The organism is Streptomyces sp. NBC_00038, from assembly GCF_026343635.1.
GTDB lineage: Bacteria > Actinomycetota > Actinomycetes > Streptomycetales > Streptomycetaceae > Streptomyces.
Genome location: NZ_JAPELQ010000001.1, coordinates 6,175,886 through 6,400,108, shown reverse-complemented (window position 1 = coordinate 6,400,108; position 224,223 = coordinate 6,175,886). Strand labels below are relative to the sequence as shown.

The 224,223-nt window shown below is 68.0% G+C and carries 233 protein-coding genes, 5 tRNA genes, 2 pseudogenes and 1 riboswitch (2 of these 241 only partly in view); of the genes and pseudogenes, 84 read left to right on the top strand and 156 right to left on the bottom strand.

Features of this window, described 5'->3' with window-relative positions; translation table 11 throughout:
* From OG219_RS29165 to OG219_RS28950, 44 genes are all read right to left on the bottom strand, one after another.
* Positions 1 to 755, bottom strand: partial view of a glycosyltransferase family 2 protein gene (locus tag OG219_RS29165; RefSeq protein WP_266836266.1) — the 5' portion only. The gene continues 673 nt to the left of window position 1, outside the view; 755 of the gene's 1,428 nt are visible here — the first part of the coding sequence; the start codon lies at positions 753 to 755; its stop codon lies off the left edge, out of view.
* A gap of 520 nt (positions 756 to 1,275) precedes the next feature.
* Entirely contained in the window at positions 1,276 to 1,824 is a 549-nt protein-coding gene (locus OG219_RS29160) for a GtrA family protein (protein WP_266831369.1), read from the bottom strand.
* A 100-nt stretch (positions 1,825 to 1,924) separates the two neighbouring features.
* The gene (locus OG219_RS29155) at positions 1,925 to 2,686 is read right to left on the bottom strand and encodes a polyprenol monophosphomannose synthase (RefSeq protein ID WP_266831367.1); all 762 of its coding nucleotides are present in this window, start codon (positions 2,684 to 2,686) and stop codon (positions 1,925 to 1,927) included.
* An 18-nt stretch (positions 2,687 to 2,704) separates the two neighbouring features.
* The gene (locus tag OG219_RS29150) at positions 2,705 to 4,021 is read right to left on the bottom strand and encodes a UDP-glucose/GDP-mannose dehydrogenase family protein (RefSeq protein WP_266831365.1); all 1,317 of its coding nucleotides are present in this window, start codon (positions 4,019 to 4,021) and stop codon (positions 2,705 to 2,707) included.
* Positions 4,022 to 4,055: 34 nt separating this feature from the next.
* Positions 4,056 to 5,855, bottom strand: coding sequence for a glycosyltransferase family 39 protein (locus OG219_RS29145; protein ID WP_266831363.1), 1,800 nt, complete (start codon positions 5,853 to 5,855; stop codon positions 4,056 to 4,058).
* Positions 5,855 to 6,865, bottom strand: coding sequence for a glycoside hydrolase family 26 protein (locus OG219_RS29140; RefSeq protein ID WP_266831361.1), 1,011 nt, complete (start codon positions 6,863 to 6,865; stop codon positions 5,855 to 5,857). Before OG219_RS29140 ends, OG219_RS29145 begins: the two co-directional genes overlap by 1 nt.
* Positions 6,865 to 8,280 (bottom strand): glycosyltransferase family 2 protein, encoded by a 1,416-nt coding sequence (locus tag OG219_RS29135; protein WP_266836265.1) that lies wholly within the window; start codon positions 8,278 to 8,280, stop codon positions 6,865 to 6,867. Before OG219_RS29135 ends, OG219_RS29140 begins: the two co-directional genes overlap by 1 nt.
* A gap of 380 nt (positions 8,281 to 8,660) precedes the next feature.
* Positions 8,661 to 9,527: a tRNA pseudouridine(38-40) synthase TruA gene (gene truA / locus OG219_RS29130; RefSeq protein WP_266831359.1), complete on the bottom strand. Its 867-nt coding sequence runs from the start codon at positions 9,525 to 9,527 to the stop codon at positions 8,661 to 8,663.
* Between the two features lie 128 nt (positions 9,528 to 9,655).
* On the bottom strand, positions 9,656 to 10,177 hold the full coding sequence (gene rplQ, locus OG219_RS29125) for a 50S ribosomal protein L17 (protein WP_266831357.1): 522 nt from the start codon (positions 10,175 to 10,177) through the stop codon (positions 9,656 to 9,658).
* A gap of 130 nt (positions 10,178 to 10,307) precedes the next feature.
* Positions 10,308 to 11,330, bottom strand: a complete 1,023-nt coding sequence (locus OG219_RS29120; protein WP_019055532.1) for a DNA-directed RNA polymerase subunit alpha — start codon at positions 11,328 to 11,330, stop codon at positions 10,308 to 10,310.
* A 114-nt stretch (positions 11,331 to 11,444) separates the two neighbouring features.
* Positions 11,445 to 11,849, bottom strand: coding sequence for a 30S ribosomal protein S11 (gene rpsK, locus OG219_RS29115; RefSeq protein WP_003956432.1), 405 nt, complete (start codon positions 11,847 to 11,849; stop codon positions 11,445 to 11,447).
* 69 nt (positions 11,850 to 11,918) lie between these two features.
* Entirely contained in the window at positions 11,919 to 12,299 is a 381-nt protein-coding gene (gene rpsM / locus OG219_RS29110) for a 30S ribosomal protein S13 (RefSeq protein ID WP_266831354.1), read from the bottom strand.
* Positions 12,300 to 12,516: 217 nt separating this feature from the next.
* Positions 12,517 to 12,630, bottom strand: coding sequence for a 50S ribosomal protein L36 (gene rpmJ, locus OG219_RS29105; RefSeq protein ID WP_003998809.1), 114 nt, complete (start codon positions 12,628 to 12,630; stop codon positions 12,517 to 12,519).
* Positions 12,631 to 12,687: 57 nt separating this feature from the next.
* The gene (gene infA / locus OG219_RS29100) at positions 12,688 to 12,909 is read right to left on the bottom strand and encodes a translation initiation factor IF-1 (RefSeq protein WP_003948620.1); all 222 of its coding nucleotides are present in this window, start codon (positions 12,907 to 12,909) and stop codon (positions 12,688 to 12,690) included.
* Positions 12,910 to 13,050: 141 nt separating this feature from the next.
* Positions 13,051 to 13,887, bottom strand: coding sequence for a type I methionyl aminopeptidase (gene map, locus OG219_RS29095; RefSeq protein WP_266831352.1), 837 nt, complete (start codon positions 13,885 to 13,887; stop codon positions 13,051 to 13,053).
* A gap of 400 nt (positions 13,888 to 14,287) precedes the next feature.
* The gene (locus OG219_RS29090; protein WP_266831350.1) at positions 14,288 to 14,944 is read right to left on the bottom strand and encodes an adenylate kinase; all 657 of its coding nucleotides are present in this window, start codon (positions 14,942 to 14,944) and stop codon (positions 14,288 to 14,290) included.
* The gene (gene secY / locus OG219_RS29085; RefSeq protein WP_266831348.1) at positions 14,944 to 16,257 is read right to left on the bottom strand and encodes a preprotein translocase subunit SecY; all 1,314 of its coding nucleotides are present in this window, start codon (positions 16,255 to 16,257) and stop codon (positions 14,944 to 14,946) included. The genes OG219_RS29090 and secY overlap by 1 nt, the downstream gene beginning before the upstream one ends.
* A 244-nt stretch (positions 16,258 to 16,501) precedes the next feature.
* Positions 16,502 to 16,957, bottom strand: coding sequence for a 50S ribosomal protein L15 (gene rplO, locus OG219_RS29080; protein WP_266831346.1), 456 nt, complete (start codon positions 16,955 to 16,957; stop codon positions 16,502 to 16,504).
* A gap of 2 nt (positions 16,958 to 16,959) precedes the next feature.
* Positions 16,960 to 17,142 carry a 50S ribosomal protein L30 gene (gene rpmD, locus OG219_RS29075; RefSeq protein ID WP_055553514.1) on the bottom strand — a complete coding sequence of 61 codons (183 nt, stop codon included), beginning with the start codon at positions 17,140 to 17,142 and terminating at the stop codon, positions 16,960 to 16,962.
* Positions 17,142 to 17,747 carry a 30S ribosomal protein S5 gene (gene rpsE, locus OG219_RS29070; protein WP_006376045.1) on the bottom strand — a complete coding sequence of 202 codons (606 nt, stop codon included), beginning with the start codon at positions 17,745 to 17,747 and terminating at the stop codon, positions 17,142 to 17,144. Before rpsE ends, rpmD begins: the two co-directional genes overlap by 1 nt.
* Positions 17,748 to 17,790: 43 nt before the next feature.
* Complete coding sequence (rplR, locus tag OG219_RS29065) at positions 17,791 to 18,174, bottom strand: 50S ribosomal protein L18 (RefSeq protein ID WP_168510320.1); 384 nt, start codon at positions 18,172 to 18,174, stop codon at positions 17,791 to 17,793.
* Between the two features lie 3 nt (positions 18,175 to 18,177).
* Positions 18,178 to 18,717 carry a 50S ribosomal protein L6 gene (gene rplF, locus OG219_RS29060; protein WP_266831343.1) on the bottom strand — a complete coding sequence of 180 codons (540 nt, stop codon included), beginning with the start codon at positions 18,715 to 18,717 and terminating at the stop codon, positions 18,178 to 18,180.
* A gap of 24 nt (positions 18,718 to 18,741) precedes the next feature.
* Positions 18,742 to 19,140, bottom strand: coding sequence for a 30S ribosomal protein S8 (gene rpsH, locus OG219_RS29055; RefSeq protein WP_081218894.1), 399 nt, complete (start codon positions 19,138 to 19,140; stop codon positions 18,742 to 18,744).
* Between the two features lie 221 nt (positions 19,141 to 19,361).
* Positions 19,362 to 19,547 (bottom strand): type Z 30S ribosomal protein S14, encoded by a 186-nt coding sequence (locus OG219_RS29050; protein WP_003956452.1) that lies wholly within the window; start codon positions 19,545 to 19,547, stop codon positions 19,362 to 19,364.
* Between the two features lie 5 nt (positions 19,548 to 19,552).
* Positions 19,553 to 20,110 carry a 50S ribosomal protein L5 gene (rplE, locus tag OG219_RS29045; protein WP_266831341.1) on the bottom strand — a complete coding sequence of 186 codons (558 nt, stop codon included), beginning with the start codon at positions 20,108 to 20,110 and terminating at the stop codon, positions 19,553 to 19,555.
* On the bottom strand, positions 20,110 to 20,433 hold the full coding sequence (rplX, locus tag OG219_RS29040; RefSeq protein ID WP_266455993.1) for a 50S ribosomal protein L24: 324 nt from the start codon (positions 20,431 to 20,433) through the stop codon (positions 20,110 to 20,112). The genes rplE and rplX overlap by 1 nt, the downstream gene beginning before the upstream one ends.
* A 2-nt stretch (positions 20,434 to 20,435) precedes the next feature.
* The gene (gene rplN, locus OG219_RS29035) at positions 20,436 to 20,804 is read right to left on the bottom strand and encodes a 50S ribosomal protein L14 (RefSeq protein ID WP_003992364.1); all 369 of its coding nucleotides are present in this window, start codon (positions 20,802 to 20,804) and stop codon (positions 20,436 to 20,438) included.
* 102 nt (positions 20,805 to 20,906) lie between these two features.
* Positions 20,907 to 21,191, bottom strand: coding sequence for a 30S ribosomal protein S17 (rpsQ, locus tag OG219_RS29030; RefSeq protein WP_266831338.1), 285 nt, complete (start codon positions 21,189 to 21,191; stop codon positions 20,907 to 20,909).
* A complete protein-coding gene (gene rpmC / locus OG219_RS29025) occupies positions 21,191 to 21,415 on the bottom strand; it encodes a 50S ribosomal protein L29 (RefSeq protein ID WP_003998824.1) in 225 nt (74 codons plus the stop codon). Before rpmC ends, rpsQ begins: the two co-directional genes overlap by 1 nt.
* A complete protein-coding gene (gene rplP / locus OG219_RS29020; protein ID WP_099500627.1) occupies positions 21,415 to 21,834 on the bottom strand; it encodes a 50S ribosomal protein L16 in 420 nt (139 codons plus the stop codon). The genes rpmC and rplP overlap by 1 nt, the downstream gene beginning before the upstream one ends.
* 5 nt (positions 21,835 to 21,839) lie before the next feature.
* The gene (rpsC, locus tag OG219_RS29015; RefSeq protein WP_266831335.1) at positions 21,840 to 22,694 is read right to left on the bottom strand and encodes a 30S ribosomal protein S3; all 855 of its coding nucleotides are present in this window, start codon (positions 22,692 to 22,694) and stop codon (positions 21,840 to 21,842) included.
* Positions 22,694 to 23,041: a 50S ribosomal protein L22 gene (gene rplV / locus OG219_RS29010; RefSeq protein ID WP_006604878.1), complete on the bottom strand. Its 348-nt coding sequence runs from the start codon at positions 23,039 to 23,041 to the stop codon at positions 22,694 to 22,696. Before rplV ends, rpsC begins: the two co-directional genes overlap by 1 nt.
* A 42-nt stretch (positions 23,042 to 23,083) precedes the next feature.
* On the bottom strand, positions 23,084 to 23,365 hold the full coding sequence (rpsS, locus tag OG219_RS29005) for a 30S ribosomal protein S19 (protein ID WP_013001415.1): 282 nt from the start codon (positions 23,363 to 23,365) through the stop codon (positions 23,084 to 23,086).
* Between the two features lie 12 nt (positions 23,366 to 23,377).
* A complete protein-coding gene (gene rplB, locus OG219_RS29000; RefSeq protein ID WP_043676819.1) occupies positions 23,378 to 24,214 on the bottom strand; it encodes a 50S ribosomal protein L2 in 837 nt (278 codons plus the stop codon).
* 39 nt (positions 24,215 to 24,253) lie between these two features.
* The gene (rplW, locus tag OG219_RS28995; RefSeq protein ID WP_266456020.1) at positions 24,254 to 24,670 is read right to left on the bottom strand and encodes a 50S ribosomal protein L23; all 417 of its coding nucleotides are present in this window, start codon (positions 24,668 to 24,670) and stop codon (positions 24,254 to 24,256) included.
* A complete protein-coding gene (gene rplD, locus OG219_RS28990) occupies positions 24,670 to 25,326 on the bottom strand; it encodes a 50S ribosomal protein L4 (protein WP_266831332.1) in 657 nt (218 codons plus the stop codon). Before rplD ends, rplW begins: the two co-directional genes overlap by 1 nt.
* Positions 25,327 to 25,331: 5 nt before the next feature.
* Positions 25,332 to 25,976, bottom strand: a complete 645-nt coding sequence (gene rplC / locus OG219_RS28985; RefSeq protein ID WP_266456024.1) for a 50S ribosomal protein L3 — start codon at positions 25,974 to 25,976, stop codon at positions 25,332 to 25,334.
* A gap of 17 nt (positions 25,977 to 25,993) precedes the next feature.
* A complete protein-coding gene (rpsJ, locus tag OG219_RS28980) occupies positions 25,994 to 26,302 on the bottom strand; it encodes a 30S ribosomal protein S10 (protein ID WP_003948644.1) in 309 nt (102 codons plus the stop codon).
* Between the two features lie 446 nt (positions 26,303 to 26,748).
* Positions 26,749 to 27,996 carry an acyltransferase gene (locus OG219_RS28975; RefSeq protein WP_266831330.1) on the bottom strand — a complete coding sequence of 416 codons (1,248 nt, stop codon included), beginning with the start codon at positions 27,994 to 27,996 and terminating at the stop codon, positions 26,749 to 26,751.
* A gap of 213 nt (positions 27,997 to 28,209) precedes the next feature.
* On the bottom strand, positions 28,210 to 28,614 hold the full coding sequence (locus tag OG219_RS28970; RefSeq protein ID WP_266831327.1) for a hypothetical protein: 405 nt from the start codon (positions 28,612 to 28,614) through the stop codon (positions 28,210 to 28,212).
* 5 nt (positions 28,615 to 28,619) lie between these two features.
* Positions 28,620 to 28,850 (bottom strand): hypothetical protein, encoded by a 231-nt coding sequence (locus OG219_RS28965; protein ID WP_266831325.1) that lies wholly within the window; start codon positions 28,848 to 28,850, stop codon positions 28,620 to 28,622.
* Positions 28,851 to 28,923: 73 nt separating this feature from the next.
* A complete protein-coding gene (locus OG219_RS28960; protein WP_266831323.1) occupies positions 28,924 to 29,397 on the bottom strand; it encodes a hypothetical protein in 474 nt (157 codons plus the stop codon).
* Between the two features lie 26 nt (positions 29,398 to 29,423).
* Positions 29,424 to 29,963 carry a hypothetical protein gene (locus tag OG219_RS28955; protein WP_266831321.1) on the bottom strand — a complete coding sequence of 180 codons (540 nt, stop codon included), beginning with the start codon at positions 29,961 to 29,963 and terminating at the stop codon, positions 29,424 to 29,426.
* 8 nt (positions 29,964 to 29,971) lie between these two features.
* Entirely contained in the window at positions 29,972 to 34,471 is a 4,500-nt protein-coding gene (locus OG219_RS28950; RefSeq protein ID WP_323183306.1) for an RHS repeat-associated core domain-containing protein, read from the bottom strand.
* 447 nt (positions 34,472 to 34,918) lie between these two features.
* Here OG219_RS28950 and OG219_RS28945 point away from each other — a divergent pair, with 447 nt between their 5' ends.
* Positions 34,919 to 35,782 (top strand): helix-turn-helix domain-containing protein, encoded by an 864-nt coding sequence (locus tag OG219_RS28945; RefSeq protein ID WP_266831317.1) that lies wholly within the window; start codon positions 34,919 to 34,921, stop codon positions 35,780 to 35,782.
* Positions 35,783 to 35,919: 137 nt separating this feature from the next.
* The gene (locus OG219_RS28940) at positions 35,920 to 37,143 is read left to right on the top strand and encodes a cytochrome P450 (RefSeq protein ID WP_266831315.1); all 1,224 of its coding nucleotides are present in this window, start codon (positions 35,920 to 35,922) and stop codon (positions 37,141 to 37,143) included.
* Between the two features lie 91 nt (positions 37,144 to 37,234).
* Here the strand turns inward: OG219_RS28940 and tuf are convergent, their stop codons facing one another.
* From tuf to rpsL, 4 genes are all read right to left on the bottom strand, one after another.
* A complete protein-coding gene (tuf, locus tag OG219_RS28935) occupies positions 37,235 to 38,428 on the bottom strand; it encodes an elongation factor Tu (protein ID WP_266831313.1) in 1,194 nt (397 codons plus the stop codon).
* Positions 38,429 to 38,571: 143 nt separating this feature from the next.
* Positions 38,572 to 40,701 (bottom strand): elongation factor G, encoded by a 2,130-nt coding sequence (gene fusA / locus OG219_RS28930; protein WP_266831311.1) that lies wholly within the window; start codon positions 40,699 to 40,701, stop codon positions 38,572 to 38,574.
* Positions 40,702 to 40,740: 39 nt separating this feature from the next.
* Positions 40,741 to 41,211, bottom strand: coding sequence for a 30S ribosomal protein S7 (rpsG, locus tag OG219_RS28925; RefSeq protein ID WP_081218873.1), 471 nt, complete (start codon positions 41,209 to 41,211; stop codon positions 40,741 to 40,743).
* A gap of 2 nt (positions 41,212 to 41,213) precedes the next feature.
* Positions 41,214 to 41,585, bottom strand: coding sequence for a 30S ribosomal protein S12 (gene rpsL / locus OG219_RS28920; protein WP_003948652.1), 372 nt, complete (start codon positions 41,583 to 41,585; stop codon positions 41,214 to 41,216).
* Positions 41,586 to 41,959: 374 nt separating this feature from the next.
* On the opposite strand from rpsL, the gene OG219_RS28915 reads away from it, so the two are divergent.
* A complete protein-coding gene (locus OG219_RS28915) occupies positions 41,960 to 43,279 on the top strand; it encodes a glycosyltransferase family 39 protein (RefSeq protein WP_266831308.1) in 1,320 nt (439 codons plus the stop codon).
* A gap of 155 nt (positions 43,280 to 43,434) precedes the next feature.
* Positions 43,435 to 43,950: a helix-turn-helix transcriptional regulator gene (locus tag OG219_RS28910; protein WP_266831306.1), complete on the top strand. Its 516-nt coding sequence runs from the start codon at positions 43,435 to 43,437 to the stop codon at positions 43,948 to 43,950.
* Between the two features lie 373 nt (positions 43,951 to 44,323).
* On the opposite strand, the gene OG219_RS28905 is transcribed toward OG219_RS28910, so the two are convergent.
* On the bottom strand, positions 44,324 to 45,256 hold the full coding sequence (locus OG219_RS28905) for a hypothetical protein (RefSeq protein ID WP_266831304.1): 933 nt from the start codon (positions 45,254 to 45,256) through the stop codon (positions 44,324 to 44,326).
* A 507-nt stretch (positions 45,257 to 45,763) separates the two neighbouring features.
* Here OG219_RS28905 and OG219_RS28900 point away from each other — a divergent pair.
* The 17 genes from OG219_RS28900 to OG219_RS28820 all read left to right on the top strand — a co-directional run bounded on the left by OG219_RS28900 (position 45,764) and on the right by OG219_RS28820 (position 58,264).
* On the top strand, positions 45,764 to 46,507 hold the full coding sequence (locus tag OG219_RS28900) for a hypothetical protein (protein ID WP_266831302.1): 744 nt from the start codon (positions 45,764 to 45,766) through the stop codon (positions 46,505 to 46,507).
* 11 nt (positions 46,508 to 46,518) lie between these two features.
* Complete coding sequence (locus OG219_RS28895; protein ID WP_266831300.1) at positions 46,519 to 46,728, top strand: hypothetical protein; 210 nt, start codon at positions 46,519 to 46,521, stop codon at positions 46,726 to 46,728.
* Positions 46,729 to 46,981: 253 nt separating this feature from the next.
* Positions 46,982 to 47,392, top strand: coding sequence for a hypothetical protein (locus OG219_RS28890; protein WP_266831298.1), 411 nt, complete (start codon positions 46,982 to 46,984; stop codon positions 47,390 to 47,392).
* A gap of 149 nt (positions 47,393 to 47,541) precedes the next feature.
* Positions 47,542 to 48,120, top strand: coding sequence for a phage tail protein (locus OG219_RS28885; RefSeq protein WP_266831296.1), 579 nt, complete (start codon positions 47,542 to 47,544; stop codon positions 48,118 to 48,120).
* A gap of 80 nt (positions 48,121 to 48,200) precedes the next feature.
* Complete coding sequence (locus tag OG219_RS28880; RefSeq protein WP_266831294.1) at positions 48,201 to 48,491, top strand: hypothetical protein; 291 nt, start codon at positions 48,201 to 48,203, stop codon at positions 48,489 to 48,491.
* Positions 48,492 to 48,556: 65 nt separating this feature from the next.
* Positions 48,557 to 48,907: a hypothetical protein gene (locus OG219_RS28875; RefSeq protein WP_266836264.1), complete on the top strand. Its 351-nt coding sequence runs from the start codon at positions 48,557 to 48,559 to the stop codon at positions 48,905 to 48,907.
* Between the two features lie 34 nt (positions 48,908 to 48,941).
* A complete protein-coding gene (locus OG219_RS28870) occupies positions 48,942 to 49,592 on the top strand; it encodes a hypothetical protein (RefSeq protein ID WP_266831292.1) in 651 nt (216 codons plus the stop codon).
* Positions 49,593 to 49,749: 157 nt separating this feature from the next.
* Complete coding sequence (locus tag OG219_RS28865) at positions 49,750 to 50,073, top strand: hypothetical protein (RefSeq protein ID WP_266831290.1); 324 nt, start codon at positions 49,750 to 49,752, stop codon at positions 50,071 to 50,073.
* A gap of 792 nt (positions 50,074 to 50,865) precedes the next feature.
* Positions 50,866 to 51,360 (top strand): hypothetical protein, encoded by a 495-nt coding sequence (locus tag OG219_RS28860; RefSeq protein ID WP_266831288.1) that lies wholly within the window; start codon positions 50,866 to 50,868, stop codon positions 51,358 to 51,360.
* Between the two features lie 96 nt (positions 51,361 to 51,456).
* Positions 51,457 to 52,479: a hypothetical protein gene (locus OG219_RS28855; protein WP_266831286.1), complete on the top strand. Its 1,023-nt coding sequence runs from the start codon at positions 51,457 to 51,459 to the stop codon at positions 52,477 to 52,479.
* Positions 52,480 to 52,593: 114 nt separating this feature from the next.
* Complete coding sequence (locus OG219_RS28850; RefSeq protein ID WP_266831284.1) at positions 52,594 to 53,430, top strand: hypothetical protein; 837 nt, start codon at positions 52,594 to 52,596, stop codon at positions 53,428 to 53,430.
* Positions 53,417 to 55,783, top strand: a complete 2,367-nt coding sequence (locus tag OG219_RS28845; RefSeq protein WP_266831282.1) for a hypothetical protein — start codon at positions 53,417 to 53,419, stop codon at positions 55,781 to 55,783. The genes OG219_RS28850 and OG219_RS28845 overlap by 14 nt, the downstream gene beginning before the upstream one ends.
* Complete coding sequence (locus tag OG219_RS28840; protein WP_266831280.1) at positions 55,776 to 56,117, top strand: hypothetical protein; 342 nt, start codon at positions 55,776 to 55,778, stop codon at positions 56,115 to 56,117. Before OG219_RS28845 ends, OG219_RS28840 begins: the two co-directional genes overlap by 8 nt.
* Positions 56,114 to 56,761, top strand: coding sequence for a hypothetical protein (locus OG219_RS28835; RefSeq protein ID WP_266831278.1), 648 nt, complete (start codon positions 56,114 to 56,116; stop codon positions 56,759 to 56,761). The genes OG219_RS28840 and OG219_RS28835 overlap by 4 nt, the downstream gene beginning before the upstream one ends.
* 121 nt (positions 56,762 to 56,882) lie before the next feature.
* Complete coding sequence (locus OG219_RS28830) at positions 56,883 to 57,767, top strand: peptidoglycan-binding protein (RefSeq protein WP_266831276.1); 885 nt, start codon at positions 56,883 to 56,885, stop codon at positions 57,765 to 57,767.
* 21 nt (positions 57,768 to 57,788) lie between these two features.
* The gene (locus OG219_RS28825) at positions 57,789 to 58,013 is read left to right on the top strand and encodes a hypothetical protein (protein WP_266831274.1); all 225 of its coding nucleotides are present in this window, start codon (positions 57,789 to 57,791) and stop codon (positions 58,011 to 58,013) included.
* Positions 58,010 to 58,264, top strand: a complete 255-nt coding sequence (locus tag OG219_RS28820) for a hypothetical protein (RefSeq protein ID WP_266831272.1) — start codon at positions 58,010 to 58,012, stop codon at positions 58,262 to 58,264. The genes OG219_RS28825 and OG219_RS28820 overlap by 4 nt, the downstream gene beginning before the upstream one ends.
* Positions 58,265 to 58,561: 297 nt before the next feature.
* Here OG219_RS28820 and OG219_RS28815 read toward each other — a convergent pair whose 3' ends face one another.
* From OG219_RS28815 to OG219_RS28770, 10 genes are all read right to left on the bottom strand, one after another.
* On the bottom strand, positions 58,562 to 62,461 hold the full coding sequence (locus OG219_RS28815) for a DNA-directed RNA polymerase subunit beta' (protein ID WP_266831270.1): 3,900 nt from the start codon (positions 62,459 to 62,461) through the stop codon (positions 58,562 to 58,564).
* A gap of 94 nt (positions 62,462 to 62,555) precedes the next feature.
* A complete protein-coding gene (rpoB, locus tag OG219_RS28810) occupies positions 62,556 to 66,041 on the bottom strand; it encodes a DNA-directed RNA polymerase subunit beta (RefSeq protein ID WP_266831268.1) in 3,486 nt (1,161 codons plus the stop codon).
* Positions 66,042 to 66,668: 627 nt separating this feature from the next.
* The gene (gene rplL, locus OG219_RS28805) at positions 66,669 to 67,052 is read right to left on the bottom strand and encodes a 50S ribosomal protein L7/L12 (protein ID WP_266831266.1); all 384 of its coding nucleotides are present in this window, start codon (positions 67,050 to 67,052) and stop codon (positions 66,669 to 66,671) included.
* 110 nt (positions 67,053 to 67,162) lie between these two features.
* Positions 67,163 to 67,693, bottom strand: coding sequence for a 50S ribosomal protein L10 (gene rplJ, locus OG219_RS28800; protein ID WP_266831264.1), 531 nt, complete (start codon positions 67,691 to 67,693; stop codon positions 67,163 to 67,165).
* Between the two features lie 323 nt (positions 67,694 to 68,016).
* Positions 68,017 to 68,928 (bottom strand): hypothetical protein, encoded by a 912-nt coding sequence (locus tag OG219_RS28795; RefSeq protein WP_266831262.1) that lies wholly within the window; start codon positions 68,926 to 68,928, stop codon positions 68,017 to 68,019.
* A 179-nt stretch (positions 68,929 to 69,107) separates the two neighbouring features.
* On the bottom strand, positions 69,108 to 69,833 hold the full coding sequence (gene rplA / locus OG219_RS28790; protein ID WP_266831260.1) for a 50S ribosomal protein L1: 726 nt from the start codon (positions 69,831 to 69,833) through the stop codon (positions 69,108 to 69,110).
* An 80-nt stretch (positions 69,834 to 69,913) separates the two neighbouring features.
* The gene (rplK, locus tag OG219_RS28785) at positions 69,914 to 70,348 is read right to left on the bottom strand and encodes a 50S ribosomal protein L11 (RefSeq protein ID WP_266831258.1); all 435 of its coding nucleotides are present in this window, start codon (positions 70,346 to 70,348) and stop codon (positions 69,914 to 69,916) included.
* Between the two features lie 200 nt (positions 70,349 to 70,548).
* Positions 70,549 to 71,439, bottom strand: a complete 891-nt coding sequence (gene nusG, locus OG219_RS28780; RefSeq protein WP_266831256.1) for a transcription termination/antitermination protein NusG — start codon at positions 71,437 to 71,439, stop codon at positions 70,549 to 70,551.
* 77 nt (positions 71,440 to 71,516) lie between these two features.
* The gene (gene secE / locus OG219_RS28775) at positions 71,517 to 71,798 is read right to left on the bottom strand and encodes a preprotein translocase subunit SecE (RefSeq protein WP_266831254.1); all 282 of its coding nucleotides are present in this window, start codon (positions 71,796 to 71,798) and stop codon (positions 71,517 to 71,519) included.
* A gap of 107 nt (positions 71,799 to 71,905) precedes the next feature.
* Positions 71,906 to 71,978: transfer RNA gene (locus OG219_RS28770), tRNA-Trp, on the bottom strand.
* Positions 71,979 to 72,225: 247 nt separating this feature from the next.
* On the opposite strand from OG219_RS28770, the gene OG219_RS28765 reads away from it, so the two are divergent.
* Positions 72,226 to 73,452, top strand: coding sequence for a pyridoxal phosphate-dependent aminotransferase (locus tag OG219_RS28765; RefSeq protein ID WP_266831252.1), 1,227 nt, complete (start codon positions 72,226 to 72,228; stop codon positions 73,450 to 73,452).
* Positions 73,453 to 73,592: 140 nt separating this feature from the next.
* On the top strand, positions 73,593 to 74,621 hold the full coding sequence (locus OG219_RS28760) for an adenosine deaminase (protein WP_266831250.1): 1,029 nt from the start codon (positions 73,593 to 73,595) through the stop codon (positions 74,619 to 74,621).
* Here OG219_RS28760 and OG219_RS28755 read toward each other — a convergent pair.
* Both OG219_RS28755 and OG219_RS28750 read right to left on the bottom strand, forming a co-directional pair.
* Positions 74,602 to 75,153: pseudogene (locus OG219_RS28755) on the bottom strand (hypothetical protein); the annotation flags it as partial. The gene OG219_RS28760 and the pseudogene OG219_RS28755 sit on opposite strands and share 20 nt — an antisense overlap.
* Before the next feature lie 6 nt (positions 75,154 to 75,159).
* The gene (locus OG219_RS28750) at positions 75,160 to 75,771 is read right to left on the bottom strand and encodes a TetR/AcrR family transcriptional regulator (RefSeq protein WP_266831248.1); all 612 of its coding nucleotides are present in this window, start codon (positions 75,769 to 75,771) and stop codon (positions 75,160 to 75,162) included.
* Between the two features lie 126 nt (positions 75,772 to 75,897).
* Between OG219_RS28750 and OG219_RS28745 the strand changes: the two genes are divergently transcribed.
* On the top strand, positions 75,898 to 76,530 hold the full coding sequence (locus OG219_RS28745) for an NAD(P)-dependent oxidoreductase (protein WP_266831246.1): 633 nt from the start codon (positions 75,898 to 75,900) through the stop codon (positions 76,528 to 76,530).
* A 65-nt stretch (positions 76,531 to 76,595) separates the two neighbouring features.
* Here the strand turns inward: OG219_RS28745 and OG219_RS28740 are convergent, their stop codons facing one another.
* The 9 genes from OG219_RS28740 to OG219_RS28700 form a co-directional block, all read right to left on the bottom strand.
* Positions 76,596 to 77,651, bottom strand: a complete 1,056-nt coding sequence (locus OG219_RS28740; RefSeq protein ID WP_266831244.1) for a UDP-N-acetylmuramate dehydrogenase — start codon at positions 77,649 to 77,651, stop codon at positions 76,596 to 76,598.
* A 74-nt stretch (positions 77,652 to 77,725) separates the two neighbouring features.
* Complete coding sequence (locus tag OG219_RS28735) at positions 77,726 to 78,058, bottom strand: hypothetical protein (protein WP_266831242.1); 333 nt, start codon at positions 78,056 to 78,058, stop codon at positions 77,726 to 77,728.
* Positions 78,059 to 78,282: 224 nt separating this feature from the next.
* Complete coding sequence (locus OG219_RS28730) at positions 78,283 to 79,722, bottom strand: DHA2 family efflux MFS transporter permease subunit (RefSeq protein WP_266831240.1); 1,440 nt, start codon at positions 79,720 to 79,722, stop codon at positions 78,283 to 78,285.
* A gap of 115 nt (positions 79,723 to 79,837) precedes the next feature.
* Positions 79,838 to 80,437 (bottom strand): TetR/AcrR family transcriptional regulator, encoded by a 600-nt coding sequence (locus tag OG219_RS28725; protein ID WP_266831238.1) that lies wholly within the window; start codon positions 80,435 to 80,437, stop codon positions 79,838 to 79,840.
* Between the two features lie 115 nt (positions 80,438 to 80,552).
* Positions 80,553 to 80,981 carry a MaoC family dehydratase gene (locus OG219_RS28720; RefSeq protein ID WP_266831236.1) on the bottom strand — a complete coding sequence of 143 codons (429 nt, stop codon included), beginning with the start codon at positions 80,979 to 80,981 and terminating at the stop codon, positions 80,553 to 80,555.
* Positions 80,982 to 80,983: 2 nt separating this feature from the next.
* Positions 80,984 to 81,430: a MaoC family dehydratase N-terminal domain-containing protein gene (locus OG219_RS28715; protein WP_266831234.1), complete on the bottom strand. Its 447-nt coding sequence runs from the start codon at positions 81,428 to 81,430 to the stop codon at positions 80,984 to 80,986.
* 147 nt (positions 81,431 to 81,577) lie between these two features.
* A complete protein-coding gene (gene rpmG, locus OG219_RS28710) occupies positions 81,578 to 81,742 on the bottom strand; it encodes a 50S ribosomal protein L33 (protein WP_004571794.1) in 165 nt (54 codons plus the stop codon).
* Positions 81,743 to 81,831: 89 nt separating this feature from the next.
* Positions 81,832 to 81,904, bottom strand: a tRNA-Met gene (locus OG219_RS28705).
* 46 nt (positions 81,905 to 81,950) lie between these two features.
* Positions 81,951 to 82,023 (bottom strand) — tRNA-Thr (locus OG219_RS28700).
* Positions 82,024 to 82,387: 364 nt separating this feature from the next.
* Between OG219_RS28700 and OG219_RS28695 the strand changes: the two genes are divergently transcribed.
* The gene (locus tag OG219_RS28695) at positions 82,388 to 83,656 is read left to right on the top strand and encodes an amidohydrolase family protein (RefSeq protein WP_266836263.1); all 1,269 of its coding nucleotides are present in this window, start codon (positions 82,388 to 82,390) and stop codon (positions 83,654 to 83,656) included.
* 148 nt (positions 83,657 to 83,804) lie between these two features.
* On the opposite strand, the gene OG219_RS28690 is transcribed toward OG219_RS28695, so the two are convergent.
* Positions 83,805 to 84,788 (bottom strand): hypothetical protein, encoded by a 984-nt coding sequence (locus tag OG219_RS28690; protein WP_266831232.1) that lies wholly within the window; start codon positions 84,786 to 84,788, stop codon positions 83,805 to 83,807.
* 173 nt (positions 84,789 to 84,961) lie between these two features.
* On the opposite strand from OG219_RS28690, the gene OG219_RS28685 reads away from it, so the two are divergent.
* Positions 84,962 to 85,618, top strand: coding sequence for an SDR family oxidoreductase (locus tag OG219_RS28685; RefSeq protein ID WP_266831230.1), 657 nt, complete (start codon positions 84,962 to 84,964; stop codon positions 85,616 to 85,618).
* A 97-nt stretch (positions 85,619 to 85,715) separates the two neighbouring features.
* Here OG219_RS28685 and OG219_RS28680 read toward each other — a convergent pair whose 3' ends face one another.
* The 6 genes from OG219_RS28680 to OG219_RS28655 form a co-directional block, all read right to left on the bottom strand.
* On the bottom strand, positions 85,716 to 85,928 hold the full coding sequence (locus OG219_RS28680; protein ID WP_266831228.1) for a hypothetical protein: 213 nt from the start codon (positions 85,926 to 85,928) through the stop codon (positions 85,716 to 85,718).
* 102 nt (positions 85,929 to 86,030) lie between these two features.
* A tRNA-Tyr gene (locus OG219_RS28675) sits at positions 86,031 to 86,117 on the bottom strand.
* A gap of 148 nt (positions 86,118 to 86,265) precedes the next feature.
* Positions 86,266 to 86,604: a hypothetical protein gene (locus tag OG219_RS28670; protein ID WP_266831226.1), complete on the bottom strand. Its 339-nt coding sequence runs from the start codon at positions 86,602 to 86,604 to the stop codon at positions 86,266 to 86,268.
* Positions 86,605 to 86,992: 388 nt separating this feature from the next.
* Positions 86,993 to 87,805, bottom strand: coding sequence for a ParB/RepB/Spo0J family partition protein (locus OG219_RS28665; protein WP_266831224.1), 813 nt, complete (start codon positions 87,803 to 87,805; stop codon positions 86,993 to 86,995).
* Positions 87,806 to 88,040: 235 nt separating this feature from the next.
* On the bottom strand, positions 88,041 to 89,384 hold the full coding sequence (locus OG219_RS28660; protein ID WP_266831222.1) for a hypothetical protein: 1,344 nt from the start codon (positions 89,382 to 89,384) through the stop codon (positions 88,041 to 88,043).
* A gap of 315 nt (positions 89,385 to 89,699) precedes the next feature.
* The gene (locus OG219_RS28655; protein ID WP_266831220.1) at positions 89,700 to 89,873 is read right to left on the bottom strand and encodes a hypothetical protein; all 174 of its coding nucleotides are present in this window, start codon (positions 89,871 to 89,873) and stop codon (positions 89,700 to 89,702) included.
* Between the two features lie 298 nt (positions 89,874 to 90,171).
* On the opposite strand from OG219_RS28655, the gene OG219_RS28650 reads away from it, so the two are divergent.
* Both OG219_RS28650 and OG219_RS28645 read left to right on the top strand, forming a co-directional pair.
* The gene (locus tag OG219_RS28650; RefSeq protein ID WP_266831218.1) at positions 90,172 to 91,296 is read left to right on the top strand and encodes a hypothetical protein; all 1,125 of its coding nucleotides are present in this window, start codon (positions 90,172 to 90,174) and stop codon (positions 91,294 to 91,296) included.
* Positions 91,286 to 91,732: a hypothetical protein gene (locus OG219_RS28645; RefSeq protein WP_266831216.1), complete on the top strand. Its 447-nt coding sequence runs from the start codon at positions 91,286 to 91,288 to the stop codon at positions 91,730 to 91,732. Before OG219_RS28650 ends, OG219_RS28645 begins: the two co-directional genes overlap by 11 nt.
* A 111-nt stretch (positions 91,733 to 91,843) precedes the next feature.
* On the opposite strand, the gene OG219_RS28640 is transcribed toward OG219_RS28645, so the two are convergent.
* Both OG219_RS28640 and OG219_RS28635 read right to left on the bottom strand, forming a co-directional pair.
* The gene (locus OG219_RS28640) at positions 91,844 to 91,999 is read right to left on the bottom strand and encodes a hypothetical protein (protein WP_266836262.1); all 156 of its coding nucleotides are present in this window, start codon (positions 91,997 to 91,999) and stop codon (positions 91,844 to 91,846) included.
* A gap of 3 nt (positions 92,000 to 92,002) precedes the next feature.
* Positions 92,003 to 92,266: a hypothetical protein gene (locus OG219_RS28635; protein WP_266831214.1), complete on the bottom strand. Its 264-nt coding sequence runs from the start codon at positions 92,264 to 92,266 to the stop codon at positions 92,003 to 92,005.
* Positions 92,267 to 92,447: 181 nt separating this feature from the next.
* Here OG219_RS28635 and OG219_RS28630 point away from each other — a divergent pair, with 181 nt between their 5' ends.
* Entirely contained in the window at positions 92,448 to 92,960 is a 513-nt protein-coding gene (locus tag OG219_RS28630; protein WP_266831212.1) for a hypothetical protein, read from the top strand.
* Positions 92,961 to 93,076: 116 nt separating this feature from the next.
* Here the strand turns inward: OG219_RS28630 and OG219_RS28625 are convergent, their stop codons facing one another.
* Positions 93,077 to 93,352, bottom strand: a complete 276-nt coding sequence (locus OG219_RS28625) for a hypothetical protein (RefSeq protein ID WP_266831210.1) — start codon at positions 93,350 to 93,352, stop codon at positions 93,077 to 93,079.
* Positions 93,353 to 93,447: 95 nt separating this feature from the next.
* Entirely contained in the window at positions 93,448 to 94,266 is an 819-nt protein-coding gene (locus tag OG219_RS28620; protein WP_266831208.1) for a bifunctional 2-polyprenyl-6-hydroxyphenol methylase/3-demethylubiquinol 3-O-methyltransferase UbiG, read from the bottom strand.
* A gap of 61 nt (positions 94,267 to 94,327) precedes the next feature.
* On the opposite strand from OG219_RS28620, the gene OG219_RS28615 reads away from it, so the two are divergent.
* The 7 genes from OG219_RS28615 (at position 94,328) to OG219_RS28585 (ending at position 100,383) form a co-directional block, all read left to right on the top strand.
* A complete protein-coding gene (locus OG219_RS28615) occupies positions 94,328 to 95,044 on the top strand; it encodes a GntR family transcriptional regulator (protein WP_266836261.1) in 717 nt (238 codons plus the stop codon).
* A gap of 423 nt (positions 95,045 to 95,467) precedes the next feature.
* Complete coding sequence (locus tag OG219_RS28610) at positions 95,468 to 95,737, top strand: DUF6284 family protein (RefSeq protein ID WP_266831206.1); 270 nt, start codon at positions 95,468 to 95,470, stop codon at positions 95,735 to 95,737.
* Positions 95,734 to 96,591, top strand: a complete 858-nt coding sequence (locus tag OG219_RS28605; protein ID WP_266831204.1) for a protein spdB — start codon at positions 95,734 to 95,736, stop codon at positions 96,589 to 96,591. The genes OG219_RS28610 and OG219_RS28605 overlap by 4 nt, the downstream gene beginning before the upstream one ends.
* Positions 96,591 to 96,980, top strand: coding sequence for an RRQRL motif-containing zinc-binding protein (locus tag OG219_RS28600; protein WP_266831202.1), 390 nt, complete (start codon positions 96,591 to 96,593; stop codon positions 96,978 to 96,980). The genes OG219_RS28605 and OG219_RS28600 overlap by 1 nt, the downstream gene beginning before the upstream one ends.
* A gap of 25 nt (positions 96,981 to 97,005) precedes the next feature.
* A complete protein-coding gene (locus OG219_RS28595) occupies positions 97,006 to 97,560 on the top strand; it encodes a hypothetical protein (protein ID WP_266831200.1) in 555 nt (184 codons plus the stop codon).
* A 42-nt stretch (positions 97,561 to 97,602) separates the two neighbouring features.
* Positions 97,603 to 99,720 (top strand): FtsK/SpoIIIE domain-containing protein, encoded by a 2,118-nt coding sequence (locus OG219_RS28590; protein WP_266831198.1) that lies wholly within the window; start codon positions 97,603 to 97,605, stop codon positions 99,718 to 99,720.
* Between the two features lie 204 nt (positions 99,721 to 99,924).
* The gene (locus OG219_RS28585; protein WP_266831196.1) at positions 99,925 to 100,383 is read left to right on the top strand and encodes a hypothetical protein; all 459 of its coding nucleotides are present in this window, start codon (positions 99,925 to 99,927) and stop codon (positions 100,381 to 100,383) included.
* Between the two features lie 7 nt (positions 100,384 to 100,390).
* Here OG219_RS28585 and OG219_RS28580 read toward each other — a convergent pair whose 3' ends face one another.
* Positions 100,391 to 100,690, bottom strand: a complete 300-nt coding sequence (locus tag OG219_RS28580) for a hypothetical protein (RefSeq protein WP_266831194.1) — start codon at positions 100,688 to 100,690, stop codon at positions 100,391 to 100,393.
* 106 nt (positions 100,691 to 100,796) lie between these two features.
* On the opposite strand from OG219_RS28580, the gene OG219_RS28575 reads away from it, so the two are divergent.
* From OG219_RS28575 to OG219_RS28555, 5 genes are all read left to right on the top strand, one after another.
* Positions 100,797 to 101,708 carry a bifunctional DNA primase/polymerase gene (locus OG219_RS28575; protein WP_266831192.1) on the top strand — a complete coding sequence of 304 codons (912 nt, stop codon included), beginning with the start codon at positions 100,797 to 100,799 and terminating at the stop codon, positions 101,706 to 101,708.
* Positions 101,705 to 102,058 carry a hypothetical protein gene (locus tag OG219_RS28570; RefSeq protein ID WP_266831190.1) on the top strand — a complete coding sequence of 118 codons (354 nt, stop codon included), beginning with the start codon at positions 101,705 to 101,707 and terminating at the stop codon, positions 102,056 to 102,058. Before OG219_RS28575 ends, OG219_RS28570 begins: the two co-directional genes overlap by 4 nt.
* Complete coding sequence (locus OG219_RS28565) at positions 102,055 to 103,452, top strand: phage/plasmid primase, P4 family (protein ID WP_266831188.1); 1,398 nt, start codon at positions 102,055 to 102,057, stop codon at positions 103,450 to 103,452. The genes OG219_RS28570 and OG219_RS28565 overlap by 4 nt, the downstream gene beginning before the upstream one ends.
* A 239-nt stretch (positions 103,453 to 103,691) precedes the next feature.
* Positions 103,692 to 103,901, top strand: coding sequence for an AlpA family transcriptional regulator (locus tag OG219_RS28560; RefSeq protein ID WP_266831186.1), 210 nt, complete (start codon positions 103,692 to 103,694; stop codon positions 103,899 to 103,901).
* Positions 103,898 to 105,262, top strand: a complete 1,365-nt coding sequence (locus OG219_RS28555) for a tyrosine-type recombinase/integrase (protein ID WP_266831184.1) — start codon at positions 103,898 to 103,900, stop codon at positions 105,260 to 105,262. The genes OG219_RS28560 and OG219_RS28555 overlap by 4 nt, the downstream gene beginning before the upstream one ends.
* Positions 105,263 to 105,416: 154 nt before the next feature.
* Here the strand turns inward: OG219_RS28555 and OG219_RS28550 are convergent.
* A tRNA-Tyr gene (locus OG219_RS28550) sits at positions 105,417 to 105,498 on the bottom strand.
* Positions 105,499 to 105,698: 200 nt separating this feature from the next.
* On the opposite strand from OG219_RS28550, the gene OG219_RS28545 reads away from it, so the two are divergent.
* Entirely contained in the window at positions 105,699 to 106,187 is a 489-nt protein-coding gene (locus OG219_RS28545; protein WP_266831182.1) for a YajQ family cyclic di-GMP-binding protein, read from the top strand.
* A gap of 155 nt (positions 106,188 to 106,342) precedes the next feature.
* Here OG219_RS28545 and OG219_RS28540 read toward each other — a convergent pair whose 3' ends face one another.
* Complete coding sequence (locus OG219_RS28540) at positions 106,343 to 106,609, bottom strand: GlsB/YeaQ/YmgE family stress response membrane protein (protein ID WP_266831180.1); 267 nt, start codon at positions 106,607 to 106,609, stop codon at positions 106,343 to 106,345.
* Between the two features lie 208 nt (positions 106,610 to 106,817).
* Between OG219_RS28540 and OG219_RS28535 the strand changes: the two genes are divergently transcribed.
* A complete protein-coding gene (locus OG219_RS28535) occupies positions 106,818 to 108,125 on the top strand; it encodes an APC family permease (RefSeq protein WP_266831178.1) in 1,308 nt (435 codons plus the stop codon).
* A gap of 166 nt (positions 108,126 to 108,291) precedes the next feature.
* Here OG219_RS28535 and OG219_RS28530 read toward each other — a convergent pair whose 3' ends face one another.
* From OG219_RS28530 to OG219_RS28465, 14 genes are all read right to left on the bottom strand, one after another.
* Positions 108,292 to 108,858, bottom strand: a complete 567-nt coding sequence (locus OG219_RS28530) for an SMI1/KNR4 family protein (RefSeq protein WP_266831176.1) — start codon at positions 108,856 to 108,858, stop codon at positions 108,292 to 108,294.
* A gap of 80 nt (positions 108,859 to 108,938) precedes the next feature.
* The gene (locus OG219_RS28525; RefSeq protein ID WP_266831174.1) at positions 108,939 to 110,096 is read right to left on the bottom strand and encodes a barstar family protein; all 1,158 of its coding nucleotides are present in this window, start codon (positions 110,094 to 110,096) and stop codon (positions 108,939 to 108,941) included.
* A gap of 16 nt (positions 110,097 to 110,112) precedes the next feature.
* Complete coding sequence (locus OG219_RS28520) at positions 110,113 to 110,505, bottom strand: YccF domain-containing protein (protein ID WP_266831172.1); 393 nt, start codon at positions 110,503 to 110,505, stop codon at positions 110,113 to 110,115.
* The gene (htpX, locus tag OG219_RS28515) at positions 110,502 to 111,365 is read right to left on the bottom strand and encodes a zinc metalloprotease HtpX (protein ID WP_266831170.1); all 864 of its coding nucleotides are present in this window, start codon (positions 111,363 to 111,365) and stop codon (positions 110,502 to 110,504) included. The genes OG219_RS28520 and htpX overlap by 4 nt, the downstream gene beginning before the upstream one ends.
* A 182-nt stretch (positions 111,366 to 111,547) precedes the next feature.
* Entirely contained in the window at positions 111,548 to 113,062 is a 1,515-nt protein-coding gene (locus tag OG219_RS28510) for an NADH-quinone oxidoreductase subunit N (RefSeq protein ID WP_266831168.1), read from the bottom strand.
* Positions 113,059 to 114,636 carry an NADH-quinone oxidoreductase subunit M gene (locus OG219_RS28505; protein ID WP_266831166.1) on the bottom strand — a complete coding sequence of 526 codons (1,578 nt, stop codon included), beginning with the start codon at positions 114,634 to 114,636 and terminating at the stop codon, positions 113,059 to 113,061. Before OG219_RS28505 ends, OG219_RS28510 begins: the two co-directional genes overlap by 4 nt.
* 6 nt (positions 114,637 to 114,642) lie before the next feature.
* A complete protein-coding gene (locus OG219_RS28500) occupies positions 114,643 to 116,634 on the bottom strand; it encodes an NADH-quinone oxidoreductase subunit L (RefSeq protein ID WP_266831164.1) in 1,992 nt (663 codons plus the stop codon).
* A complete protein-coding gene (gene nuoK, locus OG219_RS28495; RefSeq protein WP_266831162.1) occupies positions 116,631 to 117,032 on the bottom strand; it encodes an NADH-quinone oxidoreductase subunit NuoK in 402 nt (133 codons plus the stop codon). Before nuoK (OG219_RS28495) ends, OG219_RS28500 begins: the two co-directional genes overlap by 4 nt.
* Positions 117,032 to 117,715 (bottom strand): NADH-quinone oxidoreductase subunit J, encoded by a 684-nt coding sequence (locus OG219_RS28490; RefSeq protein ID WP_266831160.1) that lies wholly within the window; start codon positions 117,713 to 117,715, stop codon positions 117,032 to 117,034. Before OG219_RS28490 ends, nuoK (OG219_RS28495) begins: the two co-directional genes overlap by 1 nt.
* Entirely contained in the window at positions 117,712 to 118,341 is a 630-nt protein-coding gene (locus OG219_RS28485; protein ID WP_266831158.1) for a 4Fe-4S binding protein, read from the bottom strand. The genes OG219_RS28490 and OG219_RS28485 overlap by 4 nt, the downstream gene beginning before the upstream one ends.
* A gap of 2 nt (positions 118,342 to 118,343) precedes the next feature.
* Positions 118,344 to 119,312 carry a complex I subunit 1 family protein gene (locus OG219_RS28480; protein ID WP_266831156.1) on the bottom strand — a complete coding sequence of 323 codons (969 nt, stop codon included), beginning with the start codon at positions 119,310 to 119,312 and terminating at the stop codon, positions 118,344 to 118,346.
* A complete protein-coding gene (locus OG219_RS28475) occupies positions 119,309 to 120,523 on the bottom strand; it encodes an NADH-quinone oxidoreductase subunit C (RefSeq protein WP_266831154.1) in 1,215 nt (404 codons plus the stop codon). Before OG219_RS28475 ends, OG219_RS28480 begins: the two co-directional genes overlap by 4 nt.
* Complete coding sequence (locus OG219_RS28470) at positions 120,520 to 121,140, bottom strand: NADH-quinone oxidoreductase subunit B (RefSeq protein WP_266831152.1); 621 nt, start codon at positions 121,138 to 121,140, stop codon at positions 120,520 to 120,522. Before OG219_RS28470 ends, OG219_RS28475 begins: the two co-directional genes overlap by 4 nt.
* On the bottom strand, positions 121,131 to 121,556 hold the full coding sequence (locus OG219_RS28465) for an NADH-quinone oxidoreductase subunit A (protein WP_266831150.1): 426 nt from the start codon (positions 121,554 to 121,556) through the stop codon (positions 121,131 to 121,133). The genes OG219_RS28470 and OG219_RS28465 overlap by 10 nt, the downstream gene beginning before the upstream one ends.
* A 211-nt stretch (positions 121,557 to 121,767) precedes the next feature.
* Here OG219_RS28465 and OG219_RS28460 point away from each other — a divergent pair, with 211 nt between their 5' ends.
* From OG219_RS28460 to OG219_RS28440, 5 genes are all read left to right on the top strand, one after another.
* Positions 121,768 to 123,012 carry a sensor domain-containing protein gene (locus OG219_RS28460; protein ID WP_266831148.1) on the top strand — a complete coding sequence of 415 codons (1,245 nt, stop codon included), beginning with the start codon at positions 121,768 to 121,770 and terminating at the stop codon, positions 123,010 to 123,012.
* Between the two features lie 469 nt (positions 123,013 to 123,481).
* Positions 123,482 to 124,837 carry a sensor histidine kinase gene (locus tag OG219_RS28455; protein ID WP_266831146.1) on the top strand — a complete coding sequence of 452 codons (1,356 nt, stop codon included), beginning with the start codon at positions 123,482 to 123,484 and terminating at the stop codon, positions 124,835 to 124,837.
* A gap of 221 nt (positions 124,838 to 125,058) precedes the next feature.
* On the top strand, positions 125,059 to 125,718 hold the full coding sequence (locus OG219_RS28450; protein ID WP_323183361.1) for a response regulator transcription factor: 660 nt from the start codon (positions 125,059 to 125,061) through the stop codon (positions 125,716 to 125,718).
* Between the two features lie 275 nt (positions 125,719 to 125,993).
* Positions 125,994 to 127,925, top strand: a complete 1,932-nt coding sequence (locus OG219_RS28445) for a 2-oxoacid:acceptor oxidoreductase subunit alpha (protein ID WP_266831142.1) — start codon at positions 125,994 to 125,996, stop codon at positions 127,923 to 127,925.
* On the top strand, positions 127,918 to 128,997 hold the full coding sequence (locus OG219_RS28440; RefSeq protein ID WP_266831140.1) for a 2-oxoacid:ferredoxin oxidoreductase subunit beta: 1,080 nt from the start codon (positions 127,918 to 127,920) through the stop codon (positions 128,995 to 128,997). The genes OG219_RS28445 and OG219_RS28440 overlap by 8 nt, the downstream gene beginning before the upstream one ends.
* Before the next feature lie 31 nt (positions 128,998 to 129,028).
* Here OG219_RS28440 and OG219_RS28435 read toward each other — a convergent pair whose 3' ends face one another.
* The gene (locus tag OG219_RS28435; RefSeq protein ID WP_266831138.1) at positions 129,029 to 129,400 is read right to left on the bottom strand and encodes a helix-turn-helix domain-containing protein; all 372 of its coding nucleotides are present in this window, start codon (positions 129,398 to 129,400) and stop codon (positions 129,029 to 129,031) included.
* 89 nt (positions 129,401 to 129,489) lie between these two features.
* Between OG219_RS28435 and OG219_RS28430 the strand changes: the two genes are divergently transcribed.
* Positions 129,490 to 130,344 (top strand): SDR family oxidoreductase, encoded by an 855-nt coding sequence (locus tag OG219_RS28430; RefSeq protein WP_266831136.1) that lies wholly within the window; start codon positions 129,490 to 129,492, stop codon positions 130,342 to 130,344.
* 141 nt (positions 130,345 to 130,485) lie between these two features.
* Positions 130,486 to 131,514, top strand: a complete 1,029-nt coding sequence (gene rarD, locus OG219_RS48180; RefSeq protein WP_323183305.1) for an EamA family transporter RarD — start codon at positions 130,486 to 130,488, stop codon at positions 131,512 to 131,514.
* A gap of 80 nt (positions 131,515 to 131,594) precedes the next feature.
* On the opposite strand, the pseudogene OG219_RS28420 reads toward rarD, so the two are convergent.
* Positions 131,595 to 132,686, bottom strand: a pseudogene (locus OG219_RS28420) (MFS transporter); the annotation flags it as partial.
* 162 nt (positions 132,687 to 132,848) lie between these two features.
* Here OG219_RS28420 and OG219_RS28415 point away from each other — a divergent pair.
* On the top strand, positions 132,849 to 133,289 hold the full coding sequence (locus tag OG219_RS28415) for a helix-turn-helix domain-containing protein (RefSeq protein WP_266831132.1): 441 nt from the start codon (positions 132,849 to 132,851) through the stop codon (positions 133,287 to 133,289).
* Between the two features lie 87 nt (positions 133,290 to 133,376).
* Here OG219_RS28415 and OG219_RS28410 read toward each other — a convergent pair whose 3' ends face one another.
* Positions 133,377 to 133,958: a CGNR zinc finger domain-containing protein gene (locus OG219_RS28410; protein ID WP_266836260.1), complete on the bottom strand. Its 582-nt coding sequence runs from the start codon at positions 133,956 to 133,958 to the stop codon at positions 133,377 to 133,379.
* A 52-nt stretch (positions 133,959 to 134,010) separates the two neighbouring features.
* On the opposite strand from OG219_RS28410, the gene OG219_RS28405 reads away from it, so the two are divergent.
* The gene (locus tag OG219_RS28405; RefSeq protein ID WP_266831130.1) at positions 134,011 to 134,469 is read left to right on the top strand and encodes a VOC family protein; all 459 of its coding nucleotides are present in this window, start codon (positions 134,011 to 134,013) and stop codon (positions 134,467 to 134,469) included.
* 168 nt (positions 134,470 to 134,637) lie between these two features.
* Complete coding sequence (locus OG219_RS28400; protein WP_266831128.1) at positions 134,638 to 135,585, top strand: M28 family metallopeptidase; 948 nt, start codon at positions 134,638 to 134,640, stop codon at positions 135,583 to 135,585.
* Positions 135,586 to 135,671: 86 nt separating this feature from the next.
* Here OG219_RS28400 and OG219_RS28395 read toward each other — a convergent pair whose 3' ends face one another.
* Positions 135,672 to 136,907, bottom strand: a complete 1,236-nt coding sequence (locus OG219_RS28395) for a tetratricopeptide repeat protein (protein WP_266831126.1) — start codon at positions 136,905 to 136,907, stop codon at positions 135,672 to 135,674.
* Between the two features lie 365 nt (positions 136,908 to 137,272).
* Between OG219_RS28395 and OG219_RS28390 the strand changes: the two genes are divergently transcribed.
* Positions 137,273 to 137,854, top strand: coding sequence for a flavodoxin family protein (locus OG219_RS28390; RefSeq protein ID WP_266831124.1), 582 nt, complete (start codon positions 137,273 to 137,275; stop codon positions 137,852 to 137,854).
* Positions 137,855 to 137,871: 17 nt separating this feature from the next.
* Here the strand turns inward: OG219_RS28390 and OG219_RS28385 are convergent, their stop codons facing one another.
* The 5 genes from OG219_RS28385 to OG219_RS28365 form a co-directional block, all read right to left on the bottom strand.
* Positions 137,872 to 138,741, bottom strand: a complete 870-nt coding sequence (locus OG219_RS28385) for an ABC transporter permease (protein WP_266831122.1) — start codon at positions 138,739 to 138,741, stop codon at positions 137,872 to 137,874.
* A gap of 4 nt (positions 138,742 to 138,745) precedes the next feature.
* Positions 138,746 to 139,741: an ABC transporter ATP-binding protein gene (locus OG219_RS28380; protein WP_266831120.1), complete on the bottom strand. Its 996-nt coding sequence runs from the start codon at positions 139,739 to 139,741 to the stop codon at positions 138,746 to 138,748.
* 32 nt (positions 139,742 to 139,773) lie between these two features.
* Positions 139,774 to 140,991 carry a DUF2092 domain-containing protein gene (locus tag OG219_RS28375; RefSeq protein WP_266831118.1) on the bottom strand — a complete coding sequence of 406 codons (1,218 nt, stop codon included), beginning with the start codon at positions 140,989 to 140,991 and terminating at the stop codon, positions 139,774 to 139,776.
* 234 nt (positions 140,992 to 141,225) lie between these two features.
* The gene (locus OG219_RS28370) at positions 141,226 to 142,230 is read right to left on the bottom strand and encodes a CHRD domain-containing protein (protein ID WP_266831116.1); all 1,005 of its coding nucleotides are present in this window, start codon (positions 142,228 to 142,230) and stop codon (positions 141,226 to 141,228) included.
* A gap of 163 nt (positions 142,231 to 142,393) precedes the next feature.
* Positions 142,394 to 143,404, bottom strand: coding sequence for a polyprenyl synthetase family protein (locus tag OG219_RS28365; RefSeq protein WP_266831114.1), 1,011 nt, complete (start codon positions 143,402 to 143,404; stop codon positions 142,394 to 142,396).
* A gap of 340 nt (positions 143,405 to 143,744) precedes the next feature.
* Here OG219_RS28365 and OG219_RS28360 point away from each other — a divergent pair, with 340 nt between their 5' ends.
* The 6 genes from OG219_RS28360 to OG219_RS28335 all read left to right on the top strand — a co-directional run bounded on the left by OG219_RS28360 (position 143,745) and on the right by OG219_RS28335 (position 153,005).
* Positions 143,745 to 145,247 carry a peptide MFS transporter gene (locus tag OG219_RS28360; protein WP_266831112.1) on the top strand — a complete coding sequence of 501 codons (1,503 nt, stop codon included), beginning with the start codon at positions 143,745 to 143,747 and terminating at the stop codon, positions 145,245 to 145,247.
* Between the two features lie 18 nt (positions 145,248 to 145,265).
* Positions 145,266 to 147,272 (top strand): CocE/NonD family hydrolase, encoded by a 2,007-nt coding sequence (locus OG219_RS28355; protein WP_266831110.1) that lies wholly within the window; start codon positions 145,266 to 145,268, stop codon positions 147,270 to 147,272.
* Between the two features lie 360 nt (positions 147,273 to 147,632).
* Positions 147,633 to 147,784, top strand: a riboswitch (cyclic di-AMP (ydaO/yuaA leader).
* 4 nt (positions 147,785 to 147,788) lie between these two features.
* Positions 147,789 to 148,544: a LysM peptidoglycan-binding domain-containing protein gene (locus tag OG219_RS28350; RefSeq protein WP_266831108.1), complete on the top strand. Its 756-nt coding sequence runs from the start codon at positions 147,789 to 147,791 to the stop codon at positions 148,542 to 148,544.
* 148 nt (positions 148,545 to 148,692) lie between these two features.
* On the top strand, positions 148,693 to 150,165 hold the full coding sequence (locus OG219_RS28345) for a hypothetical protein (protein WP_266831106.1): 1,473 nt from the start codon (positions 148,693 to 148,695) through the stop codon (positions 150,163 to 150,165).
* Positions 150,166 to 150,417: 252 nt separating this feature from the next.
* Positions 150,418 to 151,722 carry an AAA family ATPase gene (locus tag OG219_RS28340; RefSeq protein WP_266831104.1) on the top strand — a complete coding sequence of 435 codons (1,305 nt, stop codon included), beginning with the start codon at positions 150,418 to 150,420 and terminating at the stop codon, positions 151,720 to 151,722.
* Entirely contained in the window at positions 151,719 to 153,005 is a 1,287-nt protein-coding gene (locus tag OG219_RS28335; protein WP_266831102.1) for a VWA-like domain-containing protein, read from the top strand. Before OG219_RS28340 ends, OG219_RS28335 begins: the two co-directional genes overlap by 4 nt.
* A 48-nt stretch (positions 153,006 to 153,053) precedes the next feature.
* Here OG219_RS28335 and OG219_RS28330 read toward each other — a convergent pair whose 3' ends face one another.
* Entirely contained in the window at positions 153,054 to 153,860 is an 807-nt protein-coding gene (locus OG219_RS28330; RefSeq protein WP_266831100.1) for an HAD family hydrolase, read from the bottom strand.
* Positions 153,861 to 154,113: 253 nt separating this feature from the next.
* Between OG219_RS28330 and OG219_RS28325 the strand changes: the two genes are divergently transcribed.
* Together OG219_RS28325 and fahA are read left to right on the top strand one after the other, a co-directional pair.
* A complete protein-coding gene (locus OG219_RS28325; RefSeq protein ID WP_266831098.1) occupies positions 154,114 to 154,728 on the top strand; it encodes a hypothetical protein in 615 nt (204 codons plus the stop codon).
* 210 nt (positions 154,729 to 154,938) lie between these two features.
* Positions 154,939 to 156,177, top strand: a complete 1,239-nt coding sequence (gene fahA, locus OG219_RS28320) for a fumarylacetoacetase (RefSeq protein ID WP_266831096.1) — start codon at positions 154,939 to 154,941, stop codon at positions 156,175 to 156,177.
* A 237-nt stretch (positions 156,178 to 156,414) separates the two neighbouring features.
* On the opposite strand, the gene recQ is transcribed toward fahA, so the two are convergent.
* Complete coding sequence (gene recQ / locus OG219_RS28315) at positions 156,415 to 158,397, bottom strand: DNA helicase RecQ (protein ID WP_266836259.1); 1,983 nt, start codon at positions 158,395 to 158,397, stop codon at positions 156,415 to 156,417.
* A 244-nt stretch (positions 158,398 to 158,641) separates the two neighbouring features.
* Here recQ and OG219_RS28310 point away from each other — a divergent pair, with 244 nt between their 5' ends.
* Positions 158,642 to 159,127, top strand: coding sequence for a hypothetical protein (locus tag OG219_RS28310; RefSeq protein ID WP_266831094.1), 486 nt, complete (start codon positions 158,642 to 158,644; stop codon positions 159,125 to 159,127).
* A 58-nt stretch (positions 159,128 to 159,185) separates the two neighbouring features.
* Here OG219_RS28310 and nuoN read toward each other — a convergent pair whose 3' ends face one another.
* From nuoN to OG219_RS28240, 14 genes are read right to left on the bottom strand one after another with little or no spacing between them, the layout of a single operon-like run.
* The gene (nuoN, locus tag OG219_RS28305) at positions 159,186 to 160,835 is read right to left on the bottom strand and encodes an NADH-quinone oxidoreductase subunit NuoN (RefSeq protein ID WP_266831092.1); all 1,650 of its coding nucleotides are present in this window, start codon (positions 160,833 to 160,835) and stop codon (positions 159,186 to 159,188) included.
* On the bottom strand, positions 160,832 to 162,403 hold the full coding sequence (locus OG219_RS28300; RefSeq protein WP_266831090.1) for an NADH-quinone oxidoreductase subunit M: 1,572 nt from the start codon (positions 162,401 to 162,403) through the stop codon (positions 160,832 to 160,834). Before OG219_RS28300 ends, nuoN begins: the two co-directional genes overlap by 4 nt.
* A gap of 5 nt (positions 162,404 to 162,408) precedes the next feature.
* Complete coding sequence (gene nuoL, locus OG219_RS28295; protein WP_266831088.1) at positions 162,409 to 164,322, bottom strand: NADH-quinone oxidoreductase subunit L; 1,914 nt, start codon at positions 164,320 to 164,322, stop codon at positions 162,409 to 162,411.
* Between the two features lie 14 nt (positions 164,323 to 164,336).
* Positions 164,337 to 164,636: an NADH-quinone oxidoreductase subunit NuoK gene (gene nuoK, locus OG219_RS28290; protein WP_004927567.1), complete on the bottom strand. Its 300-nt coding sequence runs from the start codon at positions 164,634 to 164,636 to the stop codon at positions 164,337 to 164,339.
* Positions 164,633 to 165,451 carry an NADH-quinone oxidoreductase subunit J gene (locus tag OG219_RS28285; protein WP_266831086.1) on the bottom strand — a complete coding sequence of 273 codons (819 nt, stop codon included), beginning with the start codon at positions 165,449 to 165,451 and terminating at the stop codon, positions 164,633 to 164,635. The genes nuoK (OG219_RS28290) and OG219_RS28285 overlap by 4 nt, the downstream gene beginning before the upstream one ends.
* On the bottom strand, positions 165,448 to 166,059 hold the full coding sequence (gene nuoI, locus OG219_RS28280) for an NADH-quinone oxidoreductase subunit NuoI (RefSeq protein WP_266831084.1): 612 nt from the start codon (positions 166,057 to 166,059) through the stop codon (positions 165,448 to 165,450). The genes OG219_RS28285 and nuoI overlap by 4 nt, the downstream gene beginning before the upstream one ends.
* Positions 166,052 to 167,425, bottom strand: coding sequence for an NADH-quinone oxidoreductase subunit NuoH (gene nuoH / locus OG219_RS28275; protein ID WP_266831082.1), 1,374 nt, complete (start codon positions 167,423 to 167,425; stop codon positions 166,052 to 166,054). The genes nuoI and nuoH overlap by 8 nt, the downstream gene beginning before the upstream one ends.
* The gene (locus OG219_RS28270; RefSeq protein ID WP_266831080.1) at positions 167,422 to 169,926 is read right to left on the bottom strand and encodes an NADH-quinone oxidoreductase subunit G; all 2,505 of its coding nucleotides are present in this window, start codon (positions 169,924 to 169,926) and stop codon (positions 167,422 to 167,424) included. Before OG219_RS28270 ends, nuoH begins: the two co-directional genes overlap by 4 nt.
* Positions 169,923 to 171,275: an NADH-quinone oxidoreductase subunit NuoF gene (gene nuoF, locus OG219_RS28265; RefSeq protein WP_266831078.1), complete on the bottom strand. Its 1,353-nt coding sequence runs from the start codon at positions 171,273 to 171,275 to the stop codon at positions 169,923 to 169,925. Before nuoF ends, OG219_RS28270 begins: the two co-directional genes overlap by 4 nt.
* On the bottom strand, positions 171,272 to 172,132 hold the full coding sequence (nuoE, locus tag OG219_RS28260; RefSeq protein WP_266831076.1) for an NADH-quinone oxidoreductase subunit NuoE: 861 nt from the start codon (positions 172,130 to 172,132) through the stop codon (positions 171,272 to 171,274). The genes nuoF and nuoE overlap by 4 nt, the downstream gene beginning before the upstream one ends.
* Positions 172,129 to 173,472, bottom strand: coding sequence for an NADH-quinone oxidoreductase subunit D (locus OG219_RS28255; protein WP_266831074.1), 1,344 nt, complete (start codon positions 173,470 to 173,472; stop codon positions 172,129 to 172,131). Before OG219_RS28255 ends, nuoE begins: the two co-directional genes overlap by 4 nt.
* Entirely contained in the window at positions 173,469 to 174,206 is a 738-nt protein-coding gene (locus OG219_RS28250) for an NADH-quinone oxidoreductase subunit C (protein WP_266831072.1), read from the bottom strand. Before OG219_RS28250 ends, OG219_RS28255 begins: the two co-directional genes overlap by 4 nt.
* Positions 174,203 to 174,757: an NADH-quinone oxidoreductase subunit B family protein gene (locus OG219_RS28245; RefSeq protein ID WP_006382209.1), complete on the bottom strand. Its 555-nt coding sequence runs from the start codon at positions 174,755 to 174,757 to the stop codon at positions 174,203 to 174,205. The genes OG219_RS28250 and OG219_RS28245 overlap by 4 nt, the downstream gene beginning before the upstream one ends.
* A gap of 14 nt (positions 174,758 to 174,771) precedes the next feature.
* The gene (locus OG219_RS28240) at positions 174,772 to 175,131 is read right to left on the bottom strand and encodes an NADH-quinone oxidoreductase subunit A (protein ID WP_007383963.1); all 360 of its coding nucleotides are present in this window, start codon (positions 175,129 to 175,131) and stop codon (positions 174,772 to 174,774) included.
* Between the two features lie 714 nt (positions 175,132 to 175,845).
* Here OG219_RS28240 and OG219_RS28235 point away from each other — a divergent pair.
* Both OG219_RS28235 and def read left to right on the top strand, forming a co-directional pair.
* Positions 175,846 to 176,676, top strand: a complete 831-nt coding sequence (locus OG219_RS28235) for a C40 family peptidase (RefSeq protein ID WP_266831068.1) — start codon at positions 175,846 to 175,848, stop codon at positions 176,674 to 176,676.
* Positions 176,677 to 176,874: 198 nt separating this feature from the next.
* On the top strand, positions 176,875 to 177,501 hold the full coding sequence (gene def / locus OG219_RS28230; RefSeq protein ID WP_266831066.1) for a peptide deformylase: 627 nt from the start codon (positions 176,875 to 176,877) through the stop codon (positions 177,499 to 177,501).
* 74 nt (positions 177,502 to 177,575) lie between these two features.
* On the opposite strand, the gene OG219_RS28225 is transcribed toward def, so the two are convergent.
* Positions 177,576 to 178,871: a geranylgeranyl reductase family protein gene (locus tag OG219_RS28225; RefSeq protein ID WP_266831063.1), complete on the bottom strand. Its 1,296-nt coding sequence runs from the start codon at positions 178,869 to 178,871 to the stop codon at positions 177,576 to 177,578.
* 99 nt (positions 178,872 to 178,970) lie between these two features.
* On the opposite strand from OG219_RS28225, the gene OG219_RS28220 reads away from it, so the two are divergent.
* Entirely contained in the window at positions 178,971 to 179,477 is a 507-nt protein-coding gene (locus tag OG219_RS28220; protein WP_266831061.1) for a GNAT family N-acetyltransferase, read from the top strand.
* Between the two features lie 81 nt (positions 179,478 to 179,558).
* A complete protein-coding gene (locus OG219_RS28215; RefSeq protein WP_266831059.1) occupies positions 179,559 to 179,900 on the top strand; it encodes a PASTA domain-containing protein in 342 nt (113 codons plus the stop codon).
* Positions 179,901 to 179,949: 49 nt separating this feature from the next.
* On the opposite strand, the gene OG219_RS28210 is transcribed toward OG219_RS28215, so the two are convergent.
* The 4 genes from OG219_RS28210 to OG219_RS28195 form a co-directional block, all read right to left on the bottom strand.
* Entirely contained in the window at positions 179,950 to 180,642 is a 693-nt protein-coding gene (locus OG219_RS28210) for a demethylmenaquinone methyltransferase (protein WP_266831057.1), read from the bottom strand.
* An 82-nt stretch (positions 180,643 to 180,724) separates the two neighbouring features.
* Positions 180,725 to 182,089: an acyltransferase gene (locus OG219_RS28205; RefSeq protein ID WP_266831055.1), complete on the bottom strand. Its 1,365-nt coding sequence runs from the start codon at positions 182,087 to 182,089 to the stop codon at positions 180,725 to 180,727.
* Positions 182,090 to 184,435, bottom strand: coding sequence for a bifunctional polysaccharide deacetylase/glycosyltransferase family 2 protein (locus OG219_RS28200; protein ID WP_266831053.1), 2,346 nt, complete (start codon positions 184,433 to 184,435; stop codon positions 182,090 to 182,092).
* Between the two features lie 19 nt (positions 184,436 to 184,454).
* Positions 184,455 to 184,838, bottom strand: a complete 384-nt coding sequence (locus OG219_RS28195; RefSeq protein WP_266831051.1) for a hypothetical protein — start codon at positions 184,836 to 184,838, stop codon at positions 184,455 to 184,457.
* Positions 184,839 to 185,145: 307 nt separating this feature from the next.
* Between OG219_RS28195 and OG219_RS28190 the strand changes: the two genes are divergently transcribed.
* Entirely contained in the window at positions 185,146 to 186,174 is a 1,029-nt protein-coding gene (locus OG219_RS28190; RefSeq protein ID WP_266831049.1) for a chitinase, read from the top strand.
* A 61-nt stretch (positions 186,175 to 186,235) separates the two neighbouring features.
* Here the strand turns inward: OG219_RS28190 and OG219_RS28185 are convergent, their stop codons facing one another.
* The 4 genes from OG219_RS28185 to OG219_RS28170 form a co-directional block, all read right to left on the bottom strand.
* Positions 186,236 to 186,682: a hypothetical protein gene (locus OG219_RS28185; RefSeq protein WP_266831047.1), complete on the bottom strand. Its 447-nt coding sequence runs from the start codon at positions 186,680 to 186,682 to the stop codon at positions 186,236 to 186,238.
* A gap of 7 nt (positions 186,683 to 186,689) precedes the next feature.
* Positions 186,690 to 187,889, bottom strand: a complete 1,200-nt coding sequence (gene mqnC, locus OG219_RS28180; protein WP_266831046.1) for a cyclic dehypoxanthinyl futalosine synthase — start codon at positions 187,887 to 187,889, stop codon at positions 186,690 to 186,692.
* A gap of 71 nt (positions 187,890 to 187,960) precedes the next feature.
* Entirely contained in the window at positions 187,961 to 188,743 is a 783-nt protein-coding gene (locus OG219_RS28175; protein WP_266831045.1) for an A24 family peptidase, read from the bottom strand.
* The gene (locus OG219_RS28170) at positions 188,740 to 191,739 is read right to left on the bottom strand and encodes a BTAD domain-containing putative transcriptional regulator (protein WP_266831044.1); all 3,000 of its coding nucleotides are present in this window, start codon (positions 191,737 to 191,739) and stop codon (positions 188,740 to 188,742) included. The genes OG219_RS28175 and OG219_RS28170 overlap by 4 nt, the downstream gene beginning before the upstream one ends.
* A 322-nt stretch (positions 191,740 to 192,061) precedes the next feature.
* Here OG219_RS28170 and OG219_RS28165 point away from each other — a divergent pair, with 322 nt between their 5' ends.
* The 3 genes from OG219_RS28165 (at position 192,062) to OG219_RS28155 (ending at position 194,168) form a co-directional block, all read left to right on the top strand.
* A complete protein-coding gene (locus OG219_RS28165; protein WP_266831043.1) occupies positions 192,062 to 192,715 on the top strand; it encodes a hypothetical protein in 654 nt (217 codons plus the stop codon).
* Positions 192,712 to 193,767, top strand: a complete 1,056-nt coding sequence (locus tag OG219_RS28160; RefSeq protein WP_266831042.1) for a hypothetical protein — start codon at positions 192,712 to 192,714, stop codon at positions 193,765 to 193,767. The genes OG219_RS28165 and OG219_RS28160 overlap by 4 nt, the downstream gene beginning before the upstream one ends.
* Before the next feature lie 74 nt (positions 193,768 to 193,841).
* A complete protein-coding gene (locus OG219_RS28155; protein ID WP_266831041.1) occupies positions 193,842 to 194,168 on the top strand; it encodes a hypothetical protein in 327 nt (108 codons plus the stop codon).
* 30 nt (positions 194,169 to 194,198) lie between these two features.
* Here the strand turns inward: OG219_RS28155 and OG219_RS28150 are convergent, their stop codons facing one another.
* The 12 genes from OG219_RS28150 to OG219_RS28095 form a co-directional block, all read right to left on the bottom strand.
* Complete coding sequence (locus OG219_RS28150; RefSeq protein ID WP_266831040.1) at positions 194,199 to 194,666, bottom strand: TadE/TadG family type IV pilus assembly protein; 468 nt, start codon at positions 194,664 to 194,666, stop codon at positions 194,199 to 194,201.
* Entirely contained in the window at positions 194,663 to 195,100 is a 438-nt protein-coding gene (locus tag OG219_RS28145; protein WP_266831039.1) for a TadE/TadG family type IV pilus assembly protein, read from the bottom strand. Before OG219_RS28145 ends, OG219_RS28150 begins: the two co-directional genes overlap by 4 nt.
* Positions 195,097 to 195,561: a TadE family protein gene (locus tag OG219_RS28140; RefSeq protein WP_266831038.1), complete on the bottom strand. Its 465-nt coding sequence runs from the start codon at positions 195,559 to 195,561 to the stop codon at positions 195,097 to 195,099. The genes OG219_RS28145 and OG219_RS28140 overlap by 4 nt, the downstream gene beginning before the upstream one ends.
* Positions 195,562 to 195,600: 39 nt before the next feature.
* Positions 195,601 to 195,852, bottom strand: coding sequence for a hypothetical protein (locus OG219_RS28135; RefSeq protein ID WP_266456433.1), 252 nt, complete (start codon positions 195,850 to 195,852; stop codon positions 195,601 to 195,603).
* 47 nt (positions 195,853 to 195,899) lie between these two features.
* Positions 195,900 to 196,829 (bottom strand): type II secretion system F family protein, encoded by a 930-nt coding sequence (locus OG219_RS28130; protein ID WP_266831037.1) that lies wholly within the window; start codon positions 196,827 to 196,829, stop codon positions 195,900 to 195,902.
* Positions 196,826 to 197,809, bottom strand: coding sequence for a type II secretion system F family protein (locus OG219_RS28125; protein ID WP_266836258.1), 984 nt, complete (start codon positions 197,807 to 197,809; stop codon positions 196,826 to 196,828). The genes OG219_RS28130 and OG219_RS28125 overlap by 4 nt, the downstream gene beginning before the upstream one ends.
* Before the next feature lie 50 nt (positions 197,810 to 197,859).
* On the bottom strand, positions 197,860 to 199,173 hold the full coding sequence (locus OG219_RS28120; protein WP_266831036.1) for a CpaF family protein: 1,314 nt from the start codon (positions 199,171 to 199,173) through the stop codon (positions 197,860 to 197,862).
* A complete protein-coding gene (locus tag OG219_RS28115) occupies positions 199,170 to 200,033 on the bottom strand; it encodes a hypothetical protein (RefSeq protein ID WP_266831034.1) in 864 nt (287 codons plus the stop codon). Before OG219_RS28115 ends, OG219_RS28120 begins: the two co-directional genes overlap by 4 nt.
* Positions 200,034 to 200,053: 20 nt before the next feature.
* Complete coding sequence (locus OG219_RS28110) at positions 200,054 to 200,758, bottom strand: hypothetical protein (protein WP_266831032.1); 705 nt, start codon at positions 200,756 to 200,758, stop codon at positions 200,054 to 200,056.
* 473 nt (positions 200,759 to 201,231) lie between these two features.
* Positions 201,232 to 201,618: a hypothetical protein gene (locus OG219_RS28105; protein WP_266831030.1), complete on the bottom strand. Its 387-nt coding sequence runs from the start codon at positions 201,616 to 201,618 to the stop codon at positions 201,232 to 201,234.
* Between the two features lie 215 nt (positions 201,619 to 201,833).
* Positions 201,834 to 206,372 (bottom strand): DUF6531 domain-containing protein, encoded by a 4,539-nt coding sequence (locus tag OG219_RS28100; protein WP_266831028.1) that lies wholly within the window; start codon positions 206,370 to 206,372, stop codon positions 201,834 to 201,836.
* A 92-nt stretch (positions 206,373 to 206,464) separates the two neighbouring features.
* On the bottom strand, positions 206,465 to 207,112 hold the full coding sequence (locus tag OG219_RS28095) for a hypothetical protein (RefSeq protein WP_266831026.1): 648 nt from the start codon (positions 207,110 to 207,112) through the stop codon (positions 206,465 to 206,467).
* A 347-nt stretch (positions 207,113 to 207,459) separates the two neighbouring features.
* On the opposite strand from OG219_RS28095, the gene OG219_RS28090 reads away from it, so the two are divergent.
* Positions 207,460 to 207,768: a helix-turn-helix domain-containing protein gene (locus OG219_RS28090; RefSeq protein ID WP_266456453.1), complete on the top strand. Its 309-nt coding sequence runs from the start codon at positions 207,460 to 207,462 to the stop codon at positions 207,766 to 207,768.
* A gap of 69 nt (positions 207,769 to 207,837) precedes the next feature.
* Here OG219_RS28090 and OG219_RS28085 read toward each other — a convergent pair whose 3' ends face one another.
* Complete coding sequence (locus OG219_RS28085; RefSeq protein WP_266831023.1) at positions 207,838 to 209,130, bottom strand: multidrug effflux MFS transporter; 1,293 nt, start codon at positions 209,128 to 209,130, stop codon at positions 207,838 to 207,840.
* A 72-nt stretch (positions 209,131 to 209,202) separates the two neighbouring features.
* On the opposite strand from OG219_RS28085, the gene OG219_RS28080 reads away from it, so the two are divergent.
* Positions 209,203 to 209,697: a MarR family winged helix-turn-helix transcriptional regulator gene (locus tag OG219_RS28080; protein WP_266831021.1), complete on the top strand. Its 495-nt coding sequence runs from the start codon at positions 209,203 to 209,205 to the stop codon at positions 209,695 to 209,697.
* Between the two features lie 121 nt (positions 209,698 to 209,818).
* Here OG219_RS28080 and OG219_RS28075 read toward each other — a convergent pair whose 3' ends face one another.
* The 4 genes from OG219_RS28075 to OG219_RS28060 form a co-directional block, all read right to left on the bottom strand.
* Positions 209,819 to 210,211 carry a hypothetical protein gene (locus OG219_RS28075; RefSeq protein WP_266831019.1) on the bottom strand — a complete coding sequence of 131 codons (393 nt, stop codon included), beginning with the start codon at positions 210,209 to 210,211 and terminating at the stop codon, positions 209,819 to 209,821.
* Entirely contained in the window at positions 210,208 to 210,489 is a 282-nt protein-coding gene (locus OG219_RS28070; protein WP_266831017.1) for a hypothetical protein, read from the bottom strand. The genes OG219_RS28075 and OG219_RS28070 overlap by 4 nt, the downstream gene beginning before the upstream one ends.
* Positions 210,490 to 210,688: 199 nt before the next feature.
* Positions 210,689 to 211,291, bottom strand: coding sequence for a hypothetical protein (locus OG219_RS28065; RefSeq protein WP_266831015.1), 603 nt, complete (start codon positions 211,289 to 211,291; stop codon positions 210,689 to 210,691).
* A 187-nt stretch (positions 211,292 to 211,478) separates the two neighbouring features.
* Positions 211,479 to 211,766: a GntR family transcriptional regulator gene (locus OG219_RS28060; RefSeq protein ID WP_266831013.1), complete on the bottom strand. Its 288-nt coding sequence runs from the start codon at positions 211,764 to 211,766 to the stop codon at positions 211,479 to 211,481.
* Positions 211,767 to 211,927: 161 nt separating this feature from the next.
* On the opposite strand from OG219_RS28060, the gene OG219_RS28055 reads away from it, so the two are divergent.
* The 9 genes from OG219_RS28055 (at position 211,928) to OG219_RS28015 (ending at position 218,047) form a co-directional block, all read left to right on the top strand.
* The gene (locus OG219_RS28055; protein ID WP_266831012.1) at positions 211,928 to 212,218 is read left to right on the top strand and encodes a hypothetical protein; all 291 of its coding nucleotides are present in this window, start codon (positions 211,928 to 211,930) and stop codon (positions 212,216 to 212,218) included.
* Positions 212,215 to 212,568: a hypothetical protein gene (locus tag OG219_RS28050; RefSeq protein WP_266831010.1), complete on the top strand. Its 354-nt coding sequence runs from the start codon at positions 212,215 to 212,217 to the stop codon at positions 212,566 to 212,568. Before OG219_RS28055 ends, OG219_RS28050 begins: the two co-directional genes overlap by 4 nt.
* A gap of 232 nt (positions 212,569 to 212,800) precedes the next feature.
* Positions 212,801 to 213,457 carry a hypothetical protein gene (locus OG219_RS28045; protein ID WP_266831008.1) on the top strand — a complete coding sequence of 219 codons (657 nt, stop codon included), beginning with the start codon at positions 212,801 to 212,803 and terminating at the stop codon, positions 213,455 to 213,457.
* Between the two features lie 38 nt (positions 213,458 to 213,495).
* Entirely contained in the window at positions 213,496 to 214,503 is a 1,008-nt protein-coding gene (locus OG219_RS28040) for a hypothetical protein (protein WP_266831006.1), read from the top strand.
* A gap of 36 nt (positions 214,504 to 214,539) precedes the next feature.
* Positions 214,540 to 214,851, top strand: a complete 312-nt coding sequence (locus tag OG219_RS28035; protein WP_266831004.1) for a hypothetical protein — start codon at positions 214,540 to 214,542, stop codon at positions 214,849 to 214,851.
* A 138-nt stretch (positions 214,852 to 214,989) separates the two neighbouring features.
* Positions 214,990 to 216,342, top strand: a complete 1,353-nt coding sequence (locus OG219_RS28030; RefSeq protein WP_266831002.1) for a putative T7SS-secreted protein — start codon at positions 214,990 to 214,992, stop codon at positions 216,340 to 216,342.
* Between the two features lie 52 nt (positions 216,343 to 216,394).
* Positions 216,395 to 216,787 (top strand): hypothetical protein, encoded by a 393-nt coding sequence (locus OG219_RS28025; protein ID WP_266831000.1) that lies wholly within the window; start codon positions 216,395 to 216,397, stop codon positions 216,785 to 216,787.
* Between the two features lie 70 nt (positions 216,788 to 216,857).
* Positions 216,858 to 217,457 carry a hypothetical protein gene (locus OG219_RS28020; protein ID WP_266830998.1) on the top strand — a complete coding sequence of 200 codons (600 nt, stop codon included), beginning with the start codon at positions 216,858 to 216,860 and terminating at the stop codon, positions 217,455 to 217,457.
* A complete protein-coding gene (locus OG219_RS28015) occupies positions 217,457 to 218,047 on the top strand; it encodes a hypothetical protein (protein ID WP_266830996.1) in 591 nt (196 codons plus the stop codon). The genes OG219_RS28020 and OG219_RS28015 overlap by 1 nt, the downstream gene beginning before the upstream one ends.
* A gap of 63 nt (positions 218,048 to 218,110) precedes the next feature.
* Here OG219_RS28015 and OG219_RS28010 read toward each other — a convergent pair whose 3' ends face one another.
* From OG219_RS28010 to OG219_RS27985, 6 genes are read right to left on the bottom strand one after another with little or no spacing between them, the layout of a single operon-like run.
* Complete coding sequence (locus OG219_RS28010) at positions 218,111 to 218,683, bottom strand: hypothetical protein (RefSeq protein ID WP_266830994.1); 573 nt, start codon at positions 218,681 to 218,683, stop codon at positions 218,111 to 218,113.
* A gap of 51 nt (positions 218,684 to 218,734) precedes the next feature.
* Positions 218,735 to 219,298 carry a hypothetical protein gene (locus OG219_RS28005; RefSeq protein ID WP_266830992.1) on the bottom strand — a complete coding sequence of 188 codons (564 nt, stop codon included), beginning with the start codon at positions 219,296 to 219,298 and terminating at the stop codon, positions 218,735 to 218,737.
* The gene (locus OG219_RS28000; protein ID WP_266830990.1) at positions 219,295 to 219,963 is read right to left on the bottom strand and encodes a hypothetical protein; all 669 of its coding nucleotides are present in this window, start codon (positions 219,961 to 219,963) and stop codon (positions 219,295 to 219,297) included. Before OG219_RS28000 ends, OG219_RS28005 begins: the two co-directional genes overlap by 4 nt.
* The gene (locus OG219_RS27995; protein ID WP_266830988.1) at positions 219,960 to 220,556 is read right to left on the bottom strand and encodes a hypothetical protein; all 597 of its coding nucleotides are present in this window, start codon (positions 220,554 to 220,556) and stop codon (positions 219,960 to 219,962) included. Before OG219_RS27995 ends, OG219_RS28000 begins: the two co-directional genes overlap by 4 nt.
* Before the next feature lie 48 nt (positions 220,557 to 220,604).
* Positions 220,605 to 221,885, bottom strand: a complete 1,281-nt coding sequence (locus tag OG219_RS27990; RefSeq protein ID WP_266830986.1) for a putative T7SS-secreted protein — start codon at positions 221,883 to 221,885, stop codon at positions 220,605 to 220,607.
* Positions 221,882 to 222,184, bottom strand: a complete 303-nt coding sequence (locus tag OG219_RS27985; protein WP_266830984.1) for a WXG100 family type VII secretion target — start codon at positions 222,182 to 222,184, stop codon at positions 221,882 to 221,884. Before OG219_RS27985 ends, OG219_RS27990 begins: the two co-directional genes overlap by 4 nt.
* 77 nt (positions 222,185 to 222,261) lie before the next feature.
* Here OG219_RS27985 and OG219_RS27980 point away from each other — a divergent pair, with 77 nt between their 5' ends.
* Positions 222,262 to 222,954, top strand: coding sequence for a hypothetical protein (locus OG219_RS27980; protein ID WP_266830982.1), 693 nt, complete (start codon positions 222,262 to 222,264; stop codon positions 222,952 to 222,954).
* Between the two features lie 63 nt (positions 222,955 to 223,017).
* On the opposite strand, the gene OG219_RS27975 is transcribed toward OG219_RS27980, so the two are convergent.
* Positions 223,018 to 223,323 (bottom strand): WXG100 family type VII secretion target, encoded by a 306-nt coding sequence (locus tag OG219_RS27975; protein ID WP_266456510.1) that lies wholly within the window; start codon positions 223,321 to 223,323, stop codon positions 223,018 to 223,020.
* A gap of 254 nt (positions 223,324 to 223,577) precedes the next feature.
* On the opposite strand from OG219_RS27975, the gene OG219_RS27970 reads away from it, so the two are divergent.
* Positions 223,578 to 224,223 carry the 5' portion of an FtsK/SpoIIIE domain-containing protein gene (locus OG219_RS27970; protein ID WP_266830979.1) on the top strand. 3,926 nt of this gene lie beyond the right edge of the window, so only the first 646 of its 4,572 coding nucleotides appear in the window; the start codon lies at positions 223,578 to 223,580; its stop codon lies off the right edge, out of view.

The window sequence follows — 224,223 nt, the reverse complement described above, 5'->3', positions numbered from 1 at the left end:
TCGAAGCCGGTGTGCACGTCCTCCGAGTGCTCGATGAGGGTGGTGCCGCCGTTCTCCTGAAGCGCCGCGCGCCGGTAGACGGCACAGCTGCCGACGCAGATCGCCCCGTCGCGGCTCTGCCGGGAGACCTGTACGGCCCGGTAGAACAGTTCCTGGACCGCGCCGGCCCCGCGCTCGATCCAGTTCTGCGCGTTGAGTACCCGGAAGTACTGCGGGGACTGGACGATGGCGAGCCTCTCGTCCGCCTCCATGTACGGGAGCAGCTCCTGGAGCAGATCGGCGCGTGGCGTGAAGTCTGCGTCGAGGATGAGGATGTACGCGCCGTCCGTGCAGTCGAACCCGAAGTGCAGATTGCCGGCCTTCTTGAACCAGCCGCGGTTGGCACGGGTGTCGTAGCGGAAGCCGAAGTCGGCGGCCATGGCGCGCAGGTCGGGGCTGGCCGAGTCGTCCAGGACGAACGGCTCGCAGACGCCCGGATATTGGTCCGCGAGCGCCCGGACGTGGGTCCAGGTGTTGTGCAGCACCTCGATCGGCTCACCGCACACCGGCAGGAAGACGTCGACCGAGGGATAGGTGTCGGGGCGCCAGTCACCCACGAGCCTTCGATGCCGCTCGACATCGAAATCGGGGGTGAACAGGTTCACCCGGAGCGAGATCACGTAGTAGAGCACGGTGAACGCCAGGAACGGGGCGAACAGCCACAACAGCGGCGTGGAGGAGGCCAGTCGGAGCTGACTCACCGCCAGACAGCCCATGCTGACCAGCGAGGTGACGGTCAGCACCGGCAGGCGGCGCTTGGCGTAGGCGTATTTCTCGGCGTCCGACGGCGGTACCGGCAGCAGACCGGGGGGCGCCGGCGTGACCGCCTGGGGCTGGTGGGTCTGCTGCCGTCTTGTCCCGGGGCTCACCACTCGGGCGGCCTCAATTGAACTCATTCAGGTCTCCCAGACCACCCGCCCCGCAGGGAGCGAGGCGACGTGCCGGGAAATCTAGGCCGGGGTCCACAGGCCGTCGTGGCGGCACAAGCGAACAAATCCACGTTTAACTCGAATTAACGGAACTACTACTCGAAATGCCAAAAGGCGGCGCTAATACGACAAATCTTCACCTCTGCTCCCGAACTCCGCGAGCTGCGCCTCGGCCTTCGGCGTCGAGTACGTCGGCGCCACACCCTTCAACAGCGCGGGCGTAGCTCTCGCCCGTTCCTCCCGCGCCTTCCAGTCCCGGGTCGGCAGCACCGACGCGGCTCGCCCTGAAGCACGGCAGCCAGACCGGTCACGCCTTCTCCTGGAACGCGGCCAGGAGGGGTTCGGGGGGCGCCGCCGACGGGGCGTGGAAGGCGGGCGCCCCACCGCGCGAGTCCGCCACCGTACGGTCCTGTTGACCACCGGCAACCCTGAACACCCACGTCCGGTAGGACCAGAAACGGAAGACCGTCGCGATGCCGATGCCGACGAGCTTGCAGATGTTGTTGGCGAGCGGGCTGTCCCAGCCGAATCCGTAGGTGGTCGCGTAGAGGACCGAGTTCTCGATGACCAGGCCGATCGCGCTGAAGGAGAGAAAAAGAACCAGCTCCTTCCTCCGACTGCGTTCGTCCTGGGTCTGGTCCCGGTACGCGAAGTACCGGAGGCCGAGATAGTTGCCCATGATGGCGATGGCGGTCGCCAGAACACTCGCCCTGACGGTCTGCCAATGGGCAACACTCCTGACGAGGTTGAAGACCCCGAGATTGATGACGAATCCCGAGAGCCCCACCAGGCCGAACTTCGCGATCTCGCGGTACAGGTGCCCCCACCGCGAAGGAACCGCGTGCCGTCCGCTCATGGTGAAGTCGTGTCCCTTTTCTCAATGGTCCTGTGAAGTCATGGCCTGTGTGTGTCCCCGTCCGTCGGCCCGCCACCCCGCGGGCCGACGGATCCGGTTCTCAGCTCCGCCGGTTGCGCATGCGCAGTCGCAACGGCACCAGCGCCGACTCGAGCTGCGTCGCGAGGTTCATCTTGGACACGCCTTCGGTGCGCTCCGTGAAACGGATCGGGATCTCGACGGCGCTGTGCCCGGCCCGGACGGCCTTGAACTTCAGCTCGACCTGGAAGCTGTAGCCGGCGCTGTCCAGGGTCGCGAGATCCACGTCACGCAGAGTGGCGGCCGACCACAGGTTGAAGCCTGCGGTGATGTCCCGGATCTTCGTGCCGAGCACGGTCCGGGCGTAGCGGTTGGCGAAGCGGGACAGCAGGACGCGGTGCTTCCCCCACTCCGCGTCCAGCGACCCGCCCTCCACGTACCGGCTGCCGACGACCAGGCCCACCCTCGAGGCCACGGCCGTGCCGAGCATCCGCGGGACCGCCTCGACGGGGTGGCTGCCGTCGGCGTCCATCTGGACGACGTACGCGGCACCCTCCGCGAGCGCGGCGCTCATGCCCGCGACGTACGCGCGCCCGAGGCCGTCCTTCTCGGTGCGGTGCAGGACGCTCATCCGGCGGCGCCCGTCCCAGTTGTACTTCGCCGCGAGCTCCTCGGCGATCCGCCCGGTGCCGTCGGGGCTGGAGTCGTCGACGATCTTCAGGTGCAGCCCCTCGATCGGCAGGTCGAGCACCAGCTCGGCCATGCGGGGCAGGTTCGCCGCCTCGTTGTACGTCGGCATCACGATGGTGACCGGTATGCCGGGGTGTCTGTCGTAGTCCGTCATGTCCTTCTCTTCCCTCCCCTAGAGGCCCCGAAGGGACCTCTCCCCAACCGGCGCGGGTCTGCCCAGCGCACGGAAATGCCAGCCCGCCGCGGACCAGCGGTCCCCGTCGAGCGCCCCCCGGCCGTCCACGATCCGCGGCCAGGACACCAGCGACGCGGCCCACTCCGGGTCGATGTCCCGGAACTGCGGCCACTCGGTCAGATGCAGTACGAGGTCGGCTCCCCTGAGCGCCTCCTCGGCCGACATCGCGTATCCGAGGAGCGGGAACGCCTTGCGGGCGTTGTCCAGCGCCTCGGGGTCGTAGACCGTGACGTCGGCGCCGTCGAGGCGCAGACGGGCGGCCACGTTCAGTGCGGGCGAGTCCCGGATGTCGTCCGAGTCCGGCTTGAAAGCCGCGCCGAGTACGGCGACACGGGCGCCCAGCACCGCACCCCCGCACAGCTCCCGCGCCAGCTCGACGACCTTGTCGCGGCGTCGCATGTTGATCGCGTCGACCTCGCGCAGGAATGCCAGCGAGACGCCCAGCTCGTCGGCACGGTGCGCGAACGCACGGATGTCCTTGGGCAGGCAGCCGCCGCCGAACCCGACGCCGGCTCGCAGGAACTTCCGGCCGATCCGGTCGTCGTACCCGATCGCCTCGGCGAGCACTCCGACGTCACCGCCCGCCGCCTCGCAGACCTCTGCCATCGCGTTGATGAAGGAGATCTTGGTGGCGAGGAAGGCGTTGGCTGCCGTCTTGACCAGCTCGGCGGTCGGGAAGTCGGCGGTGACCAGCGGCGTCCCGGCGTCGAGGACTTGGGCGTACACCTGGCGAAGGATCGTTTCGGCGCGCTCGGAGCGCACGCCGAGGACCAGCCGGTCGGGGCGCAGCGTGTCCTCGACGGCGAAGCCCTCGCGCAGGAACTCCGGGTTCCAGGCGACCTCGGCGTCGTGCAAGGAGGCCAGCCGCTCCGCGGTGCCGACCGGCACGGTCGACTTGCCGACCAGCAGCGCGCCCTCGGCCGCATGCTCGGCGATCGCCGCGAAGGCCGCGTCGACGTAGGTGAGGTCGGCGCCCTCGGAGCCCTTGCGCTGCGGGGTGCCGACGCACACGAAGTGGACGTCGGCGAAGGCCCCGGCCTCCGCGTAGTCGGTGGTGAACCTGAGCCGCCCGCTCGCCGTGTGCTTCGCGATCAGCTCGGCCAGCCCGGGCTCGTGGAAGGGCACCCGGCCGGCCTGCAACGCGGCGACCTTCTCTGGAACCACATCGACCCCGAGCACCTCGTGCCCGAGCTCCGCCATGCAGGCGGCGTGGGTGGCACCGAGGTAGCCGGTGCCTATGACTGTGAGCCGCATGGGTACGGCCTTTCTTCCTTCAGAGCGGATGCGCTCATGAGGTCTTGATCCAGATGCGGTACTCGCTTGTGCCGTTCGCGTTGCGGAACGGGATCTCGGCCAGCAGCCGGTAGTGCGAGTTGCCCTTGACCGCGGCGGCGATGATGTCGTCCACCCGCGGGTTGGTGAGCCCGTCAAGGACGATCAGGTCGAAGTCGCCGTCCTTGACCGCGGCCTTGTAGGCCTCGTCGCCGCTGTAGTACTTGCCCTTCTCGTCCTTGTACTCCATGCCGAAAAGACTGTGCCACTGGTTGTGACTGGACTTGTCGTACAAGTAGTAGACGGGCACCTCGGGCGTCGAGGCGATGTAGTTGCCCTTGCGGTCCACATGGGACTCGATCGCGCTGATCATCTTCGCGGAGTTGGGCCAGATGTCGAAGCGCCAGTCCGCCTGCTGAATGCCCATGCACAGCACAGCGGTCCAGAGAATGATGCCGAGCTGGGGATAGCGGAAGTGCGCACCCACCAGGCGGGTTACGCCCACACCGGCCATCGGCGCGGCGAAGAGAAGACCGAAGCCGACGTGCTTGAACAGCGAGACCACGGTCCCCAGATGGACCTGGTACGCCGGTGCCAGCATTGCCGTGCCGCACAGCACCAGGCCGAGCAGGGCCCGCCAGCGCCAGCCGGGATTGCCGAGCCGCAGGGCCTGCGGCGACTCGTTCATACGGCTGCGCCGGACGTACGAGACGGCACCGCCGACGGCGGCCAGGAACATCAGCCCGCCCCACTTGGCGGACTGCTCCAACAGGAACTCGGTGGTGTCGGTGCCGTGGACACGGTTGGTGGTGGTCTGCCGCACACCGTCCATCAGGTCGGTGGTGTACATGCCGGCGGCGACCAAGCCGCCGATGCCGAGCGCGAGGAGCACCATCCGCACGAACGCCTTGCGGCCCTTGTGCGGCCACGCCGTGAGCAGCGCGAGCATGACGATGGTCGGCAGGTACAGCGCGGACGCGTACTTCACGCCGATCGCCAGGACGCCGACGGGTGCAGCCAGCAGCACGGCGAACACGGGCGCCCGGTCGGTACGTACGACGATCCAGGTCGTCAGGGCGAGCAGGAACACCGCGGCGGCGTCGTAGGTGGCGAAGTAGCCCATGACGACGGTCGACTGGAGCACCGCGAAGAGGGCGGCGGCAGCCAGCGCGGCGCGCTCGTTGAACAACCGCCGGGTGAAGGAGTACAGCAGCCCGGTGGTGCAGAGCATGAAGAACAGGCTCAGGCAGCGCGCCCCGGCGAGCCCGAACTTCGCGTCCACGATCGCCGCGAGCACGGGGTAGAGCTGCGGCGAGCCGGAGAAGTACGCGGCATAGTCGCGGGGCAGCTCGGTGCCGTTGAGCAGGTGGTCCAGCTCGGAGTGGCCGGCCGCCAGGTACAGCGCCTCGTCCTGGAACGCTGTGTTGGACAGCCGCAGGGACAGCGCCGCCTGGATGAGCATGATGCACAGCAGCACGGCCCTGCTGACCCAGGCCCGCCGCCGGCTCGCCTCCATCTCCCAGCCGGCTTCCGGCGTCTCGGGGATGTGGTAGCCGGGCTCGTCGTCCGGCACCTGCTGGTACTGGACCGTGCGCAGGGCGTACGTCGGCTGATCGTCGTAGCCGCTCTGCCGCTGTTCCGGGATGCCGACCTGATACTGCTGCTGTTCCTGATAGGGGTGGCCCTGGTCGTCGTACGCGTACCCCTGTTGCTGGTACTGCTGCGGCGCCCGCCCGTTCGAGTTGAACCAGCTGTCGTCGTCCTCCGCGTCCGGATCGTAGGGCTGAGGCGTGTAGTGATCGTGTCGGGAGGTCATCACGGCTTCCGTACGTCGAAGCCGAAACGGTCGTCGGCGGCCAGTCGCTTGAACTCCTTCAGCGCAAGCGGGCTCGCCTCCAATCGCCAGTCGGCACGCTTCTTGTGGTTGAACCAGACGAAGCCGAGCATGTTGTCGTCGGCCTCGACGCCCTCGAACAGGTTGCGGATGTCGGCCCGTCGCCGCTCACCCGCCATGGCCGCGGTCTCGACCAGGAGCATGGGCTTCTTGGTGAAGGCCCGGATCTCGTCCACGGTCGGACCGAAAATGGTGTCGAAGGCGTTGTCCTCTTCGAGCGTCCAGTAGCCGATCAGCCCGACCCAGTCGACGTAGGCGTCGCCCGGGTAGTACGGCTTCAGCTGCACACTCTTGACCGGGTTGATGATGTTGGGCGACCAGGCCCAGATCACGTTCGAGGCGCCGACGTCGATGAACGTGTCGTGGATGTGCCGCCAGGCGGCCACGTACTCCTCGGGCGTCGCGGACGTCGTGCCCCACTTCTCCCAGTGGCCGTTGAACTCGTCGGCGAAGTCGATCACGACGGGGAGGTTCAGCTTGCGGACCGCGGTCGCGTACTCCTTGATGTACGCGTCGGACTTGCCGGCCCCGATGTCGGCGAGGCTGGTGTCGAAGGGCTCCCAGGACATCAGCGTCATGGCGCCCTCGGCCCAGGCCTTGCGCACACCACTGGCGTCGAAGCCGTCGCCCCAGGCGGCGTAGTACTCGATGAGGTTCGGCTGCTTGCCGGTCATCTCGGTGTACGCGTCGACGCTCTTCATGGAGGTCGGCGCGCCGTCGACGGCGGCTCCGTAGTACTTCTTCTCCGGCTTCAGCAGCGGTACGACGTCGTAGGGGATGTCGGACTCCGCGCTGCTCGACGGATCGGCGCCGGCCTGTCCGGCAGATGGATCACTGTTCGATCCGTCGTCCAGCACGGAGCAGCCGCTGAGGGCGAGAGCGGTGAGCAGGACGGCGGACAGGACGGTACGAGTACGAGTGCGGAACTGCATCAGGCGACCGCTTTCTCACGCGGCTGGACCAGCACGCGGCCCACTACAAGGGCGTAGAAAAGTCCGGAGGACAGGATCAGGGCGAAGTTCGGGGCGTCCATGGTGAACGTCCGGTAGACCGCGCCCACCACCCAGATCAGAGCGGTGCCGCCGCTCCAGACCCACATGCCGATCCAGAAGCGGCGGGTCTTGTTCTTCTTGGCGCCGGAGGAACCGGTGGGCTGCCAGCCCATGCGGTTCTTGCGCAGGATGTCCCAGATGGCGAAGACGTGCGCCCAGCCGTACATCATGCGGGCGGCCCAGGCCTCCAGGCGGTACGGCGCCTTGTGCCACATCGGGAAGACCATCGTGGTGTAGATGATGCTGGGCAGCACCAGGAGCAGATGCTCGACCCGCAGCTTCTCCGGCATCATCACCAGCAGCACGATGGGGATGACCGGCGCCGCGAAGGTGAACAGCGCCGTGTGGATGTAGTAGAAGAAGCCGGACATGTAGCACAGGCGGCTGGACAGCTTGATCTTGCGCTGCCAGAACTTCTTGCTGGCGAGCAGGCTCATCGAGCCGGAGCACCAGCGGTACTGCTGGTTGAAGAAGGCGCCGGCGGTGTCCGGGCACACTCCCGTGGAAACGGCGACCGGCACATAGCGCAGGTCCCAGCCGAGGCCGCGCAGGTCGAAGCCGGTGTGTACGTCCTCGGAGTGCTCGATCAGCGTCGTACCGCCGTTGGTGTCCAGCGCGGCCCGCCGGTAAACGGCACAGCTGCCGACGCAGATGGCGCCATCGCTGCCCTGCCGGGAGACCTGCACGGACCGGTAGAACAGCTCCTGCACGGCGCCCGCGCCACGCTCGATCCAGTTCTGCGAGTCCAGCACGCGGAAGTACTGCGGGGACTGGACGATGCCGATGGCCGGGTCCGACTCCATGTACGGCAGCAGCTCTTCGAGCAGGTCGGCACGCGGGGTGAAGTCGGCGTCCAGGATGAGGATGTACTGGCCGTCCGACTGCCCGAACCCGAAGTGCAGATTGCCGGCCTTCTTGAACCAGCCGCGGTTCTCCCGGGTGCCGTAGCGGAACCCGAAGTCCCGGGCCATCGCCTTCAGCTCGGGGCTGGCACCGTCGTCGAGGACGAACGGGACACAGACGCCCGGGTAGTGGTCGGCCATCTCCCGCACATGCCGCCAGGTGTTGTGCAGCACCTCGATGGGCTCACCGCACACCGGCAGGAACACGTCGACCGTGGGATAGGCCTCGGGCCGCCAGTCGTGGACGAGCCGCTTGTGGTACGCGATGTCGAAGTCCCTGGTAAGGCCATTCACCCGCAGCGACACCAGGTAGTAGATGACCGTGAAGGCCAGCAGCGGAGTGTAGATCCACAGCACCGGCGTGGACTGTGCCAGCTTGAACTGGCTCACCACCAGGCAGCAGAAGCTGATCAGCGAGCTGATCGTCAGGATCCACAGATTCCGACGGGCGTAGGAGTACTTCTCCCTGTCCGTCGGCGGCAGCGGCAGCAGCCCCAGACGAGCACCGTCACCCCGCCCGGCCCTCCGTCGTCCGCTGCTCTGACGCACAGCGCGACGCCCCCCGGTCCGTACCGGACCAACTGAACTCATGAAGAAACCGCCCCATGGGCCTAGCCGGCCCGTTGCCCCCACCCTTGCTCGGCCTCCCTATCGAACTAACGGCCGAGCTGCGAAAGAATATACGAGAGGTTGTGAAGGATGTAAGGGGCAAGAAGAGATTTACGCCCGGTAAATCCCTACATGGGCGCTATCTACGCCGTAAGTACGAGTAACTAACAGGTTTCGCATACGGACGACCCGGGCAGGAATCGTCGGTTCCGCGCTTCCTTGCTCCGCGCGGCCAACAACTCGTCGGCGGGGTATCCGACTTCTTCCAGCGTCAGACCGTGCGGCCGTACGACATGCACGGCGGAATCCCGCACACCCGCGGCCAGTACCTTCCCCGGCCAGTCGGGCCCCCGATGCCCGTCGCCCACGAACAGCAGCGCTCCGATCAGAGACCGCACCATGTTGTGGCAGAAGGCGTCGGCCCGGACGGTGGCGGTGACGATGCCGTCGTCGCCTCTGAGAAGGCTCAGCTCCTGCAGCGTACGGATCGTGGTGGCCCCCTCCCGCTTCTTGCAGTAGGCGGCGAAGTCGTGCTCGCCCAGCAGCTTTTGGGCCGCCTCGTTCATGGCGTCGACGTCGAGAGGCCAGTCGTGCCAGAGGACGTGACCGCGAAGCAGCGGATCGACTCCGCCGGGCTTGTCGGTGACGCGATACGCATAGCGCCGCCAGACCGCGGAGAAGCGCGCGTTGAACCCGCTGGGAGCCTCAGCGACCTTCCAGACCCGCACATCCTTGGGCAACCGCCCCGCAAGCCGCTTCAGCAGCTTCTCCTCGTGCTCCGCCCAAAGCTCCGCAGGCAGATCCACATGAGCCACCTGCCCCCGCGCATGCACCCCGGCATCGGTCCGCCCGGCCACGGTCAGCTCATACGTGGTCTCCCCAGACCGCGTAACCGTCCGCAGGGCGTCCTCGATCTCCCCCTGCACGGTCCGACGCCCGCTGGCCTGCTTGGCCCACCCGGAGAACCCACTCCCGTCGTACGACAGATCCAGCCGCACCCGCACGAACCCGGGCTCTACTTCGTCACTCACCAACAGATCCTCTCAAGAGGCCAGGAGCCAGAGGCCAGAAGCCAGGCGGCGCCAGGGGCCAGCAGCCGTAAACGCGAAAGCGGGCCCGCCCCGCAAGGGGACGGACCCGCTCAGACGCGAGCCGAAGCTCAGGCGTCCTTGGACTCGTTGCCCTCGGCGTCAGCCGGAGCCGCGTCCTCGACGACCTCTTCGGCAGCCTCGGTCTCGACCGGGGCGTCCTTCTTGAGAACGTCTTCCTTGACGGCACGCTTGGTCGCCGCCTCGGCCTCACCGGTGGCCGCCTGGGCCACGGTCAGCGCCTCCACCAGCTCGATGACAGCCATGGGCGCGTTGTCGCCACGGCGGTTACCGATCTTGGTGATACGGGTGTAGCCACCCGGGCGGTTCTCGTAGCGCGGGCCGATCTCGGTGAAGAGCGTGTGCACGATGCTCTTGTCCGTGATCACCGTGAGCACCTGGCGACGGTTGTGAAGGTCACCCTTCTTCGCCTTGGTGACCAGACGCTCCGCGTACGGGCGCAGGCGACGGGCCTTCGCCTCGGTGGTGGTGATGCGGCCGTGCTCGAAGAGCGACTTCGCGAGGTTCGCGAGGAGCAGCCTCTCGTGCGCGGCGCTGCCGCCCAGACGGGCACCCTTGGCGGGCTTCGGCATGGTGTTTCTCCTTGGTGTCTGCCCCGGCCGTATCAGGTACCGAGGTCAGTGTCCGAGCGGGCGATCGCCCGTCGGAGATCCGGGACCCCGAAGGGTCCCGGAGGGGTGGCTCCCGATCAGTACTGGTCGGTCAGTACTGCTCGGTCTCCACGAAACCCGCGTCCACGTCGTCGTCGGCGCCGAAGGCGTCGGCGGCGGCGGTCGGGTCGAATCCGGGCGGGCTGTCCTTGAGGGCCAGGCCCATGCCGGCCAGCTTCGCCTTGACCTCGTCGATGGACTTCGCACCGAAGTTGCGAATGTCGAGGAGGTCGGCCTCGGAGCGGGCGACGAGCTCACCCACGGAGTGGATGCCCTCACGCTTGAGGCAGTTGTAGGACCGAACGGTGAGCTCGAGCTCCTCGATCGGCAGGGCGAGATCAGCGGCGAGGGCGGCGTCCGTCGGGGACGGGCCCATGTCGATGCCCTCGGCGTCGATGTTGAGCTCACGGGCCAGACCGAACAGCTCGACCAGGGTCTTACCGGCCGACGCCATGGCGTCACGGGGACGCATGGCCTGCTTGGTCTCGACGTCGACGATCAGCTTGTCGAAGTCGGTGCGCTGCTCGACACGCGTGGCCTCGACCTTGTACGTGACCTTCAGAACCGGCGAGTAGATGGAGTCGACCGGGATACGACCGATCTCCTGGCCCACCTGCTTGTTCTGGACGGCGGAGACGTAGCCGCGACCGCGCTCGACGGTCAGCTCCATCTCCAGCTTGCCCTTGCCGTTGAGCGTGGCGAGGACGAGGTCGGGGTTGTGCACCTCGACACCGGCCGGGGGCGCGATGTCGGCGGCGGTGACCAGACCCGGGCCCTGCTTGCGCAGGTACATCACGACAGGCTCGTCGTGCTCCGAGGAGACGACCAGCTGCTTGATGTTGAGGATCAGGTCGGTGACGTCCTCCTTGACGCCCGGCACGGTGGTGAACTCGTGCAGAACGCCGTCGATCCGGATGCTGGTGACAGCGGCACCGGGGATCGAGGAGAGGAGCGTACGACGCAGGGAGTTGCCGAGGGTGTAGCCGAAGCCCGGCTCCAGCGGCTCGATCACGAACCGGGAGCGGAACTCGTCAACGACCTCTTCGGTCAGCGACGGGCGCTGAGCAATAAGCATGAAGGAATCCTTCAGTCATGGGCACCCACTATTTGATGCCCTTGAGTACTTCTAAGGGTACGGGCGGCACGGCCCCGAAAGGCCATACCGCCCGAAACCTAAGACAACCGTGCGTCAGACGCGGCGGCGCTTGGGCGGACGGCAGCCGTTGTGCGGCGTGGGGGTGACGTCCTGGATGGAGCCGACCTCGAGGCCAGTGGCCTGGAGGGAGCGGATCGCGGTCTCGCGACCGGAGCCCGGGCCCTTCACGAAGACGTCAACCTTGCGCATGCCGTGCTCCTGCGCGCGACGGGCGGCCGACTCGGCGGCCATCTGCGCGGCGAAGGGGGTGGACTTGCGCGAGCCCTTGAAGCCGACGTGGCCGGCGGAGGCCCAGGAGATCACGTTGCCCGAGGGGTCCGTGATCGAGACGATGGTGTTGTTGAACGTGCTCTTGATGTGCGCGTGGCCGTGAGCGACGTTCTTCTTTTCCTTGCGGCGCACCTTCTTGGCAGCGCCCTGACGACCCTTGGGGGGCATCTATTACTCCTACGGGGAGGTGGTCGGTCCTACAGCGAAGACCGCTGATGAAGCGTTGTCCGCTGAGGACTACTTCTTGCCCGGCTTCTTCTTACCGGCGATCGCGCGACGCGGGCCCTTGCGGGTACGAGCGTTCGTGCTGGTGCGCTGACCGTGGACAGGCAGGCCGCGACGGTGACGCAGACCCTGGTAGCAGCCGATCTCGACCTTGCGGCGGATGTCGGCCTGCACCTCGCGACGGAGGTCACCCTCGGTCTTGAAGTTGGCGTCCACGTACTCGCGGATCCTGACCAGCTCCTCCTCGGAGAGGTCACGAACGCGGGTGTTCGGGTTGACGCCGGTCTCGGCCAGCGTCTTCTGCGAGAGGGTCCGGCCGATGCCGAACACGTAGGTGAGGGCAACCTCCACGCGCTTTTCGCGCGGGATGTCAACACCGGAAACGCGTGCCATTCAATGGCTCCAGTTGTCGTTCGGAGGTCTTCCGCAGAACCAGGTCCCGCCCGCCGTCCTCTTCGCGTGTGCACGTCGAAGATTCGGTACGAACCGGGTCCCCGGCCTCCGACCGGGGGTGTCAGGCCTGATGAGACTCAGCCCTGGGCTCTGCGTATGAACATGTACTACTTGCGTCGCGCGAAGTATCTGCGGATGCAGAAGGTGCGGTCGTGCGTCAGCCCTGGCGCTGCTTGTGGCGCGGGTTTTCGCAGATGACCATGACCCGGCCGTGACGGCGGATCACCCTGCACTTGTCGCAGATCTTCTTGACGCTCGGCTTGACCTTCATTGGTGAGGTTCTCCGGGTCAGTGCCACCACCCCGCGGAAGCGGGGCACAGGCAAGATCTACTTGTACCGGTAGACGATCCGGCCACGCGTCAGGTCGTACGGAGACAGCTCCACCACGACCCTGTCGTCAGGGAGGATGCGGATGTAGTGCATACGCATCTTGCCGCTGATGTGTGCCAGAACCTGGTGGCCGTTCTGGAGCTCAACCTTGAACATTGCGTTCGGAAGAGACTCGACGACAGTGCCCTCGATCTCGATGGCACCTTGCTTCTTGGCCACGCTTCGCCCTTCGAATCGACTACCTTGATCGACTCTGTACGAGCGCATGCAGGCATGCGGGTGCACGAGAGCCGACGAGTCAGTCTACGTCAGCGCACCCGGAAAGACGAATCGAGGAAGAATGCCCTGCTTCGAAGATCATTAAGCCAACGGGTCCGGCGCGGCGACAATCCCGTGCTCGCCCAGCTTCGCTTTCCCACCGTCCGGAGCCGTCAGCACAAGCGGCCCCTCCTCCGTCAGCGCGACGGAATGCTCCCAGTGCGAGGACCACGTGCCGTCGGTCGTGATGACCGTCCAGTCGTCCTCAAGCACCTCGGTCCTGGGCGTGCCCAGGGACACCATCGGCTCGATGGCCAGACAGAACCCGGGGACCAGCTTCGGCCCCTTCCCCCGCCGCTTCTCGACATAGTTCAGCAGGTGCGGGTCCATGTGCATCTCGGTGCCGATGCCGTGGCCGCCGTAGTCCTCGACGATGCCGTAGCGGCCGCCGCCGACCTTGGGCTGGCGGCGGATGTACGTCTCGATGGCGCGGGAGACGTCGACGAGCCGGTTGCCCAGCTTCATCGCGGCGATGCCCGCCCACATCGACTCCTCGGTCACCCGGGAGAGCTCGATGAGCTCCGGAGCGTGACCGGTGCCCACGAACGCGGTGTACGCCGCGTCGCCGTGCCAGCCGTCGACGATCGCGCCGGCGTCGATGGAGATGATGTCGCCGTCCTTCAGGACGGTCTTGTCGTCAGGGATGCCGTGGACGACGACCTCGTTGGCCGAGGTGCAGATGGTGGCAGGGAACCCGCCGTACCCGAGGAAGTTCGACTTGGCCCCGTGCTCGGCGAGCACCTTGCGCGCGACCTCGTCCAGATCCTTGGTCGTGGCACCGGGCACGGCCGCCTCGCGGGTGGCCGCGTGAATCGCGGCGACGACCAGGCCCGCCTCACGCATCTTGGCGATCTGCTCGGGGGTCTTGATCTGCACCATGGCGACTGCGGCCTTCCTTGACCGGAGAGAACGGACTACGACAACGATACGGGTGACACCACACACCCCGCGGACCGAGGCACCCAGGCCGAGACCCAGGAAGACCTGCCGCCCGGAGCTGGAATGATGCGGCCGGCAGCCGCCCACCGGCGGAAGGGGACGTGCCGGAACGTCCGCCCGCAGCGGCTGGCGCGTCAACACCGCCACCCTCCAGAGCAACCCATTCCGCGCCAGACCGAGGACGGATGCTCCGGCACGGCCCCGACCCACCCACCCGGCACAACGCGCCGCCATGACCCACCCAGGGCGAATCAGCCACCCCACACCTCGGCCGCGGCACCCTCCCAGGGTGCCGCGGCCGAAGCAACGTTCGTCTACTGCTTAACGCGCCCGCGCGAGACTAGGCATCCTCGCGAGCCAACGCCCCCATCGCACGCCCCGTGACGTCCTCCACCTTGCCGAGCGCGGAGATCGTCACGACCAGGCTCTGCGCCCGGTAGTAGTCGATGATCGGCTCGGTCTGGGTGTGGTAGACCTCGAGGCGCTTGCGCACGGTCTCCTCGGAGTCGTCGTCCCGCTGGTACAGCTCGCCGCCGCAGACGTCACAGACGCCGTCCTGCTTCGCCGGCTTGTACGTGACGTGGAAAACGTGCGCCGAGTCGTTCCGGCAGATGCGGCGGCCGGCGATCCGCTTGACCACTTCGTCCTCGGGGACCTCGAGGTCCAGCACGGCGTCGAGCTTCATGCCCTCGTTCTTCAGCATCTCGTCGAGCGCCTCGGCCTGCGAGACGTTACGAGGGAAGCCGTCGAGCAGGAAGCCGTTCTCCGCGTCCGGCTGCTCCATGCGGTCCTTGGCCATCGCGATGGTGACCTCGTCCGGTACCAGCTCGCCCTTGTCCATGTAGGACTTCGCCAGTTTGCCGAGTTCCGTCTGCCGGCTGATGTTGGCGCGGAACAGGTCGCCCGTGGAGATGTGCGGGATCGACAGGTTCTGGGCGAGGAACGCGGCCTGCGTTCCCTTGCCGGCACCGGGCGGCCCGACGAGGACGATTCGCATCAGCGGAGGAACCCTTCGTAATTGCGCTGCTGGAGCTGGCTCTCAATCTGCTTCACCGTCTCCAGACCGACACCCACGATGATCAGGATGCTGGTGCCACCGAACGGGAAGTTCTGGTTTGCCCCGAAACCAACCAACGCCATCGTCGGCACGAGAGCGATCAGACCCAGATACAGCGAACCCGGCCAGGTGATCCGGTTGAGTACGTATCCCAGGTACTCAGCGGTCGGCCGGCCAGCCCGGATGCCCGGGATGAAGCCACCATACTTCTTCATGTTGTCGGCAACTTCTTCGGGGTTGAAGGAGATGGCCACATAGAAGAAGGCGAAGAAAACGATCAGCAAGAAGTAGACGCTGATGTAGATCGGGTGGTCACCCTTGGTCAGGTTTGTCTCGATCCAGGTCTTCCAGCTGGACGTTCCGCTGGAGAACTGAGCGATCAGAGCCGGGATGTAGAGCAGCGACGAGGCAAAGATCACAGGGATGATGCCCGCCTGGTTGACCTTCAGCGGAATGTACGTCGACGTGCCGCCGTAGGACCGGCGGCCGATCATGCGCTTCGCGTACTGGACCGGAATACGGCGCTGAGCCTGCTCGACGAAGACCACCAGGCCGACCATGACGAGGCCCACCGCGATGACGGTGCCGAACTCGATCCAGCCGTCGGCCAGCGTGCCCGAGGTCTTGATGGCCCACAGGGCGGACGGGAAGGTCGCGGCGATCGAGATGAACATCAGGATCGACATGCCGTTGCCGATGCCGCGGTCGGTGATGAGCTCACCGAGCCACATGACGACGGCCGTACCGGCGGTCATGGTGATGACCATCGTGATGGTGACGAAGATCGACTGGTCGGGCACGATCTCGGTGGCCACCTGGCAGCCGCTGAAGAGCGCGCCGCTGCGAGCGGTCGCGACCAGGCCGGTGCCCTGGAGGATGGCCAGCGCCACCGTCAGGTAACGGGTGTACTGCGTGATCTTCGCGGTGCCGGCCGAGCCCTCCTTCTTGAGGGCTTCCAGGCGCGGGATCACCACGGTCAGCAGCTGGAGGATGATGCTCGCCGTGATGTACGGCATGATGCCCAGCGCGAAGATCGTGATCTGCAACAGCGCGCCACCACTGAACATGTTGACCAGACCGAACAGACCTTGGTTGCCCTTGGCCACGTCGATACAGGTCTGCACGTTCTGGTAGTCGACACCCGGGATCGGGATGTGGGTACCCACCCGATAGACCACGATGATGCCGAGCGTGAAGAGCAGCTTCTTGCGCAGGTCGGGCGTCTTGAACGCCCGGGCGAACGCGGTGAGCACGGTGCCTCCTGCGACCCCCGCGCTACTGCGTCAGAGGTGACGGTCTTGAGGTTCGACGGATATCTGACAGCTAACCAACAGTCAAAGGCCGTCCGGAGTTCCCTTGAGACGCACCGGACGAAATTCGGCAGCGCAGGCCACCTTACCGGCGACACTGCCCCCCTTGGAACGACCAACCGGGGATGCCCCTTTTGTGGGGCATCCCCGGTTGGGATCGCTCAAGTCATCGAGACGCCTGGAGAATTCAGACGAGCTCGGTGACGGTACCGCCTGCGGCGGTGATCTTCTCCTTGGCGGAGCCGGAGACGGCGTCAACCGTCACCTGCAGCGCCACGGTGATCTCGCCCTGGCCGAGGACCTTGACGAGGCTGTTCTTGCGAACCGCACCGTTGGCGACGAGCCCCTCGACGGTGACCTCGCCACCCTCCGGGTACAGCGACGCCAGCTTGTCGAGGTTCACGACCTGGTACTCGGTCTTGAACGGGTTCCGGAAGCCCTTGAGCTTCGGAAGACGCATGTGGAGGGGCATCTGGCCACCCTCGAAGCGCTCCGGAACCTGGTAACGGGCCTTCGTGCCCTTGGTACCACGGCCTGCCGTCTTACCCTTCGACGCCTCACCACGACCCACACGGGTCTTGGCGGTCTTGGCGCCCGGGGCGGGACGGAGGTTGTGGATCTTGAGCGGGTTGTTCTCCGCCATGATCAGTCGACCTCCTCAACCGTCACGAGGTGGCGGACGGTGTGAACCATTCCGCGGAACTCGGGGCGGTCCTCCTTGACGACCTGCGTGTTGATGCCCTTGAGACCAAGGGAGCGCAGGGTGTCACGGTGGTTCTGCTTGCTGCCGATGTACGACTTCGTCTGCGTGACCTTGAGGCGAGCCATTACGCACCCGCTCCCGCACGTGCACGAAGCAGAGCCGCGGGGGCGACGTCCTCGAGGGGCAGACCACGGCGAGCCGCGATCTCCTCGGGACGCTGCAGGCCCTTGAGGGCCGCCACGGTCGCGTGCACGATGTTGATCGCGTTGGACGAGCCGAGCGACTTCGACAGGATGTCGTGAACGCCGGCGCACTCCAGGACAGCACGCACCGGGCCACCGGCGATAACGCCGGTACCGGGGGAAGCAGGCTTGAGCAGGACGACGCCCGCGGCCTTCTCGCCCGTGATCGGGTGCGGGATGGTGCCCTGGATACGGGGGACCTTGAAGAAGTGCTTCTTGGCCTCTTCAACACCCTTGGCGATCGCGGCCGGCACCTCCTTGGCCTTGCCGTAACCGACACCGACGGTGCCATCGCCATCGCCCACTACGACGAGCGCAGTGAAGCTGAAGCGACGACCACCCTTCACAACCTTGGCAACGCGGTTGATCGCGACGACGCGCTCAACGTAGGCGGTCTTCTCGGCGGCAGCTGCGCCACCGTCGCGACCCTTCCGGTCCCGCCGCTCGCCGCCACCGGCACCGCTTCCGCGGCGCTGGGGTCCAGCCATTGGAATTACCTCTCTCTGTTTCCGCTAGCTACGGAACCAGGACTCAGAACTTGAGTCCGGCTTCGCGGGCGGCGTCCGCCAGAGCGGCAATGCGCCCGGCGTACTGGTTTCCACCACGGTCGAATACGACAGCCTCGACACCGGCGGCCTTGGCGCGCTCGGCGACCAGGGCGCCGACCGACTTGGCCTGCGCGGACTTGTCGCCCTCGGCACCGCGGACCGTGGTGTCCAGGGTCGACGCCGACGCCAGGGTGTGACCCTTAACGTCGTCGATGACCTGGGCCACGATGTGGCGGTTGGAGCGCGTCACGACCAGGCGCGGACGCTCAGCCGTACCCGAGATGTGCTTACGGATCCGGATGTGACGACGCTTGATGGCAGCACGCTTGTAAGCGTCGCCCTTAGCAATCTTGACACCGTATGCCATGGCTTACTTACCCGCCTTTCCGACCTTGCGGCGGATTACTTCGCCTTCGTACTTGACACCCTTGGCCTTGTACGGGTCGGGCTTCCGCAGCTTGCGGATGTTGGCCGCAACCTCTCCGACCTTCTGCTTGTCGATGCCCTCGACCGCGAAGTGCGTCGGGTTCTCGACCTTGAACGAGATGCCCTCGGGCGCCTCGACCGTGATCGAGTGGCTGTAGCCGAGCGAGAACTCCAGGTTGGAGCCCTTCGCCAGGACGCGGTAACCGACACCGCTGATTTCGAGCTTCTTCACGTAACCCTGGGTCACGCCGGTGATCATGTTCGCCACCAGCGTGCGGGACAGGCCGTGCAGGGCCTTGTTCTGACGCTCGTCGTTCGGGCGGGTGACATTGAGAATGCCGTCCTCACCCTTGGCGACATCGATAGGCGCCGCGACGGTGTGGGAGAGAGAGCCCTTGGGGCCCTTCACCTGGACCGTACGGCCGTCGATGGTGACGTCCACGCCGGCGGGAACCGTGATGGGGAGCTTGCCAATACGCGACATAGCTGTTTCCTCCGTTCCCTTCCGCTACCAGACGTAGGCGAGGACTTCTCCGCCTACGCCCTTCTTGCCGGCCTGCTGTCCGGTGAGGAGACCGTGCGACGTGGAGATGATCGCCACGCCGAGGCCACCGAGCACCTTGGGCAGGGAGGTGGACTTCGCGTACACACGCAGACCCGGCTTCGAGATCCGCTTGATGCCCGCGATGGAGCGCTCACGGTTCGGGCCGAACTTCAGCTCGAGGACGAGCTTCTTGCCGACCTCGGCGTCCTCGACCTTCCAGCCGGTGATGAAGCCCTCCTGCTGGAGGATCTCCGCGATGTGAGACTTGATCTTGCTGTGCGGCATCGCGACATCGTCGTGGTACGCCGAGTTCGCGTTACGCAGACGAGTAAGCATGTCTGCGATGGGATCAGTCATGGTCATGAATTGGCCTTCGGCCTCTCTCGCCGGGGTTTCCAGTGCGCCATCCCTCTCCCCACTCAGTGGCGGGACGGGTGCGGTGCGGGGACCTACGGCGTAGTAAGTCGTACGGGCGGCAGGCGCCCAACCCTCCTAGCCTAAGCCATGGAGAGCAGGGCACCTTACCGGCCCATTGCTTACCGAGAGCCTCTGGGAATCCCTAACGTCCTACGGACGGAAGGGAGTTACCAGGAGCTCTTGGTCACGCCCGGCAGCTCGCCACGGTGAGCCATCTCACGAAGGCACACGCGGCAGAGGCCGAACTTGCGGTACACGGAGTGCGGACGGCCGCAGCGCTGGCAGCGGGTGTACGCACGCACACCGAACTTGGGCTTACGAGCAGCCTTGGCAATCAGAGCCTTCTTCGCCATCTCGGTTACGCCTCCTTGAAGGGGAAGCCGAGGTGACGGAGAAGGGCGCGGCCCTCAGCGTCGTTGGTCGCCGTGGTGACCACGGTGATGTCCATACCCCGGACGCGGTCGATCTTGTCCTGGTCGATCTCGTGGAACATGACCTGCTCCGTGAGACCGAAGGTGTAGTTGCCACGGCCGTCGAACTGCTTGGGGGACAGACCACGGAAGTCGCGGATGCGCGGAAGCGCGAGCGACAGGGTGCGGTCCAGGAACTCCCACATGCGGTCGCCACGGAGCGTGACGTGGGCACCGATCGGCTGACCCTCGCGCAGCTTGAACTGCGCGATGGACTTGCGGGCCTTGGTGACGGCCGGCTTCTGACCGGTGATCGTGGTCAGGTCACGGACGGCACCGTCCATGAGCTTGGAGTCACGGGCGGCGTCGCCGACACCCATGTTGACCACGATCTTGACGAGGCCGGGAACCTGCATGACGTTCTCGTACGAGAACTCTTCAAGCAGCTTGCCCGCGATCTCCTCGCGGTACTTCGTCTTGAGACGCGGAGTCGTGGTGGTAGCCATCAGATGTCCTCACCCGTCCGCTTGGCAACGCGGATCTTGTTGCCCTCGTCGTCGAAGCGGTAACCGACACGCGTGACGACCTTGTTGCCGTCCTTCTCAACGACCAGCTGGACGTTGGAGACGTGGACGGGCGCCTCGGTCGTGACGATGCCGCCGGCCTGCGAACCCTTTGCGGTCGGGCCGGCCTTGGTGTGCTTCTTGACCCGGTTGACACCCTCGACCAGGACGCGGTCCTCGCGGGGGTAGGCCGCAATGACCTTGCCCTGCTTGCCCTTGTCCTTGCCGGTGATGACCTGAACCGTGTCACCCTTCTTGATCTTCATGCTTACAGCACCTCCGGCGCGAGCGAGATGATCTTCATGAACTTCTTCTCGCGCAGCTCCCGGCCCACCGGGCCGAAGATACGGGTGCCACGAGGGTCGCCGTCGTTCTTGAGAATGACAGCGGCGTTCTCGTCGAAGCGGATGTACGAGCCGTCGGGACGGCGGCGCTCCTTGACGGTGCGAACGATGACCGCCTTGATGACGTCACCCTTCTTCACGTTGCCACCGGGGATCGCGTCCTTGACGGTGGCGACGATCACGTCACCGATGCCCGCGTAGCGGCGACCGGAGCCACCGAGCACACGGATGCAAAGGATTTCCTTCGCACCAGTGTTGTCGGCGACACGCAGTCGCGACTCCTGCTGGATCACGTCTATCTCCTGATTGTCTGCCGGTTCCCGGGGCGGGGTCGGCCTTTACGGCGAACCCCGCCCCGAGCCTGGCGGAACCAACCTGAGGGAACCCTCAGGTACTTACTTGGCCTTCTCGAGGATCTCGACGATGCGCCAGCGCTTCGTCGAGGACAGCGGCCGGGTCTCCATCAGGAGGACGCGGTCGCCGACGCCGGCGGCGTTCTGCTCGTCGTGGGCCTTGAGCTTGCTGGTACGGCGGATGACCTTGCCGTACAGCGCGTGCTTGACGCGGTCCTCGACAGCGACGACGACGGTCTTGTCCATCTTGTCGCTGACGACGAGACCCTCACGGGTCTTGCGGAAGCTACGAGCCTCAGCGGTCTCGGTCACGTTGTTCTCACTCATCAGGCGCTCTCCACCGTCTCGATGCCCAGCTCGCGCTCACGCATCAGGGTGTAGATCCGCGCGATGTCCTTGCGGACGGCTTTCAGCCGACCGTGGTTCTCGAGCTGACCGGTCGCCGCCTGGAAGCGGAGGTTGAACAGCTCTTCCTTGGCTTCGCGAAGCTTCGCAAGAAGCTCCTCGTCACCCAGTTCGCGCAGCTCGGACGCCTTGGTACCGGCCGACATCACGCTTCACCTGCCTCGCGCTTGACGATCCGGCACTTCATCGGCAGCTTGTGGGCTGCGCGAGTGAGGGCCTCACGGGCGATCTTCTCGTTGGGGTAGGACAGTTCGAACATGACCCGGCCCGGGTGCACGTTCGCGACCCACCACTCGGGCGAACCCTTACCGGAACCCATGCGGGTCTCGGCAGGCTTCTTCGTCAGCGGGCGGTCCGGGTAGATGTTGATCCAGACCTTGCCGCCACGCTTGATGTGGCGGGTCATCGCGATACGAGCCGCCTCGATCTGGCGGTTGGTCACGTAAGCCGGCGTGAGGGCCTGAATGCCGTACTCGCCGAACGAGACCTGCGTACCGCCCTTGGCCTGACCACGGCGCTTCGGGTGGTGCTGCTTGCGGTGCTTGACCCTACGGGGGATCAGCATTTCGGTCAGGCCTCCGTTCCGGTGCTCTCAGCCGGAGCGGCAGCGGCGGCGGGAGCCTCGGCCTTGGGGGCCTCGGCAGCCGGCGCGGACTGCTGCTGCGGCTTGCGGCCGCGGCCGCCACGCTCGCCACCACGGCCACCACCACGGGCCGGACGGTCGCTGCCGCCACCGGCACCACCGCGAGCCGGGCGGTTACCCGCACGGGCAGCGGCGTTCTCGGCGCGGACCTCGGCGATGTTCTTGACGTCGCCCTTGTAGATCCAGACCTTCACACCGATACGGCCGAAGGTCGTCTTGGCCTCGAAGAAGCCGTAGTCGACGTTCGCACGGAGCGTGTGCAGGGGCACACGGCCCTCGCGGTAGAACTCCGAGCGGGACATCTCGGCGCCGCCGAGACGGCCACCACACTGGATCTTGATGCCCTTGGCGCCGGCTTTCATCGCCGACTGCATGCTCTTACGCATGGCACGGCGGAAGGAGACGCGGGAGGACAGCTGCTCGGCAACGGCCTGAGCAACCAGCTGAGCGTCCGTCTCGGGGTTCTTGACCTCGAGGATGTTCAGCTGGACCTGCTTGCCCGTGAGCTTCTCGAGGTCGCCGCGGATGCGGTCGGCCTCGGCGCCACGGCGGCCGATGACGATGCCGGGACGCGCGGTGTGGATGTCCACACGCACACGGTCACGGGTGCGCTCGATCTCAACCTTCGAGATGCCGGCGCGCTCCATGCCGGACGTCATCATCCGACGGATGGCGACGTCTTCCTTGACGTAGTCCTTGTACAGCTTGTCGGCGTACCAACGGGACTTGAAGTCCGTGGTGATGCCGAGCCGGAACCCATGCGGGTTAACCTTCTGGCCCATTACCGGGTTCCTTCCTTGCTGCTGACGACCACGGTGATGTGGCTGGTCCGCTTGCGGATCCGGTAGGCACGGCCCTGGGCGCGCGGACGGAACCGCTTCAGGGTCGGACCCTCGTCGACGTACGCCTCAGAGATGACGAGGCTGCCGGCGTCGGTGTGGTCGTAGTTGTGCGCGGCGTTGGCGATGGCGCTGTCAAGCACCTTGCCAACCGGCACGCTCGCGGCCTGCGGGGCGAAACGCAGGACCGCCTGAGCCTCCGTGGCATCCATGCCACGGATAAGGTCCACCACTCGGCGGGCCTTCATGGGCGTAACGCGGATGTACCGCGCCTGGGCCCTGGCTTCCATGGTTGTCCTTCCAGTGTCTGTCATGGTCGATTCCACCCCGCGTTAGCGGCGCTTCGACTTCCGGTCGTCCTTGACGTGACCCCGGAAGGTGCGCGTCGGCGAGAACTCGCCGAGCTTGTGGCCGACCATCGACTCGGTGACGAACACCGGAATGTGGGTCTTGCCGTTGTGCACCGCGATGGTGTGCCCCAGCATGGCCGGGATGATCATCGAGCGACGGGACCAGGTCTTGATGACGTTCTTGGTGCCGGCTTCGTTCTGTACGTCCACCTTCTTGATGAGGTGGCCGTCGACGAAGGGCCCCTTCTTGAGACTGCGCGGCATCTAAACCCGCTCCTAGCGCTTCTTGTTCGACTTGCGGCGGCGGACGATGTACTTGCTCGAAGCCTTCTTCGGCGAGCGAGTACGACCCTCCTTCTGACCCCACGGCGAGACCGGGTGGCGACCACCGGAGGTCTTGCCCTCACCACCACCGTGCGGGTGGTCGACCGGGTTCATCGCAACACCGCGGACGGACGGGCGAACGCCCAGCCAGCGCTTACGACCGGCCTTGCCCCAGTTGATGTTGCTCTGCTCGGCGTTGCCGACCTCGCCGACCGTGGCGCGGCAGCGCTGGTCGACCAGGCGGATCTCACCGGAAGGCATGCGGAGGTGGGCCATGGTGCCCTCCTTCGCGAGCAGCTGCACCGAGGCACCGGCGGAGCGGGCGAACTTGGCGCCGCCACCCGGACGGAGCTCGATCGCGTGGATCGTGGTACCGACCGGGATGTTGCGGAGCGCCAGGTTGTTGCCCGGCTTGATGTCGGCCCCAGGACCGTTCTCGACGCGGTCGCCCTGCGACAGGTTGCGGGGGGCGAGGATGTAACGCTTCTCGCCGTCCGCGTAGTGAAGCAGCGCGATGCGCGCGGTGCGGTTGGGGTCGTACTCGATGTGCGCGACCTTCGCCGGCACGCCGTCCTTGTCATGGCGACGGAAGTCGATGACGCGGTAGGCGCGCTTGTGTCCGCCACCCTGGTGGCGAACGGTCACACGACCGGAATTGTTACGGCCGCCCTTGCTGTGCAGGGGGCGAACCAGCGACTTCTCCGGCGTGGACCGCGTGACCTCGACGAAGTCGGCGACGCTGGAGCCACGGCGGCCCGGCGTAGTCGGCTTGTACTTGCGGATTCCCATTTCTCAGTCCTCGTCCGATATTCGGACCAGGGCGCTCCGTTAGGAGGCCTGGCCGAAGATGTCGATACGGTCGCCCTCAGCGAGGGTCACGATCGCGCGCTTGGTGTCAGCACGCTTACCGAAACCGCTCTTGGTGCGCTTGCGCTTACCCTGACGGTTGATCGTGTTGACGCCGGTGACCTTGACCGAGAAGACCGCCTGGACGGCCTGCTTGATCTGGGTCTTGTTGGCGCCCGGCGCGACGACGAAGGTGTACTTGCCCTCGTCGAGCAGCGCGTAGCTCTTCTCGGAGACGACCGGCTTGAGAAGGACGTCACGGTGGTCCGTGAAGCTCTTGCTCAGCGGCGTCTCGACGGTGTTCTTGCCCTCGGTCTCGTGACGCTTCGCCTTGGCGATGCGCGCGACCTTCTTGGCCTTGGCGGCCTTGGAGGCAATGCTCGGGTGACGCGTAGCCATCAGGCTTCGCTCCCTTCGGTGTCAGCGGCCTGGGGGCCAGACACGAAGGACTCGAAAGCGGCCTGGGTGAAGACCACGTCGTCCGAGACGAGAACGTCGTACGTGTTCAGCTGGCCCGGCTCCAGGATGTGGACCTGGGGCAGGTTGCGCGCGGAAAGCAGCGCGGCCTCGTTGGAGCGCTCGATGACCAGGAGCACGTTCTTGCGCTCCGAGATCTTGCCGAGGAAGCTCTTGGCGGCCTTGGTGGAGATGGTCTCGCCCTCGATCACGTCGGTGATGACGTGGATGCGAGCGTTGCGGGCCCGGTCGGTGAGGGCGTGGCGCAGGGCCGCGGCCTTCATCTTCTTCGGGGTCCGCTGCGAGTAGTCACGCGGCGTGGGGCCGTGGACGACGCCACCGCCGGCGAACTGCGGCGCACGGGTCGAACCCTGACGGGCGCGGCCGGTGCCCTTCTGGCGGTAAGGCTTGCGGCCACCACCGCGGACCTCGCCACGACGCTTGACCTTGTGCGTGCCCTGACGGGCAGCGGCCAGCTGTGCGACGACGACCTGGTGAAGCAGCGGAATGCTGATCTTCTCTACATCGAAGATCTCGGCCGGGAGCTCAACAGTCCCGGCGGTGTCGCCGGAGGGCGACTGAATGTCAATGGTGGTCATGTTCCTCAGACCCCCTTCGCCGCGGTACGGACCAGGACGAGGCCGCCGTTCGGACCGGGGATGGCTCCCTTGATGAGGAGCAGTCCCTTCTCCGCGTCAACAGCGTGAACGGTCAGGTTCTGTGTGGTGACCCGCTCGTTGCCCATACGGCCCGCCATACGCATGCCCTTGAACACACGGCCGGGGGTGGCGCAGCCACCGATGGAACCGGGCGAGCGGTGCTTGCGCTGGACGCCGTGTCCGGCGCCGAGGCCACGGAAGTTGTGGCGCTTCATGACACCGGCGAAGCCCTTGCCCTTGCTCTTGCCGGTCACGTCCACCTTGACGCCGGCCTCGAAGGTCTCGGCGGTGATCTCCTGGCCGAGGGTGTACTCGCTGGCGTCAGCGGTACGGATCTCGACGAGGTGGCGGCGGGGGGTGACGTCGGCCTTGGCGAAGTGACCCTTGAGGGGCTTGTTCACCTTGCGAGGGTCGATCTCGCCGAAGGCGATCTGGACCGACTCGTAGCCGTCGGAGTCATTCGTACGGACCTGGGTCACGACGTTCGGGCCGGCCTTGACGACGGTGACCGGAACAACACGGTTGTTCTCGTCCCACACCTGCGTCATGCCGAGCTTCTCGCCCAGGATGCCCTTGATCTGCTTAGCCATTCTCAGATCACCGATCCCTAGAGCTTGATCTCGATGTCGACACCGGCCGGGAGGTCGAGTCGCATCAGGGAGTCAACGGTCTTGGGAGTCGGGTCGAGAATGTCGATCAGGCGCTTGTGCGTGCGCATCTCGAAGTGCTCGCGCGAGTCCTTGTACTTGTGCGGCGACTTGATGACGCAGTACACGTTCTTCTCAGTGGGCAGCGGCACCGGGCCCGCGACCGACGCACCAGTACGCGTCACCGTCTCGACGATCTTCTTCGCCGAGGAATCGATGACCTCGTGGTCGTAGGCCTTGAGCCGGATGCGGATCTTCTGTCCCGCCATGGCTACTCAGTAGTCCTTTGTCTAGTGAAACGCTCTGGAACCCGGGGGTTCGCGGTCCGTCCTCCGACCCACGCGGTCGGGTGTGTCGCGCTCCTGCCGCACAGATATCCGTTAAGGATTTCCCTACGAGGGACGCGGCCCGCCCGAAAGCAACCGCAGGACCGGGGGCTGGAACACCCACCGGGCGCCTGGCCTGCACCCCGCTGACACTTCCCGAAAGATTCCCGTACGTCCGCCCCAGCGCTGCCTTACGGCAGTTGGGGCGACGAGTACTGTGGGACTCGCTTCCGGTCCTCCCGACGGGAGACGCGCAGCATCGGCACTCGACCGAGCAACTCCGACAGTCTGCCATACGGGGCATGGGCCTGGCCAATCGAGCCGGAGACAATACCCCGAAGGTGACGCAGGTCAAACACAGGCTCGGTCGGCCGGGCCGCACTTCCGGATCAGGCCGTGTTTCCGGCGTTGCGCAGCCGCGCGAACGACGTGTCGAGCCCCTTCTTCAGCAGCCGCGCCACGGGGCGCTCCACGAAGCGGTGGACCAGGTAGCTGAGCACCAGGAAGCCGACGATCATGGATACGACCAGCAGCCGGGGGTCCATGGTGTCCCGCAGGCGGTTGATCAGCGCCGTACCGGCCGCGTAGTGCATCAGATAGAGCGGGTACGTCAGGGTACCGGCGGTGACGAGCCACTTCCAGCGGATCCGGTCGGTCATACCGAGCGCGATACCGACCATGACCAGCAGGAACACCGTGAAGATCAGCACGGCACCGCGCCAGGTGGAGACGTGCTCGACCGAGTCGATCCGGTGCCCGATCTCCAGCTGACCCATCAGCCACGACATGGCGAGGATGCCCCACAGCAGCAGGTCCTGGCCGAAGCGGTGCATGAGGTAGAGGGCGAGCCCCGCGATGAAGTACCAGGCGCCCTCGGGGTTGGCGATGAGCACCAGCAGGGGGAACTTGGACACCGGGGCTAGCATCGCCGCGGCACCCCATACACAGCAGAAGAGCACGACCCTGCGGTACGTCAGGCCTGCGGCGACGACGATCATGAAGAGCAGGTAGAAGCGGAGTTCCGCCCAGAGGGTCCAGTAGACGCCGTCGGCGTTGGCCACACCCGAACCGGACTGCAGCATCGTGAAGTTGAGCAGGATCTCCCGCGGCCGCAGCCGCTCCCACACCCCGGGTACGGCCACCAGGACGGCCGTGGTGAAGGCGATGGCGAACCAGTACGCCGGGTAGAGCCGGATCACCCGCGAGACGAAGAACTGCCGCGGGGTGCGCCCCCAGCACGACATGCAGATCACGAACCCGCTGATCACGAAGAAGATCTCGACGCCGATCCAGCCGTACGTGGCCACGCGGAACACGTTGGGCATGATGTCGGACACCGGACGGTCCCAGATGATGTTGCCCGGCTGGTTGCTCCGGTTCGTGCCGGCGAAGTGGTGCACGGCCACCATCAGCGCGGCGGCTATCCGGATGCCGTCGATGGCGTACAGCCGACTGCCCGCCCGCTGCGCGCGAGCGGTGGCGGGCTTCCCCTCCCGGACAGGCGCGGGCGGCTGCACCAGCCGCTCGGCCGCGGCGACACCGGTCCGCCAGTCCGACTCGGCGAGCGGGGGAAGCGGCTGTTTCAACCCACCCGCGCCCCGCACGGGTATCGCCGATTCGCCCGCCGCGCCGCGCATGAGCACCTACCCGCCATCACAAGGGACCCCGGAGCCGAACAGCCACCGGAACGGCTCAGGCTACGACCGTCACAACCACCCCACAGCGACCAGACAAGAACATTACTCACGCGCGAGACCCACAGTTGCCGAAACCGCCACCGAGACGCCGTACGGCGTTCCCCGACGCTTCACTTGACGAAGGCGGAAGCTTCAACTCCGGGAAGCGGGCGCCTACTCGGGCCGCAAGGTCCAGACGGATGAGTCCTGGGGCGGCAGCGGGCGGACCCGCAGTCGCGTGAAGTCGATGACCGCGTCCGCGTCTACGTCGCCCGTCGGAAGCCGATCCCTTTCGTCGGGGTGGTAATACACACCGTGGGCCCAGAATTCCGGGAACTCGTGACACATGAGGTCGGGGTAGGGCTCGATCTCCAGGCCCTGGTATCTCTCGTTGATCCTGGCCACCGCCTCGGCACGGGAGATCCCGAACCGCCCCACCATTTCGCTTGCCATCTCGCGAAAGTATTCGAGCATCCCTTCATCGAGGCGCATCAGGAACTCGGCGGTCCGAGCGGTGCCGTCCCGCTCGGGCGGCCAGTTCCAGTCCCCGAGCTCGCCCTGTGGGGACGTCCGGCCCATGGGAATCACCACTCCCAATACGGACGGCCGACGCGGATCCGGATCTGCCGGTCGCGGTCTACGTGCATTGCGACGACTCCCTCGACGACGTCCCCGACCTCGGGCAGCGGGACGGGCGGAGCGTCGGGGTCGTTGATCGTGCCGTCCGGGTTGTACGACAGGAGGTCGATGAAGCCGTAAGCCTCGGGAGCGTCCTCGAGCTCCAGGAAGACACCGAAGTCGAATCGGTCCTTCACCCTTCCCCGAGCGGTTGCCCCCACGGGGTACCTTCGCTTGGCCTCGTCCCAGGACTCTGCTGCCATCACACGCTCAGGAGCGGCATCGGCGCAGGGCCTTCCAGGCGTCACCGGCCGCGTACGCGGACTCCAGCCGCCAGGTCTCCAGCTTGTCCAGCACCTTTGACACGACCTTCCACCACTTGAGCCACAGCGGCAGTTGCCGGAACGGCACGTAGTCGAGGGTGTCGTCGATGGCGTTCTCGGCGATGCTCCTGCGGCCGGGGCCTTCTGCCCGCAGCGCGGCGTACAGCTCTGGTGTCAGCTCGCCGTTGAGTCGGGCCGCTGTGCCCGCCGCGGTGAACGCGAACCCCCGCTGATCGCGGTCCGACAACTGCATCGCCCTGACGATGCGGGGTGAGGCCTCGGCCAGAGAGCAGTTGAAGGCCAACCCGATCACCGCCGTCCCGAGATGCTCCTCGCCGCGCTCGAACGCCGCGTCCACCTCGGCAGGGTCGTCGATACCCAGCAGGCCCTCACCGCTTTCCCAAGCCCATTCGGACGCCATGACCGATCTCCCTCCCCTCACTCTGCTCAGTCCCAGGGCTCGCGCACCGGCTTGCGCTTCCACCACTCCCCGAGCTCGGCCTCGGGCTTCTCCTTGGTCGGACGTACCCAGGGGCGAAGGGTGAGTTCCGGGTCGGGGACACTCGCTGCGCGAAAGCGCGCGTCCAGCCGCTCCAGCAGCCGCCCCAGGGCACCTTCGCGCGCCTCGGTGGGCAGCACCTGCATCAAGTCGTCCAGGGTGTCCCGGGAGTCCAGGTCGTTGTCGTAGGCGCTGACGGGATAGAAGTCCTCGCTCGACCAGCCCGGCTCCATCCTGCCCACCACGCGCTCCCAGGACGCGAACCGGTCCGCCACCGAGTACACGGGAGCCGTTATCTTCTCCCGCAACTGCGGCGCGACCCGCGACCGCTCCAACTCCAGCCGCTCCGCGTCGAGGCGGGCGATCGCCGCAAGGACCGGCTCGGGCAACTCGGCCCACACAGCCCTGCTTTCCGGCGCCGCCCAGAACACGTCGTACGGTGCACGCCTACTGCCCCGCCGAGCCCTGCCGCGCTCCGCTTCGCCCACGAATCCATTCACTCCTTCAGCTGTTTCAGGAAGTACTCGTAGCCGTCATCGGGCTGCATGAAGGTGCCATTGTCCCCTTCGCGGATCAGCATCGTCCCGGTCGCGTCGTCCCACCAGGCGAAGCGGGCGTTGCCCGACGTGGTGCTGCGCATCCGGATTCCCTGCGTGTTCGTCATCAGGTCCTCCAGGTGCTCCGCGACGTCCAGGTCGTCGACGCCCGGGATCCCCCGGTTCTTGATGTCACCGTGGGCGGCGATCTTGTCGGCGAGCATCGGCAGGTTGCCCGCCTGGCTCGCGGCGTCCGGTTTCCCGATCTCGTAGAGACCGAGCGGGTCGGTATGAAGCAGGGGGTCGAGGACGTAGAGGAACGGGTTGGGGGAAGGACCCAGACCCAGCGGGTCGGGGGTGGCGTAGCGGGCCGTCTCCGGGTCGTAGTAGCGGTGGACGTTGTAGTGAAGACCCGTCTCCGCGTCGTGGTACTGCCCCGGGAAGCGCAGCGGTGTATGGGCACTGCTCCCGCTGTTCCAGGCGGTCACGCCCCACAGAGTGCTCCGCGCCTGCCAGGCGATACGACCGTCCTCACCGACCAGTTCGGTGGGAGCGCCCGAGAGATCGGTGGCGATGGCGAAGAATCGCGCGTCGATCTCCTCGCGCGAGGCGGTGAGAAGCCGTTCGGTCTGGGCGATGGGCCGCAGCCCGTCGTGGTCCCAGGACAGGGCCACCGAGTGCGGGCGCGATGAGTCGGTGGTGAGCTGCTCGCAGAGGGTGCTGCCGTCCCAGGTGAAATCGGTCTGCTCCACCACGGTGGAGCCGTCCGCGCCGATCCGTTGTTTGGCGATACGGCGCCCCATCGGGTCGTACCGGTACCGCCACAGTGTGCCGTCGGGAGTGCGGACGGAGACCAGCCGGTCCTCCGCGTCCCAGGTGTACGTCCAGATCTCGGGCTTGCGCGAGAGGCGGGTGCGGTGGCGGCGGACGACCCGCCCCTGGGCGTCGTAGGAGTAGCGGGTGTCACCGGCCCGGAACAGCCGCGCACCCTCGGTGTGGCGCCGGCCCGCAGCCGCTTGGCCGGGATGCCGGCCGGGCCAGGCGGCGGTCGTCTGGGCACCGTCCTCGTCGTAGGTGTAGGACTCCGTCCATCCCTCTGCCCGGACGGCCGTGGTGCGGCCGGCCGCGTCCAGGTCGAAGGTGCGGCTCTCACCGTTCGGGCCGTCGATCGCGACAAGGTGTCCGTCCACGCGGTAGCGGTAGGAACGGTCACGCACCGTGCGGCCCTCACCGGTGGTGACCGCCTGCGCGACGACTCTCCCGAGGCCGTCGTACGCACGCGTCAGCGACAGAGCATCGTCCACGTCGAGGGACAGCAGCCGCCCCGCCGCGTCATGGTCGAAGTCGAGGGTGCGGCCTGCTGTATGCAGCCGGGCGAGGTCACCACGACCGTCGTAGCCCCATGTACTCGTCGCACCGGCGGGAGTGGTGCGGCTCAGCGGTCGGCCTGCGGCATCGTGGGTGAAGCTGATGGTCCGGCCGTTGACCGTCTCCGAGACCAGGCGCCCTTGCGGATCCCGCCGCAGCGTCACGGTTGCGTCAGGGCCCCCGGCCGCGCAGAGCCGGTCGTTCAGGTCGTAGGTGTACGTGCTGACCGCGCCCTCGGCGTCCTTGCCGACCACGCGCCCGAACACGTCCCGTGTGATGCGAACCGTCTGCCCAAGGGCGTTGGCACGCAGGATGACCTGGCCATTGGCGTCATGGCCGTAGGTCTGTGTGCGGCCGTCGAAATCGGTCTCCGATACGAGCCGCCCCGCGTCGTCGTACCGATAGCTCCAGCGCTGTCCGTCCGGGCGGCTCACGCCGAGCAGCCGCAGCGAGGGGTCGTACTCGAAGTCGTGGCGGACTTCGTCGGGGCCGGTCCGCGCCGCGAGCAGGTTGAAATGGGTGTACTCGAACCGTGTCACGGCCCCCATGGCATCGGTGTGGCTGGTCCGGTTGCCCTCGGCGTCGTACGTCCACGCCTCCGCCTGCCCGTCCGCGCCGGTGCGCCGCAGCAGTTCGCCGTCCGCACCCCATTCCATACGGGTCGGGTTGCCCAGGGGATCGGTGACGCCCGCCACCCGGCCGAAGGCGTCGTGGGTGTAGCGCGTGACACCGCCCAGGGGGTCGGTGACCTGCTCGGCCAGACCGGCCGGGTCGCATCGCACGCGGGTGACGTGTCCCGTGGGATCCGTGACCGTGGAGAGGTGACCGGCGTCGTCGTAGGTGTACCGGGTCGTGGCGCCACCGGGCTTGACGATCGTGACGCAGTTGCCGCGGGCGTCGTACTCCCGGCGCTGGACGTGCCCGTCGGTGCCGGTGATGGCAACGGGGTTCCCCTGAGCGTCATACGCGAGACGGACCGTCGCGCCGTCCGGACGTATGACGTCCAGGAGACGGCCGAGAGCGTCGTAGGTCTTGCCCGTGGTGTGGCCGAGCTGGTCCGTCCAGGACGTCAGGTGGTGGTGCTCGTCCCAGGCGGTACGGGTTGTGCCGCCGAGCGGGTCGATCTCTGCGACGACCTGGCAGTTGTCGTTGACGACGAACCTGCTGACGGCGCCCTCGGCGGTGGTGAGGGTGGTGATCCTGGCACCGGGCCAGGCCGGGTCGGTGCCGTCGTAGTCCAGGGTGAGGCTGATGTGGCCGGCCTCGCCACCCTCCGCCACGCAGCGGTCCGCCGTGTCGTACGCGTAGGAGTAGCTGCGGCCGTTGCGGTCGGTCCAGGACGTGATGCGATAGCGCTCGTCGTAGGTGAACCCCATCGGATGGCCTGTGGCGTTGATGACCGTGGTGAGGCAGTCGTCCGAGTACTCGTACCGGCGCAGTTCGAGGTCGGATCCCTTCTCGCCCGCCCCGGCCAGGTGGAGGGCCGTGACACGGCCGTCGACAACAGTCAGCTTGAGGTGGTACCCGCCGGAATGCCGGATCGCGAGCGGGGTTCCGTCGGGGGCGTAGTCAAAGTCGATGGTGTCGCCGTTGCGGTCGGATATTCGCTCCAGCAGGGCGATGCCGTCGACGGTGGACCCGAAGCGGCGGGTGGCCCCGGTGAGGGAGTCTTCGACGCGGTAGCCGCCGTTGTCGAGGCGGATGAGACCGTGGCGGGGGCCGGCCTCCGGGAGCACCTGGTGCTGCGTACCGGTGGGGTGGGCGTAGGAGAGGAGCAGCCCGTCCTCGGTGACGAAGACGATGCCGTCCTCGTCGATTTCGAGGCGCTGGTCGATGGTGGAGGCCCAGGTGGGGCCGAACCACCAGCCGGTGCGGTAGGTCGAGGCTGCCCGGCGGGTGAAGGCCAGCGGCAGGCTTGCGGCCAGCGTGACGTCGGTCTCCGGCAGGAACATCGCCCCGGTGGCCATGTCGATCGGGTCACTGCCCTTGGAGCGCACCACGTTCTTGGCCCGGTTGTAGGCGCCCTTCGCACCGTCCGCAATCGCACCGCGGGCCGATTTACCGAGACCGCGCGCGGCGAGGCCCATGCCTTTCAGGCCGCCCCTGAGTCCCTTCATCGCGGCCATGCCGCCTTTGAGTCCCTTGGCGAGTCCGCCGAGGGTGGTCAGGCCCTTCATGCCAGGTATGCAGTCCAGCGCCGCGAACGCCACGTCCCAGAGGGAGGCCTGGCCCTTCGCGTATTTGTTGAGGGTGTCCGCGAGGACGACGAGGGCGGCGATCAGGACGATCGCACCGAGAATCGGGCCACCGATGATCAGCGCGATGATGCCGACCACGGCGACGACGACCTTGCAAACCGTGACAATGGTGTCCCAGTTGTCGGAGAACCAGTCCCCGACCTCCTCCCACCACTTCCGGTTCCGGATCCCCGCATCCGAAGCCTCGTCGATCTTGTCCTTGGCCTCCTTCGCCGCGTCCTCCCGCATCTTCCGGGCATCCGCCGCCATCTTCTTCGCCGCATCCAGGGCATCCTGCGCGGACGACACGTCCGACTGGGCGGACGTCTGGGCGGACTTGGCGTGCTGCGCATCCCGGGTAGCTGCCCGGACCTTCGCCTCGTCCGGCTTCTCGGTGCTCTTGCTGCCGGTCGGATCGTCCTTGTACTTGTCCGCCTCCTTGCCGGCCCTCGTCACCCACGAATCAGCCGAGGACAGACGCGACTTGGCGGAGGACAGGTCGCTCTGGGCGGCACGGCCGTTGGCCAGCGCCCGGTCGGCCAGAGCCTGCGCCCGCTCCAGCTTCGGCCAGTACGCCGCCAGCGCACCCCCCGCCATGTCGTACGACGTCCGCAGCTTCTTCAGCTGCTTCGGCACACCCGAGAACTGATCCTGGAACGCCTTGGCGGACTTCCCCGCCCACTGCAGGACCGCTTCCTCGTCCGCCATCCCCTTGATCAGACGCAGCGCATCCCCGACATCATCAGCGAAATCCTGCAAGTTCTTGGCAAGCGACCGCACCCGGTCCGGATCACCCGGCGTCGGATCCTTGTCCAGATCCAGGACATGCCAGTCACTCGGCCGATTCCCCGCCACGCCGCAACCCCCGTCACGCCTGTCTCATCAACTGTCGTACGCATCAGCGAATTTACAGGAGAGGGCGCAGGCGGCCACGTCAACTCGGAGAGGCGTACGCCACGAAGCCCGCCCTCGATGGCGGGCCCGGGCGCGGAGTTGAACGTCGCTACCACCGAAGCGCGGACCGTCCCGCCCCGGTGGACGACGCGGCGGCGGCGCGCGGCATCAAAGGCTTTAAATCCCGAGGCAATTACCCCACCCAACCCCTCCAGCCTCCCCGCCGTCGGCCATCACTCGCAAGAGTGACGATCAGCAACTCAGCTGGATTTCCGGCCCGTTGGCGGGCATATGCTGCCCGCGACGAACAACCGCCGAGTGACCAACACCCGCGGAAATACGACGGCCCCCGGCCGGGACTGGCATCCCGATCGAGGGCCTGACCAACAAGGAAGCAAGACCTTCCCGATGGATAAGCAGAACCCTAGCGCGCCCCCGTGCGCCCAGCCCCTGATTCGGCGGGGCATCACCCACGACAACATCCGCCTCACCACCCGCTACACGGTGGTCGGCAACCATCTCGTACAGCACCGCGAGCTGTCCCTCACCGCGATCGGCCTGGCCGCCCACATCCAGTCGCTGCCCGCCGGTACCCGCGTCGACATCAAGACGCTCGCCGCCCGTTTCCCCGAGGGAGAGACAAGGATCGCGGCGGCCCTGCGGGAGCTGGAGGCGCACGGCTATCTGACCCGCACGCGGGAACGCCTCCCGAGCGGCCGGGTCGTCACGCACACGGTGTCGTACAACCAGCCGCGAGGGCTCGACGTCACCCCGAAACCCAGGCCCGCTCCTCACCGGAAGCCCGCCTCCACCCCCGTACGCCCTCTGCCGAAGCCCTCGAAGGCAGCACCCGTGCCAAGGCCTCCGCTCCCCGAGCCGGGCAAGCTCAGCCGCGGCCACGATCACCCCACAGCCGGCCACCACACGGCTGTCGCACTCCTCGCGGGGCTGCACCGCGATGATCCCCGTCTCCTCCTACCCGAACGGGACGTACACCGCCTCGCCCCGGCCGTAACCACCTGGCTGGAACGCGGCGCCGCCCCCGAAGCCGTACGCCGCACCCTCACGGCAAGCCTCCCCCGCGAGCCCCTGCACCACCCGGCGGCCCTCCTCTCCCACCGCCTCACAGAACTCCTCCCACCCCACCTGCCCACAGCCCCACTGATCGCCCGCCCGTCCCCGCTCCAGAACTGCGACGGCTGCGACCGCGCCTTCCGGGCCCCCGAACCCGGCCGCTGCCGCGGCTGCCGTACCGACTTGGAGGCCGCCTAGCATCCTGTGACGATCCTTAAGGAAGGGATCGTCCACGACATGGTGTCGCCCGTGAAGCAGCACGAGCTCACTGTTCTGCACCTCCGCCTGGACCACTCCCACGCGACACCCGGCCCCCGCCGATCGATGGTGGACCCATGGCAGAAGACACCACCACCCTGACCGGCCAGGCCCCTCCCCCCGTACGGGACTGGCCGCCCCGCGAGCTGCACGCGACCGACTTCGACCCCGTGCTCGCGGAGCTGATGCGCGAGGGGCCGATGACCCGGATCCGCCTCCCCCACGGGGAGGGCTGGGCGTGGCTCGCCACCCGCCACGACGACGTCAAGATGATCACGAACGACCCGCGGTTCAGCCGTGCCGAGGTCGTCGACCGCCAAGTCACCCGTATCGCACCGCACTTCAAGCCGAAGCCGGGGTCGCTGGCGTTCGCCGACCAGCCCGACCACAACCGGCTGCGCAAGGCGGTGGCAGCCGCGTACACCGTGGGAGCCGTGAAGCGGCTGCGGCCGCGCGCGCAGGAGACGCTCGACGCACTCGTCGACGGCGTGCTCCACGACGGTCCCCCCTCCGACCTCATCGAGCGGGTCCTCGAACCGTTCCCCATCTCCGTCGTCTGCGAGGTCATGGGTGTACCCGAGGCCGACCGGGAGCAGATCCACGCCTGGACCCGGCAGATCATCTCCACCGCGGGCGGCGCCGAGGCCGCCGAGCGCGCGAAGGACGGCATGTACGGGTACATCGCGCAGGCCATCCGCGACCGGAGCCGGAGCGACAGCGAGGACGTGCTCTCCCTGCTCGGCGCCGCCGTCGGACGCGGTGACATCAGCGAGGCGGAGGCCATCGGCATCGCCGGCCCCCTCCAGATCGGCGGAGAGGCCGTCACCCACAACTGCGGCCAGATGCTCTACCTCGTCCTGACCGACCCCGAGCTGCTCGACCGCCTGCGCTGCCAGCCCGAGTCGCGCCCCGCCGCCATCGACGAACTCCTGCGCTTCATCCCGCACCGCACCTCGGTCGGCCTGGCCAGGATCGCCCTGGAGGACATCGACATCCAGGGCGTGCGGATCAGCGCGGGCGACCCCGTCTACGTCTCCTACCTCGCCGCCAACCGCGACCCGGACGTCTTCCCCGACCCCGACCGCATCGACATCGACCGGGACACCAGCGCGCATCTCGCCTTCGGCAACGGCCCGCACTTCTGCACGGGCGCCGTCCTCGCCCGTATGCAGACCGAGCTCCTGATCAACACCCTCCTCGACCGTCTGCCGGGCCTGCGCCTGGCCGTGCCGGCGGACCAGGTTCCCTGGCGGCAGCGGACGATGATCCGTGGCCCACGCGCTCTGCCGGTGACCTGGTAGAGGGCACAGCAAAGGGGCCCGTACGACCGAAGTCGTACGGGCCCCTTCAGGAGCTCTCGAAGGAGCTACCAGGCGTTCAAGCCAACAAGAACTACTTGTTGATCTTGACGACCTGGCCGGCGCCCACGGTCCGGCCACCCTCACGGATGGCGAACTTCAGGCCCTCCTCCATGGCGACGGGCTGGATGAGCGAAACGGTCATCTGGGTGTTGTCACCCGGCATGACCATCTCGGTGCCCTCGGGGAGGGTCACAACACCGGTCACGTCAGTCGTACGGAAGTAGAACTGCGGACGGTAGTTGTTGAAGAACGGCGTGTGACGGCCACCCTCGTCCTTGGACAGGATGTACGACTGGGCCTCGAACTCGGTGTGCGGCGTGACCGAACCGGGCTTGATGATGACCTGGCCGCGCTCGACGTCCTCGCGCTTGATGCCACGGAGGAGCAGACCGACGTTCTCACCGGCCTGGCCCTCGTCGAGCAGCTTGCGGAACATCTCGATGCCGGTGACCGTGGTGGTGGTCTTCTCGGTCTTGATGCCGACGATGTCGACGGTCTCGTTGACCTTGAGGACACCACGCTCGATACGGCCGGTGACGACCGTACCGCGACCGGTGATCGTGAAGACGTCCTCGATGGGCATGAGGAACGGCTTCTCGACGTCACGCTCGGGCTGCGGGATGTTCTCGTCGACGGCCTTCATCAGGTCGAGGACGGTCTGGCCCCACTCCTTGTCGCCCTCAAGGGCCTTGAGCGCCGAGACCTTGACGACCGGAAGGTCGTCGCCCGGGAACTCGTACTCGGAGAGCAGCTCACGAACCTCGAGCTCGACGAGCTCCAGGATCTCCTCGTCGTCCACCATGTCGGCCTTGTTCAGGGCGACGACGATGTACGGAACGCCGACCTGGCGGGCCAGGAGCACGTGCTCCTTGGTCTGCGGCATCGGGCCGTCGGTGGCCGCGACCACGAGGATGGCGCCGTCCATCTGCGCCGCACCCGTGATCATGTTCTTGATGTAGTCCGCGTGACCGGGGCAGTCGACGTGGGCGTAGTGACGCGTCTCGGTCTGGTACTCGACGTGCGCGATCGAGATCGTGATACCGCGCTGGCGCTCCTCAGGAGCCTTGTCGATCTGGTCGAAGGCCGAGGCCTCGTTCAGGTCCGGGTACGCGTCGTGCAGCACCTTGGTAATGGCGGCCGTGAGGGTCGTCTTACCGTGGTCGATGTGACCGATGGTGCCGATGTTGACGTGCGGCTTAGTCCGCTCGAACTTTGCCTTCGCCACTGGGGTCCTCCTGCGGAGTGGTTCTGGTACGCCTTACTCATCGGCGCCAGGTGATCTTTGCTGGGATGCCGCCCGCCGGGGTTTTCCCTCCCGGGTCTGCCCCGGCGGTCGGTGTCAAGCCTAAAGCGTGCAAACGGGGTGTGTTACTCGCCCTTGGCCTTCGCGATGATCTCCTCGGCGACGTTCCGGGGAACCTCGGCGTAGGAGTCGAACTGCATCGAGTAGCTTGCGCGACCCGAGGTCTTGCTGCGGAGGTCGCCGACGTAGCCGAACATCTCCGAGAGGGGCACGAGGCCCTTCACGACGCGGGCACCGGCACGCTCCTCCATGGCCTGGATCTGACCACGGCGGGAGTTGATGTCGCCGATGACCTCACCCATGTAGTCCTCGGGCGTGGTGACCTCGACGGCCATCATCGGCTCAAGGAGCACGGGGGACGCCTTGCGCGCGGCCTCCTTGAAGGCCTGCGATCCGGCGATCTTGAAGGCGAGCTCGGAGGAGTCGACCTCGTGGTAGCCACCGTCGAGAAGAGTGACGCGGACGCCCGTCATCTCGTACCCGGCCAGGATGCCGAACTGCATGGCCTCCTGCGCACCGGCGTCCACCGACGGGATGTACTCCCGCGGGATACGGCCACCGGTGACCTTGTTCACGAACTCGTACGCCGGACCATCGGTCTCGGTGATCGGCTCGATCGCGATCTGCACCTTGGCGAACTGACCGGTACCACCGGTCTGCTTCTTGTGGGTGTAGTCGTGACGCTCGACGGCCTTACGGATCGTCTCACGGTACGCGACCTGCGGCTTGCCGACGTTGGCCTCGACCCGGAACTCGCGCTTCATACGGTCGACCAGCACCTCGAGGTGCAGCTCGCCCATACCGCCGAGGATGGTCTGGCCCGTCTCCTCGTCCGAGTGGACGTGGAAGGAGGGGTCCTCCTCCGCGAGACGCTGGATGGCTACACCCAGCTTCTCCTGGTCACCCTTGGACTTGGGCTCGATGGCGACCTGGATGACCGGCGCCGGGAAGTCCATGGACTCCAGGATCACCGGGTTCTTGTCGTCGCACAGCGTCTCACCGGTGGTGGTCTGCTTCAGGCCCATGACGGCGACGATGTCGCCGGCGCCCACCGCCTCGATCTCCTCACGCTTGTTCGCGTGCATGCGGTAGATCTTGCCGATGCGCTCCTTCTTGCCCTTGACGGAGTTCAGCACCGCGGTGCCAGTCTCCAGGCGGCCCGAGTAGACCCGGACGAAGGTGAGCTTGCCCAGGTGCGGGTCGCTCATGATCTTGAACGCGAGCGCGGACAGCGGCTCGTCCACGGACGGCTTGCGCTTGACGACGACCTCGGGGTCCTTCACGTCGTGGCCCTCGATGGCCTCGACGTCAAGCGGGGTCGGCAGGTAGCGCACGACCGCGTCGAGCAGGGGCTGGACGCCCTTGTTCTTGAACGCGGTGCCACAGAACACCGGGGTGACCGTGACGTCGGTGGACTTGCCGGACGCGATGGTGACGCGACGGATCGCGGCGTACAGCTGCTCCTCGGTGGGCTCCTGGCCCTCCAGGAACAGCTCCATGATCTCGTCGTCGTGCTCGGCGACGGTCTCGACCAGCTTGCCGCGGTACTCCTCGGCAGCCTCGGCGTGCGTGGCGGGGATGTCGACGACGTCGTACATCTCGCCCTTGGCCGCCTCGGCGGACCACACGAGCGCCTTCATGCGGACCAGGTCCACAACGCCCTTGAAGTCCATCTCGGCACCGATCGGCAGCTGCATGATGATCGGAACGGCGCCAAGGCGGTCCCTGATCATGTCCACACAGCGGTGGAACTCGGCGCCGGTACGGTCCAGCTTGTTCACGAAGCAGATGCGCGGCACGCCGTAACGGTCGGCCTGACGCCACACCGTCTCGGACTGCGGCTCAACGCCGGCGACACCGTCGAACACCGTGACGGCACCGTCGAGGACGCGCAGCGAGCGCTCCACCTCGACCGTGAAGTCGACGTGCCCGGGGGTGTCGATGATGTTGATCGTGTAGTCGTCGTCCTCGAGCGGCCAGTGACAGGTGGTGGCAGCAGAGGTGATCGTGATGCCACGCTCCTGCTCCTGCTCCATCCAGTCCATGGTGGCGGCGCCGTCGTGGACTTCACCGATCTTGTAGCTGACGCCGGTGTAGAAGAGGATCCGCTCAGTGGTGGTCGTCTTGCCCGCGTCGATGTGAGCCATGATCCCGATGTTGCGGACCCTGGCCAGGTCAAGTGAAGTGGTAGCCATACTGGCTCAGTCTTCTCTCGGTCTCGATGTGGGTAGCGACTACCAGCGGTAGTGCGCGAAGGCCTTGTTGGACTCGGCCATCTTGTGGGTGTCCTCGCGCTTCTTCACAGCGGCACCAAGGCCGTTGGAGGCGTCGAGAAGCTCGTTGAGCAGACGCTCGGTCATGGTCTTCTCGCGACGGGCGCGGGAGTAACCGACGAGCCAGCGCAGCGCGAGCGTGCTGGCGCGACCGGGCTTGACCTCGATCGGCACCTGGTACGTCGCACCGCCGACGCGGCGGGACTTGACCTCGAGGGTCGGCTTGATGTTCTCCAGAGCGCGCTTGAGCGTGATGACCGGGTCGTTGCCGGTCTTCTCGCGCAGGCCCTCCATGGCGCCGTAGACGATGCGCTCGGCGGTGGAGCGCTTGCCGTTCAGCAGCACCTTGTTGATCAGGGAGGTCACCAGAGGGGAACCGTAGACCGGGTCGATGATGACCGGGCGCTTCGGGGCGGGGCCCTTACGAGGCATTTCTACTTCTCCTTCTTGGCGCCGTAGCGGCTGCGGGCCTGCTTGCGGTTCTTGACACCCTGGGTGTCAAGTGAACCCCGGATGATCTTGTAGCGAACACCGGGCAGGTCCTTCACACGGCCGCCGCGCACGAGCACGATCGAGTGCTCCTGCAGGTTGTGTCCCTCACCCGGAATGTAGGCGGTGACCTCGATCCCGCTGGTCAGACGCACACGCGCGACCTTACGCAGGGCCGAGTTCGGCTTCTTCGGGGTGGTCGTGAACACACGCGTGCAGACACCACGACGCTGGGGCGAACCCTCGAGTGCGGGCGTCTTGTTCTTCTCGACCTTGTCCTGCCGGCCCTTCCGGACCAGCTGCTGGATCGTAGGCACTACTTCTCCGGTTTCTGTGTGCCGAATGGTGGAGCTAACCTGGAACGTCGCCGACCCACGCGGTCGGGTGTGTCGAAGCCTGCAGACTTCCGCCGCGAGGCGAAAAGGGCGCAGATTTACGGTGGCCGCTTACGGCTTCCCCTGCGGTTCGAAGGCACGCACGGGAGCCAGGGCACACCCCAGGCACAAGGCTTGAGCGTACCTACCTCATTCGCTGTGGTCAAAACAAATGCCGGGCGGCAGACACACCGGGGGTTCCGACCGGGTCCCGACACGGATGTGCAAGTCTGTCGCGATCTTACGTACAGACAGTTCACAACCACCGGGACAGTGAGTCACGCTCTGGGTCCGGCGGCCGGACGGGGGGAACCGTCATGAGCACGATTTCCGACGGCGCTACGACGGATGACGGCGCGGCGACAGATGGTGACGCGGCCGCGGATGTCGATATACCGGACAAGCGGCGGGCGTGGCGTCCCCGAATACCCGGCGGCCGCCTCGCGCTGCCTGCCGGAGCACGACCGTACGTCGCCCCGCTGGCCCTCTACGGCGTCACCAAGCTCGTAGGACTCGGCGTCTTCGCCTGGCTGCTGGAGAGCGCCGGCGAGTACCACAAGAAGAAGCCGCGCTTCGGCGGTGGCGCCCACTGGTGGGACGTGCTCGGCACCTGGGACGGCTGGTGGTACCTCCAGGTCGCCGAGAAGGGGTACGACCCCCGCCCGCTGGAGCGCCTCGACCCGGGCGGCATGTTCACGGTCAAGCAGAACTCGGTCGCCTTCTTCCCGCTCTACCCGGGCATGATCCGGACGGTGTCGGAGATCACCGGCCTCGGCCTGTTCGGGTCCGGCCTCCTGGTCTCGGTCCTGGCGTCGTTCGTCGCCGCCGCCGGCATCTACGCCGTGATCTCGCTGCTCGCGGGGGCCCGCGCGGGCACGATCGCCGCCGGGCTGTGGGCGGTGGCGCCCGGCGCGGGCGTCGAGTGGGCGGTGTACTCGGAGTCCGTGTTCGTGGCGATCGCGGCCTGGACCTGCCACTGCGTGATGAAGCGCCGCTGGGTGGCCGCCGGGCTGCTCGCCTTCCTGGCCGGGCTCAACCGACCCACGTCCGCCGCGCTCATCGGAGCCGTGGGGCTGGCCGCGCTGGTGACGCTGGCGCGGCGGGAGAGCAGACGAGAACACGGGGTCGCGGGCCCGGTGTACGCCATGTGCGCCGCGCCGCTCGGACTGCTCACCTACATCACCTGGGTCGGCCTCAGCATGGGCGACCTCACGGCGTACTTCACGCTCCAGAAGGACGGGTGGGCCCACTACTTCGACTTCGGCGACTACACCTTCGACGTCCTGCGCAACACGGCGATAGGCAAGCACGACTACATCTTCGCCTTCTCCGTCCCGGACCTGCTCGCCGTACAGCTGGTCCTCGCCCTGCCCTTCCTGATCGCGCTGATGCTCCGCAAGCGGCCACCCCTGGTACTCGTCGCCTACACCCTGGCCGGCATCGTCTCCGTACTCGGCACCCAGCAGATGTTCGGCAACACCTCCCGCTACCTGCTCCCCTGTTTCCCGCTGCTCCTCGCCCCGGCGGCGGCGATGAGCCGGCTGAAGCTGCCGAGCCTGGTGGTGTTCTTCACGACGGCGGCGGTGGCGTCGGGGTGGTACGCGCATTACGTGATCTTCGAGTTGGGGATTCCGTAGGGCGGGACCGGGTCGGGCGGGAAGGTTCGGGTGATCCGCGCGTTCACGGGATCTCCGCGAATCGACCAGATTTTCCGCATTACTTGCACGCAAGCACGTAATTCTGTGCGCGCAAGCAAGCTAACCTGGTCCCACCCCGAAGAAAGCGAGCAGACATGACCACCCAGGATCTGGACGCGTTCGCGGCGTGGGTCGAGGCACTGATGCGCGAGCGCGGCTACGACATCGACAGTCCACGTGGCGGCGGCAAGTCGCGGATCGCGGACGAGGCGGGCGTCCACCGCGCCGCCGTCACCCGTCTGCTGCAGCGCCAGAGCATGCCGGACCTCGAGACCACGCGCCGCCTCGCCCGCGTGCTCGGCGTGCCGGTCCGCGACATGCTCATCCGCTCCGGCCGGCTGACCGCCGAGGAACTGGCCGACCCCCACGGCGCCCTGGCCTCCCCCGCCCCCGGCACCGAGTTCGGCCGCCGGCCCACCCTGGAAGAGGTCGCGGACCTGCTGGGCGTACCCGCCGACCGGCGGGACATGTTCGTCAGGGTGGTGGAGCAGTTCCTGCCGAACGAGGCGGGGACCGACGCCGGGGCCGCGGCCGCGAGGCGGGGACACGGTCGAGCGGACGAGCGGATTTCGATGGAGGCGGCGACGGGGACATCCCCGGGCTCCGACTGAGCTTCCACCGGCAGTAGGCCATCGAGGAGCGCCCGTGGGCCGACGGGTGCGCCGGGTCGTACGTACACCGGTCCCCCCGCCGCCTCTCCCTTACTCCCGCCACCCAACGGCCCAGTCGATCCTCCGACTTGGACGTGTGCGCGCCCGCTTCCCTGTGACCCCGCCGGCCGCACGGCCGCCACGCGCCTGTACGACCCATGCGGCCTCTCGCGGCCGCCCGGTTGGGCAATCGGCCGGTCCGGCCGACCCCCACGGTCATAGACGCTTCCACCCCAGGAGATAGCCGCGTCGCCGGGGAAGCCGCGACGGCCAGACGCTCGGGCGATACACCTCATGGTCGGGGACACCCGGAGCCTCGGCGAGGCCTCCGCGTCTACTCCTCCCGCTCGTCCCGACTCCGGCCCGAGACCCTGCCCTTGCCCTCCAACTCGTCGGCGAGGACGCGGGCCCTGTCCGAGAGCCGGGGCCGGTCCTCGCTCCGGGGCCCCTGCGCGTCGGGCTGCTCCTGCTGGCGGCGACCCTTGTCCCGTACGGCTCCGGTGTCGACGGCACGTGCCAGCGGGGGCACGCTGGGCCGCCCGTTGCGCCGCAGCACCGGCCGCCGGTCGACCGCGGCCGGGCGCTTCTCCCGCACCTCGCGGGCGGAGAGCAGGATGTCGGCCGCGGGCGCGCTGTCGGCGCCGAGTCCAGGACCGGGCTCGGGTGGCAGCTCGTCCTGGTAGGCGTGATCGTCTCCCGACCCGCTGTCGGAGCGGACGGAGCCGGCCCGGCCACCGACGTCGTACGACCGCTCCTCCCGCCGATGCGGCAACACGTCACCCTCGTCGCTGCGCACGGGTACGGGTGCGGGTCCGGCCGTCGGCACCGGCACCCCCTCGGCCACCGCCCGCTCCCACTCGCCCCTCTCCTCTACCCGCGTCACTTCCGAAGGGGGGCGCAGGAGTTGGAGGTACGGCAATGGGATGACCTCACCGCCCCGCTCACCCTCGGGACGCCTGGTCCGGCGAGGCCGGCGGCCGGCGCGGGCGTCCTCGTGACCCTGGAGGTACGCGGCGGTGATCCGCTCCTCGTAGGCGCGCCGTATCCCGGGGAGCTGCTCGTCGACCACGTCCGCCCAGGCCGCGCTGTAGGCGCCCAGTTCGCGCCGGTCGAGCTCGCCCCGCGGCAGGACGAGGAGGTCCTGGGGGTCGTAGCCGAGACGGTGGACGAGTTCGGACGCTCGGGCGATGAGGTGCGGCAGATCGGCGGAGTGTTCAAGCCAATCGATCACATGCTCGTGCCGCACGTCGGTCGCGTCCGCATCCACCCCGTAAGCCTTGCTCTCGTCCCCTGCCCCATCGCGCACCCCCGCGCGAGAACGGCCGTCGGCGGCCGTCCACCGTCGCCCGTCAGACCGTCAGTTTCCCTTGCCGGCCTCGCTGTTCACACTTCATTCACGGACGGACGAACGGGCCGGATACTACTTCACCAACCTGGCGGAACATTCACCGGATCCAGGATCACCGCAGGTCCGGACCACGCGAGGCGCCACGGGCGCGAGGGTGAACGTGCACTTGGCCCGCTTCTCACCGAGGCCCGTACGACACCATCCCCCACCGGTGCGCCGACGCCTCGACGAGGCATGGCCCGGCGGTTCTTAATTGCGCGCGTGCTCGCAACATGCCAAGCTGTGTGCGAGCTCGCAACAACATCTGCCTCACCCGTCTCTGTGGTTCTGGGCCTTGGATCCGTCCTGCCCGCACGACTTCTCACCCCCTACCTCGCACTCACGCCTGCTTGTTGACGCCTGTTCACGGATTGGAGCGCGCCCGCCATGACGACTGGCCTCGCCGCCCAGCACACCACCCGCGCCGCCCGCTGGATCGACATCCTGCTGCGCCAGTTCCCCGACCTGCTGGACGAACTCGTCCCCGGCCGCCCGGGTACGACCACCCACTCCCGCACTCCGCCGGGACCCGCCGCGCTCCAGGCCCTGGCCGAGCGCGACCGCGCCGACCGGGCCGACGCGCTGCACAACGAGCAGCACGGCATCGCTCCGCTCGGCGCGGGTGCGGCCCCGGTCAGACTCCATGTGTCCGACGCCATACGGGACATCACCGACGGTGTCGTCGAACTCGAAGAGGCCGTCCGGGAGAAGCTCCGCCTCGGGCGCGCCACCCGCGCCACCGTCCCGGAGCGGCTGCGGCGAATCGCCGCGCTGCTCGACGAGGTGGCGGCCGGGCACCCCGTACTCGCCCGGCACGTCCTCGACGAATGCCGCCGGATGGCTCGCCGTTGCGGCCGGGCGCTCGGCGACCCGGAGACGTTGGTACGGGTGAGCGGCCGCTGCCCGTGGTGCGATTCGGTGTCCCTGCGCGCCTTCCCCGCCTGGCGCACGGTGCTGTGCGTCAACCCCGGCTGCCGCTGCACGGACGACGGCTGCGCCTGCGCCGCCAACCCTGCCCACCGGCACAGCTGGGCCGAGACCGGCTGGGCGCAACTCGCGGCGGAATCGGGTGCCGATGCGAACGAGATCACCTCACTCGTGGACGACTCCGACGAAGCGGAGGTCGCGTGATGCCGGGGGTCATGCCGATGCCGTCGGGGCCGACCCTGGTGACGGGGGCGGCGGCGGCCGCCGAGGCGGGGGTGGCGCCCGCGACCGTACGCAAGTGGGTTCAGCTGGGTCACCTCACGGCGGCCGGACGCCAGGGCCGTACGCATCTCTTCAGACTCGAGGAGGTGTTCGCCGCGGAGCGGGCCACGCACGTACGAGGACGGCGTACCCCTCACAACTGACCGCCCTGCTCCCCCTGTTGCCCCGTCGCACCCTCCGGTGCGGCGGGGCAACTGCCGTCTCCGGCGCTTTCATGTGCCTCAGAAAATGACTGGTTGCGCGCGCGCTCGCAACGTGTCACAGTTGGTGCAGCGGCGGAGCTGCGCCCGACACCGGGTGCCGGCCCCGCCGTTTCGCGTGGAGCCGCAAAGCCGCAGGGCTTCTCACGTTCGTACGCGACAACCCGCCCGCCCCTTCACGAAGGGAGGCCGAACCTTGGCCGATCCGACGGTCACCTTCCCGGATGTCGAACGACTCGTCGTCGACTTCCTGACCGACCGCACCGAACTCGCCTCCGCGACGGTGGACAACGTCCCGCCCGCCGGATTCGACGGCACCCAGCAGGTCGTCCTGGTCTCCCGTTCCGGCGGGGCCTGGATCGACGACCAGCATCTGGACCAGCCCCTCGTCGACTTCGAGGTGTACGGCCCGAGCAAGACGAGTGCCCACACTCTCGCCCTCACGGTCCGCTCGGCGCTGCTCGCGCTGCGCGGCACGACGTACGGAACGGCGTACGTGTCCGATGTCGTCGAAGCCGACGGCCCGCGCTGGCTGCCCGACTGGAACCGGTCGGCCGCCAACCGCTACCTCTCCACGGTGCGGCTGCACATCCGGCCCGCTGCCTGAGCGCCCGGCCACCGAGCGCTCCACCACCCGAGCGTCCCTACCCGCGCTCCCCCTGATCGGGCCCTGCCAGCCGGCGGGGCCTTCGCCATATCCACACCCACCCACACCCAGGCGCGCATCAACGCGCCACCCCTTAAAAGGAGTTACCCATGGCAGGCAACAACGCCAGCGAGATCCGCGTCGCCGGAGCCGGTCGCATCCTGGTCGCCCCGGTCGGCACGACCGCGCCGACCGACGTCACCACCGCCTGGGCGGCCGGGTGGAAGGACCTCGGTTACACCTCGGTGGACGGGATCAAGCTGTCGAAGAAGGACAAGCTCGACCCGGTCGAGACCTGGCAGTCGGTCTCCCCGGCCCGCTTCATCTACTCGGACCGCGACCTGACCCTGAAGTTCCAGATGCTCCAGCTCAACGAAGACACGCTCCCCTTCTTCATGGGCGGCGACGCCACCGCGGAGACGGCCGCCAGCTCCGGGATCTACAAGTACGACCTGTCCTCCGAGCCGAAGTTCAACGAGAAGGCCCTGGGCATCGAGTTCACCGACGGCTCGGCCATCACGTACCGCTTCATCGTCGCGCGTGGCCAGGTCACCGACACCGAGGAACTGTCGCTCACCCGCACCGCCTCCATCAAGCTCGGCGTCACCTTCACCGCGCTCTCGGTCGACAGCACCAAGCCGCTGGCGACCTTCCTGATGAAGGACCCGGCGTACAGCACCGCCTCCTGATCCACCCCCTGGGCAGGGCCGGGGATCTCTCCCCCGGCCCTGCCGCCCCCATCTGCCCTTCCATCCCCAGGAGTTACTTCATGGCAAGTTTCGACGTCGGCGCCGCGCGCGCCCAGCGTCAGGAGGCGCTCGGCCGCGCCTGGTCCTTCACCATCGACGAAGACACCTTCACGCTCCCGACCGAGATGACCCGCAAGACCGCGCGCACGCTGCGCGACCTGGACGACAACGACGTGGACGGCCTGCTGCGCGCGCTCATGGGCGAGGCCCAGTTCGCCCGCTTCGACCGTCACGAGGTCACGATGCAGGACATCGCCGCGATCCTGGAGGCGTACGGCAAGGAGACCGGGCTCGGCCTGGGGGAAGGCTGAGCCTCGGCGAGTTCGTGGACGAACACGCCGAGGCCCTTGAAGCGGACCTGCTCCGCCACTACGGCGTGGACCTGCTCGACTGGCACCGCGGCCGGCTCTCCTCCCGCCGGCTCGCGGTGCTGGTCAAGCACCTGCCACGCGACAGCGCGACCCTGCACGACATCCACGACGAGGCGGCCCAGTGGTCGGTCACCGACTACCTGCTGGCCTCGGTCGTCGACCAACTCGCCGAGGCGAACTGGATGTTCGCGACGGTGAACCGGGACGAGGACGAGGGCCCGCTGGAGTACCCGAAGCCGGTGCCGCGCCCGGGGCTTCGTGATCAGTCCCCCGCGGACGGGCCTTCAGCAGCGCCGCCGGACACCCGGCCGGCGGACAACCCCGGCGCCGCCGAACTCGCCCAGTTCTTCGCGTAACACCCTTTCCCTATCGAGGAGTTGGACTGCACCCGTGACCTACTACACCCCACTCAACGGCCTGCCCTACCCGGCGCCCACGGACACCGCCGACCTCCCCTTCCACCTCCAGTCCCTCGCCGAGGGCATCGACGCCCGCACGGTCCTGCGGTACGCCACGGCCGCCGCGCGCGACACCGCCGTTCCCACCCCGGTGGCCGGCATGGTCGCCTGGCTCACCACACCCGGCACACTCAGCTACTACACCGGATCGGCCTGGATCGCCCTCGGCGCCTGGAACTCGTACACCCCGGTATGGACAGCCGCCACGACGAACCCGGCGATCGGCGACGGCACGCTCACCGGCAGGTACGCGGTGGTCGGCAAGGTCTGCCACTTCACGGCCTTCGCCGCGTTCGGGTCCACGACGACCTATGGGAGCGGCGGCTACTCCTTGAGCCTGCCCATCGTCACAGGGCCGACAGGCGGCCTGATCCAGTTCAACGGAATGGCGCTCAGCGGAGGAGGCCGCGGACTGATCACCTGCCAGCCCTCGGCCAGCAGCGGGTCCACCACGTACACCCTGTGGGGCCACGGCGCGACCACGTCCTCCGCGATCTCCCAGATCGGCAGCGGCGGACTGTTCGGTACCGCCTTCGCGAACGGCAGCTTCATCCGGGTCAACGGGACGTACGAGGTGGCCTGACCGGTCTGGTATCTCCGCTTTCTCCGCTGCCGCTCACAGGTGGCTCATGTATCCTCTCGAAGAGTTATCGCTCAAACGTTCGAATCAAGGGTCCAGTAGAGAGACGATGGTGCGGTCGCCGGCCGGGAACTCGGCCGGCGTGGAGGGGTGGGGTTGCGTGACCAAGGACGACGACGGGACGGCGCGGGGCGGCGGCGAACATCTCGGTACCGCCGAGGTACGGCAGGTGCTGACCGGACAACTGGGGTACGCCCTTCCGGCGGACCTGGTGATCACGACGCGGGACGAGATCGAAGGCCGGGAGTTCACGGCGTACGGGCAGGGCTGGCGCGACTGCGTGGAACACGAGGAGCGCCGCGGCGAGGAAGCCCGCGCCACCCGGGACCGCCAGGCGAACGTCCTGCCCTTCCCCCGCCAGAAGCAGTCCTCACCACCCACCCCACCCCGCCCTCCGGTACCGCCGGGCGACACGCCTTCGTAGCGGCTCGGCAGTCCGGCCGGCCGGCGAGCGGATCGGATGTCGAGCGCCCGCGCGCCGTGCGATCATTTGCCCGAATGTCATGCGGCGCGTGAAAGGGGAGGGTAATGGGCGAGGGGAATGGCGGAGTCTGGTCGGGCTGGCGCGACCAGACCATTCAGGTTCCTGGGGGTGGCACCGGAAAGCCTCTTCTTCTTGAGTTCCGTGGAGGCATGACGTCGAATTTCGACCTCGTGGCCATCCATGCCGGGTCACACCACCAGCGGGCCCAATCGTCGATCACCGAAATTCACCGGCGCGGCACCTCTCACGTTGTACTACCCGCAAACTGTGACGCCATTTCCGTCCGGCGCATAGTTTACCGTGAGGGTGCGGGCGGATTCAGTCGATGGAGGCTGCGAATCGTAGGGCAGGACGCTCTCCCGAAGCTCCCCACAAAAGATTTCGAGAGTGCCGGAGCCGAAACCTTCGGTTATTTCGATCCGAAACCCTACTACGAGTACGCACCCGTACTGCACTATGATTTCATCGACGTCCCGGGGACACTCATCTACACCCCGGCAAATGGCAGTACGCAACTGATACGCCACACATCCGCCGCCAACCAAAAGGGAACTCTGCGACTTCCGCAGCATGGATACGTCACTGTGTCCGCCGACGGGAAGTGGCGAATTTCGGCAACTTGACCCACCAGCACAAACTGTATCGGACAGCGCGCCCAGGGGTGTGTTTGCAGAGTAATGCGAACACACCCTTCCTGTTTTCCATCATCGGGTTTCAGCGAAGGAAGGGAAAGTGACGGGAATGACGAAGCCCCAAGAGGAGGACGAAGCCCAGATCATCGCGATCATGAAGCGTGAATGGACGAGCCTGCGCGGCAGTTGGAAGGCCTGGACCGAGGACATCGTAAGAAGGGAGTACATCAAGCAACTCGAAGTGTCCGGCGCCAAGGCCGAGGCGAACGGTGCGGCGCTGGCCGCCAACGGGCTCAACGCCGAAGTCACCGGCATCAAGCTGGAACACACCTTCTTCGACCCCATCGCCGAACTCGAGAAGCGCAAGGAGGAATCCAGCCTCCGTTCACGCAATCTCCTTCCGGAGCAACTGCGCGCGAGTATCACCGATGTACGCAACCAGGCCGGGCGGGCCATGGACAAAGCACGAAACGTAGAAGACAAAGTCGACCGCGTCCGCCGTGAAAACCAGTCGAGCCTGGAAGAAATAGCCGACGAGTTCGAAGTCATCGACAACCGAGTCAGCGATCTCATCAGTTCCCTGGGCGGGATCTGACCGAAAGGGCGAACCATGAGCCTCAAGAAGGCAATTCAGCAGGTAAATTCAAGCCTTGGCGGTCTCAGGCGGTCACTGAGCCAGTCGGCCTCCAGCATGACCGGACTGCAGCGCGGAGCCAACAGCGCGGCCGAGCCGCTCTCGAAGCTCAAGAACGCATCGACCAGCGCCGAAAACGCAGTCGGAAAGGTCAAGAATTCAACCGGCCAGTTCAACACCGCCCTCGGCAAGCTGAAGACCTCCGCCACCCAGAGCGGTGACGGTATCGGCAAGATCAAGGCGGCCGCGACGAACGCCGACGGTGGCCTCGGAAAAGCCAGAACCGGATCCGACAAACTCAAGACCGCCCTGGACAAGTTGAAGGGCGCGGCCAAGGGCGCCCACGGTGAGCTGAAGAACGTCAAGTCGCAGGCCGACGCCGTGGAGAAGTCCGTCGGGAAGGCCGGAAAGAACGCCGATGCCGGCGGGAAGTCCATGGGGAGCCTGGGGAAGGGGCTCAAGGGGGCTTCCGTCGCGCAGAAGGGGCTCAACCTCGCCATGTCGGCCAACCCCTTCGGGCTGATCATGACGCTTCTCGCGCCGCTGATCCTGCAGTTCGTGAACATGGACAAGGTGGGCAAGCTGCTCACGAAGGGCCTGACGAGTGCGTGGAAGGGCATCACCAGCGGTGCGAAGAGCGCGCGCGACATGCTCGTACCCCTACTCAAGGGCCTGGCGAACGCCTACACCTTGCTGCCCAGGACACTGATCGACGTCCTGAACATGAGCATCTCGGCACTCAACAGGCTCAAGATCAGCATCCCGGACTGGGTACCGGTCTGGGGCGGCAGGCAGTTCGCCCTCAACATCCCGCGGATCCCCAACATCCCCAAGCTCGCCGAGGGCGGCGTCGTCAGGGCCCGCACCGGCGGCACCCTCGCCCTCGTCGGCGAGGCCGGTGAGCACGAGGCCGTCATCCCGCTCAACAAGCTCGAACGGATGATGGGTTCCGGGAGCGGAACGCACCGGCTCGCCGCCGCCGTCGAAGCGCTGGCCGCACGCCCCGTCGTCGTACAGGTCGACTCGCAGGAGATCGCCCGCGCCGTGTTCCTGGGACAACGGCAGCTCGCCCGGCGGTAGTTCAGCCCGACCCACCTCGGTGGTCCACCCCGGCCCGCCTCACCTCTCAGTCGACGGCTCACGCCCCGTCGGCTTTTTTCATGCCCGTAATCGCCGCCCACCCCAGGAGTCCTCATGGGAAACCTCTGGATCGGCCCGCCCGGCTCCATGACCGAGATCGACCAGGTCGCCAAGTCCTTCGACCGCACCGCCGACCTCGGCATCAGCGAGTTCAAGTCGCTCGGCGGCCGGGTCACCCTCACCCGCAACCTCGCCCCCGTCCGCCGCGTCAAGCTGACCTGGGACCTGCTCTCCCCGGCGCACGCCCGCGCCCTGGACCGCATCGCCCGCCGCATCGATGGACCGGGTCCGGTGTTCGTCGTCGACCCCGCCGCCGGCAACGTCCTGAGCCCCGCCCAGGCCGCAGGCCTCGGAGTCGCCGGGGCCACCGGGATCACCGGTCTCACCCAGTGGTTCAAGTCGGCGACCACCGGAACGGTCGCCGAAAGCACCACCGCACCCGGCACCTTCCTCTTCACGGCCGCCGACACCGCCAGCTCCGTCGCGTGGCGCTGCGTCGGCACCGTCGGCAACTTCCCGGTCACCCCCGGCCTCCAGGTGTCCTTCCGCGCCCCCGCCGCGATCGCCGCGCTCGGCACCGTCAGCGTCGGCGTCGACTTCAAGAAGTCCGACGGCACCTACATCAGTTCCCTGGTCGCCACCGGCGCGCTCGTCTCCGGGACCGCCCCGGCGACCGCCGCGTACGCCACCCCGACCGCGAAGCCGGGCACCGCCGGCAGCTACTCCCTCGCCGACGCCTGCTTCACCTACGGCGGTACGGCGGCGAGCGGCATCCCGGGCGACGGCCTGCCCCCGATGTCCGTCACCAACTACAGCGACACCCCCGGCCGCCCGCTCCCCTACCGCAACATCGGCCTCGACCTCGTGGAGGTGTCCAGTGCAGCAGGCTGACGACAGCACCGAGGCCGCACTCACAGCCGGCGAACGAACCACCGCACACACCACCCGACTTGGCGGCAAGGACGTCTCCGCTCAGGTGCAGTCGTGGCAGGTGGAGCGGTCGTACGCGACCGACCTGCCCGCCGCGATGCGGGCGTTCTCCGGTTCGTCCGCGGCCCAGCTCCAGGTCCAGCTGTCCGGTACGGGAGGGGTGTCGGCGCCCGAGCTGTACGCCCCCTGGGCGCTCCGCGGCACCGGCGACATCGCTCGCCCCGGGCAGTCCGTGGTGCACCAGGGCGGAGTCGGTACGACGACCCTGCCCGCTTTCCGGGGCACCGTCAGATCCCGTTCCGCGCAGGCCGGTTCGGACAGCGTGCAGATCACCGCCCTGGACGGCGCCGAACGGCTGCGCGGTCCTGCGCTGCTGCCGAAGCCGTACGCCGGTTTCCGCCTCGGCCGTCCGGTCGCCTCCGCCACCTGGTGCGTGGACGAGCTGCTGCGGCAGGCCAGCATCCACTCCGCGCCGCCGCCCCGCTACCCGGAGTTCGTCGCGGGGCAGCCGCTCACCCTCGTCCACGCCTCCCTGCACGGCGGCTTCGCCACGTCGTACGGCCAGCCGGAAGCCCTGCCGGACCCGGCCGACTACACCTGGACACGGGAGGGTGCCCCGCACGAGATGGCCCTGCTGCCGCAGCCCGTCATGGGCAGCACGGTCACGGCAAGCTGGTTCCCGCGCTCCCGGGTGACCGTGCCCGGCAGCCGGCTGCTCGTCGAGGCCCGGGTGAACAGCGCCATCGGCTCGGACGACACGTTCCGTATGGAACTGGTCCTGGACCGCACCGGCGGCACCACCGGCACCCTCACGCTGAACGTCAACTTCGCCACCGGCCGGGTCCAGATGGGCTCGGGCACGACCGGCGACGAGTTCCTGAACGTCTACATGGACTGGCCCGCCCTGCAGGCTCTCAAGGGCGTCTGGCACATCGGCGCCTTCTTCGACTGCGCGAGCACCGGCAACACCGTCTATCCGACCGTGCAGCCCCGGCTGATCGGCCCGGACGGCACGGTCCTGGAGTGGGCGCCGTACCTGATCACCCATGCGTACGGCATCCAGACCGTCGCCGAACTGCGCGAGCTGAAACTCATCACCGGCGTGGCCGTGGAGGGCGTACAGCTCACCAGCGGGCTGAGCGCCTTCCCGTCGGGATCGGCGTTCACGCAGACCGGCACCTGGACCAAGGCCGCCGAACTCGACGACGCGATCCTGCCGCTGCACGCGGTGCCCCGGGTGTCCGGATCGCAGTGGGAGGTCATCGGCCAGATCGCCAAGGCCGCCATGTCGACCGCCGAGTTCGACGAGCGCGGCATCTTCCGCTGGCGCAACCACACCCGCTTCCGCACCACGCCCACGGAAGCGGACCTCGCCCTCACCTCGGTGCGGGAGATCGCCTCACTCACCCTCACCGAGGAGATCGACGCCTGCCGCAACTACGTCGTCCAGCCCGCGAAGGTCTTCGAGAACTTCGGGGTCGACGCGGGCACGACCTACACCGACACGGTGGTGCGGACCGTACCGGCGAACGGCACGCTGACCGTGTCGTACGTGATGGCGGAGGAGGAGTTCGACATCGGGCCGCCGGGCACCGACGACGACTCGGTCGTCACCGACGGCACCCAGGTCCGCTTCGCCACCAGCAAGGCCGGCACCACGGCGGTCAAGGGCGCGGTCGACGTCCTGACCCGTCGTGAGGACGGCTACCTGGTGGTGCGGTTCACCAACCGCACCTCGCAGATCCTCTACACGGCGAAGAAGGACGGCACTCCGTCCGTCTACCTGATGACGCTGAAGCCGAAGGCGGATCCCGTGGACCGGTCGGCGACGGCGTACGTGGCGGGGACCGCGAGCGAGAGGTACTACGGGCGCCAGGAGCACACCGGCGAGACCACCGACTGGATCCAGGACCTGGCCTCCGCCCAGGCCATCGCGGACGCGTTGTACAACGCCGGGTTGTACCCCGTGCCGGTCATCGGCGACGTGCAGGTGCTGTACGACCCGCGCATCCAGCTCGGGGACGTGGTGCAGCTGACCGACACCTCGGGCACGCGGCTGAACACCCTGGCCTGGGTCGTCGGCATCAGTACGTCGGAGTCCGCCGACGGCGGCGTACAGCAGACGCTGACCCTTCGCGGCACGCAGACCAACGGCACACCTGCCGACCTCGGGCTGACTCCCGATGCCGCGGCGGATCCTGCCGCCGTGACCCTGTCCCTCTATTCCGCGGTGCGGTCGGCCTTCCCGACCCTGGCCGCGCTCACCGCCTCCGGGTTCACCTGGGGCGAGATCAAGGAGTCGGCGTATGTCTGAGAGCACGACGGAAGCGGTGCCGGTCACCCTGGACGACGAGCAGCTGGCCCAGCTCACCGCGGCCGTCACCAGCGGGCTCGCCGACTACCTGGTCACGGAGCCGTTCACCGCCGTGCCCGCCGAGGTGACGGTGGTGGTGACGGAGCCGGAGGAGGAGACGCCGGAGGAGCCGGAGACGCCGGAAGGCGGCACGGCGGAGGCCACCGTGCCCTCCGTCTCCATCGGCACCGCGGCGGAGGACACGGCCGCCGTCCCCCCGGCCACGGATGAGGACCCCGACGCGGGGACCGATACCGACACCGACACCGGCGCATCCGGAACGGAGACCGCATGACCGCCTACACGCCCCTCAACGCCCTCCCCTACCCCCAGTCCACCGACACCGCGAACCTGCCGCTGCACTTCCAGTCGATGGCCGAGGCGATCGACGGCCGGACGGTCATGCGCTTCGGCACCGCCGCCCTGCGGGATGCCGCGGTCACCACGCCCGTGGCTGGCATGGTCGCCTGGCTGACCACCCCCGGACAGTTGACGCACTACACCGGCACGGTGTGGGCGCCGGTCGCTCCCGTACCCGTCTTCAAGATCAACAACAATCTGGGCACCACTGCCTCCACCACAGCGGTGGAGATCCTGACCGATTCCGCGACCACCGCCGTCACCGCCGCGTTCACCGCCCCGCCGACCGGTCAGGTGATCGTGACCCTGGGCGCTTACATGTACAGCTCGGCGGCGTACGGCTCCTACATGTCCGCCACCGTCTACAAGGCCTCGGACAACTCGGTCGCCCTCGCGCCCTCCGCCGACCGGGCCGTCGTCGTCAACAGCACCAACAGGTCGTCCTGTTCGACCCAGTTCCTGGTGACGGGACTCGCCGCGGGAACGGTCTACAACGCCGTGCCGTGCTTCTGGTCGGCCACCGCGGCCAACACCGCCACCTTCGACACGATGTTCATCCGGGTCGACCCGGTTCTCTAGCCCCACCCCCGCACCGCCCGAGCCCCGCGCCGCCACTTCTCCACAGGTGGCGGCGCGGGGCTTTCGCCTGTCCGAACCCACCCGTCCGCATTGCCTGTCCGAAGCCGAAGGAGTCCCAAGCATGCCCACGCCCCTGTCCGCCGCCGCCTTCCGCGCCGCCCTGCGCGCCGAAGGCGTCACCGTCACCGAGCACGGCACCTGGTCCACCCACAACCGCAACGGCGTCGGCTCCTGGGGCCCCGCCCAGGGCGTGATGCTGCACCACACCGCCGGCACCAACAGCGTCACCCTCTGCCGCACCGGCCGTTCCGACCTGCCGGGCCCGCTGTGCGTCGCGGTCATCGCCAAGGACGGCACGGTCCACCTGGTCGGCTACGGCCGCACCAACCACGCGGGCCTCGGCTCGAAGGCGGTCTACGACGCCGTACGCAACGACACCGCGCTCCCGTCCAGGCCCGGCGCCGACGCCGTCGACGGCAACGCCCACTTCTACGGCTTCGAGATCGAGAACCTCGGCAACGGCCGCGACCCCTACCCGGATGCCCAGCTCACGGCCGTGGAGAAGGTCGCCGCCGCCGTCTGCCGGGCGCACGGCTGGGACGCCGACCGCGTCATCGGTCACAAGGAGTGGACGACCCGGAAGATCGACCCGACCTTCTCGATGGCGGGCATGCGCACCCGGATCGCCACCAGACTCGGCACGAAGCCCGCGACCTCCGCGGGTTCCAGCGGCTCCACCGCCTCGGACACCCCGAGGTACCAGCCCTACCCCGGTACCGCCTGGTTCAAGAAGAACCCCAGGTCCCCGATCGTCACGGCCATGGGGAAGCGCCTCGTCGCCGCCGGCTGCTCCGCGTACGAGAAGGGACCGGGCCCGCAGTGGACCGGGGCCGACCGCCTCAGCTACGCCAAGTGGCAGCGCAAGCTCGGCTACACGGGCACCGCCGCCGACGGCTGGCCGGGCGCGAAGTCCTGGGCCGCGCTGAAGGTCCCGTACAGCTCCTGAGCCCTGAGGAAAGGAGACCCCATGTCAGAGGCCGCCAAGAAAACCCTCCGCACCGTCGTCCAGACCGCTGCCGGCCTGTGTGTCCTGCTGCCGACGGTCGTCGACGCCGCCGGCATCCCCAGGACGCTCCCCTGGGTGGCCGGCGCCCTCGCCGTCGCCGCGGGCGTGACCCGGGTCATGGCCGTACCCGGCGTCCAGGCCCGGCTGCCGGCCTGGCTGCGCACGGACACCGGGGGTGACGGATGACGCCCCCGGAACAGCGCGATGTCGCACTCGAACTGGAACGCCTGCGCGGAACCGTCGAGGCCGGCTTCGCCCGCGTCGACGGCTCGCTGGCCCTGCTGGTGCAGCGCAGCGACCAGACCGACAAGCAACTCGCCGACCACGAACAGAGGTTGGACTCGCTGGAGCGCTCCCGCTGGCCCCTCGCCAGCGTCGGCGTCCTCGCCGCCCTCGCCACCGCCGGCATCGCCGTCGTGGAACTGACCGGCCGCTAGGGCCTGTCCGGCGGATCAGGTCGGAGGAAATCGGCGGTGCCTCATTGACGCAGGTGAGCGGGGCTTGGTGCGTCGAGCTGCAAGGCGGAGGAGGGCGACGACGCGATGGGGGTCCCCCCGCTCGAGCGAAGCCGAGAGTGGGGGAGTCGGCAACCGACGACAACGCCGCAGATCGGCGCACCAAGCCCCGCGTCTCCGGCATGATCCGCCGGACAGGCCCTAGGAGAAGCGGGAGAAACGCCGAAGGGCGGCCACCCCGTACGAAACGGGGTGGCCGCCCTTCAGCAGACGTACGCCTTACTGGTTGTACGGACCGTAGTCGTAGTCCTCCAGCGGAACGGCCTGGCCGGAGCCCGTGCCGAACGGCGAGTAGTCGATGTCGTCGTAGCCGACGGCCGAGTACATCGCGGCCTTGGCTTCCTCGGTCGGCTCGACCCGGATGTTGCGGTAGCGGGACAGACCCGTACCGGCCGGGATGAGCTTACCGATGATGACGTTCTCCTTGAGGCCGATCAGGGAGTCGGACTTGGCGTTGATCGCCGCGTCCGTCAGAACCCTGGTCGTCTCCTGGAAGGACGCCGCCGACAGCCACGACTCGGTGGCGAGCGAGGCCTTGGTGATACCCATCAGCTGCGGACGGCCGGAGGCCGGGTGGCCGCCTTCCTGGACCACACGACGGTTCTCGGTCTCGAACTTCGAACGCTCGACCAGCTCGCCGGGCAGCAGCTCCGCGTCGCCCGACTCGATGATCGTCACACGGCGCAGCATCTGCCGGATGATGATCTCGATGTGCTTGTCGTGGATCGACACACCCTGCGAGTTGTAGACCTTCTGGACTTCGCCGACCAGGTGGACCTGGACCGCGCGCTGACCGAGGATCCGCAGCACGTCGTGCGGGTTGGTGGCACCGAAGGTCAGCTTCTGGCCGACCTCGACGTGGTCACCCTCACGCACCATGACCTTGGCACGCTTCGAGATCGGGAACGCCGTCTCGTCGCTGCCGTCGTCCGGGGTGACGACGATCTTCTTGGTCTTCTCGGTCTCCTCGATACGGATGCGGCCGGCCGCCTCCGAGATCGGGGCGACACCCTTGGGCGTACGAGCCTCGAAGAGCTCGACGACACGGGGCAGACCCTGGGTGATGTCGTCACCGGCCACACCACCGGTGTGGAAGGTACGCATCGTCAGCTGGGTACCGGGCTCACCGATGGACTGGGCGGCGATGATGCCGACCGCCTCACCGATGTCGACCAGCTTGCCGGTGGCCAGCGAACGGCCGTAGCACATGGCGCAGGTGCCGACGGCGGACTCGCAGGTCAGGACCGAGCGGGTCTTGACCTCCTCGATGCCGTGCTTGACGAGCTCGTCGATGAGGACGTCGCCCAGGTCGGTGTTGGCCGGGGCCAGCACCACACCGTCGACGACGATGTCCTCGGCCAGCGCACGTGCGTACACGCTGGTCTCGACGTTGTCCGCCTTGCGCAGCACACCGGCCGCGTCCCGCTCCGCGATGTGCAGCTTGAGGCCGCGGTCGGTGCCGCAGTCCTCCTCGCGGATGATGACGTCCTGCGAGACGTCCACCAGACGACGGGTCAGGTAACCCGAGTCGGCGGTACGCAGGGCGGTGTCGGCCAGACCCTTACGGGCACCGTGCGTGGAGATGAAGTACTCCAGCACCGACAGGCCCTCACGGAACGAGGCCTTGATCGGACGCGGGATGGTCTCGTTCTTCGCGTTCGACACCAGACCACGCATACCCGCGATCTGACGCATCTGCATCATGTTTCCTCGGGCACCCGAGTCGACCATCATGAAGATGGGGTTCGTCTTCGGGAAGTTCGCGTTCATCGCCTCGGCAACCTCGTTGGTCGCCTTGGTCCAGATCGCGATGAGCTCCTGCGTGCGCTCGTCCTTGGTGATCAGACCGCGCTCGTACTGCTTCTGGACCTTCTCGTCCTGCGCCTCGTAGCCCTTGACGATCTCGACCTTCGCCTCGGGAACGACGATGTCGGAGATGGCCACGGTGACGCCGGAGCGGGTCGCCCAGAAGAAGCCGGCCGCCTTCAGGTTGTCGAGCGTCGCCGCCACGATGACCTTGGGGTAGCGCTCGGCGAGGTCGTTGACGATCTCGGAGAGCTGCTTCTTGCCGACCGAGTAGTCGACGAACGGGTAGTCCTCGGGCAGCAGCTCGTTGAAGAGCGCGCGGCCCAGAGTCGTACGGAGGCGGAAGGTGTCACCCTGCTGCCACTCCGGCTCGCCCTCTTCGCGCACCGGCGGCACCCAGCCACGCGGCGGGATGGTGCCCACCGGGAAGCGGATGTCGACGGCCGACTGGAGCGCGAGCTCGCCGGCGTCGAACGCCATGATCGCCTCGGCCGTGGAGCCGAAGGACCGGCCCTCGCCCTTGACGTCACGCAGCTCACCGTCGGTGGTGAGGAAGAACAGACCAAGAACCATGTCCTGGGTCGGCATGGTGACGGGACGACCGTCGGCCGGCTTCAGGATGTTGTTCGAGGACAGCATCAGGATGCGGGCCTCGGCCTGCGCCTCCGCGGAGAGCGGCAGGTGCACGGCCATCTGGTCACCGTCGAAGTCCGCGTTGAACGCGGTGCAGACGAGCGGGTGGATCTGGATGGCCTTGCCCTCGACCAGCTGCGGCTCGAAGGCCTGGATGCCGAGGCGGTGCAGCGTCGGCGCACGGTTCAGCAGAACCGGGTGCTCGGCGATGACCTCTTCCAGGACGTCGTACACGACCGTGCGGCCGCGCTCGACCATGCGCTTGGCGCTCTTGATGTTCTGCGCGTGGTTCAGGTCCACGAGCCGCTTCATCACGAACGGCTTGAAGAGCTCCAGGGCCATCGCCTTCGGCAGACCACACTGGTGCAGCTTCAGCTGCGGACCGACGACGATCACGGAACGCGCGGAGTAGTCCACACGCTTACCGAGCAGGTTCTGACGGAAACGACCCTGCTTGCCCTTGAGCATGTCGCTCAGGGACTTCAGCGGGCGGTTACCCGGACCGGTGACCGGACGGCCACGACGACCGTTGTCGAACAGCGCGTCGACGGCCTCCTGAAGCATGCGCTTCTCGTTGTTCACGATGATCTCGGGGGCGCCGAGGTCAAGGAGTCGCTTCAGACGGTTGTTGCGGTTGATCACGCGGCGGTACAGGTCGTTCAGGTCGGAGGTCGCGAAGCGGCCACCGTCCAGCTGCACCATCGGACGCAGGTCCGGCGGGATGACCGGCACGCAGTCGAGGACCATGCCCTTGGGGCTGTTGGAGGTCTGCAGGAAGGCAGACACGACCTTCAGCCGCTTCAGCGCACGGGTCTTCTTCTGACCCTTGCCGGTACGGATGATCTCGCGAAGCCGCTCGGCCTCTTCGTCCAGGTCGAAGGACTCCAGGCGCTTCTGCAGCGCCGCGGCACCCATCGAACCGTCGAAGTACGTGCCGAAGCGGTCACGCAGCTCGCGGTAGAGGAGCTCGTCGCCCTCGAGGTCCTGGACCTTGAGGTTCTTGAACCGGGTCCACACCTCGTCGAGACGGTCGATCTCGCGCTGCGCACGGTCACGCAGCTGCTTCATCTCACGCTCGGCACCTTCGCGCACCTTGCGGCGTACGTCGGCCTTGGCGCCCTCGGCCTCGAGCTCGGCCAGGTCGGTCTCGAGCTTCTTGGCGCGGGCCTCCAGGTCGGAGTCGCGACGGTTCTCGACCTGCTGACGCTCGACGGAGACGTGCGCCTCCAGCGAGGGCAGGTCGCGGGTGCGACGCTCGTCGTCGACGTACGTGATCATGTACGCCGCGAAGTAGATGACCTTCTCGAGGTCCTTCGGGGCGAGGTCGAGCAGGTAGCCGAGGCGCGACGGGACGCCCTTGAAGTACCAGATGTGGGTGACGGGCGCGGCCAGCTCAATGTGGCCCATCCGCTCACGACGCACCTTGGCGCGAGTGACCTCGACGCCGCAGCGCTCACAGATGATGCCCTTGAAGCGGACACGCTTGTACTTACCGCAGTAGCACTCCCAGTCCCTGGTCGGACCGAAGATCTTCTCGCAGAAGAGTCCGTCCTTTTCGGGCTTGAGGGTGCGGTAGTTGATGGTCTCTGGCTTCTTGACCTCGCCGTGGCTCCACTGACGGATGTCGTCAGCGGTGGCCAGACCGATCCGGAGCTCATCGAAGAAGTTGACGTCGAGCACTATGCGTCAATCCCTCTCAGGGTTGTAAGTCATGGGGTCTGATACGGGGGTCCTGGGGCCGGAGGCCTTCATGACGAAGGCCTCCGGACTCCCGTCAGACCTCTTCGACGCTGCTCGGCTCGCGCCGGGACAGGTCGATGCCAAGCTCCTCCGCTGCGCGGAAGACGTCCTCGTCGGTGTCGCGCATCTCGATGGACATGCCGTCCGAGGACAGCACCTCCACGTTGAGGCACAGGGACTGCATCTCCTTGATGAGCACCTTGAAGGACTCGGGGATGCCGGGCTCGGGGATGTTCTCGCCCTTGACGATGGCCTCGTAGACCTTCACGCGGCCGGTGACGTCGTCGGACTTGATGGTCAGCAGCTCCTGGAGGGCGTAAGCGGCGCCATAAGCCTCAAGCGCCCACACCTCCATCTCACCGAAGCGCTGGCCACCGAACTGGGCCTTACCACCCAGCGGCTGCTGGGTGATCATCGAGTACGGACCGGTCGACCGAGCGTGCAGCTTGTCGTCGACCAGGTGGTGGAGCTTCAGGATGTACATGTAGCCGACCGAGATCGGCTCCGGGAACGGCTCGCCGGAGCGGCCGTCGAACAGCGGCGCCTTACCCGTCGGGAGCACCATGCGCTCGCCGTCGCGGTTCGGGATCGTGTGGTTGAGCAGACCGGCCAGCTCGTCCTCACGCGCACCGTCGAAGACGGGGGTGGCGACGTTGGTACCGGGGGCGACCACGTCGGCCTCGATGGCCTGGAGGCGCTGCGCCCACTCATCGCCGAGCCCGGAGACGTCCCAGCCGCGGCTGGCGAGCCAGCCGAGGTGGATCTCAAGGACCTGTCCCGGGTTCATTCGGGACGGCACACCCAGCGGGTTGAGGATGATGTCGACCGGGGTCCCGTCCTCGAGGAACGGCATGTCCTCGATGGGCAGGATCTTGGAGATGACGCCCTTGTTGCCGTGACGGCCGGCGAGCTTGTCACCGTCCGTGATCTTGCGCTTCTGCGCCACGTAGACACGAACCAGCTGGTTCACGCCCGGCGGCAGCTCGTCGCCCTCTTCACGGTCGAAGACGCGGACGCCGATGACCTTGCCGATCTCGCCGTGCGGCACCTTCAGCGAGGTGTCGCGCACCTCGCGCGCCTTCTCACCGAAGATCGCGCGGAGCAGACGCTCCTCGGGGGTCAGCTCGGTCTCACCCTTGGGCGTGACCTTGCCGACGAGGATGTCGCCGGCGACGACCTCGGCACCGATACGGATGATGCCGCGCTCGTCGAGGTCGGCGAGGACCTCCTCGGAGACGTTCGGGATGTCCCGGGTGATCTCCTCGGGGCCGAGCTTGGTGTCACGGGCGTCGACCTCGTGCTCCTCGATGTGGATCGAGGAGAGGACGTCGTCCTGCACGAGGCGCTGCGACAGGATGATCGCGTCCTCGTAGTTGTGACCCTCCCACGGCATGAACGCCACGAGCAGGTTCTTGCCGAGCGCCATCTCGCCGTTCTCGGTCGCCGGGCCGTCGGCCAGAACCTGACCGGTGACGACCCGGGCACCCTCGTCCACGACAACCTTCTGGTTGACGGACGTGCCCTGGTTCGAGCGGGAGAACTTGTGCAGGCGGTACGTGGTGTACGTGCCGTCGTCGTTGGCGGTGGTGACGTAGTCCGCGGAGACCTCCTGGACCACACCGTCCTTCTCCGACTTGAGTACGTCACCGGCGTCGACCGCACAGCGGTACTCCATGCCGGTGCCGACGAGCGGCGCCTCGGACTTGATGAGCGGCACGGCCTGCCGCATCATGTTCGCGCCCATGAGGGCACGGTTGGCGTCGTCGTGCTCGAGGAACGGGATCATCGCGGTCGCGACCGACACCATCTGGCGCGGCGAGACGTCCATGTAGTCGACGTCGTCACCGGCGATGTAGTCGATCTCGCCGCCACGACGGCGGACGAGCACGCGGGACTCGGTGAAGCGCATGTCGTCGGACAGGCCGGCGTTGGCCTGGGCGATGACGAAGCGATCCTCTTCGTCGGCGGTCAGGTAGTCGACATCGTCGGTGACGGTGCCGTTGACGACCTTGCGGTACGGGGTCTCGACGAAACCGAACGCGTTGACCCGGCCGTAGGAGGCGAGCGAGCCGATCAGGCCGATGTTCGGGCCTTCAGGGGTCTCGATCGGGCACATGCGGCCGTAGTGCGACGGGTGCACGTCACGGACCTCGAAGCCGGCCCGCTCACGGGAGAGACCACCCGGGCCAAGAGCCGACAGACGGCGCTTGTGGGTGAGACCCGACAGCGGGTTGTTCTGGTCCATGAACTGCGACAGCTGGCTGGTGCCGAAGAACTCCTTGATGGAGGCGACGACCGGCCGGATGTTGATCAGGGTCTGCGGCGTGATCGCCTCGACGTCCTGAGTCGTCATGCGCTCACGGACGACGCGCTCCATACGAGCCAGACCCGTGCGGACCTGGTTCTGGATGAGCTCGCCGACGTTGCGCAGACGACGGTTGCCGAAGTGGTCGATGTCGTCGGTCTCGACGACGATCGAGGCGCCGTTGTCACCAACGGTCTCGGTCTCACCGGCGTGCAGCTTCACCAGGTACTTGATCGACGAGATGATGTCCTCGACGGTCAGGATCCCGGCGTCCAGCGGCGCTTCGCTGCCGAGCTTCTTGTTCACCTTGTAGCGTCCGACCTTCGCGAGGTCGTAGCGCTTCGGGTTGAAGTAGAGGTTCTCGAGCAGTGTCTGCGCGGCCTCACGCGTCGGCGGCTCGCCCGGACGCAGCTTGCGGTAGATGTCGAGCAGCGCGTCGTCCTGGCCCTGGGTGTGGTCCTTCTCCAGGGTGGCGCGCATGGACTCGTACTCGCCGAACTGCTCAAGGATCTGCTCGGTCGTCCAACCGAGAGCCTTCAGGAGAACGGTGACGGACTGCTTGCGCTTGCGGTCGATGCGGACACCGACCATGTCGCGCTTGTCGATCTCCATCTCCAGCCAGGCACCCCGGGACGGGATGACCTTCGTGGAGAAGATGTCCTTGTCGGACGTCTTGTCGATGGAGGAGTCGAAGTAGACACCCGGCGAGCGGACCAGCTGGGACACCACGACACGCTCGGTGCCGTTGATGACGAAGGTGCCCTTGTTGGTCATGAGCGGGAAGTCGCCCATGAAGACCGTCTGGGACTTGATCTCGCCGGTCTCGTTGTTGGTGAACTCGGCGGTGACGAAGAGTGGCGCGGAGTACGTGAAGTCACGGTCCTTGCACTCGTCGATGGAGTTCTTCGGGGGCTCGAAGCGGTGGTCGCGGAACGTCAAGGACATCGACCCGGAGAAGTCCTCGATCGGGGAGATCTCCTCGAAGATCTCCTCCAGACCGGACTTGGTGGGGACATCCTGTCCACTGTCCAGAGCCGCCTCGACACGAGCCTTCCACGCGGCGTTGCCGAGCAGCCAGTCGAAGCTCTCGGTCTGCAGCGCAAGAAGGTTCGGAACCTCGAGGGGCTCCTTGATCTTTGCAAAGGAGATGCGCAGCGGGGCGGTGCTGGCGCCGTTGTTCGTATTCGCGGTCGAGGCAGTGCGCGAGGCGGCCAAGAGGGGGTCCTTCCGAGGGCTCGGACTCACTACGCGCGTACCGGTCCCATGTCGGACACAGAGACAGAGGCGTTCCCGATTCAGCCAAAGAAGGCCTGGTCAGGGACGTTCCAATCGTCGGTGTTCATACACGGGGATGCCCCTGGTGACGGGCAGGAGGCAGCTAACAGGCAGCGCAAAGGGTCAGTGTAGCCACTAGGCCCACTGATGTCCAGTCCCGGTTTTTTGAGACCCTCGTTGTTCTCAACACCTGCGGCAAGCCACGCCCTCAATGCACATCGATACTGCCCTCTTCGCCACCGATCCATGCCTCGGATCCGGATCGTTGTGACGACGCGTCCTGAGAATTGCGCGCTGCGTGCGGTTCGTCAAGGCCCCCCAAGCCCAAACCGAGTGCCGCGATAGTCACGTGCAGCCGTCATACAGCCCGTCACGGGGCCGCCCGGAGCCACGACGAAGATCACCTTACTCGTCGCGAACACCAGCGCAAGGCAGCCGCCGCACGACCCCCTGGAACGCCGAAGAGCGACCACCCAGTTGGGTGATCGCTCTTCGGTGCGTCAGCGTTACAGCGCTACGCGTGCGGCTTTGTCAGCGCGCAGGAGTCCATTGCGGACCCGCGAGGTGTTACTTGACCTCGACGGAGGCGCCGGCGCCCTTGAGGGACTCGGCAGCCTTCTCAGCGGCCTCCTTGGCGACCTTCTCGAGGACCGGCTTCGGAGCGCCGTCGACGAGGTCCTTGGCCTCCTTCAGACCCAGCGAGGTCAGCTCACGCACGACCTTGATGACCTGGATCTTCTTCTCGCCGGCACCCGTGAGGATGACGTCGAACTCGTCCTGCTCCTCGGGGGCCTCGGCAACGGCGCCCGGGCCGGCGGGGCCGGCAACGGCGACCGCGGCGGCGGCGGTGACGTCGAACTTCTCCTCGAAGGCCTTCACGAACTCGGAGAGCTCGATGAGGGTGAGGGACTCGAACTGCGCGAGCAGCTCTTCCTGGGACAGCTTCGCCATGATGGCGTCCTTCCACTAATTCGGCAGGTGCCGGTATGTACTGGTGAGGCGGGCGTACGTTCGGCCCGCTACGACCGTCGCCTCAGGCGGCGGTCAATGCGCGAGCCGAATTACTCGGCACCGCCCTGCTCGGCCAGCTTGACGCGAAGCGCTTCCGCAGTGCGGACGAACTTCGACGGCAGCGCCTGGAAGAGCGAGGCAGCCTGAGACTGCTTGCCCTTCATGGCACCGGCCAGCTTGGCGAGCAGAACCTCGCGGGACTCGAGGTCCGCAAGCTTCTTGATCTCATCGGCGGACAGCGCCTTGCCGTCAAGGACACCGCCCTTGATGATGAGGTTCGGGTTGTCCTTGGCGAAGTCACGAAGACCCTTCGCCGACGTCACCGGGTCACCGGTGATGAAGGCGACCGCCGTCGGACCGTTGAACAGGTCGTCGAGCGTAGAGATCCCGGCCTCGTTGGCCGCGATCTTGGTCAGCGTGTTCTTCACCACGGCGTACTGGGCGTCTTCACCGAGCGAACGACGCAGCGTCTTGAGCTGCGCCACGGTGAGACCCCGGTACTCGGTCAGCACAGCGGCGTTCGAGCTGCGGAACTGGTCCGCGAGCTCGGCTACCGCGGCAGCCTTGTCGGGCCTTGCCATAAGCGTGGCCTCCTTCCGGGTGATGAGGACCGCTCAGAAGGGGCTGAGGAAAACGAAACGCCCCGGCGCAGGCGCACGGGGCGTAGCTCGACCGGAATTCCTTGACGAAGTCCCGGGAGCATGTCCACAGTCACCTACGCGGGTCGTCCGCAGTTTCAGCGGATCCTTCGGTCACCGCGCCCTCTTGCGAGCACACGGCAACGACCAGCGGTCTTTGGCTTCTCTGGGAGAGTACGCGACCGGATCGCCGTCAAGCAAATCCGCCCGAACGGTCCAAACCCCTGCGGGCGGCTCAGCCTTCCCGGGCCGCCTCCGTCCGGGGCTCAGGAGGTCGCACCCTGCGCCTTCAGCAGCTCCTTGAAATCGGCGGTGTCACTCGCCGGGGGCTTCTGGGTGGAGACCTTCACCCCGTAGTCGCTGTAGTACGCCGTCGAGGACATCGAGCCGGTCGCCAGCTCGCCCTTCTCGACCTTCTTGACCAGCAGGTCGTCGCCGTTGACCCAGATGTCGACCGTCTCCGTGGTGACGCCGGCCTGGGTGAGCTGCTTCTTCAGATCGGCGAGCTGGCTTTCGGTGAGGCTGGAGCTGTCGGTGGCGAGGTCCGCGACGTCGACCGTGCCCGAGTAGTGCGTGGTCCGCTCGCCGCGGACGGTCTCCTCGCCGACCTTCTTCACGTCACCGGAGGCGAGCAGGAGCTTCACCGACTGGTTCGGCGTGGTGTTCTGCATCTGGTCCTGCAGATAGGCGCCAGAGCTGCCGCCGAGTTCCGCCAGGTCGTCGTACGCGTACCTGATCCAGTGCTTGCCGCCCGCCTGCTCGGCGAACGCGTCGCCCATCTTCGCGTAGTAGGCGTCGGGCAGATAGCGGGCCTGCATGGTGGTGCTGCCCGTCTGACGCATCGTGTCGGCCATTGTGCCGCCGGTGTACGTGATCGTCAGGTTGCCCGTGAGGCCGTCGGCCCATCCCAGGGCGCCGTCCGCCGTCATGGACATCATCGTGCCCATGGTCGTCGTGGACTCGACTCTGGCCGAGTCGGCGCCGTCCGTGGACTTCTCTGCGGATCGCAGGGCGGTTATGGAGCTGATGTGCGTCGTGCCCTTGTGCACCGCCTTGTCGTCCTTGCCGGAGGCGTCGGAGCCGCCGGAGGAGTCCGTGGAGCTACAGGCGGCCACCCCGGTCAGGACACCCGTCAACGCGAGCGACAGGGTCACGCGGCGCACAGTCCTGCTCATCATTCGTCCCACCCCTATACGAATCCCCTATGCGAATTCTGTGCTCCGCACGCTACTGCAGCCCACTGACACCCGTATCAGGATTTGTTGCCCGCGAACGCGGACGGGCCCCGCACCTCGAAAGGTGCGGGGCCCGTCCCGGATACGCGTACGCGACGCGGTCACCGGAGTGAGCGGGAGGCTCAGACGGCGGCCGGGTCCTCCTCGACGAGGAGGTTGCGGGTGCGGTTCGAGTCCAGCTGGATGCCGGGGCCGATCGTGGTGCTGATCGTGGCCTTCTTGATGTAGCGACCCTTGGCGGCCGACGGCTTCAGACGAAGGATCTCGTCCAGCGCGGCGCCGTAGTTCTCCACCAGCTGGGTCTCGTCGAACGAGGTCTTGCCGATGATGAAGTGCAGGTTCGAGTGCTTGTCGACGCGGAACTCGATCTTGCCGCCCTTGATCTCGGTCACGGCCTTGGCCACGTCCGGGGTCACGGTGCCGGTCTTCGGGTTCGGCATCAGACCACGCGGGCCGAGGACTCGGCCGAGGCGGCCGACCTTGCCCATGAGGTCCGGGGTGGCGACGACGGCGTCGAAGTCCAGACGGCCCTTCGACACCTCGTCGATGAGCTCGTCGGAGCCGACGATGTCGGCGCCCGCGGCGAGTGCGGCCTCGGCACGGTCACCGGTCGCGAAGACCAGGACCCGGGCGGTCTTACCGGTGCCGTGCGGGAGGTTCACGGTGCCACGGACCATCTGGTCGGCCTTGCGCGGGTCGACACCCAGGCGGAAGGCGACCTCGACGGTGCCGTCGAACTTCGAGGTGGAGGTCTCCTTGGCGAGACGGACGGCCTCGAGCGGGGCGTACTGCTTCTCCCGGTCGATCTTGGCGTCCGCAGCGCGGAGAGACTTGCTGCGCTTGCTCACTGCTTCTCCTGATGTGTTCTGAGGAGTCGTGGTGTGGGCCGAGCAGGCCCTGCCACGGGGTGTCCTACGAGGGGTGGGTGTCAGCCCTCGACCGTGATGCCCATGGAACGGGCGGTGCCGGCGATGATCTTCGACGCGGCGTCCAGGTCGTTGGCGTTCAGGTCGGGCATCTTGGTCGTGGCGATCTCACGGACCTGCGCCTGGGTGAGCTTGGCGACCTTGGTCTTGTGCGGCTCGCCGGAGCCCTTCTCGACACCCGCGGCCTTGAGGATCATCTTCGCGGCCGGCGGAGTCTTGGTGATGAAGGTGAAGGAGCGGTCTTCGTAGACCGTGATCTCCACCGGGACCACCCAGCCACGCTGCGACTCGGTCGCGGCGTTGTAGGCCTTGCAGAACTCCATGATGTTGACGCCGTGCTGACCCAGCGCGGGGCCGACCGGCGGAGCCGGGTTCGCGGCGCCGGCCTGGATCTGGAGCTTGATAAGCCCCGTGACCTTCTTCTTCTTGGGAGGCATTCCGGGTCCTCTTTCGTTTTCGCCTACCTACATCCGAGACAAGCCCGGACGGCTGCCTTCAAACGAGCCCATGACTCTGACCCGGTTGGAGGCATACCGCACAACGATAACGGGTATCTGTGCGCGGCCAAAAACCGAGCAGGTCAGACAGGCTGCGAGAGCCCGTCTGACCTGTTCGGAAGACGTACGTCCAGAAGGAGCTAGTTCTTCTGGATCTGGTCGAAGGAAAGCTCGACCGGGGTCTCGCGGCCGAAGATCTCGACGAGGCCCTTGACCTTCTTCGAGTCGGCGTTGATCTCGTTGATGGTCGCCTGGAGCGTGGCGAACGGACCGTCGGTGACGGTGACCGAGTCGCCGACCTCGAAGTCCAGCACCTGGACCTCGAGCTTGCGGGCCGGAGCCGGCCTGCCCTCGGCCTCGGCTGCCTCACGGGCGGCCTTCTCCTCGGCCTCCGGGGCGAGCATCTTGACGATCTCGTCCAGGGTCAGCGGGTACGGGTCGTAGGCGTTGCCCACGAAGCCGGTGACGCCGGGGGTGTTGCGGACGACGCCCCAGGACTCGTTCGTCAGGTCCATGCGCACCAGCACGTAGCCGGGGAGCTTGTTCTGCCGGACGGTCTTGCGCTCGCCGTTCTTGATCTGCGCGACCTCTTCCTGCGGCACCTCGGCCTGGAAGATGAAGTCCTCGACGTTCAGCGAGACGGCACGCTGCTCGAGGTTGGTCTTCACGCGGTTCTCGTAACCGGCGTACGTGTGGATGACGTACCACTCGCCGGGGAGGGCACGGAGTTCCTCGCGCAGGGCGGTGACCGGGTCGACGGGCTCGGCCTCTTCTTCGGCCTCGGCCTCGGCGTCCTCGTCGGCGAGGGCCTCTTCGGAGACGTCTTCGTCCTCGACGGACTCGACGTCCGCACCGGACTCGTCCTCGACGTGCAGGGCCGCCTCTTCGGCGGGCTCGCCCGCGGCGGCGTCGGCAGCCTCGACCTCGTCAGAGTTCTCGGTGTCCGCGGTGTCCGCGCCCTCCACGATGTCGAGCTCGTCCTCAACGGACTCGACCGACTCGATGGCGTCGTTCAGGTTCGGGTCAGACACGGTGGCTGCTTCTTCCTGGATACATGGGGGTGGAACACACGAAAGGGGCGCCGGTGACGGCGCCCTTCGCGTTTGGCTCAGCCAAATACGTACTTGGCGGCGTGGTCGAGTCCATAGTCAATCACGGTCACCAAGGCGATCATGATGACGACGAAGACAATTACCACTGTGGTGTACGTCGTCAGCTGATTGCGCGTCGGCCAGACGACCTTGCGGAGCTCCGCGACGATCTGGCGATAGAAGGTGGCAAGGCGCCTCAAAGGGCCCTTCTTGCCACGCTTGCCGCCCTTGCGAGTCTTCTTATTGGACTCCGGTGCCTCGGCATCAGGCATGTCGATGGAGCCCACGGCGTCCGTCACTCGTCCTCACCTGATTCCGGGTCGTGGCTACGCCGTGCCCGGCCAGGCCGCACGGCGGTGCATTGCAGTACGTACATGCGCACACATCCTGGCGAAGGATTGTGTAGCAGGGCCGGAGGGACTTGAACCCCCAACCGCTGGTTTTGGAGACCAGTGCTCTACCAATTGAGCTACGACCCTTTGATTTCCCCCAACGTACCGCATCCGCCCGAGTGCTCGGTGTGCACCGGGTGAGTGCGGCCGGTGAAGGCCAACGAGGAGAGAGTGTACGTGCTCCGGGGCCGGTCGTCGAACAGAAAGTGTCCGTACGGGCTTTGATCCCGGAAGATCGTCCAGCCCACCGCCTCGATCCGGACGGTTGTTCAGTCGCTGTTCAGTCTGTGAAACCCGCGTGCCGGGGAGGTTTCCGGTCTGAAACGATGGGGCCATGAGCCCTGCAACCCCTCCCACCGAGCGCCGCGTCTCCGCCCGAGTCGGCGCGATCTCCGAGTCCGCCACCCTCGCCGTGGACGCCAAGGCCAAGGCCCTCAAGGCCGCGGGGCGTCCGGTGATCGGCTTCGGCGCCGGTGAACCGGACTTCCCGACCCCGGACTACATCGTCCAGGCCGCCATCGAGGCCTGCTCGAACCCGAAGTACCACCGCTACACGCCGGCCGGCGGCCTGCCCGAGCTGAAGGCCGCGATCGCCGCGAAGACGCTGCGCGACTCCGGCTACGAGGTGGAGGCCACTCAGGTCCTGGTCACCAACGGCGGCAAGCAGGCCATCTACGAGGCCTTCGCCGCGATCCTCGACCCGGGCGACGAGGTCATCGTCCCTGCGCCGTACTGGACGACGTACCCGGAGTCGATCCGCCTCGCCGGCGGTGTCCCGGTCGATGTCGTCGCCGACGAGACCACCGGCTACCGCGTCTCGGTAGAGCAGCTGGAGGCCGCCCGCACCGAGAACACCAAGGTGCTGCTCTTCGTCTCCCCGTCCAACCCGACGGGCGCGGTCTACACCCGCGAGCAGATCGAGGAGATCGGCCGCTGGGCCGCCGAGAAGGGCCTGTGGGTCCTGACCGACGAGATCTACGAGCACCTGGTCTACGGCGACGCGGAGTTCCACTCCCTGCCCGTCGTCGTGCCCGAGCTGCGCGACAAGTGCATCGTCGTGAACGGCGTCGCCAAGACGTACGCCATGACCGGCTGGCGGGTGGGCTGGGTCATCGGCCCCAAGGACGTCGTCAAGGCCGCGACCAACCTCCAGTCGCACGCCACGTCGAACGTGTCGAACGTGGCGCAGGTCGCCGCGCTGGCCGCCGTATCCGGCGACCTGACGGCCGTCGCGAAGATGCGGGAGGCCTTCGACCGCCGCCGCAAGACCATCGTGCGCATGCTGAACGAGATCGACGGCGTGTTCTGCCCCGAGCCGGAGGGCGCCTTCTACGCGTACCCCTCGGTGAAGGCGCTGGTCGGCAAGGAGATCCGCGGCAAGCGCCCCCAGGACACGGTCGAGCTGGCCGCGCTCATCCTGGAGGAGGCCGAGGTCGCGGTGGTCCCGGGCGAGGCCTTCGGCACGCCGGGGTACCTGCGTCTGTCGTACGCGCTGGGTGACGAGGACCTCGTCGAGGGCGTCTCGCGCATCCAGAAGCTGTTGGCCGAGGCCAAGGACTGACGTCAGTCGCGTTCCACGCGCGCGGGGCACCTACTTTTCGAAGTAGGTGCCCCGTTTCTTCGTTAGGGATTCTGTTCGGACAAGCCCACGATCAGGGAAAGCGCTACCGGCACGTCATCCGCGTACGGCAAGATCCTGGGATGGAGCGCGTACGTGATGTAAATGAACTACCGAAGGCCCATCTGCACCTGCACTTCACCGGGTCGATGCGGTCCACGACCCTTCTGGAGCTGGCCGACAAGTACGGCGTACGGCTGCCCGACGCACTGACCAGCGGGGAGCCGCCGAAGCTGCGGGCGACCGACGAGCGCGGCTGGTTCCGGTTCCAGCGGCTGTACGACGCGGCGCGGTCGTGCCTCAGAGAGCCCGAGGACATCCGGCGGCTGGTGCGCGAGGCCGCCGAGGAGGACGTGAAGGACGGCTCCGGGTGGCTGGAGATCCAGGTCGACCCGACGTCGTACGCCCCCCGCCTCGGCGGTCTGATCCCGGCTCTCGAAGTCATCCTGGACGCGGTGGACTCGGCCTCGCGTGAGACAGGGCTCGGGATGCGCGTCCTGGTGGCGGCGAACCGTATGAAACACCCGCTGGACGCCCGTACGCTGGCCCGCCTGGCCGTGCGGTACGCGGACCGGGGCATCGTCGGTTTCGGGCTCTCGAACGACGAACGGCGGGGTATGGCGCGGGACTTCGACCGGGCCTTCGAGATCGCGCGCGAGGGCGGTCTGCTGGCCGCGCCGCACGGCGGCGAGCTGACGGGGCCCGCCTCGGTCCGCGACTGCCTGGACGACCTGCACGCCTCGCGGATCGGCCATGGGGTGCGCGCCGCGGAGGACCCCCGGCTGATGAAACGCCTCGCGGACCGCGGGGTGACCTGTGAGGTCTGCCCGGCCTCGAACGTCGCCCTGGGGGTGTACGAGAAGCCGGAGGACGTCCCCCTGCGCACACTCTTCGAAGCCGGAGTCCCCATGGCCCTCGGCGCCGACGACCCACTGCTCTTCGGATCCCGGCTGGCAGCCCAGTACGAGATCGCCCGCCGGTACCACGACTTCACGGACCCCGAACTGGCCGAACTGGCAAGGCAGTCCATCCGCGCCTCGGCCGCCCCTGAGGACGTACGGGAGAAACTGCTGTCCGGGGTCGACGAGTGGCTCAGCGGCCCGGTCTCCTGAAATGCGCGTACGGCGGATACGCCTTGAAGCAGATGAGAACCTCGGGCGCGCGCCAGCTGTCGCCACGGTCCGCTTTCAGGCCGCGGATCCCGGTCATCAGCGCTGAGCGCCCTTTGACGACGCGTTTCTCACGCGGCCCCCAGCCTGCCGCATAGGCGAGGGCGGACGCGGTGTCGGCGAAGACGTCGCGGCTGCCGATGAGGAAGAACGTCCGGGCGTGCGAGGTGTGGTGCAGCAGGTCGCGCATGTCCTTGTGGTGGCGCCGCTGCTGCCAGGACGCGGCGTCGCGCGCGGTGCGGGCCTCGTCGGTGCGGACGGTGAGCGGAGTGCCGTGCACCAGCTTGCGGCGCAGTTGCGGCCATGCACTGGGGCGCAGACCGAGCGACTGGTGGACCAGGACGAGGTCCACGAGGTCGCCACACCCCTCGTCCGGCGGGACACCGCTTCTGAGTGGCACATGCACGATCGTGTGCCTGGAGTACGCGGCGAAGGAGAACAGGCCGGCCAGCCGGTTCAGGCCGTCGTGGTCGCCCGAGGGTCAGTAAGGGCCATGGGCAACGGAGATACCGCGCAGGAGCGTGCGGGCGAGTGCCGGGGCGAAGGTGTCCAGGGGCGGGGGCTTGCCGTCCTCCGTCATGTCGTAGGCGAAGGCGCGCTGGGCGCAGGCGCCGAGGAGTAGGGATGCGGCCGCGAAGGTGTCGGCGCAGAGGTGGATGCGACCCGCCTTCTGTTCCGCGCGCAGGTACTCGGCGACCCCTCGGATGGGCATGTGCGGGCCCGCTCCCATCGCCCGCATCGCCTCGTCGTGGCGCCGCTTGAGCTGCTTCTCCGCGTACAAGGAGGCAGCTATCGGGAAACTCTGCTCATAGAAGAGGGCGGCCTGGCGGGCGATCTCCGTGAGGTTCTCCTCGACGGTGTGCTCCCCCGGCTCGGCCGTGAGTCTGCCCAGGAGGGGGCCCAGCGTGGGGAGGCGTTCCTCCAGGACGTGGATGAACAGCTCTTCCTTGCTCGCGAAGTACTTGTAGAGCGCCGCTTCGGAGCAGCCCGCCGCCTTGGCGATCTCCTTGGTGGTGGTGCGGGCGAGGCCGACGGTGAGCATGAGCTCGTGCGCCGCGTCGAGGAGGCGGATCCGAGCCGGTTTCTGCTGCATGGGGCCCAACGATTCCATGAAGGAGCCAATCAGACTTGACGGGTGGGTGAGTACTTACTCACTCTAGAGGTAGGCATCGGTGAGTGAATACTCACCCACCGACCGATCATGCGAGGAGAGCACGTCATGAAGCTCACCGTTTTCGGTGCCACCGGGGGCATCGGGCAGGAGATCGTCCGGCAGGCCCTGGCATCGGGCCATCAGGTCACGGCCGTCGTGCGGGATCCCGCACGGTTCACCCTCACGGGCGCGGATCTGGAGGTGTTCCGCGCCGACCTCACCGACCCGGAGGCGCTGCGCCCCGCGGTCGCTGGCCGGGACGCGGTCCTCTCCGGCCTCGGCGCCCGCAGCCGCAAGGACGCCGGGGTCACGGCGAAGCTGACCCGCAGGGTGCTGGCCGCCATGGAGGCGGAGTCCGTACGGAGGCTGCTCGTGGTGAGCGCGAGTCCGATCGGTCCCGATCCCGAGGGCGCCACGCTCGTCGACCGCGCCATGCGGAGTGTGATCTCGGGGATCCTGAAGGACGTCTACGCCGACCTCAGGGAGATGGAGGACGAGCTGGCCCGCAGCGGGACGGACTGGACCGCCGTACGCCCGCCACGCCTCCAGGACAAGCCGCTGACCGGTTCGTACCGGACGGTCGTCGGGGGCTTCCCGCTCAAGGGCAGGTTCATCGCGCGCGCCGACGTGGCCCACGCGATGCTGGCCATGACGGACGACCCGGGAACGGTGAAGCAGGGCGTCGGAGTCGCCTACTAAGACCCCCACTAGGACCCCTGCGAGGGTTCACACCAGGGCGCGTACTGGAAGCACCAGGGCTCGTACTAGAGCTCCACGCCGACCGTCACCGGCTCGTTGACCAGCGTGATCCCGAACGCGTCACGTACTCCGGCGACGACCTCGCGGGCCAGCGCGAGGAGATCCTCGGTGGTGGCCTCGCCCCGGTTGGTGAGGGCCAGTGTGTGCTTGGTGGAGATCCGGGCCGGCCCACTGCCATAGCCCTTGGTGAAGCCCGACTTGTCGATCAGCCAGGCCGCGGAGGTCTTGGTGTGGCCGTCGCCCGCCGGGTACGCGGGCGGTGCGGCATCGGCGCCGAGCCGCACCTCCACGCGCGCGTGGAAGGCGGCGAACTCCTCGTCCGTGAGGATCGGGTTGGTGAAGAACGACCCGGCCGACCAGGTGTCGTGGTCCTCGGGGTCGAGCACCATGCCCTTGCCGGAACGCAGCTTCAGCACGGTCTCCCGGGCCTTCTCGAGCGGCACCCGGTCACCGGGCTCGACACCCAGCGCGCGAGCCGTCTCGGCGTACTTGACCGGCGCACTCAGCCCTTCCGCGTCCTCCAGCGCGAAGCGGACCCGCAGCACGACATGGCGCTCGGGGTCTGCCTTGAAGCGGCTGTGGCGGTACGAGAAGGCGCAGTCGGCGTTCGTCAACGTGACCGTCTCATGCGTCTTCCGGTCGTACGCGATCACTTCGGTGATCGTCGACGACACTTCCTGGCCGTACGCGCCCACGTTCTGGATCGGTGTCGCGCCCGCGGAACCGGGGATCCCCGCAAGGCACTCGATGCCGGCGAGCCCCGCCTCGACGGTGCGGGCGACCGCGTCGGTCCACACCTCGCCCGCCGCCAGCTCCAGCTTCCCGCCGTCGAGTTCGAAGCCGTTCGTCGCGATGCGCAGGGCGGTCCCGGCGAAGCCCTTGTCGCCGATGACCAGGTTGGATCCGCCACCGATCACCAGCAGCGGCGTACCGGCGTCGTCGGCCTCGCGAACGGCGGCGACCACCTCGGCGTCGGTCGTGGCGGTGATCAGCCGGGTCGCCGGGCCCCCGAGCCTGAAGGTGGTCAGCGGGGCGAGCGGGGCGTCGTGGAGTACCTGCACGGGCTCAAGACTACGAGAAGGAGCGGGGGCGCCCGGTCATCGGTGCACCCACAAAGATCAAAGATCAAGCATGGCTAGTCGCCCATGAACCACAAGTAGCTGCCCGGCGTCGCCTCACACGCTTCAAGGAGCTCGGCAAGGTCGAGCAGAGCCGCTTTCTGCTGGTCGTCAGCGCACCCCTGTGTCAGGGCGGCGACTTCCCGGCGGGCGGCTTGAGCTTCCTGTTCGTTGAACAGCGTGTCGCCGTACGGATCAACCCAGCCGAGCTTGCCCGAGCCATGCCGGTCGAGGGTGCCCAGCACCCTCGCCAACGCTTCACCGTGCTCGTAGGAGCCCCGCAGCAAGGTGTCGCGGGACGACCCCTTGCGCGCAGGTCGCCCAGAGTGCAGTTCCAGCTCAATCCCCATGAGCCCTCCATCGGCCTCGGAACCCGAAGCTTCGCAGAGATCATTTGTCAGACAAACTCCGAGCTGGTGCGCGGGCGCGGGGAAGGCCCCGCCACAAGCACGCGGGGCCTTCCCCTGCCGTACATCGGAAGGGACTCAGTCAAAGTGCGGGGAGGCTCCGTAGGCGCCGGGCACCTAGCTCGCCCGAAGCCACATGCTCGGAGTCCCCGCGAAGAACCGGGGTTTCACCGGGAGACGGTTTCGAGGGCGGGCTCCGGGTCCGAGGCCACGACCTTGGTCCCGGTCACCGACGGCCGGCCCGGCAGCAGCGCCGCGGCCGCCGCACCCGCGGCTACCACCGCGGCGCCCACCCACAGCGCGGGCGAGAGTCCGTCGACGAAGCGCTGCGCGGACTCATAGCCGCCCTGGGCGGAGAAGACCGAGGCGAGGACCGCGATACCGAGTGCGCCGCCGACCTCGCGGAGGGCGTTGTTGGCGCCGGAGGCGATGCCCTGCTCGGACGGGAGGACGCTGGACATCACCAGGGCGGCGGACGGGGCGAAGTACAGGCCCATGCCGATGCCGCTGATGATCAGGGCGGGCAGCTGAGCCACGTACGACATCTCGGGCGAGACGACCAGCGCGAACCAGCCGAGCCCGACGGCCTGCAGCGTGAGGCCCGCGGTGACCACCGGGCGTCCGCCGATCCGGTCCGACAGATACCCGGCGATGGGGGCGACGATCATCGGCATGCCGGTCCAGGGGAGCATCCGCAGGCCCGCCTCGGTCGGCGAGTAGCCGAGGACACCCTGCAGGAACTGGCTCAGCAGGAAGATCGAGCCGAACATCCCGACGAACATCAGCAGGCTGGCGGCGTTGATCGCGGAGAAGGCGCGGCTGCGGAAGAGCCGCATGGGCAGCATCGGGTTCTTGGCGCGGATCCCGTGCAGGACGAAACCGGCGAGCAGCGCGCCGCCCGCGATCAGGCCGGTGAGCACGGGAGCGCTGGTCCAGCCGTCGATGTTGCCGCGGATCAGGGCGTACACGACCCCGAAGAGACCACCGCTGGCGAGCACGGTGCCGGTGAAGTCGAGCGGGGCGCCGGTGCCGTACGACTCGGAGAGACGCAGCCGGGCGAGCGGCAGCAGCGCGAGACCCAGCGGAACGTTCAGCCAGAAGATCCACTGCCAGGACACGTGCTCGGTGAGGCTGCCGCCGATGAGGGGCCCGGAGGCGACCGCGAGTCCGTTGACGGCACCCCAAATGCCGTACGCCATCCCGCGCTTGGCGGCCGGAACGGCGGCCGCCAGGAGAGTCAGAGTCAGCGGCATCATGATCGCCGCGCCGACTCCCTGGACCGCGCGGGCCGCGATCAGCGAGTCGATGCCGGGCGCCATCGCCGCGCCGGCGGACGCGCCGGTGAAGACGGCGAGACCGACGAGGAAGAGCCGCCGGCGGCCGAACCGGTCACCCAGGGCCGCGCCGAACATCAGCAGCACGGCGAAGGTGAGCGTGTACGCGCTCACGGTCCATTCCAGGTCGTCCAGCCCTCCCCCGAGGTCCTCGCGGATGGAGGGCAGGGCGGTGGTGACGACGAGGTTGTCGAGGGCCGCCATGAATCCGGCGGCGCTGGTGATGACGAGGGCCCAGACGGCTCCCCCGCGGCGTGCTGTCTGCTGTGACATCGCTCCCCCAGAGGGTGATCACTGTCGGCTGCTGCCGATGGTTAGTTATTGATGACTAACTTTGATGGGCATAAAAAGGCGATGCCCTCCGCCTTCCTCATTTCGGCTTCCTTGTTCAGCCTTCGTCAGGAGCGGTCCCCGGGGGACCGACTTCGAGCCGCCCCTTCGTCCGCGCCGACGGGTAGAGCCCTTCCCAGACCCGGTGCTCCGGCGAAAAACCCATGGCCACCAGGCAGTTGACGAGCATTCCGTACGCCATGAAGGTCGTGGTTTCGTTCACATCGGCTCCGAGCGGAATGTGAGCGGTGTCCCAGAGCCGCATCCAGCGGTCCCGCACCAACTCGCCGAACTCGTGGTCACCGGCCTCCTCGGCCGCCGCGACCGCCACGTACGTCTGCATCTGCATGAGCAGCCGCTCGGGCTCCTCCGCGATGACCTGGGTGTACGCGTTGGCCATGGAGTGCAGGGCCTCTTCACCCTCCAGCCCCTTGGAGGCCTCCTCGAACGTCTGCCGGAAGAGGTCCATACAGCGCTCGGTCGCCGCAAGGAAGATCGCCCGCTTGCCCGGGAAGAGCCTGAAGAGGTACGGCTGCGAGACACCCACACGCTTGGCGATCGCCTCGGTGGAAGTGCCGCTGTAGCCACCGCGGGCGAACTCGCTCATCGCCGCACGGATGACGCTCTCGCGCCTCTCTTCTGCGCTCATCCTGACCATGCAAGTAAGTTAGTGCTCAATCACTAACTACGTCAAGGGGCAGGTGCAACGCGTAAGGGGCGTCCGCAATGGCGGACGCCCCTTACCTGAGTCACCTAGGTCACCCGTGACACCTTCAGGCCAGCCGTACGACCGCTCGCGACATACCCAGCACCTTCTGGCCCGCACTGGTCGCGGTGAGGTCGACGCGGACGGTGTTGTCGTCGAGCTTGGCGCCGATCTTGGCGCTGACCTCGACGGTCGCACCCTTGTCGTCGTTCGGGACGACGACGGGCTTGGTGAAGCGGACGCCGTACTCGAGGACCGCGCCCGGGTCGCCGGCCCAGTCGGTGACGACGCGGATCGCCTCGGCCATGGTGAACATGCCGTGGGCGATGACGTCGGGGAGGCCGACCTCGACCGCGAACCTCTCGTTCCAGTGGATCGGGTTGAAGTCCCCGGAAGCACCCGCGTACCGCACCAGCGTGGCCCGGGTCACGGGGAAGGACTGGGCCGGCAGCTCGGTGCCGACCTCGACGTCGTCGTATGCGATCTTCGCCGTCATGGTCAGCCCTCCGCCCGCGCCACGAGCTTGGTGATCGCGGTCACCACGTGCTCGCCCGCCTCGTCGTGGACCTCGCCGCGGATGTCCAGGATGTCGTTGCCCGCCATGGACTTGATCGCCTCGATGGTCGAGGTGACCGTAAGCCGGTCCCCCGCGCGCACCGGGCGACTGTAGGCGAACTTCTGGTCGCCGTGCACCACGCGGCTGTAGTCGAGACCCAGTTGGGGATCTTCGATGACCTGCCCCGCGGCCTTGAAGGAGATCGCGAAGACGAACGTCGGCGGGGCGATCACATCGGGGTATCCGAGGGCCTTGGCGGCCTCCGGGTCCGTGTAGGCCGGGTTGGTGTCCCCCACGGCCTCGGCGAACTCGCGGATCTTCTCGCGCCCGACCTCATAGGGGTCGGTGGGCGGGTAGGACCGCCCCACGAAGGACTGGTCGAGCGCCATGGGCTCGGCACCTCCTGGCTTTCAGCCGGTGAATCGAACGCGGGTCTGACGAAGGCAGATGCAGCGAAGACAGGTGTAACGAAGGCAGGTGTAACGACGCGAGGCCGCCCCCCGCGAAGGGGACGGCCTCGTGTACGAGCCTGAAACTTATCGCGTTTCGCGGTGCGCGGTGTGCGCATTGCAACGCGGGCAGTGCTTCTTCATCTCCAGTCGGTCCGGGTCGTTACGCCGGTTCTTCTTGGTGATGTAGTTCCGCTCCTTGCACTCCACGCAGGCCAGCGTGATCTTGGGGCGGACGTCGGTGGCAGCCACAGGAGTGCTCCTTGACGAACGGAATAGGACTATTGACGCATGAAAGAGTAGCCGATCGAAGGACCGACCCCACAATCGGCTACTGTCAGTAGCGGTGACCGGACTTGAACCGGTGACACAGCGATTATGAGCCGCTTGCTCTACCGACTGAGCTACACCGCTGAGATGCGATCGGTTCCCGCCTTGCGACGGGAACCTCCCACACCAGAGCCCCAATACGGAATCGAACCGTAGACCTTCTCCTTACCATGGAGACGCTCTACCGACTGAGCTATTGGGGCGAGCGATGAAGACATTACACGGTCGGCCGCCGATCGCCCAAATCCGTTTCGCGGCAACCGCCCCGGCCTGTTCCTCGCCGATTCCCGGGCGTTCCCACGGTCGTCCCACGCACCACGAACCACAGCCGTGACCCCGTGGTCGAACCCCATGACGCCTTCCGCGTCCTCGGCCTCCGCTCCCCGACGGACCGCCGGGATTCTCCCCGACGGACCACACCAGTACGACTATTGCGCTCCTCCCCGATGCGGACAGGTCGCCGCCCTAGGCTCGGCTCACGCTGTGTGATCTTGTGTCTCCACTCTCCGCAGTCGCCCCGCCCCGCAGCCGCCCCCGAGCCCCAGGAGCGCGATGCCCGACAGTCAGATGCCCGAGAGCCAGCCGCAGCCGCCCCACTCCTCGTCGGGACAGTCAGGACAGGCGGGACCGTCTGGGCCTTCGGGCCAGACCGACACGGCCACCCTCCTGCTGTGCGGGGCACGGCTCACAGACGGCCGGATCGTGGACGTACGGCTGAGCGGCGGGCGCATCGAGGCGGTCGGCACCACCGGGAGCCTCAGCGCCCACGGCGCGCGCGTCGACGTGAGCGGCTACCTCCTCCTGCCGGCCCCTGCCGAGCCGCACGCCCACGGCGACACCGCGCTGACGGCGGAGGGCGACGGCCCCTTCTCGTACGACGCCGAGGAGGTCCAGCGCCGGGCCACCGAGGCCGCGTTGCTGCAACTCGGGCACGGGGCCACGGCGTTGCGCTCACACGTGCGCGTCGGCGATGTACAGGGGCTCGACGCGCTGGCCGCGGTGCTCCAGGCGCGGCGGTCGCTGCGGGGGCTCGCCGAGCTGACGACGGTGGCGATGCCCCGGGTGCTGACCGGGGTCGCCGGGGCGGACGGGCTCGCGATGCTGCGGGACGCGGTGAAAATGGGCGCCTCCGTAGTGGGCGGTTGCCCGGACACCGACCCCGATCCGACGGGCTACGTGGAAGCGGTCCTGGAGCTCGCCTCAGAGCACGGCTGCCCGGTCGACCTGCACACGGACGCCGCCGACCCCGCACGGCTCGGACGGCTCGCGGCGATGGCGGGCGGGCTGCGCCCCGGAGTGACGCTCGGCCCGTGCGGCGGACTCGGCCGACTGCCCGCCGAGGTCGCCTCCCGCGGGGCGGACCAGCTCGCCGCGGCCGGGGTGACCGTGGTCTGCCTGCCGCAGGGCGGGTGCGGGGCCGTGGACCGGCGCGGAATCGCTCCGGTACGCCTGTTGCGGGCGGCCGGGGTACGGGTCGCCGCGGGCAGCGGCGCCCTGCGCGACGTAGCGAATCCGGTGGGCCGCGGCGACCCGCTGGAGGCCGCCTATCTGCTGGCCTCGCGGCACGGGCTGCGCCCCGAGGACGCGTACGACGCCGTGAGTTCCGTCGCCCGGTCCGCCCTCGGACTGCCCGAGGTGCGCGTGGAGGCGGGATTTCCGGCCGAGTTGCTCGCCGTACGCGGGGACGGGCTCGCCGGAGCGCTGTCGCTGGCGTACAGCCGCATCGTGGTGCACCGGGGGCGCGTGGTGGCGCGGACCAGCGCGGTGCGGGAGTACTGCAACTCGGCGGCTACGGGATTGGATCTGCCCCGGCAGGGGCGGGGGGAGCCGTCGTGAACGGGGCCGGGCGGGACGGGGCCCGGCTTTTGTGAGGGCACGCGCGCGTGGCTTGTTTTTGTACGTCCACGCGCGCGTGGCTGGCTTCGTACGTCCACGCGCGTGCCCGGCGCCGACCGGCGCGCTCGCCGGTCGGCGCACCAGGTGCTCAGAACTCGCCGCCGCCCAACAGGGCACCGGAGAACAGGCTGTCCCCGGGCACCTTGTCCGTGGGGATCTCCGTGGCACCCGACGGCGCGCTGACGTCGCCCGCGTCGGTGAACTTCAGGACCAGCGGCAGCCGGGTGCCCTTCGGCGCGTCGGCGAGGATCGCGAGGTCGATCTCGACCTGGGTCAGGTCGCCGTTCTTCAGCGTGAAGTCGACCGCGACCTTCTTGTTCGGAGCGTCCTTGAGGTCCTTGGCCGTGGGGAGTTCGGCGCCTGCCGGGAGGTCTCCCTCCAACGGCCCGAGCTTGTCGAGGACTCCGGTGAGCAGGTCACGGAAGTTGCCCTGGGCGATGACGTGTTCGGTACCGTCACTGCCGCCCTTGGTGCTGAAGGTGACCTCGCGGGCGATGACACCACTCACGGCATCGATGATCTTCTGCTGGGTCTTGGCGTCGATCCCGTCGGCGCCGCCCGAGGAGGACTCGGACTCCTGGACCTCCTCCAGAGCGCTGGTGTCGATCTTGACCCACTCGCCCTCAAGTACCTTCCTGAACTCCTTCTCGCTCTCCGGGAGCTGATCTGCCGTAGGCATGGGCATGCCCATCGACTCGCCCAGCGCCTTGAAGTCGGCGCGGTAGTACGTGAAGTCGCCGACGACCCGGTACTCGACCAGGACGCCTTCGGGGCCCTCGACCGTGACACTCGTGCCGACGAGATCCTTCTCACCCGAATCCGCCAGCGGCTTCTTGGACTTGACGGAGACCTCGACGCGCAGTCCCGCGAGGAGTTTCGCGAACTCCGGCGGCAACTCCTCCTCGGAACCGGCTTCGCCCGCCAGCGCCGTGAGCGCGTCGGAGTCGGCGTCCAGGTCCAACTCGAAGGCGAGCGACTTCTGTTCGCCGAGCCGGTCGACGGCCTGGTCGACCTTCTGACCTGCGGTGAGATTCTGAACCGTGCCGCAGGCGGCCGCAGTGGCGAGCAGCACGGCGGAGCAGCCGGCCGCGATGACGGTCTTGCGTATGGCGGTGATGGTGTTCTCCTAACGACGCCGCACGGCACGCACGACATCCCCTCGTTCACAGTGATCACTCATGTGACACGTGAGTCATCCACAGGGTTGTGCGGCGAACGCGTCCATCCGGGCGTACGGTCGGAAACATGCGCATTGTTATCGCTGGAGGTCATGGTCAGATCGCGCTGCGGCTGGAGCGACTGCTCGCCGCGCGCGGTGACGAGGTCGCGGGGATCATCCGCCGCGCCGAACAGGGCGACGACCTGCGGACGGCCGGCGCCGAGCCCGTCCTGTGCGACCTGGAGTCCGCCTCGGTGGAAGAGGTCGCCGCACATCTGCAGGGCGCGGACGCGGCCGTCTTCGCGGCGGGCGCGGGCCCGGGCAGCGGCGTGGACCGCAAGAACACCGTGGACCGGGGCGCCGCCGTCAAGTTCGCGGACGCGGCGGAACGCGCCGGCGTACGCCGCCACATCGTCGTCTCCTCCATGGGCGCGGACCCGGCGCACCCGGGCGACGACATCTTCGACGCCTATCTGCGCGCCAAGGGCGAGGCCGACGAGTACGTACGCGGGCGTACGGCCCTGGACTGGACGATCCTGCGCCCCGGCGGCCTGATCGACGACGCCGGCACCGGCCTCGTACGCTTGGAGGCCTCCACCGGCCGCGGCACGATCCCCCGCGACGACGTCGCCGCGGTCCTCGCGGAAATGGTCGACACCGCTGCGACGGCCGGCCTGACGCTGGAACTGATCAGCGGCTCGACCCCGGTTTCGGTGGCGGTCAAGTCGGTGGCGGGGAACTAGGGGCGGGGTTCCGGGGACAAAGTGCCAGGGGCGCGGAGCCAGGCGCTGCGACCGGCGTCAGAAGGGCGGTCAGAACACCAGCCGGAACAACCGCCGGTCAGAACAGCGGTATCTGCCCGGGGAAGTCGGGAACGGCGTACCCGTCCAGCGCGGGCTGAGCCGCCCCGAGCTGCGCATGCCTGCGCGATCCCGGACACGAGACCAGCTCCCCGCTCCCCCGCGCACCCGGCGGATCATGCCGAGCGAACCGCCCCGCGACGACGGCGATCTCCCGACGGCACTCGGGGCAGTTCCTGCGACGCGACGACATGACATCAGTGTGCCCGAGCAACCGACGATTCCCCTGACCCCGAACATGAAGAAACCCCCTCCGAACTGCTTGATCGCAATTCGGAGGGGGTTTCCCTCAATGTGGCGGCGCGTGGATTCGAACCACGGAAGGCGAAGCCGGCAGATTTACAGTCTGCTCAAGATCAGCTATTCGCACCCCATCTGAACTGGGGTTTCCCCAGGTATCAGAGAGGGGTGGGCGCATCCCGCCCACGTCTCGTCCACAAGAGCCAATACCCGTCATCGCATCCCAGGGCCGCAAGTAGGGCCCCTTCGCGATCCCGACAACCGCCCTCGACACCGGACGGCTTGGCGACTCACCGAGGAGCCGCAGGGGCCTGCGAACTCACAGACTCCGGCTTCGGCGCCTTTGTCGTCACCTCGTCGCTTTGGGAAGCAACAAGGATCAGGGTTACGACGACCAAGCACAGGAGCGTGAACCCCAGGAACACGAGCCGCTGTTTCTGCACTGCTGCGACCCGCCCCCCCGTATCGCTCGCGATGATCTCATTCACCTTGGTGCGGTGCTCGAAAAAGTTCTTGATCGCGTCCTTGGGGAGGTTCTTAACGACACGCGCCATGGCAAGGACGAGACCGACGGCAACCACGGGGATGATCACCCACACAGGTGTGCCGTCAGGAAGCTGGAACAACACGGTTTTGCTGACCCTTCACTGCGGTCGGCAAGACGAAAGCAGCACACCGAAAGCGCGCCTGCCGCGGCACAGAGCTGCCCGCCTTGAGGACTTGGTGATACAAGGCAGGGACAGCTTCTAGATCCGCAGGGGTACGAGGGCACCATCGCTAGCGAGATCACGCAGCGTGGTAGCAGGGGAAACCGCAATTGTCGCCCTGGAGCCTAGCCCCGTCTGGGCGAGTAACAGGGCAAGCAGGCACTCCCTCAGACGTCGCGGGATTAACACCTCGCGGCATCTGGGCCTGTCGATTCCCATGCTCCAAGCCTGGCAAGATCGCGTCTGCTCCGTCAAGCCGTAAGGACTCACCACTCCGTGGTTCGGAGAGGGCACGGCTGACTTCGGCGAGCTACTCCTCGATCCGGTTCGCCGACCTGCGACCTGCGTTCCAGGCCTGAATGACGAGCCGATAGGCAGTTGTTACGCGTGACCCGGTGCCGCTGTTGTTGAACCCGCCGCGAGACGACCGGCTGAGGATCTCTGCACGCCACTTGACCGCTGTACCCATGGCCAGCATTTTTCGAGCGAGCTCTTTGTCCTCGGCGATGTCGCCCCATCGACCAAGGAACTGACCGATGCCGCCGAGGATCATGCCGTCCCAAGTCTCCGGGGAACGGTCGAAAGCTGCCTCCGCAACCCAGAGGGTTCGATCGAGGACCGGTGCGCCGAATCGTTCCGTGATCCGCAGGACTCCGGACACGGCCCCCACGCCGTTGGTGGAGGTAGAGCCGAGGATGAGCCCGTGCTTCTTCAGGACTCGGTCGGTGTGGACGAAGAGGGGAACGCCGCCAGTGAGACCCACGTGGTACTCATCGATAGGCCTCGGCTTGTGGGACTCACGGTTCTTGATCAGGAAGAGGATCGCTTCCTGATCCAGCGTCAGGCCATGGTGAATCTCGGTCTTCACTGTGGGGATGCCGGCCAACTGGCAGGCACGGTGACGGTGCTGTCCATCCACGATGTACTTCTCGCCGTCGTCCCGCTGAGACACCATGATGAGGCCGATGGCCTCCGGAACGATGTTGTCCGCAATGCGCTGAGCCCTGCCCTCATTGAGGGTCCGCTGCGCTTGGGGGTCGATCTTGAGGTCGCTGACCGCGACCTCCTTCCCGTAGTCCACTTTGTGGGCCGGGAGCTCGTACGCGTACTGAGGCTTAGGCATAGAGATGCCCTTCCGCGCTGCGTTCAGGGGATTGTCGGCATAGCCGGGGATTTGGGGATACAGCGCGCGGAGAACTCAATCACGGAGCACTCGTTTCCACAAGTGGGCTGGCCAGCAGGCGAGTCGAGGGCGTATCTGTGCCGTGGAGGTACGCCTTGAGTTGTCATCGACAAGGCGGGACAGCAAATCGAGCGCTGGGCGCACGGGGCAAAACCGGCGCTGCCTCAATGCGAACCTATCCCGGGCGGCTGCCTCCGTCGAAGAGGCCAACTTCCTGTCCCGGCCAGGCCAGAACGACTCCGACGCGACGGCACAGGCCGAGCCAGCGAGGATCGAGCGGCTGACGCTCCACCCACAGCACAGCCCGTACCTTCTCTCCTCGTGCCTGCAATTGATCCTGGTAGTCCAGGACTTGGCCGAGCCCGACTCGAAGTTGACGTACTTCGTTGGACTCGGTGAGCGACTTGACTTCACAGACGCTGAGATCTCCGGAATGGTCACGCCAAGCTAGATCGAAGTCAGGATCGATCGCATTCGGCGAGAGCACGGAGAGCCCGTACTTGCCGGCGGATTCGGCCAAGGAGTTCTGGAGTCGTCGGTGCGCCTTGAGGTTGCGACCGGTCAGGTCAGGGTCCGGTGTACCGGGCTGCTGTGGTGCCGGAACGACAGACTCGTCAGCGGGACGGTAGCCCGTGCCGACGGGTGCGTCCCGGTGCTGCGGGGTGGTTCCAATGGGAACCATGTGGAAGCGAATGACCTGTCGAAGTGGTCCTCCGCCAGTGGGCGGGGCTTGGCCATACGAAAAGGGGGTCACGTCGTCCAGAACAACTTCGCCGACGTATCGCACAGTGCCGCGGGCACCCTCGAACAGACGTAGGCGGTCCCCCGTCAGACGGTAGTCACGGATCGCCTTATTGCCCTTGGTGAAGACCTGGTCACCCTTCTGTCCCTCGCCGGTGTAGTGGAACGTGCCGTCTTCCGCCCATTCGTCGTAGTAGCCGTGTTGATGGCCGGAACGTGGATCCGTGAAGATCAGCACGTTAGGCGACCGTCGTGAGGTACTGATCCCGTTCTGACTTGAGCCGCCGTAGCGCTCGTGCAGGTCGACGCGACGGATCGTGTCCCCAGGGCGCAGGTCCCAGCCTGGATCTTCGTCCCGAGCATGCTCAAGGGCCTCGATGATCACGGCCCACTGGGCTGGAGTCGCCACGTGTGGATTGGCGGCAAAGGACTGCTTCTGCAAGGAGGAGCCCGCGAAGCGCGGGTCATCGAGGAACCGGCTCCTCGATATCGGGCGTTCGAGCCACTCTTCAACGACCAGCGGGACGTACCAGCGGACGCCCGGATCTTCGCTCCAGTAGGACGCGTCCGCGGATGCGTCCAGGGCGGGGGGCCCGGCGATGTGGCCGTACGCCACTACGGCGGAGGCCGAACCAGTGAGCCACAGGGCGAAGGGATCCCCTGCCGCAAGTTCGTCGCGAAACCTGCCGACGCTCCAGGACCTGAGCTCGTGCCCGTCGCGCCGGAAGGCTTCCAGGTCGAACTTGTTCGGATTGCAGGTCAGGATCCAGGCGTTCACAAGGTCCCCCGTGGCACTGCTCGAATGGATGCGTGGCTAGCCCTGGAGGCTAGAGCATGCGACTGACAGGACTTGACGAAGGATTCAGCGCAGCACGGGGCGGTCCTCAAGCAACTCGCGCCGATGTGCCAGAGACCTGTCATCGAGGGGGGACACGGTCGTTGCTAGACGCTGTGGGCCGCCCTTCGACGGCCCACAGACAGATCAACTCAGGTCCCACTGCGCGATTTTCCGTGGGCACCGTAAGGACGCTGCCACCTGCCTTTACCTATGATTTGAGCGCTGAGGGACACGCAGCGATCTGCACCCGCCCTCTCAGCGTTCACGCACGGCCGTGGCAATCTCACTGCCGGCGTCACGTATAGCGGCCGCCACCTCAAGCAGCCCACTCGTGACCGCCGCCAACCCCCACCCGATGGCGTTGCCGTCGCTGTTGCGGGTTGCCTCTTCCGACCGAGTGTCGGCAATGTTTTCGTTCACGCCTGGCATCGCTCACTCCTTGATCCACACCGGCAAGACGTCGGGTAGCTACCGCATCTAGGCACCGCCCAAGCGCGCACCAGCCGGAATGGCTGGATAGGTGAGAGTGGCCAGAGGCGCCGCCTGAAGAGGCGGAGAACCTCGCATCAGGGAGGAGGCTCACTGCCTCGGGCGGTGACCGCCTGAGGCAGGCGCACCAAAGAGGGACAGCGCCGAAGACTCCGTACATAGGGCTGGCCGGAACAACCGTTAACTGTCATCATCGCAACACGGCAAGTAACGGGCGAACTTTCACTAGAGTGACGGTATGGGGACTGAAGCGCAGCCTTTTGGATCATGGCACCTCCGGGGCGGACGGTACGAACAACACGGACTCCCTGTGGAGGTCCTGTCAGAGTTCGCCCGCTACGAGCGGCTTGTAGTTGACGTGGCCAAAGCCCTCTACATGCGGCGTCACCCAACGCGGCAGCGCGCACCTCGTCAGTTCTCTCAGTTTTCTCTGCGCCTGTCGGATGTCAGGGAGGGAAGCGTAATCCCCGTCCTGGAAGCGCCACGCGGCGAGGACTCACCCCTATTCGAAAATTACGACGCCGGTGTATTCGACGAAGCACGCCTAATCATTCAAGAGGCACTCAAGTCGGTTGGCGATGGGGGGACGATCCCATCCAATTTTCCACCGAATGCGCTACGTGAATTTTCGAGGTTTGGCAGGAGTTTGCAGGACGGGGAATTCATCTACTTTGATGAGGGTCACCCCTCCGAGGCAACTTACTCCCAGAACATCCGACGGACCATCCAAGAGTTGGCGCGGCTTGACCGATTCGAAGTTGAGACACTAGTAATCGGACAGATCACAGGCGTTTACGCCGATGACGGTACTTTCAAAATCCGTTTGGCCAAAAACGGTAAGGTAATTGCTGGGCGTTTCTCCTCGGATGACATCGTCCCAGATCTACGCCAATATCTCGACGTTTCAGCGTTGGCGCCAACCGTATCGGTAAGCTCCGTCGCCATTCAATCGATCAACGATGACATCATCGAAATTCAGGATGTTCTAAATATCGAACCAGTGCTCCCGGCAGATTGGTCGGAGAGGCTGACCGAACTTCATAAACTTGAAGCAGGCTGGCTCGAAGGCACTGGAGAGGTTGTTGTAAGGCGAGTATTGAGAAGGGTTGAATCACTTCTGCTCGAATTGCTCGACTCTGGCATAGAGCGACCATATATCTATCCTACTGAACGCGGCGGGGTTCAGCTTGAATGGAGTTCGAGCGCCGGTGAGGTAACTGCCGAGATTACCAAAACCGAAGAGATCGAAATCTACGCTTTCTCCAAGTCCCGCGATGATGAGCTAGATAAATCCTTCACCGCGCACCAACTAGAGGAAGCCGCACAATTCTTGCTGGGGGGAATTCAGCAATATGCAAGGTGACGTCAACGACCTTCGACCCGGAGAGTTCAAGATCACGGACACGGAGGAGGCGGTTTGGCGTCAAGTGAACCCGGCCTTCGTGCACGATGGGCGCGTATCCAGCCAAGCATTCACACCCTCGGCGAAAGATGAGGGCGAGCTTTCGGTGAATCGATCCTCAAAAGTGTCCGCCCAAGAGTCTTTTGACCACTACACGAAAGTGCTGGAATTTCCTTCCGCCGGGGTTTACTCGCTCACAGTTGGCGAAATATCCGGCGAGGAGCTGAGCGTAATCGACGACTCGGCCGCGGAGGATGGACAGCCTAGGTCACCCGGTCACGCGTTTATCGACTACAGATCTGTACCACCTAAGCGAGCCAAGAAGATAGCGGGACGCCTGCGCCAAAAGGCCGAGAGTCATGATTGGGCCTACCGCTCGGAAGTAGCAGAGGACTAGGTACCGTCGGACAGACTCGCACCCATTAGGGGACAGCGTGGCTGGGCCTTATCGCGGCTTGTCGTTAAGGCCTGCCTACCCCGAACTGTCTGCGCGCGGACTCCATAACGATTAACGACGCAGCGCGATGCCTATGTGGTCGATGACGCCGAGCTCTTCCATCCTGACGAGTTGGTACGCGACTGACCCCGCGCTCGACAGGCCCACGCTTCGGCAGATCTCCCGCATCGAGGGAGTATCCCCGCGGTCGGCTACCCAGCCCCTGATGCACTACAGGATGCGTTCTTGCTGTTCCGTGAGGCGGTCCTCCGCCTCCTCCAGCTCCCGAACCTGTCGGCGCAGTTCGACCCTCGCCCCTGGCGACCGGCCACCTCTCGTCTCCCAGAACGGGTGGGAGGCAAGCCGGGCGGAGAGCTGCTGCAACCCACGACGCAGCGCGGCCGTGTGGAGCGGTCGACGCTCAAGCGCCGCATAAGTGCGGTTCCAGTCGCGTTGAGCCTGGATCAGATCGAGCGGAAACGTCGTGTGCCCCATGACTCAGATTCAATCATGTGTTCGATTTTTGAGGCCAGGACCAGTCCGGGCTGTGACTCGCACTGATAGTTGGCCAGCAGCGCAGGGAACGCGGCAGGCTGTAGGAGCATGCTCAAGTCAATCTGGCCTGTTCTCTCAGAGAGCGTTGGCCAGCAGCGGGACCATGAGAGGCGATGACTAGGTGAACGCGACGTTCTGGCTCGGTATCGCGGGTATCGCCGGCACCCTCATCGGGGCACTGCTCGGCCCAGTCCTTTCCGAGCGCATGCGCCGCAGCAGCGTCCGTACCGAGCAGTTCTCGGCCCAGCGTCTCGTGGTCTATGCAGATCTCCTGCGGGTCGCGGCACGGTTCGCCGATAATGCGCAGACTTGGGCAGTGCACCCTCTGGAAGACCTGGTAGAGAACGAGTCCGAGGAGCTAGACCGTCTTTTTAGCCAGGTCAGAGTTATCGCTAGCTCAAGCGTGTGCGAGCAGGTCCGCAACCTGGAGCGCACCGTAACAGCCTTTAACCGGCAGCTAGCGGAGGCCCAGCCCCACCATCGACGCCTCCTCGAAGCATCAGAAAGCGGACAAGGATCAGGGCAGGACGGCCTAGCTGTGACCCAGCGGATGAACTTGGCCACGGCGGCGGAGGGCGTCCGCGAGGCTTACCGGACACTCTCACGCGCCATTCGCCGGGAGATGCAACCGTGAGCGTAGTGGCCATCTAGCTCTGTGCGTCACACGGGACCTATGCAGGGTGCTGTCCCGTGCCATCCAAGGTTGAGCGTGCGTCATTGAATCTTGAGGGCACACCCTCAGGTGCCGGGCTACGCGTCTCGGATGACGTTGTAGATCGTCTGGGAGGCGGGTGCCGGGTGCGTGGTGTTGTGCCAGCCGATCTCCTCGGCGCGTTTCTCGATGGCCTCTCGTGCAGCTTGAGCTGCGACTTCGTCCTCAAAGAAGGCAATAGACAGTCCGTTGCCAGTTGCAGGATCGATGAGGTGATACGCACCGTGGACGCCGGGCACGGTAGCAGCGGCCTCCAGCACCCAGCCACGGTCATCGGTCGGCATCGGTTCCCAAACGGCCACTCTCGCGATCATCACCGTCTCCCTTGTCCGCTTGCTGAGCTTTCAGGATGCAGCAGCCTTCGGTGACAGCGCTCAGCTTTCGATGACACCGAACAGGTGCGAACGGGTTAGGCAGAGGTGCTAGCCGGGGCCCGTCCCACCGCGAGCAGATGCGAGCTCGCAGCGAGCAATTCTGGATACGGCTCAGCCATCCGCGCGGCTGCCATGGCGGAGGCAATCAGGTCATCGGTAGGTCCCTCGCCAGGTTGCTGTTCGACAGCCTTGACGAGTGACCACGCCGGGCCCTCGATCCCGAAGACTTCCACCTCAGTAAGCCCCGCCTCGCGAAGTTCGTCGGCAAGTTCCTCCGCCCGATGGAAGTACGCCAGGGTGAAGTGCGGGCCGTCATGCACTGCCGTGCGGAGAATCTTCGACACCGGCCCGTACATGCGCTCCGTGTGTAGGTGTGCGTAGGTGACGTGCTCGAAGAGGGAGGCGTAACGGTTGATCGCCGCTGCGGCTACAAGCCCACCGGGCTTGACTACACGCCGCGCCTCAGCGAGGGCCTGACGGCGGTCAGCGGCGTCAGGCAGGTGGTAGAGCGGGCCGAGCAGCTGAACCACGTCGTAGCTGTCGTCACTCGCGTCCAGCGCTCGCGCGTCTCCGAGCGACGCCGCACAGATGGCGGATGCCTGCTCAACGTGGCGAGCGATGGGGTCCACCAAGGAGACCGTGTATCCGTCCTTGACCAACCACTCTGCATGCACGCCAGCCCCGCCACCGACGTCCAGCACCTTCGCAGGCGCCAGTGGAAGGAACCGACGTAGAAGCTCCTGGGTCCTGGCCAGCTCAAGACGGCCATCCGCCGAGCGATGCAGGCGCCTGCTCTCGTCCACGGTCTCGCCATAGAAGCGCGCAACGGAGGGAGCCAATCCGAAATTCGACATAGCGGCAGTATGCTGTGTACCGGTGGACCAGTCCAGCAAGGAGACGGCAAGAGAGGCAGTCATGGCGCTACTGAAGTACGAGGAGATCGCGGAGTCGCTGCGCGCCCGCATCGCCGCTGGCGAGTTCGCGCCAGGTGAGACCGTGCCATCTGGCCGTGACCTGGCAGAACAATGGTCAGTCTCTCGCGCCACCGCCATCAAAGCGATGGATGTGCTGCGGAACGACGGTGTTGTCGTGGCCAAGCAAGGGACAGGGTTCGTGGTGACCGAGACGCCCGTCGCACGGCCGGCGGGGGCGCGACGGGCAGGCTCCGCCCGTGTCACTGGCGGCATGCCCTTCCTGCGCGTCGGCGAGCCGGATTGGGCAGAACCGCCTGCACGCGTGGCAGACGTGCTGGGCCTGGATTCGGGTGTCTCTACGCTGCGGCGCATCCGAATTCTCCAACTCCCGGACGGGAGTCCACACAGCTATGCGGAAGCGTGGTTCCCGCCCGAGATCGCAGAAGCCTCGCCCCGACTCGCACAGACCGCCCCTATTCCGGAAGGAACGACTCGCTACGTACGTCGCCAGACTGGCCGCTACCCAGCCGAGGGAGTGGATGTGACTACGGTCCGCCTGGCTACCGAGTCCGAAGCCCGCCACCTGGGGCTGTCCGAAACAACGGCAGTGGCCGTGGTTCTACACACCGCTTACGACCAAGACGGCCATCCACTCGTGTGCGAGGAAGGGGTCACGCCCTCCCCTCACTACGAACAGGTGGAGAGCTATGCGATGTAGGCCAGAGTGACCCGTAGGAGAGCTGGACCGGTCCGCCGGTCCAGCTTTTTTGTTTCTTTTTCGCGCCCCTGAGCTGCACGGACGGTCAATTCGCTGCATGCGAGGGGGAGTTGGAGCTTGACTGGACCGGTCCACCGGTCCAGTCTATGGATGTGCCCGGAGGAAAGCCCCCCACGGGGGGTGAGTACGAAGGAAGCGCCCGTTGGTTGAGAACTCAACAGAGTGCCGATCCAGCCGCCTGCACAAGGGCGGTCGATGGGTCGAAGTGAGCCCGAGTGCTCACGGTCCTTGACGCCCCTGCACGGGGCGCCGGGGGCCGTGGCTGCTCGGCCGAGCAGACCAAGCAAGAACGGCGCGCGCCCCCGGAGCAGCAACTCCAGGGGCGCTTTGGGGCCGTACCACCGACTAGGGAGAACACGACCCATGAACCCCATCGTCACTGTTCAGGATGCTGTTACCGCGTTCGCCGACTTCATGGAGCCGACGACCGCGGAGCTGGACGCGATTGAGTGTGAACTGCCCGTGATCCTGGCGGACGTCGATCTAATCGACGCGCAGATCATCGCTCTCAACCACGCACCGAACGAGGTGGACACCCGGCGTCTGCGCCGGGCGTTCGGGCGGGTGCTGGAGGAGCGGCGGGCGCTGGCCAACCGCACCGCCGGCACGAACGCGGCGGGCGGTGCCGCATGAACGCCAAGACCGTTCTGCCCGCCGTCGCGATGACAGCGGTGTCCATGGTCCTCACCCTGGCTGTGGTCGTGATGTGGCTGGGCACGGCGATGCCGTGGCCCGTCGCCCTGGTCGTCGGTCTCGGCATCGACGGCGGATGGCTGGCCACCCTCGCCTACGAACGTCGCCTCGCAGCCCAGGGCGACCACAACCGCGCCGTCACCGGCGTCGGCTGGTCCTTCGGCCTCATCGCCACCGGCGTCCTGGTGACCCACGCACTCACCGCAGAGCAGTCGACCGGTGCGTGGCTGGCCGTGGCCTGGCTGCCCATCGCGGCCAAGGCCCTGTGGCTGGTGCACGGTCTGTGGGAGCGGACCGCACTCACCCCCAACGCGCTCGGAGCGATCCGCGGAATCCAGCAAGAGGCCCGCGACGAAGCGGCCGTTGCCCGCGCCCGCCTGCGGGCCAAAGCGGTCACCGAGGAGACCCGGCTGACGGCCGTGACGCAGGCCGGCGCCCGCGTCGCACGCGTCCAGGCCAAGACCGCACAGACCCTCTCCCGGGCCTGGTCGACGCTGGAGACGGCACGGGAGGGCAAGGACACCGGCAGGGCACTGACCAGCGTGACGCACCGTGTCACACCCGACGTCACACCCCGCTGGGAACTGCCCGTCTGGGGACCTGCCGAACCGGTCGCGTTCGCCCTGGAGTCGGCGCCCGCACTCACCGACGCAGCACTTGACGCGCTGGTCGACGAGATCCGCCACAGCGAGAACCCCGCGCTGTCCTACCGCGAGATGGCCATCCGCTTCCGCGCGGCCGGCCACTCCGCATCCGAAGTCCGGCTCAGGGCCGCGTGGAAGCGCGTCGCCTGATGTCCGCCGCGTTCGGCAAGTGCTTCGACCCCACCGGTGCCCTCCACGGGATCCCCACCTACCCCTGGAAGTACGCCCCCGACGACGACCAGTTCGCCACCCGCCGGCAACTGCGGGCCCGTGGCCTGCGTCCGGGCGGACAGCCCATAGCGGCGCAACTCATGCGCATCAACCGGCGCGCGGGCGGGGTGCGGGTCGCCTACCTCTACCGCATCGACCTCGCGAAGCCCGTGCGGCCGATGACCTCGCGGAAGTGGGGCGCCCTCGCACTGGCGATGCTCGCCCGCCGCACCTGCCCCAAGTGCCAACTCACCTACAGCTACTGCATGCCCCGCTCACTCGGCATGTGCGTCCTGTGCGCCTACCCCGACACCGAATCCGCCGCTTGAGCTGCGGCAACGAGACGGAGACGCTGTGAAGACGAGTGTCACCACGCACAAGCTGCCCGGCTACGGCGCCACCCTGCGCACCGCGAAGCGACTGACCGAACAGGCCGTGCGCCTGGTCAACCGATCGGTGTCCGGCAGCATGCCGGACGTTGAAGTCACCTTGACCACCGAACGCGGCCTGGCCGACCTGATGGCCGCCGCCGACCTCGCACTCGCCGGCAGCACCGACCGCCGCACCGTGCAGCGCGCCCAGCGCAGGGCCAAGGACGCCGCACGCGACGTCCAGGCAGTCTCCATCCCCCGCCCGGACGGCACCGCACTGATCCTCATCAACGCCGACCGCCACGGCACACCCGCCGCATTCGCGGTCACGGTCGTCCACGAACTCGTGCACGCCGTGCAGTTCGGCCGCAAGGACGTCATCGAGCGCATCGTGCGCGACACCCGCGACGGCCTCGGCATCGAGCGCCAATCCCGCCGCCAGGCCTGCGAACACGCACACCGGCTGGATGAGGAAGAGCGCGAGGCCTACAGCCGCGAGTACCTCGCCAACCACCTCGTTCCCGGCGCCACCGCCTAACCGGCGCCCTTCCCACCCCGAAGACTTCAGGAGACAACCAGCATGAGCAACAACGTCGTTCACCTCCACAAAGACCCCGAAACCCCCGCCGCGGACGCGTCCGTGACCACCCTGACCGTGGTGCCCGACGCGCCCACCGCACCGTTGGTGCCGCTGTGGGTGCGCTCCGGGCGCGCGATCCGCACGGCGGTCACGCACGAGAACACCAAGGACGCCGGCCGCGCGGTCGCCCGCCACGGCCTCTACGTGTGGGGCGGGGGCCGGATCGTGGCCCGCCGCACCTGGGACGGCCGCACCGGCGCCCGCTACGAACGCTTCCTCCGCGCCGCCGAAGCCGCGGGCAACATGGAACTGGCCGGCGAGTGGGAGGAGCGCTTGCAGCACTTCCGCGAGGCACGCCACCGCCGCCGCATGGACCTACTCACCTCCCCGATCGACATCGCCAAAGGCGCCCTGGTCGGCACCGGATTGGGCATCGGCACCCTGATTGCCCTCGGGGTGGTGCTGGCGATCGCCAACAAGGACATCACCGACGTCGTCACCCCCATCAGCGCGGTGATCGACTTCATCCGCCTGCTCATCACCATCGTGCAGGTGGTGTGGGGACCCGCCCTCAGGATCGGTCCGTTGCTCGCGCTGCTCGCCCTGTGGGCGGTCGGCAAGCATCAGCTGGCCGCACCGGCATGGGCGCTCCCGGCGAACGTCCGCAACGGCGAGGGCGAGCCGATTACCCCGTCGATCGTGGTCAAGGCCCTGCGTGACCTGGGCATTCCGGCGATGCGCAACGCCATCAAGGAAATGGGCGACGCCGGCGCGTCAATGCTCGGTCCGATCCGGATCGCCGGATGCGGCGTCGAAGTCGACGTCACCCTGCCCTCGGGGGTGTCGACGAACGAGGTTCAGCAGCGCCGCCGCAAGCTCGCGGAAAACCTCACCCGACACGAGCACGAAGTCTTCATCACCATCCCGACCGCCGCCCGCACGGTCCGCCTGTGGGTGGCCGATTCCGGGGCGCTCGATGAGCCGATCGGGCCGTCTCCGCTGGCCACGGATGACACGCTGACCGCCGACTACGCCAAGGGCCGCGCGCCGTGGGGGCAGGACCTGCGCGGGGATGCCGCCGCCATCAGCCTGTACCAGCGCCACCTGCTCATCACCGGACTGTCCAACCAGGGCAAGACCGTCGCCCTGCGCTCCCTCGCCCTGTGGGTCGCACTCGACAAGTCGGTGCAGTTCCTGATGGGCGACCTGAAGGGTGTCGGTGACTGGGCCATGTTCGACGGCCTCGCCACCACCCTGATCCAGGGGCCGACGGACGAACACGTCATGCAGGTCACGGAGATGGTCGAGGGTGCGGTGGAGGAGATGAACCGCCGTCTCCAGGCGTCGCCCGGCACCGTGTTCCCGGCTCTGATCGTGGTCGTCGACGAGGCGCAGGTCGCGTTCATGTGCCCGGCCAAGGACGACGCCAAGAACCCCTACGGCGGGTCCAAGGCCAACTCCCGCTACTTCATGGCCGTCCGAAAGATCCACAACCAGGGCCGTGCCGTCAACGTCCTGATGTGGCAGGGCACCCAGGACCCGACCGACCAGAACCTTCCCAAGCTGGTCCGCGAGGGCGCCCACACCCGCGCATCCCTCGCCCTGGGCACCGAATCACAAGCCCGCATGGCCCTCGGGGACAAGGCCGTCGATGGTGGCGCCGCCCCCAACATGCTCCGCCCCGGCCTGGACAGGGGGACCCTGGTCGTCGCCTCCGACGGCATCGCCATCCCCGCCGGACAGGCCTCCATCACCGTCCGCACCCACTACATCGACGACGACCAAGCCAAGGCCATCACCGACCGCGCCAAGGCGATGCGCGACGGCGTCACCACCCTGCACACCATCGACCGCGGCGAGGACCGCGACCCGCTCACCGATATCCACGCCGTCCTCGGCGACGTGCCCCGCGTCCTCACCGCCGACGTCCTGAAGCGGCTGTCCGTGCTCAACGCGGACGCCTACGGCGTCTGGACGCCCGGCGACCTCAAGCGCGTGCTGGAAGACGCCGGCGCGGAGCCCTACAAGTCCGACGGCCGCATGGTCGTCGGCACCGACCGCGTCCGCCGCGCCCTCGCCAACCGCGACGGCGAGGGTTCCGCTTCCGCCACCGGATGACAGGGAGCCAACCCCCGACGGGTTAGGGAGGCAGGGAGAACTCCCTAACCGCCTCCCTGACCCGCCTCCCTCTCCCTGACCTGCACAAATGATCCGTCAGGGAGGCAGGGAAGCACGCAGGTCAGCACCCCCGAAATCCCCTCCAGGAGCCTCCCGGAAGGGGGTGCCTCCGCCTCCCTGACCCACTGCCGGAAGGGATTCCGCATGCACCCCGAGAGCCCCGGACACGCGCCCGTCGAACAGGCCGTGACCGTCCACCGACCGATGCCCATCACGCCCGTTCAAGCGGCGCCGCTCGTGCCCGTCCAGCCGGGCAGCATCCCGGCGGTGGCGAGCATCGTGCTGCCCGACGGACGGGTCGTCACCGGCTACGCCATCGAACCCGCCAAACCCGAACCCGTCACCGCTAAGCCCGTCGTCTCGCGCACGGCGGTGAACATCGCCCTCGGCGGCATCGGGTTCGGCGCCGTGTGCGGCGGCCTGTTCCTGCTCACCTCGTTCATCGCCGCGCTCGCCGCGTTCGTCCACCAGCTCATCATCCTCGCCGCCGTCATCTTCGGCGGATGGATCGCCGTGCAGATCTTCTCCGCGAGCGGCTCCAAGGGCGGGAGCACGGTCAACATCCGCAAAGCCGTCTTCAAGCGCAACCACTTCCACGGCTGACCAACAGCTACCGGGGACCCAGTTCCTCATCCAGCACGTGCGGCCAGTCCCCGTGAGCCAGCTCCCCGGACATGAGCAGATCGCGCCAGTCCGTCCGTGCGAGACGGATCGCCGAACGAAACCGTTCGACGTCTCCCGCAGCGATCACCACAGCCGCAGCCAAGAGCCGCTCCATGTCCTGCCGCGAGTCTTCGAGTTCGACCGCCAGCACACGCAGGGCACCGACAACTCCCCGCGCAACGGCGGCATCCGGAAAGTCACGCCGGACCCTCGCGTGCAGACGAGCACTGATCACATCCTCGGCCACGCCATCCCCCTGCTCATCCAGCAGCAGACAGGGCGGCCCGCTTCTCGCCAAAGTCCCGGGCCGCCCTGATCTCCAGTCCTCAACAGACCTGTTGGAGGTCTCCAGCATGACCCAACCGACCGACACCAGGCGAGCGTCCCTCTTGGACGCAGCCTTGCGGGCCGCCGAGCGTGACTGGCCCATCCTGCCCCTGCTGCCCGGCGGGAAGCGGCCCGCCGGACACGCGGAGGAGCACTGCCCCCACACGGGGCGGTGCGCCACGGGGCACCGCACGCCCGAGCAACGCGCCACCACCGACATTCAGTTGATTCGCACCGCCTGGTCTCAGCGTCCCTACAACGTGGCCATCGCCACCGGCCCCGCCGGACTGCTCGTGGTGGACCTGGACACGCTCAAGCTGAAGGACGCCAAAGGGACGCCTGACGGCGTCACTGCGTTCTTGGCGCTCTGCGAGCGCGCCGGACAGGCCGTCCCCACCACCTACCGCGTGCGGACTCCCAGCGGTGGCGCCCACCTTTACTTCACCGCCCCGCCCGGAACCCGGCTCAAGTCCAGCGCCGGACGGCTCTCGAAGAAGATCGACACTCGCGGGTGGGGCGGGTACGTCGTCGCCCCCGGCAGCACCACACGCCAGGGCGCCTACGAAGTCACCGACCCCGCCCCGGTTGCCGAGCTCCCCGCGTGGCTCACCGTCCGACTCCAGCCGCCCGCACCCACGACCGCGCCGGTCATCGTCTTCCCGCGGGACGCCTCGCGGTGTGCGCAGGTGGCGTTGGAACGCGAATGCGCTGTGGTCACTGCCGCGAAGACGGAGGGACAGCGCAACGACACGCTGTACCGATCCGCCTGCAAGGTGGGGCGGTTCGTCGCGTGGGGCGACATCGCCCGTCACGAGGTGGAGGCGGCATTCCAGGGGGCGGGAGAGTCGACCGGACTGCCGCCCGCCGAGTGCCGCACCACGATCCGCAGCGCGCTGGACTGGTCCGCCCGTACCGCCCGGCCCCGGGAGGCGGTATGAACCCGCTCCGCTCCCCCCGCCTGGAATGCCTCACCAACACCCCCACAGGACCGCAGGACGCCGAACAGACGTCACCCCACACGGCGTTGGGCGACCCGAAGGGCGTCGCCGAAGGCGTCCCCACTGCTGTTCGCCCTGACCCGCAGCAAGGCGACGGGCGTTACCCCGTCGCATGGCTGCACATCACCGTCCCGCACGGTGCCACCCCCACCGCCGCCTCGCGATGCGAGTGCGGATGGAGCCACAGAGCCTTTGGCCGTGCCCGTGTCCTGGCCCTGATCGACAACCACACCGACCACCGCGAGCACTGCCCGCTCCGCACCGCCCGGGAAGGGAGGGACGCCGCATGATCAGCCGCTCCGCCACCGCGACCGAGGAACTGCCCCCGCCGACCAACCCCCTGGCTGTCGCCCGCCGGCTGCTGCCGGACTGGCAGACCGAGGACGGACGGCTCCTGTACCGGCGCTGGCGAGCGTCCTGGATGCGCTGGACTGGCTCGTGCTGGCGTGAGGCGGAGGAAGCGCAGATCCGCAAAGCGATGTACACCCGCCTCGAACACGCCGTCTACCGGGCGCCGGGCAAGGACGGGCAGACCGAGGAACGCGACTGGGCACCCACCAAGCAGAAGATCGGCAACCTGCTCGACGCCCTCGGATCGATCACTCTTCTGCCCACCGACACCGACGCCCCCGCCTGGGTCGACGACCAGGGCGATACCGGACGAGACGAAGGCCCCATCGTGGCATGCGAGAACGGGCTACTGCGGATCCAGGACCGTGCGCTGCTGCCGCACGGACCGGAGTTCTTCAACATCGTCGCCGTACCGTTCGCCTACGACCCCGACGCAAGCGCACCCACGTGGCACGGGTTCCTCGCGCAGGTCTGGCCCGACGACCCGGACGCCGTCGACGCGCTTCAGGAGTGGTTCGGTTACGTGCTGTCCGGCCGCACTGACCAGCAAAAGATCCTGCTCATCGTCGGGCCCTCCCGCTCCGGAAAGGGAACGATCGCACGGGTGATGAAAGCGCTGGTCGGCAAGGAAAATCTGGCTGGCCCGACGCTGGCCGGTCTGGGGACGAACTTCGGTCTGTCCACGCTGATCGGCAAGTCCCTGGCGATCATCTCGGACGCCCGGCTGTCCGGCAACGACAACAGTCAGGTTGTGGAGCGGCTGTTGACGATCTCCGGTGACGACACGATCGACATCGACCGCAAGTATCGCGAACCCTGGACGGGTCGGGTGCCCTCACGGCTGATGATCCTGTCCAACGAACTGCCGCACTTCGGCGACTCATCCGGCGTCATCGCCAACCGGTTCGTCCTGCTCAGCACGCGGCTGTCATGGCTCGGCAAGGAAGATCCCACCCTCACCGACCGCCTCACGGCAGAGATGCCCGGCATCCTCAACTGGGCCCTGGACGGACTCGCTCGCCTCCAGCGCAACGGACGGATCACCGAACCGCCCTCCAGCCGCGAGGCAATCACCACCATCCGCGACACCGCCTCGCCCACCAGTGCCTTCATCCGCGAACGCTGCACTACCGGGCCCGCATGCACCGTGCCCGTGGACGATCTGTGGAACGTCTGGCGCGACTGGACCGAAGACAACGGCGTTCGCGCCGGCACCAAGCAGGTATTCGGCCGCAACCTGCTCTCCGTCGTCCCTCAGCTCAACCGCTCCAAACCCCGGGCCCCTTCGGGTGAGCGGATCGCCACCTACAACGGGATCGCCCTCAGCAGTTGAGTCCACAATCCGCTGGGGCGCGGCCCATCGCGGCCCACACCACCTGACCTGCGGATTTGCCCAGACCTTATCGCGGCCCATCGCGGCCCACGCTCCGAACAGCTGGGCCGCGATGGGCCGCACGGAAGCGCTGCAAAACCGCAGGTCACAGCCTTGGGCCGCGATGGGCCGCGGCCCACAGCATTGTGGCGCCAACCACACCCCGGACCGTCCTCTCCTCACTTCAAGGAGATCTCCGCATGAGTACCCCGACCCGCCGGCGCCGGACGCCGAAGGACGAACTGCTGCCGCTGAGTGACGCCCTGGTCGAGATCGGCATCAGCCGGGCCACCTGGTATCGCTGGCGCAACCGTGGCTTCGGGCCTGAGGCCCGGCGCACGCCTTCCGGTCGTATCTGCGTGCGCCGCAGTGTCCTGGACGCCTTCAAAGATGAATTGGAAGCCGCGTGACCGAGTGGAGCTACACCGTCAAAATCTGGGCGATCCGGAAACGCGACTATCGGAAGCCCTACCAACTCCGCTGGAAGGTAGGCGTACGCCCGCACTCCGAGTCGTTTCTCACCCTGGGCCTGGCGGAGAGCCGCCGGGCCCAACTCATCACTGCGGCTCGCGAGGGCGAACCGTTCGCCGTCGACAGCGGGTTGCCGAAGTCTCTGGTCGCTAAGGACCGTGACATCTCCTGGTACGAGCACGCGCGCAACTACATCGAGATGAAGTGGGACGACTCCCCTGCGTCGACTCGGCGCACGCTCGCTGAGGCGATGGCGACCGTGACCCCGACGTTCGTCAAGGACACCAAGGGCATGCCTGACGCCAGAGTCGTCCGCACCTCGCTGTACGGCTGGGCCTTCAACAAGAACCGATGGGACGAGGAAGCCCCCGCCGACGTTGCCAAGGTCCTGGAGTGGTTCAAGCGCAAGTCGCTGCCCACGTCGGCGCTCTCGGACCTCGTTCTCGTGCGGACTAGTCTCCGGGCCCTCTCCAAGAAACTGGACGGGAAGACCGCAGCGCCAGGGACGATCAGCCGGAAACGCGCGATCCTCTACAACTCCCTTGAGTTCGCGGTGGAGGCCGAACTCATCACCGACAACCCGCTTACTCGCATCAAATGGAAGGCCCCCGAGCAGGTAGTGGAGGAGGTGGACCCTGCGTGCGTACCCAATCCCGAACAGGCGGCCAAGCTACTGGCCGCCGTACGTGACCAGAGCCCCCGTGGACGCCGTCTCGCGGCATTCTTCGGCTGCATGTACTTCGCGGCTGCGCGGCCGGCCGAAGTCATCGGACTGAGACACCGCGACTGTGACCTTCCACGACGTGGGTGGGGGCTGCTGAAGCTCAGAGAGACCCGCCCCCGCTCCGGATCGGCCTGGACGGACAGCGGCGAGTCACACGACCGAAGGGGCCTCAAGCATCGCCCGCGGAAGGCGGTCAGGCATGTCCCGATCCCGCCCGAGTTGGTTGCCCTACTGCGATGGCACGTCACCGCGTATGGCACAGCCCCCGACGGACGGCTCTTCCAGACGTCACGCGGTGGGCTGATCCAGGACACTGGATACGGCGAGGTCTGGGCTGAGGCCCGCACACGCGCGCTCACCAGTCCCGAGTTCGAATCGACGCTGGCCAAGCGCCCCTATGACCTCCGTCACGCCGCGGTGTCCACGTGGCTCAGTTCCGGTGTTGAACCACAGCTCGTGGCGGAGCGGGCCGGCCACAGCGTGGGCGTGCTCTTCCGGGTGTACGCAAAGTTCCTCAAGGACGGCGACGACGCCGCCAATGCCAAGATCTCGGCCCGGCTGGGACTCGGTGGCTGACGCGGCCGGGATCCCGTCCACACCCCGTCCACGCATCCCGAGACACGGCGTTCGAACACGAGACAGCGTGAGACAGTGCGCTGATCGCCAGCGGGCATGACAAAGGCCCCGTGACCTGCGTAGAGGGCAGGTCACGGGGCCTTTATTTCCCACGTGGCGGCGCGTGGATTCGAACCACGGAAGGCGAAGCCGGCAGATTTACAGTCTGCTCCCTTTGGCCGCTCGGGCACACCGCCAGGGTTTGCTGCCGTGAGGACCGTTTTGGCGGTGCTCTGTGGCAACGACGTAAACGATACCTGATGACCGGGGGTGCTTCGCCACCCGATTGATCTGCGCTCGGAGGGTGGGGGGTGGCTAGGCTTATGCGGATGCGGCCGGGGACCATGCCGGGCTCGACGGCCGCCCCTACGCACCCCGATACAAGGAGCCACAGGACATGGCCGACTCCAGTTTCGACATCGTCTCGAAGGTCGAGCGGCAAGAGGTCGACAACGCCCTCAACCAGGCCGCCAAGGAGATCTCGCAGCGCTACGACTTCAAGAACGTGGGCGCCTCCATCTCCTGGTCCGGCGAGAAGATCGTCATGGAGGCGAACACCGAGGAGCGTGTCAAAGCCATCCTCGACGTGTTCGAGACCAAGCTGGTCAAGCGCGGGATCTCGCTGAAGACGCTGGATGCCGGTGAGCCGCAGCTCTCCGGCAAGGAGTACAAGATCTTCGCGTCGATCGAGGAGGGCATCTCCCAGGACAACGCGAAGAAGGTCGCGAAAATCATTCGCGACGAGGGCCCGAAGGGCGTGAAGGCTCAGGTGCAGGGCGAGGAGCTGCGCGTCAGCTCCAAGAGCCGTGACGACCTGCAGACCGTTCAGGCGCTTCTCAAGGGCAAGGACTTCGACTTCGCCCTGCAGTTCGTGAACTACCGGTAACCCATGCTGCCCGTGCTGCGCCAGCCGGCGGCAGCGGCTGCCTCGTCATCCGGCGGCAGTGGTCGGTTCGTTGCGCGTACGAGGAAGGGTGGGCACCCGGGATCCGGGGGTGTCCACCCTTCTCGCCTGCCGGCTGCGGCCTCGGGGGTACGCGCTCAGCGGCGCGAGTCGCCGAACAGGATGCGGTAGAGGACCAGCAGGACGAGCGAGCCGCCGATCGCCGCGGCCCAGGTGGCGCCGTCGTAGAACTGCTTGGTGACGGGGTGGTCCAGCCAGCGCGCGGAGATCCAGCCGCCTATGAAGGCGCCCGCGACACCGATGACGGTCGTTCCGATGAAACCGCCCGGGTCGCGGCCCGGCAGCAGGAATTTGGCGATGGCTCCGGCCAACAGCCCCAGAATGATCCAGCTGATGATGCCCATGCCCTGAACCTGCCTCTCCGCTCTGTGCCTGCGCTGTGCTCCTGCTCCGGCCAGGCTGTGCTCATGCCTTGATGCCGTGATGACTTGAAGGAGATCGAAGGCGCTTGAAGGCCTTCAAACCGCTGGTCACGCATGTGTTCGTGGGTTGTTGGTGGGGAGGACGCCTCGTTGGCGCTGCTCGGTTGCACTGATCAGTAGGGTGCGGCGCATGACACAGTCCGATGCGGCACAGCCCGGTGGGCGAGGTTCGGGCGGGCATGAGGGCGGCAGCTCGCAGGGCGGGGCGGAGCTGCGGCGGACGCTCGGAGTCGGGGACGCGGTGGTCATCGGTCTCGGGTCGATGGTCGGTGCCGGGATCTTCGCGGCGCTGGGCCCCGCAGCGCGCGCCGCCGGGTCCGGGCTGTTGCTCGGGCTCGCGGTCGCCGCCGTGGTCGCCTACTGCAACGCGATGTCCTCGGCACGGCTCGCCGCCCTGTATCCCGCCTCGGGCGGCACCTACGTATACGGGCGCGAGCGGCTCGGGGACTTCTGGGGCTACCTGGCGGGCTGGTCGTTCGTCGTCGGCAAGACGGCCTCCTGTGCGGCGATGGCGCTCACCGTGGGCGCGTACGTCTGGCCGGGGCAGGCGCACGCGGTTGCGGTCGCGGCTGTGGTGGCCCTGACCGCGGTGAACTACGGCGGCGTACAGAAGTCGGCCTGGCTGACGCGGGCGATCGTGGCAGTGGTCCTCGCGGTCCTCGCTTCCGTGGTGGTCGTGTGCCTCGGCTCGGGCGCCTCCGACGCCGGGCGGCTGGACGTCGGACTCTCCGGCGGGGCGGACGGGGTGCTTCAGGCAGCTGGGCTCCTGTTCTTCGCGTTCGCCGGGTACGCGCGGATCGCGACGCTCGGTGAGGAGGTACGGGATCCGGCGCGCACGATCCCCCGCGCGATCCCGTTGGCTCTGGGCATCGCGCTCGTGGTGTACGCGGCGGTGGCGGTGGCTGTCCTTTCCGTGTTGGGGCCGGGTGGGCTCGGGGACGCGTCGGCGCCGCTGGCCGACGCGGTGCGTGCGGCCGGTGTGCCGGGGCTCGTGCCAGTGGTGCGGGTGGGTGCGGCCGTGGCCGCGCTCGGTTCACTCCTCGCCCTGATCCTGGGCGTCTCGCGGACGACGCTGGCCATGGCCCGTGACCGTCATCTGCCGGGCGCGCTGGCCGCCGTACATCCGCGCTTCCAGGTGCCGCACCGGGCGGAGCTGGCCGTGGGCGCGGTGGTCTCCGTGCTGGCCGCGACGGTTGATGTGCGGGGTGCGATCGGCTTCTCCTCCTTCGGTGTGCTGGCGTACTACGCGGTGGCGAACGCTTCAGCCTGGACGCTGAGTTCGGCTCCCGTGTCGCGCGTTGCACCGGTCGTGGGGCTCGTCGGGTGCGTCACGTTGGCGTTCGCGCTGCCGGGGGTCTCCGTGGTGTTGGGGGCGGCTGTGCTGGCGGTGGGGGCGGCGGCGTACGGCGTACGGCGGTGGGCGGCCGCTTCGCAGTAGGAGCCGCGGGCTGCGGCGGAGGCGTCGCGGCGGGCTCGGGTGGGGTGCTCGGGTGGGGTGGCGTGTACGGCCCCGGCTGAACGAGGCGCGGTCACGTCAGCGGAGGACGGTCGCGGGAGACAGCGGCAGGATGTGGCAGCCCGTAGCTCCGCAGCTCCGCGCGCGGCTACGAAGCCTGTGGCGCCGCCGTGCGTATGCGGAATTCGGGCCAAGGGGCCATGTCCGTGTCGTCGTGGGACTCCTCGTACCAACCATTGCGGTCCAGCCACGTGCGCAGCCAGGTTGCGAGGTCGGGTGCGTCCACGTACCAGGCGTGGTCGGCCTCGTCCGCGTTCGGCTCGAAGAGCAGGACCGTGCCGCCCAGGCTCCGGCAGTCCACGCACGCGTACATTCCGCAGCCCCAGTGGGATATCGGCAGTACGCCCTCGGGCCACGGCCAGTCGGGGTCCTTGCGGCCGCTCTTTCTATTGGCGAGGTACTGCGGCACGGCGGCAGGCTCACCTGACGGAGAGCCTTCGAGCAGGGGCAACAGGCCGTATTCCGGGCCGAATCCGCCGTCCCCTATACGCAGGTAGAGCGCGGTGAGCAGCGCGGGCAGCGGGAAGCCGAGGGTGGCCTCGGCGCGGGAGACCGAAGCCGTGTCCACGGGGTCCGGGAGCGAAGGCCAGCCCCACGGGCGGGTGTTGCGGGCCTCTTCCGCCACCTTCTCCAGCAACTGCTCGATTTCGGTCATGGGTTCATGATGCAGCGCGGCACTGACAATCGGGCAGCCTGTGGATAACCCTCGGCACCGCCCGGCGCTGCCCGGCGTCATCAGGCGAGACGGACGTCGACGCGTCTCTCGGCGAGGAAGTCGAGCAGTTCTTCGAAGGTCGCCGGGCGGTAGCCGGTATGCGGGGTGACGCCGAGGCAGGTGCGGGCGACGTCCGCGTCGTGCCAGACGAGAGTGAAGGGCGCCTCGGCGCCCCAGCGCCCGCGGAGGCAGTCGTTCAGGGCGCTGAGAGCCCAGCCGAAGTATCCGCCGGGCCCGTTCACCGCTTCGCCGATCGCGCAGAAGAAGCCCCGCTCGTCGGTGATGTGGCGGCCGTCGAGGTGGTAGGTGGTGCCGGGCGGTCTGTCCGGCTCGCCATGTGCGCGGTTCGTCAGCGCGGTGCGCAGCCAGAACTCGCGGCCTTCCGCACCGCATTGAGCCCAGAGGTTGGGCTCGGAGGGGCGTCCGTCCCACCACAGGTCCCAGACCTCGGGGGCAGCGGTCGGCGGCCGTTCCGACCAGGGTTCGAGGGTGAGGTCGACCAGGCCTCGGCCGCGCGCCGACGGGATCCACGCGGTGAGTTCGCCCTCGACGGCCGGCTGCACGGTGCGGCCGTGTATGTCGAGGCGCAGCACCTTGGCGTGCCCCAGGTCCTCCTCGCCCGCGTCCAGCGCCGCGCGCAGGGCTCCGCTCGGGGAGCAGCCGAGCAGCCGCAGTGCCGGCTCCAGCGGTTCGAGTGGTTCGTGGCGGACGTGTGCCAGGTCCTTGCAGGTGCCCCAGGGGCGGTTCTCCGCGCCGAACAGCCGGTAGCCCGGGGAGAGCGGTGGGCAGTGCGGATAGTCGGACGCGTTGTCCATCGACTCCGACGCCTCCACGGTGATGTCGCGGAGGGAGAGGTCCCGAGCGCACGGGCGGTCGTCGATGACACGCGCGTCGTCCAGCTCCCACTCGACGACGAACTCGCCTGTCTTGTCCAGGACTTCCAGGGTGAGTAGACCGAGCGGCGCGGAACCCTCGGCACGCGCGCGCGTGAGGGCGGTATTCAGTTCGCCTTCCAGGGCGCATCCGAGCAGTTCGTACGTCCCCCGCGCGGGACGGGGCGGATCACCGAAGAGACCGTCGGCGTCCGCGCAGGACGCCCATGTCTCCTCGTACCCGTCCTCACCCTTGAACTCGGCTCCGGCGTCGTAGGACAGCAGGAGGTACTTCGGCGGCTCCACCCCCGGGGCCACCCCGTCAGCGCGTCGCGAACGGCTGGTCGGTGCGCACGATTTCGCGTCCCAGGGGGAGCAGCGAGACGGGGAGGAGCTTGAAGTTGGCGATGCCGAACGGGATGCCGATGATCGTGAGGCACAGGGCGACGCCGGTGACGATGTGGGCGAGGGCGAGCCACCAGCCTGCGAGGACCAGCCACAGGACGTTGCCGATGCAGGACGGTGCGCCCGCGTCGGGTTTCTCCACCGTCGTATAGCCGAAGGGCCACAGGGCGTAGACACCGATGCGGAACGCGGCGATGCCGAACGGGATGCCGATGATGGTGATGCACAGCAGCAGGCCCGCGAACACGTACCCGAGGAACAGCCAGAAGCCGCTCAGGATGAGCCAAATGACGTTCAGGATTGTCTTCACTGTTGGCGACCTGCCATCTTCTCGAGCCGGGCGATGCGCTCCGCCATGGGCGGGTGCGTGGAGAACATCTTCGACATGCCCTGTCCGGGGCGGAAGGGGTTCGCGATCATCATGTGGCTTGCGGTCTCGATGCGCGGCTCGGGGGGCAGCGGCAGCTGTTTGGTGCCCGCGTCGAGCTTGCGGAGGGCGCTGGCGAGGGCGAGGGGGTCACCGGTGAGCGCGGCGCCGGACGCGTCCGCCTCGTACTCCCTGGAGCGGCTGATGGCGAGCTGGATGAGGGACGCGGCGAGCGGGCCCAGGATCATAATCAGCAGCATGCCCAGGATGCCGGGTCCGTCATCATCGTTCGAGCGGCCGATCGGGATCAGCCAGGCGAAGTTGACCAGGAACATGATCACGGACGCGAGGGCTCCGGCGACCGACGAGATCAGGATGTCCCGGTTGTAGACGTGGCTCAGTTCGTGGCCGATGACACCGCGCAACTCACGCTCGTCGAGGATGCGCAGGATGCCTTCGGTGCAGCACACGGCCGCGTTGCGCGGGTTGCGGCCGGTCGCGAAGGCGTTCGGCGCCTCCGTCGGGGAGATGTACAGGCGCGGCATGGGCTGGCGGGCCTGTGTGGAGAGGTCTCGGACCATGCGGTACAGCGCCGGGGCCTCGAATTCGCTCACCGGGCGCGCGCGCATCGCGCGTAGAGCCAGTTTGTCGCTGTTCCAGTACGCGTACGCGTTCGTGCCGATAGCGATGAACAGCGCGATGATGAGGCCGGTACGCCCGAAGAAGCTGCCGATGACGATGATGAGTGCGGACAGTCCCCCGAGGAGTACGGCGGTCCTGAGCCCGTTGTGCCGGCGGTGCACGGTACGCCCTCCAAGTGGTGCGGCAGGGGAACCCTTTGCCTGCTGATGCTCTGCTTCCACTCTTCAGTGGACCCTCCCGTACTGGTCAACGCCAGACGAGAGGCACTAGTTCCCTTGTGCGCGCACCTGCGGGCGTGGGCCGTCCGGGTGACGGTCCACGCGCGCGTGTGCCCCAGTGGGTGTCAGAAGAGGCCTGTCGCCGAGAAGCGCAGGGCCAGCTGGGGTGCTCCGGAGAGGGCGATTCCGAGGACGGCCGTCAGGGCGATCGCCGCCGTGAGCGGGGCCGGGACGCGGTGTTTGCCGGGTTCGCCCTCGGGGGCGCGGAACAGCAGCGTCGTCCACTGGAGGTAGTAGAAGAGCGCGATCACCACGTTGACGGCCATGACGACGGCGAGCCAGCCGAGGCCGGCGTCGACGGCCGCCGAGAAGACGGTGACCTTGGCGAAGAGGCCGATGATGCCCGGCGGCAGGCCCGCGAGGCAGAGCAGGAAGAAGCCGAGGAGCAGCGCCGACAGGGGGCTTGCCGCGTACAGGCCCCGGTAGTCGCTGATGCGGTTCAGGGGGCTCGTACGGGCAACGAGGGCGGCCACCGCGAAGGCGCCGAGGTTCACGGAGGCGTACATGAGGGCGTACGCGACGGTGGAGCCGATGGCCTTCTCGGCGTCCTTGGAGTAGGCGGCGGCCGCGATCGGCACCAGGAGGTAGCCGGCCTGGCCCACGGAGGACCAGGCGAGCAGCCGTACCGCGCTGTACGCGCGCGTGGACTGCTGCCGCAGGGCACCGACGTTGCCGACGGTCATGGTCAGGGCGGCCAGTGCGGCGAGCGCCGGGCCCCAGACATCCGCGTACGACGGGAAGGCGACGACGGTGACGAGGATCAGCCCGGAGAAACCGACCGCCTTGCCGACGACGGACAAGTAGGCGGCGATCGGCAAAGGCGCCCCTACGTAGGTGTCGGGCACCCAGAAGTGGAAGGGCACGGCGGCCGTCTTGAAGGCGAAGCCGATGAGGGTGAGGGCGACGCCCGCCTGCGCGAGCGTGTGGAACTGGCCGTCGACCTGCTGGATCTTGTCCGCGATCTCGGTGAGGTAGAGGGTGCCGGTCGTGGCGTAGACGAAGCTGACGCCCATGAGGCTCACGGCGGTCGCGGTGACGGATGACAGGAAGAACTTCAGGGCCGCTTCGGAGGACTTCTTGTCGCCGCGCTTGATGCCGACCAGGGCGAAGGCGGGCAGGGAGGCGACTTCCAGGGCGACGATGAGGGTCGCGAGGTCGCGCGAGGCGGGGAGCAGGGCGGCGCCCGCGGCGGAGGAGAGCAGCAGGAACCAGTACTCCCCTTCGGGGAGTTCCTTGTTGGAGTCCTTCAGGGCTGTGACCGAGAGCAGCGCGGTGAGGAGCGCGCCGCCGAGGACCAGGAGCTGGATGACGATTGTGAAGCGGTCGGCCGTGTAGCTGCAGACGTCCGCGTCGCCGGTCAGGCAGAAGGTGGCGCGGTCGCCGTCCAGGAGGGGCAGCAGCATGAGCGCGGACGCGGCGAGTCCCGCGACCGACAGCCAGCCGAGCAGCGGCTTCTTGGAGTCGCCGAGGAAGAGGTCGGCGACGAGCACGACGAGTCCCACGACCGCGGCGATGGTGGGCGGCGCGATCGCGAGCCAGTCGACGGACTGGACCACGGACTGGACGGCCAGGGAGCTCATCGGGTGCCTCCTGCGAGGAGCTGCTGTACGGCCGGGTCGGTCAGGCCGAGGAGGGCCTTGGGCCAGAGTCCGGCGACGACGGTGAGGGCGACGAGCGGTGCCCAGGCGGCGAACTCGTAGCTCTGGACGTCGGCGAGCTTCGGGCTGTCCGGGCGTGGGGCGGCGCCCATGCAGACGCGGCGTACGACGACGAGCATGTACGCGGCGGTGAGCAGCGTGCCGAAGGCGGCGATCGCCATGAACGTCAGGAACGCGGGGCGGCTGAGGTCGTCGGCGGGCTTGAACGCGCCGAACAGCGCCAGCATCTCGCCCCAGAATCCGGCGAGGCCCGGTAGTCCGAGTGAGGCGACCGCGGCGAAGGCGAGGAGGCCGCCGAAGCGGGGGGCCTTGCCGTAGAGGGCGGCGCCGGTCTCCTCGGCGAGGGCGTCGAGGTCGGTGGTGCCCGTGCGGTCCTTGAGCGCGCCGACCAGGAAGAAGAGAAGGCCGGTGATGAGGCCGTGGGCGATGTTGGCGAAGAGTGCGCCGTTCACGCCGGTCGGGGTCATCGTCGCGATGCCGAGCAGTACGAAGCCCATGTGGCCGACGGACGAGTAGGCGATGAGCCGCTTGAGATCGCCCTTCGCGCCCTGTTTGGCGAGGGCGAGGCAAGCCAGGGATCCGTAGATGATTCCGACCACGGCGAAGGCGGCGAGGTACGGGGCGAAGGTGCGCATGCCCTCGGGTGCGATCGGCAGCAGAATGCGCACGAACCCGTACGTACCCATCTTCAGCAGGACGCCTGCCAGCAGGACCGAGCCGACGGTCGGCGCGGCGGTGTGGGCGTCCGGCAGCCAGCTGTGCAGCGGCCACATCGGTGTCTTGACCGCGAGCCCGATTCCGATCGCCAAAACGGCGATGACCTGCACGGATGTGGTCAGCGACCGGCCGTTGTCAGTGGCGAGTGCCACCATGTCGAATGTGCCGGACTTGATTCCGATGAGGAGCAGGCCCAGCAGCATGACGACGGAGCCAAGCAGTGTGTAGAGGATGAACTTCCAGGCGGCCTGGGTCCGTTGCTCACCGCCCCAGCGGGCGATGAGGAAGTACATCGGGATGAGCACCATCTCGAACGCGAGGAAGAACAGCAGGAGATCGAGGACGGCGAAGGTGGCGAGGGTGCCGGACTCGAGGACGAGGACGAGTGCGACGAATGCCTTCGGGGTCGGGCCCGCGGGCATCTTGAAGTAGCTGTACAGCGCGCAGAGGAAGGTCAGCAGCGCGGTAAGGACGAGAAGGGGGAGGGAAATGCCGTCGATGCCGAGGTGGATCCGCACGTCGAGTGCGGGGATCCAGCTGATGTCCGTCGTGGCCTGCATCCTCGACGGGTGGTCGTGGTCGAAGCCGAGTGTCAGGACGATCGCGGCGATGAGCACGGCGCCGGTGACGAACACGCCGTGCCGCAGCACCGCCTGCTCGGGCGACTTCCCCTTCAGCCCGGGCGGGGCCGGCAGAAGAGCCGCGGCGGCGCCGATGAGCGGGCCGACGACGATGAATGCCAGAAGGATCTGCATCACGGATTCGCTGATATCGATCACGCCTGCTCACGCTCCCGTGGCGACTAGGAGGGCGGCGACCACCAGGACGACGGTGCCGGCGAGCAGCGCGCTCACATAGGTCTGCAGATTGCCGGTCTGGGCACGCCGGACGGCCTCGCCGAGCCAGCGGGGCAGGGCGCCCGCGCCACGTACGTAGGTGTCGACGACCTCGCGGTCGAGGAACCGGACGAGTGCGGCTCCGGCCTGGACCGGGCGGACGAACAGCACCGAGTACACGGCGTCGAGGTGGAAGCCGACCGCCGCGTGGCGGTGCAGCGGGCCGAGGAGCAATCGGCCGGGGTCCGCGGGGTCTGAGGTGTAGGCCACGTCTCCGTAGGCGGGTGCGTGGCTGGCGATCGCCTCGGCCTCGACCAGTCCGGCATCGGCGTCGGGGTGGGCCGCGACCGCACCCACGGGGATCTGGGCAGCCATCGCGCTGGTGTGCTTCCAGGCGCCGTAGGTGACGATCACGCCGACCAGGGCGAGCCCCGTGCCGAGGACGGAGGTGGTGAGGACCGGCGTCAGATCGCGGCCGTCGAACCATCCGGGCAGCGGGCCGTACGCCAGGCCGAAGGCGAGCGACGGGACGGCGAGCACCCACAGCACGACCGTCATGGTGAGCGGCTGCCTGCCGTGGTCCGGAGCCTCGACGCCCCGGCCGCGGAAGGCGAGCAGCCACAGGCGGGTGGCGTACGCGGCGGTGAGCACGGCGCTGACCAGGCCGGCGACGAGGACGATCCAGCCCGCGGCGCCGGGGGCGTGTTCGGTGTGGCCGGTGGCGACGTGCTCGGCGGCGCCGAGGACGGCTTCCTTGGAGAAGAAGCCGCTGAACGGCGGGATCGCGGTGAGTGCGAGCAGCGCCACGGTCATCGTCCAGTAGGCGTCGGGGACGCGGGTGCGCAGGTCCTTCATACGGGACATGGCGGCGAGCGAGTTGGTGCCGGAGGCGTGGATGATCACGCCGGCGGCGAGGAACAGCAGGGCCTTGAAGGCGCCGTGGGACAGGAGGTGGAAGACGGCGGCACCGCGGTCGCCGACGGCGAGGGCGCCGGTCATGTAGCCGAGTTGACCGATCGTCGAGTAGGCGAGGACGCGTTTGATGTCGTCCTGGGCGAGCGCCGCGAGTCCGGACCCGGCCATCGTGACGGCGGCCATGACGGCCATGACGACCATCGCGGCAGCGGAGGCCTGGAAGACGGGAAGGAGCCTGGCGATGAAGTAGACACCTGCGGCGACCATCGTCGCGGCGTGGATCAGCGCGGAGACGGGGGTTGGGCCCGCCATCGCGTCGGGCAGCCAGGTGTGCAGCGGGAACTGCGCCGACTTGCCCGCCACACCGGCGAGGAGCAACAGCGCGATCAGCGTCGGATGGTCGAGGCCGCCGCTCGCGACGGTGCCGAGGACCTTGGTGATGCGGAAGGACCCGGCGTCGGTGGCGAGGGCGAACAGGCCGATCAGGAAGGGGACATCGCCGAGCTTGGTGACCAGGAAGGCCTTGATGGAGGCGGCGCGGGCCTCGGGGGTCTCCCAGTAGTGGCCGACCAGGAAGTACGAGCAGATGCCCATGATCTCCCAGCCGACCAGGAGCACGATCAGGTCGCCGGAGTAGACGACGAGCAGCATCGCGGAGGTGAAGAGGGAGACGAGGGCGGCGTACGAGGGGTAGCGCGGGTCGTCGCGCAGGTAGCCCGTCGAGTAGATCTGCACGCAGGAGGCGACCAGGCCGACCAGGACGGCTACGAGGGCGGCGAAGCCGTCGATGTGCAGGGCGAGTTCGATGGGGATCGAGCCGGTGGGTGTCAGCTCGGTGGCGGCGTCGACGGCCTGGTCACCGCCCTGGCGTACGGCGACGAGTACGGCGAGGACGAGCGCCGTGAGAGTGGGGAGTACGGCGAGGGGGCGTACGAAACCGGGGGCCGTGCGGCCGAGGAGAAGGCCGGCCGCGGCGCCCAGGAAAGGAAGGAGGGGGACGAGGACGGCGAGGGTGGTCGTGGTCACGCGGTGGCCTCAGCCTTCTCGACCGGCGGGACGGCGGCTTCGTCGGAGCCTCCGACGCTGTCGGGGCCGCCGGTGTCCGGGCCCTCGGCGGTGTCGCGGAGCTTGTCGATGTCCGCGGTGCCGCGGTTGCGGTGGACGGCGAGGACGATCGCCAGGCCGATGCCGATCTCGGCGGCGGCGATGGCGATGGTGAACAGGGTCAGGGCCTGGCCGGAGTGCAGGGTGTCCTGGGCGGTCTTGCTGAGCCACACGTCGAAGGCGACGAGGTTGAGGTTGACGGCGTTGAGCATCAGCTCGACGGACATCAGGACCAGGATCGCGTTGCGGCGCGCGAGGACTCCGTACAGGCCCGTGCAGAAGAGGAGGGCGGAGAGCACGGCGGGATAGGCGAGGTGCATCAGCGGGTGCCTTCCTTCTCGCTCCGGGGAGTCGGGGCGGTCCCGGTGGCTGGGAGGCTCCCGGGGGCCGGGGCGCCGGTGGTGATCACCGTGTCCGACTTCGCCTTGCGGGAGAGGACGATCGCGCCGACCAGGGCGGCGAGGAGGAGTACGGAGAGGGCCTCGAAGGGGAGCACCCAGTTCTGGAAGAGGGCCTTGCCGGTCACCTCGGTGGAGCCGGCGGCGGCGCCTTCCAGGTCCATCCACGTCGTGCGGAAGGCGTCGACGACGACCCAGATCAGGGCGGCCGCGGAGGCGACCGCCACCGTCAGGGCTGCCCAGCGGTTGCCGGAGTCGGCGTCCGGGGAGCGGCCGATGGGGGCCTTGGTGAGCATCAGACCGAACAGGAGGAGGACGACGACCGAGCCGACGTAGATGAGGACCTGTACCCAGGCGATGAACTCCGCGGTGAGCAGGAGGTATTCGACGGCGAGGCCGCCGAGCGCCACCACCAGCCACAGGGCTGCGTGCACCAGCTGCTTGGTGGTGACGGTGACGATCGCGGCGCCGAGGGTGACCAGGCCGACAAGGAGGAAGGCGATCTCGACGCCGGTCGGGGAGAGGAAGCCGTGGTTCTCGGCGGCGGTGGCGGTAGCGGTGGTCAGGGCGTGCGCCGCCGTGGCCGTGGCTGCTGCGGCGCTCACGACTCGCCCTCCTGTGGGTTGGCGGAGTCGGGCTTGGAGGAGTCGGGCTTGGCGGAGGGCTCGGCCTGGGCGGGCGGTTCGGCCGGGGACGCCGGCTCGGCCTGAGCCGCCGCGAGCTTCTCGGCCGTCTTGCGGGCGGCGGAGAATTCCTTCGGCTCCTCGGCGGCGGGGTCCAGGGCGGGTGGGGCCGGGACGGTCCACATCCACTCGCGGAGCTTGTCGCGTTCGTGGGTGAGTTCGTGGATGTCGGTCTCGGCGTACTCGAACTCCGGGGACCAGAACAGCGCGTCGAAAGGACAGACCTCGATGCAGATACCGCAGTACATGCACAGGGCGAAGTCGATGGCGAAGCGGTCGAGGACGTTGCGGCTGCGCTCGCGGCCACCGGGCGCGGCGGGCGGGACGGTCTCCTTGTGGGAGTCGATGTAGATGCACCAGTCCGGGCACTCGCGGGCGCACAGCATGCAGACCGTGCAGTTCTCCTCGAAGAGGCCGATGACGCCGCGGGTGCGGGGCGGGAGTTCGGGCTGGGCGTCCGGGTACTGCGCGGTGACGGTCTTCTTCGTCATCGTGCGGAGGGTGACGGCCAGGCCCTTGGCGAGGCCGGAGCCGGGGATGGGGGCCATGGTTACGAGATCACCACCTTGACGATGCCGGTGAGGGCGATCTGGGCGAGGGCGAGCGGGACGAGGAGGGTCCAGGCGAGTTTCTGGAGCTGATCCTCGCGGAGACGGGGGTAGGTGACGCGCAGCCAGATGACGACGAAGGCGAGGACGGCCGCCTTGAGCAGGGTCCAGACCCAGCCGAGGCCGTCGGCGCCCCAGGGGCCGTGCCAGCCGCCCAGGAAGAGGACGGTGGTCAGGCCGCACAGGACGACGATTCCGGCGTACTCGGCAAGGAGGAACAGGGCGAAGCGCAGGCCGGTGTACTCGGTGTACGCGCCGAAGATGATCTCCGAGTCGGCGACGGGCATGTCGAAGGGGGGTCGTTGCAACTCCGCGAGGCCGGCGACGAAGAAGACGATCGCGCCGACGATCTGCCAGGGCAGCCACCACCACTCGAAGGCGTCCACGATGCCGGGGAGGGAGACGGTGCCGGCCGCCATCGCTACGGAGGCGGCGGTGAGGAGCATCGGGAGTTCGTACGCGAGGAGCTGGGCGGCGGTGCGGAGGCCGCCGAGGAGGGAGAACTTGTTGGCCGAGGCCCAGCCCGCCATGAGCGAGCCGAGGACGCCCACGCCCATGACGGCGAGTACGAAGAAGATGCCCGCGTCGACTACCTCGCCTACGGCGCCCTCACCCGGGCCGATGGGGATGGCGAGGAGGACCAGGAGGTACGGGAGGAGGGCTACGGCAGGGGCGAGTTGGAAGATACGTCGGTCCGCGCCCGCGGGGACGATGTCTTCCTTCTGCGCGAACTTGACGCCGTCCGCGACGAGTTGGGCCCAGCCGTGGAAGCCGCCCGCGTACATCGGGCCCAGGCGGCCCTGCATGTGGGCCATCACCTTGTGCTCGGTCTGACCGACGATCAGAGGGAACGTCAGGAACACGACGAAGACGACGAGGAGTCGCAGGGCGACGTCGAGAGCGTCGTTCACTGCGGGCCTCCGGAGGGGTCGTCGGGGTCAGGGGTGGGCGTGTCGGGGTCAGGGGGTGCGGCCTGTGGCTTCGGGGTGGGTTCGGGTTCTGGTGAGGCTTCGGCCTTCGGGGGAGCTTCGGGTTCAGGTGAGGCGTCGGCCCCCGGGGTGGTGGCCTCGCGATCCGGGGCAGCGGTGTCCGGCTCAGGAGTGACCTTCGGCTCCGGCGCGGCTTCAGGCTCCGGCGCGGCCTCAGGGTGTTGCTCCCGCTCCGGTTCCCCCTCGTCGAAGGCGGGGCGGGCGTGGTGCCAGGGTGCGTCCGAGCCGCGCGGGGCGGCGGGGTTCGGCGGTGTGGCGGGTGCCGTCGGTTCGGTGCCCTCCGCCCGTTGGGTTGCCGATCCCTGGCTCGCGCTCCGCGCCCGACGCGGCGACGCCGGAGCGCCTGCGCCGGCACCGGCACCGGCACCAGCGCTTGCCCCAGCAGACCCTGCGCCCACTGAGCCCGGCTCCGCGGAACCCGCACCGGCGGGACCCGTACCCGCAGGACCCGCCTCCGTCGTCTGGCTCATCTGGCTCGCCGACCCCTCCCCCGCCGTGCGGGCCCGGCGTGCCGGGCGGTCGCCTGCCGGGCGGGGTGCGCCGCGGGTGGGGCGGGCCGGGGCCGGGGGGAGTTGGCCCTTGAGGGGGCCCCACTCGTTGGGGTCGGGGACGCCGGGCGGGAGCATCTGGCGGCGCTTGGGGCCGCCGTGTTCGGACTCGCCGGGTTCTTTCGCGCCGGGCCAGGCCTTGACGACGCGTGAGGCGAGGACGAAGTCCTTGCGGAGGGGGTGGCCTTCGAAGCCCTCCGGCAGCAGGAGAGGGGCAAGACCCGGGTGGCCTTCGAAGGTGACGCCGAACATCTCGTGGGTCTCGCGCTCGTGCCAGCCCGCGCCGGCGTACACGGAGACGGCCGACGGAAGGGCGGGCGCGGAGTGCGGGACCGTCGTACGGACGAGCAGGCGCCGTAGCGGACCCAGCGCCGCCACATGCGCCATGACGCGGAAGCCCGTGCCGGGTTCGTCGACCGCGCTCAGCCAGTCGAAGTACGTGCAGCCCAGTACCTCGCGCGAGGTCTCGAGGGCCGCGATCCAGGAGGTCGGGGGGACGTCGACCGTCAGGACCTCGTACGACTCCTCGGCCGTGGCGTCCGGGCCGAAGAGTTCCTCGACGGAGGCGGGGAGCCAGCCGGTCATCGGGCGGCTCCCGGGGCCGGGGGCTGGACCAGACCGCTCTGGAGGGCGGCCACCGACGGTCGCGGCGTGGCGCCGTACCGCTCGCCCAGGGACTCGCGCGCGATCTTCTCCTGGAGCTTCAGGATGCCCTGGAGGAGGGCCTCGGGGCGGGGCGGGCAGCCCGGCACGTAGACGTCCACCGGGATGATCTGGTCGACGCCCTTGGTGACGGAGTACGAATCCCAGTACGGGCCGCCGCAGTTGGAGCAGGCGCCGAAGGAGATGACGTATTTCGGTTCCGGCATCTGCTCGTAGAGACGCTTCACCGCCGGCGCCATCTTGTCCGTGACCGTGCCCGACACCACCATCAGGTCGGCCTGGCGCGGGCCGGGTGCGAAGGGGATCACGCCGAGCCGGATGAAGTCGTGCCGGGCCATGGACGCGGCGATGAACTCGATGGCGCAGCAGGCGAGGCCGAAGTTGAAGACCCAGAGCGAGTAGCGGCGGCCCCAGTTGAGGACCACCTTCATCGGCTCGGGGGCCAGGCGGGAGAGCGCGCCGAGGCGTTTGGGCTCGGGCACGAAAACCGGCTGCCCGGAAGTCACCGATTGCCCGGAGGTCTCGGGGGTCACGTCCATTCCAGGACGCCCTTCTTGTAGGCGTAGAGCAGGCCCACGGCCAGGAAGCCGAGGAAGATGAACATCTCCACGAGCGTCGCCGCTCCGTAGCCGGGCGCGGCGAAGATCGTCGCCCAGGGGAAGAGGAAGATCGAGTCGACGGCGAAGATCACGTAGAGGAACGCGTAGACGTAGTAGCGGACCTGGGTGTGGGCCCAGCCCTCGCCGACGGGGTCGACTCCGCACTCGTACGTCAGGAGTTTCTCGGGGGTGGGGACCATGGGCCGCAGCAGACGTCCCGCGCCGAATGCGACGGCGACGAACAGTACGCCGACGACGGCGAGCAGTCCGACCACCGAGTACGACTGGAAGTAGTCCGCGGCGACGACGGGCCCGGCCGCGGCCCCGGTCGCCGTGAGCACGGTCGGTTCCGGCACGTCAGCCCCTCGCTCCCTCTGTGATGCGCCTCGTTCGACGATCTGTACGGACGGGAGTCTAGAGCCTGCTAAAGAAACGGTAAGCAGCCCGTCACGCCTGGACATGGGACGAGTCGCTGCCGCTGTCCGTCCCGGGGGTGGGGTTTTCCCCAGTGGATCCCGGCGGTCCACCTCATGGCGCGGCGGCTCGCGGCCGGGCAGGCTAGCGGATATGACCGAACGCATCACGCTCACCGGACCGTCGGACAGAACGTCCGACGCGGACCGGCTGCCTCCCGCGCGCTTCGCCTTCGACCCGCAGACGTGGAAGGAGATCGCGCATCTGCTGGCCAATCTGCCGGCGGCGCTGATCGGTTTCGTCTATGTGATGACGGTGCTGTTCACAGGCGTCGGGCTGACCGTGACCGTGATCGGTCTCCCGCTGCTCGCGCTCGGGCTGATGGGCTCGCGTCTGCTGGGCAAGATGGAGCGGGCCCGGGCCAGGGCGCTGCTCGGGGTGCGGGTGGACGAGCCGAGCCCGTTGCCGTTGCGCGGCCGGGGCGGGTTCTTCGCCCGGTTGTGGATGGCGTTGAAGGACCCGGTGGGCTGGCGCACGGTCCTGTACGACGTCATACGGCTGCCCTGGGGCATCGCCACCTTCACGGTCACGCTCACGTCGCTGTTCGTGGCGTGGCCGGTGTTGCCGTTCATCGCGCGGGGGTTGACGAACGTGGACCGGGCCATGGTGCGCGGGCTGCTGTCGCCCTCCGAGGACCTGGAGCGGCGTATCGCGGAGCTGGAGTCGGACCGGGGTGTCGTGGTCGACACGGCCGCCGCCGACCTGCGGCGCATCGAGCGCGATCTGCACGACGGGGCGCAGGCCCGGCTGGTCAACCTGGCGATGGGGCTCGGGCTGGCAAAGGAGAAGCTCCTGGAGGGCCGGGCCGACGAGACCGTCGCGGCCATGGTCGACGAGGCGCACGGCGAGGTGAAGCTCGCGTTGCAGGAGCTGCGCGATCTGGCCCGCGGCATCCACCCTGCGGTGCTCACCGACCGCGGCCTCGACGCCGCACTGTCCGCGGTCGCCTCGCGCTGCACCGTGCCGGTGAAGGTGACGGCCGACCTGGAGTCGAGACCGGCCGCGGCGATCGAGGGCATCGCGTACTTCACCGTCTCCGAGCTGCTGCAGAACGTGAGCAAGCACAGCGGTGCGCGGTCCGCGTCCGTCGACGTGTGGCGGACGGACCAGCGGCTGCTCATCCAGGTGTGGGACGACGGGCGCGGCGGGGCCAGCCTCGACGGCGGTACGGGGATGTCGGGCCTCGCGGACCGGCTCGGCGCGGTCGACGGCCTGTTCGTCATCGATTCGCCGGCCGGCGGTCCGACCGTCATCACGGCGGAGCTGCCGTGGCGTGACCGGGACGGGGACCCGGGCGGCGACCGGGGTGGGCGGGGCGAGCCTGCGGCGTGGCGGTAGCGGGGCCGGTGGCTGGACGGGGCCGATGGACACGTGGCTGGGCCAATGGCAGGACTAGTGGCTGGTCCTGTGACAGACCAGGGACAGGACCAATGGCTGGTCCAGTGGCTGGTCCAGTGGCTGGTCCAATGACAGACCGGTGACAGGACCAGTGGCTGATCCAGTGACAGGACCAGCGGCGGCAACCGCCCCGCCCCCACCCGCACGCCGTCGCCCGCCTGCCTGCCTGCCCTCCGGCACATACACGTACGGCCTCAGTCCATCGCGTACGACCACACCGGCAACGCACCTCTGCGATCTTCACCCGCCGAGCCCCCACCGAGTCCCCGCCGCCGCCCCACCACACCCCCGCCAAGGTAGGGAAAACCCCCGCCCCAAGACGCCGACCCGCTCCATGGTCGGTGAACGCCGTGGACAGCAGGGTTGAGGTACGAGCCGACGAGCAGGATGAGTAGAACGGACGGGACCGATGGCCACGGATTACGGACAGGGGTACGGGCAGCACGACGGGCCCGGACTCCGCGGGGCGGGTGTCGAGGAGCGGCGGTTCCGTCTGCCGGCCCCGTTGCGGGCGCCGATCGAGGCCCGCAGCTGGCGTGAGTTCGGCTATGTGATGCTGAGCCTGCCGCTCGGCATCCTCATGTTCACGTACGCCGTCACGATGTTCGCGCTCGGCGCCGGACTGCTGATCACCTTCCTCGGGGTCCCTGTGCTCGCCGCCACCCTGGCCGGCTGCCGCGGGCTCGGCTCGCTGGAAAGGGCCCGGGCGCGCGGGCTGCTCGGGGTCGAGGTGTCCGAGCCGGAGCCGCTGCGGATGCGGACGCGCGGGGCGTGGGCGTGGATGGGCGCCACGCTCAAGAGCGGTGCGTCGTGGCGGCATCTGCTGTACGCGGTGGTGCAGTTCCCGTGGTCGGTGTTCTCGTTCGTGGTGGCGCTGAACTTCTGGGCGTATGGGTGGGCGCTGCTGACGTACCCGCTGTGGTTCTGGGTCTTCCCGATGTACGGGGGGCAGGACGGGCTCCAGCTCTACGGCGACGACACCCACAGCGTCTACCTGAACAACCCCTTCGAGATCACCGTGACCGCGATGGTGGGGCTGCTGTTCACCATGGCCTCGCCGTGGATCGTGCGCGGGCTGACGACGGTGGACGCGGTGATGGTGCGCGGGCTGCTCGGGCCGTCGAAGCTGGCAACGCGCGTGGTCGAGCTGGAGTCGGACCGGGGGGTCGTGGTCGACACCGCCGCCGCCGACCTGCGGCGCATCGAGCGTGATCTGCACGACGGGGCGCAGGCCCGGCTGGTCGCGCTGGCGATGGATCTGGGGCTGGCCAAGGAGAAGCTGACCGAGGATCCGGAGGCGGCCGCGCGGATGGTGGGCGAGGCGCACGGTGAGGTGAAGACGGCGTTGCAGGAGCTGCGGGATCTGGCCCGCGGTATCCACCCTGCGGTCCTCACCGACCGTGGCCTGGACGCAGCGCTGTCGGCGGTGTCGTCGCGGTGCACCGTGCCGGTGCAGGTCGACGTGGATCTGCCGACTCGGCCGGCGCCCGCGATCGAGGGGATCGCGTACTTCACGGTTTCCGAGCTGCTGCAGAACATCAGCAAGCACTCGCGGGCCACGCGGGCCACGGTGGATGTCTGGCGGGTCGAGAACCGGCTGATGCTTCAGGTCGTGGACAACGGGGTGGGGGGTGCCGATTGCGCCGGCGGGTCCGGTTTGGCGGGGCTCGCGGAGCGGCTCGGGGCGGTGGACGGGATTCTGGTGGTGGATTCGCCGGTGGGCGGGCCCACCCGGATCACCGCGGAGCTGCCCTGGCGGGGGTGAGTGGTCCGGGGTCGGGCGGTACGGGGCGGCGTGGGGTGTTTTTCGCCCCCGCCGCCCCTACCCGTTCCCGTACCTGGGGGCTGCGCCCCCAGACCCCCGCTATCGGCCTGAACGGCCTCGTCCTCAAACGCCGGACAGGCTGAACAGCTCCCCTCCGGCCCCAATGCTGGAATGCTGGGGGCTGTCGTTCGAGTGGGGGGCCGAAAATCGTGGAGGACAGGGTGCGGGTCGTCATCGCCGAGGATTCAGTGCTGCTCAGGGAGGGCCTGACCCGGTTGTTGACCGATCGCGGACATGACGTGGTGGCGGGGGTCGGGGACGGGGAAGCGCTGATCAAGACGATCACCGAGTTCGCGGACCGGGACGCGCTGCCGGATGTCGTCGTCGCCGATGTGCGGATGCCGCCGACGCACACAGACGAGGGGGTCAGGGCCGCCGTGCAGCTGCGCAAGGCGTATCCGGGACTCGGTGTGCTCGTGCTGTCGCAGTACGTGGAGGAGCAGTACGCCACCGAACTGCTGGCCGGTTCGAGCCGGGGCGTCGGCTATCTGCTGAAGGACCGGGTGGCCGAGGTCCGCGAGTTCGTGGACGCGGTGGTGCGGGTGGCCCAGGGGGGTACCGCGCTCGACCCGGAGGTGGTCGCGCAGCTGCTCGGGCGGAGCCGCAAGCAGCACGTGCTCGCGGGGCTCACCCCGAGGGAGCGGGAAGTCCTCGGCCTGATGGCCGAGGGGCGGACCAACTCGGCCGTCGCCCGGCAGCTCGTCGTGAGCGACGGCGCGGTCGAGAAGCACGTCAGCAACATCTTCCTGAAACTGGGCCTGTCCCAGAGCGACGGGGACCACCGGCGTGTTCTCGCGGTCCTGACCTATCTGAACTCCTGATCATCTGACACTGTGTCAGGTGATTGTCAATACGCCATGGAGTACGAGAACCACCAGCCGTACGGCACGAGAACCAAAGGATGAGCGCAAGCGTCTTCAAGGGAAGCGTCGGGGGGCGGGTAAATCATGACAAGTCAGACTGTCGAGCAGTCTCAAAAAGGTGTCCACTGTGCGAATGACCCCGGGAAGGCGACCCTTACAGACGTAGGGTTGATCCTGGGAAGGCCTGCGGGAAGGCCGCTCCCAGACACCCGCCTCGAGGGAGGTCCAGTTCAGTGACCAGCCAGGTCAGTAGCGCAGCGGAACAGGCCGACGGAGCCGTCGTAGGAGAACAGCGCAAACCGGCAGGGTCGAAAGAGCTCCGCCGCTTGGACCGGGTGATCATCCGGTTCGCGGGTGACTCGGGTGACGGCATGCAGCTCACCGGAGACCGGTTCACCTCCGAGACGGCGTCCTTCGGCAACGACCTCTCGACCCTTCCGAACTTCCCCGCCGAAATCCGAGCGCCCGCAGGCACCCTGCCGGGCGTTTCGTCTTTCCAGCTGCACTTCGCCGACCACGACATCCTCACCCCCGGCGACGCGCCCAACGTCCTCGTCGCCATGAACCCCGCCGCCCTGAAGGCGAACATCGCCGACGTGCCGCGCGGCGCGGAGATCATCGTCAACACGGACGAGTTCACCAAACGGGCGATGTCGAAGGTCGGTTACCCGACGAACCCCCTTGAGGACGGCTCCCTGGACGGCTACAGCGTCCACCCCGTCCCGCTCACCACCATGACCGTCGAGGCGCTCAAGGAGTTCGACCTCTCCCGCAAGGAGGCCGAGCGCAGCAAGAACATGTTCGCCCTCGGGCTGCTCTCCTGGATGTACCACCGGCCCACCGAGGGCACCGAGAAGTTCCTGAAGACCAAGTTCGCGAAGAAGCCGGAAATCGCCGCCGCCAACATCGCGGCGTTCAGGGCCGGTTGGAACTTCGGCGAGACCACGGAGGACTTCGCGGTCTCCTACGAGGTCGCCCCCGCCTCCCACACCTTCCCGACCGGCACCTACCGCAACATCTCCGGGAACCTGGCCCTGTCGTACGGCCTGATCGCCGCCTCCCAGCAGGCGGACCTGCCGCTGTACCTCGGCTCGTACCCGATCACCCCGGCCTCCGACATCCTGCACGAGCTGTCCAAGCACAAGAACTTCGGCGTCCGGACGTTCCAGGCGGAGGACGAGATCGCGGGCATCGGTGCCGCGCTTGGCGCGGCGTTCGGCGGCTCGCTCGCGGTGACCACGACCTCCGGCCCGGGCGTGGCGTTGAAGTCGGAGACGATCGGGCTGGCGGTGAGTCTCGAACTGCCCCTGCTGGTCATCGACATCCAGCGCGGCGGGCCTTCGACCGGTCTGCCGACGAAGACGGAGCAGGCGGACCTGCTGCAGGCCATGTTCGGACGCAACGGCGAGGCCCCGGTCCCGATCGTCGCCCCCCGGACCCCCGCCGACTGCTTCGACGCCGCGATCGAGGCCGCCCGCATCGCCGTCACCTACCGCACCCCGGTGTTCCTGCTGAGCGACGGCTATCTGGCCAACGGCAGCGAGCCGTGGCGGGTCCCGGACACCGACGAACTCCCCGACCTGCGTGTGCAGTTCGCCCAGGGGCCCAACCACACCCTGGACGACGGCACCGAAGTCTTCTGGCCCTACAAGCGCGACCCCCAGACCCTCGCCCGCCCGTGGGCGATCCCGGGCACGCCGGGCCTGGAGCACCGCATCGGCGGCATCGAGAAGCAGGACGGCACCGGCAACATCTCCTACGACCCCGCCAACCACGACTTCATGGTCCGCACCCGGCAGGCCAAGATCGACGGCATCGACGTACCGGACGTGGAAGTCGACGACCTGTCCGGAACGGCCAACACCCTTGTCCTGGGCTGGGGTTCCACCTACGGACCCATCACGGCGGCGGTACGGCGGCTGCGCGCGGCCGGGGACTCCATCGCGCAGGCCCACTTGCGGCACCTGAACCCGTTCCCGCGGAATCTGGGAGCGGTGTTGAAGCGTTACGACAAGGTGGTGATTCCCGAGATGAACCTCGGCCAGCTCGCCACACTCATCCGGGCGAAGTACCTGGTGGACGCCCACTCGTACAACCAGGTCAACGGCATGCCGTTCAAGGCTGAGCAACTCGCCACGGCTCTCAAGGAGGCCATCGATGGCTGAGACGACCACGGAAGGCACGGGCTCGATCGAGGCGCTTTCTCTCGTCCCCAAGGCCGAGGCCAGGCAATCCATGAAGGACTTCAAGTCCGATCAGGAAGTGCGCTGGTGCCCCGGCTGCGGTGACTACGCGATCCTCGCGGCCGTGCAGGGCTTCATGCCCGAGCTGGGTCTCGCGAAGGAGAACATCGTCTTCGTCTCGGGCATCGGGTGTTCGTCCCGCTTCCCGTACTACATGAACACGTACGGGATGCACTCCATCCACGGCCGCGCGCCCGCCATCGCGACCGGACTCGCCTCCAGCCGACGGGACTTGAGCGTGTGGGTGGTGACCGGTGACGGCGACGCGCTGTCCATCGGCGGCAACCACCTCATCCACGCCCTGCGCCGCAATGTGAACCTCAAGATCCTGCTCTTCAACAACCGGATCTACGGTCTGACCAAGGGGCAGTACAGCCCGACCTCCGAGGTCGGGAAGATCACCAAGTCGACGCCGATGGGCTCCCTGGACGCGCCCTTCAACCCGGTGTCCCTCGCCATCGGCGCGGAGGCCTCCTTCGTGGCCCGCACGGTCGACTCCGACCGCAAGCACCTCACCGAAGTACTGCGCCAGGCCGCCGCCCACCCCGGCACCGCCCTCGTCGAGATCTACCAGAACTGCAACATCTTCAACGACGGCGCCTTCGAGGTGCTGAAGGACCGGCAGCAGGCCGAGGAGGCGGTGATCCGGCTGGAGCACGGGCAGCCCATCCGCTTCGGCGCCGACGGCAACCGCGGCGTCGTACGCGATGAGCGGACCGGCGACCTCAAGGCCGTCACCGTCACCCCGGAGAACGAGGCGCAGATCGTGGTCCACGACGCGCACTCCGCGTCCCCGACCACCGCGTTCGCGCTCTCGCGGCTCGCCGACCCGGACACCCTGCACCACACCCCCATCGGCGTGTTCCGTGCGGTGGACCGGCCGGTCTACGACACCCAGATGTCGGACCAGCTCGACTCGGCCATCGAGCAGAACGGCAAGGGCGACCTCGCGGCACTGCTCGCGGGCGGCGACACCTGGACGGTCGTGGGCTGATCGCTCCGTACGTCCTCCAGGGCTCGGGCCGTCAGGTCCGGGCCCTGTCGTACACCTCGCGCGCCTTCAGCACGTCGTCCATCCGCTCGTTCGTCCAGGTCCCCAGCGCGCTCACCAGCTGGGCGGCCTCGCGGCCCAGGTCGGTGAGGGAGTAGTCGACCCGGGGCGGGATCACCGGCTTGGCGTCGCGATGGACGAGACCGTCGCGCTCCAGGGTCTGGAGGGTCTGGGTCAGCATCTTCTCGCTGACCCGGCCGATCGCGCGGCGCAGCTCGCTGAAGCGGTACGAGCGTTCGTTCAGCTGGATCAGAACGAGGACGCCCCAGCGGCTGGTGACGTGCTCCAGGACGAGGCGGTGCGGGCACATGGCCTCGCCCTCGACACTCCACTTACTTACGGACATGCCAGTACCTTACTTCAAAGTGGGTACTTTCGAGAAGTTAGTGCACCTCCTAGGGTGAGTGCCAAGCCACCCGCTAGGAGATATCAGCCATGAGCATCGTCGTCACCGGAGCCACCGGAAACCTCGGCCGCCACGTCATCGAGGGCCTGCTGGAGAAGGTCCCGGCCGACCAGATCACCGCCGTCGTCCGCGACACGGAGAAGGCCGCCGGCTTCGCGGCCCGCGGCGTGAAGATCGCGGTAGCCGACTACAACACCCCCGAGACCTTCGACGGCGTCATCTCCGCCGGTGACAAGGTGCTGCTGATCTCCGGCAACGAGTTCCACCTCGGCCGCGTGGGCCAGCACCAGGTCGTCCTCGACGCCGCCAAGACGGCAGGGGCCGCGCTCCTCGCGTACACCAGCGCTCCCGGCAGCCTGACCGCCGCCCTGGCCGACGACCACCGGGCCACCGAGGCGGCGATCCTCGCGTCCGGTCTGCCGTACTCCCTGCTGCGCAACGGCTGGTACAACGAGAACTACACCGAGAACCTCGCCCCCGTTCTCGAACACGGCGCCGTCGTCCAGGCCGCCGGCGAGGGCCGGATCGCCGGCGCCACGCGCGCCGACTACGCGGCCGCCGCCGTGGCGGTGCTGACCGGCGAGGGCCACGAGAACTCGACGTACGAGCTGAGCGGCGACACCGCGTTCGGCTTCGCCGAGTACGCCGCCGAGGTGGCCCGGCAGTCCGGCAAGGAGATCGTCTACAACGCCGTTCCCACCGCGGTCTACACCGGCATCCTGACCGGCGCCGGGCTGCCCGAGGCCTTCGCCACGATCCTGGCGGGTGTCGACGAGTCCGTCGCGAAGGGCGAGCTGGCGGTCACGACCGGCGACCTGTCCCGGCTGACCGGCCGCCCGACCACGCCGATCGCCGAGTCCATCGCGGCGGCGCTGAAGGGCTGACTCCCCCTCGGGCTCTCGGTACCGCTCTCCGAACCCCCGCCTGTAACGACCGTATGGCGATACGGGCATGACAGGCGGGGGCGCTCGGCGTTACCTTCTTGAAGGCCGTACGGACACGGCCGAAGGGGCAAGGAGGACGCGGTGGCGGCGAAGGCCAGGGGCGAACAGCACATAGGTCTGCTGAACGGCATCGCGGCATACGGCATGTGGGGGCTCGTCCCCCTGTTCTGGCCGCTCCTGGAGCCTGCCGGCGCGGTCGAGATCCTCGCCCACCGGATGGTGTGGTCGCTGGCCTTCGTCGGGATCGCGCTCGTCGTGATGCGGCGCTGGGCCTGGGCCGGTGAGCTGATACGGCAGCCGCGCAAGCTCGCACTGATCACGGTGGCCGCGGCCGTCATCACCGTGAACTGGGGCGTCTACATCTGGGCTGTGAACTCGGGTCACGTGGTCGAGGCCTCGCTGGGCTACTTCATCAACCCGCTGGTCACCATCGCGATGGGTGTGCTGATCCTCAAGGAGCGGATGCGCCCCCTTCAGTGGACGGCGGTCGGCGTCGCCTTCGCGGCGGTGGTCGTGCTCACCCTCGGATACGGCAGCCCGCCGTGGATCTCCCTCATCCTCGCCTTCTCCTTCGCCACCTACGGGCTGGTGAAGAAGAAGGTCAACATCGGCGGCATCGAGTCGCTCGCCGCCGAGACGGCCATCCAGTTCCTGCCCGCGCTCGGCTTTCTGCTGTGGCTGGGGTCGGCCGGGAAGGCGACCTTCGGCACGGAGGGCGTGGGGCACATGGCGCTGCTCGCGGCGACGGGCGTGGTGACCGCGCTTCCGCTCGTCTGCTTCGGCGCGGCCGCGATCAGGGTCCCCCTGTCCACGCTGGGACTCCTCCAGTACCTCGCCCCCGTCTTCCAGTTCCTCCTTGGCATCCTCTACTTCCACGAGGCGATGCCGCCCGAGCGCTGGGCCGGGTTCGCACTGGTCTGGCTCGCGCTGTCGCTGCTCACCTTCGACGCGTTGCGCACCGCGCGCCGAGCGGCTCGCACGCTCAGGGCCGAGACCAGCGCACCCAGGACCACCATCGCCACCGGCACGGTCAGCGCCGCCCGGAAGGCGGACAGCATCGCGTCCGGATCATTGGCGGCAGACCCCGATCCCGTCGACGCCAAGCCGTAGACCGCGGTCACCACCGATATCCCGATCGCCGAGCCGAACTGCGTCGCCGTGTGCAGCAGCCCGCTCGCCAGCCCCTGCTCCGACTCGGCCACGCCTTCAGTCGCCGCGATCGTCAGCGGCCCGTAGGCGAGCGCGAAGGCGGTCCCCGCGAGGATCAGGGTCGGGAACATCGCCGCGTACGACCAGTCCGCGCCGACGGGCAGGAACAGCCCGTACGCGATCACGGCCAGCACGAAGCCGCCGAGGATCACCCGCGCGTGGCCGAACCACTCGACCAGTTTCGGCGTGAGCGTCGGGGCGAGCACCGCGTCGCAGCCCATCACTACGAGGGCGATCGCCGTCTGGAACGCCGACCAGCCGCGCAGTTCCTGCAGGTAGAGCGTCAGCACGAACTGGAAGCCGAAGAAGGCGCCCAGGAAGAGCAGCGCACCGAGGTCGGCTCGGACCACCGTGCCCGTACGGAGGATGCCGAGGCGTACGAGGGGGGTGGCGGCGCGGCGCTCGACGAAGACGAAGGTGGTGGCGAGGAGCAGCGCCGCGAGTGCCGCCCCCGCCGTCAACTGCCAGCCGTGCAGGCCGTGTTCGAGACGGATGACGGCGTAGGCGGCGAGAAGCATGGCTCCGGCGGCGGTGACGGCGCCGGTGAGGTCGAATCGCCGTTCTGCCGTACGGGGTTGGGGGCGCCCTTCCTGTACGGGGATCAGCCGGATCGCCGCGGCCAGGATCGCGCCCGCAAGGAGGACCGGCGCGAAGAACACCCAGCGCCAGCCGAGTTCGGTGAGCAGGCCGCCGATGACGAGGCCGAGGGAGAAGCCGCCGGCGCCCGTGCCCGCGAAGACCAGCAGGGCCTTGTTGCGCTGGGGACCCTCCTCGTACGACGTCGTGATCAGGGACAGGGCCGCCGGGGTCATGAACGCGGCGGAGACTCCCGTGACGAAGCGGGCGACGATCAGCATCCAGCCCTCGGTGGCGAAGCCGCCGATCCCGGAGAAGGCGACGAAGACCGCCAGCCAGATGAGGAACATCCGGCGGCGGCCCAGCAGGTCGGCGGCGCGTCCGCCGAGGAGGGTGAAGCCGGCATAGCCGAGGACGTAGGCGCTCATCACCCAGGCCGCGGTGCCCGTGGTCAGGTCGAGGTCGGATCTGATGGAGGGGATCGCGACCGCGAGCATCGCGACGTCCGCACCCTCCAGGAAGATCGTTCCGCAGAGGACGAGGAGCAGGGCCCAGGCTCGCTTGCCCACGGTGAACTCCTTTTCGGCAGGGGACGGTTACTCGGGTGAGGGTCGGTTCCCTCTTGTAACCACCGCCAGCCTGCGGCAGCATCGACAGGCATGGAAGAAGGCACTTCGAAGTCACTGAGTAACTGCGAAAGTACCGCCGACTACGGGGATGCGGACCCCTTCCAGTGGGACACCCGTGAGGACTGCGAGGTGCGGCAGATCCTCGACCGGATCGCCGACAAGTGGTCGCTGCTGGTGATCGCGCTGCTTGAGCGGCGTGTGCTCCGGTTCACGGAGTTGCGGCGGGAGATCGACGGGGTCAGTCAGCGGATGCTGACGGTTACCTTGCGGCAGCTTGAGCGGGATGGGCTGGTGAAGCGGACGGTTCATGCGGTGGTGCCGCCGCGGGTGGAGTACGAGCTCACTCCGTTGGGTGGGACGTTGCATGCGACCATCCAGTCGCTGGTGACGTGGACGGAGGTGCATCGGGGGGAGATTGCTTCGGCTCGGGTTGCCTATGACTCGCGGGGGGCTGCCGTGGGGGGTGGGTGACGGCGGTTTTATCGCCCCCTCCGCCCCTTCCCGTCCCGTTTCTGGGGGCTCCGCCCCCAGACCCCCGTTCGCCCGAAGGGCTCGTCCTCAAACGCCGGACGGGCTGGAGCGGGCTCGGTGGGCTCGGACCTTGTTGAGGTTGCCGCAGTGTTCCATGGCGCACCAGCGGCGGCGGCCGGGGCGGGATGTGTCTACGAAGAGCAGGTAGCAGTTGTGGGAGCCGCATTCGCGGATGCGGTCGGCGTGTGGGCCGGTGAAGAGGTCGACGGCGTCGCGCGCGACGGTGGAGAGGAGCTGGGTGCCCGTGGCTCCGGGGGCCCAGGCGCGGGTTCCGTCCGGCTCGATGCGGGCGGCGAGCGGGGGTTCGGCCGCGGCCGCGTTGACGGCGGCCAGGTCTCGGGGGCTCGGGGGGCGGCCGTGGGCGCGGTCGGCGGTCAGTAGGAACAGGGCATCGCGAACCGCCCGTGTGCGCTCCAACTCCAGCTGGGTTATGGACAGCTCGAGTCCCGGTGACAGGCGGCTCCGGTCCACCCAGCGCGCCAGGTCGGACGGCTCGTGCAGCACCTCGTAGCGGGCGAACTCGCCCGGGCCGCCCGTCGTCAGCAGCTCCAGGCAGAGCGCTCCCGGGTCGAAACGGTAGGCCTTCCCGCCGTACGACACGAGGGTCATCCCCGGCGATTCCATTGCGCGCTCGCTCACGTAACCACTATAAGTGGTTACCATGACTCACGCGACCCTGCACTGGAAGCTCGTCATCGACTCGGCCGACCCGCACGCACAGGCCGACTTCTGGGCCGGCGCGCTCGGCTACGAGGTCGAGGACAACAGCGCGCTCGTCGAACGGCTGCTGGGCGCCGGTGCCGTACCGGCCGAGCTCACCGTCGAGTCCCACGGCCGCCGGGCCTTCCGGGACCTGATCGCCGTACGGCATCCGGACGATCCGTACGAGGAGGCGAGCGGGACCGGGCTCGGGCGGCGACTGCTCTTCCAGCGGGTGCCGGAGCCCAAGACGGTCAAGAACCGGCTGCATCTGGACCTGCACGCCGGGCCGGAGCGGCGCGAGGCGGAAGTCGCGCGGCTGGAGGGGCTCGGCGCGAGTGTGCTTCGCCAGGTGAAGGAGCCCGGGGGTGAGTGGGTGGTGATGACCGACCCCGAGGGGAACGAGTTCTGCGTGCAGTAGGCGGTTCGCCGTACGGACGGGGTTCCGGGTGCGAACTGATCGCATCCGCTATCTGAACAACCGTGACCGGATTGCGCTCTTGACGGAGCCTCAGGCTCAGCTTCACCATCAGGCACCCCATTCACTGTGGAATCCCTGTGGATTCCCACGGAATTCGGAGCCCCCCACATGAAGCTCTCCGTTCCCGGGCGCGCCGGTGCGGCTGCCATCGTCACCGCCGTCACGCTCCTCACCACCGGCGCGATAACCGGCGCGGCACCCGCATCCCCCCTCGCGGCTGCCGCGCCCGATCTCCCCGTGGCCAACGTCAAGGCCCATCTCGCACAGCTCCAGTCCATCGCCACCGCCAACGGCGGCAACCGCGCGCACGGCCGCACCGGCTACAAGGCGTCCCTCGACTACGCGAAGGCCAAGCTGGACGCGGCCGGATTCACCACGACCGTCCAGCAGTTCACGTCCGGCGGACGCACCGGGTACAACCTGATCGCCGACTGGCCCGGCGGCGACACCAACCAGGTCGTCATGGCGGGGTCCCACCTCGACAGCGTGACGGCGGGGGCCGGCATCAACGACAACGGGTCCGGATCGGCCGCCGTCCTTGAGGCCGCGCTCACCGTCTCCCGTACGCAGTACCAGCCCACCAAGCATCTGCGGTTCGCCTGGTGGGGCGCCGAAGAGCTGGGCATGGTCGGTTCCAGGTACTACGTGAACAGCCTGACCACCGCGAACCGTTCGAAGATCAGCGGCTATCTCAACTTCGACATGATCGGTTCGCCGAACCCCGGCTACTTCGTCTACGACGACGACCCCACCATCGAGAAGACCTTCCAGAACTACTTCACAGGCATCGGCATCGCGACGGAGATCGAGACCGAGGGCGACGGCCGCTCCGACCACGCCCCCTTCAAGAACGCGGGCATCCCCGTCGGCGGCCTCTTCAGCGGCGCGGACTACATCAAGACGGCGGCCCAGGCGGCGAAGTGGGGCGGTACGTCGGGCAAGGCCTTCGACGCCTGCTACCACTCCTCGTGCGACACGACGTCGAACATCAACGACACGGCGCTGGACCGGAACGGGGACGCGCTCGCCTACGCGGTGTGGGAGCTGTCCTCATAGGCAGTTGCCGGTGCGCGGTACCCATTTGAACTCGGCCCCGGCGGAGCACATCCCGTTCCGCCGGGGCCTGTTCGGCTCCGTGTTCGTCAGTTGTCGCGGGCCCGTTCGGTCAGGCGGCCCATGCGGGTGCGGGCCTTCTCGAGTTGTTCGACGTCGTCGGCGGCGGGGCCTTCGCCGGCCGCCAGCTCGGTCCACACGTCGATCAGATCGCGTCCGAGGTTCAGTCCCTGCAGGGGGTCGCGGACGGCGCGCCAGGCCGTGGCCGCGCTCTGTACGTTGCCGTACGCGGCTTCCGGGTCCCGGTGCCGGCGCAGGACCCTGGCCAGGTCGAGCGACAGGTGGAAGGACCGGACCGCGTCACCGGCCAAGTAGGCGATGTACGCGGACAGTTCACGCAGTCGGAGCACCTCGGGATGCTCCGGGCCCAGCGCCTGAGCCCCCTCGGCCACGGCCCGTTCCGCCATGCCCGCGGCCTCCTCGATCCTGCCCTCCTTCACGGCCTCGTTGATCCGCGCCACGGGTTCCACGAGAAAAGCCGCCTCACCCGAACCTTCCACCGACACCGGCGCCAGTACCGCTTCGGCGACGGCGTCGAAGCCCCGCGGCGGAGTGGGCTTCGACTCCGGCTCCGGCTCGGGGTCCGCTTCCAGACCCAGGTGCATCAGGGACCTGGAGGCCTCCCGAGCAGGAGCCTGGTCCGGTGCCGGGCCGAACACGCCCGTCGGGGGTGCCGCCACACCGTACGCGGTGCCCCTCGGCTCGGGGTCGGTGGCCGCGGGGGGCCATACGGGTTCGGGCGCCGGGGGCCACACCGGTTCGGCCGGCGGGGCGGGGGGCGTCACGGGCAGCGGGGGCCTCGGCCTCGCCGGCGCCGGCGGTTGTTCCGCCTGCTGCACCTGTGGCAGCTGTGGCAGCTGCCGGGGCTCGGGCGGCTGCGGCTGCGGCTGCGGTTCGAACCGTTGCGGCTCCCCCATGTGCTGACTCGACCCGTCCACGTACACCTGAATGGGTACGACGAAGCCGGTGCGTTCGTCGTGGATCGAGGCGAGGACGGGATGGCCGATGGAGAGGGCGATGCGGTGGAGGTGGTTGAGGACGGCGTCCTGAACCGTCTCGCCGGGGGCGGCGACGACCGGCATGCCGCCGACCGTGGCCTCGCCGGCCGGGGCGGCTCCCCCGAGCGGAGCGGTGCTCCCCGCCGGGGCCGGCACCCGTACCTCGATCGGCGTCACCCCGGCGGCCGGGTGCTCCCCGGCGACGGCATCCTGGTCGGCGCGCCGCCGCTTGAGTTCCCGCTTCTGTTCGCGGCTGAGTCGAGACATCGTGCCCTCACTCGGGGTGATCGGGGGAGGAAGGGGAGGACGGGGCGGAGAGAGCCGAGGGTGACGAACCGGCCTCGCCCACCGACTCACCCTGGTCCCGCCGACCACAGCCCGTCAACGTGGGCAGTCCCGTGACGGACACGACCCCGGTGGCGATCATCCTCGTACGCATCCTCGCCCCTCCGCTCATCTGGGCAACGGCCGGGGTGCCGAATACGCCCCGGCCTTCTGACCGAGACTGACGCCGATCACCGACCGCACGGTTTCCGAGCTCGCCCGACTGGACCGCTACATGCGTACGCATATATTGTGCACGCATGTAGTCGCGGCAGCCGCCGTTCGCCACGCGCACTCCAGGGGGACCCATGACCCGCCAGTTCCTGTTCCTGCTCGGCAGCAGCCGCTCGGACAGCAACACCGAGATGCTGGCCCGCAAGGCCGCCGAGCAGTTGCCCGCGGAGGTCGGGCAGCGCTGGCTGCGCCTCGCCGAGCATCCGCTGCCGGACTTCGCGGACCTGCGCCACGACAGCGACCATGCCCGACCGACCGAGGGCTCCACGGGCCTGCTCCTCGACGCGACGCTCGCCGCGACGGACATCGTCATCGCGTCGCCGCTGTACTGGTACTCGGTCTCCGCGCACACCAAGCGCTACCTCGACTACTGGTCGGGCTGGCTGCGCACTCCCGGCGTCGACTTCAAGGCGACGCTTGCGGGGCGCAACCTCTGGGGCGTCACCGTGCTGGCGCACGAGGAGCAGGAGGTCGCCGACCCGCTGGTCGGCACCCTCAACCACTCGGCCGCGTACATGGGCATGCACTTCGGCGGCGTCCTGCTCGGCAACGGCAGCAAGCCCGGTGACGTACTGAACGACACCGAGGCCCTGGCCCGCGCGAAGACGTTCTTCGCGCAGCGGCCGCCGCTCGCGCGTTTCCCGTACGACAGCTGAGTCCCGGGAGCCGGCGCTCAGGCCGTGATGTCCTTCGTCGTGAACCGCGCCCAGGCCGCCGATCCGAACACCGCCGCGTACAGGGCTTGCAGGCCGAGGTTGCGGACCAGGTCGTCCCAGTACACCGGGTCGCGCATGAGGTCGGCGAAGGACAGCCAGTAGTGGGAGAAGAAGTACGGCTGGAGCGCGTGCAGTTGGGGGATCTGGTCGAGGATCTGGATGGTGATGAGGAGCCCGACGGTCGTCGCCATCGCCGCGATTCCGCTGCCTGTCAGCGTCGAGATGAACAGGCCGAGCGCCGCAACGCCGATCAGTGACGCGGCGACGACCAGCGCGATGAGCAGGGCTCTGCCGAGTCCCTCCGCGAAGCTGATCCGGGTCCCGGAGATCGTCGTCAGCTCACCCAGTGGGAACAGCAGGGCGCCCATCGCGAGCGCCGAGGCCGCCACGACGAGGGTCGCGACCAGGCAGAACGTCATGGTGGTCGCGTACTTGGTGAGGAGGAGGCGGGTGCGGCCCGCGGGGGCGACCAGGAGGTAGCGCAGGGTTCCCGCGTTCGCCTCGCCCGCGATCGCGTCGCCCGCGATGACGCCGATCGCCATCGGCAGGAAGAAGGGGAGCGTCGCGGCGAGCGCCGTGAACACCAGGAACAGGCCGTTGTTGGTGATCTGCGAGATGAACGCCGGTCCACCGCCGCCGCCTTGGCCGCCCCCGGATCCGTCGCCCGTCTCGATCTTGATGGCGATACCGATGAGGACGGGCACCGCCGCGAGTACGCCGAGCAGCGCGATGGTCCGCCACCTTCGGAAGGTGGTGACCAACTCGCTGCGGAACAGCCCGAACGTCCACAGCGGACTCGGCGCACGCATCGTTTCGGCCCGCGTCATGACCTCAGCCCGCGACATCGAAGCCCTCCCCCGTCAGCGCCACGAACGCGTCCTCCAGCGAGGCCCGTTCGACCCCGAAGCCGCGGACCCGGACGCCCGCCGTGACCAACGCGGCGTTCAGCTCGGCGAGTTCGCGGTCCGGAGGCTCGGCGGTCACCCCCGTGTCCGTCACGACGAGATCCCCGACTCCCTGTTCCTTCAGCACGCGCGCCGCATCCGCCGGGTCGGGGGTCGTCACGACGAGACGTCCGCGCGCACCCGCCGCGAGGTCCGCGACCGCGCCCTGCGTGATGAGCCGGCCCTGCGCCATCACGGCCGCGTGGGTGCAGACCTGCTCGATCTCGTCGAGCAGGTGCGAGGAGAGGAAGACGGTCGTACCTTCCGAGGCCAACTCCCTTATCAGGGAACGGATTTCGCGCATGCCCTGCGGATCGAGGCCGTTGGTCGGCTCGTCCAGGACGAGCAGGCGGCGGGGCTGGAGCAGCGCGGCCGCGAGCCCGAGCCGCTGCTTCATGCCGAGTGAGTACGCCTTCGCCTTCTTGCCCGCGGCGGCGGCCAGTCCGACCCGGTCGAGGGCGGCCGCGACGCGCGTACGCCGGGTGCGCGGGTCGGCGGTCGGGTCCGCGGCGTCGTACCGGAGGAGGTTGTCGCGCCCGGAGAGGAAGCCGTACAGCGCGGGGCCCTCGATGAGCGCGCCCACGTGCGGGAGCACGGCGCGGGTGGCCCGGGGCATGGGCCGCCCCAGGACGCTCGCCGTGCCGGAGGTCGGCTCGATCAGGCCCATCAGCATGCGGATGGTGGTGGTCTTGCCCGAGCCGTTGGGCCCCAGGAAGCCGAAGACACTGCCCGCCGGGACGGTCAGATCCAGGCCGTCGACGGCGAGCTGTCCGCCGCGGAAGCGCTTGGTGAGCGCACGGGTGACGATCACGGTGTCCTCAAGGGGCACCGCCTCTCCCACCTCGTCCACCAGGTCGGGCTCCGCGGCGGACAGTTCCTCCATGGGCTCCTCAATCCGTGCTGTGCATACGGGACTTACTGGGCCGCGTTGGCCGCCTTGACCAGTGCGTCCTTGGTGACGGCACCCGCGTACACCTTGCCGTCGTCCGTGATCAGCGCGTTGACCAGGCGGGTCGAGAAGACCGTGCCCGAGCCGAACTTACCGGTGACCTGGTCGCCGAGGGAGTTCAGGAACCCGTCGACGTCGCTGTTGCCGGAGGAGCCGGACGGCACGCCCTCGCCGCCGGTGTCGAACTCGGCGATCGCGTTCCAGCCCTCGCCGATGGTCTTGAGACCGTCGAGGCCCTGGCCGAGACCCTCTTCGAGCCCCTCGTCGGACTTCTGGGAGGACTCCGGCGCCTGCACGTCGTCGCCCTCGGTGACCTTCGCACCCTTGGGCGGGGTGAAGTCGAAGGTCGACGCGGCCGGCTTGGAGAAGTCGACCTTGGTGAAGCCCGCGTCCACGACGGCCGCGCCGCCGCTCGCCGGGGTCAGCGTGAACTTGAGCGGCAGCCCCGTCTTCGAGTCGACCGCGATGCTGATCGCGCCGACCGTGGAGCCGGACTGCTTCGGCTTGATGAGCAGCTTGTACGCGTCACGGCCCGCGACCTGCGCGGTGCCGTCGACGGTCACGGAGGTGGTGTCGTCGACGGCCTTGAGGGCCTCGTCGGCGAGCTCCTTGGGAGTGGCCGGGACGTCCTCCTGCTCCTTCTGCGTCCCGGACTTGGACGTGGTCGCGTGGTAGACCTCGTTCGACTCGCTGTCGTAGCCCCACACGTCCGTGCCGTTGTGGATGAGGCTGTACTCGGCGGCGCTGTCCAGGAGGGAGATCTTGGACTTGTCCGGGCCGTCGGTTGCGACCCGCAGCGTGTGCGTGCCGGCGGCCAGCTCCATGAGCTTGGACGACGGATCGGCGGAGGAACCGCCGTCGTCGCCACCCTGTACGGCGCCGGAAGCGAAGCTGCTCTCCAGGCCACCGAGGTCGGGCAGCCCCAGGTCGGTGCTGATCTTGACGGTGCCGGACAGCTGCTGGACGTCCGACTTGGCGATCTTCTCGATGAGCTGCTGGGCGCTGATCTTCGGCAGGTCGGGGTCACCGGAGTCGGCGAGCGCCGGGACCAGCCCGATGGTCGCCGCCGCCACGCCCATCACCGCGACCGGGACGACGTAACGCGCCGCCTTCCGCCGGCCGGCGCGCACATCCTCGGCTTCGCCGGCGTTCGTGCTGCTGTCGTCGGATTCGTACGGTGCCATGTGTGCCTTACCTCCGTCGTCGGCGGCGGCTCGTCGTCCTGCGCTGCTCCACTCTTAGCCGCCATTCTCACCCGAACCGGTGAGGAGTGGTGTTGTCAATCTGACCAAATCGGCAAGAGAGAAGCGTCAGACCCCGGACTCAACTCCACGTACTCCTGCGGTATGACGTCACGAGGTGGCGCCTCCCCCAACCCGTAGGGGTCGGAGGAGGCGCCACCTCGCCGGGTTGGTCCGTCAGCGCTGCACGAACACGTAGTCGGCCTGGTAGGGCACGCCCACGACGGCGCCCGGCGAGCAGGAGCCGGCCGGGGCGACGCCGCCCACGGTGTTGAGGCGCAGGATCTCCTCGGTACCGGCCAGCAGGCCGCGGTGCTTGCCGGACTGGGTGGCCTTGAGGTCGAGCTCGGGGATGTTCTTGTCGCCGTTCGGGGTCCTGCTGATCACGGCGCCGGTGACCGCGCTGCGATCGGGTGCGATCCACTGCGGCGTTCCGGAGTTGGGCTTCACGAACGAGTGTGCGATGTTCCCGCCGAGTACGGCCGCGACGTCACGCTGGGCGAAGGCGTACCCGCCGCCCTCGGCCGCCTTGCACTCGTAGATCTGCTCGCCCTTGACGACGGACGCCTGGAAGTTCTTCAGGGCGCCGCGGAAGTCGAAGGATCCGGTGACCTTGTGGAGCTGGCCGCGGACGGCGCCGCCCGGGAACTCGGCGGTGTGCAGATTGGCGTAGAACGAACCCGGGTCGCTCTTCAACTGCTGGAGGAGCGCGGTGTCCTTGACCGTCACGGTCCCGGTGACGGTGCGGCCCTTGCTCTTGGCCAGCAGCTTGGTGAAGTCGACCTTGACGCCGCCGTTGGTGCCCTTGGCGCCCTGGTGGATGTGCAGCAGGGTCGGCTTGCCGGTGCCGCGCCACTTCACGGCGACGGACACCTTGCTGCCCTGGACCTTGACGAACTCCAGGGCCGCGCCGTCCTTGTCACCGACGGCGGGGCCGCCCTGGACGGGGACCTCGTTGGCGCCGTTGAGGCTGGTGGCGAGGATGGTGCCGCCCTTGCCGCCCACGACTCCGCTCTGCACGGCGATGGTCTGGTCGCCGTGCCCGGCGTGGCTCTTGGTGTCGCTTCCGCCGGCGGCGACCGCCGGGATGACGGCGGCGGCGACTCCGGCCGCGGCGGCCACCGCGACACCGGTCAGGATCAGGCTCTTGCGACGCGTTGTGAACGTGGCGTTCGATCCCATGATTCTGTTTTCTCCCCGTATCTCAGCTGACGCCCCCTGCGTCAGCTTCTGGGGGGACATACGGACTCGATCTCAGACTGGACTCAATCCAAGAGTGTGACGTAGGCCACAGCGATTCCGGTGGGATTCTTACGGGTTCCTGCCGGATTCCTGCCGGGGCAGGTCAGCCTGCCCGGTGCACCACGAGGTCGCACAACTCCACCAGCGCCGCCTTCGCGTCGCACTCCGGCAACGGAGCCAGCGCGGCCCGCGCGTCCTCCGCGTACCGCACGGTGTCCCGCCGGGCCTGCTCGAGAGCCGGGTGCTCCCGCAGCCGGGCCAGCGCCTCGGCGTGCCGGGCGTCATCCGTCATGTCGGAGTCGAGCAGCTCGCACAGCGCGATGTCCTCGGCGAGACCGAGCCGCTCCACCCGCTCACGCAGGCGCAGCACCGGCATCGTGGGAATGCCTTCACGGAGGTCCGTCCCGGGCGTCTTGCCCGACTCGTGCGAGTCGGACGCGATGTCCAGTACGTCGTCCGCGAGCTGGAAGGCGACGCCGAGCCGCTCCCCGTACTGGGTCAGCACGTCCACGACCGTCTCGTCGGCACCGGACATCATCGCGCCGAACCGGCACGCGACGGCGACCAGGGATCCGGTCTTGCCGCTGAGCACGTCGAGGTAGTGATCGACCGGGTCACGTCCGTCGCGCGGGCCCGCGGTCTCCAGGATCTGTCCGGTGACGAGCCGTTCGAACGCCTCGGCCTGGATCCGGACGGCGTCGGGACCGAGGTCCGCCAGGATGTAGGAGGCGCGGGCGAAGAGGAAGTCGCCGGTGAGGACGGCCACCGAGTTGCCCCAGCGGGTGTTCGCGCTGGGCACCCCGCGCCGTACGTCCGCCTCGTCCATGACGTCGTCGTGGTACAGCGTGGCGAGATGCGTCAGCTCGACGACCACGGCCGAGGGCACGACACCCGGCGCGTAGGGGTCCCCGAACTGCGAGGCGAGCGTCACGAGCAGCGGCCGGAACCGCTTCCCGCCCGCACGCACGAGGTGCTGGGCGGCTTCCGTGATGAAGGGGACCTCGCTCTTGGTGGCTTCGAGCAAACCCTCCTCGACAGCCGCCAATCCGGCCTGGACATCGGCTTCGAGAGCCTGGTCCCGCACGCTCAGCCCGAACGGCCCGACGACGGTCACGAGAGGTTCTCCTGTCTGCTGACGATCACACGGCGAACTCGGTCGATCATTCGGTCGGTGACGCGGTTTGTCGATGTGTCGCTGCCATCACTCAAGTCAGCGTATCCGGTCACGTTTCGATCACCACGAGCGCCCACCGTCCCCATAGCCGACTTCCCTCACCAGTTCCCCCGGGCGGGAGGGGCGGGCACAGCCCGGGCGGTATCGGATCGCGAGAGGTATGTTCTTGATCAACTAATACGAGCCGATATACGCCGACTTGCCGCACTCGGTGGCAGACCTCAGTGGCCCCAGCGACCCCCTGCGTGCCCGACAGGGACCAGTAAGGAGACCGGCAGCCGTGTCCCGAAGCACCGTCGAAACCGAGCCCGGCAGCGAGCCGCCTCCGGGTGACGACCATGCCTTCTTCGGCCAGCCCAGGGGCCTGCTCACCCTCTCCGGCCTGGAGGTCTGGGAACGCTTCTCGTTCCTCGGCATGCAGGCGATCCTCGTCCTCTACTTCGCCGACACCGTCGCCCACGGCGGTATGGGCATGTCGTCGGGCACGGCCGCCTCCGTCTCGGCCGCGTACGGCACCCTCGTCTACCTGGTCTCGGTCGCCGGCGGCTGGCTCGCCGACCGGATGCTCGGCTCGTACCGCGCGGTCCTGTGGGGCGGCATCCTGATCGCCTGCGGCCACTACTCCATGGCGGTGCCGACGGCCACCATGACCTGGGTCGGCCTGGGCCTGATCAGCGCGGGCACCGGCCTGCTCAAGCCCAACGTCGCCACCATGGTCGGCAAGCTCTACCGCACCGACGACGACCGCCGCGACGCCGGCTTCGCCCTCTACTACATGGCGATCAACATCGGCGCCTTCGCGGGCCCGCTCATCACCGGCTGGCTCGGCGACCACCGGGGCTGGCACTGGGGATTCTCGGCGGCGGCGATCGGCATGACCTTCGGCCTGATCCAGTACGTCATGGGCCGCCGTCACCTGGCCGGACGCAAGCACTCGGCGGAATTCGCCCTCGCGCCCGACGCGATGCGCCGCGCGGTCCTGGTGATCGTCCTCGGCCTCCTCGCGGCGGCGGTACTCGCGACTCTCCTCGCGGTGGTCGGCTACCTGACGATGGACCGCTTCGTCGACCTGCTGACCCTCATCTCGGTGATCGCGCCGGTCGTCTACTTCGCGGTGATGTTCAGGAGCCCCCGGGTGACGGACGACGAACGCGGCCGCCTGCGCCCGTACATCGTCCTCTTCCTCGCCTCGACCGTCTTCAACTTCATCCTCTTCCAGGCGTACTCGACGATGATGCTGCTCGCGGCGTCGAACGCCGAGACCACGATCCTCGGTTACGACTTCCCGGCCAGCTGGTACGCCTCCGCGCTCGGCGCCTTCGAGGTCGCCCTCGCGCCCGTGGTCGCCGCGCTGTGGGTCCGGATGGGCCACCGCCAGCCGCACGCCTCCAACAAGATCGCGATCGGGGTCGTGCTCGGCGGCCTGTCGTTCCTCCTGATGGTGCTGCCGACCAGCGGTCACAGCAGCGACGACTACCTGATGTCGGCCTGGTGGATCGTCGGCTCGTACTTCCTGCTCGGCCTCGGCGACATCCTCCTGGAGACCTCCGGCATGTCGGCCACCACGAAACTCGCCCCGGCCGCCTTCTCCAGCCAGACCATGTCCCTCTGGTTCCTGTCGCTCGCGCTCGCCAACGGCATCCAGGCGCAGACCGTGAAGCTCTACGACGACGTCTCCAAGCCTGCCTACTTCGGCGTCAACGGCGCGATCGCGGTGGCCGCGGGCCTCGCCGTGATGGCACTCGCGCCCTGGCTGCGCCGCACGATGCACCCCGTCCACTGAAGCCACTGGGATCCCGCCATGCGCATCCGTACGTCCTTCCCCTACGAGTCCGCTCACGAGGACGTCCTCATCCCGCTCCCGGACGGCACCCGCCTGTACGCCCGCGTCTGGCGCCCGCTGACCGACGAACCCGTACCGGCGCTCCTCGAGTACCTCCCGTACCGCCTCACGGACTGGACCGCGCCACGCGACTGGCAGCGCCATCCCTGGTACGCCGGACACGGCTACGCCTCCGTCCGCGTGGACGTCCGCGGCCACGGCAACTCGGAGGGCATGCCGACGGACGAGTACTCGGCGGTGGAGCTGGCGGACGGCGTGGAGGTGGTCAACTGGCTTGCTTCCCAGCCCTGGTGCTCCGGCAAGGTCGGCATGTTCGGCATCTCCTGGGGCGGCTTCAACTCCCTCCAGATCGCGGCCCTCGCGCCCGAACCGCTCAAGGCGATCGTCACGGTCTGCTCGGCGGACGACCGCTACGACAACGACGTGCACTACATGGGAGGTTCCGTCCTCGCCGTCGACATGCACGCCTGGGCGGCCACCATGCTCGCCTTCGCCGCCCGCCCGCCGGACCCGGTGCACGTGGGCGAGGTGATGTGGCGCGACATGTGGGTGAAGCGGCTGGAGGCGGTGGACCCCTTCATCCACACCTGGCTGGAGCACCAGACCCGGGACGCGTACTGGCGCCACGGCAGCGTCTGCGAGGACTACGGCGCGATCCAGGCCGCCGTCCTGGCGGTGGGCGGCTGGCACGACCCGTACCGGGACACGGTGTTGCGCCTGGTCGAGAACCTGCCACCCGATCGCGTACGAGGCCTGATCGGCCCCTGGTCGCACCAGTACCCGGACCGGGGCCTGCCGCCGGGCCCGGCGATCGGGTTCCTTCAGGAGACGCTGCGGTGGTGGGACCACTGGCTGAAGCCCTCCTCCGGTTCCGGCAGGGGCGTGATGTCGGAGCCGCTCCTCCGCTCGTACGTCAGTGACTCGCATCGTCCGGCAACGGTGTACGAGGTGTTGCCGGGCCGGTGGGTGGGCGACGAGACCTGGCCGTCGCCCGCCGTGACGCCGGTCTCGTACGGCCTCCAGGGCGCGCCGGTACTGGTGCGCTCCCCCATGCACACGGGCGTGGACGCGGGCCGCTTCTTCCCCTTCGGGAACGACGCGGACCTGCCGCCGGACCAGCGGGAGGAGGACGGCCGTTCGGCGTGCTTCGAGTTCGAAGTCCCGGAGGAGACCTGGGTGTTGGGGCGCCCGAAGGTGCGGTTGCGACTCACCTCGCACGCCGAGCGCGGCCAGGTGATCGCCCGGGTCTGCGACGTGGCCCCCGACGGCTCATCGACCCTCGTCACCCGCGGCGTCCTGAACCTGTCAGCACGTCACGGCCGTGACCAGGCGGTTCCCTGGAAACCGGGCTCTACGGAGGACGTGCTTTTCGAGCTGAACGGCATCGGCCACGCCTTCCCCGCGGGCCACCGCATCCGGCTGGCCGTCTCCTCCGCGTACTGGCCGTGGATCTGGCCCCAGCCCGGCTCGGAGGCGGGCTTCACCCTGGACCCGGCGGGCAGCGCCCTCGAACTCCCCGTACGGGCAAGGCAGTCGTCGTTCCCGATCACCTTCGAGGAGCCGGAGGAGTCCGAACCCCTGGGCGTCGTCGTGCCGGCAACCCTCGACGAACCACGCCCCGAACGCCTCGTCGTACGCGACGTCGCCAAGGGCGAGTGGCGCCTCGAAGTCGACCCCCGCTACGGCGGCACCCGCGTCTATCCCGACGGCCTCGAATTCACGGAGGACGCGCTGGAGACGTACACGATCAACGAGTCGGATCCGCTGTCCGCGCGGACCCGGTCGACTTGGTCGATCCGGCTGCACCGGCCGGAGTTGCCTTGGGACGCGCGGGTCTCCACGACCTCCGAAATCACCTGCGATGCCCATGACTTCATCACCTTGAACGAGGTGATCTGCAGCGACGGGGACGAAGTCGTGTTCCACCGGACGTGGGAGCGGCGAATTCCGCGGACGGCAGGCTAGGCGGCCGCCTATTCCGCGGGACAGGGGGCTGGGCGGCCACCCGGTCATCGCGCCTTCGGGCATCCAGCAGATGCCCGTATTGCACCTAGATTGCCTACGTCGCCGCTTTGTTCACGCTTGGTCGCGTGAAATGGGTCACGTCCGGACAAGATCGACATCTGACCCCGCCTCACAATTGCCCGTTCGCGAAAGGCAAGTTGAGTTTCACATTCCGGTGGAATCGGGCGATTCTCTCTGCAATCCACCGAGGCAAAAGCGATCTACGCCGCGAAATCGGGCCTTGTTCCCGACATGTGCTCTCGCATACGTTCGCGTCGATCCAGGCGGAACGCCGAATCCTGCCGCCGCCCGGAAACCCCACCCACCCACACGCTCACGGCAGGAGCGGGGGACCCAGGTAAGCCGCCGATCCGGACTCCGGAACGGCTAGGGGTAAAGCCGCGCCCACCCACGCGGCCGGGCAGCTCCCGCCCGAACCCGACAGCTCACCTCGCAGGCGCCGGAGAGGAATTCGCCATGCCCGCACGAGGCAAGCACCGCCGCCCCAGGACCAACCACCTCACCCGCGGCATGGTCGCCGCCGGAACGGGCGGAGCCGCACTCGCACTCCCCCTGGTGAGCGCGACCGGCGCCCACGCCGCCACCCAGGCGTCCGTGCCCGCCCAGGCCACCGCGGTGGCGAAGGCCGCTCCGGCCGCGGTCCCCGACGTCAAGCTCGTCACGTACAAGGTCACCGCGGGCGACACCTTGTCCAAGATCGCGCGAGAACACACCAAGGACGGCAGTTGGCAGGCGCTCTACAAGGCCAACGCCGCGGTCATCGGCGGCGACCCGGCGGCGATTCGCCCGGGCACGACCCTGACGGTTGGCACGAAAACCGCCAAAACGTCCGCTAAGTCGACCGGCTCCACCACGGATTCCGCCGCGGCCCCCGCCACCACCGCGACCTACACCAACGACCTCGACGGCTGGATCAAGGAGGCCCTGGCCATCATGGCCCAGTCCGGAATCCCCGGCTCCTACGACGGCATCTACCGCAACATCATTCGCGAGTCCGCGGGAAACCCCCTGGCCATCAACAACTGGGACTCCAACGCCGCCGCCGGCACCCCGTCCAAGGGCCTCCTCCAGGTCATCGACCCGACCTTCACGGCCTACCACGTGGCCGGCACCTCGATGGACCCCTACGACCCGGTCGCGAACATCACGGCGGCCTGCAACTACGCCGCTGCGAAGTACGGTTCGATCGACAACGTCAACGGGGCCTACTGAGTCGGACGCATCCCCCTGAGCGGTCCGCACCGGGTCCGCACCTCAGAAAATGCACCTGCCGGATCGCGGTCGGGGGCGTTATGCTCGCCGCGATGATGACTCAATCCGTAGGCAGATTGGGGGTCCCATCCGCGCAAGGTGAGTGCTGATGCTCACTCAGACCGCGAATGGGGATTCCCGCCTTTCCTTCTGGCTGCGCGTGCGCGAGTTCGCCGTGCCGCCTTCCATGATCGAGACTGCGACCGCCCGCCGCTCCGCCGGGGACTGGGCGGGGGCGTGCGCCGCCGCAGGCATCGACGTCGATTTCAATCTGCGTTCCGTGGCGCGCACGCATGGCCGCGGCCTCGCAGCCCGGATCCGGGCCGATCTCCGCCATCTGGCTCCCGACCTGTTGCGCTGGCACCTGCCGAGGGTCGCTCCCGACGGGCTGCTGCGGCCGGGGCTGACCATCGCCCTGGCTCGGTACGGGTCTCGATACGGGTCTTGGCACGAGTCTCGGTACGAGGACGTAGCTGCGGGGCGTGAGGGCGAGCACCCGGTGTACCTCGTGGTCCGGACTCCGCCCGCCTGGGCGGACGCCGGTCAGCGGATCAGCCTCGCGCTGTGGGGCCGCCCCGGCATCGAGTCCGGCTCATGTCGGCATCCGCATCCTCATCCCAACCGGCGGTACCGGCTCGACCTGCACCGGCACCTGTGGGACGCGCGCAGGGCCGACGAACTGCGGGTCCGGTCCGGGGCCGATCGGCTGCGCGCCCCCTCCGCCGACCCGGATCCGCCGGCGATGGTGCCGCAGGGGCACCGGTGTGCCGTCGACCGATGGGCGGCCGAGGCGCGGATCCTGCTCCACGCCGAAGGGCGGCCCGACGGTATCGGAACCGTCGCCGTGCGGCCCGGGGCCCGGCACCGGCTGGCCCTGGAACTGATCGCGGACAGGGACGGCCCCGGGCCACCCGCCATGCGAATCGCCGCGGCGCCCACGGACGGCAGCGCATCCGCACTGCCGGTCCTGCCCGACGCGGCGACCTGGGTGCTGCCCGATCTGGAACTGATCCGCACCGGTTCGATCGAGGTCGACCGGCTGCATCCGCTCGTCGCCTCGGCACTGGTACCGGGGCGCTCGCCGACCCGCGCCTCCCCCGTTCCGGACCGGGCCCCGGGGCAACCGCGACTCGTGGACTGCCGTGGCGCCGAGCACCGGATCGGCCTGGTCGACGGGGTACTGGCGGCGCTGGACCACGACCCTGCCGAGATCCGCCGTGAGGAACTGCTGGTCGCGCTGACCGGCACTCCGCTTCCCTGCCTGCAGGCCATCGACGAGGCGCACCGTCGCCCGGACTGTCTCGTCGGCGTCCGAGAACGCCTGGTCCATGGCGACATCACCGGCGCGCTGGCCGTCGTCGAGGGCTTGCTCGGCCCCGACGCGGTGCTGCGCGGCGGCGCCCTGCGGGACGAGCTGGAGGCGGCCGCGGACCGGCGGATCACCTACGGGCTGTTCAGGGCAGGCCTGATCGGACCCGCGCCGGGATCCGGGCCCGACGGTGTCAGCTGCCACCCGGCTTGTCACCGTCCCCGCGCCCGTGAACGCGGGCGCTCGCGGGCGCGCCGGGCGAGCTTGCGCTGACGCGGGGGTCTCCGTCGGGGCCGGGCACGCGTCCTTGCTCTGATCCTTGCTCCGACGCGTGGGCCTCCGTCCGGGCCCGCTTCCTTGCGCTGACGCGGGGCCTCCGTGCGGGCCCGCCACGCTTCCCCACATCGACGCGGGGGTCTCCCGCCGCTCCAGGGATCTCCGCCGCACCGGGAATCTCCCGCCACTCCGGGGGACCTCCGTCCCCCACACCCGCCTCTCCCACCACGAACCCAAAGGTGATGAAACATGACCACTTGCACCCCGTTCGCCACAACAGCCACCCCCTCCGCCCAAGCCCCAGCCAAAGCCCTCGCCCCCGCTCCAGCCCCCGCCTCCCAACTAGACGTAGCCGGCGACCTGCTGACCCTCCTCCGCGACGCCACCACCGAACCCCGCCCCGACACCCAGCTGGAGGCCCTGACGCTGGCCGTGGCCGCCGACCTTCCCGTACTCCTGTGGGGCGAGCCGGGGATCGGCAAGACCGCTGCCCTGACACAGCTCGCCGCGGCCCTGGATCTTCCGCTGACCACGGTGATCGCCAGCGTGCACGAGCCGTCCGACTTCTCGGGGCTGCCCATCGTCGGAGACGATCCCGCGGAACAGGGTGTGCCAATGGCCCCGCCGGACTGGGCAGTTCGCCTGGTACGGGCCGGCCGAGGTCTTCTGTTCCTGGACGAGCTGTCCACCGCGCCGCCGGCCGTTCAAGCCGCGCTGCTCCGCCTCGTGCTCGAACGGCGGATCGGCTCGCTTCAACTGCCGCCAGGGGTAAGGATCGTGGCCGCCGCCAATCCGCGATCCTCGGCGGCCGACGGCTGGGAACTGAGCCCGCCGCTGGCCAACCGGTTCGTCCACCTCCAGTGGACCCACGACCACGACGTCGTCGTACGCGGCCTCGGCGGGACCTGGCCCCGGGCGACACTGCCGCTGCTCGCCCCGGAGAAGTTGCCGGAGGCCGTGGACTTCGCCCGCCGCGCGGTGTGTGGACTCCTCACCGGCCGGCCCAAGCTCGTCCACCAACTGCCCAGCAACGAAACCCGCCGGGGCGGCGCCTGGCCCTCCCCCCGGAGCTGGGAGATGACCCTGTGCCTGATCGCCTTCGCGACCGCGGCCGGCTCCTCCCGGGAGGTACTTTCCCTGCTGGTCAGAGGCACCGTCGGCGACGGTCCGGGCCTGGAACTACTGGCGAGCCTGGACCGGATGGACCTCCCGGACCCCGAATCGCTTCTCGCCGACCCGACGGGTATCGCCCTGCCCGAGCGGGGAGATCTACGCCAGGCAGTGCTCGACGGTGTGGTGGCGGCGGTCCGCAAGCGTCCGGAGAAGTCCCGCTGGGACGCGGCGTGGACGCTCCTGGTCCGGGCCGTGGAGACCGGAGCCCCGGACCTGGTGGTCGTCCCCGCGACCACACTCGCCACGCTGCGCCAGGACGACTGGGACGTTCCGGCAACGATCGAGCAGCTGGCCGGGGTGGTGTCCCTGTCCCGGCGCGCGGACCACGCGGCCGCACAGACCGCCACCCGTGCCGCGGCCAACGCGAAGGCCGGCCGATGACCCCGAACCCGTACGCACCGGGGACGCTGAGCCCCGACGTCGACCCCGCCCCTGCCCCCGCCCTCGACCTCGACCTCGACAAACTCTTCGCCGCCCGATTGCACGCCGCCCGAGCCCGGCCCTACTTGGCGACGGCCCTGTTCGCCCTGCACACCGTGGAGTCACGGCGGGTGCCGACGATGGCCGTCGACCGGTACTGGCGGTGCTACGTCTCGCCGGCCTTCGTGGACCTGACCCCGGTCGAGGAACTGGCCTCGGTATGGGTCCACGAGGTGTCCCACCTGCTCCGCGACCACCACGGGCGCAGCGACCGGTACGCCCGGGAGCAAGAGCTGACCGGCCCGGCGGAACGACTGCGGATGAACATCGCCGCGGACTGCGAGATCAACGACGACGCCTTCGGTGACGGGCTGGTCCAGCCCGAGGACGCCGTCGTACCGGGGACCTTGGGGCTGCCCGAAGGCCAGCTCATGGAGGCCTACCTGCGCCACGTCCGGCTCGGCCTGTACGCACAGCACGCGGCCTGGCTGGACTGCGGCAGCGGCGCCGACGGGCTGGAACGGGACTGGGAGCTGGGCCCCGACGGTGCGCACGGCCTCAGCGCGCAGGAACAGGACGCGGTCCGGTTCCGGGTGGCGCAGGGCATCAAGGCCCGTCCGGGCCACTCCCCCGAGGGGTGGCGACGATGGGCGGAGGAGGCGTTCCACCCGCCGCAGCCCTGGCGGGAGTTGCTGGGAGCGGCGGTCCGCTCGGCGGCCTCCGGCTCCGGAGCGGGCGAGGACTACACCTACGGCCGACCGTCGCGGCGCTCGGCCGGGGTGCCCGGCGCGATCCTGCCGAGCCTGCGGCGCAGGCCGCCCCGGGTCTCCGTGGTCATCGACACCTCCGCGTCGGTCAGTGACGCCGAACTGGGCAGCGCGCTCCTCGAAGTTGCCGCGATCTCCCGCGCCGTGGGCGGCCGTCGCGACCTGATCACCGTGGTGCCGTGCGACGCGGCCGCCCGGATCGCACACCCGTTGTGCCGCGCCGAGGGGATCCCACTGGTGGGCGGCGGGGGTACGGATCTGCGCACAGGCTTCGCCAAGGCCCTCCGAGCCGGATCCCGACCGGATGTCATCGTGGCCCTGACCGACGGCCAGACACCCTGGCCGGCCACCCGGCCACCGTGCCGGACGGTGGTGGGCCTGTTCCCGCGGCAGCAGGCCCGGTCGTGGGACGAGGACGATCCCGACTACGTGCCGGACCCGCCGCCCGAGTGGGCACGAGTGGTGGACATCGGGTAGGCCCCTTCAACGGGTCGGATGGGGGCCTGCGGTACTCGAAGAGGACCACTACCCGAAGAGCCGCTCCAACACCACCGCGATCCCGTCCTCCTCGTTCGACAGCGTCACCTCATCCGCCATCGCCTTCAACTCCGGATGGGCGTTGGCCATCGCGACGCCCCGTGCGGCCCAGTCGAACATCGGGATGTCGTTGGGCATGTCACCGAAAGCGATGGTGGCGGAGGAGGCGAGACCGAGATGGCCGGCGGCGAGGGCCAGGCCCGTCGCCTTGGTCACGCCGCATGGCTGGAGTTCGACGGTACCCGGCCCCGACATGGTGACGGTCGCCAGCGAACCCACCACCGACCGCGCCGTCATCGCCAACTCGTCGTCGGACAAAGAGGGGTGACGGAGCAACACCTTGCTGATCGGCTCCGTCCACAGGTCGTCGCGCCGGTACACCCGTACCGCCGGGAGCGTCGGATGCGGCATCACGTACCCCGGCTCGATGAGCGTGAGCCCGTCCACACCGTCCTGATCCACGGCCGCGTAGACCTGCCCGACCTCCGCCTCGATCTTGCCGAGCGCCGTCTCGGCCAGCTCCCTGTCCAGGGTCACCGACCACAGCAGACGGTCCGCGCCGGCGTCGTACAACTGCGCCCCCTGCCCGCACACCGCCAGCCCCTGGCTGCCGAGTTCGTCGAGGAGCGGCCGCACTCTCGGCGCCGGCCGTCCCGTCACCACCAGATGCCGGGCACCCTCGGCCGTGGCCTTCGCCAACGCGGCCCGCGACCGGTCGGAGAGGGTGTCGTCGCCGCGCAGCAGCGTTCCGTCCAGGTCAGTGGCGATAAGTGAATATGCAGTCGGAGCGGCCATGATCCGAAGAATACGGATCGAACGACTCATCGGCCCGGCGTGAACCGGACGACGTCCGGTATCCCGTCAGCAACGCCGTTCACCGCACGGTCGGTACGAGGTTCACTTCAGCTCATACGGTTTCACCCGCCGCCGACCCAGGCGGGCATGCGGCAACGCAACGAACGCCTGTTGAATACAGGGCAGTTGCACAAATGCCGCCGCACAGCCACGACCCCTGAACCGACACGGACGAGAGGGTACGGGGAGACACGTGATCCTCAAGCCTGACGGAACCCCCTTCCAGCAACACCTCCTCACCTCCACCCAGGACGTCATCCGGCGCTTCCCCGAGTCCCTCAAACCCGAGATCTACGCCCTCTCCTTCCGGATCTGGCGGATCGACTACGACGAGCGCCACCCGTACGTCGCGATCGGGTACAACACCGAGACCCAGTGCGGGGAGCAGACCAACCCGGAGGACCCGGGAGAGGCCCGCTGGAACTACGCCTCCTGGCTCCTTGACGGCTTCGAGATGCTCGGCAACGTCCCCGAGGACCCCGTCGGCAGCCCCTTGTACGTGGACGAAGTGAAGCGGGCGGGCCTCTGGTTCGACGGTGAGTACGACTTCCTCGCCGCCGACCTGCCCGAGGACGAGGAGGACGAACTGGACGCCAAGTCCGACCTGCTCCGACTCCACTTCTACGATGCCTGCATCGCCCTGGCCCGCCACCTCCACACCGACGGCCACCTCACGGAGATCCTCGGCCGCCCCCTCCCCATCGTCGTCTTCGACATGGACTGCCCGGGCTGGGAGATCGAGGCCACGGAGGCAGCCAACCCGCCCGAACTGATCGCCGACTACCTGGCCTGGCAGAAGTCGACATAACCGACCAGAACTTATCGGGACATTGCAAACTCTTCGGGCACTACCACAACAGATTCACTCCCCCGTAACGTGTGCCGCAACCACGTAAAACACATGGAACATGTGGAACCCCAGACCGCCCGCACCACATAGACCCACGTGAACCACCTGAACCACCTTCACCACATGGCGAGTACGCACCCGCAAGCCACGAGAGCGAGGCACCACCCGATGCCCCCCTTCGACGTCCCCGAGGGCGATCCCTTCGGCCCGCACAACCTGCCGTACGGCGTGTTCTCCCTGAACGACCCGGCCACGAACACCCCGGCCTCCCCCGCCGATCGGACGGTCGGCGTCCGCCTCGGCGACCACGTGCTCGACGCGGGCGCGGCAGCAAGGGCCCTCAGCTCCCCGTACGCCGAACTACTCGCCCGGCCAACCCTGAACCCCCTCCTCGCAGCCGGCCGCACGGCCTGGTCCGACGTCCGCCGCGCCCTCACCGCATGGGTGACGGTCCCGGCCCACCGCGAGACGCTCGAACCCCACCTCCACCCCCTCTCCGAGGTGACCCTGCACCTCCCCTTCGAGGTGGCGGACTACGTCGACTTCTACGCATCCGAGAACCACGCCCGGAACGTCGGCCAGATCTTCCGCCCCGACGCCGCCGACTCCCTGACCCCCAACTGGAAGCACCTGCCCATCGGTTACCACGGCAGGTCCGGCACGATCGTCGTATCGGGAACGGAGGTGGTACGCCCGTCGGGCCAGCGCAAAACACCCACCGACACGGCGCCCGTCTTCGGCCCTTCCGTCCGGCTGGACATCGAGGCGGAGGTCGGCTTCGTGGTCGGCGCCCCGTCAACCATGGGCACGCCGGTCCCCCTCTCCGCCTTCCGCGACCACGTCTTCGGCCTCTGCCTCCTCAACGACTGGTCGGCACGCGACATCCAAGCCTGGGAGTACGTCCCTCTCGGCCCCTTCCTAGGCAAGTCCTTCGCCACGTCGGTGTCGGCGTGGATCACCCCGCTGGACGCCCTGACCGACGCCCGGGTCGCACCCCCTTCACGCACGCACCCCCTCCTCCCCTACCTCGACGACTCCGAGGACGAGCCGGGCGGCTACGACCTCCGCATCTCCGTAGCCATCAACGGCCACGTCGTCTCCCAGCCCCCCTTCTCCACCATGTACTGGACGGCCGCCCAGCAACTGGCCCACATGACGGTCAACGGCGCCTCCCTCCGCACAGGCGACCTCTACGGCTCCGGAACGGTCAGCGGCCCCACCGAGTCCGAGCGAGGCTCCCTACTCGAACTCACCTGGAACGGCCAAGACACCCTCGACCTCCCCAACGGCAAGCGCACATTCCTGGAGGACGGCGACGAGGTGACACTGACAGCCTGGGCCCCGGGCCCAGGCGGAACACGGGTGGGCCTGGGCGAGGTAAGAGGACGGATCACGCCGACCGCCTGAGGGGCTTCCCCGCCCCCGTGCCGCGGATCCGGCAGAGAGTCGCGAGCCCCCACGCCCCCGCAGTCACAGACCACGGAAGGGGCCGTGCCGGTACGTCCACATGCCCGTCGCGTACGTTCGCGTCACCGGACGGCTCCCTACCCGCCCAACGTCTGATCCGGCGGCGACGGGCGGGACGTACCGGCACGGCCCCGACCCACCCACCACCTGCCCGGCAACAGACCTCACCCCAGCGGGCTAGCCCCAGTCCTCCGGCTCAGGATCAGGCTCCTCACCCATCTCCGGCCAGTCCGGATCCGGCGCCTCACCGACCGCCGGAGCCGCCGCTTCCCCTGAGGTGCCGCCCAGCGAGCCAAGCACCCCGAGCACCCCCTCCCCATACGTTGCCAGCTTCTTCTCGCCCACCCCGCTGATGGTGCCCAGTTCGGCCACCGAGCCGGGCCACACCGTGGCAATCTCCCGCAGCGTGGCGTCATGGAAGATCACGTACGCCGGAACGCCCTGCTCACGAGCCTGCTCGGCGCGCCAGGCCCGCAGGGCCTCGAAGGCAGGCACGAGCTCCGGAGCCAACTCGGCCACAGCCGCCTTGGCCTTCTTCTCCCGAGAGGACGACGAGCGCGCAGTCACCGGCTTCGGCGCCTCCTTGCGCAACGGCACCTCCCGCTCGCTCCGCAGCACCGTCCCACTCGCCTCGGTCAGCACGAGCGTCCCGTACTCACCTTCGACCGTGAGCAGCCCCTGCGCGAGCAACTGCCGCACGACACCCCGCCATTCGGACTCGGCCAGATCCTCACCGATGCCGAACACGGACAGCTGGTCGTGGTCGAACTGGATCACCTTGGCGGTCCGGCGCCCGAGCAGGATGTCGACGATCTGAACCGCACCGAACTTCTGGCCCCGCTCGCGCTGCAACCGCACCACGGTGGACAGCAGCTTCTGTGCCGCGACCGTGCCGTCCCAGGTCTCGGGCGGCGTCAGGCACGTGTCGCAGTTGCCGCACGCGGGGGTGTGCGGGTCCTGGCCGAAGTAGGCCAGGAGCTGGGAGCGCCGACACTGCGCCGTCTCGCACAGGGCAAGCATCGAGTCCAGGTGGGCGGCCGCCCGGCGGCGGAACGCCTCGTCGCCCTCCGAGCTCTGGATCATCTTGCGCTGCTGGACCACGTCCTGGAGCCCGTACGCCATCCAGGCCGTGGACGGCAGTCCGTCACGCCCCGCTCGGCCCGTCTCCTGGTAGTAGCCCTCGACCGACTTCGGCAGGTCGAGATGGGCGACGAACCGGACATCCGGCTTGTCGATACCCATCCCGAAGGCGATGGTGGCGACCACGACCAGGCCCTCTTCACGCAGGAACCTCGACTGGTGGCGCGCACGGGTGCCCGCGTCCAGACCCGCGTGGTACGGCACCGCCTCGACACCGTTGCGGGAGAGGAACTCGGCCGTCGTCTCCACAGACTTGCGCGAGAGGCAGTACACGATGCCCGCGTCGCCCGCGTGCTCCTCGCGCAGGAAGGACAGCAGCTGCTTCCTGGGGTCGGCCTTCGGCACTATCCGGTACTGGATGTTGGGGCGGTCGAAGCTCGCCTCGAAGTGACGGGCGTCAGGCATGCCCAGACGCTGGGTGATCTCCTTGTGCGTGGCGCGCGTGGCGGTGGCCGTCAGCGCGATCCGCGGCACGTCCGGCCAACGCTCGCCCAGCACCGAGAGCGCCAGGTAGTCGGGGCGGAAGTCGTGCCCCCACTGGGCCACACAGTGCGCCTCGTCGATCGCGAAGACCGAGATCTTCCCGCGTGACAACAGGTCCAGCGTGTTGTCCAGACGCAGCCGCTCGGGAGCCAGGTAGATCAGGTCCAGCTCGCCGGCCAGGAACTCCGCCTCGACCGTCCGCCGCTCGTCGAAGTCCTGCGTCGAGTTCATGAACCCGGCGCGCACGCCCAGCGCCCGCAGCGCGTCCACCTGGTCCTGCATCAGCGCGATGAGCGGGGAGACCACGACGCCCGTACCGGGTCTGACCAGGGCCGGAATCTGGTAGCAGAGCGATTTGCCGCCACCCGTCGGCATCAGGACGACGGAGTCACCGCCCGCCACCACATGCTCGATGATCGCTTCCTGCTCGCCGCGGAAGACGTCGTACCCGAAGACCCGGTGGAGCGTGGCCAGCGCCTCGCTCTCACCCAGCGTCTCCGTCGCATCCGCTTCGGTCATCACACCCGTCCCGCCCATCGTCCCGTCCCCCGTACGTCGCGCCTCGACCACTGCGTCCACCATAGGGCTCCGCGCCGACAGCCTCGGAGTTATCCACAGGCTGCCCCACGGACCACCCCGCTCCCTGTCAGCCCAATGGGTTCGCCGGATGGCGGCCACCAGCCAGACCGGGACATTCTGCTCGTGCGGGACGGGGGAGGCCCGCTCCGCTCACGGGCGCCCCACGCGCCCCTCGCGCCCCTCTCCCCAAGGAGCTCCCGACATGTCCCCCCTCAAGGCCGCCTGCGCCCTCGCGCTGGCCACCGCCCTGTCCCTGGCCGCCGCCCCGGCTCACGCCTCCGACGAACACCCCGACGTCTGGACCGAGCTCAACGAGACGTACACGGCGACCGGTGCGTACGCGTACGAGCCGTTCGGCATCAAGGCCGGATATGCCCGCACCGAGACCTGCGCCTCCAGCGCGGCAGGCGGCATGGGCTACCACTACCTCAACAAGAAGTACCTGAACTCGCTCGACCCCACGACGCCCGCGGCCCTCCTGTACGAGACCGGGCCATACGGCACGCGCAAGCTGGTCGCGGTGGAGTGGGTCGTCGAGGACACCGGCCAGACCAAGCCGCCGACGTTGTTCGGCAAGGACCTCGACAACACGGTGCTCCCAGGCTTCTACACACTCCACGCCTGGATCTACAAGCCCAACCCCAGCGGCCTGTTCGCACCGTGGAACCCGAAGGTGAAGTGCCCTTGAAAACGCGTCGGGACCCGCTCCCCCAGGGAAGCGGGTCCCGATCCGCACTCGGCACGACTCAGCGCACGAACACCCCGGCCTGACCCGCCAGATCCAGGAAGTACTGCGGCGCCACACCCAGCACGAGCGTGACCGCCACTCCCACTGCGATCGCCGTCATGGTCAGCGGCGACGGCACGGCGACCGTCGGGCCGTCCGGCCGCGGCTCGCTGAAGAACATGAGCACGATCACGCGGATGTAGAAGAACGCCGCGATCGCCGACGAGATCACACCGACCACGACGAGCGCGCCCGCGCCCCCCTCCGCCGCCGCCTTGAACACGGCGAACTTCCCGGCGAAGCCGGAGGTCAGCGGGATGCCCGCGAAGGCCAGCAGGAAGACCGCGAACACGGCCGCCACCAGCGGAGACCTGCGCCCGAGCCCCGCCCACTTGGACAGGTGCGTCGCCTCCCCGCCCGCGTCCCTCACCAGAGTCACCACGGCGAAGGCGCCGATCGTGACGAACGAGTACGCGCCCAGGTAGAAGAGCACCGACGAGACGCCGTCCGGCGAGGTCGCGATGACACCCGCGAGGATGAAGCCGGCGTGCGCGATCGACGAGTACGCGAGGAGCCGCTTGATGTCGGTCTGCGTGATCGCGACGATCGCACCGCCCAGCATGGTGACGATCGCGACGGCCATCATGACCGGCCGCCAGTCCCAGCGCAGGCCGGGCAGGACGACATACAGCAGCCGCAGCAGCGCGCCGAAGGCAGCCACCTTGGTCGCGGCGGCCATGAAGCCGGTGACCGGTGTCGGCGCGCCCTGGTAGACGTCCGGCGTCCACATGTGGAACGGCACCGCGCCGACCTTGAACAGCAGGCCCATGACGACCATCGCGGCGCCGATGAGCAGCAGCGCGTCGTTGCCCATGGTGTCGGCGAGCGCCGGGTCGACGTTCTGGATGGTGCCGTCGACGACCTGCGCGATCGTGGCGTACGAGACGGAGCCCGCATAGCCGTACAGCAGGGCGATGCCGAAGAGCGTGAACGCGGAGGCGAAGGCGCCGAGCAGGAAGTACTTGACCGCCGCTTCCTGTGACATGAGCCGCTTGCGGCGGGCCACGGCGCACAGGAGGTACAGCGGGAGCGAGAAGACTTCCAGCGCGATGAACAGCGTCAGCAGGTCGTTGGCCGCCGGGAAGATCAGCATGCCGCCGACCGCGAAGAGCAGGAGCGGGAACACCTCGGTGGTGGTGAACCCGGCCTTCACGGCGGCCTTTTCGCTGTCGCTGCCGGGTACGGACGCGGCCTGTGCGGCGAACGAGTCGACCCGGTTGCCGTGCGCCTCCGGATCGAGCCGCCGCTCGGCGAAGGTGAACACGCCGAGCAGACCGGCAAGGAGGATCGTGCCCTGCAGGAACAGTGCGGGCCCGTCGACGGCGATCGCGCCCATGGCCGCGATGTGCGCCTTCGTGGTGCCGTATCCGCCCGCCGCGAGTGCCACGACCGCGGCGAAAGCTGCGGCGAGTGCGACGGCGGACAGGAACACCTGGGCGTAGTAGCGGGATTTGCGCGGGACGAATGCCTCGACCAGCACCCCGATGACCGCCGCCCCGATGACGATCAAGGTGGGCGACAATTGCCCGTATTCGATCTTCGGCGCGTCGATCTTCGAGATCGGGTCGGCCGCGGTTGTCCACAGGCTGTGGACGGCTGTTGCGCTCACTTGGCCGCCTCCACCTCGGGCTGGGGGTCCGTTTTATGGACGTCTGACATGGTCTGCTTGACCGCCGGGTTGACGATGTCGGTGAGCGGCTTCGGGTAGACGCCCAGGAAGATCAGCAGGGCGATCAGCGGGGTGACGACCAGAAGCTCACGCAACCTGAGGTCGGGCAACTGCGCCACCTGCGGCTTCACCGGGCCCGTCATCGTCCGCTGGTAGAGGACGAGCGTGTAGAGGGCGGCGAGGACGATGCCGAAGGTGGCGATGATGCCGACGGCCGGATAGCGCGCGAACACGCCCACCAGGACCAGGAATTCACTCACGAAGGGCGCGAGCCCGGGGAGCGAGAGGGTCGCCAGACCACCGATCAGGAAGGTGCCCGCGAGCACCGGGGCGACTTTCTGCACCCCTCCGTAGTCGGCGATCAGACGCGAACCGCGCCGCGAGATCAGGAAGCCCGCCACCAGCATCAGGGCGGCGGTCGAAATCCCGTGGTTGACCATGTAGAGCGTCGCGCCCGACTGGCCCTGGCTGGTCATCGCGAAGATGCCCAGGATGATGAACCCGAAGTGCGAGATCGACGCGTACGCCACAAGGCGTTTGATGTCCCGCTGGCCGACCGCGAGCAGCGCCCCGTAGATGATGCTGATGAGCGCCAGTACGAGGATGACGGGCGTCGCCCACTTGGAGGCCTCCGGGAAGAGCTGGAGGCAGAAGCGGAGCATCGCGAAGGTGCCGACCTTGTCGACAACCGCCGTGATCAGTACGGCGACCGGGGCCGTGGCCTCGCCCATGGCGTTGGGCAGCCAGGTGTGCAGCGGCCACAGCGGCGCCTTGACGGCGAACGCGAAGAAGAAGCCAAGGAAGAGCCACCTCTCCGTGTTGGTCGCCATCTCCAGCGAGCCGTTGGCGCGGGCTTCGGCGATCTGCTGGAGCGAGAAGTTTCCGGCCACTACGTAGAGACCGATTACGGCGGCCAGCATGATCAGGCCGCCGACCAGGTTGTAGAGGAGGAACTTCACGGCGGCGTACGACCGTTGGGTGGCCGCCACTTCGTCGCCGTGCTCGTGGGCCTTGTCCCCGAAGCCTCCGATGAGGAAGTACATCGGGATGAGCATGGCTTCGAAGAAGATGTAGAAGAGGAAGACGTCGGTGGCCTCGAAGGAGATGATCACCATCGCCTCGACGGCCAGGATCAGGGCGAAGAAGCCCTGCGTCGGCCGCCAGCGCTTGTTGCCGGTCTCGTGCGGGTCGGCGTCGTGCCAGCCGGCCAGGATGATGAACGGCATCAGCAGCGCGGTCAGCGCGACGAGCGCCACCCCGATGCCGTCCACGCCCAGCTCGTAGCGCACCCCGAAGTCCGCGATCCAGGCGTGGGATTCGGTGAGCTGGTAGCGGTCGCCGTCGGGTTCGAAGCGGACCAGGACCACGATCGCCAGCACCAGCGTGGCGAGCGAGACGAGCAGTGCCAGCCACTTGGCGGCGACTCTTTGCGCGGCCGGCACGGCGGCCGTGGCGATCGCCCCGAGGGCCGGGAGCACCGCCGTCGCTGTCAGCAGAGGAAAGGACATCGGTATCAGACCGCCCTCATCAGCAGGGTCGCGGCGATGAGGATCGCCGCACCGCCGAACATCGAGACCGCGTACGACCGCGCGTACCCGTTCTGCAGTTTGCGGAGCCGGCCGGAGAGGCCGCCCATCGAGGCCGCCGTGCCGTTGACGACCCCGTCGACCAGGGTGTGGTCGACGTACACCAGGGAGCGGGTGAGGTGCTCCCCGCCGCGCACCAGCACGACGTGGTTGAAGTCGTCCTGGAGCAGGTCGCGCCGGGCGGCCCGGGTGAGCAGCGAACCGCGCGGGGCGACGGCCGGGACGGGACGGCGCCCGTACTGGGCGTACGCGATTCCGACGCCGATGACGAGCACGACCATGGTGGCCAGGGTGACCGTCGTGGCGCTGATCGGTGCGTCGCCGTGGTCGTGCCCGGTGATCGGCTCCAGCCAGTGCAGGAACCGGTCGCCGATGCTGAAGAAGCCGCCCGCGAAGACCGACCCGAAGGCGAGCACGATCATCGGGATCGTCATCGACTTGGGCGACTCGTGCGGGTGCGGCTCATGCCCTTCGGCGTCCGGCTGCCAGCGCTTCTCCCCGAAGAACGTCATCAGCATCACGCGCGTCATGTAGAACGCCGTGATGGCCGCGCCCAGCAGGGCCGCGCCGCCGAGGATCCAGCCCTCGGTACCGCCCTTGGCGAAGGCCGCCTCGATGATCTTGTCCTTGGAGAAGAAGCCGGACAGGCCGGGGAAGCCGATGATGGCGAGGTAGCCGAGGCCGAAGGTGACGAAGGTGACCGGCATGTACTTCCGCAGGCCGCCGTACTTCCGCATGTCGACCTCGTCGTTCATGCCGTGCATGACCGAACCGGCGCCGAGGAAGAGCCCGGCCTTGAAGAAGCCGTGCGTCACCAGGTGCATGATCGCGAAGACGTAGCCGATGGGACCGAGCCCTGCGGCCAGCACCATGTACCCGATCTGCGACATCGTCGACCCGGCGAGGGCCTTCTTGATGTCGTCCTTCGCGCAACCGACGATCGCACCGAAGAGGAGCGTGACGGCGCCGACCACCGTGACGACCAACTGCGCGTCCGGTGCCGCGTTGAAGATCGCGCCGGAGCGGACGATCAGGTACACGCCCGCGGTCACCATCGTCGCGGCGTGGATGAGGGCCGAGACCGGGGTCGGGCCCTCCATCGCGTCCCCGAGCCAGGACTGCAGCGGCACCTGGGCGGACTTGCCGCAGGCGGCGAGGAGCAGCATCAGGGCGACTGCCGTGAGCTTGCCCTCGGTGGCGTCGCCGACGAGCCCGGGTTCCCCATGGGTGCCGAGCAGCGGCCCGAAGGCGAAGGTCCCGAAGGTGGTGAACATCAGCATGATGGCGATCGACAGGCCCATGTCGCCGACGCGGTTGACCAGGAAGGCCTTCTTCGCGGCGGTGGCGGCGCTGGGCTTGTGCTGCCAGAAGCCGATCAGCAGGTACGAGGCGAGGCCCACGCCCTCCCAGCCGACGTACAGCAGAAGGTAGTTGTCGGCGAGGACGAGCAGCAGCATCGCCGCGAGGAACAGGTTCAGGTAGCCGAAGAAGCGGCGGCGCCGCTCGTCGTGCTCCATGTACCCGATCGAGTACAGGTGGATCAGCGAGCCGACGCCGGTGATCAGCAGCACGAACGTCATCGACAGCTGGTCGAGCTGGAAGGCGACGTCCGCCTGGAAGCCCTCGACCGGGATCCAGCTGAACAGGTGCTGGCCGATGGCCCGGTGCTCGGCGTCCTTGCCCAGCATGTCGGCGAAGAGGATCGCGCCGATCACGAAGGAGGAGGCCGCGAGGGCGGTACCGATCCAGTGGCCGACGGCATCCAGCCACCGCCCGCCGCACAGCAGTACGGCCGCTCCGAGCAGAGGCGCCGCTACGAGCAGCGCAATGAGGTTCTCCACGATTCAGCGACCCCTTACAGCTTCATCAGGCTGGCGTCGTCGACCGAGGCCGAGTGGCGGGAACGGAACAGCGACACGATGATCGCGAGCCCGACCACGACCTCCGCGGCGGCGACGACCATCGTGAAGAAGGCGATGATCTGGCCGTCGAGATTGCCGTGCATACGGGAGAAGGCGACGAACGCGAGGTTGCAGGCGTTGAGCATGAGCTCGACGCACATGAACACCACGATCGCGTTCCTTCTGATCAGCACGCCGGTGGCACCGATCGTGAACAAGAGGGCGGCGAGATAGAGGTAGTTGACGGGGTTCACTTCGACGCCTCCTCCGTCTTCGTGCGCTCCAGGCGTTCCTCGGCGCGCTGCTCCAGGGCCTTCAGGTCGCTCAGTGCCTGGGTCGACACGTCGCGGATCTGGCCGCGCTCCCGCAGCGTCTGGTTGACGGTCAGCTCGGACGGGGTGCCGTCCGGGAGGAGGCCGGCGATGTCCACCGCGTTGTGCCGGGCGTAGACACCGGGTGCCGGCAGCGGAGGCAGGTGCTTGCCCTCCCGTACGCGCTCCTCGGACATCTCGCGCTGGGTCTTGGCCCGCTCGGTGCGCTCGCGGTGCGTGAGCACCATGGCGCCGATGGTGGCCGTGATGAGCAGGGCGCCGGTGATTTCGAAGGCGAACACGTACTTCGTGAAGATGAGGGCCGCGAGACCCTCCACGTTCCCGCCCGCGTTGGCTGTGGCCAGGCCGTTGAACTCCGAGATGGACGCGTTGCCGATGCCCGCGAACAGCAGGATGCCGAAGCCGAGTCCGCACATCAGGGCCAGCCAGCGCTGGCCCTTGATGGTCTCCTTCAGGGAGTCCGCCGCGGTGACACCGACGAGCATGACCACGAAGAGGAACAGCATCATGATCGCGCCCGTGTAGACGACGATCTGTACGACGCCCAGGAAGTACGCGCCGTTGGCGAGGTAGAACACCGCCAGGATGATCATGGTCCCGGCGAGACAGAGCGCGCTGTGCACGGCCTTCTTCATGAAGACGGTGCACAGGGCGCCGATCACGGCGACGGTGCCGAGGACCCAGAACTGGAAGGCCTCTCCGGTGGAGGTGGAGTAGGCGGCGAGCTGCGCACTCATGCCTCCACCTCCTCTTCCTCTGGCTTCTCGCCCCGGGAGACGGCGACTTGGCGCACCGTCCCGGGTGCGGCCTCCGTGACCAGCCCCTGGTAGTAGTCCTGCTCGTCCGTGCCCGGGAAGATCGAGTGCGGGCTGTCGACCATGCCCTCTTCGAGCCCGGCGAGCAGTTGTTCCTTGGTGTAGATGAGGTTGGCGCGGCTGCTGTCGGCGAGCTCGAACTCGTTCGTCATCGTCAACGCGCGCGTGGGGCACGCCTCGATGCACAGGCCGCACAGGATGCAGCGGGCGTAGTTGATCTGGTAGACGACGCCGTACCGCTCGCCCGGCGAGTAGCGCTCCTCGTCGGTGTTGTCCGCGCCCTCCACATAGATGGCGTCCGCGGGGCAGGCCCAGGCGCACAGCTCGCAGCCGACGCATTTCTCCAGGCCGTCCGGGTGACGGTTCAGCTGGTGCCGGCCGTGGAACCGCGGGGCGGTGGTCTTCTGCGCCTCCGGGTACTGCTCGGTCAGCCGCTTCTTGAACATGGCCTTGAAGGTCACGCCGAAGCCGGCGACGGGGTTCTGGAAGCCTGGCTTCGTCTGCCCGGCCTCCTTCGGCTCCTCAGCCATCGGACCCCTCCTTTCCGTCACGAGATCCGCCAATTGATCCGTCACTCGCAGTATCGGACCCACCACTGACAATCAACTCCCGCTCGCGGCGCGGGCGGCGCCGTGGCACCGGTGGGAGCGTCTGTCCCGGCAGCGGCGGCACGGGGAATCCACCGGCCATCGGGTCGAATGCCGCGGGCTCGACGGGCGCTTCCTCGGCGCCCTGCTTCTCGCGGAAGATGTCCACGAGGAACGAGAGCAGCAGCAGGGCGAGGACACCCGCGCCGACGTACAACGCGATGTCGGCGAAGTCGTAGTTCTCGTTCCTGAGCGTCCGCACCGTGGCGACGAGCATCAGCCAGACCACGGAGACCGGGATGAGGACCTTCCAGCCGAGCTTCATCAACTGGTCGTAGCGGACGCGCGGGAGTGTGCCGCGCAGCCAGATGAAGAAGAACAGCAGCAACTGCACCTTCACCACGAACCAGAGCATCGGCCACCAGCCGTGGTTGGCGCCCTCCCAGAAGGTGCTGATGGGCCACGGGGCCCGCCAGCCGCCCAGGAAGAGCGTGGTCGCCACGGCCGAGACCGTCACCATGTTCACGTACTCGGCGAGCATGAAGAGCGCGAACTTGATCGACGAGTACTCAGTGTTGAAGCCGCCGACCAGGTCGCCCTCGGACTCCGGCATGTCGAAGGGCGCGCGGTTGGTCTCGCCGATCATCGTCACGATGTAGATCAGGAAGGAGACCGGCAGCAGGATGACGTACCAGCGGTCCTGCTGTGCCTCGACGATCGTCGAGGTCGACATCGACCCCGAGTAGAGGAACACCGAGGCGAACGCGGCTCCCATGGCGATCTCGTAGGAGATCATCTGCGCGCAGGACCGCAGACCACCCAGGAGCGGGTACGTGGATCCGGAACTCCAGCCCGCGAGCACGATCCCGTAGATGCCCACCGAGGCGACCGCGAGGATGTAGAGCATCGCGATCGGCAGGTCCGTGAGCTGCATCGTGGTGCGCTGGCCGAAGATCGAGACCTCGTTGCCGGCCGGCCCGAAGGGGATCACCGCGATCGCCATGAAGGCCGGGATGGCGGCGATGATCGGCGCGAGGACGTAGACCACCTTGTCCGCGCGTTTGACGATGAGGTCTTCCTTGAGCATCAGCTTCACACCGTCGGCGAGCGACTGGAGCATGCCCCAGGGGCCGTGCCGGTTGGGGCCGATGCGCAGCTGCATCCAGGCGACGACCTTGCGCTCCCACACGATGGAGAACAGCACGGTCACCATCAGGAAGGCGAAGCAGAAGACCGCCTTGACAACGACCAGCCACCAGGGGTCGGTGCCGAACATGGAGAGGTCTTCAGCGGCGAGGTACGGCCTCATTCCTCCACCTCCTTGGGGGCCTCGGTGGCGAGCGTCGCCGGACCGATGCGGACGAGTGCGCCGGGCAGCGCACCGGTGTCGGAGGCGACGCCCCCTCCGGTGGAGTTCAGCGGGAGCCAGACCACCCGGTCGGGCATCTCGGTGATCTGCAGCGGCAGTTCGACCACTCCGAAGAGGCCGGTCACGGCGAGGAAGTCGCCCTCCTTGACGCCCGCCTCGGCGGCCGTGGCGGCCGACACGCGCGCGTGTGCCGCGTGCCGGGTCCCGGCGAGCGCGTCGTCGCCCTCCTGGAGACGGCCCTGGTCGAGCAGCAGCCGGTGGCCCGCGAGCACGGCCTCCCCGGCGGCGGGCCGCGGCAGTCCCACCGCGGTCTCCAGCGGATCGGTGGCCCGCGGCCCGTCCCAGGCACCGAGCCGGTCCAACTCCCCGCGCACGGTCCGCAGATCCGGCAGACCGAGATGTACGTCCATGGCGTCGGCCAGCATCTGCAGGACACGCGCGTCGGTGGGCGCCAGCCGGCGTGTCATCTGGTCGGGCTTGAGCGCGGCCTCGAAGAGGCGTACCCGGCCCTCCCAGTTGAGGAAGGTGCCCGCCTTCTCGACGACCGCGGCCACCGGAAGAACGACATCCGCGTGCTCGGTGACCTCGCTGGGACGCAGTTCGAGCGACACCAGGAAGCCCACTTCGGAAAGTGCTTCACGCGCGCGTGCCGGATCGGGGAGGTCGGCGACCTCCACACCGGCGACGACCAGGGCCTGCAACTCGCCGCCGGCGGCCGCTTCGACGATCTGGCCGGTGTCACGGCCGTAGCGGTGCGGGAGTTCGGAGACACCCCAGGCCACCGCGACCTCGTCCCGCGCGCGCGGGTCGGTGGCCGGACGTCCGCCCGGCAGCAGTGAGGGCAGCGCACCCGCCTCGATCGCGCCGCGCTCCCCGGCCCGGCGCGGAATCCACACCAGCTGGGCGCCGGTCGCGGACGCGGCCCGTACGGCGGCGGTGAGCCCGCCCGCCACGGCGGCGAGCCGCTCGCCCACGACGATCACCGCGCCTTCGCCGCGCAGCGCCTCGGCGGCCTTGGCGCCGTCGCCCTCCAGGCCGAAGCCGCTCGCGAGCGCGTCCAGCCACTCGGTCTCGGTGCCGGGTGCGGCGGGCAGCAGCGTGCCGCCCGCCTTCTGCAGGCCGCGCGTCGCGTGCGTGGCGAGCGAGAAGGTCTTCTGCCCGTGCCCGCGCCACGCCTTGCGCAGCCGCAGGAAGACGCCAGGCGCCTCCTCCTCGGCCTCGAAGCCGACGAGCAGAACGGCGGGTGCCTTCTCCAGCGCGGTGTACGTGACCCCCGTACCGTCGAGATCGCGTCCGCGTCCGGCGACCTTGGCGGCCAGGAAGTCGGCCTCCTCGCCGCTGTGCACGCGCGCGCGGAAGTCGATGTCGTTCGTGTCGAGGGCCACGCGCGCAAACTTGCTGTACGCATAGGCGTCTTCGACGGTGAGACGGCCGCCGGTCAGGACGCCGGTCCTGCCGCGAGCCGCCAACAGTCCCTGAGCGGCGGCTTCCAGGGCCTCGGGCCATGAAGCCGGCTCAAGTACCCCTTCCGAGGAGCGCACCAGGGGCGTTTCGATCCGGTCCCGCTGCTGCGCGTACCGGAAGCCGAACCGCCCCTTGTCGCAGAGCCACTCCTCGTTGACCTCGGGGTCCGGGGACGCCAGGCGCCGCATGACCTTGCCGCGCCGGTGGTCGGTGCGGGTGGCGCAGCCGCCGGAGCAGTGCTCGCAGACGGAGTGCGAGGAGATGAGGTCGAAGGGGCGCGAGCGGAAGCGGTACGCCGCCGACGTCAGGGCGCCCACCGGGCAGATCTGGATGGTGTTTCCGGAGAAGTACGACTCGAAGGGATCGCCCTCCCCGGTACCGATCTGCTGGAGCGCGCCCCGCTCGACCATCTCGATCATCGGGTCGCCCGCGATCTGGTTGGAGAAGCGGGTGCAGCGGGCGCAGAGCACGCACCGCTCACGGTCGAGCAGTACCTGTGTGGAGATCGGGACCGGCTTCTCGTAGGTCCTCTTCTTGCCCTCGAAGCGGGACTCGGCCTGGCCGTGCGACATCGCCTGGTTCTGCAGGGGGCACTCGCCGCCCTTGTCGCAGACCGGGCAGTCCAGCGGGTGGTTGATGAGCAGCAGCTCCATCACACCGTGCTGGGCCTTCTCGGCGACGGGCGAGGTGAGGTGGGTCTTGACGACCATCCCGTCCGTGCAGGTGATCGTGCAGGACGCCATGGGCTTGCGCTGGCCCTCGACCTCGACGATGCACTGGCGGCAGGCGCCGGCCGGGTCGAGGAGCGGGTGGTCGCAGAAGCGGGGGATCTCGATGCCGAGCTGTTCGGCGGCCCTGATGACCAGAGTGCCCTTGGGCACGCTGATCTCGACGCCGTCGATCGTCAGCGAGGCGAGGTCCTCCGGCGGGACCGCCGCCTCCCCGCCTCCGGAGGGAGCGCTGGTGGTCACTGTCATGCGTTCACCTCCGTGTGCTTGTCCGCCCAGACGGTCGACTTGGCGGGGTCGAAGGGGCAGCCGCGGCCCGTGATGTGCTGCTCGTACTCCTCACGGAAGTACTTGAGCGAGGAGAAGATCGGTGAGGCGGCGCCGTCACCGAGGGCGCAGAACGACTTGCCGTTGATGTTGTCGGCGATGTCGTTCAGCTTGTCGAGGTCGGACATGACGCCCTTGCCTGCCTCGATGTCGCGCAGCAACTGCACGAGCCAGTACGTCCCTTCGCGGCACGGTGTGCACTTGCCGCAGGACTCGTGGGCGTAGAACTCGGTCCAGCGTGTGACCGCTCGTACGACACAGGTCGTCTCGTCGAAGCACTGGAGTGCTTTTGTGCCGAGCATGGAACCCGCGGCGCCCACTCCTTCGTAGTCAAGAGGGACGTCGAGGTGTTCGTCGGTGAACATCGGCGTCGAGGAGCCGCCGGGTGTCCAGAACTTCAGCCGGTGTCCGGGGCGGATCCCGCCGCTCATGTTGAGGAGTTGGCGGAGGGTGATGCCCAGCGGGGCCTCGTACTGGCCCGGATTGGTGACGTGGCCGGAGAGCGAGTAGAGCGTGAAGCCCGGGGACTTCTCGCTGCCCATCGACCGGAACCATTCCTTGCCCTTTTGGAGAATTGCGGGAACTGACGCGATCGATTCGACGTTATTTACAACAGTTGGGCACGCATAGAGGCCCGCGACGGCAGGGAAAGGGGGACGGAGCCGCGGTTGACCACGGCGGCCTTCGAGCGAGTCGAGCAGTGCGGTCTCCTCACCGCAGATGTACGCGCCCGCGCCCGCGTGCACGGTGAGCTGGAGGTCGAGTCCGCTGCCCAGGACGTTCTCGCCGAGGTAGCCCGCCGCGTAGGCCTCACGTACGGCCTCGTGCAACCGCCGCAATACGGGGACCACTTCACCGCGCAGATAGATGAAGGCATGCGAAGACCGGATGGCATAACACGCGATCACAATGCCCTCGATGAGGCTATGCGGGTTCGCGAAGAGGAGCGGGATGTCCTTGCAGGTTCCCGGCTCCGACTCGTCGGCGTTGACAACTAGATAGTGTGGTTTGCCATCGCCCTGAGGAATGAACTGCCACTTCATTCCGGTAGGGAATCCCGCACCGCCCCGGCCGCGCAGACCGGAGTCCTTGACGTACGCGATCAGGTCGTCCGGCGACATCGCGAGCGCCTTGCGCAGGCCCTCGTACCCTTCGTGCCTTCGGTAGACGTCCAGAGTCCAGGACTTCTCCTCGTCCCAGAAGGCCGACAGCACGGGTGCGAGCAGCTTCTCGGGGCTCGTCTCGTTGATTTCGGGTGCCAACGTCATCACTCCCCCTCCTCGGCGACAGGTCCCGCCGGGTGGGACGGGTCGGATGCCGACGTGTCCTGCGGCGCGTCATGTGAGCTCAGGTGCTCGGCAGAGCCCGTGTGCTGGGCGGACGGCTGGTCCCGAGGACCCTCACCACGCGGATGTACGACGCGCACAGGCTGTGTCTCGCCCTTGGCCAGACGCAGCCCGATGAGTGATGCCGGGCCCGCACTGCCGCCCGCCTCGACGGCGCCTTCGCGTTCGTCGGGGAAGCCGGCCAGGATCCGGGCGGTGTCCTTGAAGGTGCACAGGGGGGCACCCCGGGTGGGATCGACCTGCACTCCCTCGCGCAGGTCGTCGACCAGGCGCTTCGCGGAGGCCACGGTCTGGTTGTCGAAGAACTCCCAGTTGACCATCACGACCGGCGCGAAGTCGCAGGCCGCGTTGCACTCGATGTGCTCCAGGGTGACCTTGCCGTCGTCGGTGGTCTCGCCGTTGCCGACGCCCAGGTGGTCTTGTAGGGCCTCGAAGATGGCGTCGCCACCCATGACCGCGCACAGGGTGTTGGTGCACACACCCACTTGGTAGTCGCCGCTCGGCCCGCGCCGGTACATGGAGTAGAAGGTCGCGACCGCGGCGACCTCGGCCGTGGTCAGGTCGAGCATCTCCGCGCAGAACCGCTGTCCCGTGCGCGTGACATGGCCCTCTTCCGACTGCACGAGGTGCAGCATCGGGAGGAGCGCGGAGCGGGAGTCCGGGTAGCGGGCGATGATCTCGCGCGCGTCCGTTTCGAGCCGGGTTCGAACGTCGTCCGGGTATGCGGGCGCGGGCAGTTGGGGCATGCCCAGGCCTACACCCTGGGAGGGAGTGGTGGTCACCGGTCGACGCCTCCCATCACGGGGTCGATGGATGCGACAGCGACGATGACGTCGGCGACCTGGCCGCCCTCGCACATCGCCGCCATGGCCTGAAGGTTGGTGAAGGACGGGTCGCGGAAGTGGACCCGGAAGGGGCGGGTGCCTCCGTCGGACACGGCGTGCACCCCGAGTTCGCCCTTGGGCGACTCGACCGCCGCGTACGTCTGTCCCGGCGGGACGCGGAAGCCCTCGGTCACCAGCTTGAAGTGGTGGATCAGGGCCTCCATGGAGGTGCCCATGATCTTCTTGATGTGGTCGAGGGAGTTGCCGAGACCGTCGGGGCCGAGCGCGAGCTGCGCGGGCCAGGCGATCTTCTTGTCGGTGACCATGACCGGGCCGGGCTGCAGCCGGTCCAGGCACTGCTCGACGATGCGCAGGGACTGGCGCATCTCCTCCAGGCGGATCAGGAAGCGCCCGTAGGAGTCGCAGGTGTCGGCGGTCGGGACCTCGAAGTCGTACGTCTCGTAGCCGCAGTACGGCTGTGACTTGCGCAGGTCGTGCGGCAGGCCCGCCGAGCGGAGGACCGGGCCGGTGGCGCCGAGGGCCATGCAGCCGGCCAGGTCGAGATAGCCGACGTCCTGCATACGGGCCTTGAAGATGGGGTTCCCGGTGGCGAGCTTGTCGTACTCGGGAAGGTTCTTCGTCATCTTCTTCACGAACTCGCGGATCTGGTCCACCGCGCCCGGCGGCAGGTCCTGGGCGAGTCCGCCGGGGCGGATGTACGCGTGGTTCATCCGCAGGCCGGTGATCAGCTCGTAGATGTCGAGAATGAGTTCACGATCACGGAAGCCGTAGATCATGATCGTGGTGGCGCCCAGCTCCATGCCGCCGGTGGCGATGCACACCAGGTGGGAGGAGAGCCGGTTCAGCTCCATCAGGAGCACGCGGATGATCGTGGCGCGGTCGGGGACCTCGTCCTCGATGCCGAGGAGCTTCTCGACGGCGAGACAGTAGGCCGTCTCGTTGAAGAACGGCGTCAGATAGTCCATGCGCGTCACGAACGTGGTGCCCTGCGTCCACGTGCGGAACTCGAGGTTCTTCTCGATGCCGGTGTGGAGGTAGCCGATGCCGCAGCGGGCCTCGGTGACCGTCTCGCCGTCGATCTCCAGGATGAGCCGGAGCACGCCGTGCGTGGACGGGTGCTGCGGGCCCATGTTGACGATGATGCGCTCGTCGTCGGACTTCACCGCGGACTGGGCGACCTCGTCCCAGTCCCCACCGGTGACCGTATATACGGTGCCCTCGGTCGTCTCGCGGGCCGAGGCGGCGGACGCCCCGGAAGAAGGGGTCTGCGTGCTCATGAGTACGACCTCCGCTGGTCCGGAGCCGGGATCTGGGCGCCCTTGTACTCGACGGGGATGCCGCCGAGGGGATAGTCCTTGCGCTGCGGGAAGCCCTGCCAGTCGTCCGGCATCATGATCCGCGTCAGCGCCGGGTGACCGTCGAAGATCAGCCCGAAGAAGTCGTACGTCTCGCGCTCGTGCCAGTCGTTCGTCGGATAGACGGAGACGAGCGAGGGGACGTGCGGGTCGGCGTCGGGGGCGCTGACCTCCAGGCGGATCAGCCGGTTGTGGGTGATCGAGCGCAGGTGGTAGACGGCGTGCAGCTCGCGGCCCTTGTCGTGCAGGTAGTGGACGCCCGAGACGCCGGTGCACAGTTCGAAGCGGAGGGCCGGGTCGTCGCGCAGGGTCTGGGCGACGCGGACCAGGTGTTCGCGTTCGATGTGGAAGGTGATCTCGTCGCGGTCGACGATCGTCTTCTCGATGACGTTCTCGGGGACGAGTCCCTGTTCCTCCAGGGCGCCTTCCAGTTCGTCGGCGACTTCGTCGAACCAGCCGCCGTACGGGCGGGCGGCCGGGCCGGGGAGCCGGATCGAGCGGACCAGGCCGCCGTAGCCGGAGGTGTCGCCGCCGTTGTTGGCGCCGAACATGCCGCGTTGGACGCGGATCTCCTCGCCGCCCTCGCCACGCTGGCCGGGGAGGTTGGAGGCGCCGAGGTCCTTTTCGGGGTTGACCCCGTTGCTGGCGTCGCTCACCGCAGCAGCCCCTTCATCTCGATGGTGGGGAGCGCCTTGAGCGCCGCTTCCTCCGCCTCACGGGCCGCTTCCTCGGCGTTCACGCCGAGCTTGGAGCTCTGGATCTTCTGGTGCAGCTTGAGAATCGCGTCGATCAGCATCTCGGGCCGCGGCGGGCAGCCGGGCAGATAGATGTCGACCGGGACGATGTGGTCGACGCCCTGCACAATTGCGTAGTTGTTGAACATTCCGCCCGATGAGGCACAAACCCCCATGGAGATCACCCACTTGGGGTTGGGCATCTGGTCATAGACCTGCCGCAGAACCGGCGCCATCTTCTGGCTGACCCGGCCGGCGACGATCATCAGGTCCGCCTGCCGCGGTGATCCACGGAAGACCTCCATACCGAAGCGCGCCAGGTCGTACCGCCCGGCGCCGGTCGTCATCATCTCGATGGCGCAGCAGGCGAGTCCGAACGTGGCGGGGAAGACGGACGCCTTGCGCACCCAGCCCGCGGCCTGCTCGACGGTGGTCAGCAGGAATCCACTCGGCAGCTTTTCTTCGAGTCCCATGTCTTAAAGGCCCCTCAGTCCCATTCCAGGCCGCCGCGCCGCCATACGTACGCGTACGCCACGAAGACGGTGAGCACGAAGAGCAACATCTCCACGAGCCCGAAAACACCCAGGGCGTCGAAGGTGACGGCCCAGGGGTAGAGGAAGACGATCTCGATGTCGAAGACGATGAAGAGCATCGCCGTCAGGTAGTACTTGATGGGGAATCGCCCGCCGCCTGCCGGCGTGGGGGTCGGCTCGATACCGCACTCGTAGGCCTCGAGCTTGGCCCGGTTGTAACGCTTTGGACCGATAAGCGTGGCCATGACCACGGAGAAGATCGCAAAGCCTGCCCCGAGGGCTCCCAGTACGAGGATCGGCGCATACGCGTTCACGCTCCTCGCTCCTCTCAGTCGGCGTTGACTGCTGGCGGTTGCGTCGGGCAAGCACTCCTGCCCCTCGTGCCTCACGAGCTCCACCCGTCCCGGCGAAGATCGCTTACATGTGAAGCAGGTCACAAGCCCAACTGCCCCGCATCTTATGCCCGCCGGTCTGTGATCTGCGACACGGGGTACGACAACGACTTTGTGATCTCCACCACCCGGCGAACGATCATGAAGTCGGAAGAGCGGTGATCTTCGCACGTGAAGCGTCCGAACGGTCACCAGAGGTGATATTTGCGCTCGTCACCGCAGGTCCAGGACGGCGTCTCCATATCAAGAGGCTTCCTCTGCATGCAAATTGGTGCTGGACGCGGAGCCTTGATAGAGGACGCGTTCACACGTCAGAGGGAGGTGGGCGGAGGGATGTGGACGCGTGCACACATTCACGAGCGGAGGTGGCCGGGATTCCCGCGCGAGACGCCGTCGCCGCGGTGACCGTTCCGTGACCTGCGCCACATCCACCTATGGGTCGGATAAGCCGGGCTTGGCCATCGGCTTCAACCGGTGGTAAGTGACGGGCAATCCGGACGTAATACGGAAAGCCCATGATCACGGGCTTGATGGGCCGTGTCCGCAATGCCCGTTACGGCGTCAATAAAGAGTGACGCCAGGTGAATTCGGCACAGGGATTGAACAACTGTGGCGCAGCACACGTTTCTTGAAGGTATGAGGGAGTCCCTGGTACCGGTTGTACTCATGTCCCACACCGCTCACATACGCAGCCACCGGAAACCCCGCCGCAACGCGTCGACACTCGCGATGCGCGCCGGAGTTGCCGGTGGCGTTCTCAGCACCCTGGCAGTGGCCGGGGCGTCCGGTTCGGCGAACGCTGCCGAGACGACGCAGACGCTCGACCTGTCCGCCCTGACGGCCGATCTGGCCACTCAGGTCGCGCAGTCGGCGGACGCCACCCAGCAGGCCGCGGCGAACTATGAGCTGCAGGCGGAGCGCGACGCTGCCGCCGCCAAGGCCGCACAGCAGGCCAAGGCGGACCTCGCGGACGCCAAGGCGAAGGCGGCGGCCAAGAAGAAGGCCGCCGACGAGGCCGCGCGCAAGGCCGCCGCGGAGGAGGCCGCTTCGCGTTCCGCGGAGCGGGAGACCCTGTCCGCGTCCGCTTCCACGTCCGTCTCCGCCCCGGCCAGCGGCAGTGTCGCGACCGTCATCGCCTTCCTCAAGGCGCAGGTCGGCGACGCGTACGTGATGGGTGGCACCGGCCCCAACTCGTGGGACTGCTCCGGTCTCGTGCAGGCCGCGTTCAAGCAGGCCGGCGTGGACCTGCCGCGCGTCTCGGGTGACCAGTCGACGGCCGGTACGCCGGTGTCGCTGTCCAACCTCGCGGTCGGGGACATCCTGTACTGGGGTTCGGCCGGTTCGGCGTACCACGTGGGTGTCTACATCGGTGACGGCCAGTACCTGGACGCGGCCAACCCCTCCAAGGGTGTGGTGATTCAGGACCTTTCGGGCTACCCGGCCACCGGTGCGGTGCGCGTTCTCTGAGCTGAGCCGCAGGAATCGTCAAGGTTGAGGGCCGTCGCTCGGGAGAGCGGCGGTCCCTTCGCCATGTCCGGTGCGCGGCTGGCGCTGTGCCAGGTGTTCTGTTGTCGTGGAGCCCGCAAGGGGGCCACGAGGGCCCACAAGGGTTCACCAGGGCCCGCAGGGGTCCACAACAGCTTCACACCTCAAGGAGACACAGCGATGCCCCGAGTGTTCGTGCAGGGAAAGCCCGTCGACTCGTATCCGGCGCTCTCGCCGGAGGCACGGCGCGGGGTGGTGCGCCGGATCACGGAGGTCGGGGAAGAGGTGCTACACCGGCCGTGCCGGGATGTCACCGAGTTCGGCCCCGATCTCGCCGCTCTCATCGGCGACATGTTCCTGACGATGCGCGTCGCGGACGGAGCCGGCCTCGCCGCCAATCAGGTGGGCGTGGATCTGCGGCTGTTCGTCTACGACTGCCCGGACGACGATGGAGTCCGGCATGTCGGTCATATCGCCAACCCGGTTCTGGATCAGCTCGATCCGGCCGGCCGGCGTCTCCTCGAAGAGGGGGAAGGGTGCCTGTCGGTGCCGGGCGCCGTCGTGGACGTACCCCGCCCCGATCGTGCCGTGGTGCGCGGCTTCGACCAGGACGGGAACGCCCTCACCATCGAGGGAACGGGGTACTTCGCCCGCTGCCTCCAGCACGAGACCGACCACGTCAACGGTCAGGTCTATCTGGACCGGCTCTCCAAGCGGGAACGGCAGGACGCGCTGCGGCAGATGGAGGACCGGCGCGAGCGGGTCTTCGCCCGCCGCGCCGTCCGGACAGCGGAGCTCGGCCGCTGATCAGGCCATCGAGAGCCCGCTGTTCAGCCCGTCGAGAGTCCGCCGATCAGCTCAGCTCGCCGAGAGCCCGCTGATCAGGCCTTCGGAGCCACCTTCGACAGCCCGTTGATGATGCGGTCCATCGCGTCGCCGCCCGTCGGGTCCGTCAGGTTGGCGAGCATCTTCAAGGTGAACTTCATCAGCAGCGGGTGGGTGAGACCGCGCTCCGCCGCGATCTTCATGACCCTCGGGTTGCCGATGAGCTTCACGAAGGCGCGGCCGAGTGTGTAGTAGCCGCCGTAGGTGTCCTTGAGCACGCGCGGGTAGCGCTGGAGGGCCAGTTCGCGCTGGCCGGGAGTCGCCCGCGCGTGCGCCTGGACGATGACGTCGGCGGCGATCTGGCCGGATTCCATGGCGTAGGCGATGCCCTCGCCGTTGAAGGGGTTCACCAGGCCACCGGCGTCGCCGACCAGCAACAGCCCCTTGGTGTAGTGCGGTTGGCGGTTGAAGGCCATGGGGAGGGCGGCGCCGCGGATCGGGCCCGTCATGTTCTCCGGCGTGTAGCCCCAGTCCTCCGGCATCGACGCGCACCAGGCCTTGAGGACTTCCCGCCAGTCCAGTTCCTTGAAGGAGTCGGAGGTGTTCAGGACACCGAGGCCGACGTTCGACGTGCCGTCGCCCATGCCGAAGATCCAGCCGTAGCCGGGGAGGAGGCGGTCCTCGGCACCCCGGCGGTCCCAGAGCTCCAGCCAGGACTCCAGGTAGTCGTCCTCGTGGCGCGGGGAGGTGAAGTACGTACGGACCGCGACGCCCATCGGGCGGTCCTCGCGGCGGTGCAGGCCCATGGCCAGGGAGAGGCGGGTGGAGTTGCCGTCGGCCGCGACGACCAGCGGGGCGTGGAAGGTGACTTCCCGCTTCTCACCGGTGTCGCCGAGTTTGGCGTGGACTCCCGTGATGCGGCCCGTGCGGTCGTCGATGATCGGGGCGCCGACGTTGCAGCGCTCGTAGAGGCGCGCGCCCGCCTTCTGCGCCTGGTGCGCGAGCTGCTCGTCGAAGTCGTCCCGCTTGCGGACGAGTCCGTAGTCGGGGAAGGAGGCGAGATCAGGCCAGTCCAGCTGGAGGCGGACGCCGCCGCCGATGATGCGGAGGCCCTTGTTCCGGAGCCAGCCGGCCTCCTCAGAGATGTCGATGCCCATGGAGACGAGCTGCTTGGTGGCGCGCGGGGTCAGCCCGTCGCCGCACACCTTCTCCCGCGGGAACGCGGTCTTCTCCAGGAGCAGGACATCCAGTCCGGCCTTGGCCAGGTAGTACGCGGTGGTCGAACCGGCTGGCCCGGCCCCGACGACGATGACATCGGCGGTGTTTTCGGAGAGGGGCTGGGGCTCGGTCACGGCGGGTTCTCCCCAAGATTCGCAATCAACGTGCCGACGGGCACTGGACATGGGCAGTCTATGCAGCGGTACTGATCACCTGGCTGAAGGGCTGCCCCCGTGAACCGAGCTCTCCCCGACGTGACGCTCCGTGTCCCCACCGACGAGGACGCCTTCGCCTGGCACCGGATATTCGCCGACCCGGAGGTCATGGAGTTCCACGGGGGCAGGGCGGCCGAACTGTCCGTGTACGAGGAGCTCACCGCGCGCCAGCGCATGCACGACGCGGAGCTGGGGTTCTGTCTGTGGACGATGGTCGGCCCGGAGGGCGAGGTGCTGGGGTTCACCGGCGCGCAGCCGTGGACGCGGGAATGGGGACCCACGGGCGAGATCGAGATCGGCTGGCGGCTCGGGCGGGCGCACTGGGGCAGGGGGTACGTCACGGCGGCCGCCCTCACCACCCTGGAGAGGGTGCGTGCGGGGGGCGTCTCCCACGTCGTCGCCATGGTCAGAGCCGACAACGAGCGGTCCATCGCGGTGACCCGGCGCCTCGGCATGGAACTGGCCGAGAGCTTCCCCCACCCGGAGCTGGAGCAGCCCGCGCACTGCTACCGGCTGACCCTCTGAGCGCTGTCGGCAAGCCACCCGACGGCTTCCGGAAGGGCACGGCAGGGGCTTACCCTTCCGGTACCGCTGGGGGTGACGTCTGTGCGCATAACACCCAAGACACCCGAAGTGCGCGTACCGCGGCTCGTGGGGCTGATGGCCGTGGACGCGCGTGAGACGGCCGAGGCGCGAGGTGTGCTGCTCGCCGCGCCCGACCGGCCCGACTTCCATCTCACCGTCGTCGATTACGTCGTACGGCAGTATCCGCCGCCCGGCTCCGAGGTGCCGCGCGGAGCCGTGGTGACGGTGTGGTTCGACTTCGGTGACACGGAGGGCGGCGGGGGCGCGGGGGTGCGCGAGCCACGCAGGACGGGTCCGCCGCCGGGCGGTCTGCACCGCGAACTCGACGAGCCGGGCGACCCGTTCGAGGTGCTCAGGTACTGACCGATGCACCCGAATCAGGTACTGACCGATGCACCCGAGTCGGACCGGGTCAGGCCTTGAAGCCCCGGTGCAGGGCCACGACCCCGCCCGTCAGGTTCCGCCAGGCCACCTTGGACCAGCCCGCCTTGCGCAGGCGCTCGGCCAGCGCGGGCTGGTCGGGCCACTCGCGGATGGACTCGGCGAGATAGACGTACGCGTCGGGGTTGGAGGAGACCGCGCGGGCGACCGGTGGCAGCGCGCGCATCAGGTACTCGGTGTACACCGTGCGGAAGGGCGCCCACGTCGGGTGCGAGAACTCGCAGATCACCACCCGGCCGCCGGGCTTCGTCACCCGGTACAGCTCGCGCAGCGCGGCGTCGGTGTCCTGCACGTTGCGCAGCCCGAAGGAGATCGTGACCGCGTCGAAGGTGTCGTCCTTGAAGGGCAGCTTCGTCGCGTCGCCCGCCGTCAGCGGCAGCCAGGGGTGGTTCTTCTTGCCGACGCGGAGCATCCCGAGAGAGAAGTCGCAGGGGACGACGTACGCGCCGGTGCGCGCGAAGGGGAGGGACGAGGTGGCCGTGCCCGCCGCCAGGTCCAGGATCTTCTGTGCGGGCCGCGCGTCGACCGCCTTCGCGACCTCCTTGCGCCACACCCGGTCCTGGCCGAGGGAGAGCACGTCGTTCGTCAGGTCGTAGCGTTCCGCGACGTCGTCGAACATCGAGGCGACTTCGTGCGGCTGCTTGTTCAGGGATGCGCGGGTCACGCCCCCATTGTGGCAGTACGGACCGGACGACTCTCCAGCGCCCGGCCCGTACGCCGGTCTTCATAAAAAGGGACTTGAAGCCCTACGGCAGCAGCTTCGGCTTCTTCTTCGCCGCGACGTCCTCGACCCAGCCGAAGAGCGGTATCGCGATCCAGATCAGCACCCAGCCGATGCCGAACATGAACCACTGGCTCTCCAGCGGCAGCCACCTCTCGAACGCGGGAACCTTCCAGAACTGGTCGATCAGTGGAACCGCCAGTACCAGTGCGATCTCGTGCCAGAGATAGATCGTCACGGCTCGCCCATTGAAGATCGTCACGATCCTGTCGAGCCGTTTGTAGCGGGCGAGCCAGGCGAAGTCGACTTCGTAGTACGCCTTGAAGTACATCAGCAGCGTCACGAAGCCGGCCGAGAAGTAGGCCTGGGCGAGCGGGATCTCGTCCAGGTCGTACGTGCCGAACTCCGCCTGGTGGCCGAAGGCGTACCAGCCGCCGAACGCCAATGCGGCCAGCGAGGCCACGACCACCAGGGGCGGCTTCAGCCGCTGGAGCACGCCCTCGCGGTGCGCGAAGCCGACGAGCCAGCAGAAGAGGTAGGTGGCCAGGTCCGTGAGGGCGCTGCCGAAGCGGTTCCACGGCGGCGTCCACCCGTACTGGAAGACCACGATCGGGACGAGGGAGAGGAGCAGGACCGGAATCGGAGCCTTCCGGAAGATCCACAGGAGCAGCGGCGACAGCAGGACGAACCAGAGGTACGTCCGCAGGTACCAGAGGATCTCCCAGGCCTGGACACCCCACTGGTTGCCGGGCGGGTCACCGACCGGCACGATCCAGAAGACGATCTGCCAGCCCGGCATCCAGTCGTGGATCAGCATCGCCACCACGACGAAGGCTCCCCAGAACCAGAAGGGCGGCAGCAGCCGCCGCATCCGGCTCTTGACCACCTTGAACGCCGGGCGTTCAAGGGACTTGGCCATCAGCGTGCCGGCGAGCGCGAACATCACGCCCATCGACGGGAAGACCATGCCGGCCCAGGCCCAGCCGAAGGTGTGGTACGTCACCACGCGGACGAGCGCTACGGCGCGCAGCGCGTCGAAGTAGCGGTCACGACCGCCGGCCTTCGGCTTGGGCGCGGGCTCCGGCTCCGGTTCCTCCAGCGCCGGGTCCGGGGGCTCCTTCTCGGGGGAAGCCGGGGCCTCGGCCTGGACCGGGTCCAACTGGGCGGTGGTCGAGGCCGCTTCCGGTTCCGGTTCCTCGGGAACGTAGCTCCAGGGCTGTTCGTACTGCACGGGCTGTTCGTACTGAACGGGCTGCGCATACGGCTGCTGCACGGGCTGCGCGTACCCCTGGTCGTACTGCTGGGGGTACCCCTGTGCGTACGGCTGAGGCTGCTGCCCGTACCCGTAGCCGTACCCCTGCTGCCCTTGCTGCTCGGACCCCCAGCTCATCTAGCTCACCCCTGCCCGAGTCCCGACCTCGCCCGTGCGCTTGAGCTTCTGCCAGCGGAGGCGTCCGCCGGTCAGGGCCGTGACGCTGGAGTGGATCAGGACCAGGTACATCATCTGGCGGTACGCGAGTTGCTGGAGCGGCATCATCGCGAGGTAGCGGTACTTCTCCTTGTCGAGGTGGAACGCGTAGGCCGCGCAGACGAGTTGGATACCGAGGACGGCCAGCCAGGCGAGCAGTGCCGCCTGGAAGTCCACGAAGATCATCGAGTAGATGGTGAACACGTCGATGAGCGGCGCGAAGACCGGCGTGATGATCTGGAAGATCACGACCAGGGGCATGCCGACACGGCCGAAGCGGCCCGAAGGACCCTTGTCCGTAAGGGACTTGCGGTGCTTCCAGAGCGCCTGCATGGTGCCGTACGACCAGCGGTAGCGCTGCGACCACAGCTGCTTGAGGGAGCCGGGCGCCTCCGTCCAGGCGATGGCGTGCTCCTGGTAGACGACCCGCCAGCCGCCGCGGTGCATGGCGATGGTGATGTCGGTGTCCTCGGCGAGCGTGTCCTCGCTCATGCCGCCGACCTCAAGGACGGCGTCCCGGCGGAACGCTCCGATGGCGCCCGGGATGGTGGGCATGCAGCGCAGCAGGTCGTACATGCGGCGGTCCAGGTTGAAGCCCATCACGTACTCGATGTGCTGCCAGGCGCCGATGATGGTGTTGCGGTTGCCGACCTTGGCGTTGCCCGCGACCGCGCCGATCTCCGGGTCGGCGAAGGGCTGCACGAGCTGGTGCACGGCGTCCGGCTCGAAGACGGTGTCGCCGTCCATCATCACGACGATGTCGTAACTCGCGTTGCGCACACCGTTGTTGAGCGCGGCCGGCTTGCCCGCGTTCTCCTGTCGGATGACGCGGACGTTCGTCATGCCGAGGGACTCCGCCGCGCTGCGCGAGATCTCGGACGTGCCGTCCGTGGAGCCGTCGTCGACGACGATGATCTCGATCGGATGGGTGCTCTTCGCCAGCGACTCGAGGGTGTTGGCGATGCACTCCTTCTCGTTGTACGCGGGCACGATCACGGTCACCGGCCTGGTGACCGTCGGCCCCCAGCTGAACTGGCCGCGTTTGCCGCGTTTCTTGTTGCGCTGTCTGTAGTGGCGGCGGGCGAGGATCAGCATCATCCCGAACCTGCCCATGACGGCGACGCCGACGACGGCCAGGAACCAGGCGAGCACCGGTACGACCCATTCGGCGACCGAGACCGCCACGATGAGGGCCTTGCCCTCGTAGAGGGTGGCGCCGGTGGCCTCGGAGTGGGCGGCCTGCTCGGTGTTCCGGCCGGAGTTGCCCTGCGCCGCCGCCCCCGGCGGCTGCTGGCCGGACTCCGCGGTCTGACCGGGCTGGGCGGACTCGGCGGTCTGACCGGGCTGCTCGGCGACCCCGACGGCCTCCGCGTTGCCCGACTCCTCGCTGCGCAGCTTGGCCTCGGCGCCGCTGACCGTGGTGAAGGAGTACCCCTTCGCCTTCATCTGCTTGATGTAGGTGCCGAGCGCCTTGACCGTCTGCGCGCGGTTGCCGCCCGCGTCGTGCATGAGGACGACGGCGCCCTTGTTGTCCTCCGGCGTGGCCCAGTCGATGATCTTCGAGACGCCCGGCTGCTTCCAGTCGTCGCTGTCGGTGTCGACGAAGACGCTGGTGTAGCCGAGGTCGCCGATCTCCTTGTAGACGGGCCAGCTGTAGTTGTCGACGGCGTCGATCTCGGAGGAGTACGGGGCACGGAACAGCGTGGTCTGGATCCCCGCCGCACCCGCGAGCGCCAGCTGCGTCTGCACCAGCTCGCGCTTGAGCCGTGCCGTGCTCTGGTAGGAGAGGTCGACGTGCGTGAAGGTGTGGATGCCGACCTCGTTGCCCTGCGCGACCATGTCCTTCACCGCGCTCGGGTCACGGGTGACCATCGAGCCCACCACGAAGAACGTGGCCTGGACGTCGTTCTCCTCCAGCACATCGAGGATCTGGGGGGTCCAGGTCGGGTTGGGGCCGTCGTCGAAGGTGAGCACGATGGTCTTGTCCGGCACTGACTGTGTCTTGGACGTGCCGTTGTCGAAGGTCAGGATGGGGCCGCCGTCAAGGATCTTCTGCGGAACCTTGTCGTAGGCCGCGCCGTCGCGCACCCGCGAGTCGTTGCCGATCTCGGAGCGCAGATAGCCGTCGAGGAGCATCACACTGGTGAGCGCCAGCAGGAGGAGGAGCGCGAGGATCACGCGCGGTTTCTGCAGCGCCGCGGCCCTGCTGGCGGCCCGCTCGATCTTGGAGGGGGCGCGCCGGCGACCGCGCGAGGGCGTCGTAGTCATAAGTGTCGGTGCGTTCCGGTCAGTTGGCGCCGGTGGAGGCGGACGCGGAGGGGGACGGGGCTGCGCCGGTGGGCGGGGCTCCGCTGGGCGGGTTGCCGGTGTGTCCACCGGCGCCCGGCAGCTGCTGGTAACCGCCGCCCCCGGGTGCGCCGCCGGCCTGGCCGCCCCCGAAGGGGAACAGCTGGGACGGCGTGACCGAGATGCCCCAGCCCATGAAGGCCATGCCGAGTACGACCGCGTACCCGAGGCAGATGACACCGACGAGGGTGCCGATTCGGCGCAGCAGACGTGATCTGCGCCCGGAGTTGTCAACGAACACGGGACCTTCCGCGGCCCCGTTGCCACGTTTCTTGCGGCGGCCGCGTTCGGTGGCGCGGTTTTCGATGGCGGACTCGGATTGCATTCCCCAGATATTAGGAGGCGTTTATGTGTCAAAAACTCGGTTTCCCTTGTGAGGCGCCAATGAGAAACGCCTTAACCTGTCTTTTCCCTGAGAGAATCCATGAACATCTTCGCAGCTCAGGACGGACACATATAGACCTTATGCACCATTTTCATGCCCGACTTATCCGATTCGCCAGCCCTTTCCCATGAGCCGTCTGTGCCCTTCCTGTATTCGGGATTCACGGCAGGATGTGACACCTTTCCACTGCGGAAACGCACTTTGTTTCCATCCTGAGACAGAAATCACGAGAGCGGGTGCATGCGCAATGAGGAGTTTCCTGAAGCCGGCCGCCGGGCTCGTCTGCCTGGTGGCCCTGGCCTGTGCGGGGTGCTCCTCGGGCGGTGACGACGGCTCGGACGCGGCGTCCTCGGAGCCCTCGCAGACCAGCTCAACCCCATCGGAGACCCAGGCGGCGTCGTCCACCTCGTACGCCCCGTACGTGAGCGCCACCACCGCCTCCGACACGGACTCCACCGGGTCCCCGACGACGTACAACCTCGCTTTCGCGATCTCGGACGGCAGCGACTGCACGCCGAAGTGGAACGGCACGACCGCGATCGACGACTCGGCCGTGAAGTCCCGGATCTCCGCCCTCACCGAGTCCGGCGCGGGCGTACGTGTCTCCTTCGGCGGGGCGTCCGGCACGGAGCTCGCCGAGACCTGCGACAGTGCGTCCGCGCTCGCCGCGGCCTACGGTGCCGCGCTCGACGCGGCCGGCTCGACTCAGGCGGACTTCGACATCGAGGGGGACGCGCTGACCGACTCCGACTCGATCGCGCTCCGTTCCGAGGCGATCGCGCTGCTCCAGAAGGAGCGCACCGACCTCAAGGTCTCCTTCACGCTGCCCGTGATGCCGTCCGGTCTCGACGCCGACAGCCTGGCGCTCCTGGAGTCCGCCAACGACAACGCCGTGGCGGTCTCCACCGTCAACATCATGACCATGAACTACGGCAGTTCGTACGACGGCGACATGGGCGACTACGCGATCACCTCCGCCAAGGCCGCCCACACCCAGCTGGAGGACGTCTTCGGACTCTCCTCCGAGAGCGCCTGGCACGGCCTCGCCCTCACCTCGATGATCGGCGTCAACGACGTCGACAACGAGACGTTCACGCTCTCGGACGCCGAGCAGGTCCGCACGTTCGCGGAGGAGCAGGGGGTTGCCTGGGTCTCGCTGTGGTCGACGTTCCGCGACCAGCAGTGTGAGGACGACTCGGCGAACGACGACGCGGCTACGGATTGCAGCGGGGTTCAGCAAAGTGCGGGGGCCTTTGCTGAGGCTCTTTCCGGCTGAGTTTTGGCTGCGGGCCGTGTGTGGCTGGTCGCGCAGTTCCCCGCGCCCCTGAGGGGCGCTCTCAGTGGCGCCGGTGGACCAGCCGGCCCGCGCAGACGGTGGCGATACAGGTGCCGCCCGCGTCGAAGACCGCGAGGTCGGCACGTTCCGTGTCGGTGATCGCGGTCTTCTTCGTACGCGGGAGTACGGCGACGTCGTTGCGGGAGGCGGCGGCGCGCACGCCGGGATCGCCCGCGTACTCCCCCAGTACGGCGGTGGCGCCCGACTTCAGTACGGCGTGGACGCGTTCACGGGGTGACGGCGCCTCGGGCAGCGGCCCCTCGTGGACGAGGGCAGGCCCGAGGACTCCGGGCCAGCGCCGGACCCGCGCCCCCGGGAACCGCTCGCGCAGCTCGTCGAGCGGGCCGACGCCTGCGACCCGGTCGCCCTCGACGGCGACCCCGGCGTTCTTGAGCGGCTCGGCGTCCCAGCCGCGCCGCACCTCGTCGGCGGTGTGAATCGTCAGCACGGCAGGGCTAGTTGGACGCGAGGAGCTTCAACTCGGGGTGGGCGGTGCCACCCTCGATCGCCGTGGAGGAGATGTGCGAGGCGACCCGCTCGTCGACGGGGTCGTTCGCCGGGTCGTCGTGGACGACGATGTGCTCGTACGTCGTGGTCCGCTGGGCGGGCACGCGCCCGGCCTTGCGGATCAGGTCGATGATCTCCATCCGGTTGGAGCGGTGCTTGGCACCGGCGGAGGAGACGACGTTCTCCTCCAGCATGATCGAGCCGAGGTCGTCCGCGCCGTAGTGCAGCGACAGCTGGCCGACCTCCTTGCCCGTGGTGAGCCACGAGCCCTGGATGTGGTTCACGTTGTCCATGAACAGCCGGGCGATCGCGATCATCCGCAGGTACTCGAAGAGTGTGGCCTGCGTCCGGCCCTTCAGGTGGTTGTTCTCGGGCTGGTAGGTGTACGGGATGAACGCGCGGAAGCCGCCCGTGCGGTCCTGTACGTCGCGGATCATCCGCAGGTGCTCGATGCGCTCGGCGTTGGTCTCGCCGGTGCCCATGAGCATCGTGGACGTCGACTCGACGCCCAGCCCGTGCGCGGCCTCCATGATCTCCAGCCAGCGCTCGCCGCTCTCCTTCAGCGGGGCGATGGCCTTGCGCGGCCGGGCGGGCAGCAGCTCGGCACCGGCGCCGGCGAAGGAGTCGAGGCCCGCGGCGTGGATCCGCGTGATGGCCTCTTCCACCGACACCTTGGAGATACGGGCCATGTGCTCGACCTCGGACGCGCCGAGGGAGTGGATGACCAGCTGGGGGAAGGCTTCCTTGATCGCGGCGAAGTGCTTCTCGTAGTACTCGACGCCGAAGTCCGGGTGGTGCCCGCCCTGGAACATGATCTGCGTGCCACCGAGCTCGACGGTCTCCGCGCAGCGGCGCAGGATGTCCTCGAGGTCGCGCGTCCAGCCCTTGGCGGTGTCCTTGGGGGGCGCGTAGAACGCACAGAACTTGCACGCCGTGACGCACACGTTCGTGTAGTTGATGTTGCGCTCGATGATGTACGTGGCGATGTGCTCGGTACCCGCGTACCGCCGCTTGCGTACGGTGTCGGCGGCGGCGCCGAGCGCGTGCAGCGGGGCGTCGCGGTAGAGGTCGAGCGCCTCTTCCGGGGTGATCCGCCCACCCTCGGCGGCACGGTCGAGGACGGACTGAAGGTCGGCCTTCTCGGTCACCGGGAGCGTCCCTTTCGTAAGGGTGTGGACGGACCACGCCAGCCTACGCCAGCCGTCCGACAGGCCCGACGTCAGGCCGCGTACGCCCCGACCAGCAGCCCGGCGTACGCCCCCGCGATCAGAAACGGCCCGAACGGGATCGACGACTTCCGCCCGGCGCGCCGCGCCACCACAAGACCCGCCCCGTACAGCGCCCCGAGCAGGAACCCGGCGAAGGTCCCCAGGAACACCACGCTCCACCCGTACCAGCCGAGCACCGCCCCGAGCCCGAGCGCGAGCTTCACGTCCCCGAACCCCATCCCGTTCGGGTTGATGAGGAACAGCACGAAGTACCCGCCCCCGAGCGCGAGCGCCCCGAACAGCGCGGTCAGCCAGTCCCCCGCGTGCTCGGGAACGGCCGCGGCCACCCCCAGCAGCCCCAGGGCCACCGCGGCGAGCGACAGCGTCAGCACGTCCGGCAGCCGCTGCACCTTGAAGTCCACCACCGCGAGCAGCACCCCGAGGGGCGCGAGGAGCAGCCAGACACCGATTTCGGGGCGGGTGCCGGTGGCGAGAGCGAGGACGGCACAGAGGAGGGCGGTGGCCAGGGAGACGAGGGGGGTGCTTGGGCCGTACGAGGGCCCACTCGCCGAGGCTGCCCCGGTGCTGCCGGGCGCCGTCCCCGCCGTACAGCCGCCGCATCTCGCGAGACCGAGCCAGCCTCTCGCGGGACCCGTGATCGGGTGCCCGGCGGGGCAGGTGTCCCGCCATGGCTCGTCCGGGGCGACCGCGAAGCGGTACGCGGCTCGGGGTACCAGCAGGCCCGCCGTCGCGCCCCACAGGGCGGCGACGGCGGTCAGCAGCAGGTCGTTCATCCCACCGCTGCCACGCCGGTGCGCCAGGTCGGCAGCAGTTCGTCGAGGAGCGCCTCGGTACGAGGCGGCACCCCGCGTGCGCCGCTGCGGGAGACGAGGTCGGCGGCGAGGCGCTTGAGGCGGTCGGTGTCGCCCGTCGCGTGTGTCGCGCGCAGCAGCTCGTTCCAGAGCCGCTCGTCGGCGGGGGCGGAGTTCAGGGAGGCGTTGAGGGCCTCGATGGCCTTCTCCGCGCGCCCCTTCTCCAGGTGGAACGCGGAGAGCGCGAGCCCGATGTCCGCGACGAGCAGCGGGAGTTGGGCGTCGATGATCTCGTGGGTGAGCCAGCCGTACCGGCCCTGCGGACGGTCGGCGAGCAGCGGACCGCGTACCAGCACGAGCGCGTCCGTGAGCAGACGCCCGCGCACCGCACGGCTGTTGACGCCCTGCCCCTGGGTCGCCTCGTGGTACAGCGACCGCAGCACATCCAGATCGGAGACGACCGACTTGGCGAGCGTGAGCCGCCCGCTCGCGTCGGTGCCGAGCCGGGGCGTGCCGTCCGGGTCGCCGCCCAGCCAGTTCCGCAGCCGCTCGACGAGCGCGTCACGCACGTCGTCGGTGACCCCGCGCGGCCACAGCGCGGAGGACAGCACCCGCGGGTGCACACCCTCGCGGTGCAGAAGCAGCAGCGCCAACGCCTCGTGCATCAGCGGGCTGCGCTCACCGTCGGGCGTCTCGAGACCGATGATCTCGTACGGGCCCACGAGCCGCGCGTACACGGCCGGCCGCCCCTGCTCGCTGATGTCGACGAGGAACGGCGGCGTCGCCGTGTTGGTGCTCGCCCGCTCGGGGTCCGCCTCGACGAACAGCTCGACAACCGCCTGCTGCAGGTCCAACGGCAGTGTCTGCGCGTCGAGTTCGAGCCCGAGCAGCGGAGCGAGCAGCTTGCCCTCGCCGGTGATCTCCATCTCCCAGGCGGCGCCCGGCAGGTCACCGCTCTCGGTGCCGACGAGGTATCCGATGCCCAACCGGCTCGCGTCGGCGGCGAGTTCGGCGAGCTTGACCGCGTCCTCGCCCTGCGGCTCGGCCGCGAGCAGCACCAGGTGCGGGGCCCAACGGGTGTGCTGGGCCGGGCCCGTACGCCCGGTGAGGACGGAGTCGTGTCCGGCGGCGCCCAGCGCACCTCGCCGCTGCCGGGTCTCCGCCTCCATGGTCTCCACCAGCGCCTCGATGTCGTCGAGGTGACGCAGCCGGTTGGGCGCGAGCGGCGTGAGGTCCTGCCCGAACCCGACCAGCGTGATCGTCATGCGGTCGGACCAGCCGTTGGTGGCCAACTCGGCGGCGACGGAGGCGAAGACACCGGCGCGGTCGCGCTCGCTGCCGCTCAGGGACACGATGCCCGGGACGGATTCGAGGTTGAGCAGCAGCCGGGAGTCGTCCATGGTCCCGAGGCTGACGAGGCCGGGGTAGGGAGCGGCGGTGTCGACATCCTCGTACCGCTCCGCGTCCGTCCGCGCCAGCATCCAGAACGTCTGGTCCTGGCCGAGCTGCCACGGCGCGGGCGGCTTCCCTGCCGGCTGGGCGAGCTGGAGGTGCAGATCGCCGTTGCCGCTGAGCCAGGCCGCGTAGACGGTCGGCAGCGGCCGCGACTCGGCGGCGAGTGCCGCCGCGAGCCCGCGCAGCGACAGGTCGAGCAGCCGTACGCCTTCGGGGTCGGCCCCCACGAGCAGCGCGTCCTGCGCGTCCGCGGCGTTCCCGGTCGGGGTCGGCGGCTCCATACCGCGCCGCCCGCCGACGGCACCGAGCGCCGACTGCCAGAGCGCCTGACGGCGTCGGCGCCCGAGAGCGCCGAGCAGCCCCGCGGCCAACAAGGGTGCGCCGACGAGGGCTTCGGGCAGCCCGAAGGAGAAGGAGCTGCCGCTCTCCGAGCTTTCCGGAGTCGCCTGCTCCTGCTGGTGGTTGCTCCGGTCGGTGTCGGGCCGCTGCTGGGGCACGCTGATGTGTGCGGTGTCCCGGTCGCCGGCGCCCGCGCCCTGCTGACCGCCTTGCTGACCGCCTTGCTGACCGCCGCTGCCCTGCTGCTGGTCCCCGGTCTTGGCGTACTCGTGGATCTGCCGCTGGACCTGCTCCGAGGCCTTGGGCGCCTCGTCGGGCATCTCGACGAGGTCGCCGCCGCGGGCGTCGGCGGGCATCTCGAGGATCCAGCCGGGCCGGATCAGGCTGGCTTCCGACAGCTTCGAACCGTCGGGCTGCGTACGGTCCTTGTTGAGCTGGTAGATCTCCTTGTACCGGCGCCCGTCGCCGAGGTGGCGCTCGGCGACCTCCCACAGCGAGTCGTGGTGACGCCCCTCGGGCGGCTGGATCCGGTAGTACTTGGTGGCGCCTTCCTCGGCCGTAGCGCTTCCGCCCCCGCTTTCGGCGTGCGACGCGGCGTTGGCGGCCTGCTCGGCGATGGCGGCGGCCGCGTTCGAGGCGGCCTGCTCCTGCTGCTGCCCGAACAGCCCGCCCGGCGTCTGCTGAGCGGCGGCGACGGTCCCCCGCTGGTTCCCCTCCATGCTGTGCCCGAGCTGCGAGAGCCCCGGCGTGAAGCTGGCCGCGGTGGCGCCCACGAGCAGCAGCGCGGCGACGAGCTGCCGCGCCAGCAACTGGCTGGGGCCGGCGCCCGGGACCCGGTTCGGCATCCCCACGCCCGACAGCGCGGCCTTCACCTCGACGAGCACACAGGCGGTGAACTGGGCCCAGGCGAACCACACGAGGACGGTCAGCACGTTGATGAACGTGTCGACCGTGATCTCCTGCTGCAGCCAGTCCAGCGTCGGAGCCCCGCTCGGCAGCGGCCACCCGATCTGCGTGGCCAGCGCACCGGGCACCCCGACGAGCAGCACGACCAGAGCGAGGAACGCCCCGAACGCCTTCAGGAAGTCCCCGAACGTCCGACGACGCCGGGGCAGGGGCTGCGGCGTCCGATTCCTCGGACCCGGCGGGCTTCCCGTGGAGCTTGAGGTGGTGCGTCGGGCCATGTCGGGTGTCCTGGGGTCGTGTGTGGAGTGGTGGGAGAAGGGGGGTGTGCTGAGCCTACTGAGAGTCTAAGGAGGGTGTCGAAGGTCAAACAGTGGGCACCGGCCACCACCGCGCCCGGTTCCTCACCTTCCGCCCCCTAAGCCTGAGTTGCCCACCCTGCCGCCACCCCCGCGACACCTGGGCGCCACGAACATTCGCAGTCGTCACGTCACACTTCTCACAGTCCCCACACAATCCCCCGTTGCCGCCCCGATCACCTCTACTCGCTCTTGATAGCTTCGTTCTCTGTCGCACACAGCCGAACACTGGGGGAGCAGGCCCGTGGCCCGTCGCACCATGACCACCACCGCCGTTGCGTTCACCGCGAGCGCGGCACTGCTGCTCACCGCTTGCGGCGGGAGCGAGGACTCGTCCTCGGACGACATCAAGGGGGCGGACACGGGGTCGAGCAGTCCGTCGGCCTCGGCGTCCGCATCGGCGGCGTCCGGCGCCGAGCGCCCCGACATCACGCTGCCGAGCAGCTTCAAGCTGACGTTCGAGGACTGGACGAGCAGCGATCCCAACGAGCAGGCAATTCTTGACGACGCCCGGGAGCAACTCCGCGCAGGGTACGCGGCGATCATCGCGAAGGAGCCCGAGGGTGGTGCCGCCCTCGCCTTCTACGACACCGAATCCGGCCTTTCCCAGGACCGGCAGTGGATCAAGTCCTACACGGACAAGGACCTCACGGTGTTCGGCGATCTGCCCGCCTTCGACCCCAAGGTCACATTGGGGTCGAACAAGACCAGCGCGTCTCTCAACTACTGCACCGACGAGAGCAAGGCGTACTCAAGGAACCGCGAGACCGGCAAGGTCGCGGGAAATCCCGCGGGTACCGACCCCGAGGTCTTCTACATCGTCTCGCTGGCCAAGAACGCGCAGGGGATCTGGCAGAACGTGTCGACCCGCTCGGAGAGGGGCGCCTGCTCGCGATGAACAGCCTTCACGGATGGCCGTCTTGCGCAGTCGCCTCACTCATCGCGATCACTCTCGCGTCGACACCGGCCCACGCCATCGGAGACGGCGACGCCAACGGATCGGTCGATGACCGGGGAAACATCGCCGCCTCCGCCTCCAACCACTCCCGGATCAAGGTCACGAAGGTGAGTGGCCCCACCGGCGGAAAGCAGGGCACCCTCTCGTCCACGAACGTGAACTGGAAGCCGCCGCCCTGCTGGTACGAGCCCGTCTTCACGCCCGCACAGCTGAAGACCTTCTCGGAAACCGTCGCCGACGGTGACGTGAGCCTGCGGCAGGGTTGGGAGGGAAGGAGCCTGTGGACGGACCACTTCCAGGACGAGCAGGACGCCCCCAACTACTTCGGCACGCCGTCGACCGCGACGGGCTACAGGAACTACAACCTCGGCAAGGACGGCTACTTCTGGCGCGGAGTCTCTTCGGACGTCACCACCGTCGAGGACACGTCGCTGTGCAGTCGGCTGATGTTCTGGCAGGACGCCGGAGAGATCCCCGACGTGCCGAACGCCCCCACGCCGAAGACCCTCGCCGAGTACGCCTACGACAAGGTCGCGGTCCCCGCGACCGAGGTCGAGCTGAAGCCCACCACCAAGTCCACAGTGAACCTGCCCACTTGGGCCTGGCTGGACAAGGGCACGTTCAGCGAGGTCAAGGTCCGTGCGGAACTCCCGGACACGGGCCTGTGGGCGGAGACGACCGCCAAGCCTGTCGCCCTCCACCTGGAGCCTGGCACGGGCGACGCGACCACCTACCCCGCCTCCGGCGACTGCGAGATCAACGACGACGGCAGCATCGGAACCCCGTACACCGCGGGCGACGCGGGCAAGACTCCGCCATGCGGGATCACCTACCTCCGTGCCACGAACGGCGAGCCGTACCACCTGACAGCCTCGATCACCTGGCAGATCACCTGGACCGGTTCCGACGGCACCGGCGGCAACCTCCCCAACGGCACCTTCGAGACGACCCAGGACATGAACGTCCAGGAGATCCAGTCGGTCAACCGCTGACCGGGCGACTGTTCACAGGCGGTGTGTGTGCCACGTACATTCCTGTCTGACGACGACACTTGGGGGGACCCGCCATGGGCAACGGCAAGAGCGACCTCGCGCTCCCGCTGAGTGAGCTGGAGGAGTACGGCGGGCGGCTCCGCTCCATCAAGACCCGCATGAACCGCACCAAGAAGCTCTTCGAGTCCTACAAGGACGACCTCGGCGACAACACCGTCTACGACGCCCTCGACGACTTCGAGTCCGGCTGGGAGGACGGCCGCGAGGACATCACCCAGGCCCTCGACGCCCTGGCCGACATGTCCGACGCCGTCGTCCGCGAGTTCAAGAAACTCGACGACCAGCTCGCCAAGGACGTCAAGGACGGCATGAAGACCGAGGAAAAGAGCGGCGGCCAGTAGGGAGAACGAGGGCTCCTGCCACCGGCAGGGTCAGCCCACCTCGTTCTCCGCGACCGCCTGTCCATGGACGACCACGTCGCCGTCGTAGAACATCCCGGTGAAGACCGGGGAGTAGGTGAGCTGGACCTCGACCTCGACCTGGTCGGCGTTGGCGGCGACGCAGTGGGTTGCCGCTATGTCCGCGCCGGACATGCCCATTTCGGCGGCGAAGGCCTTTACGCGGGCGCCGCAGTTCGCGAAGTTGATGGGGGCTGGACCGTTCTCGTTCTCGTACAGGTCCTCGACGTCGATGTCCTGGGCGGCGTACCGCGCGGCCTGTTCCGCTATGTCGGCGGCGCGTTCGCGCTTGGAGATGGACATGCCGCCGTCGATGACGAAGGCCGAGAGGGAGAGGAAGACGAGCGCGAAGATGATGACCGCGCCGGCGCCCGAACCCCGGTCGTCCAGCAGTTCTCGCCGGGCGTCGAACCAGTTCCGTACAGCCGGAGGGAGTTTCACGCCGTCCTCCGGAACGGGTCGAGCGGCGAGCTGAAGCTGGATGTCAGCGTCGTCGGGATGTCGAGGCCGAGCATCGCCAGGCCTCGCACCTCGCAGCTCACCTCGACGGTGAAGATGGTGTCGGGCTCGAAGCCCGTGCTGGTCTGGGTCACCGTCACCGGGCCCGAGCAGACGTCATCGAGATCCGCCTCCGCCGCCTTCTTCGCCTCGGCCATGGCCGTGGCGTGGTCCTTCTGGATCGAACCGGCGCGCGCGGCATCCCGCGCGGCGCCGTCCAACGCTCCGCGCCCGTCGACCAGTTGGCCGAAGGCCACCAGGACGAGGATGAAGAGGATCATCACCGGGGCGAGGATCACCACCTCGATCGTGGACAGCCCCCGGTCGCGGCCGGCGGCCACCCGCGCGCGTACGAAGGAGACGAGAGCGGACCTCATGGGTTCTCCCCCTCCTGTACGAACCTCTCCACCGGCCCCGAGGACTGCGCATGCACCGTCAGGTCGAACCCGGGGAACACCGTGGGCACCTTCGCCGTGATCTCCACCCCGACCGTGTTCGGCTCCGGCTGGAGCATCGTCACGTCCGGGGACAGCACGAGCTGCGGGCCGAGCTGCTGGATGTAGCTGTCGACGACGTCGCGGGCCTCGCCGCGCCAGGCGCCGGGCTGCTCGTCGGCCGTGGCACGGGCCTTGCGCGCGCCCGCCTGGGCCGCCGCCTGGGCCACGTGATCCGCGAAGAAGTACAGCGCGAACTGCACCGTCGCGAAGATCATGAAGAACAGCACCGGCGTGAGCAGCACGAACTCGATCGCGGTCATGCCGGAGTCACCGCGGGAGGAGGCGGCACCTCTGGCGGCCTCCACCCGGCGGCGGACCCAGCGACGTACGCGCACCAGCAACCCCGTAGTCGTAGAAGAAATAAGGTCAGCGGTCGGACGTCAGCAGGTGCTGCCCGCGTCCGCGCCCTTGATGCAGTCGCCGACCTTGTTGGCGCCCTCGCTCAGCGCGGCGTTGATGATCGCGGCGACCACGCCGACGATCGCCACGACGACGGCGGAGATGATGACCCACTCCACCGCGGACGCACCCCGGTCGAGTTCGCCGGAGCGGGCACGCTGCACCCGGCCCTGGAGGAAGGTGATCAGGAAGTCCACCCCCGGGATCCCGGTGCTGAAGTTCCGTCCGTTCATGGTGAGTTGTCCTCTCGATTTCAAGCGGCAGGGAATGGGAATGGACGTCAGACCTGGAACACGCGCATCGCGGCCGGGAAGATCAGGAAGACCAGGAACCCGGCACACAGCAGCAGTTGAGCCACGAGCATCGACTGCGACTTCTCGCCCGCGCTGCCCTCGATGTCGGAGAGTTCGCGGTGCCGCATCGTCTCGGCGCGTGAGGCCAGCGAGTCACGCACCTTCGCGCCGTCGTCCGCGACCAGCGCCAGCGAGGCGGACAGATCCTTCAGCTCCTCGACGCCCAGCTCCTCGCCGAGCGAGCCGAGGGCCTGCCACTGGCTGATGCCGGTGATCCTGGCGTCGGCCAGTGCGCTGCGGATACGCCGCGTCGCCCAGCCGTCGGAGATCTCGGCGGCGGCCATCAGCGCCTCGGGAAGACCCCGGCCGCCGGCCAGGCTCATCGACACCAGGTCCAGATACGCGCCGATCACGCGCCGCAGGTCACGCCGCTTGTCGGCCGCATCCCGCCGTACTTCCAGATCCGGCAGGAAGAAGAAGACGACGGCGAAGAGCAGGGCCAGCCAGACCGGGATGATCGGGCTGCGGCTGAACCCGATCGTCCAGACGACGGCGAAGATGAGCGGGCCGAAGAAGACTCCCCCGGCGGCGAGCAGCACCTTCGTCGCGAGGAAGTTCTCCCAACTCCGTTCCAGGACGGCCAGGTCGGCACGGAGCGAGCGCTGTTCCCAGCCCTGCTGCATGTAGAACTCGGATACGCGGGCGCCCACTTGGGCCCGTACGCTGCCGAGCCGCCCGGCGTCGCCCTTGTCGCCGCCGTGGTGTGCGGACTCGTACGCCGCTCCCCGCGCCCGCATCGCGTCGATGCGGGCGACCTGGGCGACCGCGCTGCGCTTGGACGGCATGAGGGCGCGTACGAGGGCGAAGATGCCCAGGCCCAGGACGGCACCGATCACGATCGGCATGGTCAGGTTCATCGCCGTACCCCCTCGTCCGGAAGGGACTGAGCAGCGGACTGGGCCGTGGGCTGACCGGCGGGCTGGCCAGAGGTCTGGGCAGGCGTACGCGGACGTACGAACTGCACGGACGCCTCGTCCCGCACCAGGAACCGGTCCGGAGTCTCGATCGTCGACAGCTTGCGCAGCCACCAGAAGCCGAGCGCGAACAGGCCGCAGACGCAGGCGAGTACGACCTGCCCGACCGCCGTGCCGTACGGCTCGACGAAGTCACGGTTGAAGATGGAGAGACCGAGTACGAAGGCGATCGACACGGCGACGACGATCTGCACCGAACGACGGGTCGACGCGCGCTGCGCCATCACCCGCTGTCGCATGTCGACCTCTTCGCGCGCCGACTTGGCGAGCGCGCCCAGGACTTGGCGCAGACCCGGTCCGCGCAGCTTCGCGTTGAGGATGAGCGCGGCGACGATGATGTCGGCGGACGCGTCGTCGATCTCGTCGGCGAGGTGCTGCAGGGCTTCGGGAAGCGGTGTACGGGAGCGAAGGCGGTCGACCATCGCTTCCAGGTGCGGCCGCAGTACGGGTGCCGCCGCGCGCGCCGCGGACGGAATCGCCTGCTCCAGGCCGACCGCGCCCGCGATCGTGTCGCGCAGTGACTCGGTCCAGGAGGCGAGGGCCTCCACGCGGCGCATGGCGGCCTTCTCCTCCCCCGCGCCACCGAAGAGCTTGTCCCAGAAGAAGACGAGGACGGCGGCCGCGATTCCGGCGACTGCCCAGCGGGTGAGGAGGAGGACGACAAGGCCGGCGATGGCGGCGATCGAACCGCGCTGTCCGGCGAACCGGATCAACTCGCTCGCCCGCTCGCTCGCCTTCTGCTTCTCGTGCTCGGGCTTGACGGGAAGTCCGCGTACGGCGACGGCGAACAGCGCGAGGCCGCCGCCGACGGCGATCCCGGACACGAGCGCGTACAGGACGGTCGTCGAGAACAGCCCGCCCATGGAACCGAGCGAGTCGAGCGCGGCAAGAGTCCTCGTGTTCTGGGTCATGGTCATCCCCAACTCCCGCTGCCCGGAAGCCGATAGCCCTGCGCGATGAGGTCGTCGAGGCACGCTATGGGCGCGTGCGGGACGATCCGGCCGTCCGGGGCCTCGGCGAACACCTCGCTGGACAGCACGCGTCCGTCGACGCCGTTGACCTCGCGGACGGAGGTGACCATGCGCTGGAGGCGGCCCCCGGTCTCGTAGTCGTTGCGGCGCTGGATGAAGACGACGAAGTTCACCGCGCCCGCGATGAGCATCTGGCTGGCCTCGATCGGCAGCCCTTCCTTGGCCTGGAGGGCGTACGTGGAGATGCGGTTGAAGACCTCGCTGGAGCTGTTCGCGTGGATCGTGGACAGCGAACCGTCGTTGCCCTGCGACATCGCGTTGAGCATCGTCACGATCTCGTCGCCGAGGACCTCACCGACGATGACGCGGGAGGGGTTCATACGCAGCGACCGACGCACCAACTCGGCCATGGAGATGGTGCCTTGGCCCTCCGAGTTGGGGAGGCGCTCTTCGAAGGCCACCACGTTCGGGTGGAGGTCGGCGAAGGTGTCGAGGCCGAGTTCCAGGGCGCGTTCGACGGTGATGAGGCGCTCGTGCGGCGGGATCTCGTTGGCGAGGGCGCGCAGCAGCGTCGTCTTTCCGGCGTTCGTGGCGCCCGCGATCATGATGTTCTTGCGCGCGCGGACCGCGCAGGCGAGGAAGTGCGCGACCTCGGGCGAGATCGTCCCGTTGCCGACCAGGTCGGACACGAACACCTTGCCCATGCGCGCGCGACGGATGGACAGCGCGGGCCGACGCGTCACGTCCATGACGGCGGACAGTCGCGAACCGTCCGGAAGCCGCAGGTCGAGCTGGGGGTTGGCCGAGTCGAAGGGCCGCGAGGAGAGACCGGAGTACGCACCGAGGATCTGGATGAGCTCGACCAGCTCGTCGTCGCTCTCGGCGACGGGCTCCCCTTTCTCCTCCCGCCCGTCCGCGTAGCCGACGAAGACCTGGTCGTACCCGTTGATGTCGATGTTCTCGACCTCGGGGTTGTCGAGCAGCGGCTGCAGGCGGCCGACGCCGAAGAGCGCGGCGTGCACGGCGGCCGCGTACTGCTCCTCGGTCTCGGCGTCGAGAGGGGTGCGGCCGAGGTTGATCTCGGTGCGCGCGTAGTCCTCGAGTATCTGGGCGATCACGGCGCGCGCGTAGTGCCGTTCGTCCTCGTTGGACATCGGCGTGACACCGCGGACCTGGTCCTCGCGGCGCTGTTCGGAGATACGGTCACCGGCGTCCTGCCGGAACCGCTTGACCAGCTGGTGGTCCACCGCGGTCATCGGCCGGCTCCGGCGGCGGGCTGTCCGTGAGGTCCGGGGACCTGGCCGTGCGCGGGTACGGCCCAGGCGGCGCCGTACTGCTGGTACAGGTCCGCGGTGACCTTGCGGGCGGAGCGGATGAGCAGCGACTTGTCGAGCCGCCCGCGCTTGCGCCCGGCCAACTGGTCGGCCCCAGCCGGGTCGTCGGCCAGCGTGCCCACGACCCGCGCACCGGTCTGCGCCGCTACGAGCATGTCGTTGACCTGGTGGACGAGCTTGGCGGAGTCGCTCGGATCGGCGATCAGGATGACCCCGATGAGGGGGTTGGCGAGGGTGGCCCCGCCGCGGTGGCCGCCGTGCAGCTTGGCGGAGAGGGCGGCGGCCCGGTCCCGGACACGCGCGATGGCCTCCGGCTCCGTGCGCGAGAGCAGCAGTACGAGGGCGGCGTGCGGGAAGAGTTCGACGGCGGGGGTGTCCCCGCTGATCCGGCCGCAGTCGGCGATGACGTCGGCGGGCGCGTGCGGGGAGTCGGCGAGCTGCGCGAAGGCACGGCCCAGCGTGGGCCACAGCCCGGCGAGCCCGGCGGCCTGCTCGGCGACACCGAGCCCGACGAGGACTTCGAGCCCACCGCTCAACGGCTGCACGTGGTCCCAGAGTTGATCCGGTACGAGGCCGCGGCGGGCCGTCGCCGCTATCGACAGCATGCCGGTGTTGGGGTTGAGCGGCCCGCCGTGCGCGGCGGCACTGCGGTAGACGAGGTCGCCGCCGGCGGGGTCCGTCTCGGCGAGCAGGACCCGGCGGGGCCAGACGGCCGACAGGGCCACCGCGGCGGTGGTGACGCCGGGGGAACCCTTGTCGGCGGCGAGGGCGATGAGCGCCATGTCTCTTAACTCACTCGCCTTTAGTTGCCGGGGATGAGAACGAGGGCGACTTCGCCGGCGGTGGCCGCCTGAGCGACGGCGGCGGCGTCGGCGCTGTCCACGGTGAGGGTTACCGGGAGGTTGGTGCTGCTGATGGTGCTGTCCGACGCGGTCTTGACGAAGGTGACCTTCGCCTGGTCGACGAGCAGCGTGTCACTCGTGCCCGTCGTGCCCGACGAGCTGTCGGTAGTGCCGCTGTCACCGACGCGGTAGACGGCCACGGTGTCGCCCGCCTTGAGGCCGGCGGGGTACTGGCCTTCCTTGAGGGCGAGGCCTACGGAGGCTTTGCCGGCGGCGATGGACTGGCCGTCGGTGAACATGTCGCCGATGACGACCGTGCCGCCGTAGATCGTGGACTTGGCCTTGAGCTTCTTGAGGGCGCCCACCTGCGTCCACGGGATGTAGTGGATGTCGGCGTCCTCGGCGACCAACACGGACGTCACGTTGCTACCTACGGACTGCCCGGCCTGGATATCGCCCGTCACCTGGACGACCTCGATCCGGTCCCCAGCACGCAGCACGAGCATCGTCGCGCCCAGCGCGCCAACAAGGATCAGAAGCACCGCGAGAGCGGCCAGCGCGGGTTTGCGCTCGCGAGGCGGCGCGGGAAGGCGCTCGCCCATCGCCGGCTGAACCGGCGCCGCAGAACGGTGGTTGCCCGCCCCCGTACGCTCTTGGATCTTCACGCAACCGCTCCCCGTACACCCAAGGTGATTTCTACCAATTTCCGCGCCAACTGGGACACTCCACCCCGGTCCGCCCTAGCCGGACGTACCGCCCGACCTGGCCAAATAGCCAGCGCTGAAGCGAGTGTCAAGCCATGGCACCGTATCAGCCGCACATAAGCCCCTCAAGGCGCGTTACGACTCGCGGACCTCAGGGAGCTCGACGTTATACAGCTGCAATGAGGGGTGGTGGGCGCCTTGTTGAGCATGGGGATCCGGGAGGCGTAGATACTGTGCGGCAGCGAATTCGCTGCCGTGCTGCCGCGCGGGGATCGTTACGGGGTGTGCACGAGGCCTGCACGAACTGCTCACGGGCGGGTCGGCGGGGCGGAGTGATCTTTCAGCCATGGGGGTGAGGGTGCCTGGAAACGGCTCGCTTCACCTACCGCAGGGCGTCCGGAGACGGGCCAAAGACCGCTTGCCATGAACAGGCTTCAGAAACCCCAGGGATTGGGATGCGGCGTGAGAGACGGATCCTCCGACCAGACCAGGCGGGCTTCGAGGTCGTCTCCGAGCAGTTCGGCCAGGCGGTCCACCGCCCAGCCGTTCCAGTAGACGCCCCCGCGGTACTCCGGTACGCGGAACGCGGGCAGCTCGGCGGGGAGCGCGTCCGGGAGGAAGACCGCCTTGGTGATCTCGCCGGTCGTCTTCTTCGGTTTGGATGACCGGCGCGCGTCCAGGCAGTCGACGAGCGGCTCTACGAGATACAGGAAGTACTCGTCGGATTCGGAGGATTCGTTTCCTTCGATGACGACCGGCACAAGGCGGCCCGCCGCCGGCAGTTCGTCCGCCAGCGCATCGGCAACACTTCGGCCGAGCACGGGAGCGCCCGGATATCCGCACGGGAACTCACCCTTCCGCCACCGCGGATTTCCGTCCCAGGAGCCGCTGAAGGACGTTGGAAGATCCGACTCGGATCCGCTGATCTGCCAACGGATGAGTTTCCTCAGGGAACTGCCGAGAAGCAGGGTGCGGAATTCACCCATGCGCGGCAGCAACCGATAGACGGAAAGGTTCTGTTGTGGCTTTTCAGTCATTATGGTGCCGTCCAGACTGCAGTCGGTGAAGGTACGCCGGTCGAGAGCTCGCCCCCGACCTCTTGTCCGATACCTCGCAACTCCCGTCGGAGCTCGGCGCGGATGGCGCGTGCACCGAAGCCGCGGGCCGTCCTGTCCTCCACAACCTGCTCCAGACGCTGGTTGACTCGTTGCAGGAAGGGCTCGCGGTGGGTGAAGTTGTGGGGGCTCGGGTGCCCCAGAGGTATGCCATTCGCCGCGTCGTTGACATCGACTCCATACCTCTCCAGCAGGGCACGGCTTCTGGCCCCGGGAACCCAGTGGCCCAGATTGCCTCCGGACGGAACGATATGCGCCGCCGCCTGGCCACGACTCACCGGACGCCCCTCGCGCCGCATGTTCCTGCGCAGCCGCCGCGCGTTCTGCCGACAGGTCAGGAGGCCGAGATAGTCGATCCAGAGCAGGGGGTTGAGGACGTAGCCGCGCGGGTTGGGGCCCGCGTCCAGGCCCAGCGGATCCGGACTGAGGTACGTCGCGGTCGTCGGGTCGTAGTGCCGGAAGTAGTTGTAGTGGAGCTCGGTCTCGGGGTCGTAGTACTGCCCCGGGAAGCGCAGGGGCGTACAGGTCTCCGCGTCCGCGCTCCACGTGGCGAGGCCCCAGAGGGTGGCGGAGGCACGCCAGGCGATGTCGCCGTCGTCCGAGACGAGCTCGGTCGGGGTGCCGACCAGATCGGTGACGATGGCGAAGAAGCGTTCGTCGACGATGTGTTGGGGGTCGTCGGCGGAGATTCGGCGTTCCGTCTGGGCGACGGGCCGGGTGTCGTCGCGGTCCCAGGTGAGGGTGACCTCCTCGAGTCCTCCGGCCGTACGGGTGGTCTGCTCCACGAGATGGGGACCGTCCCAGGTGAAGCTGGTCTCTTCGACGACAGTCGAGCCGTCGGGGCCCAGGCGCTGTTTCGCCGTACGACGGCCCATCGGGTCGTAGAGATAGCGCCAGACCGTCCCGTCCGGGGTGACCACCGAGGTGAGGGAGTCCTCGGCGTCCCAGGTGTAGCGCCAGATGTCGGGCTTGCGGGACAACCGGGTCTTGCGGCGCAGGACGACCCGGCCTGCGGCGTCGTATTCATAGTGAACGGAACCGGCGCGGGTGACGCGGTTGCCGTCATCGGCACGGTCGCCCCGCGCCTCGGGGGCGGGCTGCCGGTCCGGCCATACGGCCCGGGTCTGGTTGCCGGACTCGTCGTACGCGTAGGACTCGGTCCAGTCCGCGGCCCGGACGCCGGTGACACGGCCCACACCGTCGACGTCGAAGGTCCGGCGTCCGGAGGCCCGGTCCTCCAGCGCGGAGACACTGCCGTCGGCCCTATAGGTGAAGGTCTCCTGCTTCAGCGCCCTGCCCGCAGCGGCCAGGGTCCGGCCTGTGATGCGATCCTCCGTGTCCCAGGCCTGCGTGAGGGTGAGTCCGTGGTCGCCGAGTCGGCGGTCGGTCTCACGGCCGAGGGAATCGTATGTGGACTCGAACGTGCGCCCGGCCGCTGTGAGCGTGGTGCGGTTGCCTGCGGCGTCGTAGGAGTACGTCGCGGTGGCTCCCGTGGGTGTGACGCGGCGGGTTGGGCGGCTCAACTCGTCGTACGTCGTGGTGAGCGCACGTCCGTCGACCGCCTCGGCCGTGATGCGGCCGGCCACGTCGTACCGATAGGCGAGAGTGGCATCCGGACCGGTGGCTCGCAGGAGACGGCCGTTCGGGTCATGCGCGAACACCGTCGCCCTGCCGTCCGCCGTCTTCTCGACCTGGTTGCCCACGATGTCGTAGGAGAAGGCCGTCGTCTGGCCCAACGGGTTGGTTCGGCTGAGGAGTTGGCCCGCCGCGTCGTAGGTGTGGACGAGGGTCCGGTCGTCGAAGTCGGTCTCCGAAGTGAGGTTGCCTGCCGCGTTGTAGACGTAGTCCCAGGTGAGTCCGCGTGGATCGGTGACCCGGGTGAGGCGCAGTTCGGTGTCGTGCTTGAACGTGTGGCGGACCCCGTCGGGGGTGGTTCGCGTCTTCAACAGATCGAAGCCGCCATAGGTGAAGCAGGTGACCTGGCCCAGCGCGTCGGTGCGGGTGAGGCAGTTGCCCTCACCGTCGTAGGTCCACGCCTCCATGCTGCCGTCCGGGTCCGTACGGGAAGCCTGATGCCCCTCGGCGGTCCAGGTGAGACGGGTCGTGGCCCCCAGCGGGTCGGTGAGGGCGATGTTCCGGCCGAAGGGGTCGTACGCCATGCGCGTCGCCGCGCCGAGCGGATCCGTCGACGAAACGGGTTGACCCGCCGCGTTGTTGACGTAGCGCTGCACCGCACCCGTCGGATCGGTCAGTGAGGCCAGGGCGCCCGTCTCGTCGCGTGTGAAGGCCACGGTCGCGCCCGCGGGGTCGGTCATGGACGTGCAGTTGCCCCGCTCGTCCCACTCCTGCCGCATGACCGTGCCGTCGTAACCGGTCAGTTCGACCGGCAGGTTCAGCTCGTTGAAGACCGCGGACGAGGTGGCTCCGTCGGGCAGGTGGACGCTGGTCAGGTTGCCGGCCTCGTCCCACTCCATGCGCGTGGTGCGGCCCAACGGGTCTGTGCGGGAGAGGAGTTGGTCGCGGTGGCTCCATTCCTGGACCGTGGTGCTGCCCAGCGGATCGGTCTCGGCGACCACTTGGTAGGCGTCGTTGAACTCGTAACGGGTGGCGTGCCCAAGGGAGTCGACGGCGATGGTGCGGTGCGCCACCTCGTCGTACTCGAAGGTGTAGTCCAGGATTCCGTCGATGCCGCGACCCGCGACGCAGCGCCCGGCTTCGTCGTACTCGAAGCGGTACCAGGCGCCGTTGCGGTCCTCCCAGCTCGTCATACGACGGCGATCGTCGTAAGTGAGCTTCAGGGGCAGGCCCGAGGAGTTGTAGATCTCGGCGAGATCCCCGAGTTCGTCGTAGCCGTATCGGACCAGAGTGGGCTGCTCGGGGTGACTGCGCAGGGTCAACTCGGTGATGCGGCCGTCCTCGCAGGTCACGCCGATACGGTACCCGCCGTGATGAGTGATCTCCTCGGGAGTGCCGTCAGCGGCGTATGAGACCGAGATCGTGTTGTCGTTGCGGTCGCTGACAAGAGTCAGGAGCAGTTCGGACGGTGATCCGTCAGGCAGTGCACGGAAGCGCAGGGTCTGGCCCGTCTCGGGTTGGTGCACGGTGAGTTCGCCACCGTCCCAACCGAGCGGCCAGCGCGGGCCTTCCACCGGAAGCACGGACACATCGGGTTCGGGCACCGGGTACGTGAGGACCATGCCGTCATCGACGACGAGCCGCGCCCCGCTCGCATCGAGCAGCAGCCGCTGATCGAGAGTCGAAGTCCAGTTGCGCCCCAGAAGGCGGCCGCTGTGGACGCCGGTGCGATGGTGACGCTCGAAGAGCAGCGGCAGCATGCCGTCGAGGGAGACGTCTGTGGCCGACATGACCATCTGGCCGGTGGCCATGTCGATCGGGTCACCGCGGGTGAAGAGCTTCTTCATCTGACGGCCCAGAGAGCGAGTGCTCTTGCCGAGCCCCTTGGCCCCAAGGGCCATGCCTTTGAGGCCCACCTTGCTGAGGCCCTTGAGGCCCTTGGCGAGTCCGCCGAGGGTGGTCAGGCCCTTCATGCCGGATATGCAGTCCAGCGCCGCAAAGGCGACATCCCACAGGGACGCCTGGCCCTTCGCATACTTGTTGAGGGTGTCCGCGAGGACGACGAGAGCCGCGATGAGGACGATCGCGCCGAGGATCGGCCCTCCGATGATCAGCGCGATGATGCCGACCACGGCCACTACGACCTTGCAGACCGTGACAATGGTGTCCCAGTTGTCGGAGAACCAGTCCCCGACCTCCTCCCACCACTTCCGGTTCCGGATCCCCGCATCCGAAGCCTCGTCGATCTTGGTCTTCGCCTCCTTCGCCGCGTCCTCACGCATCTTCCGGGCGTCCGCGGCCATCTTCTTCGCCGCATCCAGGGCATCCTGCGCGGACGACACGTCCGACTGGGCAGACGTCTGAGCGCTCTTGGCGTGCTGCGCATCGCGGGTAGCGGCCCGGACCTTCGCCTCGTCCGGCTTCTCCGCGCTCTTACTGCCGGTCGGATCGTCCTTGTACTTGTCCGCTTCCTTACCGGCCCTCGTCACCCACGAATCAGCCGAGGACAGACGCGACTTGGCCGAGGACAGGTCGCTCTGGGCGGCGCGACCGTTGGCCAGCGCCCGGTCCGCGAGAGCCTGCGCCCGCTCCAGCTTCGGCCAGTACGCCGCCAGCGCACCCCCCGCCATGTCGTACGACGTCCGCAGCTTCTTCAACTGCTTCGGCACACCCGAAAACTGATCCTGGAACGCCTTCGCGGACTTCCCCGCCCACTGCAGAACCGCTTCCTCGTCCGCCATCCCCTTGATCAGACGCAGCGCATCCCCGACATCATCAGCGAAATCCTGCAAGTTCTTAGCAAGCGACCGCACCCGGTCCGGATCCCCCGGGGTGGGGTCCTTGTCCAGGTCCAGGACATGCCAGTCACTCGGCCGATTTCCCACGTTCATCCCCCGTGACGCGAACACCAGCGGCAACACTCGTACGCACGAGCGAAGTTACTGGATTTGCGCAAGCCGCGGAAAGACGGCGGTGACTACTCCGCGAACCGGAACGTCGAAGTGATCGCGTCGAAGATGTCGAAGAAGGAGTCCGCGAGGTCCAGGACCTGGCTGCTCCCGGCGACGAGGGCGACCTTGCCCTCCTGGCCCGGCACGGGGATGAAGGTTTGCATGAGTACCGCACGGATGGTGCGGTTCAGCGCATCGTCGGGTACGGCGATGTCCTCGATGCCGTACGTGCGCGCGGCGGGACCGACACCCGGGATGTCGACGGTGGTGACCTTGCGCCAGGCGTCCCCCTCCTTCTTCGCCTCGCGCACGGAGAGCTGGCCGGCCATCGTCTGGGGGTCGGTGGAGAGGGGCTCGCCTGTCTTTGAACGGCCGCCGACGATCGAGACGGTCACCGAGCCGGTGATCGGGGTGTCGCCGCCGAAGGCCTCCGCCATGCAACCGCAGTACAGGGCACCGGACTTCCAGGCGTCGGCCGCGGCCTTCTGGAGGAACGCGGCGTACGTGTCGCGGTACTTGGCCAACTCCGGGTGCTGCTGGACTCGTTCGTTCACCATCCGCCGGATGGAGTCGTCACGCGACTCGGGCCGTACGTCGAACTCCCACCACGACTCCGGCACCTTGATCCGAAAGCCGCCGCGCTCGATGGTGAGCGTCTCCATGTAGCGGGCCATGGTGTGTTCCCCGTTCCTCTGCCCCTGCGTGCGCGTGTACCCCTGCGTGCGTACGCATGCTCGTCCGTTCGACTCGGGTCAGCCTACGAGGTGCCGGTACTGGGCCCAGGCGCGGGCGAGCCGGCCACGTGCACGCTTGTCCTCGGCGCGGAGCCGGCAAAGGCGCTGGACCGTCGCCTCGATCCAGTGAATTGCGACGGAAAGGGGCCGAACCGACGCTTCATGCCACTTCGGTGAAGATCCACGACACCTGAGGCGAACGGAACAGCGAATGCCGGAGCCACCAGCCCCGTACACGATCGAAGTCGAGCCGGAGGTGCGCGCCTGGCTGGAACCGAGGAGGCCTGATGAGCAGCGGATACCACACCAGCTGGAAGGTCCCGCCCGAGCACCGCGAAGACCCTGAGTATCGCGCCGCGGGACGGCGGATGGACTTCGCCCAGGCGGTCTACGACCGACGCTCCGCCCTGGGCTGGAGCACGGCCGAGCTGGCTCGCCGGGCCGATATGTCCGAGGAGGACATCGAGTCCATCGAGGAGAGCGGTGTCGATCCGACTCTTGAGTTGATCGAGCGACTTGCCGCCGCCCTTGAATCGGGTGCACGGATCGACCCGCGTACGACGCCCGAGTTCCGTTTCGAGGGCCACGCGGCCTGAGCCCCCGGCTCTCGACGACCTGGTACGAGCGAACCCTCCGCACTGCTCCCGCGAGCCCACACCGCGTCCTCATTGCTCCCAGTGCCCGCCCGCCGAGCCGTCCGCCTCCCCCCGCCCTTCCCAAGGCCGCGCCATCCCCACCAGCGCAACTCCCGCCCCCGCAACGGCGATCAGCATGATGAGCGCCATCGGCAGGGAGCTGTCCTCGCCGAACAGCCCGACGAGCGGGGAGACGAGGGCACCGAACAGGAACTGCAGGCCGCCGAGGAGCGCGGAGGCCGCACCGGAGGCAGCGCGGCCCAGGGTCTGGCCGAGGCTCATCGTCGACGGGAACACCATGCCGATGCCGGTCATGGTCACGAACAGCGTGGCCCAGGTGCCCGCGAGGGTCTCTCCGACGGTGGCGACCAGGACGACCTGGGCGAGCGTGCCGAAGGCGGCCGTCCCGACGCCCGCCGTGAGGAGAGTGTTCAGGCGTACGCCGCGCGCCGCCAGCTTGGCGAAGAGGGCACCGGCGATCAGCATGCCGACGGCATTCGAGGCGAAGATCAGCGAGTACGTCGTCGACGAGACCCCGTGCAGGTTCTCGAAGACGAAGCTCGATCCGCTGATGTACGCGAACATCGCCGCCGAGCAGAGGGCCAGGACAAGGACGTATCCCATGAAGGTCCGGCGACCGAGCAGTTCCCCCATCGCACGGAAGGTGCTCGCGACCCCTCCGCCGTGCCGGCGCTCGGGCGGCAGCGTCTCCGGCACCTTCCGCAGTACGGCGAGCAGCAGCCCGCCGCCCATGACGGTGAGAGCGACGAACACCGCACGCCAGGTGGATACGGAGAGGATCGCGCCGCCGAGCACCGGCCCGATGATCGGCGCCACGCCGAGGATCTGCGAGAGCAGCGCGAAGTAGCGCGGGATGTCCGGGCCGTGGAAGCGGTCCGTGAGCACCGCCCGCGCCAGGACCATGCCCGCCGCTCCCGCGACACCCTGCAGAAAGCGGGCGCCGGTCAAGACGGTGACGTTCGGGGCGACGGCGCAGGCGAGGGAGAAGACGGCGAAGCCCGCGGTGCCCGATATGAGGAGCCCGCGCCGTCCGAGGCCGTCGCTGATCGGGCCGATCAGCAACTGCCCGACCACGAGACCGGCCAGGAACGCGGTCATCGTCAGCTGCACGGCCGAACTGCTCGCATCCAGCGAGTCGCCCATCGAGGGGAAGCCGGGGACGTACATGTCGGTGGCGAGGGGAGCGACGGCGGTGAGCGCCGCGAGGACCGCGACGAGGAGCGCGGCGGCGCGCTTGGACGGCTGAGTGTCAGTGACAGGGTCGTGGGGGACGGCGGTGTGACCGGAGGATGGGGCTACCATGGACTTAAAGGTAACCAATGATTCACTGGTTAACAAATATCTCCGGCTGTTGGCCGACAAAGGGCGATCCGCATGTCACTCTCACCCACCGACGTCCGCGCACAGTGGGCTGCACACAACCCGGGCCTCGACACGTCCCCGATGGAACTCGTCGTGCTGCTCAAGCGCGTCACCGCGATGCTCGACCGCGCCATCGAGCCCCTCTACGACGGCGCCCCGCTCACCCCGCCGGAAGTCGACATGCTCATCCCACTCCGCCACGCCACCGAACCGGCCATCGCCCGCCGCCTCGCCCAGACGATGGGCCTCTCCCGCGCAGGTGTCAGCAAGACCCTCGCCAAACTGGAGAAACGCGGCTTCATCCAACGCACCCCCAACCCCGCCGACCGCCGCACGGCCCTGGTCACCATCACCCCGGCGGGCGAGGAAGCCGTGGACGGACTGTTCCCGCGGCAACTGGCCGCGGAGGTGGAGCTGTTGGCGGGACTCGGGGAGGACCGGGAGTGGGTCATGGGGGCGTTGGGGCGGTTGGCCGGGGTGATGGAGGGGCATTTGGGGCGGGGGTGAGGCGTCGCTCCGGGCTCCGCGGGTGGAGTCATTCGGTCGGCGTGAGCTGAGCCATCGGCTGCTCGGAGACCCACCTCGCCGCTCCCGGCTTCCCCTCCCCGCCGCTCCCCGGGTCGGCTCCTCAGCGGTTCAGGTCCATGACCCCGACTCCGAGACCCTCGTAAGCCTCGGGCGCGACGGTGGCAACGAGCGCTCCCTCGGGAAGCATCTGATTCGGCCGCGCGGCGTGCACAGCGGCACCGACACCGAAGGACACGCCGTCGCGACACAGTTCGGCGATGGTCACAGCCATCGCGTAGTCATCGTCGATCAGGTGCAACACGTCCACCAGCACACCGACATGGCCAACAATCCCGGCACGCTGGCGCTCCGCTTCCAGCAGACACAGGACCGGCACCCACAGGCGCACATCACCGCTGGCCGCAGCCGCGTGAATGAGACCGGAAACCTGCTTATTGCCACCCATGGCGAGGAGAGTCTGAGCATCCAGGACATAGTGCTCGGCCTCGCTCAACTGGACGACTCCGTCCCGGCGAGGGCGGCACGGTGCGCGGCGGTGGCCTCACGCATCTTGCGGCGCATCTCGGCGGACTCCTCGTCCGTCACGTAATGCCCGAACCGCTCGGCGAGAAGGGAACGAGTGCGATCGGCCCGTTCCCTGATCTGGTCCGGCGTGAGCGTCTGAGCGGCTATTTCCTGCATGAGAGCACGAAGGCTGGTGCCACGCGCTTCGGCTACGGCGGCGAGCTGGTCGCGGACATCGGCGGGGACGCGGATCATGACGTCAGACATGCGGCAAGTATACGCGGCGTATACGCCGGGCACTTCAGAACCATGCCGGCAACCACGTCGGCGTCCGGACCTGAACAGACGGGCCGGCCAGGACACAAGCCCCTCGCCAGGCATGAGACACCTGGCCCCGGACACCGTGAAGGGCGTCCGGGGCCAGGTGATCGTGTTCAGCAGACGTACGGCGACAGCCTCGGCAGGCCTACTTTCCGGCGAACGTCCAGATATACGGCTCGCCGTCCTCCTCCGCCCAGTGGACCTCCACCGACTTCGCGTTCGCGGGGATCAGGTAGGACTCGCACAGGACGTGGCTCTCGCCCTGCTTCCAGCCCTCGATGTCGTACGGGTCCTCGCAGCCGGCCGCGTCGTCGGAGGCCCCGATCAGCAGCGCACCGCGCTGTCCGTCGGCGTAGATCTCGGTTTCATCGTTCGCATCGGACGAATCCGTGAGAGCCGCGCCGGCCTTGTGCGTGAACTTCACGTGCGCGACGGCGAGCACCATCCCCTTGGCCTCCGCCGGGTCCTGCACCAGCTTCTGCGCCTCGGCCTCCGTACCGAGGTCGACCTTCTGCGCCGTGATGTCGTACGTGACCTCGGCGTCGCCCTCCATGACCTTCCCCGTGGCGCTCTCACCGGTGCCGAGCTCGCCACCGGAGGCCGCCTCGGACGGAGACGGGGATGCCTCGGCCGCCGCCGACTTCGGCTTCGCGTCCGCGTCGTCGTCCCCGCCACCGCACGCGGTCAGCGAGAGAGCGAGTACGGCAACGGGCGCGGCGAAACGCAGCGCGGTCTTCCTGTACAGCAAAGAAACTCCTGGTAGACGTGTTCCCCCGAGTGATCCGCCAGGCTAAAGCGCCGCGTCACGCCAAAGCCCAGCCAGGAACGTTTCATCCACAGGACTTCACAGCATCCGCATGCCTCGCCTGCGCCATCTCCATGCGAACCCGCCAACAGTACGAACCGGGCGCCTCGGAGAGGGGCCGCGCCTGCCGTTACCGCTGATCGGCATCCGCGGAATCGTCCGCCTGCGGGTGCGCGATGAAGGTGCCCTTCGACGGGAGCGTGACGACCAGGCCACGGTCGCGCAGTTCGCGGGTGGCGCGGCGGGCGGTCAGGTGCGCGACTCCGTACTCTGCCGCGAGATCACGCTCCCCCGGCAGCCGAGCACCGGGCCGAAGTTCACCCCTGGCGACGCGTTCGGCAATGTGATCGGCCATCTGCATGTAGACGTACGCGATCTTGTTCGGGTCGATAGGTGACTGACCGGACTCTGGCGTCATATCGAACAACGTACGACACCATCTAGCTCTACGGCTCAATGGAGTGCGCCTAACCGCTATACACCTCCCAGCTGCACCCTGTAGCGTGCCTGTCACCAAAAGACCCCGGCGACGGAGGCAACCGTCCCGGGGCGTGGCCAACGCTTCGAAGGAGCGTCAACATGCTGGACCTTACCGTCCGATTCCTGGCGTGGGTGCTGAGCACCTGCATGCCCCAGCCCCGCGGCCGTCACCGCGCCGGAACCCTCCCCGCACTACGGATCGCCCCACCTCCGCCCCGCTTCACCGAACTGCTCGACGGCGGCACGTCACATCTCGTACGCCCCTATGTCCTCACACCGGACGAACGCCGCCGCCAACGCGAACGCCGCCGCGCCCTCTACCTCGCAACCCTCGGCATCGACATCGGCCCGGACCACATCCACGGCATCCCCGTGGGAGCCACCCGATGACCGACCCCGCCGCGCGTCGACCCGTCCGCATGTGCACACGCTGCGAGCGCACCACCGAGGACCCCGTCCTGGTCCATGAAGTCCACGCCGCCACCGGTCCCGGTTTCAACGTGTACGCGTGCCCGGAGTGCGCGGCGCACTATCCGCCCTTGACGGACATCCTGGAACTCCTCGAAGCGGCCCCAAGACCGTCCCGGATGACCATCCGCGTCTACAGGGTCACCGCTGAGGGGGCGGCCAGCGAAGACCGCGGCGAGGTCCGGACCTGGACGGGGAGCCGCATCGACCCGACACCACAGACGGCCGCCTTCCCGCCCTGCGCCTGCCTCCGGTGCCGCACGACCCGATAGCTCCCGCGAAGCGAGACGGACGCGCCTGCCCCCGGACGCTACACACGCGTCCGGGGCGAGGCGCGTCACCGCGCAACACGATCAGGACACATCACCTGACCGTTTTACTCCAGTACATTCACAATCGACCACGCCCTGTGGGCAGTTCGACCTGGCGAAACCGCCAGCCCCACCGATACCGTCATTAGCCTTGACTGACTTGACTGAACATTTGTCTCACGGGGAGTCCACCTTGAAGCGCCGTTCTTTGCCCGTTGCTGCCGCGCTCGCCACGACCGCAGCCCTGCTGCTGACCGCGTGTGGCGGCGAGGACGACAAGTCCAGCGACAGCGACAAGATCGCCGGAGCCGATCAGGGCGGTGCGGAGGAGTCGGCTTCGCCGAGCGCGAGCGCGTCGGACACAGCGGAACGCCCGAAGATCACGCTTGCCGAGGACATGGAGAACGTCTTCGAGGGCGGGAAGACCGGCGACGCGGTGAAGGACGCCATCCTCTACGACAACACACAGGCCGTCTCCGCCATGGACGAGGCCATCTACACCCGCAGCCTTCAGAAGCCCTCCTTCGGCACCTACCTGGCGGACGACGCCGCGAGGGACGCAGCTGTCTGGGTCCAAGGCTTCTACGACGACGGAATCACGTGGACCGGCAAGGTTCGCTACTACGACCGCGAGATCACCTCGTTGGAGAAGAACGTCGCGACTCTGACGTACTGCTCCGATGAGTCGAAGTCGTTCAACAAGAACCTCAAGACCGGCAAAACGTCAGGTGCGGTTTCAGACCCGGACGACTACGTGGTCTTCTACAACACGCGCCTCAAGAAGGACGCGAAGGGCATCTGGCAGACGACCGACCTCATCTCGAAGCGAGGTGCTTCCCAGTGCCAGTAGTGCGTCGAGGCATCACGGCAATCGCAGCCTCAACAGCCGTGCTACTCGCCACGATTCCGCCCGCATTCGCCGGAGGTGGGCGTGGAGGAGGGGGCGGAGACACCGCAGGGGAAGTCCCCGCAGACCCTTCCGGTGGCACCGAGCAACAAAGCATCTACGCGAGCGTCATCCAGTTCGACGAGTCGAAGAACGGCTCAGGAAAAAGCACTGGAACCGTCACCCCCGCAAGTAACTGGACCCCTCCCGCTTGTTGGTACGAGCCCAAGTGGACGCCTGCCGAGTTCGCCACGGAATTCCAGAAAGAGTGGGACATCCCGCACGCCAGTGGTGTGGGAGAGGCGTACAACCTCGCCCAGGATCACTACAAGAACGGCCAACCGTACGAGGACTTCAACGAGTCCGAGACGGGCAAGGGCATGTGGTGGGATGCGGTCAGGGACAAGGATCGCGAAGAGGCGGGCGATCCAGCCGCATTCGCATGCGACACAGCCACGTTCTGGGTCGAGAACGGCGAGACCCCGGACGTGGAAAATGCGGTGACTCCTGAGATCCTCGCCCAACTCGCGTACAACCGGATCAAGGTGCCCGACACCGAGGTCACTCTCGCCCCGGAAACCGTCACCAAGGTGAACCTCCCGACCTGGGCCTGGCTCGACCAGGCCCAGTTCAAGGAAGTCTCCGTCACCGCGTCGCTCAATGCCGGCGGGGTGAACATCCAGGCCACTACTACCGCCAAGCCTGTGTCCCTCAAGCTGGAGCCGGGAACGGTAGACGCCGAGACCTACCCCGCCTCCGGCGAGTGCACGTTCAACGACGACGGTTCGATCGGCGAGCCCTACACCAAGGGCAAGGCCGACCAGACACCACCTTGCGGCATCAAGTACCTCCGGTCCTCAGGTGACGGCACATACAAGCTCCAGGCCACCATCACCTGGGAGATCACCTGGGTGGGCACCGGCAACCCGAACCCCACGGCACTGCCCGACGGAACCTTCGGCAACGAGCAGAACGTCACCGTCCAGGAAATCCAGTCCATCAACCGCTGAGCCCGAGCAGCTCGCATCACGGGGGGACGTACCACCATGGCGAACGATTCAGACCTCAAAGTCAACGTCGACCTGCTCGTGGATTCCGAGTCACGGCTCAAGAGCCTCAAGAAGGAATTCACGAACCTCGGGAATCACACCGACGACATGCGCCCTTACTGGGGCAGCAGTGAAATCACCGACGCCATGGACAAGTTCGTGGACAACTGGGACGACTACCGGGCGAAGATGCTGGAGAGCATCGACACGGTCGGGAAGCTGGTCAAATCCACCATTGACTCGTTCGAAGGTCTGGACGCCGACTTGGCCAAGGGCCTTCGCGAAGGCGGGAAAGACATGAAGAAGTAAGCTCTTGCCCATCCACCGGCGAGCCTCCATCGTGAGTTCTCGCCGTCCGGTACGCAGGCCGGCCGGGCCCGACAGGAAGACGGAAGTACCCACACCGTCCCGGGCCTGCGAGCACAGCAACGGGGAGACGTAGAACAAGTGGCCGCATCCTCCAAGACCAGGCCAAGAGACTGGCATCCGCTCGCGGAATCCGACCCCGTGCCCGGGGATCCCGACGAGATCCGCGACGAGGTCAAGCACATGACGGGTGTCGCGACGTCGCTCCGCGAACAGGCCCGGATGCTGCGCGGAATCGGCGATGACAACGAGCTCAAGGGAAAGTACGCCGAGAAGCTGAGGGATGAGTCCGGCACGCTCGAGAAGCACCTGCGCGAGGTCGCGGGCCGCTACGAACGCGTCCACGGGCACCTCACCAACTGGGCCAACGACCTGGAGGACTTCCAGACCCAGGCCGACGACGTCCTGCGCAAGGCCAAGCAGAAGCAGGACGAAGTCGACGCGGAGAAGGCCAAGAAGGAATCCGGGGACGGGAAATCACCCAAGGCTTCCGAAGACGGCACCGAGGGCGATCCGCTGCGCGACTTCCGCGACCGGCTCGACCGCATCAAGGGCGACCGCGACGACCGCGCCCGCCACCACGCGAAGAAGATCCGAGACCAGCTCGACGACGTCATCGAGGACAGCTGGTGGGACGACATCAAGGGCTGGGTGCACGAGAACGCCGACTGGATCAAGGTCGTCATCGACGTCCTGGGCTGGATCGCGACGATCGTTGGGGTCATCGCCATGTTCATCCCCGGTCTCAACATCGCCGTCTTCCTGCTGGTCGCGGGGTTGATCGTGGTCGGCACCAGACTGCTCCTCGTGGCCTCCGGCGACGCCAGCTGGATGGATGTCGCCATGGACTCCATCGGCCTGCTCACCATGGGTATGGGACGCGTCGGCGTCTCCATGCTCAAGGGGGCGAACTCGGCCTCCAAGGCAGCCGCGGCGGTCTCGCGCGTCAGCAAGCTCAAGGCCGGTGTCCGCGCCCACTCGCGCGTCATGGACGAGCTCGGCCGGACCATCGCCACCACCTCGGACGACGCGACCAAGGCCTTCGCACGCGAGCTGCGGACGTTCATGCGAAAGAAGCTCCTCAACGACGCCGGCCGCGTCTCGGTGGACCAGCAGGTCAGCAAGCTCGCCAAGGCCGCGAACCTCGGCGACGACGAGGCCGCGAGCATCTACGCCAATATCACCAAGAACGCCAGCACCTTCCCCGAGGCGGTCTCGTCGGCCACACGCGTCGGCGCGGGCGCGGGATACGGTCTCTCCCTCGCGGGCGCGTACATCGGAACCGGCGCCGATTTCATCGACAAGGCCTTGGGTCAGAGCGACGCCATCGCCGCCGCGCACGAGGAGTTCGGCACGCCGGACAAGCCGTTCAGCGAGACGTACAACGACTGGAAGGCGAACACGTGGATGCCGCCCGTCGACACACACTGGTGAGCCGCGCAATGGTCAGACAGCACATCACTCGACGAACGAAAGTCATGAACTGATGTCCACCAACCGATCGCTGGCAGACTCCCCGGTGGTGACCCGTCTCGGCGGTGGAGTCGTGGCGGCGGCACGCCTTTGCGTCATCGTTCCGCAGGTGTTCATCGTCGTGTACTTCCTCCTGGCCATCGTGACCCCGCGTTCCTTCGTCCCAGTCTGGCTCTGGACGGAGCGGGCGGTGGTGTCCGCGGGCATTCTCGGCGTGCTGTGGATCTTCACCCGGCATCCATGGCACAGCCGTCGGCCGGCAGGCCTCACCCACGCCCTTGCCGTCTCCTGCGTCCTCGTCCTGCCGGCGGTCGTGACCGGCTTCTGGCCGGCTGTCTTCGGCGCCTTCGTCACCCCGCTGTTGGTGGCCGGCTCCGCGATCGCGGAAAGGTTCCGAAGTGCCTGACCTCTCCGACGACGTACATACGATTCCAGGACCGAGCCCGGCTCCGAGCACGAACCCCCGGTCGTCCCGGATGCCGACCGGATACCGGCTCGTCCCCCCGCCCGGCTGGGACATGATCCCCCTGCGGGATGGCACGGCCGAGGCGGTACGGCGGATCGTCGACCGCAGCGTGGACCAGTTGTCGGAGGAGATCCCGAAGGACGACGTCATCAAGGCGCGCCTGGAGCTGATCAAACGGCTCAACAAGGGTGTCCAGCAAGCGCGCAAGGCAGACGGGCTGACGCTCTACCTCCCGGTGGAGCGGATCCACGGCACGCTCGTCGCCGCCTCGATCGTCGTCTCGGAGGCCCTCACCGGCCCACGAGCGAACGTCGCCAGCGGTGAAGTCATGGCCCAACTCCTGGCTGACGGCGCCGGCAGCGAACCCGTGACCGTCGACGATGCCGACGGTGTCCGCGTGGACAAGGTCGTCGCGGCCGACCCGGATCGGGAGGTCGAGCACGCCTCACGCCGTATCGACTACGTACTTCCCGTTCCCGGGAGTCAGGTCGCGCAGTGGGTGACCGTCTGCTTCAGCACCATCGCCGACGGGGACCCCAGCAGCGAGTTCGCCGATGTCCTGGTGGAACTCTTCGACGCCGTGATGACCACATTCCGCTGGAGCTACTAGTGATCTTCCTGGAGACGGATTCGGACCCCGCAGAGTGGCTGCTCATGCCGCTGAGGTGGGACAGTGTCAACGAGCGGCAGGAGTGGGCGCGGAAATGCGCCGACATGCTCTGGCGCCTGCGCGAGAAGCGCCCGAAACGGCGCGAGATCCGGGCGCTGGCGACGCGCCTGGACATGCTGGCCGAGGGCATCCCCGGCCGTGTCCCGGCCCACCAGGTCTTTCTCTACGCACCCGATCCGCGCCGTATCCCACTGGCCTTCTACGCCCTCACCGTGCCCATCGAGGGCGATCGCACGGCGCAGCTCCGCGCGGCGGTGCAAGCCGACCAGGAGAGCCCGGTGCGTCCGGTCGAGGTGGACACGTTCACGACGAAACGCCTGGGAGAGGGGCTGCGATCCCTGCGCTACTGGGGGTCCCGCGAAGGCGCGCTGATGATGTCGCTCAACTTCGCCTGGCGTTCCGAGGAGTTCGGCGTCGATCTGTCCATGCGCACTGTGGCCGATGATCCAGGCTGGCTGGCCGCTCACCTCGACGAGGTGGACGGCTTCGCGAGGAGCCTGTGGCTGGCCGACATCGCGGCCGGGACGTAGACCGCTCCGCGGCACAACTGACCGGCTTCAGAACGACGAATGCCGACACTTCGAGCTCGGCCATCACGGAGCCTGATCCCGTTGGGGAATGGGGCGGTCAGGAGCCTCGGGGAAGAACTTTCGGGAGGTGGCGTACATCCCGTAGTACGGGTAAAGGCGTGGGATGTCAGCACCGCCTTGGCGAGCGATGCCGATGATCTTTCGATAGAGGCGGGCTCGACAGCGCGTATTCCGCAAGGCCTTGTCGCGTAGATCGCGCAGTCTCCACAGGAAGAGCAGCGCAGAGACTACGGAGAGCAGCAGTGCGTCCACAACGATGAAGGCGATCTGGAACTGCTGGGACCTCTGGGAAGCGACCAAATCCCAGAACGGCCAGGCGCCGAAGCCAAGAATGAAGACCGGAATGGCGAGCAGGCAACCCTGGAGGCCGGCCTTCGCAGTCTCTTCTCGGCGTTGGAACAACATCCAGTGCACGGCCCGGTCGTCCAGGAAGTCCAAGCGGACCTCGCTCCCGAAGCGTTCGGCCGCTGCTTTGGCTGCGGGGACGACGGCAATGACCGACGAGGGGACCATCTCGCGAGCGGTCCCCTGGTCATCGACGAACTGCCCGAAATCCAGAGCATGATAGTCATCCACAGAGTTCTCTCCTCATGACTCGGCAGGTGCTGCGCCCGTGAGGGCACGGACTCACACGACCCAGCGCAGTGATTCCGCAATCGAGGTACAGAGCCGATACATGGGGCCCGTGATCCCGGTTACGGGTACCTCGAACGCGAGGGCCAGGTAGCCGACAGCTCCGGGCATGTGGACGTACAGATCCATGCTGGTCGACGTGAGGATGAGTACGGTTTCGCCTGCCGGGAGGCCCACTGCCGATACTTTGGCGGCGCGCCCCTTCTGCTGTTCCTTCGCCTCGAACGACTCCAGGAGGTCCTGGGGTGTCACGGGTCCGGTCCGGGGGATCAGGGACACGATGAGCGAGGCGGGCATGACGCTGCCGTCGTCCAGCTCCGGCCTCAGGAAGAACTCCAACGCGCCGCCCCTGACACCGGCTTCAGCGGTGTTGCGCAGAGTGGCCCAGGCTTCCTGCTTCGCCTCCGCCGGTACATTCTTCCCCTCTGCCTGGCGGTCCACAAAGGTCTTCAGCTGCCCGCGCCACCGGTCCTGCGTGAGGTCGATCCGGAACCAGTCCCGGGGAACCAGCAACTGGTAGTCCTTGGGAGGCGCCGACGAGCCCGGCCCGGCCGTCATCCCGGCATCACGATCGGCTTACCCGCTTCATTGAACAGGCGGACGCTCTTCACCACACCGGCGAACATGGACGAGAAACCGTCCCAGCCTTCGGGAGTCGGCGTCCCCATTTCCAGAACCAGGACGGTCTCGTTGGTCAGCGGTATCTGGACCTGGATGAAGGACGTCCAGACGTCCTCGGCCGCGCCCGAGGCCGTGAGGCTTCCGTCGAGGCTGCTTTTCCGGCTGCCTATGCAGGAAACAGCGGGCCCGCAAGGGAGTTCGACCTCACTGACCTGCCCAATACCGAGGTGTCGCATCGTCGAGCCGATGAAACCGGCGGGATTGGATCCCGCCCTCTCGTCGAGGTCGATCATGCTCACGCTCACCGTGGCCGTGCAACGCGTGCCGTCCACCTCGGCCATGACGAAGCCCGCGTACTGAACTCCCGCTTCCACGAAGGAGTCGTAGTTGGCGGCGACCATGACGGCCCACTGCAGCTGAACCTCGAAATCGGCTTCCGGCAGTGTCTTCCGGGCCAGCTCGATCAGTTGCTCAGCGGTCTCGTCGAGGTCCTCCACGTCCATGGGGATCTCGAAGAACCCGTCCGGCATGATCCAGCGGACGTCGATCCCGTCGCCTCCGACCGAGCCACGGAGATTGTCTTGAGCTGTTGTCGCAGTCACGCTCGGCCTTCACCATCAGTAAATTCTGCTTCATCTGCGTCGGGGTGGAAATTGGCCGCGAACGGGTACGGGCCGTAGTGCGGATAGTGGGCGGGAATGTCCGCACCGCCTCTGCGGGCGACATGTGCCACCTCGCGGTATTTCCGGGCTCGGGCTCGGAGGTTCTGTCGAGCCGGATCTCCCCAGTGAGCGACAGCGGTGCGTACGAAGAGGGCCAGCAGAACCAGGACAACGACCGCCGCCGCGGTGAGATAGACGGTCCGGGCAGTACTCGATTCCCAGTACTGAGCCACCCCGCCCCAATACACCGCCGCGCCGAAGCCGATGATCGCGAGTGGAACACCGGTCTTGAACCCCGCGTTGAACATCGCCTCCTCGTCGCCGTGCCGAAGCCGAAGCATTCTCAACACAGCCCTGTCGTCAAGGAAGTCGAAACGAAGCTCCTGGTTCGCCGCCTCCGCCAGGTTCTTCGCGTCGGGAACCGCGGCGATCACTTCAGCGGGGACGAGGCGCGCGGGATCGCCGCCTCTGCGTCCGATGAATTCCCATTCTCCGAGTTCGGCCGAATCAGAATCAGAATCAGAATCAGTCACGCGAAACGCCCTCCTTTCTCAGGTCTCACTGGTATCTGTAGCGCGGATCTAGGCGGCCAAGGCAGCGTGGAACTGCGTCGGTGAAGGCCCGGGAGAGGGGCTGGGGGTGGGGGCGGGCGTCGGCGAGGGTTCGGCCGGTTCCTGATAGCCGGTCTTCTCGCCGTTCTCCCCGCTGAACATCCGGTGGAGAGCACTCGCGAGGCCCGTACCCTTGATGGCGGCCGTGATCTCCTTGCCGCCGATGGGGACGAACTTCTCCGGAAGGCCGGAAATCCCCAGCTTCTGGCCGAGCTTGAGTCCCCCGGCCAATGTCTTGTTCGTCAGGCCCACGCTCAGACCGTTGAGGAAGTTGTGCCCGATTCCGTCCATCGCGGCAAGGCCTCTGAACGAGCCGAAGGTACCGAGCTTCCCGAAGGCCCCGAGCTTGGCGACACCCTTGAGCCCGACCAGTGCCCTGAAGCCCTTGAGTGCCCCCAGTCCGGGCAGGATGCCCAGAGCATCGGTTCCCAGCTTCAGCCAGCTGACCTTCCCGCCGCGAGCGGACATGTCGTAGGCGTGGCCGGCCAGCGCCGCCATGCTCGAGAGCACCGCGAGCGTCGCGAAGATGGGCACCAGGAACTGCAGTGGTGGAACGAACGCACAGATCACGGCGAGGACCGAAAGGATCGCTGAGAGATTGGAGAACGCGTCGGCCCAGTCGGCGAGCCAGTTCATGAACCCGCCCGGGTCCCGGACGGCGTCATGGTGCACCACGTCCTTTATATGCCGGGCGGCGCGGTCTCCGGCGTCATCGAAGATCTCCCTGGCGTCCTTCACGTCCTTGCGCGCCTGCCCGATCCGCAGCAGCGCTTCGTCGCGCTTCTTGTCCCACCGTTCGTACTCGGGCTTGTCCGCCTCGGGAATCTGGGAAACCGGATACTTGTCCGTGAACTTCTTCGCTTCCCGGTCCGCGAGGTCGTGATCGGATTTGGCTTCCTGATAGTCCGCCAGCGCCTTGTCCGCCTTCTTCTGCGCCCGGTGCATCTCGCCGGCGAATTCCTTCGACTCGCCGGCGGCCACTTTGGTTCCGAGTGCGTTGGCTGCCTCGTCGTACCGCTCGAACGCCTTCTTCAGCCGGTCTCCGGCACCGTCCGCCAGGTCGTTGAAGGCCCGGCCGGCATCGCTGTCCCAGCCGTCCACCGAGGACAACGCCTTGATGGTCCTGGCCTGTTCATCGATCATCTCGGCCATTTTGCGCAGTTTACGCCCGAGTTCGGCGACTTCATCAGGATCGCCCGGAGTGGGGTCGTCGTCCCACAGGGGTGGCCAGTCGCTGGATCGCCTGCTCACTTCTTGCCCCCCTTGGCCCCGGCAATGGCCATCGCCAGTTCGTGATCTATCTCCTCGTACTTCTCGGCCGCGGCACCGGTGTACTCGGCCAGCTTCTGGATCTCCTTCATCAGTTTCTTGCGCGTCTTCTTCCACGTACTGCCGAAGTCGTCGAAGGCATCCTTCAGGTCGCCGTGTCCCAGAGCGTCGTTATAGCCGTCCGCGGGATTCCCGTGATTCTCGAACTCGCGGTGGATGGTGCCAAGGTTTCGCGAACATTCCTTGATCAGGTCGAGGTCGTACGCGGTTTTGTCAGCCACTGAAAAATTCCCCCATCATGAACATGAGACACTGCTGCACGACTTGGCCCCGCAGACAGCGAGGAAGGTGAGACGGGTTGTCCAGGAGCACCGACCGCACCATACGCAACCGCCTCGGCGTCACGCCGGACGCCGGAGCCTGGTGCACGATCAGCAAAATTCCCGAGCCTCCCGCGGACGTTCACCGGGCCGCCGGAGCAGGTCCGTTGCGACCGGCTTTCCTGCGGCCCCTGGGCATGCTGGGCGCCGTACTCGTCGCACCGCTGATGCCCATCGCCATGCTGTTCAGCCTCCTTGCGTCGGGGGAGGAGGCGCTCAAGCGCCTTCTGTCGACGAAGGACGAGCGTGAGCGCGCCCGCGCCCACGACCTCGACGCCAAGCGGCGCGACGAGGCCATCGTCGAACACGGCCTCGACAAGCCCTTCGACGGCGACTGGAACGGGGCAGCCGGCCAATTCCTGCTGCACTGGTACGGCCATTCCTCCCACCACCAACGGTTCGTACTGCTCGCGGAAGGCCGCATCCTGCTCGCGGCTCCGCCCAAGAGGGTGTCCATCCGCAGGGAGGACCGCATGCGCGTCGTCGCCGAGATTCCGGCAGGAGAGGCGGTCGTCGAGGACCCCCTCGGCACGTACGAGAGCAACAAGCTGCGCATCCGCTTCCTGGACGGATCCTGGCTGAGCCTGACCACGGAGGAGTGGCGGAGCGATCTCCACAAGTACCTGATGCGCCACCCCCAGGCCGACAACTTCAGCCGTCGCGAGGCCTGACCCGAAGGGTGCGACGGGACGCAACACACGCCCGCCGCACCCCTCTTGGCCCGCGATCCCGCGTCAGCCCTTGGCGCTCCGCGCCAGCTGGTCGTCCAGGTCCTCGTAGGCCTGCTTGGCCGAGGTGAGGAACTTGGACATGCCCTCAAGTCCCTCCATGGCCTTCTTCGCACCCTTGGTGAAGTCCTTGAAGGACTCCTCGAAAGCCGACGAACCCTTCTGGGTCGTGTAGCCGCCGTTGTCCACGAGCGTCTTGATGCGGTCGTCGATGGTGTCGAGTTCCGTGTGCAGACGGTCCATGTCCTTCAGAAGCTTGCCGGCCTCCTTCTCCATCTCGGCATATGTGAGATCTGCATCCTTCTTGCCCATGACGGCTCCCTCCCGTTCAGATCGCCGCAGGGCCTGCCCCCGTGGCTGCGTTGTGCGGATCGCCCGGCCATCCGCCGACTGTCCGCACGAGCAAAGATCCTACGGGTGGGTCTGGTGGGGTCACATGGCTGTTCCGTAACAGGATCGTGAGCGGGCGCACATCCCGTTGCTACGGGGAAGGAAGGGGCGGCTAAGGTCGCTTTCACTGTGTTCAGCGTTCCGGGGGCGGCCTCTGCCCAGCGAGGAGGACGAACGTGCGCCTGAGTCTGACCGTCGTCGACCCCATCGGCGGTGCCAGTGCCGATGTGGTGCTCGATGCCGATCCTGAGTCGACGGTCGGTGACATCACCCGGGAGTTGGCGCGGCATGTCGGTCTGGGCGACAGTGCGCAGATCATCCCGATCGGGGCCCAGCGAACCGCCGGTGGCGGGATAGCGCAGGCGTTCGTCGACGGATACGCCCTGGACCCGAGCGCGACCGTCGTCGGGTCGCCGCTGCGGGAGGGAGCCGTCGTCAGCCTCCACGATCCGGCCGGCTGCCTGCTCGGGGAGCCGACCGGAGTGGTGGAACTGCGGGTGGTGGGCGGTCCCGCGGCAGGTGCCGTGCACCGGCTCGGAGTCGGACGGTACGACATCGGCAGCGGCCAGGCCGCGCCCTTGCGCGTCGACGATCCGGAACTGGCCGCGCGGGCGGCCACGTTGTCGATCGCAATCGACGGAACCTGCCAAATCACCCTGCACGGGGACAACCACGGAGACAAGGACGAGAAGCAGGGCGTCCGCCTCGACGGCGAGGAACTCGACGGCGACTCCTGGCCCCTCGGCTCACAGCTCGCCCTCGGCAACACCCTTCTGGAAATCGTCGGTTACACCCCGCCGAACGCGGCGCTGAAGTGGTCCG

What these genes read in the sequence shown, in the direction of transcription:
- OG219_RS29160 (WP_266831369.1), bottom strand. Translation starts at nt 1,824, where the DNA reads ATGAGCGGACGGCACGCGGTTCCTTCGCGGTGGGGGCACCTGTACCGC.
- OG219_RS29155 (WP_266831367.1), bottom strand. Translation starts at nt 2,686, where the DNA reads ATGACGGACTACGACAGACACCCCGGCATACCGGTCACCATCGTGATG.
- OG219_RS29150 (WP_266831365.1), bottom strand. Translation starts at nt 4,021, where the DNA reads ATGCGGCTCACAGTCATAGGCACCGGCTACCTCGGTGCCACCCACGCC.
- OG219_RS29145 (WP_266831363.1), bottom strand. Translation starts at nt 5,855, where the DNA reads ATGACCTCCCGACACGATCACTACACGCCTCAGCCCTACGATCCGGAC.
- OG219_RS29140 (WP_266831361.1), bottom strand. Translation starts at nt 6,865, where the DNA reads ATGCAGTTCCGCACTCGTACTCGTACCGTCCTGTCCGCCGTCCTGCTC.
- rplQ (WP_266831357.1), bottom strand. Translation starts at nt 10,177, where the DNA reads ATGCCGAAGCCCGCCAAGGGTGCCCGTCTGGGCGGCAGCGCCGCGCAC.
- OG219_RS29120 (WP_019055532.1), bottom strand. Translation starts at nt 11,330, where the DNA reads ATGCTTATTGCTCAGCGCCCGTCGCTGACCGAAGAGGTCGTTGACGAG.
- rpsK (WP_003956432.1), bottom strand. Translation starts at nt 11,849, where the DNA reads ATGCCCCCCAAGGGTCGTCAGGGCGCTGCCAAGAAGGTGCGCCGCAAG.
- rpsM (WP_266831354.1), bottom strand. Translation starts at nt 12,299, where the DNA reads ATGGCACGCGTTTCCGGTGTTGACATCCCGCGCGAAAAGCGCGTGGAG.
- rpmJ (WP_003998809.1), bottom strand. Translation starts at nt 12,630, where the DNA reads ATGAAGGTCAAGCCGAGCGTCAAGAAGATCTGCGACAAGTGCAGGGTG.
- map (WP_266831352.1), bottom strand. Translation starts at nt 13,887, where the DNA reads ATGGTGCAGATCAAGACCCCCGAGCAGATCGCCAAGATGCGTGAGGCG.
- OG219_RS29090 (WP_266831350.1), bottom strand. Translation starts at nt 14,944, where the DNA reads ATGCGAATCGTCCTCGTCGGGCCGCCCGGTGCCGGCAAGGGAACGCAG.
- rplO (WP_266831346.1), bottom strand. Translation starts at nt 16,957, where the DNA reads ATGGCGGAGAACAACCCGCTCAAGATCCACAACCTCCGTCCCGCCCCG.
- rpmD (WP_055553514.1), bottom strand. Translation starts at nt 17,142, where the DNA reads ATGGCTCGCCTCAAGGTCACGCAGACGAAGTCGTACATCGGCAGCAAG.
- rpsE (WP_006376045.1), bottom strand. Translation starts at nt 17,747, where the DNA reads ATGGCTGGACCCCAGCGCCGCGGAAGCGGTGCCGGTGGCGGCGAGCGG.
- rplR (WP_168510320.1), bottom strand. Translation starts at nt 18,174, where the DNA reads ATGGCATACGGTGTCAAGATTGCTAAGGGCGACGCTTACAAGCGTGCT.
- rplF (WP_266831343.1), bottom strand. Translation starts at nt 18,717, where the DNA reads ATGTCGCGTATTGGCAAGCTCCCCATCACGGTTCCCGCCGGCGTGGAC.
- rpsH (WP_081218894.1), bottom strand. Translation starts at nt 19,140, where the DNA reads ATGACCATGACTGATCCCATCGCAGACATGCTTACTCGTCTGCGTAAC.
- OG219_RS29050 (WP_003956452.1), bottom strand. Translation starts at nt 19,547, where the DNA reads ATGGCGAAGAAGGCTCTGATTGCCAAGGCTGCTCGTAAGCCCAAGTTC.
- rplE (WP_266831341.1), bottom strand. Translation starts at nt 20,110, where the DNA reads ATGGCTACCACCACGACTCCGCGTCTCAAGACGAAGTACCGCGAGGAG.
- rplX (WP_266455993.1), bottom strand. Translation starts at nt 20,433, where the DNA reads ATGAAGATCAAGAAGGGTGACACGGTTCAGGTCATCACCGGCAAGGAC.
- rpsQ (WP_266831338.1), bottom strand. Translation starts at nt 21,191, where the DNA reads ATGAGTGAGAACAACGTGACCGAGACCGCTGAGGCTCGTAGCTTCCGC.
- rpmC (WP_003998824.1), bottom strand. Translation starts at nt 21,415, where the DNA reads ATGTCGGCCGGTACCAAGGCGTCCGAGCTGCGCGAACTGGGTGACGAG.
- rplP (WP_099500627.1), bottom strand. Translation starts at nt 21,834, where the DNA reads ATGCTGATCCCCCGTAGGGTCAAGCACCGCAAGCAGCACCACCCGAAG.
- rpsC (WP_266831335.1), bottom strand. Translation starts at nt 22,694, where the DNA reads ATGGGCCAGAAGGTTAACCCGCATGGGTTCCGGCTCGGCATCACCACG.
- rplV (WP_006604878.1), bottom strand. Translation starts at nt 23,041, where the DNA reads ATGGAAGCCAGGGCCCAGGCGCGGTACATCCGCGTTACGCCCATGAAG.
- rpsS (WP_013001415.1), bottom strand. Translation starts at nt 23,365, where the DNA reads ATGCCGCGCAGTCTCAAGAAGGGGCCCTTCGTCGACGGCCACCTCATC.
- rplB (WP_043676819.1), bottom strand. Translation starts at nt 24,214, where the DNA reads ATGGGAATCCGCAAGTACAAGCCGACTACGCCGGGCCGCCGTGGCTCC.
- rplW (WP_266456020.1), bottom strand. Translation starts at nt 24,670, where the DNA reads ATGGCTACGCGTCACCCGAGCATTGCCTCCAAGGCCGCCAAGGCCAAG.
- rplD (WP_266831332.1), bottom strand. Translation starts at nt 25,326, where the DNA reads ATGACCACCATTGACATTCAGTCGCCCTCCGGCGACACCGCCGGGACT.
- rplC (WP_266456024.1), bottom strand. Translation starts at nt 25,976, where the DNA reads ATGGCTAAGCAGATCAAGGGCATCCTGGGCGAGAAGCTCGGCATGACG.
- rpsJ (WP_003948644.1), bottom strand. Translation starts at nt 26,302, where the DNA reads ATGGCGGGACAGAAGATCCGCATCCGGCTCAAGGCCTACGACCACGAG.
- OG219_RS28975 (WP_266831330.1), bottom strand. Translation starts at nt 27,996, where the DNA reads ATGCGCGGCGCGGCGGGCGAATCGGCGATACCCGTGCGGGGCGCGGGT.
- OG219_RS28970 (WP_266831327.1), bottom strand. Translation starts at nt 28,614, where the DNA reads ATGGGCCGGACGTCCCCACAGGGCGAGCTCGGGGACTGGAACTGGCCG.
- OG219_RS28960 (WP_266831323.1), bottom strand. Translation starts at nt 29,397, where the DNA reads ATGGCGTCCGAATGGGCTTGGGAAAGCGGTGAGGGCCTGCTGGGTATC.
- OG219_RS28945 (WP_266831317.1), top strand. Translation starts at nt 34,919, where the DNA reads ATGGATAAGCAGAACCCTAGCGCGCCCCCGTGCGCCCAGCCCCTGATT.
- OG219_RS28940 (WP_266831315.1), top strand. Translation starts at nt 35,920, where the DNA reads ATGGCAGAAGACACCACCACCCTGACCGGCCAGGCCCCTCCCCCCGTA.
- fusA (WP_266831311.1), bottom strand. Translation starts at nt 40,701, where the DNA reads ATGGCTACCACTTCACTTGACCTGGCCAGGGTCCGCAACATCGGGATC.
- rpsG (WP_081218873.1), bottom strand. Translation starts at nt 41,211, where the DNA reads ATGCCTCGTAAGGGCCCCGCCCCGAAGCGCCCGGTCATCATCGACCCG.
- OG219_RS28915 (WP_266831308.1), top strand. Translation starts at nt 41,960, where the DNA reads ATGAGCACGATTTCCGACGGCGCTACGACGGATGACGGCGCGGCGACA.
- OG219_RS28910 (WP_266831306.1), top strand. Translation starts at nt 43,435, where the DNA reads ATGACCACCCAGGATCTGGACGCGTTCGCGGCGTGGGTCGAGGCACTG.
- OG219_RS28900 (WP_266831302.1), top strand. Translation starts at nt 45,764, where the DNA reads ATGACGACTGGCCTCGCCGCCCAGCACACCACCCGCGCCGCCCGCTGG.
- OG219_RS28895 (WP_266831300.1), top strand. Translation starts at nt 46,519, where the DNA reads ATGCCGATGCCGTCGGGGCCGACCCTGGTGACGGGGGCGGCGGCGGCC.
- OG219_RS28885 (WP_266831296.1), top strand. Translation starts at nt 47,542, where the DNA reads ATGGCAGGCAACAACGCCAGCGAGATCCGCGTCGCCGGAGCCGGTCGC.
- OG219_RS28880 (WP_266831294.1), top strand. Translation starts at nt 48,201, where the DNA reads ATGGCAAGTTTCGACGTCGGCGCCGCGCGCGCCCAGCGTCAGGAGGCG.
- OG219_RS28855 (WP_266831286.1), top strand. Translation starts at nt 51,457, where the DNA reads ATGACCGGACTGCAGCGCGGAGCCAACAGCGCGGCCGAGCCGCTCTCG.
- OG219_RS28850 (WP_266831284.1), top strand. Translation starts at nt 52,594, where the DNA reads ATGGGAAACCTCTGGATCGGCCCGCCCGGCTCCATGACCGAGATCGAC.
- OG219_RS28840 (WP_266831280.1), top strand. Translation starts at nt 55,776, where the DNA reads ATGTCTGAGAGCACGACGGAAGCGGTGCCGGTCACCCTGGACGACGAG.
- OG219_RS28835 (WP_266831278.1), top strand. Translation starts at nt 56,114, where the DNA reads ATGACCGCCTACACGCCCCTCAACGCCCTCCCCTACCCCCAGTCCACC.
- OG219_RS28830 (WP_266831276.1), top strand. Translation starts at nt 56,883, where the DNA reads ATGCCCACGCCCCTGTCCGCCGCCGCCTTCCGCGCCGCCCTGCGCGCC.
- OG219_RS28825 (WP_266831274.1), top strand. Translation starts at nt 57,789, where the DNA reads ATGTCAGAGGCCGCCAAGAAAACCCTCCGCACCGTCGTCCAGACCGCT.
- OG219_RS28820 (WP_266831272.1), top strand. Translation starts at nt 58,010, where the DNA reads ATGACGCCCCCGGAACAGCGCGATGTCGCACTCGAACTGGAACGCCTG.
- rplL (WP_266831266.1), bottom strand. Translation starts at nt 67,052, where the DNA reads ATGGCGAAGCTGTCCCAGGAAGAGCTGCTCGCGCAGTTCGAGTCCCTC.
- rplJ (WP_266831264.1), bottom strand. Translation starts at nt 67,693, where the DNA reads ATGGCAAGGCCCGACAAGGCTGCCGCGGTAGCCGAGCTCGCGGACCAG.
- OG219_RS28795 (WP_266831262.1), bottom strand. Translation starts at nt 68,928, where the DNA reads ATGATGAGCAGGACTGTGCGCCGCGTGACCCTGTCGCTCGCGTTGACG.
- rplK (WP_266831258.1), bottom strand. Translation starts at nt 70,348, where the DNA reads ATGCCTCCCAAGAAGAAGAAGGTCACGGGGCTTATCAAGCTCCAGATC.
- OG219_RS28765 (WP_266831252.1), top strand. Translation starts at nt 72,226, where the DNA reads ATGAGCCCTGCAACCCCTCCCACCGAGCGCCGCGTCTCCGCCCGAGTC.
- OG219_RS28760 (WP_266831250.1), top strand. Translation starts at nt 73,593, where the DNA reads ATGGAGCGCGTACGTGATGTAAATGAACTACCGAAGGCCCATCTGCAC.
- OG219_RS28750 (WP_266831248.1), bottom strand. Translation starts at nt 75,771, where the DNA reads ATGCAGCAGAAACCGGCTCGGATCCGCCTCCTCGACGCGGCGCACGAG.
- OG219_RS28745 (WP_266831246.1), top strand. Translation starts at nt 75,898, where the DNA reads ATGAAGCTCACCGTTTTCGGTGCCACCGGGGGCATCGGGCAGGAGATC.
- OG219_RS28735 (WP_266831242.1), bottom strand. Translation starts at nt 78,058, where the DNA reads ATGGGGATTGAGCTGGAACTGCACTCTGGGCGACCTGCGCGCAAGGGG.
- OG219_RS28730 (WP_266831240.1), bottom strand. Translation starts at nt 79,722, where the DNA reads ATGTCACAGCAGACAGCACGCCGCGGGGGAGCCGTCTGGGCCCTCGTC.
- OG219_RS28725 (WP_266831238.1), bottom strand. Translation starts at nt 80,437, where the DNA reads ATGGTCAGGATGAGCGCAGAAGAGAGGCGCGAGAGCGTCATCCGTGCG.
- OG219_RS28720 (WP_266831236.1), bottom strand. Translation starts at nt 80,981, where the DNA reads ATGACGGCGAAGATCGCATACGACGACGTCGAGGTCGGCACCGAGCTG.
- OG219_RS28715 (WP_266831234.1), bottom strand. Translation starts at nt 81,430, where the DNA reads ATGGCGCTCGACCAGTCCTTCGTGGGGCGGTCCTACCCGCCCACCGAC.
- OG219_RS28695 (WP_266836263.1), top strand. Translation starts at nt 82,388, where the DNA reads ATGCCCGAGAGCCAGCCGCAGCCGCCCCACTCCTCGTCGGGACAGTCA.
- OG219_RS28685 (WP_266831230.1), top strand. Translation starts at nt 84,962, where the DNA reads ATGCGCATTGTTATCGCTGGAGGTCATGGTCAGATCGCGCTGCGGCTG.
- OG219_RS28680 (WP_266831228.1), bottom strand. Translation starts at nt 85,928, where the DNA reads ATGTCGTCGCGTCGCAGGAACTGCCCCGAGTGCCGTCGGGAGATCGCC.
- OG219_RS28665 (WP_266831224.1), bottom strand. Translation starts at nt 87,805, where the DNA reads ATGCCTAAGCCTCAGTACGCGTACGAGCTCCCGGCCCACAAAGTGGAC.
- OG219_RS28655 (WP_266831220.1), bottom strand. Translation starts at nt 89,873, where the DNA reads ATGCCAGGCGTGAACGAAAACATTGCCGACACTCGGTCGGAAGAGGCA.
- OG219_RS28650 (WP_266831218.1), top strand. Translation starts at nt 90,172, where the DNA reads ATGGGGACTGAAGCGCAGCCTTTTGGATCATGGCACCTCCGGGGCGGA.
- OG219_RS28645 (WP_266831216.1), top strand. Translation starts at nt 91,286, where the DNA reads ATGCAAGGTGACGTCAACGACCTTCGACCCGGAGAGTTCAAGATCACG.
- OG219_RS28635 (WP_266831214.1), bottom strand. Translation starts at nt 92,266, where the DNA reads ATGGGGCACACGACGTTTCCGCTCGATCTGATCCAGGCTCAACGCGAC.
- OG219_RS28625 (WP_266831210.1), bottom strand. Translation starts at nt 93,352, where the DNA reads ATGATCGCGAGAGTGGCCGTTTGGGAACCGATGCCGACCGATGACCGT.
- OG219_RS28620 (WP_266831208.1), bottom strand. Translation starts at nt 94,266, where the DNA reads ATGTCGAATTTCGGATTGGCTCCCTCCGTTGCGCGCTTCTATGGCGAG.
- OG219_RS28615 (WP_266836261.1), top strand. Translation starts at nt 94,328, where the DNA reads ATGGCGCTACTGAAGTACGAGGAGATCGCGGAGTCGCTGCGCGCCCGC.
- OG219_RS28610 (WP_266831206.1), top strand. Translation starts at nt 95,468, where the DNA reads ATGAACCCCATCGTCACTGTTCAGGATGCTGTTACCGCGTTCGCCGAC.
- OG219_RS28605 (WP_266831204.1), top strand. Translation starts at nt 95,734, where the DNA reads ATGAACGCCAAGACCGTTCTGCCCGCCGTCGCGATGACAGCGGTGTCC.
- OG219_RS28600 (WP_266831202.1), top strand. Translation starts at nt 96,591, where the DNA reads ATGTCCGCCGCGTTCGGCAAGTGCTTCGACCCCACCGGTGCCCTCCAC.
- OG219_RS28590 (WP_266831198.1), top strand. Translation starts at nt 97,603, where the DNA reads ATGAGCAACAACGTCGTTCACCTCCACAAAGACCCCGAAACCCCCGCC.
- OG219_RS28585 (WP_266831196.1), top strand. Translation starts at nt 99,925, where the DNA reads ATGCACCCCGAGAGCCCCGGACACGCGCCCGTCGAACAGGCCGTGACC.
- OG219_RS28575 (WP_266831192.1), top strand. Translation starts at nt 100,797, where the DNA reads ATGACCCAACCGACCGACACCAGGCGAGCGTCCCTCTTGGACGCAGCC.
- OG219_RS28570 (WP_266831190.1), top strand. Translation starts at nt 101,705, where the DNA reads ATGAACCCGCTCCGCTCCCCCCGCCTGGAATGCCTCACCAACACCCCC.
- OG219_RS28565 (WP_266831188.1), top strand. Translation starts at nt 102,055, where the DNA reads ATGATCAGCCGCTCCGCCACCGCGACCGAGGAACTGCCCCCGCCGACC.
- OG219_RS28560 (WP_266831186.1), top strand. Translation starts at nt 103,692, where the DNA reads ATGAGTACCCCGACCCGCCGGCGCCGGACGCCGAAGGACGAACTGCTG.
- OG219_RS28545 (WP_266831182.1), top strand. Translation starts at nt 105,699, where the DNA reads ATGGCCGACTCCAGTTTCGACATCGTCTCGAAGGTCGAGCGGCAAGAG.
- OG219_RS28540 (WP_266831180.1), bottom strand. Translation starts at nt 106,609, where the DNA reads ATGGGCATCATCAGCTGGATCATTCTGGGGCTGTTGGCCGGAGCCATC.
- OG219_RS28535 (WP_266831178.1), top strand. Translation starts at nt 106,818, where the DNA reads ATGACACAGTCCGATGCGGCACAGCCCGGTGGGCGAGGTTCGGGCGGG.
- OG219_RS28530 (WP_266831176.1), bottom strand. Translation starts at nt 108,858, where the DNA reads ATGACCGAAATCGAGCAGTTGCTGGAGAAGGTGGCGGAAGAGGCCCGC.
- OG219_RS28510 (WP_266831168.1), bottom strand. Translation starts at nt 113,062, where the DNA reads ATGAGCTCCCTGGCCGTCCAGTCCGTGGTCCAGTCCGTCGACTGGCTC.
- nuoK (WP_266831162.1), bottom strand. Translation starts at nt 117,032, where the DNA reads ATGCACCTCGCCTATCCCGCCGTGCTCTCCGCCCTCCTCTTCTGCACG.
- OG219_RS28485 (WP_266831158.1), bottom strand. Translation starts at nt 118,341, where the DNA reads ATGGCCCCCATCCCCGGCTCCGGCCTCGCCAAGGGCCTGGCCGTCACC.
- OG219_RS28475 (WP_266831154.1), bottom strand. Translation starts at nt 120,523, where the DNA reads ATGACCGGCTGGCTCCCCGCCTCCGTCGAGGAACTCTTCGGCCCGGAC.
- OG219_RS28470 (WP_266831152.1), bottom strand. Translation starts at nt 121,140, where the DNA reads ATGGACGTGACCCCCGAGACCTCCGGGCAATCGGTGACTTCCGGGCAG.
- OG219_RS28460 (WP_266831148.1), top strand. Translation starts at nt 121,768, where the DNA reads ATGACCGAACGCATCACGCTCACCGGACCGTCGGACAGAACGTCCGAC.
- OG219_RS28455 (WP_266831146.1), top strand. Translation starts at nt 123,482, where the DNA reads ATGGCCACGGATTACGGACAGGGGTACGGGCAGCACGACGGGCCCGGA.
- OG219_RS28440 (WP_266831140.1), top strand. Translation starts at nt 127,918, where the DNA reads ATGGCTGAGACGACCACGGAAGGCACGGGCTCGATCGAGGCGCTTTCT.
- OG219_RS28435 (WP_266831138.1), bottom strand. Translation starts at nt 129,400, where the DNA reads ATGTCCGTAAGTAAGTGGAGTGTCGAGGGCGAGGCCATGTGCCCGCAC.
- OG219_RS28430 (WP_266831136.1), top strand. Translation starts at nt 129,490, where the DNA reads ATGAGCATCGTCGTCACCGGAGCCACCGGAAACCTCGGCCGCCACGTC.
- OG219_RS28415 (WP_266831132.1), top strand. Translation starts at nt 132,849, where the DNA reads ATGGAAGAAGGCACTTCGAAGTCACTGAGTAACTGCGAAAGTACCGCC.
- OG219_RS28410 (WP_266836260.1), bottom strand. Translation starts at nt 133,958, where the DNA reads ATGACCCTCGTGTCGTACGGCGGGAAGGCCTACCGTTTCGACCCGGGA.
- OG219_RS28405 (WP_266831130.1), top strand. Translation starts at nt 134,011, where the DNA reads ATGACTCACGCGACCCTGCACTGGAAGCTCGTCATCGACTCGGCCGAC.
- OG219_RS28400 (WP_266831128.1), top strand. Translation starts at nt 134,638, where the DNA reads ATGAAGCTCTCCGTTCCCGGGCGCGCCGGTGCGGCTGCCATCGTCACC.
- OG219_RS28395 (WP_266831126.1), bottom strand. Translation starts at nt 136,907, where the DNA reads ATGTCTCGACTCAGCCGCGAACAGAAGCGGGAACTCAAGCGGCGGCGC.
- OG219_RS28390 (WP_266831124.1), top strand. Translation starts at nt 137,273, where the DNA reads ATGACCCGCCAGTTCCTGTTCCTGCTCGGCAGCAGCCGCTCGGACAGC.
- OG219_RS28385 (WP_266831122.1), bottom strand. Translation starts at nt 138,741, where the DNA reads ATGACGCGGGCCGAAACGATGCGTGCGCCGAGTCCGCTGTGGACGTTC.
- OG219_RS28380 (WP_266831120.1), bottom strand. Translation starts at nt 139,741, where the DNA reads ATGGAGGAACTGTCCGCCGCGGAGCCCGACCTGGTGGACGAGGTGGGA.
- OG219_RS28375 (WP_266831118.1), bottom strand. Translation starts at nt 140,991, where the DNA reads ATGGCACCGTACGAATCCGACGACAGCAGCACGAACGCCGGCGAAGCC.
- OG219_RS28370 (WP_266831116.1), bottom strand. Translation starts at nt 142,230, where the DNA reads ATGGGATCGAACGCCACGTTCACAACGCGTCGCAAGAGCCTGATCCTG.
- OG219_RS28355 (WP_266831110.1), top strand. Translation starts at nt 145,266, where the DNA reads ATGCGCATCCGTACGTCCTTCCCCTACGAGTCCGCTCACGAGGACGTC.
- OG219_RS28350 (WP_266831108.1), top strand. Translation starts at nt 147,789, where the DNA reads ATGCCCGCACGAGGCAAGCACCGCCGCCCCAGGACCAACCACCTCACC.
- OG219_RS28345 (WP_266831106.1), top strand. Translation starts at nt 148,693, where the DNA reads ATGCTCACTCAGACCGCGAATGGGGATTCCCGCCTTTCCTTCTGGCTG.
- OG219_RS28340 (WP_266831104.1), top strand. Translation starts at nt 150,418, where the DNA reads ATGACCACTTGCACCCCGTTCGCCACAACAGCCACCCCCTCCGCCCAA.
- OG219_RS28335 (WP_266831102.1), top strand. Translation starts at nt 151,719, where the DNA reads ATGACCCCGAACCCGTACGCACCGGGGACGCTGAGCCCCGACGTCGAC.
- OG219_RS28330 (WP_266831100.1), bottom strand. Translation starts at nt 153,860, where the DNA reads ATGGCCGCTCCGACTGCATATTCACTTATCGCCACTGACCTGGACGGA.
- fahA (WP_266831096.1), top strand. Translation starts at nt 154,939, where the DNA reads ATGCCCCCCTTCGACGTCCCCGAGGGCGATCCCTTCGGCCCGCACAAC.
- recQ (WP_266836259.1), bottom strand. Translation starts at nt 158,397, where the DNA reads ATGGGCGGGACGGGTGTGATGACCGAAGCGGATGCGACGGAGACGCTG.
- OG219_RS28310 (WP_266831094.1), top strand. Translation starts at nt 158,642, where the DNA reads ATGTCCCCCCTCAAGGCCGCCTGCGCCCTCGCGCTGGCCACCGCCCTG.
- OG219_RS28300 (WP_266831090.1), bottom strand. Translation starts at nt 162,403, where the DNA reads ATGTCCTTTCCTCTGCTGACAGCGACGGCGGTGCTCCCGGCCCTCGGG.
- OG219_RS28285 (WP_266831086.1), bottom strand. Translation starts at nt 165,451, where the DNA reads ATGAGTGCGCAGCTCGCCGCCTACTCCACCTCCACCGGAGAGGCCTTC.
- nuoI (WP_266831084.1), bottom strand. Translation starts at nt 166,059, where the DNA reads ATGGCTGAGGAGCCGAAGGAGGCCGGGCAGACGAAGCCAGGCTTCCAG.
- nuoH (WP_266831082.1), bottom strand. Translation starts at nt 167,425, where the DNA reads ATGAGGCCGTACCTCGCCGCTGAAGACCTCTCCATGTTCGGCACCGAC.
- OG219_RS28270 (WP_266831080.1), bottom strand. Translation starts at nt 169,926, where the DNA reads ATGACAGTGACCACCAGCGCTCCCTCCGGAGGCGGGGAGGCGGCGGTC.
- OG219_RS28255 (WP_266831074.1), bottom strand. Translation starts at nt 173,472, where the DNA reads ATGAGCACGCAGACCCCTTCTTCCGGGGCGTCCGCCGCCTCGGCCCGC.
- OG219_RS28245 (WP_006382209.1), bottom strand. Translation starts at nt 174,757, where the DNA reads ATGGGACTCGAAGAAAAGCTGCCGAGTGGATTCCTGCTGACCACCGTC.
- OG219_RS28235 (WP_266831068.1), top strand. Translation starts at nt 175,846, where the DNA reads ATGAGGGAGTCCCTGGTACCGGTTGTACTCATGTCCCACACCGCTCAC.
- def (WP_266831066.1), top strand. Translation starts at nt 176,875, where the DNA reads ATGCCCCGAGTGTTCGTGCAGGGAAAGCCCGTCGACTCGTATCCGGCG.
- OG219_RS28205 (WP_266831055.1), bottom strand. Translation starts at nt 182,089, where the DNA reads ATGAGCTGGGGGTCCGAGCAGCAAGGGCAGCAGGGGTACGGCTACGGG.
- OG219_RS28200 (WP_266831053.1), bottom strand. Translation starts at nt 184,435, where the DNA reads ATGACTACGACGCCCTCGCGCGGTCGCCGGCGCGCCCCCTCCAAGATC.
- OG219_RS28195 (WP_266831051.1), bottom strand. Translation starts at nt 184,838, where the DNA reads ATGCAATCCGAGTCCGCCATCGAAAACCGCGCCACCGAACGCGGCCGC.
- OG219_RS28190 (WP_266831049.1), top strand. Translation starts at nt 185,146, where the DNA reads ATGAGGAGTTTCCTGAAGCCGGCCGCCGGGCTCGTCTGCCTGGTGGCC.
- OG219_RS28175 (WP_266831045.1), bottom strand. Translation starts at nt 188,743, where the DNA reads ATGAACGACCTGCTGCTGACCGCCGTCGCCGCCCTGTGGGGCGCGACG.
- OG219_RS28170 (WP_266831044.1), bottom strand. Translation starts at nt 191,739, where the DNA reads ATGGCCCGACGCACCACCTCAAGCTCCACGGGAAGCCCGCCGGGTCCG.
- OG219_RS28160 (WP_266831042.1), top strand. Translation starts at nt 192,712, where the DNA reads ATGAACAGCCTTCACGGATGGCCGTCTTGCGCAGTCGCCTCACTCATC.
- OG219_RS28155 (WP_266831041.1), top strand. Translation starts at nt 193,842, where the DNA reads ATGGGCAACGGCAAGAGCGACCTCGCGCTCCCGCTGAGTGAGCTGGAG.
- OG219_RS28145 (WP_266831039.1), bottom strand. Translation starts at nt 195,100, where the DNA reads ATGAGGTCCGCTCTCGTCTCCTTCGTACGCGCGCGGGTGGCCGCCGGC.
- OG219_RS28135 (WP_266456433.1), bottom strand. Translation starts at nt 195,852, where the DNA reads ATGAACGGACGGAACTTCAGCACCGGGATCCCGGGGGTGGACTTCCTG.
- OG219_RS28130 (WP_266831037.1), bottom strand. Translation starts at nt 196,829, where the DNA reads ATGAACCTGACCATGCCGATCGTGATCGGTGCCGTCCTGGGCCTGGGC.
- OG219_RS28125 (WP_266836258.1), bottom strand. Translation starts at nt 197,809, where the DNA reads ATGGGCGGGCTGTTCTCGACGACCGTCCTGTACGCGCTCGTGTCCGGG.
- OG219_RS28120 (WP_266831036.1), bottom strand. Translation starts at nt 199,173, where the DNA reads ATGACCGCGGTGGACCACCAGCTGGTCAAGCGGTTCCGGCAGGACGCC.
- OG219_RS28115 (WP_266831034.1), bottom strand. Translation starts at nt 200,033, where the DNA reads ATGGCGCTCATCGCCCTCGCCGCCGACAAGGGTTCCCCCGGCGTCACC.
- OG219_RS28095 (WP_266831026.1), bottom strand. Translation starts at nt 207,112, where the DNA reads ATGGCCCGCTACATGGAGACGCTCACCATCGAGCGCGGCGGCTTTCGG.
- OG219_RS28090 (WP_266456453.1), top strand. Translation starts at nt 207,460, where the DNA reads ATGAGCAGCGGATACCACACCAGCTGGAAGGTCCCGCCCGAGCACCGC.
- OG219_RS28085 (WP_266831023.1), bottom strand. Translation starts at nt 209,130, where the DNA reads ATGGTAGCCCCATCCTCCGGTCACACCGCCGTCCCCCACGACCCTGTC.
- OG219_RS28080 (WP_266831021.1), top strand. Translation starts at nt 209,203, where the DNA reads ATGTCACTCTCACCCACCGACGTCCGCGCACAGTGGGCTGCACACAAC.
- OG219_RS28070 (WP_266831017.1), bottom strand. Translation starts at nt 210,489, where the DNA reads ATGTCTGACGTCATGATCCGCGTCCCCGCCGATGTCCGCGACCAGCTC.
- OG219_RS28060 (WP_266831013.1), bottom strand. Translation starts at nt 211,766, where the DNA reads ATGACGCCAGAGTCCGGTCAGTCACCTATCGACCCGAACAAGATCGCG.
- OG219_RS28055 (WP_266831012.1), top strand. Translation starts at nt 211,928, where the DNA reads ATGCTGGACCTTACCGTCCGATTCCTGGCGTGGGTGCTGAGCACCTGC.
- OG219_RS28050 (WP_266831010.1), top strand. Translation starts at nt 212,215, where the DNA reads ATGACCGACCCCGCCGCGCGTCGACCCGTCCGCATGTGCACACGCTGC.
- OG219_RS28035 (WP_266831004.1), top strand. Translation starts at nt 214,540, where the DNA reads ATGGCGAACGATTCAGACCTCAAAGTCAACGTCGACCTGCTCGTGGAT.
- OG219_RS28025 (WP_266831000.1), top strand. Translation starts at nt 216,395, where the DNA reads ATGTCCACCAACCGATCGCTGGCAGACTCCCCGGTGGTGACCCGTCTC.
- OG219_RS28020 (WP_266830998.1), top strand. Translation starts at nt 216,858, where the DNA reads ATGCCGACCGGATACCGGCTCGTCCCCCCGCCCGGCTGGGACATGATC.
- OG219_RS28005 (WP_266830992.1), bottom strand. Translation starts at nt 219,298, where the DNA reads ATGACGGCCGGGCCGGGCTCGTCGGCGCCTCCCAAGGACTACCAGTTG.
- OG219_RS27975 (WP_266456510.1), bottom strand. Translation starts at nt 223,323, where the DNA reads ATGGGCAAGAAGGATGCAGATCTCACATATGCCGAGATGGAGAAGGAG.